Below are 224,111 nucleotides of genomic sequence, written 5' to 3'. Positions count from 1 at the left end.
TTTATCAGCGCCTTTTCTCTAATCCGCGCACCATACCGTGCGAGCTACCGTCACTTGGACAGCGCTTTTGAATTCATTGATGAAATTCGACGTAATAAAATTCTAGTGATGTCGCCATCTATCGGCAGGCAACTCTGCTTCAAGACCAACCAGCACCGCTATGACAAGCGAATAGGCAATGGACTATACCGTATCATCAAACCGACAACAGACGCCACTGAAGCCGGTTGATACCGTCAGTCTCGCTTGGTCGAGTTGTTCAAAGACTCCGACGCCTGCTCCGGAGTTGTCACCTCAACACGAAGACCGCCTCCTGGTGAGCGCAAGAACTGCACCTGTCCCCCATGGGCCTTCACAGTGGCGAGGACGATAGAGAGGCCCAGACCGCTCCCTCCGGTAGGGGCATTAGACGCGCGGAAAAAGCGCCGTCCCAAACGATGCAGATCCGAGAAGGCCACGCCCGGTCCGTCGTCCTCGACGATCAAGCGTCTGGAAGTCGGGTCGTAACTGATCAGGATTGAGGATGCCGCGTGCGCCTGTGCGTTGGCGAGCAGATTGGCGGCCGCTGCCCCGAAGCGATCTGGATCCACGTTGAGCAGGGCGTCACCGTCGACGAACGAGACCCGACCATCGCCTTCCGCTCCTGCAAACAGCGATCGGAGCGTCACCCAGCGGCGATCCTCGTCGCTAACCGGCATCTCGTCCTCGCGCGCCAGGGCGAGAAGCCCCGTGACGAGGCGGGCGGTGCGATCGACGGAAGTCTGGATCTGCTCCAGCGCGCGGCTTCGAACGGCAGGATCCGAAGACGACGCCGCAATCTGCGCCTGGACGCGCAGGCCTGCCAGAGGGGTACGCAACTCGTGCGCGGCGGCGGCCGTGAACTCGGCCTCGCGACGCCGCGCTGCGCCAAGGCGTGACATCAGGTCGTTCAGCGCCAGGGCGAAGGGACGGAGTTCGCGGGCGTCCGGCGATACGTCCAACGCCGTCAGATCTTCCGCATCCCGTACCGCAAGGCTGCGGGTCATTTGTCGAATAGGGGCCAGCCCCCGCCCAACCGACCACCAGATCAGCACGCCCAGCGCCAGCAGGCCGAGGACCGCCGGACCGATCAAGGCGGTGACGACATTGCCGACCAGGTGTTCGCGAACGGCCAGATTGTCCCCGACCATGACCCGGAATCCGGCGTCTCGATCATGCACCGTATAGACGCGCCAGCGCTCGCCCCGGATCGTGCGTTCTGAAAATCCGTCGCCCCCTTCCGACAATCGCTCCGCAGGCGCGCTTTGGGACCGACCAATCAGATCGCCTTCCAGCGACCAGATCTGGCAGGAGAGCTGACGGTCATAGACATCCGCGGCCCCGGTGTCCGGAGCCTGGATCGCCGGGCGCACGCTGCCGGCCTGCATCAGGGACGAAACCATGCGGGCCGACTCCATCAGGCGCCGGTCCAGCACCCGCTGCACTTCGGCCCGGGTCTGGATTTCGACCCAGACGACCGCGCCGCCCCAGACCAGGGCGGTCACGAGCGCGAGAGTGACGAACAGACGCAGGCGGATCGAGCTCATTGCAGGGTGTATCCCACGCCGCGGACGGTGCGGATGAAGCCGGCTCCCAACTTGGCCCGCAGATAGTGGATGTGCACTTCCACGGCGTTGGAGCCGATCTCCTCCTGCCAGCCGTACAGGCGTTCTTCCAGCTGACTGCGCGAGAGGACCTGTGCGGGCCGTTCCATCAGGGCCTCCAGGATAGCGAACTCACGTCTTGAAAGGGGCAGGTCCCCCTCTTCACGCCAGGCCAGACGCGACTTGGGATCGATGGTCACCCCGCCGTGGCGCAAGGCGGGGGTCGAACGTCCGAGCAGGCGACGCCGCACCGCGCGCAATCGCGCGGCCAGCTCGTCGAGATCGAACGGTTTGCCGACATAATCGTCCGCGCCGGCGTCCAGACCCACAATGCGGTCCCGACTATCGTCGCGCGCCGACAAGACCACCACGCCGACATCCATGTCGCGCTCTCGAACGAAACGCAGCACCGAAAGGCCGTCGCCGTCAGGAAGACCCAGGTCCAGCACGACCGCATCGAACGCCGAGCTTTCCAGCGCCGCAAGGGCGTCCTCGACCCGCCCGACGACTTCGACCGTCCAGCCGCAGGCGCTGAGCCCGACCTGGAGGCCGTCGGCGAGGACGGGATCGTCTTCTATGGCGAGCAATCTCATGCGGTGTGACGTGCAAGCTCCGGCTTAAGCCTGACTTAAGCTCGCTTGCCGACGAGATGGCCATGAGGTTTTTCCGCCGACTGCTGCCCGCCGCTCTCGCAATCCTGTCCTTCGCCCTGCCGGGTTCGGCTCTGGGTCAGGCTCCGCTTTCGCCCGACAAGGCCTTCGCCCTGACGGTGACGCGCGAGGCCGACGGCGATCTGGCCTTCGCCTGGGACATCGCGCCTGGCCATTATCTCTATCGTGACCACACCGTCGCCAGCACGCCGGGCGGGAAGGTGTCTCTACCACTGGAACTGGCCGCCGGCGAAACCAAGGACGATCCGGGCTTCGGCGTCGTCGACGTCTGGCATGACGCGGGTCGCGCGACCCTGTCGGCGCAGACATTGACGCAGGCGGGCGAGCCGACGTCGGTCAACATCACCTATCAGGGCTGCCTCGAGGACTCGATCTGCTACCCGCCGATGACGCGCACCATCGACGTGCCGACCCGGCCGCAGGCTGACGTGACCGCGCGGGAGGCCGATGCGCAGACCGCACAGGCCGCGGCCATGCTGGCGATCCAGGCGCCGGGCGCTACACCCGCGCCCGAGGACGACGAGGGAGGAGCGGCGCCTTCGCCGGTCGCGTCATCGCCGGCGGTCACTCTGGACGCCAACCCGGGCTTCGTCGATCGCCTGGCGCTGCAGGGCGGGGCGACCTGGGTCCTGCTCGCCTTCTTCGGCTTTGGCGTGCTGCTGTCCTTCACGCCCTGCGTCTTTCCCATGTATCCGATCCTGGCCGGCGTCATCGGACGCGGCGTGGACGGGCGCGGTACGCGCCGAGGTCTGACGCTCTCCGTCGCCTATGTGCTGGGCCTTTCCATCGCCTTCGCCCTCCTGGGCGTCGCGGCCGCCTGGTCCGGACAGAACCTGCAGATGGCGCTCCAGTCGGTTTGGGCCGTGGGCGCTCTGGCTGTCGTCTTCGTCATCCTTGCCGCGTCCATGTTTGGCGGCTTCGAGCTGCAACTGCCCTCGGCCTGGACCAGCCGCCTCTCCCGCGACGGCGGCGAGGGCCGGCGGTCCCTTCCCTCAGCCGCAGGTCTGGGCTTCGTCTCCGCCCTTATCGTGGGCCCTTGCGTGACCGCGCCCCTGGCGGGCGCCCTGCTCTATATCGCCCAGACCGGCGACGTTGGGCTGGGCGCGGCTGCCCTGTTCTTCCTGGGCCTGGGCAAGGGGGTGCCCTTGATCGTGTTCGGCACGGTCGGCGCGCGCTTCCTGCCCAAGGCCGGGCCGTGGATGGACCGGGTGAAAATGCTGTTCGGCTTCATCTTCCTGGGCATGGCCTGGTGGCTGGCCGGCCGCATCCTGCCGCCGACGGCGACGCTGGCTTTCGGCGCGGCGCTGGCGCTCGGTCTGGCGGCCGCGCTCGGCCTGTTCCAGCCGCTCAGCCCGAACCTGAGAAACGGCGTCGCCCGTGTCGCCGGCCTGGCGGCCGCGACCTGGGGCCTGTTGCTGCTGGTCGGCCTCAGTCTCGGGGCGGACGACCCTTGGCGTCCGCTTGAGCCCCTGGCGCGTCCCGCTGGACTAGCAGCCGCCGCGCCGGTCGAAACCGCAGCGGTCGTGCTGGATCAGACGGCGCTGGACCGCGCCGTCGCCGATGCCGGCGCGCGCGAACGTCCCGCCCTTGTCTATTTCACCGCCGACTGGTGCGTCAGCTGCAAGGTGATCGAGCGGACGGTGTTCGAGGACCCCGCCGTCATCGCTGGCCTTTCGAACACCGACCTCATCAAGGTCGACGTCACGCGCAGCACCCCCGAGGCGCGTGATCTTCTTGAGCGGCACGGAGTGGTCGGACCGCCGACGATGATCTTCCTGTCGCCCTCGGCGACCGAGGCGCCGGGCAGCCGGCTGATCGGAGAAATGTCGGCCCAAGACGTCGCATCCGCCCTGCAGAGCGCCGGAGCCGCCGCATGAACGCCATCACCCTGGGCCCGCTCGTCCTGTCGGGCGAGCGATTCGCCATTATCGCCGGCGTGTTCGTCTTCATGATCGGCGCCGGACTGCTGGCCAGCCGGGTCAGCCCGCGCTTCAATCTTTGGAGCACGGTCCTGGTCTTCGGCGGTCTGGCCGCCGCCCGCCTCGGTCACGTGGCGACGCACTGGGAGTATTTCGGGGCGGACCCGTGGCGGGCGCTCGCGGTCTGGCAGGGCGGGTTCAGCTGGATCTGGGTCGCGCCGGTCGTGATCCTGACCACGATCCTGCTGCTGCGCACGACGCGCGAACGCGCCTGGGCCATTGCGCCTGTGCTGGCCAGCGCCCTGGTTTGGACCACCGCCCATCAGTTGGCCTCGGCGACGCAGCCCATGGCGCCGCCCGCCCTGACGCTGGCCGCGATGGACGCCCCGCCCATCAACCTCTCCGCTCCGGGCGACCGGCCCACGGTGATCAATCTCTGGGCCACCTGGTGCCCGCCCTGCCGGCGCGAGATGCCGGCTTTGGCCCAGGCCGAAAAAGCCCATCCGAATGTGCGCTTCCTCTTCGTCAACCAGGGCGAGGGCGAAGCCGGCGTTCGGGCCTTTCTGCAGAGCCAGGGGCTGGCCCTCGACCATGTCCTGTTCGACGAGGCCATGGCGGTGCCGCGCCACTACGGCACGGCCGGCATTCCGGTGACCCTATTCCTCCACGCCGACGGCCGCCTGGCCAAGGCTCACATGGGGGAAATCGCCCCCGAACAGATCGCGACGGAAATCGCGCGTCTGCACTGACCCCTCGCCTCACGGAGCTTCCATGAACCGCACCTTCGCCCCTGCCCTCGCCGCCGTCCTGGCGCTCGCCGCCTGCGGCCCCGCCGACGCCGACAACGGCGCGGCGCCCGCCAGCCCTTCCGCCGCCTCTGGACAAGACATGCCACCCATCGCCCAGGTCGGCTTCAACGATCTGCTTCGGGATCCCGCCGCGCCCTTCATCGGCGCCGAAAACGCCGATGTGACCATTATCGGCTTCGTCGATTACAACTGCCCCTACTGCAAGAAGATGCAGCCGGAGATCGACGGCCTGCTGAAGGCGGACCCCAAGGTGCGCGTCCTGTACAAGGACTGGCCGATCTTCGGCGACGTCTCGGAGACCGCCGCCCGGACCGCCCTCGCCGCCGGTTATCAGGGCAAATACGAGGCCGTCCATAACGCCTTCATGCTGTCGCCGTCGCGCATCGGCGACCAGGCGGACATCACGCGTCTGGTCCAGTCGGCCGGCGTGGACATGGCGCGCCTGAATCAGGACCTGGCCGATCACCGCGCAGACATCGACGCGGTGCTCGACCGAAACGGGCGAGAAGCGGCGGCCCTGGCCCTCCAGGGCACGCCCGCCTTTATCATCAACGGCAATCTGATCCCAGGCGGCATGCCCCAGGCGCAACTCGAAGCCGTGATCGGTCGTATCCGCTCCGGACAACCGCTGCGCTGAGACCGACCATGACCACCCTGACCCTGCTCCAGCTGAACGACCTGCACGGCTATCTCGAGCCGCATCCCGAACTGGTGCGCACCGAAGGCGGCTGGCGGTTCGAACGGCTGGGCGGGGTCGCCCGCATCGCGCGCCTCTTCGAAGAGGCGCGCGCCGAAGGTCCATGCCTGACCCTGGACAACGGCGACACCTTCCATGGCACGCGGGTCGCCGTCGCCAGCCGGGGCGAGGCGCTGGTTCCGATCATGAACGCCCTGAAGATCGACGCCATGACGGCGCACTGGGAGTTCGCCTATGGCCCCGCGGGGTTCAAGGCGTTGGCGGCGCGACTGGAGTATCCCGTCCTGGCCGCCAACGTCTTTCGCAAGGACGACGGCGCGCCGGTGTTCGACGGGCGATGGGTGTTCGAGCGCGGCGGTCTGAGGATCGGCGTGATCGGCCTGGCCTGCCCCATCGTCGACAAGACGATGCCCCCCGCCTTCTCTGAAGGCGTGCGGTTTGAAATGGGGGTGGCCGAAGCCCGCGAGCAGCTGCTCCAGCTCCGGCAGGAGAAGGTCGATCTGGTCGTCCTGCTGTCGCACCTCGGCTTTCCGCAGGATCTCAAGCTGGCCACCGAGACGCCGGGCATCGACGTGATCCTGAGCGGCCATACCCATAACCGCCTGCACGAGCCGGCCCGCATCGGCGACACCCTGATCATCCAGTCCGGCTGCCACGGCGCCTATATCGGCCGGCTGGACCTGGAGATCACAGACGGCCGCGTGTCCCTGCGCCGCCATCGGCTCATAGCCGTGGACGTCGGTCCCGAAGACGACGAAGTCGCCGGCTTGGTGGAGACGGCCCTGGCTCCCGAGCGGGAACGTTTGGCGCGCGTCATCGGCCGCACGGCCATCCCCCTTCACCGCTACGCCATGGCCAGCGCGCCGATGGACGACGTCCTTCTGGCCGCAGCGGCGCAGGCGGCGGACGTGGACATCGCCTTCTCGAACGGCTGGCGATACGGCGCGCCCGTGGCGCCGGGTCCGGTCACTCTGGGCGACCTCTACAATATGGCGCCGATGAACCCGCCGATCTCGCGCACGATGCTGACCGGGGCCGAGTTGAAGGCCATGCTGGAAGAGAATCTTGAGCGCACCTTCGCCGCCGACCCGTATGAGCAGATGGGCGGCTACATCAAACGCTGTCGGGGCCTCACGGCCTTTGTGAAGCTGGAGAATCCCAAGGGACAGCGCCTCGACCGCCTGCTGGTCGGGGGCCGGCCGGTCGAGCCGGAGGCGGCCTATCCGGTGGCCTTCGTCACCGCCCAGGGGGTGCCCGAACGTTACGGGCGGGACCGCCGGACGCTCGACATCGACGCTGTGGGCGCGCTTGAATCCTGGTTCGCCGACCATACGCCCGGCGAGACCGATCTGCCCGCCAGCGTCCTCATCATATGAAGGAACACCTTATGGACTCCGTCTCCGCCCGCGACTTCTGGAACAGCCGCTATGACCGCCAGGACTACCTTTTCGGCGAGACACCCAACGCCTTCCTGTCCGCTCAGATCGCGCGGCTCCAGCCCGGCATGACTGCTCTGGCGGTCGCCGACGGCGAAGGGCGCAACGGCGTGTGGCTCGCCGAACAGGGCCTGACCGTCACCACCACCGACATCGCCCCGCGCGCGATCGAGAAGGCCCTCGCCCTGGCCGAGCGACGCGGCGTCACACTGGACGCCCAGTTGGCGGACCTCGAGACCTGGACCTGGCTGCAGGACGCCTTCGACGTCGTGGTCGCCGTCTTCATTCAGTTCGCCCCGCCTCCCCTGCGCGACCGCATTTTCAAGCGTATGAAGGCGGCCGTGAAGCCTGGCGGCCTGATCCTGCTGCAGGGCTATCGGCCGGAACAGATCGCCTATGGAACGGGCGGTCCGGGGCAGGTCGAGAACCTCTACACCGAGGCGCTGCTCCGCGACGCCTTCGCCGACTTCGACATCCAGCATCTGAAAAGCCACGACAGCGACGTCTCCGAAGGCGCCGGCCACAGCGGCCGGTCCGCCCTGATCGATCTCGTCGCCCGCCGTCCCTGACCCCCAGCGCCCGCACACCGGAACCGGCCATGAAAACCCTCCTCCTCGCCCTGTCCCTGGCCGCCTCCCTGGCGGCCTCCCCGAGCTTCGCTCAAGCTGTTTCAGGCTTCGGCGGCTTCAAGCCCCTGCCCGAGGCCGGCGAACAGCCGGATCCGTCGCGCGTCTATCGGGTCATCTTCGACGTCTCCCAGGGCGGTCCGGACGACAGGCCGCTGAAGGGACTGGATCGCGTTGCGCGGCTGGCGAATATGCTGGCGGCGGGCGGCGTGGACGCCGACCATCGTCAGATCGTCGTCGTGCTACACGGCGCCGCCACCCCTGCGGTCCTGTCCGACGCCGCCTGGGCCGCGCGCGGCAAGGGCGACGCCAATCCCAACAGCGCCCTGATCCGCAGCCTCATCGCCGCCGGCGTCCAGGTTCGGCTGTGCGGCCAGGCCATGGCGGGGAACGGCATCGCACAAGCCGACCTCGAACCGGGCGTGAGCGTCGATCTCGCCGCCCTGATGACGGTCATCCACCACCAGCAGGCGGGATATGCCCTGGTTGTGAACTGACGGCTCGGCATAGGCGAAACCTTCCCCGGCCAAAAAAACCATTAGTTTGTGTAAGTGTGTATGTAAGTGTTCAATGGGGTGTCTGAAGGAGACATCGACATGACCGGACTGCCCCGCCTCAACGAACCCGCCCCCGACTTTCACGCCCGCACCACGCACGGGGACCGCAGCCTGGCCGATTACCGCGGCAAATGGCTGATCCTCTTCTCCCACCCGTCGGACTTCACCCCGGTCTGCACGACCGAGTTCATCGGCTTCGCCAAGCACGCGGATGAATTCGCCGCCATGAACTGCGAGCTCCTGGGGCTCTCGATCGACAGCATCTTCTCGCACCTGGCCTGGACCCGGAACATCAAGGAGAAGTTCGGCGTCGAAATCCCCTTCCCCATCATCGAGGATCTGAAGATGGAGGTGGCCCAGGCTTACGGGATGATCCACCCTGGCGCGGCCGACACCTCGGCTGTTCGCGCCACCTTCCTGATCGATCCGGAAGGCAAGCTGCGCGCCATGGTCTACTATCCCATGAGCAATGGCCGCAGCATCGAAGAGTTCGTTCGGCTGCTCACCGCGCTCCAGGCGTCCGACGCCAACGGGGTCGCGACGCCTGAGAACTGGCGCCCTGGCCAGCCGGCCATCGTCCCCCCACCCAAGACCGCCGAGGCGGCTGAGGCCCGCGCCTCCGAGGGTTACGTCTACACCGACTGGTATTTCTCAACGCGCGACCTCCCCGACGCCCCGAAAGCCGCCTGATCGGACGCTGGCCGGGCCGCGCAAGCGGTCCGGCCCTTTTCTTCGCAAACCAAACGGAGCCTTCATGCAGATCATCGACCACGGCGGAGCGCGCATCGCGGCGCTCCACGACAAGAAGACCGGCAGTTGGCAATATGTCGTCTCCGACCCGGTCAGCCGCAAATGCGCGATCATCGATCCGGTCTGGGATTTCGACGAGAAGGCCGCGGCGACCTCGACCCGCAACGCCGACGCCATCCTGGACTACGTCAAGGCTGAAGGCCTGACCGTCGAATGGCTGCTGGACACCCATCCCCATGCCGACCATTTCTCGGCCGCGCCCTATCTCAACGAGAAGCTGGAGGCTCCAACCGCCATCGGCGAGAAAGTGGTTGGCGTCCAGAGGCTGTGGAAGGACATCTACGGCCTGGACGACGACTTCCCGGCCGACGGGCGCCAGTGGGACCGTCTCTTCCAGGCCGGTGATGCGTTTGCTGTCGGCGGCCTGCCGGGGCGGGTCATCTTCTCCCCAGGCCACACCCTGGCGTCCATCACCTATGTGATCGGCGGCAACGCCTTCGTCCACGACACCCTGATGATGCCCTATGCCGGCACCTCGCGCGCCGACTTTCCGGGCGGCGACTCCAAGGCCCTCTACCGAAGCATCCAGGACATCCTGGCCCTGCCCGAGGAGACCGGCGTCTTCGTCGGCCACGACTACGGTCCCGATGGCCGCAAGCCCGCCTGCTTCAGCACCGTGAGAGAGCAGAAGGCGGACAACATCCATGTCGGCGGCGGACGCGGCGAGGCGGATTTCGTGCGGCTTCGCGACGGCCGGGACGCCACCCTTCCCCTGCCGAACCTGATGCTCTACGCGCTTCAGGTGAACATCCGCGGCGGCGTGTTGCCGCCGGCCGCACCGGACGGGCGCGTCTATTTCAAGATCCCCGCCAATCACTTCGCCCCGCCCCAGGAGAACTCTTGATGCGTCCTTCCACCCTGGCCTTGGCCGCCCTTTTGAGCACGACGGCCCTGGCCGCCCACGCCCAGACGCCCGCCGATCCTCTTCATGTCTACGGCCCGGGCGGCCCCGCCCCCGCCATGCGCGAAGCGGCGAAGGCCTATGAGGCGCGCACCGGTCGCGCTGTGGCCGTGGTCGCCGGACCCACACCCCAATGGCTGGACCAGGCCAAGGCGGACGACGACCTGATCTTCTCCGGCTCCGAGACGATGATGACCGACTTCGTCAGCGCTCTGGAGGGCCGCATCCGCGCCGAGGCGGTCGAGCCGCTCTATCTGCGAACGTCCTCTATCCTCGTGCGGCCGGGAAATCCGAACGGCATCGGCGGCCTGGAAGATCTCTTCCAGCCGGGTCGCCGAATCCTGGTCGTCAACGGCGCGGGCCAGAACGGCCTGTGGGAGGACATGGCGGGTCGCACCGGCGACATCGCCAAGGTGCGCGCCCTGCGTCGCAACATCGTCGTCTACGCCCGCAACAGCGCCGAGGCCCGACAAGCCTGGATCGACGACCCGACGCTGGACGCGTGGATCATCTGGGGCATCTGGCAGGTCGCCAATCCGAACCTCGCTGATGTGGTCGAGGTCGAAGAGCCCTATCGAATCTACCGCGACGCCGGCGCCGTTGTGACAGAGACCGGCCGCCAGGACGCCGACGCCCAGCCGTTCCTCGACTTTTTGAAGTCCGACGAGGGGGCCGCCATCTTCGCGCGGTGGGGCTGGCGGACCGGCCAACCTTAAGTCTGCCTTAAGGTGAACCCTGCGGTGTCGGCGGCATGGCCGACCGTCGCTCCTTTACCTTGAACCGCCGACACCTGCTCGCGGCGGCCGCGGCGCCGCTCTGGCTCTCGACGACCGCGCGAGCCGTATCGGCGCCCGCCGCGTTGAACATCACCGCCCTGACCGCAGCCTTCTACGCCGCCCGCGGCGGACGCCCCGCCTGGGCGGGGCCAGCGCGCCGGCAAGCCATGGACGCCCTGGCTCTGGCGGACCGCCATGGCCTATCAGCGCCCGACGGTCTCGCCCTAAGTGAAGCCGAACTGACCCAGGCCGTCCTGACCCTGGCCGAGGCGCTCGCCCATGGCCGGGTCGACCCGGCATCCGTCGAGACCCTTTGGGAGATGGGTCGCAACCAGGTCGACACGCCGCCGCTGCTGGCGACGGCGGTCGACGACGGAACGTTGGCCGAGACGATGGCGGGCCTCGCGCCCCAGGACCGCGGCTATCAGGGCCTGTGCGACGGCTTCCTCCGCTATCGCGCCATCGCCGACCGCGGCGGTTGGCCGCCCTTCGCCCTGGGCGCAACGATCGAACCGTTTGCGTCCGACCACCGCCTTCCCGCCCTCCTGCCGCGCCTTCGGGTGGAAGGCGATCTGAGCGACGCCGCCGCCGCGATGGTCGGCCCGTCTGGCGGTGAATACGGCTCCGTTCTGCAAGAGGCCGTTCGGGCGTTCCAGGTGCGCCACGGTCTGGAGGCGGACGCCCGCATCGGCCCGGCGACCCAGCGGGCGCTGTCGATTTCGGCCGAGGCCCGCGCGCGCCAGATCGCGCTCAATCTGGAACGCCGCCGTTGGCTGAAGCGGGACGTGGCCCCGGAACGGATCGAGGTGAACACCGCTGCCTCCATCATGGTCTACTGGAAGGATGGTCGGCCCGTGCATTCGATGCGGGTCGTGACGGGAGACGCGGACAATGCGACGCCCAGCCTCGAACGGCCCTTCGCCTCGGTCGTCGCCAATCCGCCCTGGACGGTGCCGACCTCCATCGCCCAGCGCGAGATCCTGCCGCGCGGCGCCGCCTATATGCGGGCGAACAACATGACGATCCAGAACGGCATGGTGGTTCAGCGCGCCGGCCCGAACGCCGCCCTGGGCCAGGTTAAGTTCGAACTTCAGGACAGCTACGCCATCTTCCTGCACGACACCCCGTCGCGGGGCGCGTTCAATCAAAGCTTCCGCCATCTCAGTCACGGCTGCGTGCGGGTGCAGGACGCCGTCGGCTTCGCCCGACTTCTGCTGGCGCCCGACCCCGAAAGGCTGGCCCGCTTCGACGCCGCGCTGGACAGCGGCCAGACCGTCCGTGTGGCGACCGGTCGGCCGATCGACGTGCGCCTGCTGTATTGGACCGCCTTCCTGGACGGCCAGGGCCGCGTCGCATTTCGCGATGACATCTATCGTCGCGACACCCGTCTGGCGGAGGCATTGGGCATCGCCCTGCACCTGCCGCGGCCCGACGACCGGCGCGCCGATGCGGACGACGTCGGGCCTTGACGGTTATTCGGTCGTGTGGCCGTCGAAGTGCTCGTGGTCGGCGGAGGCCTCTTCCACCGTGGCGTGAACCGTCCCGTCGAGATGCTCCGGCGGGCCATAGAGGGTGTAGAGCCGAAGCGGCTGGGACCCCGTGCTGACCACATTATGCCGGGCTCCCTGGGGGACGATGACGCCGTCGTCCGCCTTCACGGGGTGACGAACGCCATCGATCCAGATTTCGCCCTCGCCCGCCTCGATGCGGAAGAACTGGTCGCGGTCGTCGTGGACCTCTTCGCCGATCTCCTGACCGGGCGGAATGGCCATGAGGACGAGCTGCAGATTGTGGCCGGTGTAGAGAACGCGGCGAAAGTCTGTGTTCTCTTCCGTCAGACGTTCGATATTGTCGATGAAGCCCTTCACGAGAGTCTCCTGTGCGGGTTGGCCGTCAGCGACGTGCGACGGCGGTGATGCGCGCGAATTGCGCCGTGTCGCCGCGCGCCGGCGTCGATGAGCGGGGCGCCGGGGCGGCGACGCGCGCGCCGACCGCCTTCGCATCGCCGCAGAAGATTTCGTAGAGCATGCCCATGACCGCCTGGGCCCGGTCGTCGGCGATCGAATAGAAGATCGAGCGGGACTGACGGCGGGTCTTGACCAGGCCATACTGGCGCAGCTCAGCCAGTTGTTGGGATAGCGCCGGCTGCTTGATGCCGAGGTCCGCCTCGAGCTGGCCCACCGAGCGCTCCTCTTCGGCGATGTGACACAGGATCAGCAGCCGGTTGGCGTTGGCCAGCTGGCGTAACAGCTCTGCGGCCTCCGGCGCCTTTTCCTTCAACCGCGCCATGGCGGCCGCTTGATCGTCGGTCATGCGCGGCGCTCGCGATAGTACCAGGGCGCATCGCCGTCACCGTCGGCGATGGCCGCATCCAGGGTGGTGGCGGCCGGCTCCAGCAGGGCGTCGCCGGGCGTCCAGCCCGCCGGCGTGGAGGCCGCCTCACGTTCAGACGTCTGCAAGGCGGTGACGAGACGCAGCAGCTCATCAACCGAGCGGCCGATGTTCATCGGATACCAGCTGATGGCGCGCACCACGCCTTCGGGATCGATCACGAAAGTGGCGCGCACCGTCGCGCTGTCGCTTGAGCCGGCGTCCACCATGCCGAAGGCGTGGCCGATGGCCATGGAGGGATCCTCGATGATCGGGAACGGCACCTTCACGCCGAAGCGGCGATAAATGTCCTTCAGCCAGGCCAGGTGCGAATACAGACTGTCGACCGACAGGGCCATCAAATCGCAATCGATCGCCGCGAAGGCGTCCGACTGCCGGGCCAGGGCCACGAACTCGCTGGTGCAGACCGGCGTGAAGTCCGCCGGATGCGAGAACAGCACCAGCCAGCGGCCGCGATAGTCGCTCAGGCGCTTTTCGCCCTGCGTCGTGCGCGCGCTGAAGTCCGGCGCCGTGTCGTTGATGCGCAGGGCGCGCATTGCGGGGGGATAGGCGGCTGGCCCGGTGTCGATCGTTTCCATGGCCGCAAGCTAAGCGCTTCCCACCGTTTCCGCTACATTAAACTACATACTTGCACGAACTATGAATGGGTATATGTGTTGAGTCACCGAAACGGAGACACGCCATGTCCTCGCCCATCCCCGATCCCGCCCGCGACCACGCCGCCGACATCGTGCGCGCCGCGCTCGCCGATCCCGCTCAACGTCCCCTGGTCAAATCATTCTTTGACGAGGCCACCTTCACCGTCAGCCATGTCGTGCGCGATCCCGGCTCAGACGCCTGCGCCATCATCGACAGCGTTCTGGACTACGATCCGGCGTCGGGCCGCACCGCCCACGCCTCGGCCGACGCCCTCATTGATTACGTAAAATCCGAAGGTCTCAGGGTTCAGTGGCTGCTCGAGACGCACGCCCATGCCGATCACCTGTCGGCGGCGCCCTATCTCCAGGAAAAGCTCGGCGGTCAGCTAGCCATCGGCCATGAGATCCTCACCGTCCAGGCGGTCTTCGGCAAGATCTTCAACGAGGGGACCGACTTCCGCCGCGACGGCAGCCAGTTCGACCATCTGTTCAACGACGGCGACCGGTTCGAGATCGGCGGGCTCAAGGCCACGGTCCTGCATGTGCCCGGCCACACCCCGGCCTGTCTGGCCTATGTCATCGGCGACGCTGTCTTTCCCGGCGACACGATGTTCATGCCCGACTACGGCACGGCGCGCTGCGACTTTCCCGGCGGCGACGCCGGGACCCTGTATCGCTCGATCCATCGCCTGACCTCGCTGCCGGACGAGGCGCGGGTCTTCCTGTGCCACGACTACAAGGCGCCCCCGGGCCGGACCGAATTCGCCTGGGAGACCACCATCGGCGCCCAGCGCACAGGCAACATCCATATCCGCGACGGCGTCAGCGAGGACGAGTTCGTGGCCATGCGCACCCAGCGCGACGCGACCCTGCCGATGCCCAAGCTGATCCTGCCGTCGGTCCAGGTGAACATGAACGGCGGCCGGCCGCCCGAGCCCGAGGACAATGGGGTGCGCTACCTCAAGGTCCCGCTGAACGCGCTGTGAGGCGAGCCCCCCATGCTTGAACCCATTTCCTTCGTCTGGCCGCTGGCCGGCGGCCTGCTGGTCGGCCTGTCCGCCGGCCTTTATCTGTTGCTGAATGGGCGCGTGGCCGGGATCTCCGGCCTGACCGCCGCGGCGACCGGCCTGTCGAAAGGCGCGCCGCGCACCCTGGGCCTGCTTTTCATCGCCGGCCTGCTGGGCGGTGCGGCCCTGGCCTCGGCGCTGATCCGCAGGCCCGAGGTGCAGATCACCTCGGACATCTGGCTGCTGGTGCTCGGCGGCCTGATCGTCGGTTTCGGCACCCGCTGGGGCTCTGGCTGCACCAGCGGCCACGGCGTCTGCGGCCTGGCCCGCCTGTCGCCCCGCTCCATCGTCGCCACCGGCGTCTTCATGGCCGTCGCGGCCCTGACCGTCTTCGTCACCCGCCACCTGTTGGGAGGCCTGGCATGAACCGGCTGATCGTCGCCGTCCTGTGCGGCCTGCTGTTCGGCGCCGGCATGGTGGTGTCCGACATGATCAACCCGGCCCGCGTCCTGGCCTTCCTGGATGTGACGGGCGCCTGGGACCCCTCGCTGGCCTTCGTCATGGGCGGGGCGCTGATCCCCTCCGCCATCGCCTATCTGATCCGCCGGCGCATGGATGCTCCGGTCGCGGCCGAGACCTTTCACGTCCCCGAGAGCCGGACCATCGACACGCCTCTGGTCGGCGGGGCCGTCCTGTTCGGCCTGGGCTGGGGGCTGGTCGGCCTGTGCCCCGGCCCGGCGCTGGCGGCCCTGACGACCGGCGCCTGGCAGGCCTTCGTCTTCGTCGGCGCCCTCGTGGCCGGCATGGCGCTGTTCCGCCTGACGCTCGACCGAAACGCCTGAACCAGAAAAGACTCTAGGGAGACAACGCCATGGATATCCGACCCCTGGACGAGGCCCTGTCCGCCTCGCCCCAGATCGCTCCGGAAGACCTGCCCGCCATCGCGGCCCAGGGTTTCCGGTCGGTGATCTCCAACCGACCCGACGGCGAGGAGCCCGGCCAGCCCAGCGCCGAGGCTCTGCGCCAGGCCGCCGAGGCCGCCGGCCTCGCCTTCGCCCACGTTCCCGTGGTCGGCGGCGCCATCTCCGACCAGGACGTGGCGGACTTCCGCGAGGCTCTGGCTGACCTGCCCCAGCCCGTGTTCGGTTTCTGCCGCACCGGCACGCGCACGACCACCCTGTGGGCGCTCACGAACGCCGGCTCGGAGAGCCCCGATCATCTGATCGCCCGCGCCAAGAGCGCCGGCTACGACCTCGGCGCCCTGCGCCCCCGTCTTGAAGGAGCCGCGTCATGAGCGCCCAATACGCCCCCCTGGAGTCCTGCGACGTCCTGATCGTCGGCGGCGGATCCGCCGGCATCGCCACGGCCGCCAGCCTCCTGCGCCGCCGCCCAGGCCTCGACGTTCGCATCGTGGAGCCGTCCGAACATCACTACTATCAGCCCGGCTGGACCATGGTCGGCGCCGGCGTCTTCACGCCCGAGCGGACCCAGCGCCGCACCGAGGACCTGATCCCCCAAGGCGCCCAGTGGGTGCGGGGCGCGGTCGCGGCCTTCGACCCCATCCATGATCGCGTCGAACTGACCGACGGCCGCTGGATCGGCTACCGGATGCTGGTCGCGGCGCCGGGGCTGAAGCTGGACTGGGCGGCCATCCCTGGCCTGGCCGAAACCCTGGGGCGCAACAACGTCACCTCCAACTACGGTTACGAGACCGCGCCCTACACCTGGAAGCTGGTGCAGGCGATGCGCAGCGGCCGGGCGATCTTCACCCAGCCGCCCATGCCGATCAAATGCGCCGGCGCCCCGCAGAAGGCCATGTATCTGTCGGCCGACCACTGGCGCGACAACGGCCGCAACGACATCGAGATCGAATTCCACAACGCCGGCCCGGTGCTGTTCGGCGTCAAGGACTACGTCCCGGCGCTGATGGAATATGTTCGCAAGTATCGCATCGACCTGAACTTCGGGTCGAAACTTGTCGCGGTGGACGGCCCGGCGCGGGTCGCGACCTTCGCCGTAACGGGCGCGGACGGCGAAGTGCGCCAGGCGCGGCGCGAGTTCGACTTCCTGCACGTCTGCCCGCCGCAGACCGCGCCCGACTTCGTCCGCGAAAGTCCGCTGGCCGCCGACAGCGGTTGGATCGAGGTGGACGACGCCACCTTGCGCCACAAGCGGTTCGAAAACGTCTTTGGTCTAGGCGACGCCTGCTCGGCGCCCAACGCCAAGACCGCTGCGGCCGCCCGCAAACAGGCGCCCGTGGTGGCCGAGAACATCCTGTCGCTGCTGGACGGCCAGCCGATGCGGGCGGTCTATGACGGCTATGGCTCATGTCCGCTCACGGTCGAGCGCGGCAAGATCGTTTTGGCCGAGTTCGGCTATGGCGGCAAGCTCCTGCCCAGCTTCCCGAAATGGCTTCTGGACGGCACCAAGCCGACCCGCCTGGCCTGGCTGCTGAAGTCCGAGGCGCTGCCGGAGATCTACTGGTCCGCCATGCTCAAGGGCCGAGAATGGATGGCCCACCCCCAGCACATCGAGCCCGCGCCTCAACGTCGTCCCGCCGTCGCCTGAGCCTGATCATGGACCTGTCTCCGCTGCAGTACGGCCTCGGCGCCGGCGCCGGCTCGCTCGTCGGCTTCACCCTCGGCCTGGTCGGCGGCGGCGGGTCCATCCTGGCCGTGCCGCTGATCGTCTATCTGGTGGGGGTCAAGGATCCGCATCTGGCGATCGGCACCAGCGCCTTCGCCGTGGCCGCCAACGCCTTCGCCAATCTGCTCAACCACGCGCGCCACGGCACGGTGAAATGGAAGATCGCCGGCCTGTTCGCCTTGGCCGGCGTCTTCGGCGCCTTTCTCGGCTCCACCCTGGGCAAGGCCGTGGACGGTCAGAAGTTGCTGGCTCTGTTCGCCGCCCTGATGCTGGTGGTCGGGGTGCTGATGCTGAGAGGCCGCTCGGCTTCGGGGGACCCCGACGTGATCCTGACGCGGGGCAATGCGCCGAAGCTCGTCGGAGCCGGCGCCCTGACCGGCGTTATGTCAGGCTTCTTCGGCATCGGCGGCGGGTTTCTGATCGTCCCTGGACTGATGGTCTCGACCCGCATGCCGATCTACTACGCGGTCGGCTCGTCGCTGGTCGGCGTGACGGCCTTCGGCCTGACGACGGCCTTCAACTACGCCCTGGACGGCTGGGTCGACTGGCCCCTGGCGGCCGTCTTCATCGGCGGCGGCGTCCTTGGCGGACTGGTCGGCGCGCGGCTCGCGAAAGCCCTGTCGGGACAAAAAGGCCTATTGAACACAGTGTTCGCCGGGCTGATCTTCGTCGTCGCCTTCTATATGCTTTACCGCAGCGCCGGCGCGCTCGGCCTGATCGGGTGAGACCACACCATGGAACTTGACGCCCTGATCCTGGCACGGATGCAGTTCGCCTTCACCGTCGCCTTCCACATCGTCTTCCCGGCCTTCTCCATTGGCCTCGCCAGCTATCTGGCCGTGCTGGAGGCCCTGTGGCTGAAGACGGGGCGAGACCTCTATCTGAACCTGTTCAAATACTGGCTGAAGATCTTCGCCGTGGCCTTTGGCATGGGCGTCGTTTCGGGTCTGGTCATGTCCTACCAGTTCGGCACCAACTGGTCGGTCTTCTCCGACAAGGCCGGACCGGTCATCGGCCCCTTGATGGCCTATGAGGTGCTCAGCGCCTTCTTCCTGGAGGCGGGTTTCCTGGGCGTCATGCTGTTCGGCCTAAACCGCGTCGGCAAGAAGCTACACTTCCTGGCCACCCTGATGGTCGCGATCGGCACCTTCGCCTCGGCCTTCTGGATCCTGTCGGTGAACAGCTGGATGCAGACGCCGCAAGGCTACGCCATCAACGAGGTCGGCCAGTTCGTACCGGCCGACTGGTTCAAGATCGTCTTCAATCCCTCCTTCCCCTATCGCCTCGCCCACATGCTGCTGGCGGCCTATTTGACTACCGGCCTGGTGGTCGGCGCAGTCGGGGCCTGGCACCTGATGAAGGAACGGACCAACAAGGGGGCGCGCAAGATGTTCGCCATGGCCATGGGCATGATCCTGGTCGCCGCCCCGGTCCAGATCTTCATCGGCGACATGCACGGGTTGAACACCCTGGAGCATCAGCCCGCCAAGGTCATGGCGATGGAAGGCCATTTCGAAAGCCACCCGGACGGGGCGCCGCTGATCCTGTTCGGCATTCCTGACCGCGAGGCGGCCACCGTCCACGGCGCGGTCGAGATCCCCAAGCTGTCGTCCCTGATCCTGAAGCACGATCCGAACGCGCCCCTCGCCGGTCTGGACACCATCGCCCGCGCCGACTGGCCGCCGGTGGAGATCGTCTTCTGGTCCTTCCGCGTCATGGTCGGTCTGGGCATGGCCATGCTGCTGCTGGGGCTCTGGGGGCTATATGCTCGCCTGCGCAAACGCCTCTACGATGCGCCCTGGCTGCACCGCTTCGCCCTGGTCATGGGGCCGATGGGCTTCGTCGCCGTGCTGGCCGGCTGGATCACCACCGAGGTCGGCCGTCAGCCCTGGACCGTCTACGGCCTGTTGCGCACCGCCGACAGCGCTGCGCCCCTGGCGGCGCCCGCCGTCGCAACCTCCCTGGCCGCCTTCGCTGTGGTCTATTTCACCGTCTTCGGCGCCGGGGTCTTCTACATCCTGCGTCTGATGAGCCATGCGCCGCACCGGGACGAGCCGGGCGTGGCGGAAACCCCGATCCGCACGGCGGGCATCACCCCCGCCCCCGCCATCGACCCGGACCGCCCCATCCCGACCGGCGAGGAGACCGATCATGAGCGTTGATCTGACCCTGGTCTGGGCCGGCCTGCTGGCCTTCGCCGTCTTCGCCTATATCGTCATGGACGGGTTCGACCTGGGCGTCGGCATCCTGTTCCCGACGCTGAAGGCCGGCGATCAGCGCGACAAGGCGATGAACTCGATCGCTCCGGTGTGGGACGGCAACGAGACCTGGCTGATCCTGGGCGGCGGCGGCCTGTTCGCGGCCTTTCCCCTCGCCTACGCCGTGTTGATGCCGGCGGTCTATACGCCGATCATCGCCATGCTGCTGGGCCTGGTCTTCCGCGGCGTCGCCTTTGAATACCGCTGGCGTACGGTACGGGCCAAGCCCGTTTGGGATGTCGCCTTCTTCGGCGGCTCCCTCTTGGCCGCCTTCTCCCAGGGCGTCACCCTGGGGGCCATCCTGCAGGGGGTCGAGGTGTCGGGCCGCGCCTACGGCGGCGGCTGGTGGGACTGGCTCAGCCCCTTCAGCCTGCTGACCGGCGCCGCCGTCGTCGTCGGCTACGCCCTTCTGGGGGCCACCTGGCTGAACATGAAAACGGAGGGCGCGCTCCAGGACCACGCCCGCGCCCAGGCCTGGAAACTCGGTCCGGCGACCCTGCTGATGATCGGCGCCGTCAGCCTGGCCACGCCCTTCCTCGACGGCGAATACGCCCGGCGCTGGTTCGACTGGCCCGGCGTGCTTCTGACGGCGCAGGTGCCGTTGCTCGTTCTGATCGTCGCGGCCGCCTTCTTCTGGACCATGCGTCAGAAGCGTGAGGTCTGGCCCTTCCTGCTGTCTCTGGGCCTGTTCGCCGTCACCTTCGCGGGGCTGGGCGTCAGCGTCTTCCCCTACGCTGTGCCCGACGAGATCACCCTGTGGCAGGCCGCCGCCCCCGCCTCCAGCCAGCTGTTCATGCTGGTCGGCGCCCTGATCCTGATCCCGATCATCCTGGCCTACACCGCCTATGCCTATTGGGTGTTCCGCGGCAAGGTCGGCGACGACGGTTACCACTGATGTGTCTCGTCTCCAGAAACGGGCTCCGGCAAGGGCTCTGGTTCGTCGCGCTTTGGGTGCTGGGCGTGGGTGTTCTGGGCGTGATCGCCTATCTGCTGCGCGGTCTGCTGAAGATGGCCGGCGGGTGAGTGCGCAAGCGCCAAATCGCTGGCCCTGGCCCCCGCTCATCATGGGCGCAGCCGTCCTTGTCGCCTGGCTGGCCGCCACCCTCTGGACGCTGCCCGCCCTCTTCCCCGGCGCCGTCGCCGCCGGCGGCCTGCTGGTCGGCGTCGCGGTTGGCCTCGACCTCTGGGCCATGCTGGAGATGCGGCGGCGGCGGGCCAACATCCTGCCCCACCGAGCGGCGACCGCTCTGGTCACCACCGGTCCATTCGCCTGGAGCCGCAACCCGATCTACCTCGCCAACGCCGTCCTGCTCCTCGGCCTCGGCGGCCTGTTCGACAACGCCTGGTTCGTCGTGGCCGCGCCTTTCGCCGCCTTCGCCACGGATCGCCTTGCGATCCGGCGCGAGGAACGACACCTGGCGGCCCTTTTCGGGGCGGACTGGTTCGCCTATGCTGGCCGGGCGGGCCGCTGGCTCGGCCGTCGGCCCTGATCGCGATCACCTTAAGGCTGGCTTAAGCTTGGCGTGGCCTGTTGCGACAAAACGCAGCAGGAAACGACGATGGGAGACTTCGCAGGCGACTGCTCTGCCAAGGGAGGGCGCTTCCGGTGCTGATTTCTATCCTCATGAGCGGCGCCCTCGCCGCCAGCGGGCAGCAGGCGGTCGCCGACAACGGCTGGCGTGTGTCCGGGTCAGCGCGAGCGCGCGGAGAGACGCTGTCTGGCCAGTTTCGTCCAACGGCGGAGCCGAGCGACGCCGTTTTGACGACGCGGCTGACGCTGGCCGTCGAGCGGGATGTGGGTCGCGTGACGTTCGGCGGCGAGCTGTTCGATTCCCGGGCTTTCGGTCAGGGGCCGCGGTCGTCGGTCGGCGTCGGCGAGGTCAATGCGCTGGAGCTGGTGCAGGCTTACGCCAAAGTCCGTCTCGGCGCGGGAGACGCGCGGACATTGCAGCTGGGCCGGTTCACCATGGACCTGGGATCCAAGCGTTTCGTCTCTCGCCAGAACTTCCGCAACACTACCAACGCCTATACAGGCGCCCGTTTCGACACGCCCCTGGCCGACGGGGCGCTGACGGCCTTCTGGGTCATGCCGCAGGTGCGGCTGCCGGACGACAGGGCCGCCATCGAGGACAACCGGGTCGCGTGGGATCGCGAGGATGCCGATCTTCAGTTCGCCGGCCTGTTCTGGACTCGCGACCTCGGCCAGCGGCGGTCGCTCGACCTCTATGTCTACGGCCTGACCGAAAGCGATGACGCGGACCAGCAGACCCGCAACCGCCGGCTGGCGACGCCCGGCGTCCGTTGGCGCCAGTCGCCGGCGGCCGGGCTATGGGATGTTGAGGTCGAGGCGGCGGCCCAGGTCGGCCAGGTCCGGCGCTCCGCCTCGCCGACGGACACCCAGGACGTGGATGTCAGGGCGGGCTTGATCCATCTGGAGGCGGGGCGCACATTCCGGCACGACTGGTCGCCGAGACTGGCGGCCCAGTTCGACTATGTCACGGGTGATGGGGGACAGGGCGACTATGGCCGGTTCGACACTCTTTACGGCGCACGCCGCTTCGAGTTCGGCCCCGCCGGTCTCTACGGCCCGGTCTCACGCGCCAACCTCGTGTCGCCCGACGTGCGCCTGGAGATGAAGCCCTCCCGCAAGCTGGACGGCTTCGTCGCCGTGCGGGGACTCTGGCTCGAAGACGCGCGCGACAGCCTGGGCGCGACGGGGGTCATCGACCCGTCGGGCGACAGCGGCCGCTTTGGTGGAACCCAGATCGAGGCGCGGGTCCGTTACAAGCTGACGCCTGACGTCACCCTGGAGACCGGCGGCGCCCGGCTCTTCAAGGGCCGCGCCCTGACCGACGCGCCGAACGCGCCGGCGCCCGACGACACCACCTACGGCTATGTGGACGTGACCTATGCCTTCTGACGGAGTCCTCGCCTGATGTCGGTGACCATCGGCCTTCTGCTGGCGCTCAGCTTCCTCGTGTCGCTGCTGGCCCTGGCCTTTCTGATCTGGGCGGTGACCAACCGGCAGCTCCAACTGAACCAAGGGCAGGCCTACACGGTCTTCACGCCCGGGGAGGCGGGCACGCCCGACGATGCGACGATGTCCGGCGAGGACACCCAATCGGTCGGGCCGCATCACTATGACACCGAGCGCGAGGGCATCGATGCGGTTTCGCGCCGCCCCGTGATGATCCTGATCGGCAGCGGCATCGCCTGGCTGGTCATCGGCTCGATCTTCGGCCTGATGGCCTCGCTGAAGCTCCACTGGCCGGACTGGCTGACGGACGTCGCGCCGCTGACCTTCGGCCGGGTCCGCACCCTGCACCTGAACCTGGTGATCTATGGCTGGCTGTCGATGACCGGCATCGGCGTGGCGCTCTGGATCGCCCCGCGCATCTTCCACACCGCGCTGCGACATCCCCGGCTGCCGGTGATCGGGGCTGTGCTCTGGAACGTCGCCGTAGCCTGCGGCGCCCTGGCGATCGCCTCGGGCTGGACGGACGGCGAGGAATGGCTGGAGATTCCCTGGCAGATCGATGGGCTGTTGGCCTTGGCCGGCGCCTTCTTCGTCTGGCCGCTTCTCCATACGGCGCTGCGGCGCAACGTCGACCATATCTATGTGACCGGCTGGTACTATCTGGGCGCGCTGTGCTGGTTTCCCGTCCTGTTCTTCATCGCCAATCTGCCGGGCATCCATTCGGGCGTGCAGGAGGCGACGGTCAACTGGTGGTTCGCCCACAATGTGTTGGGGCTCTGGCTGACTCCGCTGGGCGTGGGCGCGGCCTATTATTTCATTCCCAAGATCATCGGCAAGCCAATCTACTCCTATAGTCTGTCGCTGCTCGGCTTCTGGGCGCTGGCGCTGTTCTACAGTCAGGTCGGCATCCATCATCTGATCGGCGGTCCGGTGCCGACCTGGGTGGTGACCCTGTCGATCGTCCACAGTGTGATGATGTTCGTGCCGGTGATCGCCGTGGCCATCAACCAGCACGTCACGGTCGCCCGCAACCTCTGGGCCTTCAAGGCCTCGGTCCCTCTGCGGTTCATCTCGCTGGGGGCGGTCATGTACACCCTGGCGTCCTTCCAGGGGTCGATCGAGGCCTTGCGCACGGTCAATACCGTGACCCACTTCACCCAATATACGGTCGGCCACGCCCATCTGGGCGCCTATGGTTTTGTGTCCTTCATACTGTTCGGCGCGGTCTACCACATGGGGCCGCGCCTGACGGGGCGGCAATGGCCCGCGCCGGCCCTGATCAAGGTCCATTTCTGGCTCGTGGTCGTCGGCTTCGCCATCTACTTCTTCGCCCTGACCATCGGCGGCGTGCTGCAAGGCTTGGCCATGCTGGACGCGACGCGCCCCTTCGCCGACAGCGTCACCGTCCTGGCGCCCTATCTTGAGGCCCGGTCTGTCGGCGGGGCGCTGATGACGCTGGGCCATCTCATCTTCGCGGGCCATTTCGTCGCCTTGCTGGCGCAGGGACGCGCCCCCCAGGCTGGAACCGCGCCCACTGACACCGTTCCGGCGACCGCAGCATGAACCGCGTCATCCCTCTGGGCGTCTTCGCCCTCGCCATCCTGGCGTTCGCCACCCTGATGCTGGTCATCCTCCCCGGCATCCAGATCCGCGGAGAAGCGCCCACGCCGGGTTTGCTGCCCTACACAGAGGCGGAGCTCCGGGGACGGGCGGTCTATGTCTCCGAGGGCTGCGTCTATTGTCACAGCCAGCAGCCCCGCGCCCTGGACCAGGCGCCGGACGGCGAACGGGGCTGGGGACGGGCGGCGGTGGCCTCCGACTATTTCTACGACCAACCCCACCAGCTCGGCACCATGCGCACGGGGCCGGATCTTCAGAATGTGGGCGCGCGGCTGCCGAGCGAAGCCTGGCACATGACCCATCTCTATCAGCCGCGCGCGATCTACGACTGGAGCATCATGCCGGCCTATCCTTACCTGTTCGAGGTCAAGGACAAGGCGGCGCCCGGCGACGTTGTCGTTGCGCTTCCGGAACGCTATGCGCCCAAGGGTAAGGTCGTGGTGGCGAGGCCGCAGGCGCGCGACCTTGTCGCCTATCTGCGCAGTCTGGACCGCACCTTCCCTGCCCCGCCCACCGCCGTCCGCGACGACGGCTACAGCGAAAAGGGCGAGCCGAAATGATCCGCAAAGGGCCGCCCGACGCCCCTCAGCCCCGCGAACCGGACGAGGCCTTCGAACCCTACGAGGAGTTCCGGCGCATTCCGCTGCCGGTCTATTGGATCGCCATCGCCTTGGCGATCTGGGGCGCGGTCACCTTATGGGACAACGCTCAGGCGGTCGGCGTCGGACGTGAAGAACGCGCCGAGCAGATCGAAGAGACGCCCGCCCTCGCTTTGAACAGCGGCGCTCAGGTGTTCGAGGCGCGGTGTTCGACCTGCCATCAGCCCAATGCTGCGGGCGTGCGCAGCGCCATCCCGCCGCTGGCGGGATCCCGGTTCGTCGCCGCCGATCCGACCGTCATCGTGCAGATCCTGCTTCACGGCATCGACGGGCCGATCGATGTCGGCGGCAAGGTGTTCGACGGCCATATGCCAAGCTTCGCCAGCGTGCTGTCCGACGCCGAACTGGCGCGGGTCGCCAGCCATGTTCGCCAGACCTGGGGCGGCGACGACCAAGAGATCACGCCGGCCTTCGTGGCGGCGCAGCGCGAACGTTTCGCCGGCCGCGGGGCCTGGCGCGGAGGTGAAGAGCTGGCGCGCGTCGTCGATCCCGGACTGGCGCCTCAACCTTCGGTCGGACCTGTCCGGATCTCCAGTTTCGACTATCCTGGCGTGATGCGTCTGGTCACACAGGGCCGAGGCGAAGCCTGGGCCTGCGCCTCCTGTCACGGCGCGGCCGGCGAGGGCGGCGCCAACGTGCCCCGACTGGCAGGTCTGCCCGAGGGTTATATCGTCAAACAGCTGCAGGACTATGTCTCAGGCCGCCGCCGCAATGAGACCATGCGGATTGTCGCCGGCGCCCTGAGCGACGCCGACCGGCGCGGTCTCGCGCGTTATTATTCGGCGCTTCGCACGCCTTCCACCGCGAAGCCGGAGCTGGGCGGAGACATGGCGCGCGGGGAGCAGTTGGCGCTGCACGGCGACTGGTCCAAGAACCTTCCCGCCTGTTTCAGCTGCCACGGCCCGTCGGGCTTCGGCGTGGCGCCGAACTTCCCCTCCCTGGCCGCCCAGCACCCCGCCTATACGGCCTCGCAGCTGGCCGCCTGGGTCGGGGGCGAGCGCGACAACTCCGACGTCCAGCTGATGAACGAGGTCGCGCGCAATCTGTCCGACGCAGACCGCCGCGCGGTCGCCGACTATCTTGCAACCCTTCCGCCGGTGCCGGCCGTTTCCGATAATGAAAGGCGATGACCATGGATGACGACGCTCCGCCTCCCGCTCCGCAGGACCGCCCCGCCAAGGGCCGGTTCGCCCGCGATGTGATCTACGCCGTCGGCGGCGGCTTCGCCCTGTTCGCGATCGCCGCCTACGCCTTCGACGCGGGTTGGCTGCGGGATCGCAAGGCCGGCGAGGCCGACGGCGACGAAAACGTCAATGCGGCCCTGTTCCAGCCGCCGCCGGACAGCGCCATTCCCGACGGACCGGAAGGCGATGCGATCCGACGCGGCCAGGCGATCTTCATGAACACCTCGGCCAATGCCTCGGATTTCGTCGGCAACAATCTGTCGTGCTCGAACTGCCATCTCGACGGCGGCCGACGGCCCAACTCGGCGCCGATGTGGGCGGCCTGGACCGTCTATCCCAAATACCGGTCCAAGAATAAGCAGATCAACACCATGGAGGACCGGGTGAAGGGCTGTTTCACCTATTCCATGAACGCCCAGCACTCGCCGACCGGCGGTCCGCCGCCGCCCGGGGACGACGTCTACAAAGACCTGCAGATCTATATGCATTGGCTCGCCAGCGGGGCCCCGACGGGTGAAGACCTGGAGGGCGCCGGATATCCGGAGCTTGAAATGACCTCAGCGGGTTACGACCCGGCGCGCGGGAACCAGGTTTACGCCGCCAACTGCGCGACCTGCCACGGGGCGGACGGCCAGGGGCAATACGACCTCAATGGACGCCCGGTCTTCCCGGCGCTTTGGGGACCCCGGTCCTACAACTGGGGGGCCGGCATGGCGCGGGTGAACACCGCCGCCGGCTTCATCAAGGCCAATATGCCGCTCGGCCAGACCGATCGTCTCACCGATCAGCAGGCCTGGGATGTCGCCGCCTTCATCAACAGCCAGGAGCGGCCCAAGGACCCCCGCCAGACCGGCACGGTGCAGGAGACGGCGCAAAAGAACCACGGTGGCGAGGAAACGTTTTACGGGCGGACCTACCAGGGTCGTCTGATCGGGGTGGGCACGCCTGAACCGACCGCCCGCGCTCGGCCTTGAGCGCGGAACCGCGTCAGCAACTGTTCGCCGTCGACGGCCTCTTTTGCGGCGGGTGCGCGCGCGGTCTGGAGCGTCGGCTTGGCGAAACCCCGGGCGTCCTCCTCGCCCGGGTCCATCATCTCTCCGCCTCGGCCCTGGTCCGATGGGAAGCCCAGCGCTGCGACCTCGCTCATCTTCGAACCGTCGTCCGTCAGGCCGGCTATCGCCTGATCGAGCGCACCGACCCCCAGGATGCGGTGGACCGGTTCGACGGTCAGATCCGCCAGTTGACGCTCAGGCTCGCCGTTTCGGTCGCTTTCGGCATGTGGGCGATGGTCGCGGCGATCGTGCTCTATGTGACGCCGAGCCTCGGCGCGGACCTCGCCTGGAGGCTGGCCATCGCCAGCGGTCTCCTGGCCTTGCCGGCGCTCCTCTATGGCGGTTGGGACATCGGCCGCATGGCGATCCGATCCGTGCGCCTGCGCGCGCCCGGGCTCGACCTCCTCGTCACGCTCGGCGTCGGCGGCGCCGTGTCGGCCTCGCTCGTTCATCTGATGGCCGGCGATCGTCACGTCTATTTCGACACAGCGGTCATGCTGATAACGCTGCTGCTGACCGGACGTCTGATCGAGACCCACATCCGGCGCGGGGCCGCCCAGGCCGTGGTGGCCATGGGCCGTCTGTTCGATGACACGGCCCTGGTCTGGCGGGAAGCGGACGGCTGGCAGGCGGCGCCCAGCGCCAGCCTTCGCCTCGGCGACCGCGTGCGGATCCCCGCCGGCGCCGTGGCGACCGTCGACGGCCGGGTTGTGACCGGCGAGAGCCGTCTGAATGCGGCCGTGCTGAACGGCGAGTCCGCGCCGCGCGCCATCACTCCCGGGGATCGCGTCAGCGCGGGGGCCGTGAACCTCGACCGGATGATCGAAGTCTCGGTCGATCGCGACGCCGGGGATCGCGACGTGGATCGGATGGGCGGACGGGTGGCCCTCGAACTGGCGACGCGCGGCGGTGACGAGGACCGGATCGCGCGCCTGGCCGGCACGCTGACCCAGGGCCTGATCCTGGCGGCCGTCCTGGTGACGGCGGCGACGCTGGCGTTCACAGCCGACGTCGGCGAGGCGGTGATGCGTGGTCTGGTCGTGCTCCTGGCGGCGTGCCCCTGCGCCCTGGCCCTGGCCGCGCCCTTGGCTCAGGCGCGGCTCTCGGCCAAAGCCGCCGAACACGGTGTGCGGTTCTCCGATCCCGGCGTGGTCGATCGCATGGCCGGGCTGCGCACCGTCTTTCTGGACAAGACCGGGACCCTGACCCTCGGCCGCCCCGAGGTGGTCGCCGTCACCACCTGCCCCGGCTGGTCCGTGGCGCAGGTGCTGGATCTGGCGGCGCGTGCGGAGACCGGCGTCGCCCATCCCCTTGCGCAGGCCGTCGTCGCCGCCGCGCCGACCGGCGACGCGGGCGTCGTCGGCGGCCGACGCCTGGACCGCGGCGCCGAGACGACCTTGGCGGACGGCGCCCACATCCACGTCGGCGGCGTCCCAAGCCTACAGGGCGAAACGCGTCTTCGGGTCACCCTGGATGGTCTCGCGATCGGCGATCTTCTGCTCGCCGATGCGCTGGACCCCAGCGCCGCTGACGGCGTGGCGCGGCTCAAGCGGCGGGGATTGCAGGTCGTCATGGCCACCGGCGACGCCGAGGGGCCGGCCCTTGCGGTCGCGCAGCGGATCGGTTTGGACGCCTCTGCGGTCCACTGGGGCTGCACTCCCGCCGACAAGGCCGACAGGGTCAGGAACACGAGCGGACCTGTGCTCTTCGTCGGCGACGGCGTGAACGACGCGCCCGCCCTGACCGCAGCCGCCTGCGGGGTTTCGGTGGCCCGGGCGCATCCGGCCGCGACGGCCACGGCGGCGATCGTCATCCTGAGGGGCGGTCTTGAGCAAGTCGATGTGGCGCTGAGCCTGGCTGACGAGACGCGACGCACCATCCGCCAGAATGTGGTCCTCGCCCTCGCCTACAACATCGTCGTTCTGCCCCTGGCGGCCTTGGGCCTGTTGTCGCCCTTGGGGGCCGCAGTCGCCATGACCGCGAGTTCGCTGCTGGTGATGCTGAATGCGCTGCGCGGGCCACAGACGCGGCTGTCTCGCGAGGCGTCGTCGTCGGCAGGCGACGATGGCCGCCGCCAGGTGCGTCCTTCGCCTTGAGCAAGCGTCGGATCGGCAGCGCCCGACGATCCTGGCCTTGGGCGGGCTTGGTTTTCCCTTTCAGGGGCGTAGGATGTCGGACGGCGGGCCTCGTCCGGATAGCCTTCGATCTGGAGCCAGGGGACGCAATGCGTCGGCAGCGATCGCGGGTGAAGACGTCGAGCTTCACACAGAAGTTCCCGGCCCGCCCCCTCCGCCTACGCAGCCGGTCTGGGTGCGGCTACCATCGGGCTCCGCCCAAGCGGCGCCAGAGGTCCGTTTCCGCCTTGGGCACCTCCGCCAGATCGGCATGATCCCGCCAGTGGGTGATGACGCCCTGATCGACTTCGAAGATGCTGATCGCGCGCACGTCCACCAGACCGCCCCGGCGGGCGGCCAGGAAATAGGCGCTGTCGGCGATGACCAGATCCTCCTCAACGACACATTTGAGAATATGGAGTTCGACGAGCGAATAGGCTTGAAACAGCCGCCGCCAGAACCCGAGCAGCGCAGCTTTACCGACCAGAATGCCCGCGACGTCGAACCGAGCGTCGATATCGTCTGAGACCAGGGACTCAAGCCGTCGGACGTCGCGAAACGCGATCTCCCTGGCGAAAGCTTGAACGACGTCTCCGGGCATGGATGAATTGATCACGGTTCAGATGATCGATCATGACCCGATTCTCGATGAAAAATCGCGCGTCGCGTGTGGACCTCCCATCAGTCCGGCTCAATCAAGCCGGCCCGGACCGCAACTACGACAGCCTCGATTCTGGTCCGGACCCGGAGCTTCGCAGCGACCTTTTCCAAATAGCTATCGACCGTGCGGGGGACAGTCCCAGGATGCTGCCGATGTCGCCCGAACTCTTGCCGCGGCACACCCAGATGAGGCATTCGAGTTCTCGCGGGCTCAAGGCGAGGCTCTGCGTTCCGACGTCTGTCTGACGGTGTGGTGTCATGGGATCACTCGCCTTTAGAGCCCCACGATGACGCGGCCCGTCAGCCTCAACAACGCCGTCGATTTGCGGAGATTCCGCAACAAACTTGCGGAAACCTCGGAGCGGTTTTCATCAGCGCCGCGCGTCTGTCGCGCTTTACCCATCACTTGCCCTGCCGGCTCCCGAGCCCTAAATCCTGAGACGTCGGGCGCCGCCAGATAGGGGCGGAACTTGAGCCAGGGACTGCCTTTGGCGGTGGCGGCGTTTCATCCTGAAGTAGCGGGCCTCTTCGCAGAGGATTCCGCGCCCGACCCCTCCGCCTTGCACCGCGACTCGGATTGATTCATTGTCGGTTGTCGGCGTCCGCGTCGATAGGGGCCGGGAATCCCCTGTGCGAAGCTCAACCTTAACGGCCGCGCCTTGACGCGCGGCGTCCGTCCGCCATCGCCTGCGGCGCACCTTTGCGTGCGCCCGGACGCCACGCGGTCGCGCTCTCGGATTCCCGCCGTCTGACAGCCGGCTGGAGGTCGCGTTGAGCGATGTGAAGGAGTTGAATCCGGGCGCCGCGGCGAGCCTCAACGGGCTTTACCGCCGCTATTCGGGATGGCTGGGCAAGCGGCTTCGTGGACGCGTCGGCGTCGATGAGGCCGACGACGTGGTGCAGGAAACCTATCTTCGCCTGACGCCGTACCTTCTCGAAGACATCCGCCATCCGAAAGCCTTGCTTCTTCGGGTCGCGCTCAACCTCGTCCGCGACGAACGGCGCCGTCTTGTGCGCCGCGAGCGCGCCTTGCAGGGTACGGGTTCGACCTTGGACACGGCGGCCGACGCGCCTGTCGATCGCCTCTACCTCAAGCAGGTCCTCCAGACGATGCCGCCCCTCTACAGGGACGTCTTCGTCTTGAGCCGGTTTGACGGTATGACATATCCGGAGATTGCTCTGGCTCACGGGATCAGCTTGGCTACCGTCGAACGGCGCATGGCGAAGGCTGTTGAGCACTGCATGGCGCAACTGGACGTCTAAGGCACGAACGATGACTGCCGATAAAGAGCTGGACGCGAGACGTCGTGAAGCCGCGTCATGGTTCGCGACCCTCAATCAGAAGCGTGTGACGGCCTCGGACGTCACAGCCTTCAGCCAATGGCGCCGCGACTCAAAGAACGCCGAGGCCTACGCCCGCATCGAAACGATGTGGGAGACGGCGGGCAGCCTCAAAGGGGATGCCGACATCGCCGTCTTGACCGAAGGTGCGCGCGCTCGCGCGGACGCGTCGCGCAAAACCCAAAGCCGCTTCTCCAAAGCGCTCGTACCGACCGGCGCCATCGCCGCGATCGCGGCCGCAGCGATCGGCGTCATGATATGGTCCGCCCGTCCGCTGTCTTATGAGACGGGGCTGGGAGAACGACGGGTCGTCGTCCTGGCCGATGGCTCGAAGGTCACGCTGGACACCGAGTCTCGCATCACCGTGAAACTCACCCGTGGCCGCCGCGCTGTCGAATTGGCGAGCGGCCAGGCCTTTTTTGACGTTGAGGGCGATCCGACCCGTCCATTCGTCGTCCGCGCGGGGGTCACCGACGTCACCGCCGTCGGAACCCGGTTCGACGTCCGCCGAGCGGGCGACGGCGCGCAGGTCACCCTCGTGGAGGGCAAGGTCGATGTTCTGGACCGAGAGGGCTCGTCGCCACGCTGGTCCCTCACGCCTGGCCAGCAGATTGTCACCGCCTCCCCGCGTCCCGCCGTACGATCGGTGGATGTGGCGTCTGAAACCAGCTGGACGGCCGGTCGTCTCGTCTTCGCTGGCGACACCGTTGAAACCGCCGTCGCTGAAGTCAATCGCTACAGCCGCACCAAGGTCGTGCTGGAAGCCCCGACCATCGCGCGCATCGCCGTCAGCGGCGCGTTCAACACGGGTGATGTGGACGGCTTCGTCTCCGCGCTCACCGAACTCTATCCCGTTGTCGCCGAGCGGACGCCCACTGGTCAGATCGTCATTCGTGACGCGCCCGCAAAAATTTCGGCGGTGCGCTGAGGGGTTTTTCCGCGCTCCTTCGTCTCTTCCCCAACCCGCGTCTGTGCGGGTATCCATTTCGGGGGAATGTTATGCGTATCGGTCCTTGTTCCACTGCGCTTGGCGTATTGATGCTCGCTGCGGCGACGCCTGTCATCGCTCAGACGCAAACGGCTGCCGTGCAGTTCCGCGTTCCTGCCGGCCCGCTGCAAACCGCACTGCCCCTGTTCGCGGCCCAAAGCGGCGAGCAAATTCTCTACTCCACCGACCTCGTCGCAGGCCGCCAGTCCCCGGGCGTCACCGGGTCGCTCAACACGGATCGGGCTCTCACCACCCTGCTGGATGGCACGGGGCTACGCGCCCGCCGCACGAGCCCGAACACCCTCGTCGTCTTCGACCCATCGATGCGGGCAGCGGTCTCTGATGAAGCGACCGAGATCGAAGACGTCATCGTCACCGGCAGTTTGATCCGAGGGGTCGCCGATGGTCCTTCGCCGGTCGTATCGGTGACCCGCGACCAGATGGATCGTCAAGGCCGTGCAACCGTCGCCCAACTCCTGGCCGCCCTGCCTCAGAACTTCGGCGGGTCGGCAAACGAGGGCGCAATCAACAACGGGGGAGATCGCTCGGGCACCAACTCGACCTACGCAAACGGCGTCAATCTTCGCGGGCTCGGAAGCGATGCGACCCTTGTGCTGATCAACGGGCGGCGGCTCGCAGGCACCGGCTCCAAAGGAGACTTCGTCGACGTCTCAACCATTCCCACCGCTGCCGTGGAACGCGTCGATATCCTGCTGGATGGCGCTTCGGCCTTGTACGGCGCCGACGCCGTCGGCGGCGTCGTGAACATCGTCCTCAGAGACAACTACGACGGTGCGGAGACCCGGGTAAGGGTCGGCAGTACGGCCGACGGCGCGAGCGGCGAATATCAAATTGCGCAGGTCTTGGGACGACGGTGGGCGAGCGGTTCGGCCATGCTCACCTACGAATACAACGACCGCGACGCGTTGGCTGCATCAGAGCGCCGGCGCGCGAGCGATGCGGACCACACCTGGCTCGGCGGACGCGATCGGCGCTCGTTCTACAGTAATCCCGGCAACATCGTTGTTCTTGATCCCGCGACCGGTAGCCAGGTGCCGAGATACAGTATCCCGGATGGCCAAAACGGGGTGGGCCTGCTCCGGTCCGATTTCCGGCTGGGGCAGACCAATCTCGAGAACTTCAGGGCGATGGGCAACGTCCTGCCGCGCCAGACGCGCCAAAGCGCCTATGCCGCCGCTCGCCAATCTTTTGGCGACCGCTTCGAGCTCAGCGGCGATGCGCGATGGGGCCTCCGCGAATACGAAACCGTCTCGACCGCGATCACCACGCTGCTGACCGTGACACGAGCCAACCCTTACTTCGCGTCCCCGACCGGAGCCAACTCCCACACGATCGCTTATTCCTTCCAGGGCGAGATCGCGGCTCCGAAGGTCTTCGGCGAAGTCGAATCTTTCGGCGCCAGTTTCGGGGGAACGGCTGACCTTTTCCGCGACTGGCGGCTCGAGTCCTACGTTTCTTACAGCACAGAAGACGCCCGTACGGGTTCCGACGGCGCCTTGCAGTCCACCAATCTCCGTGAGGCCCTCGGCGCGATTGCGGACAGCCCCGCCACGTCGTTCAGCACGGCGCGCGACGGCTTTTTCAACCCATTCGGCAGTGGCGCCTCCAACAGCGCAACCATCCTGGACTTCATCAGCGCCGGCTACACGAGAAGCCAAAGCCAGACCGGAAATCTCTCCGCCAATCTGCAGATCAGCGGCACGGTCGTCGAGCTGCCGGGCGGGCCGCTTCGTCTCGCAACCGGGTTCAATTTTCGTCAGGAGACCTTTGAACGCCAGGTCACCACCTTCTCCTCGGGCACGGTTCCGACCGTCGGGGCCCGAACGGAAACCGAACGCGATGTCAGCGCCGCCTTTGTGGAACTCCGCGTGCCTCTCTTTGGCGCGACCAATGCCCTTCCCGGCCTTCAGCGACTGGAACTATCTTTAGCGGCGCGGTTCGAAGACTACGGAGACATTGGCCAGACGACGAGCCCAAAGGCCGGCGTGCTGTGGGAGCCCACCGCCGGGCTTCTTCTTCGGGCCAACTACGGGCGCTCCTTTCGGGCGCCGGCCCTGCGCGAGCTGAATGACGCGGCCAGCGCCAGTCCTTCCATCCTGCCGCGCGGATCATCGCAAATTCTGTCGATGATCCTCTATGGCGGCAATCCGAACCTTGAGCCCGAGGAAGCGGACACCTGGACTGCGGGTTTTGAGATCAAGCCCTCAGGGGTTCCCGGCCTGAGACTGGGGGCGAACGTCTTCCGAACCGATTTCGACAACCGCATCGGGCAACCTGCGCTGGAGAGCATTCTCACGGCCCTGTCCGATCCATCGCTGGCCCCCTTCGTTCGCCCCCTTGATCCGGTGAACAACGCCGCCGATCGCGCAGCCGTCCAGGCCATTCTCGATCTACCGACCACAAATCTGCGCGACCTGTTCCCGGCGACGTCCTATGGCGCGATCGTGGACGCCCGCTATGTGAACACCGCCAGAGTTCAGGTGGAGGGCCTCGATCTGTCGGCCGGCTACGGTTTCAATCTCGAGGACAACGCCTTCGATCTCGACGTCAACCTGACGTGGCTGGAGCGTTTCGACGCCCAGCCCACACCGACATCACCGACCGTATCCCAACTGGACCGCCCGAACTTCCCGGTGGGCCTGCGCGGACGAACGTCAGCGAGCTGGTCGCGAGGGTCCTGGACAGTGGCCCCCTCGCTCAACTACGTGAGCGATTACGCCGATCTCACCGGTCGCCGTATCGGCTCCTGGACGACGGCCGACGTTCTGGTGCGGTTCGCGCCTGACGCCGGTCTGCTCGAAGGGACCGCCGTGTCGCTAACGGTGCAGAACCTCTTTGACCGCGATCCGCCGTTCTACGACGCGCCGGAAGGCATCGCCTACGACGCCGCGAACGCGAATGTTCTCGGCCGTTTCATCTCGCTGCAGCTGACAAAGGCCTGGTGATGCGACAGCTGCCTTTGATGCTCGCCCTCGCGGCGAGCCTGGCCGGAGTCTGTCCGGCGTCAGCGCAAACCCATCGGTTCGGGGTCGAGGATCTGATCGGACGAGAAGGCGTTGGCCAGGTCCGGACTAGCCCCGACGGACGGTGGGTCGTCGTAGAGCGGCAGGCCGCCCACAATCATGCTGCGACCTATCGCTTCCAGACCATGACCTACGCCCTGTTGACCGAGCTGGAGATCCATGCCGTCGACGCAACGTCGCCTACGCGACGGTTCGCAGCGGCGGGTCACGATGTGGGCTATCTCGCAGGCCCCTTCTCGCCGAGCGGCGCAAGAATGGTGGTGATCAAGGTCACCGAGGCCACCTACCGGATGGGGATCCTCACCCTGGCGACGGGCGACATTCAGTGGCTCCCGATCACGCCGGAACAGAGCCAGTTCGGGCGTTCCATCGCTTGGAGATCAGAGACGGAAGTGGCCGTCATAGCTCGACCGCTTGACGATTTCCCGATTCAGATGCGGGTCGGTTTCCAAACCCAGGACCGGGTTGAAGGTCTTTGGCGGATCGCGGCCTCCGGTCATGCTTCGAGCGGCGTTTACATACCCAGCGGGGCAACGCGAGACGCCCGGGCTCAAGCCCTTCCCTCATGCCTGATCCTCGTCAACGCCGAAACAGGCAGCCAACGTGTTCTGGCGCACGGCGAATGGTTCGATATGGCGCTTTCGCTGGATGGGCGCCGTCTCGCCGCGCTCCGCAATGGAGAGGACATCCAGCCGGCAGTGGACCGACCCCTCCTGGTCGGGGATCCGATCCGTCGCCGCCGTCTCGCGGTGATCGATCTGGACAGCGGCGTCGTCTCCGACCCGCTGCCGGGCGAGGACTTCGCCATGTATCTCCTCTCCTGGTCCCCCGATTCCTCGCGGCTGCTCACGTTCGGGCGCCCCTACGGGTCGGCGGACTTCGACAAGGACGGGCGTTACTGGCTCATCGGACGCAACGGGCGAGCCGCAAGGCTCGACACGGGCGAGGACCGACCCCGGCTGCAGAGGACTTGGGACGGCGTGGCCATTCCTCTGGCGAGCTGGGACGGCGAGCGCGCTCTGGTACAGGTCGGTGAGACCGAACAGAACCGGTACTGGCGAAGGGACGACGGCGCGCGCTTCCCGGTCAGGGAGCTCGGCGAACGCGTCGCCCGCTTCGACGGTCGGACCGTGCTTCAACGTCGCGACGGGCTCTACGCCCTGAGTGGCACCAAGATCGTCTCGGGCCGGCTTGTGGACGCGGGGCAGATGTCCGACGGCGCCAATCCCGCACAATGGAATCCCAGTCCGGTTCTTCTCGGGCAGGGGTCGGTCGTTGACGGGCCCTGCATCCAGACGGTTCTGACGGCGGCTCCGACCTGCGTGTCTCCGATCCCCGAGGGAGAGCGGGCTATAGCAGTGATGCCGGCCGGGATCGTAACGACGGGTCTTGACGAGCATGGCGTCACGACCGTCCGCCTTCATACGCTGGATGAGATTCAGACGCTGACGACGGTCAACGCGGCATGGCGTGGCGTCGCCTGGGGCCGAGTCGAACCGGTCGCTCACCCCGGGCCGGAGGGACAGTCGCTGACCAGCTGGCTTCTTCTTCCTGCCGGCATGGCGATCGGAGAACGTCCGCCCGTCGTGGTCCAGATCTATCCCGGCAGGATCCTGACGGCGGCGCCACCGACGATCCTGCCGGGCTCCAGGAATCCGCAGAACAATCCGTCAGTGATCGCGGGGGCCGGCTATGCTGTGCTCATCGCCAATCTGCCCGACCCCGCATCCGGCCCGCGGCTGGACGATCTCGCAGACCGCATCTTCGCCATCGTCGAAGAGGCCGGCCGGCGGGGCCTGATCGATCCGGACCGGGTGGCCGTGACGGGCCACAGCTACGGCGCCTATGCAAGCCTGCGCGCCGCGACCCAGTCTGATCGCTTCAAGGCGGTGATCGCCACGAGCGGCTATCCGGAGCTGACGCGCTCCATGGAGTTACCGCCATTCTTCCGTGTGTCGCCGGACGAGGGTGTTCCGGTCGGACAGATGGCCGGATGGGGCGAGACCGGCCAGGGCGGATTCGGCGCGTTCTCGACCTCCCCGGAAACCTATGTCGCTCAAAGTCCTCTCTTCAGCGTGGAACGCCTGCGCAGTCCGACGCTCCTGGCGGAAGGCGATCAGGAGAACGCCCGCATGGGCGCCCTGTTTAGCGCTCTGTATCGACTGAACCGCGAGGCGGCCCTCGTAACCTATTATGGCGAGGGTCACGTCTATGAGAGCCCCGGCAATGTGAGAGATCTACACGCACGCATCCTCGACTGGTTGAACCGATACCTCGGTCCGCCGGCGCGCCTCGATCCGCTGGGTCCAACGTCGCACCCAGACCTCGAGCACGCCGAGCAGCAGGGGCCTGTTGGCGCCCGGGCTCCATAGGAGACGTTCAGGCTCCAGATCTCGCCCCAGTTCCACCGAATCCAGGAGTCGGTGCTCGACCATCAAACCCTCCATCAGCAGGGGGCGCAGGTCCGCAAGACTATGCTGGACCACGTGTCCATAAAATCGGCCGAGGTCACCCTTGTCACGCCGCTGGGCGATGGACGTCGGCAATCGGTCTACAAAGGCCTTGCGCGCGAGGCCTCGGTCTCTAGGGCCCTGTGTCAGACGATCGGCGGGGATCGCAAGGCAGTGCTCCATGACGGGCTGACTGAGCAAGGGATGGATCAGGTCGGCGGCCCTGGCGCGCAGGCAGTCGCTCCAGAAAAGCTGACAGTTGGCCAGGCGGTGGACTTGTCCATCCTTTCCCGGGGGGAGGTCTGCGGCATCCGCCCGCCATGGATGGAGGGGCGTCGTCGAGGGTACTCGCGGCGGAGGCCAGAGGGCCACCCGCGCGAGCGTCCAGGCGGAATGGCGCGTCCATCGGGCCATTTCGCCCCAATAGCGAGGTCGGAACCCTGCCAGCCCTTCACGGCGGCGGCGGTCCACCACGATGCGAGGTTCCGGCGCCTGATAGAAGACTGCATCCCCGCCCTGCCCCGTCACCAGGGCGGTGGCGCGTCCCCGCCGGAGGCGTCCGGCGACGTCGCGATCATAGGCGACATCGACGCCGTGCAGCGCAGGGCGAATGCCCTCTCCCAAGGGGCGGAGAAGCGCTTCGGTAATGGCCGCCACGGGCTTTCTGCGCGCGGTGAGGCGCAGTCCGGATCTCTCGGCCGCTGCGAACGCGTACGACCTCTCGTCCCCCTCCCCCCAGTCGCCGAAATAGTTGACGAAGCGCGCGCGCGACCCCAGCCCTGCGGCGGCGACACTGCCTGAAACGATCGCAGAATCGAGCCCGCCAGAGATCTCGCCGTGGATCCGCTCATGGGATGACAGAGACGCGGCGACGACATGATCGACAAGGGTGCGGAGGGCGTCAGGACTGTCGTCGAACGCAGCACCAACAAATCTGGAAGGGCGCCAGAGGACGTGACGATCCACGGTGTCGCCTAGGACGACCAAGTCTCCCGGCGTGACGACGTTGAGGCCTCGGAGGGGAGGTCGGTCGCTGAGCAGTCCGGGATCGTTCGCCAGAGCTTCCAAGACCTCCCAGTCGATCGCGATCTCCGCCGGGAGAAGGGCATCCGCGATCTGGGGAGGCTGATCCGACGCCAGTCTCAGCGACCCGCTGCGCCACCAGACGCAGTCGAGGGCGCCGCTCGGATCTCGAAGGACCGCCAGACGCCGGTCGTCATCGCGCCACGCCAGAATATATCGACCCCAGCCGGAACGGACGACCTCGGAACCCAAGGCCCTTGATGTTCGGCTCGTGCCGATGACCGACGACATGGCGCGGTCGGTCGGTCGCCACGTTCCGATCAGGATGTGGCGACGGTGAACCTGTTTCACATCCAGGGTCGCGTGGGGTCCGAGAAAAACTTCGATGTCGTCAACGATCAAAGCCGATCGCCAACCTGCTCTCAGGAGCTGTTGGCGGACGTGATCAAGGCGGTCCCGATCGCATGGCGTCGCGTCGCTGCTGTCGACGAGGAGATAGGCGCGAGCGTCGACAGCGGGGATCATCGACACAGCAGGGGCTGATACGTCGAGAGGCGCTCGACATCATCGTTGAGGCAGGTGTCGCCCGCTTGAACCCAGCAATGGGCCATGAACGGAAAGAGCCGCACGCCGAAGACCCACTCGGCCTCAAGCCCCTGCCGACGGAGGGCGCGGACGAGCAGCGCCGACCGCACGAGGCATTCCCCTTCGATCGGGAGCCATGGCTGCAGGCGCCAGAACGCCCGCGCCGCCCTCAGCACATCCCGCTCACCCTTCTGAGGTAGAGGGGGGTCAGACAAATAGGCGACGATCCCGGACCCCGGCTTGATTTTCCTCACCTCGAGCGCGGCGGCGAGACCCGCTTGGATATCGCGCCACGTCACAACGGCGGGCTCGTAGATGACGGTCCGCGAGGGTTTCGCCGGCAATGTTCGCACCAATGGCGGCGCTTCGGCTTGAAGCAATCCCGCGGCCTCGAGCGTTTCGCCCGCCGGACCATCCAGGACCTCCGCGCCGCCGTCGGGTCGGGGCACGATGGTCTCGCCGCTGTTCGGGAGACAGAAATAGGTGTCGGCCTCAAGATCCAGGATCACGAGCGCCGTGTCGATGACGGCCGCATGCACGCCGCCCTTCAGAAACATCATGAGAGATAGCCCTGATGAGGACGCCGGCCCTCGCGGGCCGACGTCCCGTCGTTCAGTGGAAACGCACGCCGGTCATCGTCCAGCGCTGGACCGGGATCAGCTCGAACTCGCCGTCCGGGGAGTCCGCGCGGGTCTGATCCGCGGCGGCGCCAAGCCGGAGCAGGCCCGATCCGGCCTCGTCGTAGTACTGGATCGGGTTCAGTTCGGGCTTCTCGGTGCCGACTTCGGCGCGGGTGTGATGGGCGGCCGACCCCAGGGAGATCAGACGCGTCAGGTTCTTCAGCATGGTCATTGCCTCCTATTGCCGGACGGGATTGTCCGACGGCATCAGGACGCGCGTAGGTAATCGTATTTTCAAACTATATTTGAAATATACTTCATGCCGATTGCCTCATCACTTTCTCGAGCGATGGCGCAAGGGCGATCCGCTCTCCGTGATACTGGTCGAGTGCACGCGTCAACTCGCCAACCGGACCGCGCGAGCTCAGGCGTTCAATCTCGAGCGCGATCTCCAGTCCCATGTCCCCAAGGAGCGCCTCAATCCTGCGGATTGGTCTGAGCTGCGCTGAAACCCGGCGATAGGCTTCGAAGACAGCGCTGTTTTCCCCACGCTGCGCGAGCTGGTCAAATATGGCCTCAACCCGCAGATCCGGATCCACAGGCGGATCGGTCGACGACGCTTCGGGCGGGAGGCCGTCTGCGGAGCACCAGCGCAGAAACTGGTGATGAAGCTCGTAAAGCCCGACAATATCGGATGCGGTCGGGCTCGGTGCGAAATAGCCGCGTCCCGGCCGATGCTCGATGATGCCCTCGCCGGCAAGATGGGCCAAGGCCTCGCGGACAGGTGTCGGACTTAGACCAAGCTCGTTCGCCAGACTGGTGGCGACGAGCGGGTGACCCCAGCCGAAACGCCCCGCTGCGGCGTAGCCGGCCAACGCTGTGCGGGCGACCGCGAAATGGTCTCTCTCGCGCTTCACGAGCCAACCGTCCGAATGCGGCGCCGCGCCAGGAAACCGAAATGAACCTCCGAAATACATAACGGAGGCGGTCGGTCAGTAGCGGAAGAACGGATATCAGTTTTCATACAAGAACCGCATGTTCTTTGCGCACTTTCCACAAGACTTGGGACACCGTGAGCTTCCCGTCTTTCATTTGATGCTCAACTGCCGCATTTTTCAACCACCGGGAGTAAGGCGTCGAGAATCGCGTTGACCTCCACAACCCGAGGCAGCCGAGCTGATGGAAAGCGACCGACCCCGCTCTCAGAACGAAATCCTGGCTGCAGCGCTGCGGTTGATCCGGCTGCACAGGCGGATGAAGCCGGCCGAGGTCGCCGAGGCCATGGGCATGGCCAAGCGGTCCTATGAACACTTCGAGGCCGGGAAGGGAAAGATCAATCTCGAGCGTATCCACCGCTTCGCAGAGGCCACGGACAGCGATCCTTACGCGATCATCGACTGCATGGCGTTGGGGTCCCCGGAGTTCGCCGTCCGCTGCGCCGACAACAAGGCGATGCTCGCGCTTCGGGTCGTGACCCAGGAGTTTGACGAGGAGGTCGGCGACGCGATCATGGAGCTCGACACGCGCTCGATCATCAACGCCTTCACCCGCACTCTGAAGGATCTCGGAATGCAGGCCGTGAGACGGGATGACGCGGCCAAGGCTTGGCTCGATGAACGGATTGGACGGCTGGTCACGCCCTCGAAGGACGAGGAAGACTGATCGGGGTTCGCCTCACACCGTAGATTTCCTGTCCGAACCTTGCGGTCTTGCCGCAAACTCTGATCCGGGTCTGGCTTGAGTCCATGACCCAGTCGCTTTCCCTCCCTTCCGATCATGCCGCAACGCGTTCCAGCGACGGCCTGTCCGCTCGCCAGGCCGACTGTTTGCGTCTGGCCGGCCAGGGGCTGTCATCGCGTCAGATCGCGCGTCGCCTCGGCGTGTCGGCCCGCACCGTCGACGACCACATCCTGCTAGGGTGCCGTTGGCTCGGGGTCAGGACCCGGGTCCAGGCCGTCGCGCTTCTGGTGAGAGACGATCGCCGCGCCGCCGAGCCCCGTAGTTTCACCCCGTAGCTCTCCGGTGGCGCCCTAGCGGATCGAACGCGCGCGGCTGATGCGGTCTGCTGAGGGCTCTCAACGGAGCCCTGCCTTGCTCGATCTCGCCCTCGTCCTCGCCCTTTCCGCCCAGTGCGCACCCGGCGTCTCGCCGCAGACCCTGGCCGCGATCGCGCATACGGAAAGCCGCTTCAACGCCTTGGCGATCGGCGTCAATCGTGGCGCCGCCGTGCGCCAGCCCAAGACGCGCGAGGAAGCGGCTCGGGTCGCCCGCCGCCTGATCGCCTCGGGCGTCAACATCGATCTCGGTCTCGCCCAGATCAACTCCAGCAATCTCGGATGGCTGCGTCTGACGGTGGAGGACGCGTTCGATCCCTGCCGCAACCTCACCGCCGCAGGGACCGTTTTGCGCGCCGGCTTCGCCCCCGCATCGACGGGCTCTGACCGCCAACAGGCCCTGCGCGTGGCCCTGTCCCGATACAACACCGGTCATCCCGATCGCGGCTTTCGCAACGGCTATGTTGCGCGCGTCGAAGCGTCCGCGGCGCGCCTGGGCCTGGCCGTCTCCGTGCCGCCGCTAACGCAAGCCGCTTCAGCCTTACTCCCCGATCAGTTGGCGGCAGACCCCGTCGCGCCACCCGCCGCCTGGGACGTGTTCGCGCGCGCCACCGCCAGCGCCATCGTCCTCTTCGCCCCCGCCTCACAGACCCAGACCTGGAGCGTCAACCCGTGACCCTGTCCCCCATTCGACGCCGCCAATGCGCGGTCGGAGCGATCGCCCTGGCGACCACCCTGATGTCGGTGCAGCCCGCCTTCGCCCAGGCCAATGTCGAGGGCCTGCTGCAGAACGTGGTCGACATGCTGACCGGCAACACGGCCAGGCTGTTGGCCATCCTGGCTGTCGTCATCGTCGGCATCCTGTGGATGTTCGGCCTGTTCGATCTGCGGCGCGCCGCCATTGTCATTCTCGGCATCGTCGTGGTCTTCGGCGCCGCCGAGATCGTCGGCCTGATCACGGGCGGCGCCTGATGGCCCGGGCCGATGCCTGTCTGATCGTCGCGGGGATCGCCGGCGGCCTGGCGCTGACGCTGATGCTCGGCGTCCGGCTGATCTCGCCAGCACGCTTCGCCCAGGCTCTGGGCGGCGGTCTGGTCGGTCTCGCCGTGGCGAAAGCCGCCCTGGTCCTGAGCGGGGCGAACCATGGCTGAGGAACGACTGATCGAAGAGCCTCTCTTCCTCGCCTGCACTCGGCCGGCGATGATCCTGGGCGTGCCCATGGAGGCCATGGGCGTCAACGTCATGATCTCCGGCCTGGCCTTTCTCGTCGGGGGCAGCCTGCTCTATCTGCTGATCGCCCCGGCCCTGCATCTGGTCTTCCGGGCGATCTGCAAGGTGGATCACAACGCCTTCCGGCTTCTGCTGGTCTTCGTCGACACCAAGGGCCGGTCCCGCAACGGCGCCCTGTGGGGCGGCAGCTCGGCGACCCCGCTCCCTCTTGTCCGGCGTTACAGCGCAAGGGAGCTGGTCCGTGGGTGAGCTCCGTCTCTCGCCGTCGCCTCTGCGCAGGGAAGGCGACGCCCTGGCCGGCCTGCCCTATGCGCGCCACGCCTCGGACCACATCGTCACGCTCGATAGCGGGGCGCTGATGATCGCCTTCGAGCTTCAGGGCGCGGCGTTCGAGACCGCTGACCCGCGCGATCTGAACGACTGGCACGTCAAGCTCAACCAGACCTGGCGCAACCTGGCCGACGACCGATTGGCCGTCTGGCACCACATCGTCCGGCGCGAGGTCCAGCCCGAGGTCATGGGCGGGTTCCGCTCCGACTTCGCACGCGATCTGAGCCAGGCCTACGAAGCGCGGCTCGGAGGCCGGCGGCTGTTCGTCAACGAACTCTTTGTCACCCTGGTGCTCCATCCCGGCCGTGATCCCGGCGATCGCGCTGCGGCGCTCATGCGTCGCCTGCAGACAGCCCGCCGTCAGGACACGGAGGTCGCCCCCGAACAGATCAAGCGGCTCGAGGATGCTGCGCGTGATCTTGAGCAGTATCTCGGCCGCTATGCGCCGCGCCGCCTTGGCCTGTACCAACACGGCGACATCTGGTGCTCCGAACCGATGGAGCTGGTTCGGCTCGTCCTCACCGGCCGGCCGGGACGCGTCCCCATCGTCTACGGCCATCTCGGATCCGCGGTTCATACGGTGCGGGTCATCTTTGGACGCGAAATCCTGGAGCTTCGGGACGTCGACGGAGGCCGTTACGCCGGCGTCCTCGCCATCAAGGAATATCCGGCCTCGACCCGGCCCGGACTGTGGAACGCGCTGCTGAGCGCGCCCTTCGGTTTCGTCATGACCCAGTCCTTCGCCTTCCTGTCCAAGGCGGCCGGGCGTTCGGTGATGGAGCGCAAGCAGAACCAGATGGTCTCCGCGCGTGACCGCGCCGCTTCACAGATCGACGGCCTTTCGGACGCGCTGGACGATCTGGTCAGCAACCGGTTCGTGCTCGGCGAACACCAGGCGTCCGTCCTGGTCTACGGCGACACGCCCGCCGCCCTGGCCGACCACCTTTCGAAGGCGCGGGCGCATCTGGCTGACTCCGGCCTGGTCGTCGCCCGCGAGGACCTCGGCCTCGAGGCCGCCTTCTGGTCCCAGTTCCCCGGCGGCTTCGCGCGGCGCACGCGTCCGGCCGCGATCACCTCACGCAACTTCGCCGCCCTCGCGCCTTTCCATGCCTATCCCGTCGGAAAGCCACACGGCAATCACTGGGGACCGGCTGTAGCGACGCTGCGCACGACAGCCGGATCCCCCTTCTACTTCAACTTCCACGTCGGCGATCTCGGCCACACCTTCATCTGCGGCCCCTCCGGGTCGGGAAAGACGGTCGTCCAGAACTTCATGCTGGCGCAGCTGGAGCGGTTCGACGCCCAGCAGCTGTTCATCGACAAGGACCGGGGCGCCGAGATTTTCGTTCGGGCCTGCGGCGGGACCTATCTGGCCCTGCGCAACGGCGTGTCCACGGGATTCGCGCCCTTCAAGGCGTTGGAGCCTTCACCCGCCAATCGCGCCTTCCTCAACCGGCTTGTGCGGACCTTGGTCGCCCGACCGAACGAGACCCTGTCGGTCCCGGAAGCGCGCGCCATCGACGAAGCGGTCGCCGCGCTTGAGGCCCTCCCACGCGAGCGACGCTCCCTTTCGGCGCTGCGCAGCCTGCTAGGTCAATCGGACGTCGGCGGCGTCGGGGCGCGGCTGGAGCGCTGGATCCGGGGCGGGCCGCTCGGTTGGGCTCTGGACGGCGACGACGACGCCCTGTCGCTCGATGCCCGCTTCGCCGGCTTCGACATGACCGATGTGCTGGACCACCCCGAGGTCCGCACGCCGATGATGCTTTACCTGTTCCACCGAATCGCCCAGCGGGTAGATGGGCGCCGGCTCGTCCTCGACATCGACGAGTTCTGGAAGGTGCTGGGCGACGCCGCCTTCACCGACCTGGCCCAGGACGGCCTCAAGACCTGGCGCAAGCAGAACGCCCTGATGGTGTTCGGCACCCAGTCCCCCGCCGACGCGCTGCGCTCGCCGATTGCCCACACCATCCTCGAACAGTGCGCGACCAAGATCTTCCTGCCGAACGCTCACGGCCAGGCCCGCGACTACGTCGAAGGCTTCGGCCTGAGCAAGGAGGAGTTCCGGCTGATCCGGGACGAGCTGACGCCGGAGTCTCACCGCTTCCTGGTCAAACAGGGTCACGACAGCGTGGTCGTGGAGCTTGATCTCAAAGGCCTCGATGACGCGCTGGCCGTCCTGTCCGGACGATCCGAAACCGTCGCCCTTCTTGACCGGCTGAGAGCCGAGACCGGGGACGACTACGCCGACTGGCGGGGCCCCTTCCATTCCCAGAGGAGACTGAAATGAGACGCTCCATCCTTTCGATCGCCGTCGCGCTGGCCGCGATGACCGCCGTTCCGGCCCACGCCCAGCAGGTTGTTTACGATCCAACGTCCTTCGCCCAGATGGTCAAGGATGCGCGCACTGCCATCGAACAGCTCGACAGCCTGAAGGCCCAGGTCCAGCAGGGCGAGGAACTCTTCGCCAGCCTCAACGACCTGTCCGACGTCAATGCGATCGCCGAGCGGCTGGGTCTGCCGGAGATCCGCAATCCGCTGCGGGACATGGCGACGCTCCGGTCGGCGGCCGACGGGAATCTGTCGGCGCTCGGCGAACTGGCGGAGCGGGCCGACGCGATCCGCCGCGAGACCCGCGTCTATACGCCTGACGCGCCGTCCGCCGCCGCCGAGGCCCTGGAGCGGTCCGGCGCGCGGACGGCCCGTGACCTGGCGATCGGCGAGACTGTCGACCGGGCGGCGACCGATCGTCTCGAAGGCCTGGAGACGCTGCGTCGAGCGCTCGACACCGCGCCGAACGCGCGGGCCGTTATGGACCTGAACGCCCGGCTCGCGGCGGAACAGGCCCTGATCCAGAATGAGCAGGTTCGGCTGCAGGGCCTGGCCCTGACCCAGGCCGCCGAAGCCCGTCTTGAGGACCAGCGGGCGCGAGAGCGGATCGCTGCGGAACGGTCGGCCCGCATGGACGCCTACCGTCAGGCCTTTCAGTGAAAGCCGCCTTGGTCCTGCTCGGCCTGCTCGCGGGTTGCGGCGCGCCGGAAGCTCCCAGGGCTGAGCCGCGCCCGGATCGCGCCGCCCTCGAGGCGGCTGTCGAGGACTGCGAACGCGGCGCCCGCCGGCAAGGTTGTGACGCCGCCGAGGCGCGTCTCGCCGAGGTCCGGCGCGCTGACCGCATGGCCGCCTACCGGCCGGGTTTCTAGGAGGTCGCCATGTCGTTTCGGGTCTTTGAGCCGGCCTACACATTCCTCGACGAAAGGCTGAGCGCCTTCCTCGGGGACCGGCTGGGCGCGGTGATCGCCGAGGTCGAAGGCCCGCTGCGCATCGCCCTGGTTCTCTACGTCGTCCTCTATGGCTTCGCGATCTTCCGGGGCGCCATCAGCGAACCGGTCATGGATTTCGCGATCCGCGCGATCAAACTGCTGTTCATCTATGTGCTGGCCACCACCCCGGCCTATTCGGACTTCGTCACCGAGCCGCTGTTCCGCGACCTGCCGAACCTTTTGACGCGGGCCATCAGCGGCGCGGAGACGCCGAACGTCGGCGCGGCCTTCGACCAGTTCCTCGCCTACGCCGGCTATCTCGGAGAGAAGATCGGCAGCGAGGGATCGGCTTTCGACCTGTCGCCCTACATCGTCGCCGCGGTCGTCTTCATCGTCGGCGCCCTGGCGTGTGCGCTCGGCTTCGGCGTGGTGCTGGTGGCCAAGCTGGCTCTGGCTCTGCTGGTGACGCTCGGCCCCATCTTCATCGCCTGCGCCCTGTTCGACGCGACGCGGCGCTTCTTTTTCGGCTGGCTGTCCCAGGCGGTGAACTACTTGGTCCTGTTCGCCCTGATCATCACCATCTTCCAACTCGTGCTGTCGCTGGTCCGGGATCAGTGGGGCGCCATCGAGGGCGGCGACCCGATGGTCGGCGGCCTGATCTTCATCGCCCTCTGTTTGCTCGGCGCGATCTTCTTCCTGCAGACGCCCGCGATCGCGGCCGGCATCGCCGGCGGCGCCAGCGCCGGGCTCGCCGACTTCGCCAACGCCGCCTCCCTGGGATCCAGCCCCAGCGCCGTCGCGCGCGGTCCTCTCGAGGCCAGCCGTCAACCGCCGCGCGGCGGCGGAACCATCCGTCCCACAGGAGCCCGCTAATGCCCTCTCTGCGAACATCGTCCCGCGTCGTGTCGATCGCCTTGGCGGTCCAGGCCCTGTCCGCCTGCGCCACCTTCCGGACCGCCGACCCGCCGGTCTGTGACGGCCGCCATCGTCGATCCGCCAATCCCTACGGCTCGATCCTCTCCCCGGCGGCGCCATACGTGCCCGCGCCCGCAGCCGACGCGTCTTCAACCATCGACCCTGGCCCAGGAGGTTGCGCATGACCGGCGTCCCCTCCTCCGATCTGAAGGCCTATTTCGCCGAGGCGCGGCGATGGGATCAGGACCGGCTCAGCGCCGCCATACGCTCGCGCCGGCTGGCCTGGACCGTGGCGGGTGTCGCGGCCGGCCTGACCGTCGTCGCCGTCGCGGCGGTGGCGGTGCTGACCCCCCTCAAGACCACCGAACCCTTCGTCGTGCGGGTCGACCAGACCACCGGCGCGGTCGATGTGGTGCGAGGTCTGTCGTCGGCCGAAGGCCCGGCCACCTATGACGAAGCCGTCAGCAAATATTTCCTCGGCCAGTACGTCCGCGCCCGAGAGGGCTATCTCGACCCCGCCGCCGAAGAAAGCTTTGCCCTGGTCTCGATCCTGTCGGGCGCAGCGGAGCAACGCCGCTGGGCCGACCTCTATCGCGGCTCCAACCCAGCAAGTCCCCAGAACCTCTACGGACCTGAGGCCGAAGCCGTGATCGCCATCCGCGCCATTGGCTTCATCAACGAAGGCGTCGCCAATGTGCGCTTCCACCGCACGGTGCGTCAGGCCCAGCAGATCGTCGAGAGCGATTGGATCGCCACCATCGCCTTCACCTATACGCGCGCGCCAATGTCGGAGCCGGATCGCCTGCGCAATCCGCTCGGATTCCAGGTGACCTCGTACCGCGCCGATCCGGAGGTGGTCCGATGAGAACCCTGTTGATCGCCCTGGTCGCCGGCCTCGCGCTGATGACATCGGGGCCGGCGTTGGCCGAAGACCGCGACGCCCGGATGGTCGAGGTCGACTACGCGCCGGGCGCTGTCTACCGCATTGCCGGGGCCTTCCGTACCGCCACCCAGATCGTGTTCGGTCCGGACGAAGCCATCCGCCATGTCGCGATCGGTGACAGCGTCAGCTGGGAGGTCGCGGCCGAGGGTTCCGTCCTCTTCCTCAAACCCCGCGAACGCCTGCAGGCGACCAATCTGCTTGTGGTGACCGAACGTGGAGGCGCGACGCGTCACTATGCGTTCGAACTGGCGGCGCGAGACGCCCGCGATCGATCCTCCATCGCCTACCAGATCCGGTTCCGCTACCCGGCCGACCTCCAGGCCGCGACCGTGGCGTCGCTCGACGCCGCCGCCGAGGCGATCGAAGACCGCGTGATCGATCTGGCGCTCGACCAGGCGGCCCTCTCCGGCCCCCGTAACCTCGCCTACAGCGTCCAGGGCGCGTCGGACTTGCAGCCCAGCGAGGTCACCGACAACGGCCGCTTCACCGTGCTGAGGTTTCCGGCCAACCAGCCCCTTCCTTCGATCTTCGCTGTGTCCGACGACGGCGAGGAAATCCTGGTCCCCTTCGATGTACGCGGCGAGTTCGTGGTCATCCACTCGGTCGTCCCGGGCCTGCGGCTTCGCCGGGGTCAATCTGTGCTGTGCATCTTCAACGAAGCCTACGACCCGCGCGGTGTCGCTACGGGGACCGGAACGGCCTCGCCGATCGTGGATCGGAGCGTGACGCAAGGAGAACGACCATGACCGCCTCGCCTGAACCGAAGGACGACGCCGCGGCGGAACCCCGTTCGGAAGGCCAGGGTCTGCCGCCAACGACCGACCGGGGCATATCCCCCATCGCCGGCCGTTTCGGCGGCCGCGGGTCCAAGGTCGTCACCCTGGCCGCCCTGGGCCTCGGCTGCGCTGTCTTCCTCTTCGCCACATGGGATCGTGGCGAGGGAGATGACCAGAAGGCGGCGGCGGACGAACCGGCCCGGCAAGTCGTTCCGTTCGAACCGGCACGCCGTGACACCGAGCCGGCCCTGCTGACGGATCAGCCTCTCGATCCCGACGCACCGGTCCTGACGTCGTCGGACGAACAGGTGCCGGCGCTCGAGACCTCGCCCTCCCCTGCATTGAACGGCCCCTCGGCAACCGAACGGCGCCAGACCCTGATCGACGAGGCGAGGCGGTCCCCGGTCCTCGCCTATAGCCGCCAAGGCTCCGGCGTCGCGCCGACCGGCAGCCTAACCGCTGCGGCCGTTGCGCCCGGGACCCCTGCGCCGATCCAGGCCCGCGTCACGCCGCTCGACGGCTTGCGCCAGACCTCGCCGATCAGTGAGGCGCGCGCCGGCCAGCTGGGCGATCGCAATCTCTTGCTGACGGCGGGCGCCTCCATCCCCTGCATCCTCCAGACGGCGATGGACAGCGCGACCCCCGGGTTCGTCAGCTGCATCCTGCCACGCGACGTCTACTCGGAGAGCGGAACCGTGGTGCTGATGGAGCGCGGCACCCGGGTGCTCGGCGAGTACCAGGGCGGTCTGCAGCAGGGCCGCAATCGGCTCTTCGTCCTGTGGACCCGCGCGGTCACGCCTGCGGGCGTCACCGTGGGCCTGGCGTCTCCGGCCGCCGACGCCCTCGGGCGCGCAGGCTTCGATGGCCGCGTGGACACCCATTTCTGGGACCGGTTCGGCGGCGCCCTCCTGCTGTCGCTGGTGGACGACGGTCTCTACGCCGCCGTCGGACGTGACGACGCTGTGCGCGAGACCGCGCGGGTTCCATCGGACGCGGCCGGCGTCGCGTTGCAGAACTCGGTCGGCATCCCCGCGACCCTGCGCAAACCCCATGGCGCCGAGGTCTCTATTTTCGTGGCCCAGGACCTGAACTTCGCCGGTGTCTATCGGCTGAGCGCAAGGTGATGGACGACACCGCTGTCCTGGAACACTACCTCGCGCCGCTGCGACCCCTGCTCGCGCCAGACGACGTGACCGAACTGGTGATCAACCGCCCCGGCGAGGTCGGGATCGAACAGGGCGGCCGGTGGCGCTGGCATGAAGAGCCGCTGCTCACCGAGGCCTGGCTCAGGACGCTTGCCGTCGCCGCCGCCGCCTTCACCAAACAGGATGTCAGCGACGCCCGGCCGATCTGCTCGACGACCCTGCCCGGCGACGAACGATGCCAGATCGTTCTTCCGCCTGCGGCCCCGGCCGGCACGGTGTCCCTCACCATCCGTAAGCCCTCGCGCCGGCAGTTCGGCCTGGACGCCTTCGCGACCGGGGGATTGTTCGATGCGGTCGTCGCGGCGGATGACACGTCTGCCGATCCGGTCGACGCCGAACTCCTCGCCCTGAAAAGATCGGGAGACTGGTCGGCCTTCTTCAAACTGGCCGTGGTCTCACGGCGCAACATCCTCGTCTCCGGCGCCACCGGCTCCGGCAAGACCACCTTCGCCAAGGGTCTGGTCGAGGCCATTCCCGACCATGAGAGGCTGCTGACGATCGAAGACACGCGTGAACTCGTCGTGCCTCACCGCAACGTCGTCCACCTGACCTATTCCAAGGAAGGCCAGGGCCTCGCGCAGGTCACCGCCAAATCCCTGCTTGAAAGCGCGCTCCGGATGCGGCCGGACCGGATCCTGCTGCAGGAACTGCGGGACGGCACGGCGTTCTTTTATCTTCGCAACGTCAACTCCGGCCACCCCGGCTCGATCACGACCGTCCACGCCGACAGCGCGTCCCTGGCCTTCGAGCAACTGACGCTGCTGGTCCGCGAGTCCGAAGGAGGCCGCGATCTGCCGCGGGAAGACATTCGGGCCCTGCTGCACCTGCTCATCGATATCGTCGTCCAGATGCGCAAAACCGATGGCCGCTTCCGGGTGACGGAGGTCTGGCATGACCCGCTTCGAAAACGCCAACCCGGCCGCTAGGGCGACACTCGTCGTTGTCGGTCTCCTGGTCCTGCTGCTTCTGGCCGGAACCTCGACCGCGATGATCGCGTTGGCCGGCGTCGGGCGCCTGTCCCCGGACGTCGAACCCGCCCGGGTCCCAGCCTGGCTATGGCATTACCGCGCCGACCCCGACCTTCAGCGCTGGCTTCGGATCGGCGGCCTGATCAGCATTCTCCTCGCCGTCGTCATCGTCGCGGCGGTTGCGCTGGGCATTCGCCGTCCGCTTCATGGCGCGGCGCACTGGGCCTCTACGCGCGATCTGAAGGCGGCCGGACTTGCGGCGCGCGAAGGCATCTTGCTCGGTCGGCGCGGTCGCTCATGGCTGATCGCCGGCGGCTCGGAGCATGTGATGCTCTACGCCCCGACACGGACCGGCAAGGGAGTCGGGATCGTCATTCCCAATCTCCTGACCTGGCCGGGCTCGGTCGTTGTCCTCGACATCAAGCGCGAGAACCACGCCGCAACAGCGGGGTTTCGGGCCGCGGCCGGTCAAACGGTTCTCCTCTTCGACCCCCTCGCACCGGACGGCCGAACCGCGCGCTTCAACCCGCTGGCCCACATCACACGATCGTCGGCCTCCGCCGTCCTGGACGAGCTCCAGCGCATGGCGGTTATGCTCTTCCCTGGCCACGATCACGCCGACCCCTTCTGGTCTGAGGCTGCCCGGACCGGCTTCATCGGGGTCGGCGCCTATGTTGCGGAAACGCCTGATCTCCCCTTCTCACTCGGCGAGATCTTCCGGCAGCTCACCCAGGGCGATGCGAGGGAGAGGTTCCCCGGCCTGGTCAAGGCGCGCGCGCTGGCGGGAGCGCCGCTGTCCAGCGGATGCGCCTCGGCCCTGACGGACTTCTGCAGTTCCAGCGAAAACACCTTCGCATCCATCCGCCAGACAATCACCAGCCGGATGGGACTGTGGCTGAATCCCGCCGTAGACGCAGCGACCGCTGTCAGCGACTTCGATCTGCGCGACCTGCGTCGTGGGGGGCTGTCACTCTATCTGGGGGCCTCGCCCGACAACATGCTGCGGGTGGCGCCGCTCTACAGCCTGCTCTTCCAGCAACTCGTCGACCTGAACAGCCGCCGCCTGCCCGGCCCTGACGATCGCCCCGTTCTGGTGCTGCTGGACGAGTTCGCGCGGCTGGGCCGCGCGCCAATTCTCGCCGCCGCCTTCTCCTACCTCGCCGGCTACGGCTTTCGACTGCTGCCGGTGATCCAGAGCCCGTCGCAGCTCCGGGCCCTCTACGGCCCCGATGTGACCGAGGACATCCTGACCAACTGCGGGATCGAGGTCGTCTTCGCGCCGAAGGAATTGAAGGTGGCCCAGGAGCTGAGCGAACGGCTCGGATACTATACGTATCACGCCCGCAGCCGGAGCCGTCCGATGGGCCTCGGGTCCGGCCGGCGAAGCACGACGACATCCGATCAGCGCCGGGCGTTGATGATGCCCCAGGAGCTGATGCAGCTTCCTGACCGGACCCTGATTGTCCTCAAGGCCGGGATGCCGCCGGCGCGCGGCGAAAAGATCCGGTTCTTCCGAGAACGGGTGTTCACCCGTCGCCAGCGACCGCCTCCCATTCAGGCCAAGCCGCCCACCGCGCCGACAGTCGCCGCAGTCGCCATGTCCACCCCGCCTCCACCCCTTGAGGACGCCGAAATGACCTACGAAGCCGTGGTTCAGGCCTTCACCGAGCAGGGCTGCCCGCCGCCCGAGATCGGCGCGACCGAGAACGAAGTCGCCGACTGGTTGGACCAGATCATCGACGTGGTCGTGAACGCACCGGATCGGGATGGCGGCCGATGAGCGAGCGAGCCAACGCCCAAGGCACGTCCGCAGGCAACGCGGTGGCCCCGACGCCCGCAAAAGGCGGCGACGCACGGTCCCGCAAGCGGGGCGACGCGCCCCAAGCGGTTCTGGACCGCTACCTGATCGAACACGATCGGCTCGGTCGTCCGACCGGCTTCTACCGGGACCACCGCGCAACCGAGCCGATGTTTCGGGATGAGGGCCGAAAGCTGATCGCGACCCAGCCCTATCCCGACGCCGTCGCCGACATGCTGAAGATCGCGAAGCATCGCGGCTGGTCCGAGGTCCGCGTCTCAGGGGATGAGAGTTTCAGGCGCGAGGCCTGGGTTCAGGCCCGCGGCTTGGGTCTGGAGGTGAAGGGCTATCATCCGAGGGACCGCGACCGGCAGGCGGCGGGAGAAAGTCCTACGCGTCCCGTTCCCGGCATGACGCCGCAGCCGAACATCCGAGTGCCGGACGACCGCCTCCGCGCTGCAGCCATAGTGGTCAAGCGCCTGATCGAAGACCCGGCAGCGAGGGCGCGCCTCATGGAACACGCCGTCGAGCGACTGAGGAGCCGCACAGCCCCCACCCAGTATCAGGATCGCGATAGGCGCGAGACGGGAAGAGACAGGCCGAAGGCGCGTTGAGCTGGCGTCGGCCGGCCCGACCCCGCCTATTCAAAGCTCTCTTCCTGCTCGGACTCCCGCTCACGTTCGGCGGCGATCCATCGATCGATGCGTGGATATTCCCGCGCGCGCCAGGCCGCGATGTCAGGATGGTCCGGCAGATCATCGAGCAGCGCTTTCCGGGACGCCAGAATCTCGGCGAGGGACCCGCTCCACCCGTTCGGTTGAACCCGAGAATGGGCGTCGCCGAGGAAGCCCAACTTGTCCGGCGCGGCATTCAAGAGGGCGATGAAGGTTGGATTCAGCCCGAGCACGGTGTCCATCTGGTCCTTGCGGAAGAGCGATGTCATTGCCCCGAGTTGGGCGTATCGCCGCTCGGGCGCGTGCTCGGCCCATGCCGTCAGGCGGTCCAGATCGATGCTGTCGAGCGGCGATTTATGTCCCACCAGTCTCCTGAACAGCCTTTCAACCGGCCCCTCTGGCCCATCGACCAAAGTATCGAGTGCGGTCTCCGGCTGGGTCTTGAACAGAGCACGGACAAGGCCGTGCGCCTCCCTTCGCCACGCCCTGTCGGCGTTGAGACCGGCGTAAAGCCGCTGGCCGACCACCCGCGCCGTCGCGCGCCCCTCGTCGCCAGCAAGGACAGCCGACGCCAGCGTCTTGACCGACGAGTCCCGGAAGTCGTTAAAATCGTCCAGATCGATGAGGGTGAGAATCCGGCGACCGCGATCGATAAGCACAGGGTCGTAGACCGGTGTCGGTTCCTTTTGCAGCCGATAGAAGTAGCGCCACAGCATGTCGACGGCGAGCGCCGGGCCGCGGGGCAGTTCGATGACGACATCGAGAAGCCGGGCCATGTCCTGGGCCGGCAGCTTTTCGGGATCGATATGGGAGAGATGCCAGAAATTCTCGACTGTTCCAGCCGCGTTCAAGGCTCCCACGGTGCGATCGATGCCCGGGCCGTCGAGGCCCGAGACGACCTGGAGGAAGGCAAAGTGGGGAGCGAGCACAGGGTCATCGACCGCGTTATTGAGACAGGCTGAGACGAAGGATTGGTCGCGCACCCCTGCGGACCTCAGGAAGTTGCCGAGCACCGTCGAGTTTCGCACCGCTGGATCTAGGTCGGCGAAAGCCGCGCAGAGCTGCGCCCAGGCCGCACCAAGGTCGGAAGCCCCCTCTCCCAGACCTGCGCCGAACGACGCACTCCGGTCGCCGCCGCCGCTGGCCGCGAGGACCTCCGGCAGAAAGGCGGCCAGAGCGTCAGGCTCGTTGATCATGACGCGACCGATTTCCCGCGCCTTCTCCTCGGCTCTGCGCCACCCCGCCGACGGATCTGTTTCGGCGTCATCGTCGAGATCAGCCACGTCCCAGGCTCCGGGCCTTACGGACAGAACCCACGCCCGGGCTTCGGTGAACACGTCGTTCGGCGCCAGGAGCGCGATGACCGCAAGGGCTTCGGCGCGGATATCGTCCGGCATTCCCGCGCCGTCGAACTGCATCATCACCCGGAGCGCCGTCCAACCCTCCAGCCAGCCGCCTTCACCGGCGAAGGTCTCGGCGGCGGCCGTCAGCCGCGATCGGCACCCCGCATAGCCCCAGAGGTCGCGAATGGTTTCGGCGAGCAGCTTTCGAACCTCGGCCGCGTCCAGAAGGCCGCCCCTCACCAGATCAAGCGCCTCCTCGTACCAGACCGCCTGAGCCCTCCGTGTCCCGGGTTCCCAACCGTAGCCGCGGGGTCGCGCTCCGAAATCCATGATCGAGGTGGCGCTGAAGCGGCCGGCAGTCAGTAGGCTGTCTAGGGCGACGCGTCCGGCTCGGCACAGGCCGGGGTCGGGACTGGCCAACAAATCGGCGATCAGGGCGCGACGCAGTTCGGGAGGGGCCAGGGTGCCCGACAGGTAGAGCTGGAACAGCTCCCCGAACGCGCTCCTCGCGCTGTCGTAGTTCTCGTTCGGCGCCTCGGCGGCGACGAACCGGGCCAGCAGGGATGCCGCCTTGGGAAAGAGTTCGGCCTCATAGGCCAAGGCCTTGAGGAGGTTGTTCCACGCCCCGCGGCGTGAATTTCGCCCGTCGAGCGCGTCGAGTGCGCCGGCCGCGACTGCGGCCTCGATGCGCGCCAGCACCGCAGCCGGATCAACCGGGGCGATGTTCGTCAACATTGCCAAGTCCGGCTCGGCCAAAAGGTCACCCACGGGACCGGCCGGATCGAGCCATCGGGCCACGACGGCGTGGGCCTCACGAACGTCGTGCAGGAAGCCCAGGCGTCGCGACATCGATTTGATCATGCGTTCCGGGAGGACGCTGCAGAAGGAATCGAAGGCCTGAGGCGGCGCCCGCCGCAGGGCGCCGGTCGCCAAGCGGTTCGCGATGGCATGGGGCAGGACCGCCCGCCAGCGCCCCCGCGCCTGCAAGACGCCCCGGGCCTGAAGCTCGGCGATGGAGGCGTAGAAGTCTGTGACCGTCCGTCCGCTAAAGGATGCAATCCGGTGGAGTTCGCCGTCCCCGCCTTCCGTTACGTCGAAGGAGTAGAACAGCGACAGCAGCTCGGCGTCGTGGAGCAGGGTCTTGTCCGGGTCATTGCGCTGGACGAAGATTCGCTCGAACAGTTCCTGATCACGCAGCTGGCCGAGCGTTTCGCCCTGACGCACGGTATTGGCCAACGCCCGCGCCAGGCGGAAATTGCCGCCGCTGAACGCGGCGATGCGCCCTCGGTCGCCTTGTGTGACATGGGGAAAGTCGCGTTCCAGCCACGTCACGATAAGGCCCTCCGACGCCACTGCCAGCCGGAACACTTGGGTATGCTCTGGTTCGTCGTCGCGAATATCGTATTCCACCGTCAGAAGACTGACCTGGCTCCCGGGGCGGCTGCAGACCTCGGTCAGCTGGCCGTGCGTCCGCGGGTTGCAGTTGTCGACGACGAGGATGGCCCGCTGGCCATCCTCCACGAGCCGCGACGCCATCTCCCGGGCGGAAGGCGTCGTCTCTTCGGCATAGTCGGCATACACCGACACCCCGGGGTCCAGCGCCGTCCCCTTACCGACGTCCGCCTCAAAGAGCGCCTCAACGAGACGGGTCTTCCCGACGCCGGACAGTCCGATCAGGCGAACGCACTGACCGCCCTTCTGCAACGCCTCGCGAAGCAGACCCATGCCCTCACTGATCGGCAGGGTCTTCGCGCCGTCCCTTTCATCGATCAGCGAGAGGGCGTCGTCGATGAGGTAGCCGTTGTCGTCGGCGACGCGGAGGTCGGCCCAAACACCGATCGGCCGCCAGCCCGAAAGCGGTCGGCCGGCTCGTCTGCGCACCCAGGCGGCGACACCCGGATTCTGGTTGACCCAGGTCGCCAGTCGATCACGGTCGTAGACGTCCACGAACAGATCTTCGCCCTGCGCATGGTCGTTCACGGCTTCCCGCATCGCAGCGCGCCGTCGCGCCAGGGTCGTGTCCGTGAGCGACGCCCCGGAACTGGCGATGATGTAGGCGCCACCCGCCTCGGCGAGGGCCGCGATCGACGGGCGCAGGACGCCGCCGGGGCGCATCTCGTCCTTGATCCCCTGAGCCGCCAGATCCGGCTTCTTGACCTGGAATCCGGTCTTCGCCCGCGGCACGAAGTCCGGATCGGCATGGAGCGCCTCCAGATTGACCCTCACGTCGATGCCGCCGTCGGCGGCGTCCTGCGCCCCGCCCGCGGTCACGCTCGACAGGGGTGCGCGACGTGACGACAGCTCGGCCTGCGCCAACCGCGCCACGAGAGTGCGCAGATCCGTATCGTTCAGGCTCGCGATGTCTCCGCCGGTGATGTCGAACATGACCTGACTCTATGCGCCGAGTCGGCATGTGGGCAGGGGGTGCGCATCACCTCTCCACAGCCTGGCTCCGCACCTGTTCACGGTCAGCGCCGACGAACGGGCGCATCGGGCGAACGGTCACGATCAGCCACTGGTGTCGGTCGTTTCCTGACCCGGCTCACGATCTCCTCGGCGCGGGTCCGGACAGGCGGCATCGTCTTGACGAAGGTCTGAAGATCCTCGGCCAGCTTCCGGTCATCGCAAAGGTCCGATCGTGACAGGGCCAACGCCTGAGCCACGAAGTAACGCCGGATCGACGTTTGACGCGCGCGGCCGGCCGCGACCCATGGCGTCTCTCGAGCCTGGTCGAGCGCATCTCGGACCGCCGCAACATCGACTTTCGGCGGGGGACCTCCCTGCCGGGAAAACCGGAAGCGGATACGATAGACGGGAGCGGTCTCGGCCTTCATGACGATCCCCCGCGCGCGACGCGGTGTCGCCTCAGCCTCCACCCCGCGATCCCGCAACGCAGCCGCAAAGGTCTGCCGCCAGCGCTCCAGATCCGCCTTGCGCGGGTTCAGCTTGTGCCCGTCATGACCAAGGGTCCGAACCGTCAGATGGACATGGGGATGCCGCTCCTCGGTATGGAACGCGAAGACATAAGGGTGGCTGGCTCCGAACGTCCGGCCGGCAAAAGCTCGCGACGCATCGTGCATGCGGAATGGATCCGTACCCGGCGGCATGCTGAGCACGATGGATAAGCTGACCGCGCTGTCCTTGCGACGGCGCGGATCCGCCTCGACCTCCGCCATCCAGTCCCCGACGAGCATCGCGACTTGGCCCCGGGACTGTATTCGCTCGCCGTCAGCCCCCTCGAGCGGAAGTTTTCCGTTCCGGCCGATATAGGCGAGATGGTTTTTGAGGTGACCGCCGTCGCGAGTCCGGCCCGTGATCTTGACCATCACTTCGGGCACGCGCCTGGCGATCCGGTCGAGCCGGGCGCGAGGGGCCATGTCGGGCCGGGACCGTGCAACCCGCCCCGGCGGATCGGTCAGGCGTGCGCGTCTTTGCCGGATTGGCGGACGCACCGCGTCCTCGAACCCGCGGACCTGAACGAAGTCCGCCATCAGCGGTCCGACCAATAGTCGAGGTTGCCCCTGAAAGCGTCCTGCACACCCACTAGATGGGCGCGGATCTCGGTGGCGAAGTCGGCAAGCTGGGCGACCTCCAGATCGAGCACCTTGCCTTCGAGCACAGCGGTGTTCAGAGCCCTGGCGATCTGGTTCACATTGACGCCGATACGCCGCAACTCGCGCTGGATGCCCACGAAGGCGATGGCCTCGGACGGCGAGAGCTGAGGCCGTTCATGAAGCCGTCGTCGGATCAACGCGACTGTCCACTGAGTGCGGGACAAGCCCGTGCGGGCCGCCTCGACCTCCAGCAGCGCCATGTCGTCAGCGGAGAGGCGAAGAGACAGTTTGGCGTCACGCGGGCTCACGAGTGGAGCGGCGGGCTCTGGCAGGGCGACTTGCGCTGCGCCTCCGATGAGGCTGCGCAGGAGGCGTGACCGACCGCCTCGCGCGGCCGCGGCGGCGTCGAAACGGCGGATCAGATCGGGCGGAAGGCGAACGGTGAGGCGGTCCATGAGCGGGGTGATCTGTCTGACATTGCCGGCGCAAAGCCTATCCTGCCCTAGACCGTCACCCCCTTCGCCCCGTAGGCCTACGGGGCTGCCCGCCCTCCCCTCGGCGGTCGAAGCCGTCCGCTCGCCCGCCGCCCTGAAGGGCACCCCAGCCTGGGCGGTTCAGTCGCTGATCTTCGTCTGTTTGAAACGAGGTAGGTATTTTTGATGACCCACCGGTCTGGTTCGAGGATTCCATACCTGGGTCGTCAGACCGCCACTGAATCATCGCGACGGTAATCATCGCATTTGGCGTAACGATCGTAAGCATACCTAGTCAGGTGGGTCATGGCGGCGCCCTACCCCGAGCAGGCGAGAACCTTGTTCGCCAGCCACGGCGACCATAGGTTGGGTGTGAAGGAGCATTCCTATGACCACGCCCACGACAACCACCGTGCTACCATTTCCGCTTCCGGCGTCTGCGCCCGCTAAGACCGTCGCCTCCCAGGACCGGATCTGGGGCAAGGCGGTGACGGCCAACGGCTATGCGGGGATACCGTCGATCCTCATTCAAGCGCAGTCCCGGCTCGGCCTGACCGCGATGCAGTTCAACATTCTGGTCCAGCTGCTCGACTACTATCGCGATCCCAACCGGGCGCCGTTCCCTTCACGCGCGGAACTGGGCCGTCGGATCGGCGTGAAGCCGAAGACGATCCAGACGAACATGCGTCAGCTCGAACAGGCCGGTCTTGTGCGCCGGGAGATGCGTAAGACCGCAGCCGGCGACTGGGCCTCAAATGTCTATCATCTGGATGGGCTGATCGACCGTGTCCGCAAGTTGGAGCCGGAGTTCACCCAGGCACGCAAGGAACGGGAAGCAGTCCGGCTCCGCGTCTCGACCCCCGTGGGCCGCCGAACGTCGTAGAAACCCGGGGCTGAAATTGATTTACCCCGGGGGCATGCTTTGCAGCAGAGGCGATCCCGGGGTGTACGAAGGTAGAGATAATCCATGACCCACCCCGTTGCAAGGGCGGCCGCCGACGCCGACGCGGTGGAGGCGGCGCTCTCTCTGGAACGCTTCGCCCGGTACGTCGCCTGGGCCGACGGCGATCGCGAGCGCGCCGTCTCCCTCTATACGCTGAACACCCAGGTGTCCGAAGCCCTCTACGTGCCTCTGCAGGCGTTGGAAGTGGCGCTGCGCAACCGTATACACACGGTCATGTCGGCGGCTCACGGCCCGGGTTGGTTCCAACCCGAGGCCGGACATGTCACCGACCGCCAGGCGGAACAGGTTCGTGCGGCGGTCGCCGAGTTGACCGAGGCGGGCAAGCCGATCGAGGACGGGCGCGTCGTCGCCGCCCTGACCTTCAGCTTTTGGACCTCGATGTTCGGGCGGGAGCAGGACGATCTTTGGAAGCGGACCCTGCACAAGATCGCGACCCGCGACGGCCGCTTCCTGTCGCGCAAGGACTTCACCGCGCGGCTGACACAGGTGCGCCTGCTCCGTAATCGGATCGCCCACCATGAACCCATCCTCTACTGGAACCTGCCCAAGCTGCATCAATCCATGCTTGAGATGACGCGCTGGCTGTCGCCGGCGATGGATGATTGGCGTGGCACGGTCGATCGCTTTGCGCAGGTCCATCCGGCGGAACGGCTCGCCCTGCCACGTCCCGGAAAGGACGAGGCATGACCGAGGATGACCCCGAGCCGAAACGGGTGATCGACGTGAACGAGATACGCGATCCGTCAATCCTGGCGCACGGGCTCGATCGCGCCGACCGAGCCTACTGGCTTTACTACGACGAGACGCAAAACATCCGCCGACTCCATCTCGAACGCGGCACGCTCAACATCGCCGCTCCGGACTGCTGGGTGCTCGGCGGCGTCGGTCGGCCCGACGACACCCCAATCGACCTCGCGCCCCTGCGCCAGCGCGCGCGTATCCAGGCCTCGGCGGAAGAGCTGAAATTCCACCTGTTTGGACAGAAGGGCGGCGACCTCCTCGACGCTCTGGCCAAGCCGAAGATGGAGACATTTCTCGACTGGGTGATCGAGCAGGATCTTCTCGTCCACTATCTGGCGCTCGATCCCTTTTATTGGGCGATCGTGGACATCATCGATTCCGCTCTGCCCGATGATCCGGGCATGCTCGTCATGGCCATCCCGCAGTTGAAGTCGGACCTGTTCCGGCTTCTCCGGTCAGATCGCGACCGGGCGGCATCCCTCATGGTGCGGTTCAACTACCCGGACATCGCGCCACAAAACCGGGCGCCGTTCATGACGGCCCTCATCGACTGGCTGAGCGAGGCGGAGGAGGCCTTCGACCATTTCGACTACCAGATGCTTCGCGGCGTCCTGCAAATGGGCCGACGAAAGCCACTGACCTTCATCGAGGGCGAAACACCTCATGTCCTGATCGACGGGTTCAGGACATTCTTCATCGAGCGCATCTGTCTCCTGAAAAATGCCCGCCATGTGTTCGATCAAGAGGATGTGGTCGCCGCTGAGCTCGCGAAAATGGAGTTTGAAGACGACGGGTTTCAGTTCTGCAACCATCGCTTCGCGCCGCGGTCGCATGACGAGCCCGGCGTTCAGGCATCCGACATCATGGCGGGCCTGATTGGCCGGTTGTTCAGTTGGGCGGCCGGCGTGGACGATGAGGATGTCATGGAGACACGCGCGGCGCTCACCCCACTCCAGGAGCGAAGCCGCCAGCGCCTCTCCACCCTGATCCGCGCAAGCCGAGCCGAGAACGACGCCCTGACCAACGCGGTCGTGAGTCTGGAAGACCAGCGCAAGATCGCCGGGTTCCTGGACCTGTGATCGAATCGGCGCCGTCAGGCGCCGATTCGCCCTGCTCAGGTCTGGTAGCTTCTGAGATGATCGACGGCCTTCTGAGCGTGAGACGCGGCCGAGATGATGAACCGCTTGTCGCCGCGCAGGACCTGCAGCCATGAGCCGATGTAGGCCGCGTGATCCTCGCGGGGTTCGAGCGCCAGACCTAGGTCGGCGCAGAGGAAGGCCGCACCGAGTTCGGCCACCAGCTCTTCGCGCGCATACCCTTCATCGCCATGGCGACGTCGGCCGAAGTCCCGGTCGAGCCGAGCGGGGTGGCGCGTCCAATGCGTCAGCTCGTGGCCGAAGGTGGCGTAGTAGGCCTGGGGATCCAAGAAGCTCTCGAACGGCGGCATCTGCACATAGTCGGGTTCGAGAACGTAATAGGCGCTCCCGCCCCCATGGCGGACATCGGCTCCAACGGCGGCGAAGAACGCTTCCGCGTCGGCGACCCGTTCGCCGGGATTTATCGCGGGCGCCGCGACCGGCGCGTACCTGTCGCCCAGACCGTCGATCTGATCGACGTTGAAGACGGTGTAGGCCTTCAGAAAAGGCACGCGCGAGGGCTCCTCGTCTCCGCCTTGGGGAGACGGGTCGCGCTGAAGCGCGCCGGCATAGACGACCGTTGCGCCCTTCTCGCCCTTGCGGACGCGGGCGCCGAGGGCGAGCGCCTGACGGAAGGTCATCCAGGTGTCGGACTGGAAGCCCCGGCTGGCCGCCTCGGACCAGAGCAGCAGAACGTTAATGCCGCTGTAGGCTTCACCGTTGTGGCGCAGCGGCCGGGCCACATTGGTCTGCGAGGCCCAAGGCTGTGTCCAGGGCCGAACGCCGACCTCAAGCTGAGCGATGATGCTGTCGGTGATGCGAGTGTAGAGATCGGGGCGAGCGGGATCGGCGGGGCGCGACATGGCGGCCTCCTCGATAAGGGGTTTGAAGGAAGGGGCGGCGGCGCTTTCGCCAGCGCCGCCGCGACTTGGGTCAGCGAGACCAGATCAGGCTGTGACCGCCGTCGATCTCCACCAGGGAGGCGTAGATCGGGGCCGGGAAGCTGGGGTCATCGAGCTTGACCGAAAGGTACTCCCGATCTTCCCGCGAGGTGCGCTTCCAGGCGGCGCCGAACTCGGTGGAGCCGGAGAAGATGCGGAAGTCCGGCGCCTTCTCATCGGTCTTGTCGTTGGCCCGAAGCTGGGCCGACTTGACGTTCAGGCTGAGGGTCTTGATCGAGCCGCTGTAGTTGCCGTCCGATTGCTGGGTGAAGGTTCCGATGGTGGCCATTGAAGTCTCTCCTTGCTGATTTCGGGCCACGCCTGCCGCGGCCTCGATGGCGATCGACGGACCGGGGGCCGGGCGGCGCGCAGGGCGAGCGGAGAGAGCCCCCGCAGCAAAGCGGAGGACCGGGAAGAGCGAGTTTCTTGTTTCGCGAGGAAGGCCGCAGGCCGGGGAAGAAAGTCGCGCGAGCGGTTGCGCAAGCCGACCGGACCTCGGTCAGATCAGGCCATTGAGAGGCCGCGCCGGCTGGACCGACCTTCAGGAGAGATCACGGTCGCACTCGCCGCCACAACAGATCGACCACGTCTACAGGCTTGACCTGCTCCCGCCCTCAACCTCATGCCGCCAGCGGGAACACCTTCTCGACCGACAGGGACCCAGGCGGCAGCGGTCGCAACAACTCCGTCTCCGGCCGCTCCAGCCCCAGCCAGGCCGCGCCCTCCTCGGGACGCAGCAGTACAATCTGTCGGTCGTGATAGGGAGCGATGTCCGGGCCCGGCTCCGTCGTCAGGAGAGCGAAGGCGTCATTCTTTATGATCCCAGCGATCCAGAAGATCGGTTCTTCGGCGAGAGTGAAGCGCCATTTGGTCTTTCGCTTCTGGCCCGCCTCGGACGGCGTAAACTCGAAGAACCCGTCCGCCGGCGCCAGACATCGGGTGCTTCCGCCAAATGTCCGGCCGTCGGAACGGAAGTTGAAGACCGGAGCGCCGGTCGGCCCCTTCCACGCCCACGGCAGGGTGACCATCTCCGGCCCGGCGGCTCCCTGAACGATGATGGGTGCGCGATCGCCGATCCGGATGGACGACATCGGCCCGAAATTCGGCATGCCGCCGGGGAAAACCACCCGGCTGCCGGTGCGGTTGAAGGCCTCGATCACGTCATCGAAGGGCAGGATCAGTTGGTACTCATTGCACAAGTTTCGGTCCTCCGGCGTCCAACCTGTCCCCAACGCAGGCGGACCATCCTGGTTGACTCCAGACCAAAATGAGAACCAGAACATTTCAGGAACATTTATGACCTTGGAAAGGAGGCCGCTATGGCGTTTCGGCCTGCCGCCGAGCTGTCGGCGCTACGCGAACAGATTCAGCGTTTGGAGAATCCGGGTCGCACCCGCGCGGGGATGCTTCCGTTCGGCGTGCCCGGTCTGGACGCCGCGCTTCCGCAGGGAGGGCTTGCGACGGGCGCGCTGCACGAAGTCGCAGGCGGCGGCGACGGCGCCGTAGATGGCGCCGTCGCCGCCCTGTTCGCAGCAGGAATTGCCGCCCGTCTGCCGGGGCAGGTGTTGTGGTGCGTGACACGTCCGGACCTGTTTGCACCCGCGTTGCGGCAGTCAGGTCTCGATCCCGATCGGGTCCTCTACGTCGAGGCTGGCGACGAGACGACCCTGTTGGCGTGCTTCGAAGAAGGGCTACGTCACCGCGCCCTCGGCGCGGTCGTGGCCGAGATCTCCCGCCTCTCGATGACGGCCTCGCGCCGTCTGCAGTTGGCGGCCGAAAGCTCGGGAGTGACCGCCCTGGCCGTCAGGCGATGGCGACGCGCCACCGAGGCTGCCGATTTCGGCCAGCCAACGGCGGCCGCGACCCGATGGCGGGTCACGCCCCAGCCCTCATCCCCGCTGCCCGCGCCAGGTGTGGGACGTCCACGCTGGTTCATCGAACTCTTGCGCTGCCGCGCTGGCGGATGCGCCGAATTCACTCTGGAAGCCTGTGATGAGAAGGGTCGTCTCGCTGTACCTGCCGAACTGGCCCATCGATCGGCTGCGCCGGCGACTGGGCGCCGCCGCGCCGCCGCCTGACGCCCCGACAGTCCTTGTCGGCCGGGACCGCCGTCGCCGCATCATCACCGCCTGCAATCCTTCCGCTCGACTTCTGGGTCTTCGCCCCGGTCTCGCCGCCGCCCAAGCCCACGCGCTCGCGCCGGGCCTCCTTCCATTCGACGCCGATCCCGAAGGCGACGCCGTTGGTCTCGAGCGGCTCGCCCTATGGGCGCATCAACGCTATGCGCCGGTCTGCGCCGCCGATCCGTCGGACGGCGTCGCCATTGACGCGACGGGCGCGACGCACCTCCGGGGCGGCGAGGCGGCATTTCTGGCTGACCTGGAAAACCGGCTCACGAGCGCCGGTGTTCACGCTCGAGCAGCCATCGCGCCGACCTATGGCGCGGCGCATGCGGTTGCCCGATTCACCCGCGGGCCGGCCATCGTCGCCGAAGGCGAGATAGGCCGTCGTCTGGGCGCGCTCCCTTTGGCCGCGCTCCGGCTTTCCGAAGACCTGCGAGACAGCCTCGGCCGCTTGGGGTTCGAGACCATTCTGGATGTGGAGCGCCAACCCCGGGCTCCGCTGACGCTGCGTTTCGGCCCGGAGCTCGGGAGACGCCTTGATCAAACCTTCGGCCGAACATCAGAACCGATCGTTCCCGTTGTGGACGAGACTCAACCCCGAGCGGAGCGGGTCTTCGCCGAACCGATCGGGGCGCCCGAGACCATCGCGCGCTACATCGACCAGTTGGTCGAGGTGCTCACGGCGACACTCGAGCGCGACGGCCTCGGCGCTCGCCGCCTCGATCTCCTCTGTCACCGGGTCGACAACCGTATCGAGGCCGTCCGGGTGGCCACGGCGCGGGCGATCCGGGATCGCAAACGGATAACGCGACTGCTTCACGATCGGATCGAAGCCATCGCCCCCGGTTTCGGCATCGAGCGCATGACGCTGGTCGCATCGATCGTTCAGCCCCTGGATTGGCGGCCAGCCGACACGCGGTTTGGAGAAGCGGATGTCCCCGATATCTCCAACCTCGTCGATGTGCTGTCGAACCGCATCGGCCCAGGACGCCTCTACCGTTTGACGGCGGTGGAGAGCGATGTCCCCGAGCGTGCCGTCCGCAGGGCGGCTCCGCTCGAGACAGTCGCCGCGACAGGCTGGACGCAGGACTGGCCCCGGCCCGTCCGGCTTTTCCAGCCCCCCGAACCTGTCGAGACCATGGCGCTTCTCCCCGACAACCCGCCGACGCACTTCACCTGGCGCGGGGTCCGCCGACGCATCCGAAGGGCCGACGGCCCTGAACGGATCTACGGCGAATGGGCGCGTCGAGATGCTGAGCTTTGGGCCGTTCGTGATTATTTCCAGGTCGAGGACGACGCGGGCGAGAGGTTCTGGCTGTTTCGCGCCGGTGACGGGGAGGACGCGCGGACAGGCTCACAGGCCTGGTTCATTCACGGGAAGTTCGGATGAACTACGCCGAACTTCAGTGCGCCTCCCATTTCTCATTCCTTCGCGGAGCGAGCTCCTGCGAGGAGCTTTTCAGCCAAGCAGCCGTCTGCGGTCTGGACGCTCTGGCGATCACGGACCGAAACAGCCTGGCCGGCATCGTCCGCGCCCACGTCGCCGCCAAGGTCACGGGGGTTCGCCTGATCGTGGGTTGTCGACTGGTCCTGACGGACGGCTCGGAGGTGCTGGTCTATCCGACGGATCGACCGGCCTATTCGCGCCTCTGCCGCCTTCTCTCCATGGGCAAGCGACGCGGCGGCAAAGCTCGCTGCCTGTTGGATTGGGACGATCTCGCTGACCATGCCGAAGGGCTTGTCGCTGTACTTTCGCCGGATGACGCCGGTGAACGGACGCGCATCGGTCTTGCCCGGTTGGTGTCGATTTTCGGCATCGACGCCCATGTCGCACTGACCCTGCGCCGGCGCCCCCGCGATCAGATGAGGTTGCATGCGCTCGCGGCGCTCGCGGTCGAGCTGGGCGCATCGGCGGTGGTCACCAACGACGTCCTCCACCACCATCCGGACCGTCGCATCCTTCAGGATGTGGTGACCTGCATTCGCGAGGGATGCACGATCGATGCCGTCGGCTTCCGTCGCGAGCGGTCGGCCGACCGCCACCTGAAGCGGGCGAAGGAGATGCACCGACTGTTCAAGGCCTACCCCAGCGCTCTGGCCCAGACCCTCGCCATCGCCGATCGGTGCCGCTTCTCCCTGGACGAACTCTCTTACCAGTACCCAGAAGAAGCGAGCATTCCGGGAATGACGCCCCAAGAGGCGCTCGCCCATCTGACGTGGGAGGGCGCGCGCGAGCGCTATCCTGAGGGCTTGCCGGACAAGGTCCGCAAGAGCCTCGATCACGAACTGAGGTTGATCGGCGAACTTGGCTACGCCCCGTATTTTCTGACGGTGAACTCTATCGTCCGCTTCGCCAGAAGCCGGGACATCCTGTGCCAGGGCCGAGGGTCTGCCGCCAACTCGGCGGTGTGTTACGTCCTCGGCATCACCTCCATCGATCCTGACCGGAACGACCTGCTGTTCGAACGCTTCGTCAGCCAGGAGCGCAAGGAGCCCCCGGACATCGACGTCGACTTCGAGCATGAGCGGCGCGAGATCGTCATGCAGTGGATCTTCGACACCTACGGCCGCAATCACTCCGCTCTATGCTCGACGGTGATCCGCTATCGCTCTCGCGGCGCCCTTCGCGACGTCGGTAAGGCCCTGGGTCTCACCGAGGATCTGATCAAGACCCTGTCCTCTCAGGTGTGGAGCTACTCAAGCGAAGGCGTCGAGGACAAGCATGTCGAGGAGCTGAACCTCAACCTCGAAGATCGCCGCCTGAGACTGGCGCTCGATCTGTCGCGTCAGTTGATCGGATTCCCCCGGCATCTGAGCCAGCATCCGGGCGGGTTCGTTCTCACCCATGACCGGCTCGACGATCTCGTGCCGATCGAACCGGCGGCGATGAAGGACCGTCAGGTGATCGAATGGGACAAGGATGACATCGACGCCCTGAAGTTCATGAAGGTGGATGTGCTGGCGCTGGGCATGCTGAGCTGCATGAAACGCGGGTTCGACCTCCTGGCCGAACACAAGGACGTCCAGCTCGACCTCGCCACCATTCCGGCCGAAGACCCCAAGACCTACGCAATGATACGTAAGGCCGACACGCTCGGGGTCTTCCAGATCGAGAGCCGTGCGCAAATGGCCATGCTGCCACGGATCAAGCCGCGCACCTTCTATGACCTGGTCATCGAGGTGGCGATCGTTCGCCCCGGACCTATCCAGGGCGACATGGTGCATCCCTATCTGCGCCGTCGTGAGGGCCGCGAGCCCGTCGATTATCCCAAGCCTGAACTGGAGAAGGTGCTCGGAAAGACGCTGGGCGTGCCACTGTTCCAGGAGCAGGCCATGCGGGTCGCCATCGAGTGTGCGGGCTTCACCGCGTCAGAGGCCGATCAGCTGCGCCGGGCCATGGCCACTTTCAAGTTCACGGGAGGCGTCAGCCACTTCAAGGACAAGCTGGTCAACGGCATGGTCGAGCGAGGCTATACAGCCGAGTTCGCGGAGAAGACCTTCAGTCAGTTGGAAGGCTTCGGATCCTATGGCTTCCCCGAGAGCCATGCCGCCTCCTTCGCGCTGATCGCCTACGCCTCTTCATGGCTGAAATGCCATCACCCCGACGTCTTTTGCGCGGCCCTGCTCAACGCCCAACCGATGGGCTTCTACGCTCCGGCCCAGATTGTCCGGGACGCCCGCGAGCATGGCGTCGAGGTCCGGCCGGTGTGCGTCAACGCCAGCCGTTGGGACTGCACGCTTGAGCCCACCGGCGAAGACGGTCGCTTCGCCGTGCGTCTGGGCATGCGCATGGTCCGCGGTCTCGCCAACGCGGATGCGGCCCGCATCGTGGCGAACCGGTCGGATCGGTCATTCGGATCGGTCGATGATCTGTGGCGCCGCGCGGGCGCACCTGTTTCCAGTCTCGTGCGTCTTGCTGAGGCGGACGCATTTCAACCGGACCTCAAGCTGGAGCGGCGCGAAGCGCTCTGGGCGATCAAGGCGCTCCGGGATGATCCGTTGCCGCTGTTCGCGGCCGCCCCGACCGACGGCCAGGCGTCGCCCCCCGAAATCTCCGAGCCCGTCCCGACCCTGAAATCCATGACGCCGGGACGAGAGGTGGTGGAGGATTACAGCCACCTCGGTTTAACCTTGCGGGACCATCCCCTCACCTTCCTCCGCGACGAACTATCCAGCCGCCACGTCATGACCTGTGCCGACGGCACGGCGATGCGGGATCGGCGGCTCACCCGGGTCGCCGGCCTCGTGCTGGTGCGTCAGAAGCCGGGATCGGCGAAGGGCGTGATGTTCATCACCATCGAGGACGAGACGGGCGTCGCGAACCTCGTGATCTGGCCCAGCCTCTACGAGCAGCAGCGCCGGGTCGTGTTGTCCGCCAGCTTTCTTGTCGTGGACGGCAAGGTCCAGCGCGAGGGCGATGTGGTCCACATCGTCGCCACGCGGCTACACGATGGATCGGACCTGCTCGCCTCAGTCGGCGATCGCGGCGACACCTTCCCGATTCCGCATGGTCGGGGCGACGAAGTCTATCACCGCAGCGCCCCCGATGCCCGCTCGCCCAAGGTACGCGACATTTACATTCCTGATCTGTCGCTGGAGGCTATCAAAGTTCGTACGCGGGACTTCAGATAGCCCGATCGAATTTCGGGTATCTCCAGAACCGCAGGAGCCGGCATGAGTGACGAAGAAGTTCCCGAGATGGACCCGGCCGAGGCCAAGATGTTCCTCCGGTTGTGGTACCTGGGAAGCGCCTGCCGAGCAGGCGAGCCTACCGAGATCGAGGGAGTGAACTTCGAGCTCGCGCATCCGGACCTAGATCGATCGCAATGGTCGCCGAGTTCAGTGCTTGGCTCGCCGCGATTTGATCGCAACGCGCCTCGGGTGCTTTTTCCTTGGAGCACCGAAGACGATCGCGTGATTCAGAATGCTCGTGGATCCGCCATCGAGGTCAAGAAGGGTGACACACTTATAATCACCGGTATGAAGGTTCTCGCCGTTCGCGCCGGGCGAGGCAAACTCGATCATCCTCATCACCAAGAAAATAGATGGGCGGAGCTGGCTGTTCGGTCTCCGGCTGGTCGCATCACTCCAGTCGCCCAGGCGTGGGAGTTTCGGGGTGCGGCGGATGTTATGTCTCCACTGTCAAAGGGCGACTACTTCCATGCGCAACAGGCGCTTTACGCACGGCTACAGGCAGCGCTCGGCTTTGAAGAGGATGTTGAGAGCCTGCTGCTCTCAGATGACATGAGCGATTGTGAACCGCCCCGGGTTTCCCGGAGGCTCCAACTCCTGAGTAGGATGGAGCCCGATGAGCAAGACGACGAACAAATTTGCGCCGGAGGTCCGCGATCGAGCGGTTCGGATGGTGCTGGATCATGGCGTGGAGCATCCGTCGCGCTGGGCGGCGATAGTTTCGGTGGCGAGCAAGATCGGCTGCTCGGCGCATACGCTGAACGAGTGGGTCAAGAAGGCGGAGGTGGACGCAGGCCGGCGCGCCGGCGTCCCGACCGACCTGGCCGAGAAGCTCAAGGCGCTGGAGCGGGAGAACCGCGAACTCCGTCAGGCCAACGAGATTCTCCGCAAGGCGTCGGCCTATTTTGCGCAGGCGGAGCTCGACCGCCCGTTCAAGCGATGATCGCCTTCATCGACGATCACCGACAGGCCCACGGGGTCGAGCCGATCTGCAGGGTCCTGCCGATCGCCCCGTCGACCTACCATGAGCATCTCGCCCGGCGCCGCGATCCGGCCCGGCGTCCGGCCCGGCTCCAGCGTGACGAAGCGCTCCGGCCCGAGGTGCTGCGCGTCTTCACCGAGAACTTCGGTGTTTACGGCGTGCGCAAGGTCTGGCGGCAGATGCGGCGTGAGAGGCTCCCCGTCGCCCGTTGCACGGTCCAGCGGCTGATGCGGGACCTGGGCCTTCAGGGCGTGATCCGCGGCAAGCCTGTGCGCACGACGTTCAGCGACAAGGCGACGCCGTGTCCGCTGGATCAGGTGAACCGACAGTTCCAAGCGCCCGCGCCCAACCGGCTCTGGGTCTCCGACTTCACCTACGTCGCGACCTGGGCGGGCTTCGTCTATGTGGCCTTCGTAATCGACGTCTACGCCCGCTACATCGTGGGCTGGCGCGTCAGCCGGACGGCCCATGCCGCCTTCGTCCTCGACGCCCTGGAGCAGGCGATCCATGACCGTCGCCCCGTCCACGGCGGCGGCCTGATCCATCACAGCGATCGCGGCAGTCAGTATCTTTCGATCAAGTACACCGAGCGCCTGGCGGAGGCCGGCATCGAGCCTTCGGTGGGCAGCGTAGGCGACAGCTATGACAACGCCCTCGCCGAGACCATCAACGGTCTCTACAAAGCCGAGGTCATCCATCGACGCGGGCCGTGGCGCACCTTCGAAGCCGTCGAGTACGCCACGCTCGAATGGGTCGACTGGTTCAACAACCGACGCCTGCTCGAACCCATCGGCAACATCCCGCCCGCCGAGGCAGAGCAGCGTTACTACGCGGCGATGGACCACGTCCCCATCGCCGCATAACTTAAACCAAATAGCCTCCGGGAAACCCGGAGCGGTTCAAAGCGACCAGAACAGGGGCTTCCTAGTCATCTCGGGCTAGCGGTTACGTCTCCATTCCGTGCTCTGGGTGGAAAACCAAGCTGGCGTGACGACATGGCCGACTCCGAATGCCCGCATGACTGGCCCCGCCAGCAGAGCCGCTACCTCTGTCCAGTTCGCCTCCAAGGCTCCGATGGTCGCGGTCGCCCGGGACTTTCGGACATCGTCCGTCGCCTCATGCCCTTGGAACATCCATCGGTGGTGAAAGTCATGAAGGGTACGGCCCTTCAGCCCGCGCCACTCGCAACGGAAGTGGACTTGGGTGGCGAAACCAAACTCACGCGCCATCAGCGTCGCGTGGCGAACGACCTCGGCGATCCCCATCGCCATCTGGTTGGGACTAAAGGCAGCGCCCGGCGAGGTGCCCTTCCACCAGCTGGTATCTTCGATATAGCCGCGCTCGATGCTGGCGAGGCCGGTCGCTGACACACGCCACACATCCATTAAACCGACGCCGCTATCGGCCTCGAGCAGGTTCATCTCGAGGAACTCCAGCTCCCCGCCATCAAGCTGCTGATCTGTTTTCGAGCGAGGGGTCAATGGCCCATCAAAGACATGGAAGGCGCCCCAGCCCGTGTGGATCTCAGGATCGAGCTCATTGGCGACACGGCGAAGCATGTCCGACAGCTCGTTCGGGCTCGGAAGTTCGCCGGAGGTCTCGATCAGATAGGAGAACCGGTAGTTTGACTTCGCGATGATCTCAGGCCGGCCGTTCTCGGCGACGCCCTTGAGAAAGGCGGCGGCCATCGCAGCATCCCAGTTTTCCAGGCGCTCCATCGCCGATACGGCATCAGGCCCTGTGGCGCCGCCGCGTAGGGCAAGCTCGATGGCGCCGAGGATGCTCGACCGCTCCGCCATGGCGCACCTTCGGATGAGCGGTGTCCATTCTTCCGGGGTCAGGATCGGAGCGCTCTCGGGCCCGACCTTTCGAATGTAGTAGGCGCCGCGGTTGATGCCTTGGACCTTGCCGCTTGGATTCTGAGGGCCATCCGCGCGACAGCAGACCGGGGTCGGCCCGTGGGTTGGCACAATGACTACGGCGTAGGTTCGGCCTTGCGGGTCATCCAGCAGCCGCACGTCGCACTGGAAGACCGGGATGAGATAGTCTTTGACGACGCGTGCGATCGTGTCTCGGCTCGGCAGTTGTGGCCGTGGAGATGCAGGCTCCAGATTGTCGTCAAAGCCGATGACGATGTGCCCGCCGCCGTGGTTAGCGAGAGCGGCGATATGCCTGGCGAGTTTCGCGCGGCCCAAGGGCGTCTCGAGATCGACCTGTGCCTTGTACTCGGCACTGAGCGTCTCGTTCGGATCGTCGACGAGAAGCCGAAGCGCATCAGGTCCGAGGGTGTCAGTCGGAGTCACGTCCCGCCTCTTCGCGAAGATCGCGGAGCCGCTCTTCGCACACCGTGATCGCGAGGCTGCGCAGCACTTCGACCCGTTCTGTCAGCCACACGAGCTCCTCGTCGGTGATCCGATAGTGCTCGGAGTAGCGCGCCTTCACGTAGGCCTCGCGCAACAGCTCGAAGCACCGGCGCTCGAACTTGGTCTCGCGCGGCCAAGCCTCCGCGAGCCGGGCGTTGATCGCCTCGGCCTTCTTGCGGAGAAAAGCCAGATTGTGGGCCTTGCCGCTGTAGAGCGTCACCACGAGCAGGATGCAGTGGTAGAGATGCTCTGACGCCTGGTGGAGACTGAATGCCGCTAGGCTGTTGTTATCGCGCTGCGCGTAGAAGACAGCTCCCGCTTGGAACTCCTTTGAGCTGTGCATCCACTTCGAGAAGAAGCCCTCAGCTTCGGCCAGCGCAGCCTTGGCTTTGATCGTCGCCGGCTTGTGCAGTTTGGCTCCAGGTGTGTCGTACAGGACGACACCATCGCGCAGGATGTCGGCAAAGAAGTAGCGGCCTCTATCCAGCTGTTCGTTCACGTCATCGAGCGTGTGAACAATGATGCTGACGGGCGTGCGGATTTCGCCTTCGCCGGGCATGGTCCGGTTATTGGCGTCGAACCAGAACTCGCCGTCCGTCAGATCCTCATGATCGACGATGACCAGGAGATCGAAGTCCGAAAAGTAGCGTCCGACCGGATCGTGGACCCAGTCCCCTCGCGCGTATGATCCGTAAAGGACGATCTTGAGGATCTTGCCGTTCTTCAGCCGCTCGGCGCGACGCGTCGAGATCGCTTCGTCGAACGAAGTACGGATCACATCGACGACGTAGCGGAGCTCGGACTGCTTGGGCAGCGGCAGATGATCAAGAGACTTTTTCACGGGCAGATTCTCCCCGAACGGCTCGCGCGCCGCAAGGCAAAGTTGAGCGCACCCCTTATCATTCGCCGGTCGAAGCGGGCTGCGGCTCCTCGCCTTCGATGACGACGGCAGTCGAAGAGAAGTAAGGCGGGGGCGTATCCGGCATCAAGGACATGATCCGCCCGTCGGGCCGAACGAACTCATGCGTGGCGCCGCGAATGAGCGCCGGGTCGAGCGGGATGAGGGCGTTCGGATTGTGAATGACGACCATCCCCTCGACCCATGTCTCGGCATAGCCGGGCGCGTGCACCAGATCCCGGAAGGGACGCGGCGCTGGATCGTCCGGATCGCCTTCGTGGCGCCTGTAACCCTCACGCAGCATCCGAACGCGAGGGTCACCGAAGCCGGCGAGGAAGCCCATGCGATTGAACTTCAGCAGCGTTCCTTGCGGATTGATTAGAACGGCGCTGACGTTTTCAGCCCGCTCATAGGCGAAGAAGCCGCTCGGCTCGTTAGCGGCGCCGTAGATGTGGCGCTCGATGCGCTCGACGTGAATCTTCCCCTCCCGCATCGAGTGACGAACACCGAACAGCAGCTCGTTCGCAGCCGGCGCGATGAACCGCATGGAGCCCTGCGCGTGGAAATCCTGGAGCGCCAGAACGAACGGCCGGTCAGCCATGCCTTCAGCCGCCCAGTAGGGCGGCTGTTTGCGAAGCTTGCGACGAAGGGGCCGCACCAGCTTGATAGGGATGAAGTTGGTCAGATAGTCGTCGAATGTCTCCCGAGTGAGCGGCGGCGCCTCAGCTTCACCCTGCGGCGCGTTGGCGGTGGTCGCCTCCACACCGAGGCTGCCGTTCAGGCCCGAGAACTGAAAATCCGGTGCGACCGCGTCGCCCTGACGGGCGAAGCCGAGCTCGGTAAAAGCCGCGAAGAGGTAAAGCTCCCATAGGCGCGCATCGAACCCGACGGTCTGGAACTGCTGGACAAAATTGCCGTCGACGTCCTGATGATAGCGCATCATCGCGGCGATAAGCTCGCGCGCAGGTGAGTATCGCGGGTCGGAGATCAATTTGCGAAACGCAGGGTGCTGATCCGCCTCTGGAGTGATCGGCTCGAAGAAGTCCATCGGAGGGGGGCCATCTTCACCCTGAAGAAGGTCTTCCGGGGGGCCCGCCTGCAGCCGATCCATCGCCGCGACGAGTTGCGCGCGCGCCTCATCGGCGGTGGCGAGGGTGCTGTTGACCTCCACCGCGCGGAACTGCTCCCGTTCGTCCCGGCCCAGCGCGATCCAGCCGAAGTCGTGATCGTGGCGGTCCCAGACCAAAACGCCAATGACGCGTTCATCGTCGGTCGCCAGCCACTCGAACTCCTGCGCCACTCTGACCAGACGGGGATCACGGGTATAGCCCGCCAGGGCGTTGAACCGGATTTCACTCAGCGCTCGCGCGGCCACGGCGTTGCTCCTTTCGCCAGTCTTCGGGGAGTTGAAACTCGCCGGCCCATACGCCTCTGGCTGCCCGGCGGGCCTTCGCCTCTTCAGTCCGATACGCCAGACCGGCGTATCGCGCATAACGAACCGCCAGACCTTGACCGACTAGCCAGGCGCCGAGGTCATCGCCTGCGACCTCGCAACGCGCGACCATGCGGCCGTATCGGTCTGTATCCTGCTCGAAACAGGCTACGGGCCGCCCGTCCAGAAACTGATCGAGCCGGTTTGCGGCAATGCGTCCGCAGGCGACGTCGCGACCCCCGAGCCGACACGACTGACGACTCTCGGGGGCGTCAACGCCCCAGAGCCGGACGCGCTGACCGTGAACCTCCAGCGTGTCCCCATCGATCACCGAGGCCCGGCCCTCTATCGTCGGAGGTAAGGCGGCGCCGCAGCCCGCAAGACACAGCGCCGCGACGATCGCACCCTTGGTCCAAAGCCTGAAACCCTTAGCTGGCCAGCGATCAGACACGCCCAAATCAGACCTCCACCGCGCCGTAGAAATCCTCCGCATCGACGTCGAACTCCTCGAGAAAGGACTGGCGGCGATCCGTAGAGCCCAGGACCGTCTCTTTCTGAAGAAAGACCTGGGCGTTGTGATAGCGCGCCAACCATTCGAACTTCCGCGCCGTCCGCCGGTCCGCTTTCGTCTCTTCACGACCCCTGCGGATCAGCGCCGCGTGGCGTTCCAGAAACAACAAGTAGTGCGCCGGGCTGTCGAACTCGCCCAACTGCGCCAGATAGTCGATGTAGCGGATACCGTCGTCGCCGGTCGCCAACAGGCCATCAATCGCGCGCTCTTCGTCAGCGTAGCTGTTACCCGACATCCAGAGCCGTTTGTCGGTGCGATGCGCCTCGAGCAAGGCGTCATCGACGACGATGCGCGGATAGACGGCCTCGTCGGTTTCAATCTCATAGGCTCGGGCCAACGCTGGACCGAAGACCGGCCCCTGCCCCTTCAGGCCGATATAGGCCTTGCCGACGGTCATGCCCCCTCTCACGAGCACACCCCGGTTCACCAGTTCGATCTGGGCGTGCACAAGATCGATAAGCTCCCAGACCAAGGCCCCATCGCGATGCTGGGTATCATAGGGGCGAACCCGTACGATGGCGTCGGACATTGCGAACGCGAATGGTCGGCTCGTGAGGCGCGCCTCCTTGACCTTCACAGGCTTGCCATCGTCCACCGACTGCCTGAACAGCTGCATCTGGTTCAGCACGTCCATGACGTCAGCCGCCTCGCGGTTTTTGAGGAGGTGGCGAAATCCGAGGACATCGGTGAAGCTGACGATGCAGTCTTCGTAGGCCACATTCTGGGACGCGCTCGCCTCAGACTTCCGCGCCTTACCCGGAGCCTTGGTCATGGCCGGTGCAGCCGATCATGACGTGCTTCGCCCTCCCACAGACTCACGTGCGCCATTGCCTTCTCTTCCGTCTCGAACGGGAGCACGCGCTGAATGCCGACCTTGGTCTCCCAGTGCTGGGCGCCGTCCTCGCCGGTCACGCGCCAGACCGTCGCGTCGCGGTTCTCGTAGATGACTTCACGCATGAATATCAGGACCTGATTAGAATGACTTATGGTTGCGAGGGAGCTTCGCCATATCCATACAGGTGGTGCGTCGGCCCTGTCTCGGCGTTCGTTGGGGAAACGGAAAATGGCGACCGTGATTTACTGGCTGAGCTTCAAGGTCTCGACGGATCGGTCTCCCTCGAAAGGCGTCGATGGGGTCCGTCGCCAATCCATCTACGACGCCGTCACCACCTTTGATCCTGGCTATTGGGAGGAAACGACCTCGTTCATCCTCTTCGACGCCGAGGACGATATCGATGCGGTCGGCAGAGCCGTCGTGGCCGGCCTTGATGCCGATCTCGACACCGTGGTCATCCGCAAGATGTCCACCGCCACCGGCCGCTTCTGGGGGAAGGTGACGATGCCCACGTTCTTGCGCGGCTATGTCGCCAATATCACCCGCCTCTCCTGACACGGCGGGCGGAGTTGGGGGCGGCCTTGAAACCGGTCTGGGTCGCTGAGTTCCCGAGGCTTGAGGATGGGTGCTGAACTGTCGCACTGGCTTCCCGACATCGACATCGCCGTCGGCGATGATCGAGGCGCCTTTCTGAGCCGGATGGCTGATCTCGGCCGGGCGTCCGGCCGCTTCGATATCGAACATCATCGCGACGCCGCCGGTACGGCCGGCTTCGACGTCGTGAACTTCAGGGATCTGGAGGCCAGTCCGCATCGGGAGTTGGGCTTTCAACTGCTGACACGACCGGACACTCCAGACCGGGTCGCCGTCGAGGTGCGCGCGCAGCGGTGGACGCCGGATCCTCCGACAAACGCGGTCTACTGCGACGCGGCCCGCCATCTGGTGTCGCCATTGCTGACGATGTTGAACCGAAGTCACTCCACGCGATATCGACTTCGGATCGAGCGATCTGCTTCGGACCGGTTCAAACTCTCCCCGCGCAACAAGGTCCTAGTGGACCGGTTCGCCCTGCTCGCCAACACGTCCTCGCTGCACCCGCTCGATTGGAAACGGTTCTACGAACTGGTCCGTGAAAGCCGCCAGGAGATTCCCGAAGCCGAGCTTCGGGCCCTGCTGGGCGCGCGGGGTTTCTCCACGGCCCGGTCCGTCGAACTGGCCGAGCTCTACGGCCACCTCTGGGCGTTCAAGCGCCTTCGATAGACCTAGCGGCCTCGTCTGGCGTCGGGGGCTCGTGCCCGGCCGCCTCAGCCAGAAGCTGGAGATAGTCCGGCGCCAGTCGGACACCGTCGGCTTCGAGCAGGAAGCGACTGATGTGATGGACGTGATTCGTGAGATCGTCGTTGGACATCACGCCGTTGAAATACGTGCCGTAGGTTGCGAGCAGGACGTCCACGACGTCGTTGCGAGCCTTCTCGGGTTTTCGAGCGCCGATCCCGCGTTGGATAAAGGACAGCATATAGACGCCGTTGCAGAAGGCGTTTCGCAGGATGAAGTGGTTGGGCCAATTTTTGGGGCTGGGGTAGGTCAGCGGGCTCGGCGCACTCCGGAATATTGAATGAGCGACTGCGCCGACGGCGGTGTCGAACTTGTCGTGCATTTCGGGGGTCAGCGTACCACCACGACGCATATGGGCGACGTCCGACGCCGTGAAGAAGGCCTCGAACTCGGCCAGGTCAGCGGGAAAGTCGGAAGCGCCCTTGAGCACGACCGACATCTGCGTTTGCGCCCATTCGGCGCGTTCCCGAAGCTGGCGCAGGAGACTCGCCTCACCTTCGAGGGCGCGATCAAGAAGCTCGCAGAATTCGCCGAAAGCCTCGGTCTGATCGGCATCGACCATGGCCTGAGGAAGAGGTTCAGCGTCGGGATTCAGGCGTGAGATTTCTCCGGTGCCTTTCAGGATCACGACCTGATCGGCAAACGGCCTGATCACAGAGAAGCCGTCGCGGAGGGCCCGAAGGTTGTCCGGCTTCAACCGCTCCATGGCAACATAGTCGGGAAGGATGGCGCGGTTCTCGCTCGACGCGGAGAGGAATGCGCGCAGCTCATCACTGGCCAAGGCATTGGTGTCGATGACGACTCGCAGCGGCCCGGACTTTTCACTGATCGCTTCGAACATGCCCATCGTGCCCGTCAAGACGTTTGTATCAGACCCACGATGAGCCTCCTGCGGTCTGACCGCGCGCCTCCCGCTGGAGGCTGAGCCGATTTTTCAGGCACGAAGCGCCGTCAGCGAGGACGCCCTTTGCCATCCCGCTATGGGTTCGCACAACCTGATCGCCCCCGTGTTGTTACGGTGCAACGCAAAAAAAATGCCGCGCGCCCCCAAAGGGCGCGCGGCAAGTTTTCAGGTTTAGAGCCGAACCCTATTCAGCGGCGAACGGATAGGCGTCGGGGTCCGTCGCCTCCCCCTCGCTTGTGGCGGGCGCAGCCTCTCCTTCCACTTCCTGCGCCGCCGGTTCGGTTCGCAGGACAGCGGGCAACCAGCCCTTGCCCTCGACCAGACGCTCGGCGGCCTCGGCCATATCGCCCTTCTTGAACCCGGCGATCCGACCGGCCTCCTCGGCGCTGGTCGCTTCGATCACGTCCTCCAGCACCCGCGCCTTGGCGACCCGGCAAAAATAGCTGGACGCGGTGGCGCTCCACGTCCCGGCCATGTCGAGACCGACCTCGGTCGCCAGCCGCTCGGCCTGCGCCAAGGCGCCCGGCCTGCGGTCATGCGGATCGCGCACGGCGTAGAGGCCGACCCCAACGCAGCAGGCCATCAGGTCCAGAAGGTCGGCGCGGCGCATCGGCGCCAGAACCTCCCAAAGGGCATCCACCCGCTCGGGGAGACGCGCGCCCCACGCTTCACACCGGTCGCGGACCCGGCGCCCTGCCGGGCCGTCCTCCACCCCCGGCGCCAGCCTATCCAGACCGTTGACGGTCAGCCGAAGCTGCAGGGGCGTCCACACGCCGTAGCCGGGATAGAAGACCTGCAATGCCAGGGCGTGAACCACCGTGGCGAGAGCGGCGGCGGGGTCGGCCTGGACTGCATCGCGGAGGCCCATGGTTTTGTGAGCGGTCAGGTCGATCAGAAGACGATCCGAAAGGCCCGGCCCTTCGTCGGGCTCGCCGTCACGACGCCGGTCGTCTTCGTCGCCGGGCCGGACCCCAGCCCCCTCCTCCTCGCTCTCGACCTCAGGCGCGTCCGGATCGGGCGCCCGATCCGAGACGACATCCTCGCGCCGGACCAAACCGCGCTCGAACCGAGCGAGACCGTCGTGGCCCAGAAGGACCATGACCCCGGCCCGCGCCTTGACCTCGACCGGATAGTCATAGTCCGGACCAAAGGCCTGCAACGCCTTGTCGATCTCCTCCAGCCGCGCGTCCACCTCGGGCGGCAGGGTCTCGGCGCTGTCCGTCTCCGAAACCAGCCGGTCATACTCTTCCGACAGGGCTGTGATGGCGGCGGCGTCCACTTCCGAACGTTCGACCGCGACGGGATAGACCCGCCCGAGCGCGGAGACCTCGGCATACTCCCCAGCGGCCTCGGCCCATTTCCAGCCCTCCCGTTCGCGCGCCTCGAGCGCCAAACCGGCCAGCTTTTCGGACACCAGCCGGTCCAGAAGTCCCACGTCCTCGAACCATCCTCCGTCATCCTCGGTGAAGAGGTCGCGCAGGATGGCGCCGCCCGCCGCCTGATAGGCCTCGTTGCCGACGAAGGCCGCGCGCCGGTCATCTGCGCGGACCTTGGACTCGGTCATGGCGCGCCGGATGGCGTAGGCCGGAGTGTGGGGACCGATCTGGTCCAGCACCTGACGCTGCCGCTCCTGATCCTCGCTGATACAGAAGGCGGTCAGTTGGTCCAGAGCCAGACGTTCCTCCCGATAGGCCGTCATCAGCTCCGGCGCCGCCGCCGCGAGCCGAAGGCGTTGGCGCACCACATGGGCCGACACCCCGAACCGGGCGCCGATTTCCTCGGCGCCGTAGCCCTTCTCTTCGGACAGCCGCCGGAAGGCCTCGAACTGGTCGGCGGGGTGCATGGCCTCGCGGGTGATGTTCTCGTCGAGGCTGATTTCGTGGGCGTCGTTGTCGGCGTCCACGATCACCTTGACCGGATGGGTCCGCTTGATCGCCTTGCGCTTGGACAGAAGCCGCAACGCCAGCCGCCGCCCCTCCCCGATGGTCACAAGATAGTTTCCGGTCGGCGCGCCTTCTTCGTTCGTCTCGACCTCCACCACCGGCGGCTGCAACACCCCCTTGGCCTTGATCGAGGCGGCCAGCGCCTCGATGGCCGCCGCCGAATGCGGGGTCTTCCTCGCGTTTCTCGGCGAGGCCTTGAGTTGATTGAGGGGCACGAAAACCTCCGCGCCATGCTGCGGCGCGCTCGCTTCGATGGCGGTGGTTTCGATAGGTTGGGCGGTCATGTCTGCCTCCTTTGGGCAAGGGTTGCAGGCACGCGAACTGCGCGCCTGAAACCCTGCCCGTCGGCGAGACCGGGGTAGCAAGGGCCAGGGCGGACCGACCGGAGGGGGATCGCCCGACCTGCACAAGCCTGGCGGCCGTTGCTGTCGTGGAGACCCTGTTGGCGCGGAAGGTTGGGGAGACCGGTCGGTCCGGCGGCGAAGCCGCGTACCCTGACCCGCGCGAGGGCGGAGCCCTTCCATGTCCTTTTTCAAGTGTCTGGACGTGCAAAACCCTTCCGCGCCGCAGGCGCGGAGATGAGCAGGATGAGAGGTTCGTCAGGTTGGGGGCGGAGCGGCGTTGGCGACGGTCGATCAGTCTTCCATTCGCGTGTTGGTTACCGCATGAACGCTTTTCGTCGCGGGCTGGCCTCTGACTTAGGTCGGGCGTCGGCACATGGCCTGCCCACTGGGCTCTCGAGGATGTCCCTGACCTTCCGCTCCGCCCCCGGCCTGACGGGCCAGGGCTCGGCGCTCAAGGCGCCGCTGGCCGCACCTCCTGACCGATCGCCCAGATGAAGCCCGACAGCTCCCGAGCGATAGCGGCGATGACGACAGTCGGCCGCTTGCCGCCGGCGCTGAGACGGCGATATCTATCGCACAGGCGCACCTGGGCCTTCCACGCCACGTCCCGCACCACCTTCGGCTGGCGAGAGACGACGTCGGTCTTGCCGGTCGAGACCCGCGGCGGGTAGCGATAGCTCCAGGCCGCTTCCACCAGCATCCGCCGCGCTTCGCGGTTGCCGGTCTTGGTGATGCCTCCGCGCCGGATCCGGTCGCCGCTGGAATGCTCCGAGGGGACCAGACCCAGATAGGCCATCAGCCGTCGTGGATTCTCAAACCTGCCGAGATCGCCGACGGCCGCGACGAAGCTGACGGCCGAGATGGTGTCGAGGCCGCGCAACGCCCGAAGCGCCTCGACCAGAGGCGACAACGACCAGCCCGCCAGCATGGCGGAGATCCTCGCTTCGAGCTGTTTCCGGCGGTCCTGCGCCGCCCAGACGGCCTCCACGTAATCTTGGAAGACGATGCGGTGCGCATCCTGCTCGAACGCCTGACCCGCCAGCCAGCGGCGGTGCCTCAAGGTCCATGGCTTGCCGACCGGGTAGGTCCGGCCGTGCCGCAGCAGAAACGCCAGCAGTTGCTGTCGCGCCCGCATCAGGGCCATCATCGCGTCTCCCCGGGCCCGGACCAGATCGCGCATGGCCTCATGCACTTCGTCGGGGACCCAGACCGCCGTCAGACCACCCGCGCGGTGTTGAAGCGCGAGCATCTGTGAATCCCGTCGGTCGGTCTTGATGCGATCGCCTGGCTTGCGAGCGATCAGCGTCGGCGCCGCGACCAGGCAGCCATGATCCATCTCCGTCAGCTGGCGGTAGATCCCGTAGCCACAGCCGCCGGCCTCGTAACAGAACTCCAACCGACTACCGGACCGCGACAGCCGACCCGCCAGCTTGCGAACCTGTTCCGGCGTGTTGGCGACCTCGCCGCAGAACCTGACGGCGCCGTCGCGTCCGTCCTCTGCAGTGGTGACGCTGATGCTCAGCTTGTGAACATCGAGCCCCACAAAGAGCGTGTCCATTCCTTCCTCCTAGGCGCTGCTGAAGGCTGCAGCATCCGGCGCCAGGCCGAACGAGGGCAAGGACATACGGACTTAGCTCTTGGCTATTCGCAGCCTTGGCGGCGGCGCCTCAGGCACCGCGCTCCGCCGAAGGGATCAGCATGTCATCGACCATTCTGTGCAGGAGCGAGACGTGGCTCTCCTCGCGCGGCCGGGGCGCTGGGTCCGACGTCATGACCGCCGTCAGAGCGAGGTCGGGCACAAAAAAACCCGTCAGCAGCGCGGCCGCTTCGTGAGATTAACTCAGCGGACCGCTGGGCGTTGCTCACTCCGGGACATGACCAGCGCCACCGCGACGACGAGGCTCGACGCCACGATGCCTGCGCTGACACCGAAGACCATCGCCGACGAGACCCTCGGCATCATCACCCAGGCCTGGTCTCCGATCGGCGGCGTGAACCGCTATTGGGACAGCGGCGAGGACCCGCTGTCACACCCGTTGATCGTGGGTCTCGCTGAAAAATACGCAAAGACCCCGGCTCAGGTCATCCTGCGCTGGCATCTGGATCGCGGCGTGTCGGTCATTCCCAAGTCCGTCAATCCGAAGCGGATCGCCGAGAACATCGATGTCTTCGACTTCACCCTCGCCAGCAAGGATGTGCGCGCTATCGACGGCCTAGATCAGAACAAGCGCGGCGGCCCCGATCCGGATGCAGAGCGCCCAGGTCGGCCCGCTAAGCCAGCCTGATTGATCCTCCGCACTGGAAGGGTGAGGCGGATACATTCCTCGGCTCTTTTAGTCTCCTGCAGAAATCGACCAGAAGGTCAGACGTCTGGTCGCGAAGGCCAATCAAGAGGGAGCAGTCCCCTTCCCGACGCGCGTGTCCATCGTTCGCGCGTTGCGTCCACATATCGAGGATCGTCCGCAAAATAGGCGTGCTCGATCAGGATGACCTGTAGCCCTTCCCGCCGTTCGACCTCGGCGAAGAGGAAGTTCATGTGCTGGCGCATAGCCTTGATGTCTTCGTCCTCATCATCGCCGTCAGCAGAAATTGAGAGTTCGTCGCGCTTCTGGCCCTCCGTCGATGGGAAGTATGGCCGGCTGATCTGATCGAAGATCAAGACTCCAGGCACGGGCGCCCGCACCTTTTCCAAATAGCGCTGCAGCGCGAAGTTCAGAGCGATGTGGATGGCCAAATAGTTTTGGTCTGAGCCCACATCCGACATCTTCAGCACCACCGCGCTGTCAGCCTCTATGACCGCGATATCCGGTTCGGTGGCCGAGAAATCCAACTCGGAACCAACGCAGGGTTCAATGGTCGGCAACGCCGAAAAGACCTCGGTCGCATACTCGGAGATTTTGCGCTCGGCGAGACGAAGCCTCACCATTCTGGCCTCGGGATTGACGAGGCCCTCCAGCTCGCGGATTTGGTCCCGGAGCACAGTCAAATCAGCTGGCTGAGGTCGGTTCTCATCGCTCATCGTGTCGAGGAAATAGGAGACCCTGCCCATCAAGTGGGCCCGGACCTCCGCGAGATCAGCGAGCTTTCGGCTTTCGTCGGACTGCCGCATCCAGGAAGCGATCCTGTCGTCGACGCTTCGGAGCTCACGCTTCAAGCCGTCGATCTGGCGGCCCAAGTTTCCGTCATAATCGATCAGACGAGGCTTGATCCGTTCCACGGCCGCACTCTCACCTCGGACTTTGGCCAGGGTCGTCCGTAGCGCGTCCGCCGCCCTTGCGCCCACATCCGACCGCTGGGCACACAGGGGACAGTGGTCGGAAACTTCCGCCAGCCCCAGATGCGCTCCAAGGTCGAGCTTCTCGCGTTGCCGCTGCACAGTGGTTTCAAATCCGGACACATCCTGGATGGCCAGACGAGCGGCGTCCGCCTGACGTCTCGCGTCAGAGAGTCGGCCGAGCACGTCGCGCCGTTGCCGATGGAGGGCAGACAGTTCACTCTCACTCGGAAGGGTTCGCGCTTCACCGGACGATGACGCGATTTGTCCAAGGAGGCTGATCAGGTCGGCGTCCACCGTTTCGATAGGAGGGGTATTGGCGACACCCAGGCGTTCCGCCTCTGCCAGAAGGCTGAAAGCCCGGCTCCGCATCGCACTCTCGGCAGTGGCGCGTAGCCTGTTCCGGTTTTCGTTTCGCTCAAGGTCGCGTTGCAAAGACCGAAGCCGACGTTCGTTCAGGGCGTTGGCTTCGTCCGTGGCTCGTAGGAAATAGGGGATCGTTGCGATGATGTCGGGCGCCTTGTCCGACTGCTCAAGCCCGTGAAGGAGCACCTGCTCGCTGTAGATGACCTCCTTGGTGACAAACATGTACGGGGTGACATGGCGGACGGTCGCTCGGCCGCGCATTCGCCCCCAATCATCGGGCTCTCCGGGAAGGTCGCCGATACCGAACGCCCGTTCGAGGAACGCCTTTCCAGCGCCAAGCGGAACCGGACCTTCGAACTCCTCTGGCGACGATGGCACGGCAAGATTGCGGCCCGCGGTCGCGAACATTTTGTGGCTGCTGTCCTGCCCGACAGGCGGGATGATGCGGCCGACGATCATTTCGTCATCGCCGGCGACCCATTTGACGCCTACCGCGATGCTGTGACGGCGGATGTGTGCCGGGAGTTCGCATTCGCTTGAACCAAGGCAGTAATCCACTGCCTTGATCAGTGCGGATTTCCCCGTTCCGGATGCGCCGGTGATGATGTTCAAGCCCGGTCCAAACGGCACCAGACGCTGCCGACCGTCCAATCCAAGGAAGAATATCGACGCGATGTTCCAGCGGTTCAAAGACTGATCCCCACAATATCGAAGATTGTTTTGGTGGAGCCGGCCATCCCCATCCAATATCCGAGTCGGTCCGCACGTTTGACCGGGCCGGCGAGCGCTGGCGATAGCCCCTTCGCCAGGTCGGTCTTGAGAGGTAGCGACCCCACGAGCAGACGCCCCTCAGTGTCCAGTCGGACGGCATTGGTGAAGCAGCCAAGACGCACGGCCTCGCTCACGATGCGAAGCGACCCGTTAAGGCGATCGCCGAGCTCCAACTGGATCTGGGGACTGCGTTCGACCCACTCGCGCAACCCAGTCTTCTTGTTGGTGCCGTCAAACGTGCTGAGAAGGTCGCCGGACAGGCAGATCGGCAGGGCCAGATAGGCGATCGGGAGATCTACGCCCTGCGCGCCAGCTTCGCTGAAGCCCCTGATGAAACTGCTGAGCACCCATGCGCCCCAGGCGGGGTTGGTCTCAGCGTATATGTCATGAGCAATCATGCCTCATCATCCTTGAGGCGCTCGACGTAGTCAGGATGCCAGCCCACTTCCCTGTTTATGGCGAGAACCTGAAAGCTACCCCTGACGTAGAATGGCGCCTGCCAGCCTGGAGATATCGGCTCAATCGCCTTGGGGGCGTCCCCATGCGTCCAGCGCAGCAATCCTAGACCGCTGGCGCGCTTTTCGTCCTCGCCCACGCTGACGCAGTCGTCGACGATCCGCCCGTGCCGATCAGACCATTCCTCGCGCATGATCGCGTCGTGCCGCTCAATTTTGGACGCCATTGCGGGTCGATCAACGATCCATTTCGCTCGCTGTTGGCGTGCCCGCCATTCCTCGCGGATAGCCCAGGCAATATCGGAATTGCCGCCTCCAACCAGAGCGATCTGACGCGTCAGAAGTCCCTCCGGCTGATAGTCGGCCGGTGGAACCATGAGCTCGAAGTCTGGCATCAGAACCTCGTGCTCAATGTCCGAGATCCTCTCGGCAATCTCCTGAAGCAATTCGTCTCGCCCGATGAAACGTTGGCGGCGACCGCAGAGGGCATACACGACCTGGCGGTCCCACCACTCAATTAGAGACCTCGCGATCTGTGGACGGTCACGCTCCCGAATCTGATGGAGCTTCGAAGCAATCTCAGCCTCCATCTGGTCGATCGTCGCGGCGCCTGTGACGACATGGATGCGACGGAGAAGGTTCAGTCGAACGGATGCCGACAGCTTGAGAAACGCGTCGCAGCCGTCCGCCCGATCGGCGTGTGGAATCTTCTTTCCCTCTGCCTTCGCAGCCTCACGCTCTTGCGCGACCCGCTCCGCCTCCTTCACGAGCGCGGCGACCAAGGCCTCACGCTTTGAGCCAGGCGTCCGAAGTGCCGTTAGCTCGCTGTCCGCACCGAGTTCGCCGACCGTCACGAGATGGAAACTGGTCTCGGCAAGCGCGAGACTAGGTAGCAAGTCGATCCAGACTTTAAGCGTTCTCCAGAGGGCGCGAGAGGCCAATGTGACGGCGGGCGGGTTTTCCCCCATGGAGTGCTTGAGCTGATACAGGAGGGTCTCGCTGTTGACCTTCAGCTCGACATCATCAGCACGCTCGACAGCGACGATCGCCGAGTCGTCAGCCTGGCCAACAAGCGTTCTCAGACCGACAAATGACTGAAAGTAGAAGCCCAAAGCCGAAGCTTCAGCGGAATGCGGGGTGGCGGCGCCCATAGTCAAATGATCCGAGTCCAGTACCCCGTTGTAGCAGCTTGACCTTAAGACGCCACAACCCTGAGGCCCATTCGGCCACGCGTCCGCCTGGTAGGCCCCGAGCGAGATCACACCAGCCTGCTCCGACTAATTGCCGCCAGAACCGCGCGCCCGTGGCGTGTTAGGGATAGAGGGGTCTGATCTTGTCTACCTGTACTAGAACGTTGGAGGTGGTACGGATTCGCTCAATGGTGGCGCTGTCCGCCGATTCTTCCACCCTGCTCGCTACCAGACCGGTCGGGCCGTGATCTCGCCATTTCATGAAACTCATTCGTCGCATCGAAATCAGCTACCTCCGCTCCCTCTACACAGCGAGCCTTGATCGACCCGGCGACATGAACGTCGTGTTTGGTCGCAACGACAGCGGCAAGTCGAACCTTCTGAGGGCTCTGAACCTCTTCTTCAACGAGGAGACCGAGCCGGGTCGCGGCGAGATCGACTTTGACCTGGACTTCAGTGACATCCGCCGCGACGCCGCCAAGGCAGCGAAGGGTCGGCAGTTCATCGCCATTCGCGTCGACTTCAATGTGCCTTCGAACTACCGGGCATCTCTAGGCGAGACTGTTTCGATCAAGCGACAGTGGAACATCGATGGCGACATGACGGAGACGTTGCCTCGCGGCCTGTCGAAGGCGTCGCGGATACAGCTCACCCGATTCCTCAATCAGATCGACTTCACCTACATTCCGGCCATCAAGGACCTGAACGTCTTCGGCGATCTGATCGAGCGGATGTACGCGGCGACCGCCGAAAGCAGCGGGTTCGAGACGGCGACCGACACATTCGTAGATGCGATCAGAAGCCAGACGAGCGGACTGTCGGACGGTCTTAGCAAGTTGTTTGGTTCAACGACTCGGCTGGCCGCACCGACGGATATGGGACTGCTGTTCCGCTCCCTGGACTTTGCTCATGGCGAAGACGGGCACTCGCTCTTGCGTCAAAAGGGCGACGGGGTGAAAGCCCGCCATTTGCCGGAGCTGCTGCGCTACATCAACGACAATGAATCTGGGAAGAAGTTCTTCATCTGGGGCTTCGAGGAGCCCGAGAACTCGTTGGATCTCGGCGCTGCTGACGCGGAGGCGGAACGCTTTGCGGTGATCGCGGCCCGCTCTGACACACAGGTGTTCATCACGAGTCACTCCCCCGCCTTCTATCTGTCGAACTCCGAACAGACGAAGACGGACATTCGTCGCGTCTTTGTTTCGAAGCAGCGCGCCAATGGCGAAGGCGCTGATCCCGTAACGCCGAAGAACGCCATCAGCGTGATTGATAATCTGGAGGACGCTGAGGCGCGAATGAAGGAGGCCAGCCTCCTCCAGCTCCCGTACCTGATCCGACATTGGGGAGAACTGAAGAAGGAACGCGACGAGCTTGAGCGCGAAAGCACTTCACTGCGTGCCAAGCTCGAAGCTCTGACGGTGCCGACTGTCTTCGTGGAGGGGCGCCACGACAAGGCTTTGCTGGAAAGCGCGTTCGCTCGCGCCGGGCATAGCAAGGCGGCCATCAACGTTCGGATTCTCGATGGAACGCCAGCGACCACCACAGAGCTGCTTCCCAAACTGCTTCTGGCTGGCGCCCTTCATCAGGAAGCTCCGGTGTTGTTCCTGTTCGACAACGACGGCGCCGGTCGTCGAGCGCATCGAAATATCTGTGGCGTCGCACCGCCTGCCGATATCTGCGTCGTCTCCAAGAAGCTGGGGGTCTGGCTGCTGCCGCAGTCTTCAGAGAGCCGGGCGTTCGCCGAAACATATGGCATCCGTCTCGACCAACTCTTCTTCACGTCCGAGTTCCTCTACCCAGCGACGCTCGCGGCGGAGCTTTGCCTGGATGTTATCGGCGCCGACGAAGCCGAGGCGTCTCGCGCCAGCATCCATGAAAACTATCACAAGGCGTTGTCGCAGTCGGCAGCCGCTCCCCTGCGTGCTGCTGAGCCCGGTTCGGTTGACTGGTTCTTCTCCCGAGGCGTGCCGGACGATTTCAAAGCGCGCTTCGCGGCTCGGGCGGAGAAGTCTTTGCCACTAGAACAGATCGACAGCGTCGCCGCTGCGGCTTGGACATTCCTCACAGCGTCGGAATGACACGGCCCCCGCAGATCAACCGATCGTGCGGCCTGGAGGCGCGTCTCCCACCGCGAGTTTGACCGGCCGCCGGCTTCTGCGAGACGGCGGATCGATAAGGACCGTCGGCAGGGCATGGACCGAAATACGCGCGGCCTGGACTTCCAGCTTGCGCAGCGCGGCACGTGGCCCCGCCTTTAGGCGGACGGCGTCGGGATCCTCAGCCATGAGGTCGTCGAGCACGGCCCGGCTGGTGCTGTTGAGCCAACGGCTGAGTTCATCGCTGGACACACGACCGCGCTTGACGGCCGCGCCAATGAAGAAGGCGGACAGCCGCTCCTGCTGAGCCCGCAGGTGATCGCGCATCAGCTTCGATCGGGTGATGTAGCCGGAGTTCACGCCCGGCAGGGCGTGGTTCATCAGCAGATGCATATCGACCTCGGAGACCTCGGCCGCCTGCGCCAGCGTCCGATAGGTCTGGCGTAGGTCATTGCCCCAGTGGCTCAAGACAGCCCGGTCTTCCTTGTGCTCGGTGATATGGCCGCAGGGCGCGTCGCTCGGGAACAGCCACTCGCGTCCGCTCTGCGGGTAGATGATCGGCCCGATCCGCCGAAGCCGGAAGATCGACTCCATCATCGCGCGCGACAGCGGGATATCGAAGGCCTTCACCTCCCCGCCCTTGGGCTTGGACATGTGCATGACCCGGTTCTTCAGGTCGAGATCGGTGACACGGACATTCTTCAGCACCTCCGGGCGCGAGCCCGACAGCAGGGTCATCAGGTGGAACTCGCGCCGGATCGGATTGGCGATCCGGGCAAGTTGCTCGAACCAGCCCGGCAGGTCGGTCACGCCCATGGCGGTGTCCTTGCGCTGTTCGGGATTCCAGTCGACTGCGGCCGCTGGGTTCTCCGGCGGCAGGGCGCGGCATGTCTTCCGCGCGTGGTTGTAGATGGCCCGGAAGCTGCGCATCGCGCCGTTGGCGATCGCCGGCCCGTTGTTCTCACTGATCAGGTCGTGGCGATCCGCGAGAAGTCGAGGTTCGTCGCCGAGCTCGGACAACGGACGATCGAGCCAATCCGCGAACAGACGCTCCATATGGTCTGCGTACCCCCGGATGGTGGCGGGGCTTCGCTTCTTTCGCTCCAGGTGGGAGACCCTGAATCGCGACCAAGCCTCTCGCAGGGTCGGGATGCCGAGAGGCGCGACACGCGCCGCCTCATCCGCAGCCTGCTCTGCCGCTCTGGCCTCGGCCAGGATCTCAACCTTCTTCTTGGGACGCGGGTCCTCTCCAGAGGCGATCAGAAGCAGCAGGCCCCTCGCCTTGGTTCTGGCGTCGCGCGTGTTGAGCTCGCCGACCTCGCACACCTTCATCTTGATGGTGGATCGACCGCCGTCCTCCCGTCGCAAGTCCGCCTGGATGATGAAGGTCTTGGTCGCGGCGCCGATCCGCACCGCGAAGCCGGGTTGTTCGGTGTCGCGGACCACGATCTGCCCGCTTCTGGCGAAGGGCATGCCGATGAGAATTTTGTCCGTTAGAGCGAGGCGCTGATCGGGCATTTTGCTGACGTTTTCGGCGTTAGGACGGTGCCGAAATCCCCCATTAGGACGGTGATTAGGACGGTGAACTCCGGCTCGAGAGTCTGTTTCTCGAAATGCGAAGAACACGCCAAATCTGCTCTAGAGGGTATAAAGTGTCAATTATTTCAATTGCTTGATCGTGCTGTAGCGTGCAATCGGCGGGGTCCGGAAAACCGAAGAACGGGTTCTCTTAATCAGCGGGTCCACAGTTCGAACCTGTGATCACCCACCATCGTCTCATTTCTTTGCATCGTTGGATGGCTGTCGCTTCGGCGCGAAACCGTCCTGCCGCGTCCGGTTTCTGCTAGAAGACGCGCATGTCTGACGCCGTCTCGATTCCCGCCGCCCCCGCTTCCTCCCACGGCCCGCTGACGGGCGTGCGCGTTCTGGACCTGTCGCGCGTGCTGGCCGGACCGTGGGCGACGCAGACCCTGGCCGACCTGGGGGCCGAGGTGATCAAGATCGAGCGGCCAGGCGCAGGCGACGACACCCGCCACTGGGGTCCGCCCTTCACCACGACGGCGGACGGTCGGCCGGGCGACGCCGCCTATTTCATGTGCGCCAACCGGGGCAAGAAGTCGGTCGAGCTGGACATCGCCAGCCCAGAAGGCGCCGAGACCGTGCGCCGCCTGGCCGCGACCTGCGACGTGGTGGTCGAGAACTTCAAGACCGGCGGGCTGAAGAAGTACGGCCTCGACTACGCCTCGCTGGCGGCGATCAATCCGAAGCTGGTCTATTGCTCCATCACCGGCTTCGGCCAGGACGGGCCGGACGCGCACCGCGCGGGCTACGACTACATGATCCAGGCCATGGGCGGACTAATGTCCATCACCGGCCAGCCGGACGGCGCGCCGGGCGCCGAGCCGATGAAGGTCGGGGTGGCGGTCGTGGACCTGTTCACCGGCCTATACGCCTCCAACGCCATCCTGGCGGCGCTGTGGCACGCACGGACGAGCGGCGAAGGCCAGCACGTCGACATCGCCCTGTTCGATGTCCAGGCGGCCATGTTGGCCAATCAGGCGACCAACTACTTCGTGTCGGGCAAGGCGCCGACGCGGATGGGCAACGCCCACCCCAACCTGGCCCCCTATCAGCCTTTCTCGTGCTCGGACGGCATGGTGATCATCGCCGTGGGCAACGACGGCCAGTTCCGCGCCCTGTGCGGCGCCCTGGGGCTGGAGGTCGAGGACCGCTTCGCCACCAACGCCCTGCGGGTCGCCAACCGCGAGGCGCTGGGACCGCTGATCGCGGCGAAGACCGCGGGCTTCACCATGCAGGGGCTGATGCAGGCGCTGGAGGCGACGGGCGTGCCCTGCGGACCGGTCAACACCATCGACCAGGTGTTCGAAGAGCCCCAGGCGATCCATCGCGGCGTGACCGTCGAGCAGACCCGGCCCGACCTGGCCGCCCCCGTCCGCACCGTGGCTTCGCCCATCCGCCTGTCGAAGACGCCGGTGCGCTACGACGCCCCGCCGCCGAAACTGGGGCAGGATACGGAAGCGGTGTTGGGGGCGTTGAAGGCGGAGGGCTGACCTCTCGGCTCAGCTGACCTGCCGCTTCTCCAGCTTGCGGGCCAGGGTGCGGCGGTGCATCCCCAGGCGACGTGCGGTCTCGGAGATATTAAAGTCGGTCTCGGCCAGCACCTCGTGGATGCGTTCCCACTCCAGCGTCTTGATCGAGGTCGAGCGCGCCGTCAGGGGCGCGTCGGGATCGCCCGCCTCGCGGCCGAAGGCGGCCTCGATGGCGTCGGTGCCGGCGGGCTTGGCCAGATAGTGCCGCGCGCCCAGCTTGATCGCCTCGACCGCCGTGGCGATGCTGGCGAAGCCGGTCAGGACCACGATCACCAGGTCGGGATCAAAGGCGTGTAGCGTCTGCACGCAGGTCAGGCCTGACGCCGTTCCCAGCTTCAGGTCCACCACGGCGTAGTCCGGATGATGCGTCTTCAGCAGTTCGACCATCTGATCGTGGCTGTGCGCCGAAACGACCTGATAGCCGCGCCGCTCGAACGACCGACGCAGGGTGCGCGAAAAGGACTCGTCGTCCTCGACGATCAGAAGCTGGCGGGGTTCGTCGGTCATGTCATTCCCTCTTTCCAGGCCTCTTATTTCGGCGCCAGGGCGTCGATCGGCAAGGTCAGCCGCACCATGGCGCCGGCAGCGCCGCCCTGCCCCCTGGGCCGGTTCACGGCCACGACCGTCCCGCCCAGCTTACGCATCACATTCACCAGCAAGAACAGCCCCAGGCCCGAGCCCGCCCGCGCCTTGGTCGACTGATAGGGCTGGCCCAGCTTCTCGAGGATCGCCGAAGAGAAGCCCGGTCCGTCGTCCTCGAAGGCGATGAACAGCCCGCCCGCGTCAGCCGCGGCCCGCACCTCCAGGTTCCGCGCCCCGGCCTCATGGGCATTGTCCAGAAGCGCGCTGAACACCTGCTTCAGGGCCGGATCGGCGATGATGCTCGGATTGCCGGGCGCCGGGCCGTCCAGGGTCACGCGCATGGCCTCGCCCGACTTGTCGGACCACTCGGCGATGATCTCCTGCAGGAAGGCCTTCAGGGTGGTGACGGTGGGCGCCTCGCCGCGCGCCTCGCCCGCCGACATCAGGATGTTGGTGACGATGGATTTGCAGCGCTCGACCTCGGCCTGCATCTGCTCGATGTCGTGCACCAGGTCGTCGTCGCGGTTCAGCGCTGGCATCCGTCGCCAGTCGCTGAGAATGACCGACAGCGAGGCGAGCGGCGTGCCCAGCTCATGCGCCGCGCCCGAGGCCAGCAGGCCCATGCGCACGATGTGATCCTGCTCCGCCGCCTGCTGTCGGGCCTCGGCCAGATAGGCGTCGCGGGCGCGCACGTTCTGACTGGTGCGGGTGACGAAGGCCACAAGCAGCACGGCGATCAGGATGAAGTTGATCAAGGCGCCCTGCTGGATCAGACCCAGCCGCGCATCGGCCCCGGCGGGCAGGTCCAGCGGCTGCCGCCAGATCGCCAGGAAGGCCAGGCAGGCGCCCGTCGCCAGCACGAAACCCCAGGCGTAGGCCGGGCGCAGCAGCACCGCCGCCAGCACCACCTGCATCAGATACAGGGCCGCGAACGGATTGGTCGCCCCGCCGCTGAAGTAGAGCAGCCAGCTCAGCGCCGCCACATCGACGCACAGGGCCAGCAGGATCTCCGGGTCGGTCACCACCTTGCGGCGCAGGGTGACCGGCGCGCTGACGAGGTTCATCACCGCCAGCGCCGTGGGCGCCAGCAGCAGCGGCCCCAGCGGAAGGTGAATGCCCAGGCCCCAATGGACGATGACGATGGTCGCCACCTGACCGATCACCGCCAGCCAGCGCAACTGGATCAGCAGCAGCATGTTGCGCCGCCCGGCCGCGCCTGGCGACACCGGCGTCTCGGCGTTGGCGTCCATGCCCATCAGGGTGCGGGCGAAGCGGCTCAGGGTCTGGGTCTGCATCATCGGCTCCCCAGCATACGACGCCGCTCCTCGCGCAGCCACAGCACCGCGCCGCCCGCCGACATCAGCGCCAGGCCGAACCAGGTCAGGGCGTAGACCAGATGGCTGTTGGCGAACCGCACCACCGTCAGCCCGCCGCGCGGCCAGCCGCCCGGATTAGGCGTCGCGTCGGCGTCGATGAAATAGGGAGCGACCGGGCCGCTCAACTGCTTGGCCCCAGCGATCGCCGCCACATCGCGCGAGAACCAGCGATCGCCCGTCGGATCATTGTCGCGCAGAAAGCCGCCCTTCGGTTCGCTGATCCGCAACAGGCCGGTGACGGAGACCGGCCCCTCGACCTGCCCTTCCGCACGATTTTCAGGCGCCGCGCGCTCGGCCGGGACGAAGCCTCGGTTGATCAGGACGGTGAAGCCCCGCGCGTCCGTCAGCGGCGTCACGACCCAGAAACCCGGCCCCAGGTCCGTCACCGCCTTCACCCGAACCTCGCGGTCATGCGCGAAACGGCCATCGGTCGTGACGCGGCGGTATTGGTCCGCCTCGCGCGTCACGGCGCCGAACCCTTGCGGCCCCGGCGCCGGGACAGGATCGGCGTGGATACGGCTGTCGACCTGGCGGATCAGCTCCTGCTTCCACGCCAGGCGCTGGACCTGCCACACGCCCAGCGTCGAAAAGCCCGCGATCAGCACGGTGAACGCCGCCAGCCCCGCGACCCGTCGACGGCGTGAAACCGGGCCGGGAACCGGATCGGGGGCCGATGGCGTCAAACGGCGGTCTCCGCGTGCGAGAGGGCTTAGCCCATCCCCTGCATGTCGTGGACGGGCATCATGTTGGTGTTCAGGTGATACATGACCCAGACCGAACCGGCGACGGCGATGACCACGATCACCAGGGTGAAGATCAGCGCCAGCATGTTCCATCCGCCCTCGGACTTATGGTTCATGTGCAGGAAGAAGATCATGTGGACCACGATCTGCACCACGGCGAAGGCCGTGATGATCAGACCCGTCAACTGCGGCGCCAGCACCCCGGCCATGACCAGCCAGAAGGGAATGGCGGTCAACACGACCGACAGGCCGAACCCGATCAGATAGCCCTTGTAGGTGCCGTGATCGTGGTCGTCGCCGTGGTGATCGTCGTGAGAGGTCACAGCGTGCTCGTTTTGGGCTTCAGCGCTCATCGCAGCATCCCGAACAGATAGACGAAGGTGAAGACGCCGATCCAGATGACGTCCAGGAAGTGCCAGAACAGGCTCAGGCACATGAGGCGGCGCTTGTTGGCCTGGATCAGGCCCTTCTGACTCACCTGGATCATCAGAGTGACCAGCCAGATGATGCCGAAGGTGACGTGCAGGCCGTGGGTGCCCACCAGGATGAAGAAGGCCGACAGGAAGCCGCTGCGCTGGGGCGTGGCGCCCAGGTGGATCATATGGGCGAACTCATAGAGCTCGATCCCCAGGAAGCAGAGGCCGAACAGGCCGGTGATCGCCAGCCAGACCTGCGTCTGCGCGACCTTGTTGCGGTACATCGCCAGCATGGCGAAGCCGTAGGTGATCGACGAGAACAGCAGCATGGAGGTGTTCACCGCCACCAGCGGCAGGTCGAACAGATCCTTGGGCGCCGGACCCGCCGCATAGTTGCCGCCCAGCACGGCGTAGACAGCGAACAGGATCGCAAAGATGAGGCAGTCGCTCATCAGATACATCCAGAAGCCCAGCATGGTGCTGTGGCCTTCCGGGTGGTGCGGCTCCTCTACCGGGTGGAAGATCGGCCGCCCGGCGTCGTCGACATAGTCGGGGTTGAGGGAAGGTGCGTGGCTCATCGGATCACCCCTGCGTCGCTGCTGCGGCCGCCAGGGCCTTGGTGCGCGCGTCCTCGGTCGCCTGAACCGTCTCGGCCGGGATGTAGTAGTCGCGCTTGTAGTTGAAGGTGTGGAAGATGGCGTAGCCGATCAGGGCGGCGAAGCTCGCCGCCGCCAGCCACCAGATGTACCAGATCAGCGCAAAGCCCAGGATCAGCGACAGCGCCGACAGGATGAACCCGGCTCCGGTGTTGGAGGGCATGTGGATCGGCTTGAAGCCTGCGGTCGGGCGTTCATAGCCGCGCGCCTTCATGTCCCACCAGGCGTCGCCGTCGTGGATGATCGGCGTCTTGGCGAAGTTGTAGTCCGGCGGCGGCGACGAGGTCGCCCACTCCAGGGTGCGGCCGCGCCAGGGGTCGCCCGTCTCGTCGCGCAGCTTGTCGCGGTTGATGATGCTGACGGCGAACTGGATCAACATGGCCAGGATGCCGACGGCGATGATCGCCACGCCCACGCCCGCGATGATGAACCAGATCTGATAGGCCGGATCGTCGAAGACCCGCATCCGCCGCGTCACGCCCATGAAGCCCAGGACGTACAGCGGCATGAAGGCCATCCAGAAGCCGACCACCCAGCACCAGAAGCTGACCAGCCCCCACTTCTTCTCCAGCTTGAAGCCGAAAGCCTTGGGCCACCAGTAGTTGATTGCGGCGAACAGGCCGAACAGCACCCCGCCGATGATGACGTTGTGGAAGTGAGCGATCAGGAACAGGGAGTTGTGCAGCACGAAGTCCGCCGGCGGCACCGCCAGCATGACGCCCGTCATCCCGCCGATCACGAAGGTCAGCATGAAGGCGACCGTCCACATCATCGGCAGCTCGAACCGGATGCGGCCGCGGTACATGGTGAACAGCCAGTTGAACAACTTGGCCCCTGTCGGGATCGAGATGATCATCGTCGTGATCCCGAAGAAGGAGTTCACGGACGCGCCCGAGCCCATGGTGAAGAAGTGGTGCAGCCACACTAGGTAGGACAGGATGGTGATGACCACCGTCGCATAGACCATGGAGGTGTAGCCGAAGAGCTTCTTGCCCGAGAAGGTCGAGGTGACTTCGGAAAACACGCCGAACAACGGCAAGATCAGGATGTAGACCTCCGGGTGGCCCCAGATCCAGATCAGGTTCACGTACATCATCGGGTTGCCGCCGAAGTCGTTCGTGAAGAAGTTGGTGCCGATGTAGCGGTCCGCCGACAGCAGGACCAGCGTCGCCGTCAGGATCGGGAAGGAGGCGACGATCAGGACGTTGGCGCACAGCGAGGTCCAGGTGAAGACCGGCATCTTCATCAGACCCATGCCCGGCGCGCGCATCTTCACGATGGTCGCGATCAGGTTGATGCCGGACAGGGTGGTCCCTACCCCCGCGACCTGCAGCGCCCAGATATAGTAGTCGACCCCGACGCCGGGGCTGTAGCCGATGCCCGACAGCGGCGGATAGGCCAGCCAGCCGGTGCGCGCGAACTCGCCGATGAACAGCGAGGCCATGACCAGCACGGCCCCCATCGTGGTCATCCAGAAGCTGAAGTTGTTCAGGAAGGGGAAGGAGACATCCCGCGCCCCGATCTGCAACGGCACCAGATAGTTCATCAGGCCGGTGATCATGGGCATGGCCACGAAGAAGATCATGATCACGCCGTGGGCGGTGAATATCTGATCGTAGTGGTGGGCGTTGAGGTAGCCCTCGGACCCGCCGAAGGCCATGGCCTGCTGAATCCGCATCATGACCGCATCGGCGAAACCGCGCAGGAACATGACCAGACCCAGGATCATGTACATGATCCCGATCTTCTTGTGGTCGACGGTGGTGAACCACTCCGTCCAAAGATAGCCCCACAACCGGTAGCGGGTGATGAGGGCCAGCATCCCCAGACCGCCGATGACGACGACGGCGAAGGTGGCGACCAGAATGGGCTCGTGGAACGGAAGCGAGTCCCAGTTCAACCGGCCCAGAAGCGGCGATGTGGAATGTTCGACAGTCATGATCGTTCAGGCGCTCAGGATTGCGACGCGACGGGCGCGGACGCCGTGGAAGGCGCGGAGAAGAGGGAGGCGAGACGCTCGCCCGGCTCGGATCGGCCGGGGCGTTCCAGCCCCTGCCCCATGACCCGGTTCAGCGGCGTGTCGCGAACGACGTCCTCGCCGAAGGCCTGACGACGGCGCGCGGCCTCGACCGCGGCGGCCTCGGCCTCCAGCGGCGTGCACAGCGTCATCACATAGGACTCGCCGGCGCCGAACACGGCGTCGCCGCGACGGGCGTATTTGTCATAGACCAGCGGCAGGGTGTTCTTGACCGCCGCCAGGCCCAGACCGCCCTTCTTGTCGATGTCCATCATCTCGCCCATGCACATCTTGCCCGGCTCGACGCACATGTTGACCACGGCGTCGAACAGGCGGTCGTCGACCGAGGCGTAGTGCAGGACCGGCACCTTCTCGCTGGGCTTCTCCAGCTCCAGATAGGTGTCGCGATCCAGGCCCTGGCTTGAGGCCCGCACGCCCGCGACCCACTGGTCGAACCCGGCCTGATCCAGACCATGGAAGGCGAACCGCATGTTCGAGAAGCCGTCGCCGGAATAGTTGGCCGAGAAGCCGACGTATTCGCCCGGCCGGTTGATGACGGCGTGCAGCTTCGTCTCCATGCCCGGCATGGCGTAGATCTGACCGGCCAGGGCGGGGATGTAGAAGGAGTTCATCACCCCGGTCGAAGTGATGTGGAAGCGGATCGGCCGATCGACCGGCGCGGCCAGTTCGTTCACGGTGGCGATGCCGTATTCGGGGTAGATGAACAGCCATTTCCAGTCCATCGCCACCACCTCGACCTGCAACGGACGGTGATCCTCGGGGACGGCCTTCCCCTCGGCGATGCGGTCCAGCGGGCGATAGGGGTCCAGCAGGTGCGTCCCGGCCCAGGTTATGGCGCCCAAGCAGATGATGATCAGCAGCGGTGCGGCCCAGATCACCAGCTCAAGATGGGTCGAGTGATCCCAGTCCGGCTCGTAGCGCGCCTCCCGGTTCGATTCCCGATACTTCCAGGCGAAGAAGACGATCATCGCCATCACCGGAATGACGATAATCAGCATCAGCGCCACCGACCAAACCAGCAGATCGCGCTGCTGGGCGGCGATGTCGCCGGCGGGCGCCAGGACCACGGCCTCGCAGCCGGGTAGCAGGGCCAGAAGGGGCAACAGCAACAGGGGGCGCAGTCGGCGCACGGCGGCTCCAGTCGAGGTTCGAGGCAAGGGCACGGTCATCTTGCAGGCCCCGTAACCCCGCCCCCGAACAGGCGACATTGGACAATCTGCCCTATCCCCTGTTCCGACCATCGGGAGCAAAGGGGCTGTTTCAACATTCTACTGTCGCGGGCGCGCGTGCGCCCCGGTTCCTGGAGCCTCATCGGTCATGAACGCAGCCAGCGGCGCGCCTTCTTCAGAGCCCCTCGAACGGGACGCCAGCCGGATCAACGCGCGAGACGGCAAAATCGACGCGGGCGAAATCGCCATCGGCGTCATCATCGGCCGGACGTCGGAATTCTTCGACTTCTTCGTCTACGCCATCGCCTCGGTCGTGGTCTTCCCGCAGTTGGTCTTCCCCTATGCGGGTCCGCTGGGCGGGACGCTGCTGTCCTTCGCCGTCTTCGCCGTGGCCTTCATCGCCCGGCCGTTCGGCACCGCCCTGTTCATCGCCGTCGACCGGCGCTTCGGGCGCGGGACCAAGCTGACCATCGCCCTGTTCCTGCTGGGCCTGTCGACCGTCTGCCTGGGCTTCCTGCCGGGACATGCGCAGGTCGGCCACTGGTCGGCCGCCATGCTGATCGCCCTGCGGATCGGCCAGGGCGTGGCCCTGGGCGGCGCCTGGGACGGCATGGCCTCTCTGCTGGCCGTCGCCGCGCCCGAAAAGCGTCGCGGCTGGTACGCCATGGTGCCGCAGCTGGGCGCGCCGTTCGGTCTGATCGTCGCCAGCGCCCTGTTCGCCTACTTCCTCAGCAAGCTGTCGGCCGCCGACTTCATGGACTGGGGCTGGCGCTACCCCTTCTTCGTGGCCTTCGCCATCAACGTGGTGGCCCTGTTCGCGCGCCTGCGGATCGTGGTCACGCCCGTCTTCCAGGCCGCCTTCGAGACGCTGGAGCTGCACCCTACCCCTGTCTCCAAGGCCGTGCGCGAAGAAGGCGGAAGCATCGTCATCGGCGCCTTCGCCCCCCTGGCCAGCTTCGCCATGTTCCACATGGTGACAGTGTTCCCGCTGTCGTGGGTCTTCCTCTACACCGACGAGGCGCCCAGCCGCTTCCTGATGATCGAGCTGATCGGCGCCGTCTTCGGCCTGTTCGCCATTCTGGCCTCGGGCTGGCTGGCCGACCGCTACGGCCGCCGCGCACTGCTGGCCGTCACGGCCGCGGGCATCGCCGCCTTCTCGGGCTTCGCGCCCCAGCTTCTGGACGGCGGCCCGGCGGGCGAGCTGACCTATATGATCCTGGGCTTCATCCTGCTGGGTCTGTCGTTCGGCCAGGCCTCGGGCGCCATCGCCTCCAGCTTCAGCCTGACCAACCGCTACACCGCCTCGGCCCTGACGTCGGACCTGGCCTGGCTGTTCGGCGCGGGCTTCGCCCCGCTGGCGGCCTTGGCGCTGTCGGGCAAGTTCGGCCTGGTGGCGGGCGGCGCCTATCTGCTGTCGGGCGCCATCTGCACCCTGCTGGCCCTGTGGCTGAACCGCGAACTGGCCAAGGGCCGCGCGGGCGCCAAGGCGTAGGGCCCTCTCTAAGGCCCAAGATCAAGGGGCGCGGCCAGCCGGTCGCGCCCCTTTTGTTTGCGCTATCGCTCGGCGCGCGGCGCCTCGCTGCTTGAGCGCGGTGGTGTGTGGTCAGCCCTGCGCCTTGGCCTTGCGGCGCCAATGGGTCAGCAGGTGTTCGGTGTAGCCGTTCGGCTGTTCCCTGCCCTTGAACACCAGGTCGCAGGCCGCCTGCCACGCCGGGCCGTCATAGGCCGGCGCCAGCGGGCGATAGGCCGCATCGCCCGCGTTCTGGCGATCCACGACCACAGCCATGCGCTTCAGCGCCTCCATGACCGCGTCCTCGGTCGTGACGCCATGACGCAACCAGTTGGCCAGGTGCTGGCTGGAGATGCGCAGCGTCGCCCGATCCTCCATCAGGCCCACGTCGTGGATGTCCGGCACCTTGGAGCAACCCACGCCCTGATCCACCCAGCGCACGACATAGCCCAGGATGCCCTGCGCGTTGTTGTCCAGCTCCTGCCGGATTTCCTCGGCGCCCGGCGTTCCCGTCATGAACGGCGGAGTCAGCAAAGGCGTCAGGCCGGTCGGCGCGCGCTTGGCGATCTCGGCCTGACGCGCCCAGACGTCGACCTCATGATAATGCAGGGCGTGCAGGGTCGCCGCCGTCGGCGAGGGCGTCCACGCCGTCGAGGCGCCCGCGCGCGGATGGCCCGCCTTGGCCGCCAACATGTCGCCCATGCGGTCCGGCGCGGCCCACATCCCCTTGCCGATCTGCGCCCGGCCCGACAGACCCGCCTTCAGGCCGATGTCGACGTTGCGGTCCTCATAGGCCTTGATCCAGCCGGTCTCGCGCACCGCCTCCTTGCGGACGACAGGGCCGCCTTCCATCACCGTGTGGATCTCATCGCCCGTGCGATCCAGGAAGCCGGTGTTGATGAAGACCATCCTGCCCTTCGCCGCCGCGATGCAGTTCATCAGATTGACGCTGGTGCGGCGCTCCTCGTCCATGATGCCCATCTTCAACGTCAGGGCGGGCAGGCCCAGCATGGTCTCGACCGCGCCGAACAGCTCGTCGGCGAAGGCCACCTCGTCCGAGCCGTGCATCTTGGGCCGCACGACATAGACCGAGCCCGCCGGGCTGTTGCGCGCCTCAGGCGGACGGCGCAGGTCGTGCAGGCCGATCAGGCCCGTCATGGCGATATCCAGCAGATGCTCAGGCGTCTCGCGCCCGTGGGCGTCCAGCACGGCGTCTGTCGTCAGGTGCAGGCCGACGTTGCGCACCAGCATCAGGCTGCGCCCCTTCAGCGCCAGCGTCGATCCATCGGGCGCCGTATAGAGGCGGTCCGGGTTCAGGCGCCGCTCGACGGTGCGCCCGTCCTTCTCGAAATCGGCCTGAAGGTCGCCGCGCATCAGGCCCAGCCAGTTGGCGTAGACCAGCCGCTTGTCCGCCGCATCGACGGCGGCGACGCTGTCCTCGGCATCGGCGATGGCGGACAGGGCCGCCTCGACCAGCACGTCGGCGACGCCTGCCGGATTGTCCCTGCCGATGCGGTGCGCGCGGTCGATGACGATCTCCAGATGCAGGCCGTTGTGGCGCAGCAGAACGCCCGACGGCTCATTGGCTGCACCGGAATAGCCGACGAACACCTCCGCGCCCGCCAGCCCCGTCTCAAGCCCGCCATCCAGGGTAACGACCAGCCGCCCATGCTCGACCCGATAGGCCGTCGCCTGAGCGTGCGATCCGGTCGCCAGCGGCGCCGCCTGATCCAGAAGCGCACGGGCGCGGGCGATGACGCGGGCGCCGCGTTCGATGTCATAGCCGCCCGCCTTGGGCGCCTCGCCCAGCGCATCAGTGCCGTAAAGCGCGTCATACAGGCTGCCCCAGCGCGCATTGGCCGCGTTCAGCAGATAGCGGGCGTTGGTCAGGGGCACGACCAGCTGCGGCCCGGCCAGGGTGGCGATCTCAGGGTCGACGTTCGCCGTCTCGGCCCTCACGCCGTCGCGCTCGTTCTCGATATAGCCGATCTCGCGCAGATAGGCCTGATAGGCTGCCTGATCCGGCTGGCCCGGATAGGCCCGGTGCCAGTCGTCCAGCTTGGCCTGAAGTTGATCGCGGCGTTCCAGCAGGTCGCGGTTGCGTCGGCCGAACTGGGCCAGCAGCCCCTCGACACCGGCCCAGAAGGCTGCGGCGCTCACGCCCGTATCCGGCGTCGCCTGATCGCGCACGAAGGCGTCCAGCTCGGCGGCCACCTTCAGGCTGCCGTGGCGGACATAGGCGTCGGCGGAGGTCTTGGGGGCGTCGAACATGGCGGTCTCCTTCATCGCCCAGACTAGTCGCGCCCTGCTTCGCTATCCACGGCGAAGAAAGACATCTATCTTTGCAAAAGACACAATGATGAGACCCCGCCATGCTGGCCGAGTATGAAATCTTCGTCCGTGCGCTGGAGGAAGGCAGCCTGTCCGCCGCCGCGCGTCGGCTGGACCTGTCGCCCGCCGTGGCCTCGCGCAGGCTGGCGCGGCTGGAGGACCGGCTGGGGGTGCGGCTGATCGAGCGCACCTCGCGCCGTCTGGCCCCGACCGAGGCCGGGCGGCTGGTCTATGACCGCGCGGCGCAACTGCTGGAAGGCGTCGAGGATCTGGAGGCCGTGGTGTCGCGCCGCACGACCCAGGCGCGCGGCCTGCTGCGCGTCTCGGCCCCGACCTCGTTCGGACGGCGGCGGCTGGCGCCCCTGCTCCAGCCGTTTCTGGCGGCCCAGCCCCGCCTGACGCTGGAGCTGAACCTGAGCGACGCCTTCGTCGACCTGATGGCCGAGGACGTGGATGTGGCGGTGCGGATCGGCGGCTATGAGGCGGAAAATCCGCTGATGCACCGGCTGGCGCCGAACCGGCGGGTGCTGTGCGCCTCGCCCGCCTATCTGGCCGAGCACGGCGCGCCGGATAGCCTCGACGACCTGCGCCGCCACGCCCAGCTGGCGGCCGAGAACCAGTCGACCTGGCGGTTGGAAGGCCCCGAAGGCCCCGTCGTCTTTCGCGCCCGCAGCCGGGTGCGGACCAACTCAAGCGAAGTGGCGCGCGAACTGGCGCTGGCGGGCGGCGGCGTCGCCCTGCGCTCGACATGGGACGTCGGCGATGAACTGCGCGACGGGCGGCTGAGGGTGGTGCTGCCGCAGTATGCGGGATCGTCCGACGTGGCGATCTTCGCGCTGACAGCAGGCCGGGCGCGGGCCGAAACCCGCGTCCGCGCCTTCATCGACTTCCTCAGCGGCCTGTATGGCGAAACGCCGGAGTGGGACAAATGACCCTTCTCCCCTTGAGGGAGAAGGTGGACGGCGAAGCCGGACGGATGAGGGGTGCGAAGACGCGGGCTGGCGATACCCGCTCAGACGTCGCGCCGACACCCCTCATCCGGCCCTGACGGGCCACCTTCTCCCTCAAGGGGAGAAGGCTGCGTGTTACTTCATCCAACGATCCAGCCAAGACGACATCTCATACAGGGCATGGCCGACCGACTCCCGCGCGCGATAGCCGTGGGCCTCCAACGGCAGGACGACATAGCGCGCCGTCGCGCCATTGCCCTTCAGCGCCGCATAGAAGCGCTCGGTCTGCACCGGGAAGGTGCCCGAGTTGTCGTCCGCCTCGCCGTGGATCAGCAGGATCGGCTCATTGACCTTGTTGGCGTAGGTGAAGGGCGACATCTCCGTATAGGTCTCGGTCGCCTCCCAGTAGGAGCGCTGCTCCGCCTGGAAGCCGAAGGGCGTCAAGGTGCGGTTATAGGCGCCCGAGCGCGCGATGCCGGTCTTGAACAGGTCGGTGTGCGCCAGCAGGTTCGCCGTCATGAAGGCGCCGTAGCTGTGCCCGCCCACGGCGATCCGCTCCCGTTCCGCCACGCCCAGAGCGACCACGGCGTCGACCGCCGCCTTGGCGCTGGCCGACAGTTGCTCGATGTAGGTGTCGTTCGGCTCGGCCCCGTCGCGGCCGATGATCGGCATCGTCGGGTTGTCCAGGATGGCGTAGCCCTGGGTCAACAGGAACAGGTGGCTCGACCCCGACGGACGCACGAAGCGGTTGTCGGTATCCACGACCTGACCGGCCACGGCGGCGTCGGTGAACTCGGCCGGATAGGCCCACATCAGAAGCGGCAGCGGGCCGTCGCGGTCTTTGTCGTAACCGGCGGGCAGATAGAGAGTGCCCGACAGCTCCACGCCGTCGTCGCGGGTGTAGGTGATCAACTGGCGCGTGGCCCCGGCCAGTTGCGGGGCCGGATCAGGGAAGTTCGTCAGTTGGGTGACGCCGCCGTCCAGATCGCGGATGCGCAGATTAGCCGGATCGGCGCCGCTTTCGCGATAGGTGACCAGCTTGCGGCCCGCCTCGTCCAGCACGCCCACGACGCTCTCATACTCGCCTTGCGCCGAGCGCCAGACGCGCTCCGTCTCGCCCGACTTCAGGTCCATCAGGTCGAGGAAGGGATAGGCGCCCTCTCGCGTCGCGCCGTCGCCCTCGACAAAGACACGGGCGCCGTCGGCGCTGAAGCGCATGACCGAACGGCCGCGCGCGTTCGGCTCCGTCACGACCGAGCCGGGGTCGTTGTAGCGGTCCTGATAGTTGCGATCGACCAGGACGCGACCCTGCCCCGGATTGGACGGATCGACCAGGGTGCGCGTTTCGTGCCGGGTGTTGAACCAGCGGCTGTTGACGATGGCGGCGTCATTCCGACCCCAAGTGGTTCCGGCGTAGCGTTCCTTCAGATCGGCCAGCGTCTGCACCCGGTCGTTGAAGGGCGCGCGCAGCATGAAGACGCGGTCACGCACCTCGGCGGGGTTGCGCGGATCGCCGCCGTCCTGAGCCTCGGCCCAGACCAGGGTGGCGTCGGCGTCAGCCCGCCACTGGACCGCGCGCGGTCCCGGCGCCACGGCGTCGAACGGCGTCGGCACATTGTCGCGCAGCGGCAGGTCGGCCACGCGGTGCACCTGGCGCCCGTTCATGTCGGTGACGATGACGTCCGAGGGGAACAGGCTGGCGGGCACGACGTAGGAATAGGGCTTCTTGACCCGCGTCTGCAGGATGTAGCGCCCGTCCGGCGAGGTCGAGACGCCCAGAATGACGCCCGGCTGGCCCACCGAGCGGGCGCGGCCGTTCAGCGACACCACCGTCGGCTGGCTGGTGAAGTAGTAGTCGAACAGCGCCTCTTCGCCCACATTGGACAGCAGGTCCTGATAGGTCCGCACCGGCGCGGCGCGGCCGCCGCTCTCGGTGATGATCGGGCCTTCCGGCGGATGGTCCACGTTCGGCGTCAGGCCGCGCCCGGCCGGAACCGCCAGGACCAGCAGCCCCGAAGAGTCCGACAGCCAGGAGAAGCCAGACCCCGCCGCCGCATTGACCATCGGCCCGTTCAGCTTGCGCGCCTTGGCCTGCGCCACATCGGCGGTCCACAGCTCCAGCCCGTTCGGAGCGTTGACCAGGAAGGCCACCGCCTGGCCGTTCGGCGCCCAGCTGACATTGGTCAGGCGCGCATTGACGGGCAGGCCCGTCACCGGGCGCGCAGGCCCGCCGTCGACCGCCTGAAAACTGAGCCCCGTCAGCCAGGAGACGCGGCTGTTGGCCGGGCCGTTGTTCTTCGGATTGATCCGATAGCCCGCCAGCCGCAGCATCGGCTCGGCCAGTTCGGAGATGGCCGGCAGGTTGGCGCGGTCAGTCAGCAACAGGGTCTTGCGGTCCGGGCTGACGCTGACGCCGGGATTGGGCTTGGCGTCCAGGATCTGGGCGATGGGCGACGGCGGCTGTTGATAGGTCGGCGCGGCGTCCTGGGCGACTGCCGCAACCGGCAGGGCCAGGGCCGGAACGGCGACGACGAGCACCAGGGCGGGCAAGGCGGCCCGCAGCAGACGATGGCGCATGGAAATTTCCCCACTGAGACGAGTCTTATGTGGCCCCAGGTGTGAAACCCCCGAGGTCCGGGGTCAACCATCAGGCTTGTCACCCTCGGCCTTCCCCTGCGTCGCGCTTGCCGCTTGCCCCTCTTCCCGGCCCGCTTTAAGGACGAAGGAGACCACGATATTCATCAGATGGTGAAAAAGGGAGTCCGATGGGCAAGATTTACGCTGACGTGAAGTCCGCGCTGGAGGGGCTGACATTCGACGGCATGACCGTCATGTCCGGCGGCTTCGGCCTGTGCGGCATCCCCGAGAACCTGATCGCGGGTCTGCGCGACACGGGCGTGAAGGGTCTGACCGTCATCTCCAACAATGCGGGCGTGGACGGCTTCGGCCTGGGCCAACTGCTTGAGACGCGCCAGATCGCGAAAATGATCTCGTCCTACGTCGGCGAGAACAAGGAGTTCGAACGCCAGTACCTGGCCGGCGAGCTGCAGCTGGAGTTCAACCCGCAAGGCACCCTGGCCGAGCGCATCCGCGCGGGCGGCGCGGGCATCCCGGCCTTCTTCACCGCCACCGGCGTCGGCACCCTGGTCGCCGAAGGCAAGGAAGTGCGCGACTTCGACGGCCGCAAATACGTCATGGAGACGGGGCTGGTCGCCGACCTGTCCATCGTCAAGGCGTGGAAGGCCGATGAGCGCGGCAACCTCGTGTTCCGCAAGACGGCCCGCAACTTCAACCCGATGATGGCGACTGCGGGCAAGGTCACGCTGGTCGAGGTGGAAGAGATCGTCCCCGTCGGCTCGCTGGACCCCGACCACATCCACACGCCGGGCGTCTATGTCGACCGCCTGATCCAGACCGTGTCCGAAAAGCGCATCGAACAGCGCACCGTCCGTCAGAAGGGAGCGTAACCATGGCCCGTACTCGCGAACAACTGGCTGAACGCGCCGCCAAGGAGCTGCAGGACGGCTTCTATGTGAACCTGGGCATCGGTATCCCGACCCTGGTCGCCAACTACATCCCCGACGGCATGGTCGTGACCCTGCAATCGGAAAACGGCATGCTGGGCATGGGCCCCTTCCCCTATGAGGGCGAGGAAGACCCCGACCTGATCAACGCCGGCAAGCAGACGATCACCGAGATCCCCGAGAGCAGCTATTTCAGCTCCTCGGACAGCTTCGCCATGATCCGGGGCGGCCACATCAACCTGTCGATCCTCGGCGCGATGGAAGTGGCCCAGAACGGCGACATCGCCAACTGGATGATCCCCGGCAAGCTGGTGAAGGGCATGGGCGGCGCCATGGACCTGGTCGCGGGCGTCAAGCGCGTTGTCGTGGTCATGGATCACGCCAACAAGCACGGCCAATCCAAGGTGCTGAAGGCCTGCACCCTGCCGCTGACCGGCACGGGCGTCGTCAGCCGCATCATCACCGACCTGGCCGTCTTTGACGTCAAGCCGGACGGTTCGGGCCTGGAGCTGATCGAACTGGCGGACGGCGTCACGCTGGACGAGGTCTCGGCCAAGACCGAGGCCGACTACACGGTGGCGGCGAACCTGGGCTGAACCGCCCTCCTCCCGCTGTGAAAACAGAAACCCCGGCGACCACGAGGCCGCCGGGGTTTTTCATGCCTTCCTTCGCCCCCGAGGGGGAAACTAGTTCCGCGTCGCCTGGAAGCCCTGCTGGTCGGTCCAAAGGACGATCTGACGGCTGGCCTCGGCCGTGGCGCGGTCGAAGGCGGCGACGATGGCCGACTGGCGGTTCTCGCCGGCGTTCTCCCTGACCGAGATGCGATCCTCGGCCACGATCGTGCGGTCGCCCGGCCGGACCAGACGCAGCAGCACCACGATGTTCACATCCGGCACAGCCCCCGGCGCGGCGTAGGCGGCCTCGAACCGGCGCACATCCACGCTCAACAGCAGGCCGTCGCGCGTCAGCGGGCCGCCGCTGAGAACCGTGCACGTCCCGCCGTCGACGAAGGCGTTGCGAAGCGCTTCCTCGAACAGTGTCTCGGCCGGGGACACCCAGCGCGCGCCCTTGATGTAGGCCGCCTCGGCCCCGGTCACGGCCAGCAGGCGATCGCCGCGCGCCGCCTCGGGGAAGTCCACCCGGCGCATGGCGACATGAACGTCCGGGCAAGCCGACGTCGCCCCCGTCCCGGCATAGGCCGAGGCCCCGCCGAAGCGATAGAGCTGCACCGGATCGGGCGAGGCCAGCAGGGCGCAGCCGGCCAGGCCGCCAGACAGGGCGACCGAAGCCGCCGCGATCAGGAGAGTGGAACGGATCACGGCTGCACCTCGATTTCCTTGGACGGCGCCTTGGCGATAAAGTCGCGCGGGCTTTCACGCACATTGTCGACCAGCGACTGCAGCGAGCGCGTCGCCATATCCAGCTGGCGGATCGTGTCGTTGAGTTGCGGCACGGTCTGGGTGCCGAAATCGCCCAGCGGCCCTTCTAGCCCGGTCGCCGAACGGTTGATCGAGGCGATGGCCGCCTGGGCTTCCTGCGTCGCCTTGTTGATGTTGGCGATGGCCTGCTTGCCGTCCGTGTCGATCATCTGACGCGCGCTGACGCCCAGGGCCTGATACTCGCCGACGGCGGCGTTGGCCTTGGTGATGGTCTCTTCAAGCTGCTGGAACATGCCCTTGCGGGCTTCCAGCTCGGCGGTCAGGGCCTCGACGTTCTTCACGCTGGACGAGAAGCTGCGGATGTTGTCGTCCGACATCACGCGGTTGATGCGGTTCAACGCATCCACCGTCTGCGCCAGCACCGTGCCCGATCCGCTCAACAGCTCGGCGATGGGGCTGGGCTGGCTCTGGATCACCGGCACGACATGGTCGGGATACTGATCCTTCAGCAGCGGACTGTCCGGCGAACCGGCGGTGATCTGGATGTAGTTCAGGCCGGTGATGCCCAGCGGCTCCAGTTGGGCGCGCGAGGTCACGCGCACCGGCGTCGTGCCGTTCAGGCGCACGCGGGCGATGACCTGATCGCCCTTCTTGGGGTCCAGATTCAGGTCCGTCACCTCGCCGACGCGAATGCCGTTGAAGTGCACCTCGCCGCCTTCCGACAGGCCGCGCACCGGGCCGTAGAAGACGATGTCATAGACGTCGAAGTCCTTGTTGAACTGCAATCGGGCCAGCCAGATCGTGAACACCGCCAGCGCCAGCATAAGGGCGACTGTAGCGATGCCGACGGCGGCGTAATGAGCGTCTCTTTCCATCGTTTCGCGCCCTCCTCAGGCCGCGCTCTTGTGGGCGGCGCGTCCGCGCGGCCCCAGGAAGTATTCCTTGATCCAAGGGTGGTCCGAGCGTTCCAGCTCGGCGACCGGCGCCTTGGCCACCACATGCTTGTCCGCCAGCACGGCCACCTGGTCGCAGATGGCGTAAAGGCTGTCGAGGTCGTGGGTGATCATGAAGACCGTCAGCCCCAGGTCGTCCGACAACTGACGGATCAGATCATCGAACGCCGCCGCCCCGATCGGGTCCAGACCGGCCGTCGGCTCGTCCAGGAAGACCAGTTCGGGGTCCAGCGCCAGAGCGCGGGCCAAGCCGACGCGCTTTCTCATCCCGCCCGACAGCTCGGCTGGCTTCAGATAGAGGGCCTCGGGCTTCAGCCCGACCATGGCCACCTTCATCTCGGCCAGCTCGCGGATTGTCGACTTGGACAGCTTGGTGTGCTCCACCAGCGGCGAGGCCACATTGTCCAGCACCGTCAGGGACGAGAACAGCGCTCCCTGCTGGAACAGAACGCCCGTGCGTCGCTCGACTGCCGCCGCCTCGGCCTTGGTCATGGCCGCGCGATCCTCGCCGAACAGGCGCACTTCCCCGCCCTCCGGCTCCTTCAACCCGATGATGGAGTTCAGCAGCACGGTCTTGCCGGTGCCCGACCCGCCGACGACGCCCAGCACCTCGCCGCGCATCACGTCCAGATTCAGATCCTGGTGGATCACCCGCTCGCCGAATTGGCTGAGCAGGCCCCGCACCTGGATGAGGGCTTCGCGGTCGTCCGGTTTGCGCGTCTCGTCCGTCATATCTTCAGCTCGATGAAGATCAGGGCGAAGACGGCATCCAGCAGGATGATGGCGAAGATCGCCTGCACCACGGCCGCCGTCACCCGACGGCCCAGGCTCTCGACGTCGCCGGCCACCGACATGCCCTGGCGACAGCCGATGGCCGCGACCACCAGGGCGAAGACCGGCGCCTTGATCAGGCCGACCATCATGTGCGTCGGCATATAGCCGTCCTCGACCAGCCGCTGGAAGAAGAAGGCCGGGCCCAGGTTCAACTGGCTCCACGACACCAGCACCCCGCCCAGCAGGCCGCCCATCATGGCCAGGAAGGTCAGCAGCGGCAGCATGACCAGCAGCGCCGCCAGACGCGGGATGACCAGGGCCTGGAACGGATCGACGCCCATGACCTGCATGGCGTCCACCTCCTGCGTCATGCGCATGGAGCCGATCTCGGCGGCGAAGGACGAGGCCGAACGACCCGCCAGCAGCACGGCGGTGATGACCACGGCGAACTCGCGGAAGACGGCGACGCCGATCAGTTGCACGGCGAAGACGCCGGCCCCGAACTGGGTCAGCAGATCCACGCCGATGAAGGCCACCACGGCGCCGATGAAGAAGTTGGTCACCACCACGATCGGGATGGCGTCCAGCCCCGTGCGCTCGGCCTGGCTGAACCAGGCGGCCCAGCGGATGCGGCCGGGATGCTTCAGCGTGGTCAGCACGGCGGCCATCAAACGGCCCAGGAAGGCCAGGGACAGCATGGCCTCGGCGCCGAAATCATAGACCCCGCGCCCGACCTTGGCGAAGCCGCGCGTCATGGGGGCCGAGCGGCGCGGCGGCTCGGCCGTCATGCAGTCCAGCTTGGCCACCATGCGATACAGGCGCCCGGCTTCGGGCCGCGCCGACCAGGCGGATTCAGGGAGAGGGCGGCTCATGGCCTGGGCCACGGCCAGAGCGCCGGCGGTGTCGAAACGACCCAGATCGTCCAGGTCCAGCGCCGTAACGGTTCGGCCGTCCAGCTCAGTCTTCAGCCGATCGCCCATCCGGCCGACGGCGACGGTCGACCAGTCGCCCGCCAGCCGCAAGCGCGCCTGACCGTCCTGGTGTTCGTCAATCTGGAAGTCCGCCCGATTCATGAATTCGACACTGACACAGGCCCGCCCGCACGCATACGCCGCTTAAAGCTCTGCTTTTCATGTCGCGTCAACGACTGATGACAAATCTCGGTCTCTTCCAGCGTTGCTCGACGCAAGCCAAGGCCCTCCCGACACGGCGCAGCTTTGTGAACGTCGTCGGGCGATTTTCGTTCAGCCGCCGCTCGGGACGAGGACTCGAAAAGACCTAGCGCAGATAGTCGAGCAGGGAGACCTGGCGAAGCTGGCTGACCACCTGGGCCGAGGCTTGCAGGGACACTTGCGCCAACTCCAGTTCGGTGACGGCTTCGGCCATGTTCGCGTCCGTCTTCCCGGACAGGATGGTGTCGATCGAAATCTTGCGCGCCTCCTGGGATTCCAACAGACGGTCGACGCGGTTCTGCATTCCGCCGTTGGCGGCCTGCAACTCCACCACCCCTTTCGACGCCGCCTCGAAGCGGCCCATCTGGGTGGTCAGGAATGTCTTCTGGGCGTCCGTCATCTGGCCGTCCAGCGGCGTCGCCTCATGGGCCAACTGGATGTCGCGGAAGATGGCGAACAACTCCGAGCCCACGGCGTTAGCCAGGAAGCTGGTGTCCATCGACACGTTCTCGTCCAGCCAGGACGACTGCTTCAGTTGATCGTTGCGGAAGGCGGCGTTTTCGTCGGGCAAGGCCGCCAGCTTGGCCATCATGCTGGCCTCCGGCTGACCAGGGATGCCGGGCAACTCCACCGGCGCACGATCGATGACCCCGCCGCCGAACAGATACTTGCCCTGATGCTTCATGTTCAGCCCGTCCTGAGCCTCCATGAACAGACTGTTCAGCGTCCCCATCAGCGTGTCCATCCGCCCGGCGGCGATGGCGTCGGCGATGGCCTGACGCGCCGCCGTCGAAGCGTCTGCAACCCGGTCCATCGCCAGATCCTGGGTCTCCAGCCGCGCCGCGACGGTCTTGTTCGTGTCGATGAAGGTCTGGATGCGGGTCTGGCTGGACTTCAGCGCGCTGACCGTCTCGGAGCCTCGACCGAAGCCGACCAGGTCCGTGGCGTTCTTCTTGGTGTTCACCTTCTGCTGGGCGTCGGCCATGCGCGACTGGGCCGACATCAGATCAAGCAGGGCCGACTGATAGTTTCCGTAGGTTGAAACGCGTGTCATCGCACCATTCCCAGCAGGGTGTCGTACATGTCCTTGGCGGCCTGAACCATGCGGGCCGAAGCGTTAAAGGCCTGCTGATAGGTGGTCATCAGCACCAACTCCTCATCCAGGTTGACCCCTTCGACCGAGACGCGGCGCGCCGTCGCTTCCTTGGCCAGGGCCGTGGCGCTGACGGCGTTGTTCTTGGCCATGGCGGCCCGGCTGCCGATCTCGCCCGACAGTTCCGACGCATAGCGCGCCAGCGACATGGAGCCGCCCGCCGCCCCGCCCGCCGCCGAGAAGGAGGCGGCGTTCTCGCCCGCGCTGGCCAACAGGCGCGCGCCGCGCGCGTCGTTCTTGCTGACCACGGCCGCGCCCAGCCCGCCTGTCGCATCGGCCTTGGCGAAGGCCATCAGGGCCGGATCGCGGGCGATGTCGGCTCTGATCGAGAAGGCATCGGCCCGCGAGGCGCGCGTCCCGCCCAGACCGAACAGCTCGCTCATCGACACGTTGGAGGGAACCTGGGTCGTGCGGTCCTGAAGCACCGACAGGTTCGCGCCCGAGCCGGGGCGCGGCGTGAACGTCATCTCGCCCGCGGGATTGAGGCTGAACGTCCCCATCCGCCCGGCGCCCGTCATCGGATCGTTCAGCGCGGCCAGCAGGCTGGTCATGTCGCCGCCCGCGGGGACCGCCACCTCGATATCGCGCAGCTTGGCGCCCGCCGCGTCGCTGAAGCGGAAGGTGATGGTGTCGTCCGGCGTGAAGCCATGCTGCGACGCGCCCGTCATGCCCGTTTCGAAGATCGCCGGCTGCTCGCTGGTGATCAGGTCGTTCAGGCCGAAGAAGTGCGAGAAGCCTCGCCCGCCCTTGTTCGAGGGCGCGGCCGGATCGTCGACCACCACCACGCCCGTGCCCGGCGCACCCTGAATCTTCAGCCGCCCATCGACGAAGCTCGCGCTGCCGTTGGCGCCCAGCTGGGCGTTCAGGTCGGCCAGGAAGGTCGCCGGGTTCAGCGTCGCCAGATCCAGGTCGATCTTCTGCAGGGCCACACCCTGATCATTGGTGATGACGATGGAGGTGCGGCCGGTGAAGCCCTGCAGGGCGGTCTCGAGCGACTGCCCGACATTGCGGCCGGTCAGGCTGTTGGGCGGCGGCGCGGCCGAAGAGGCGTTGTGCGCCCGGTTCAGTTCGTCGGCCATGCGCGACATCAGTTCGGCCAGACGTTCGGCGGTCGCCGGCGCCTCGCCGTCGCGCAGCTCCAGCAGCCCCTTGATCTCACCCGAGTTCAGCCCCTCAGCCAGGGAACGCGCCTTTCCGGCGGGCGGCTCGATGACCGTGACCTCGTTGAACACTGTCTCGGCCGAGACGGCGCCCGCGCGCACATAGTCCAGCTTGGCCGCGCCCTGACCCGCCAACAGGATGCCGGCGCCAGTGCGGATCTCGACCCCGCCGACCGCGCGGCCGGTGATGCGGACGTCCATCAGGCCCGACAGCTGATCGATCAGGGCCGCCTGAGCCGTCTGGGCGCCCGAGGAGTCCGCATTGACCACCGTCGCCTTGGCGATTTCGACGTTCAGCTTCTCGATCTGCTCCAGCAGGCTGTTGGCCGTCTCGACCGCGCTCTTGATGCGCGCGTCAGCGTCCTCGCGCACCGACTGGATCTGGGCGTTGATGCGGGCGGCTTCGTCGAACAGGCCCTGCGTCTTCCAGACGGCCTCCTGGCGCCGCGGGCCGGAGGTCGCATCCTCGGCCGAAGCGGCGAAGGCGGCGAAGACGCTATCGATCTGCGAGAAGAAGCCGCTGTTGGAGCCCGGATCGCCGAACATCGACTGGATGCGGTCGTAAAGCTCGTAGCGCACCGTCTGGCGCCCCGCGTCAGCGCTCGCGTTCAGGCTGGCCGCCTGAAGGAAGCGGTCGGTGGCCAGACGGATGCGGGCGATCTCCACCCCCGCGCCGACGCCCTGGCTGGCCCAGGACTCCTGCTCGGCGATCTTGCGGACATAGCCGGGCGTGTTGACGTTGGAGACGTTGTCCGAAACCACCCGCAGCTGCGTCTGGGCCGCATTCATGCCCGAGGTGGCGATATTCATGATCGAGTTGAGGGACATCAGACCTCTCCCACGCCGTGACGCGTACGCAGGCTCACGCCCGGCAAGCCTTGCAGGCAAGCGAGCAAATCTTGCCCGGCGAATTGAGCAGGTCTTCTGACCATCTCTTTGATTTTACTCGACATCGGCATTCAGCCCCTGTGCATTCGTCAACAAGGGAGGCAAGCGGCGGGCCAAGTCGGGCGGCGCCGCCCGCGCCCGGCAAAAAGCGACGAGCGCGGCAAGAAGCGCCCGGCGCCACACGCCGCAATCGACAGCCAAAAATCGATCAATATTCATATATTTCAGTACATTAACTCGAACACCTGCACTTGGCCCAAGGCTTGCGGAGGCTCTGCCGAATGACCCAGGCGCAGCAGGCGCCGCCTCTCATCGACCGAAAGCGCCTGCCGCCCGCATGTCCGCCATCAGCCTCATGTCCGTCCTGACGCCCGCCACTCCCGGCGGCGCGGGTCTCGACGCCTCCGACGAGGCGGCGACGGACAGCGCCGTCTTCGCGGATCTGATGCTCAAGGAAGAGGCGCCCGCGCCCGCCGCCCCGGTCGCCGAGACGCCCGCCGAGACGCCCGAAGTCGCCGCCTCAGACGAAGCCGCCAAGGATGGCCTCGCGGTCGTCCCGGCTCCGCCCGCCTGGTTCGCGCCACCCCCGCCGGTGCAGCAGACTGCCGTTCCGCAAGCCGCTGTCGATCCGGCGACGCCCCCCTTCGCAGCCGCAACGACGTCTGCGCCGCAGGCCGACTTCGAGGCTGCAGAGACGGCTGCCGTCGAGGCTGCGGCTACGCCTGCCGACACCGCACTCGCCCCAGCCGCGACGACGCCGCCTGTAGTCACGTCCGCCGCTCTTAAGGCAGCGCTCCCGGCCACCTTCGCCGAGGTGAATGCAGCGCTTGAAACCCCGTCACCCGAGAGCGACGAGTCGTTGGACGCGCCGCCGCCGTCGCGCCCTGGGTCCGCGCCTCTTTCGGCCCAAGACGCCGCCTTACTGGGCGTGACCGGCTTCCGATCGGGTGCGGGCGAACGCCTTGCCTCGGCGCGAGAAGCGATTCAGGCCGCCGCCGCGACGGGCGGCTCCGAAGCGGCCGCCAGCCGCCCCGCCCCATCCGACGCTCCCGCCGATACGGCAGCGTCAGCACCCGCCGCCCGCCCGGCCGCTGCGCCCGCGCTCGCCGAAACGCCTGCCGCGGCGGCCGTCGTCGCGCCCTCAGCCGACGGCGAAGCCCCGGCCGCGCCGCAACAAGGCGCCGTCGAAGCCGCGCCCCAGTTGCCGGGCGCGCAACGCGATCTGGGCCTGTCCCAGCTGTCGCGCGCCACGGTCGAGACCACGGCCCAGATCGCCGCACAGATCATCAAGAAGCTGGACGGCCGCTCGACCCGCTTCGACATGGCCCTGACGCCCGAGGGACTGGGCCGGGTCGATGTCAGCCTGGAGATCGAGTCCGACGGCCAGGTCACGGCGCGTCTGGCCTTTGACAATCCGGCGGCGGCGGCCGACCTGCGTGCGCGCGCCGACGAACTGCGCCGTCAGCTTCTGGACGCGGGGCTGCAACTGTCGCGCGATGATCTGGAGTTTGCCGAGCGTGATCCTTCGTCCGGCTTCGGCGGCGGCGCATTCGAGCGCCAGCCTGACCGCCGCGCCTTCGCCGGCGCCGCCCGCCTGGCTGCCGAGGCCGATTCCGTCGTTCCGTCGCCCAGCGCCTGGACGTCCCTTTCCCTGACGCCTGACCGCGTCGATCTGAAGGTCTGATCGATGGTTGACGCCGTCTCCACCAACAACGCCGCAGGCCGGGTGAACACCGGAGGTCAGATGCTGGCCTCCAACTTCCAGACCTTCCTGTCGTTGCTGACCACGCAGTTGAAGAACCAGGACCCGTTGTCGCCGGTGGATTCCAACGAGTTCACCGCCCAGCTGACCCAGATGGCCGGCGTCGAGCAGCAGCTTCTCACCAACGACTTGTTGACGGGCTTGCTCAAGGCCCAGCAAGGCGACGGCCTGACCGGCGCGGCGCAATATATCGGCAAGGACGCCACCGCCGTCTGGGCCGCCACCCGCTTCGAGGACGGCGAGGCCAACTGGAGCTATGAATTGGCCGCCGACGCGACCGACGCCACGCTTCAGGTGCTGGACGCCTCGGGCAAGGTGGTCTGGAGCGGCCCAGCGCCCGACAAGACCAACGGCATGCACGACTTCAAGTGGGACGGAAAGACCACCGGAGGCGGCCAGGTCGATGACGGCGGCGTCTATACGCTGAAGGTCGTCGCCAAGGACGGCGCAGGCAAGGCCGTCGACAGCCAGGTGCTGATCCGCGGCCGCGTCACCGGCGTCGAGATGTACGACAACACGCCCTTCGTCATCATCGGCAACTCGATCATGCCGGTGTCCAGCCTGATCGCGCTGGAAGAACAGAAGGCGGCCGCCAAACCCGATCCCGAAGAGGACGCCGGCGCGGTCAGCGCCCTCGCCTCGAAACTCAACCCTTTCAATCTTCTCTCGTAAGGAATTCCAGCCATGAGCATTAACGGCGCCATGCTGGCCGGCGTGTCCGGCCTGACCGCGAACGCCGCGGCCCTTTCGACGATCTCGCAGAACATCGCCAACGTTAACACCGTCGGCTACAAGCGCGCGGCCACGGAATTCTCCACCGTCGTCAACGCCCAGACTCAGGGCGTCAACTACTCCGCCGGCGGCGTTCAGGCCTCCGCCCGCCACTTCATCAGCCAGGCGGGTCAGCTTCAGCGCACGACCTCGGGCACCGACCTGGCCATCGCCGGCCAGGGCTTCTTCGTCGTCACCGAAAAGTCCGAGAACCTGACCCTGTCGGACGCGCGCCTGTTCACCCGCGCCGGGGCGTTCAAGATCGACGATCTGGGCTACCTGCAAAACACCTCGGGCCTGTATCTGCAGGGCTGGCCGGTCGACGCCGACGGCGTGGTCAACAGCGATCCCTCGGACATGAGCCGCCTGCGCACCATCAACGTCGGCTCGGTCGGCGGCGCGGCCGAGCCGACCACCCGCGTCGGCCTGAACGCCAACCTGAAGTCCAGCCAGCCGATCAATGAAGCGGCTCAGAACCCGCTTCCGACCGGCGTCACGGCCTATGACCCGGCCGCCAACTCCATGGCGATGTACGCCAACGATCCGGCGACGGGCGTGAAGCCGGACTTCGAGATCACCATTCCGGTGTCCGACTCCAAGGGCGGCCAGCGCAACATCACCGTCTCCCTGCTGAAGAGCTCGACCGCCAACGAATGGTACGCCGAGATCCGCGCGCCTGAAGGCACGGTGACCAACGCCGACGGCCTGCTGAAATCCGGCCGCATCGCCTTCACCCAGGACGGCCGTCTGGACGTCGCCGCCATGCAGGCGTGGAGCGCGCCGGGCGGCGCCGGCGGCGGCCTGTTCGACGATCCGACGAACGCCAGCATCAGCCTGTCGGCGTCCGACGGCACGGCGCCCGCCGACGGCAGCACGCCGAACGGCGGCTGGGATCCGTCGCTGGGCATCGCCGCCCAGACCATCGCCTTTGATCTGAACGCCTCGGCGGGCGGCCTGACGCAGTACGACAGCACCTCCATCGTCCAGGCCACCTATACGAACGGCACGGCCTTCGGGAACCTGACCGAGGTGAAGATCGACGAGACCGGCTTCGTCACCGCCATCTTCGACAATGGCGTGATGCGCAAGATCGCCCAGGTCGCCCTGGCCACCTTCCCCAGCGCCGACAGCCTGTCCGAAGTGTCGGGCAACGCTTTCCGCGTCAGCCAGAGCTCAGGCACCTTCAACCTGAAGGCCCCCGGCACCGGCGGCGCGGGCCTGCTGGGCGCGCAACAGCTGGAAGCCTCGACCGTCGACCTGTCGACCGAGTTCACCGGCCTGATCACCACCCAGCGCGCCTATTCGGCCTCGTCCAAGATCATCACCACCGCCGACGAGATGCTGGCGGAGCTGATCAACATCAAGCGCTGATCGGCCAACAGGAATCCATGAGCAAGGTCTCGTTAGACTCGATGAATCCTTCCTTTAGCCAGCGCAGAACGCGCCGGACCGGCCGGATGCGTCTTAGCCATTCCTTCACCACGACGCTTAAACGCCCCTTAGCGGGCGGGGCCCTAGCCTGTGCGTCTATGGTGGTGGTGAGAGAGGCTTAAGCCCATGCTGCAAGAGCGACGCCTTAACAGTAACGGCGAACAGTACGTGGTCGGCCCGACGGGCACGCCCCTGACCCTGCGGGACCTTCCCCCGTCGGATACGAACCGCTGGGTCATCCGCCGCAAGGCCGAGGTCGTAGCCGCCGTGCGTGGCGGTCTGATCAGCCTTGAGGACGCCCTGGCCAAATACCGTCTGACGGCCGAGGAGTTCCTGGCCTGGCAGAAGGCCATCGACAAATGGGGCATGCAAGGCCTGCGCACCACGCGCATCCAGAGCTATCGCGACTAGGCTTTCGCCTGGACGCATGATCATGGCCGCTCCTGAACGGGGGCGGTCTTTTTCATTGGCGAACGCCTTCGTTTCGGGCTTCGTTTTGGCCAGGCCTCGAAATTGCGCGGCTTAAGGCCTAAATGGCGGCGATGACCATGGACGCCCTGACCGACGACATCCTCTGCCCCGTTCCCGACATCGCCCCCATGTCGCAAGTCGACCTGGACGCCGCGATCGAGAGCGTGCGACAGGCCGTCGGCCTGCCGCAGGGCGCGCGCGTGGTCGCCGCCATGTCGGGCGGGGTGGATTCCACCGTCGTCGCCGCCCTGCTGCACAAGGCGGGCTATGACGTCGTGGGCGTGACGCTCCAACTCTACGACCACGGCGAGGCGCTGAAGAAGAAGGGCGCCTGCTGCGCCGGTCAGGACATTCACGACGCCCGCCTTGCCGCCGATCTGATCGGCATTCCGCACTACGTCCTCGACTATGAAAACCGCTTCAAGGACGCGGTGATCGACCAGTTCGCGGATTCATACCTGAAGGGCCAGACGCCGGTCCCCTGCATCCGCTGCAATCAGACGGTTAAGTTCCGCGATCTGCTGGACGTCGCCCGCGATCTGGGCGCCGAGGCGATGGCCACCGGCCACTACGTCCGCCGCGCCACGCACGGCAACCGCTCGCAGATGCGCAAGGCGGTCGATCACTCGCGCGATCAGTCCTACTTCCTGTTCGCCACGACGCAGGATCAGTTGGACTATCTGCGCTTCCCGCTGGCCGATCTGGAAAAGCCCCAGGTGCGGGGCGTCGCCGCGTCGCTGGGCCTGCGTATCGCCGCCAAGCCGGACAGCCAGGACATCTGCTTCGTGCCGACCGGCGACTATCGCACCCTGATCGACCGTCTGCGGCCGCAGGGGCGCGAGGCAGGCGACATCGTTCACATGGACGGCCGGTTTCTGGGCCGCCATTCGGGCATCACCGACTACACCATCGGCCAGCGCCGGGGCCTTAACGTCGCCGTGGGCGAGCCGCTGTTCGTGGTCAAGCTGGACCCCGACAACCGCCGCGTCATCGTCGGCCCGCGCGAAGCCCTGCTGACCGCGCGCCTGACGCTGGAGGAAACCAACTGGCTGGGCGATCAGGCCACCATCGAGGAAGCCGCCCGCGACGGCGCCCCGGTGCTGGCCCGCGTCCGCTCGACGCGCCAGCCCTCCCCCGCGCGTCTCGCTTTCATCGACGACGCCGTTCAGGTGGTCTTCGATCAGGGCGAAGAAGGCGTCGCCCCCGGCCAGGCCTGCGTCCTCTACGATCCGGCCGACGACGAGCGCGTGCTGGGCGGCGGCTTCATCCAGTCGACCGAAGCGGTCGCCGTCTAACACCCATCGTCACCCTCGGGCCTGCTCCGAGGGTGACGGATTAGGCCGCATAGACCCGCAGGCAATTACCGTCCGGATCGCGCGCCACGAAGCCGTGGCCGCAGTCCATGTCGCTGGGCGGCAGGACGATGCGCGCGCCTCGGTCCCACCAGTCGATGTGCAGTTGATCCACCACGGCGGGCGCGGCCATGCGGACGTCCACCTGCGCCCCGCCTCGCCCGCGCCACAGGCTGAGCGTCCGTCCCGGCGCCAGCAGGAAGACCGCATGGTCCGGCCCCGCCTCCAGAGGACGACGGCCCAGCAACCCGGCGTAGAAACGCGCGCTTGCGCCCGGATCGGCCACGTTCAGCAGAATGTCGTCGCTCATCGTCATGGGGCCCCTCCGCCTGTCTGAACAGAAGGAGAACCTAGTCGCGCCTGCCGCCAATTTCTGTCAGCATCATCGCGGCGGCCCCTGCCGGTCGCAGCCCTCGTGCCACCGCTTCAGCAGCACAGCCTTGCGCGTGGGATAGCGTGCCTCCAGCACCTCGACCTCGACGATGCGGTCTGTGCGGAAACTACGGAAGTCGCCGCGCAGCTCGCACCAGCCGATCAGCAGCCGCACCCGGTCGAAGAAGGCCAGGGCGAAGGGCCAGACCACACGGTCCGACGCCGCCCCCGCCTCGTCGCGATAGTTCAGCTTGAGCTTGCGCTCGATGCGGATCGCCTTGCGCAACAGCGCCGGGTCCACCGCATCGGCGGGGATCGGCGCGCCCGGCCCGATGAACAGGGCCGAAGCCTCCATCTCGTCACGCAAATCCGGCGGCAGCACCGCCGCGATGCGCGCCTGTGCGCTCAAAGCCGCATCCCGTAGCCGCGCATCCGCCCGCTCAGCCACCCAGCGCGAGCCCAGGGCCAGAGCCTCGATCTCTTCCGGCGTGAACATCAGCGGCGGCAACAGATAGCCGGGCTTCAGCACATAGCCCACGCCCGGCTCGCCCTCGATCGTCGCCCCCTGCGCCTGCAGGCTGGCGATATCGCGATAAAGAGTGCGCAGGGAAACGCCCGTCTCTTCCGCCAGCGCACGTCCGCTGACCGGCCGACGATGACGCCGCAGGGTGTTCAGCAGATCAAGCAGGCGTTCGGATCGTGACACGCCGCAAGCTTAACAGAGTTACTGCCGGAAAACGGCAGCATGATTTCAGGCGCGCTCTCAGGCGGCGTGAAGGACCACCCGGTTCCGACCTTCCCGCTTGGCCCGATACAGCGCCGCATCCGCCGCCTGCACCAGGGCGTCGCCGTCGCGGTCCATGCCCTTGTCCCACTCAGCCACGCCGAAAGACATGGTGCTGCTGCCCAGCGGCTGTTTGCCCAGGCGAAGGGCGATGCCGGCGATGGCCTGACGAACCGTATCGACCCGTTGCGACAGGGCTTCGGCCGTGGTGCCCGGCGCGATGATGATGAACTCTTCCCCGCCGTAGCGGCAGACGATATCCCCGTCGCGGAAGCGATGGCCCAGTTCGGCGGCGACGGCCTGCAGCACCACATCGCCCGCATCGTGGCCGAACTCGTCGTTGAACCGCTTGAAGTGGTCCACGTCGCACATGACGACGCACAGGGGCGCGCCCGAACGCGCGGCGCGCGCCACCTCCAGCGCCAGCGCCTCTTCCATGTAGCGACGGTTGAACAGGCCGGTCAGCGGGTCGCGGATCGTCTGTTCCTTCAGGTCGCGCTGCAGCTTCTGGTTGACCATGGCCGAGGCGATGTTCTCGGCCAGGACGTTGAGGCAGAACTGCGTCTCGGCCTCGACCAGACCGTCCAGGTGCAGGACGCCGATCACTTCGCCCGAGGCCAGCAGCGGCTCGCAGTGATAGGGCGCCGCCAGATGGTCCACATGGCCGCAGGCGACGTCGGCGCCCGGTTCGGACACGAAATGGCTCTGGCCCCGGCGCAAGGCCCAGCACTGATCCGGCGCAAAGCCGTCCTGCTCGCTCTCATGCCCGCCCCAGCCCGACAGCGGGACCAGCAGGTTGCGCGAGTTGTTGTAGGCGTAGAGCGCGCCTGGCAAGCCCGGAAGGACGCGCGGCACGAAGGCGTGGATGACCTGGGCCAGTTCGTCGTCGGTCCGGGCCGCCTGCATCCGATGCGCCATGCCGCCCAGCAGTTCGATGACCTCGCCTCGCTCCCGCAGGGTCTGGGCGCTGGCCAGCAGTTCGTCGTGAACGCGCTTCAGTTCGCGCTCGCTGCGGCTCTGATCGGTCGCCGCCGTCGCCAGACGGTCGGCCATGTCATTATAGCCGCGCGCCAGTCGATTGAACTCACGCGAGCCCATGCGGCCGTCGATCCTCTGATCGAGGTCGCCCGCGCCCAGGCCGGTCATGGCGTGGGTGATGACGCGCACCGGCTGGCGAATGCCGCGGATGACCATGAAGGACACCGACAGGGAGAAGAAGGCGATCAACGGCCCGCCGATCAGGGCCAGACCCCGCACGCGCGCCAGCCGCTGCTCAGCCGCCTCGACGCGGCGCGCCTGCAACACCCGCTCTTCGTCCAACAGTTCTCGCGCCGCCAGCACGAAGGCGCTCATGGAATCGAAGCCACGCCCTTCGACGATGAACGATTCGGCCCTGGCGAAATCTCCGCTCCGCGCCAGGGTCAAAGGCTGACGCATCAGTTCAATGCGGCCTGACAGCTGCGCGCCCAGAGCCTGCACCCGATCCTGTTGAGACGGGTTGTCCCGCGTCAGCTCCACCAACTCACTGAACGCCCGCAGGGAGTCCGAAACCCGCGTGTCAAAGGACTGGGCGTAGGCCGGGTTCTGCGTCAGCACATAGGCGCGCTGGCCCGACTCCGCGTCGCGCAGCCCCGCCACGGTCTCTTCCATCGCCTGGATGACCTTGGCGGAGTGCGTCACCCAGCGGAAGCTCTCGCGAGTCTGTCGCGAGGCGTCGGCCAGGGCGGCCACGAGAACCAGTAATGCGATCACCACCAGGGCGCTGACAGCGGCGATCCTGGACGTCAGGGACTGAAACATGCCCCACCGTTAACCTTCGACAGTTGACGGAGGTTGAATCGATCAGAGGGTTTTACGCGGCTTCGTCCTTGGCCGGCATGACCTCGCCGACCGTCGGGCGGTTCTCGGTGAAGACCACCTCCACGTCGCGCGGGCGGACCATCTCATTGCAGCAGCCGCAGGCGATGCGCGGCTTCAGGTCGTGACCGCAGGTCTTGTGACGCAGGACAATGCCCGACGCCTCGTCGCCATAGACATGCTTCTCGCCCCAGGCGTGCAGGGTGACGAGGACGCCGTACAGGTCCTTGCCCTTGGCCGTCAGCACATATTCGTTGCGCGGCGGACGCTGGGAATAGGGACGCGGCTCCAGCACCCCATGATGCACCAGGGACTTCAGCCGCGCGGCCAGGACGTTGCGCGCCACGCCCAGCCGCTCCTGCCATTGCTCGAAGCGGCTGACGCCGTTGAAGGCGTCGCGGATGACCAGCATGGTCCACGGATCGCCGATCACCTCGAGGGTGGCGGCGACCGAGCAGCTCTGGCGCGAATAGTCGGCGGTGCGTCCCATGAGCGGAAAGTGACCTCGCGTCAGGCTTTTGACAAGGGTTGCCAATCGCGACGGAGTAAGTCAGTTTCTATTTGCAACGGACATGGCCGTTCCCCGGCTGTTTCCTTCCCTCGACTCGGAGGCGGCGCCGTCGCAGGTTCCGCCTCCGCTTTTCGATGTGAGTCATGACCGAACCAGACCTGATCCACGCCGCCTTCCGCCTGACGCCCGAAGATGAGGGGGCTTTGGCCGCCCACCTATCGGGCGAGTTCTCCAACGGTCCGATCAGCGCCCCGCCCGAAGCGGGCTTCCCCTTCGGCGGCCTGCTGGCGGCCCTGTGCGCCGGCGCGATGCGTCAGGGCCTGGGGATCGAGGCGCCGCTGCGCAGCCTGACGGTCCAGTATCTGGCCGCCGCCCGCTATGGTCAGTCCCTGCACTTCCGGCCCCGGATGCTGCGCGGCGGCCGCAACGTCGCCTATGCCGTGGTCGAGGGCGGGCAAGGATCGAAGCTGACCCACCACGCCAGCGCCACCTACGGCGCCGACGGCGCGACGGCTTCGCCCCTGACGCCGTTGCTGGCCCCGCCGCCCTCGCTGGACAGCCTGAAGGACGCGCCGGGCATCAGCGGCCCGATGGCGCCGCGCTTCTCGCAGCACGTCGACTATCGCTTCGAGAACGGCCCCAACATCCTGGGCGGCAACGAGAACAAGCCGGTCGTCGAGCGGGTGTGGATGCGGGTCAAGGACGGCGCGCCGCTGGACGAACTGCGGATGTGCTACCTGCTGGACGCCCTCTATCCGCCCGCTTGGACGGCCTTCAAGGCGCCGCCGATGATGACGACGGTGGACCTGCGTTGCGACTTCCTGGCCGACCCGACGCCGGACAGCGCGCCTGACGGCTGGGTCTTCTTCGAATACCGCCTGCTGGATCACGGGCTGGGCTGGTCGGTGGACGAGGCGATCGCCTGGGGCGCCGACGGCCGCCCGCTGGCCCTGGCCCGCCAACGCCGCAAGCTGCTGTGAGGCGCCGCTTGCCAGCGGGCCTTCGCCTCCCCTAATCCCCCTCGAAACGATTCACTTACGGAAACGCCCGCCATGACCGCCGCTTCTGATCCCGTCGTCATCTGCTCCTTCGCCCGCACCCCGATGGGCGGCTTCCAGGGCGCGCTGTCGCCGGTCAAGGCCACCGACCTGGGCGCTGCTGCGGTGAAGGCCGCCGTCGAGCGCGCGGGCGTCGCGCCGGAGAAGATCGAGCAGATTTTCATGGGCTGCGTCCTGCCGGCCGGCCTGGGCCAGGCTCCGGCGCGTCAGGCCGCCATCGGCGCCGGCCTCGGCAAGCATGTCGAGGCGACCACGGTGAACAAGATGTGCGGCTCGGGCCTGCAATCGGCCATGATGGCGCACGACGCCCTCTTGGCGGGCACGGCCGAAGTCATCGTCGCGGGCGGCATGGAGTCGATGACCGGCGCCCCCTATCTGATGAACAAGCACCGCGGCGGCGCCCGCATCGGCCACGACGTCATCGTCGACAGCATGATGATGGACGGCCTTGAAGACGCCTATTCCCCCGGCAAGGCCATGGGCGTCTTCGCCGAAGACGCGGCGGCCCAGTATCAGTTCACCCGCGAGGCGATGGACGAATACGCCATTGAAAGCCTGACCCGCGCCAAGAACGCCATCGCCTCGGGCGCCTTCAAGGCCGAGATCGTCCCGGTCGAGGTCGCCACCCGCAAGGGCCCGGTCACGGTCAGCGAGGACGAACAGCCCGGCAAGGCTGACCCCGCCAAGATCCCGACGCTGAAGCCCGCCTTCGTCAAGGACGGCGCCGTCACCGCCGCCAACTCCAGCTCCATCTCCGACGGCGCGGCCGCCATGGTCATGACGCGCGAAAGCACGGCCAAGGCGCTGGGCCTGCCCATCGTCGCCCGCGTGGTCAGCCACGCCGCCCACGCCCATGAGCCGGCCCTGTTCACCACCGCCCCCGTCCCGGCCATGCAGAAGGCCCTGAAGAAGGCTGGATGGTCGGTCGAGGACGTGGATCTGTGGGAGGTCAACGAGGCCTTCGCCGTCGTCGCCATGATCGCCCAGCAGGAACTGGGCATCGACCGCGCCAAGCTGAACGTCAACGGCGGCGCCACGGCGCTGGGCCACCCCATCGGGGCGTCGGGCGCGCGCATCCTGTCCACTCTGCTGGCGGCGCTGCAGGCGCGCGGCGGCAAGAAGGGCGTGGCCTCGCTGTGCATCGGCGGCGGCGAAGCCGTGGCCATGGCGGTGGAACTGGTCTGAACCTGCGGCGTTGTCGGCGGTCAAGCTTACTGACTGTGGAGACCTCCCCCTTGAAACTCCCTACCCTCTTCGCCGCCGGCGTCGCCGCCTTGAGCCTGACCGCCTGCGCCACCGCCCAGGCTGAAGGCGCCATGACCCAGAACAACACCGTGACCGGCCAGGCCGGGTCCGCCGACCTCAAGGCCTTCCCGGCCGCGACGGCGGGCCAGACCCGCCACGTCATCAACCTGCCGGCCCAGTCGGACGAGGATGCGCTGAAGGTCGAACTGATCCTCGGCAAGACCAAGACCGTCGACTGCAATCGCCAGTTCTTCGGCGGCAGCCTGGAGACCCGCACGGCTCAGGGCTGGGGTTACGACTACTATGTCCTGCCCGCGCTGGGGGCCGGAGCCAGCACCCTTATGGGCTGCCCGCCCGGCTCGGAGCACGAGGCTTTCGTGACGACTCAGGAACAGCCGCTGATCCGCTACAACTCGCGCCTGCCGGTGGTGGTCTACACGCCGTCGGACGTCGAGGTGCGCTATCGCGTCTGGCGCGCGGGCGAGACCCAGACGGCGCGCTGATCCGCGCCGTTCATTGAGATCAGACGCGGGCGTCGGTCGGATTCGGTCGGCGCCCGTTCTGTATCAGAGCCGCGTCGTCCGTCCGCGTCCCGCTGCATCAGCGAGGCCAGTGAGGCGCATCCGGCGCTCAGGACGATCATGGGCCGACTCCTGCATTTGCGAACCATTTGCAGGTTTGCGCAGAGTCGGCCTTCGTGCAAGCGTCCGCCTCCATTTCTCTGGAGAGTCGCCATGCGCGAAGACGGCAAGCTGGATTATCTCGAACTGCCCGCGACAGACCTGGCGGCGCACAAGGCCTTCTACGCCCAGGCGTTCGGCTGGACCTTCCAGGACTACGGCCCGGCCTATGCGGCCTTCAGCGAGGGCCTGGACGGCGGCTTCACCCCCGACGCCATGACGCCCAAGCCCCTGCCCATCCTCTACGCCCACGATCTGGAGGCCATGCAGGCCAAGGTCGAGGCGGCGGGCGGCGCGATCACTCACGCCATCTTCGCCTTCCCGGGCGGGCGGCGCTTCCACTTCCGCGACCCGTCCGGCAACGAACTGGCCGTCTGGTCCGAGAAGTAAGGCCCTATTTGGGGTCCACCGTCTGAGCGATGCGCTCGGCCTCGTCACGGTCAGCGCCGTCCTGGGCCATCACCCAGACGTGGATCTCGGCGGGTTCCGCCGAACGCTGGAACAGATGCTCCATGGCGACGCGCCGCTGGCCTTCGGTCGTCACCACCGAGACACGACCGCCGACCGTCACATGGTCCCCGTCATAGATGGGAAACTGCGACGACGGCCCGGCGTAGATCATCAAATAGGTCTTGCCCGCCTTGCGCGCCGAATAGACGTGGGCGCCGGGCGCCGCGCGTCCTTCAACCAGTTGGAAGCTGGGCGGCATGTCGATGATGAACGGCAGGGCCGCCCGCTCAGCCGCGCTCAAGCCCTGTGGATTCGGCGCGGACGCCGCCGGCGCCGGCGGCGGAGCGGGCAGGACCGCCTGAGGCCGAGGGGTTCCGAGCGGCGCCTGACCTGCGATCTTCGGCGGTTGCGGGCGCGGGACGGGGGTCGCCTGAGAACGCGGCTGCGGCGCGGTCTGAGGCGCAGCCGGGGACGTCGTCCGAGGTGCGGTCTGGGGCGCTGCCTGGGGCGCTGCTTCAGCAGGCCTCCGAGCAGTCTCCGGCTTTGTCGGCGGCGGCGTCTGCGGGGCGGGCGGCGCCTCGTTCAGACGGCGCGTCAGTTCCTCGATCCTGGCCCTTTCAGCAGGGTCTTGGCGCACAGCGGCCGGAGGCGAGGTCGGCTGCGCCCGTGCTTGCGGCGCAGGCTGGGGCGCGGCAGGACGAACCGGTTGTGGTGCAGCCTGTGGCGCGGCCTGGCGCACAGTTTGGGGCGTCGGCTGTGCAGCGGGCGTCGTCGCCCTTTGCGGCGCAGGCGGCGCGCCGTTCAGACGGCGCGTCAACTCTTCGATGCGGGCGCTTTCGGCTGGGTCCTGCTGCGCGGCGGCAGGCGTCGCGGACAGGGCCAGAGGGGCGGCGAGCGACAGGGCGGCGACGAGTACGGCTTTCATGGCCGCGACATTGGCGGCGCGGGCCGTACCGGGTCAAGCGGCCATCGCGTCCCGCCGGATCAGGCGCCGGGCAGCTCCACCCAGAAGGTCGCGCCCTGCCCCGACGCCGAGATCACGCCGATCTCGCCGCCCTGCAGCTCGACCAGCCGCTTGGCCAGGGTCAGGCCGACGCCATGCCCCTCGATGGCCGAACGCTCCAGGCCCAGACGGTTGAAGGGCTCGAACAGTTGCGCCTGCTTCTCTTCCGACAGGCCAGGTCCGCGATCGACGACCTCAATGCGGATGCGATCGCCGCTCCAGGCCGCGCGCAGGATGACCAGCCCGCCCGAGGCGCCGTATTTGACGGCGTTATTGGCCAGGTTGCCCACCACCTGCGTCAGACGCTGGGAATCGGCCCGCGCCACCAGATGATCGCCGGCCGCGACCACCTCGATCTTCACCGCCGCTGTCTCAGGATTCAACAGCAGGCTGCGGCGGACGTCCTCAAGCACGCCGGTGACGTCGGTAGGCCTCAGGTCCACCTTGACCGCGCCCGCCTCCGCCCGCGCCACATCGAGCAGGTCATGGGTCAGAGCCTCGACCTGACGCGCCGTCTTGACCAGCATCTGGGCCATCTCGACCTGGTTGGGCGTGGCAGCGCCCAGGTGCCCGCCGGCCCACAGCTCGCCGATGCCGATGACGCCGCCGATCGGGCTCTTGATCTCATGGGCCACATTGGCCAGCAGTCGCGACTTGGCCGCCGAGGCGCGCTCGGCCCGCGCCCGCCCCTCGCGAGCGCGTTCAGCCAGGCGATCCCGCTCTTCCAGCAGAGCCGCGACCATGACGATCGGCATATAGCCCAGCAACACCAGAAGCTGCCCCAGCATGGCTCGCTGTTCGGCGTTGAAGTCGTGATAGGGACCGTGCCCGGCCATGGTTCCGCCGATGGCCATGACCGAGACGATCATCAAGGCCCAGGCGATGCCGACGACACGGAAGCGCACCGCCATGAGCACCAGCAGCGGCAACAGCAGGAACCCATAAGGCAGGCTCAGTTGCGAGAAGATGGCGTAGCAGGCGCCCATGATCAGGGCGCTCAACCCCACGCCCTCAGCCAACCGGACGGGCTGACGCAGAATATCCAGATGCGTCCGGCGCAAGGTCAGGCCGAACACGCCCAGAACAGCGAAGCCCAGGGCGTGGGCGCTCCACCAGATCCGCAAGGAATCCAGAAGATCGGCGCCGATCATCATGTTCAGGGCGACGGCGCTGAATACGGCGGACGGAAGCGGAGCGATCGCGCAAACGGCCAGGAACCGCGCCAGCCCTTCAACGCTGTCGACGTGCAGTCCCGTCACCAGTCGGCGCGTCAGCACCACCGCCAGGACGATCTCCAGCAGATTGGCCGCGGTGAACAGCAAGGCCAGCGACGGCCCATTGCCGCTCAGGAACTCGCCCGCCAGCACGCCCGCCGTGATCAATACGGCGAAACCGCAATCGTAGGCGATCCCGCGCCCGCCGCGCAGCCACAGCGCCAAGGCCAGGCCGCCCGCTCCCCACAAGGCCGCCACCACGCCGTTGGCGCGGGCGAAGCTGACCGCCAGAACCACCAGGACGGTGACGCCCACGGCGGTCAGGATCGGCAACAGAGGATGGCGGAAGAAGGCGGTGTTAGCTTGTGACGACGGGAGCGTACGGGGCGTCATGCCCGACGGCTCCACAACAGCTTCAGTTCTTTCGAGCGCACGGCTCATCGTCATGATCGGGTCCACGGGGCGACACTAAGGCCTCACCCTGCCCGAGTTTCCTAAACATCCTCTGAAGTCAGGAAGCAGCGCCCGCCAGGGCCCCGTCAAAGGCCCTCATCGCCGCCGCCGGTCCTTGCGGATGCGCCCACACCCCGGCGCTGACGGCCACGAAGTCCGCCCCCGCCGCCGCTAGGCCGGCTGCATTCTCGGCGGTGACGCCGCCGATGGCGACGCAGGGAACCTCCATGGTCTCCTGCCAGATGGTCAGGATATCCGGCTCGGCGTGATGAGCGACCTCCTTGGTCTCGGTCGGGAAGAAGGCGCCGAAGGCCACGTAATCGGCCCCGCCCTCGGCCGCCTCCATCGCCAGATGGCGGCTGTCGTGGCAGGTGACGCCGATCATGGCGTCCTCGCCCATGATGCGACGCGCCTCGGCCAGGGAGGCGTCCTCCTGGCCCACATGCACGCCGTCGCAGCCGGTCGCCCGCGCCAGGTCCGGCCGGTCGTTCAAGATCAGGGCCACGTCGTGCGCCTGGCAGATCGGTTTCAGCCGCGCGACGGCGGCGCGGACCTCCTCGTCCGAAGCCTCCTTCAAGCGGATCTGCAGGGCGGCGCAGTCGCCCGCCGACAGGGCGGCCTCCAGATCGGCGGCGAAGGCCTCCAGGTCCGGAATGGCGACCGGCGTGATCAGATACAGCCGACAGGGCGGACGGGCGGGGATTTGCGGTTGACGAGCCATGGCCGAGCCCTGCCCCCAGCCGTCCTCGCCGTCAATGTCGCATGTGCATGCGAATGATTTGCACCCGCCTTAATAAATGCTATAGCGAGCCATTCTCAGTGTTCCGGGTGCCCCGCCTTGTACGTCTGCAACTGTAACGGTCTTCGCCAGCGTGACGTCGCCCTCGCCATCGAGGCGGGCGCCAACCGTCCGAAGGACATCTTCGCCAGCCACCAGTGCGCGCCCCAGTGCGCCAAATGCGTGTGCGAGATGCGCCAGATGATCCAGGAAACCCAGGCCGCCTTCGCCATCGCGGCGGAGTAGCGCTCACCTATGGTGGCGCCGCTTTTTGAAAGCGGATTTCACTCGCATTATCAATGCAGTGATAAAAACTCGCAAATAATCCACGGCGTTTCAGCCGTGCTATGAAGTCCTCACGGGCGGCCGAGAGGCCCTGTCGTCGCGCCGACGTCGCTTTCGCCGCCGCTGAACAAGGACGACGACCATGAAGGGCGATCCCGCGATCATCCGCACCCTCAATGCGGTGCTGACCAACGAACTGACGGCGGTGAACCAGTACTTCCTGCACGCCCGCATGTTCGAGAGCTGGGGTCTGACCCACCTCGGCAACGTCATCTACGAAGAATCGATCGGCGAGATGAAGCACGCCGACATGCTGATCAAGCGCATCCTCTTCCTGGACGGCCTGCCCAATCTGCAGGACCTGCACAAGCTGAAGGTCGGCGAAGACCCGATCGAATGCCTGGGCGCCGACCTGCAGCTTGAGATCGACAGCCGCGCCACGACCCGCGACGCCGTCACCCAGTGCGAGGAAGCCCGCGACTACGTCAGCCGCGACCTGCTGATGAAGATCCTGGCCGACACCGAGGAGCACGTCGACTTCCTCGAAAACCAGCACAGCCTGATCAAGCTGATGGGCGCACAGAACTATCTGCAGTCGGCGATGAAGGACATCGTCACCGACGGCGCCGCCACGGGGAACTAAGGCTCTTCTATCCTGCCGTCATCGTCGGGCTTGACCCGACGATCCAGCCGCACAGCCGTTTGACACATCCGTATCTGCGGTCGCGCCTGCTGGATGCTCGGATCAAGTCCGAGCATGACGGCGCAAGAGGAACGGCATGAGAGGACAGGCGCCCCCGCCATTGCCCTTTTTCGGCTTATCCTCTAGGGCTCGCCGCGATTTGGCGCGCCACGCTCTGGCGGTCGGCGCCTGCCGCCCCCCAGCAACGAGCCCTACGGTTCTCATGAAAATCAACGCCAACACCATCAAGCCCGGCATGGTCCTGCAACACAATGGCGGCCTGTGGGTCGTCACCAAGGCCAGCCACGTCAAGCCCGGCAAGGGCGGCGCTTTCGCCAACGTCGAGGCCAAGAACCTCGAGACCGGCAACAAGCTGAACGAACGCTTCCGCTCGGAAGACAAGGTCGAGCGCGTCACGCTGGAACAGCGTGACTACTCCTACCTGTTCGACAACGGCGAAACCCTCGTCTTCATGGACGACGAGTCCTACGAGCAGATCGAACTGCAAAAGGGCTGGGTCGGCGACGAACGCATCCCCTACCTGCAGGAAGGCATGAAGGTCATCATCGAGATGCACGAAGAGCGTCCGATCGGCCTGGAACTGCCGGAACAGGTCGTTCTGGAAGTCGTCGAGACCGAGCCGACCGTGAAGGGCCAGACCGCCTCGTCGTCCTACAAGCCCGCCAAGGCGTCGAACGGCATCCGCGTCATGATCCCGCCCTTCATGTCGACGGGCGAGAAGATCATCGTCGACACTTCGACCGGCGAATACGTCCGCCGCGCGGACTAACAAAGGCCGCGTTTCCCGGCCAAGGCCGGACGCTATAAAGACTACAGGGGCGCGGATGGTCCGCGCCCCTTTTGCTTCTCCGTCCATCCGGGCCGCTGGCCTTTTAAGGATCGACGGATCAGGAGAACCGCCTATGGCCCTCGCTTCCGCCCTGCTTCAGGTCATGATGGACGCCGTCCGCAAGACCGCCCGCCCGATGCTCCGGGATTTCGGCGAGGTGTCCCAGCTCCAGGTGTCCCGCAAGGGTCCGGGCGACTTCGTCACCGCCGCCGACGTCAAGGCCGAGCAGACCCTGTTCGAGCTGCTTCTGAAGGCCCGCCCCGGCTACAGCTTCCTGGGCGAGGAGCGCGGCATGATCGAGGGCACCGACAAGACCCACACCTGGATCGTCGACCCGATCGACGGCACCACCAACTTCATGCACGCCATGCCCCACTTCGCCATCACGGTGGGTCTGGAGCGCAAGCATCCCGACGGCACGTCCGAGATCGTCGCCTGCGTCACCTACAACCCGGTCATGAACGAGATGTTCTGGGCCGAAAAGGGCAAGGGCTGCTACCTGAACGACACGCGCATCCGCATCGCCGGGCGCGCCGACATGGCCGAGTGCCTGATCGCCACGGGCCTGCCCTTCATCGGCAAGACCGGCCACGGCCAGGCCATCAAGGACATCCACGCCGTGGGCCAGCGCGTCGCGGGCATCCGCCGTCTGGGCGCCGCCTCGCTGGACTTCGCCTGGGTCGCTGCGGGCCGTTACGACGCCTATTTCGAGCGCAACCTGCAGCCGTGGGACGTGGCGGCGGGCATCCTGCTGGTCACTGAGGCCGGCGGCGTCGTCACCACCATCGACCAGGACGGCGATCCCATGAGCGGCAAGCAGATCATCGCCGGCAACCCGGACATCCAGTCCAAGCTGCGCAAGATCCTGCGCGAGGCCTGATCCCCCTCTCCCGATGGGAGAGGGCTTGAGCCTCCAAGAGCGAAGCGATTGGCAAGGCGAAAGGGTGAGGATTCGCGGCCAAAGTCGGCGTAAGCCGCCGCGCCACGGCTCACGCCGACTGGCGGGACAAGCCCCTCACCCTTTGGCTGCTTCGCGCCGCCCTTCGGGTCGCGCAAGAACGACGGCTGCGCCGCCGTGCGCTCAAACCCTCTCCCGCCGGGAGAGGGTCGCGTGATCACGCGCCTGTCACCTGCGCCCCCTACCCTCCCGACATGATCGCCGCCATCCTGACCGCCGTCCTCCTGTCGTCGAGCCAACCGGCCATGTCCGCTTCCCCTGCCAAACCAATCGTCATCGCCCATCGGGGCGCATCCGGCGAGCGGCCCGAACACACGCGCGCCGCCTATGAACTGGCTATCGACCAGGGCGCCGACTTCATCGAGCCGGATCTGGTCATGACCCGCGACGGCCATCTGGTCGTGCGCCACGAGAACGAGATCGGCGAGACCACCGACGTCGCCGACCGTCCCGAATTCGCCACGCGCCGCACCACCCGCAACGTGGACGGCGTTCCCATCACCGGCTGGTTCACCGAAGACATCACCCTGGCCGAGTTGAAGACCCTGCGCGCCCGCGAGCGGCTGCCCGCCCTGCGCCCCGCCTCGGCCGCCTTCGACGGCCAGGAGCCGATCCTGACCTTTGACGAGGTCGTCGCCATCGCCCGCGAAGGCGCAGCCCGCACCGGCCGCGTCATCGGCGTCGCGCCCGAACTGAAGCACCCGTCCCACTTCGCCGCTCTGGGCCTGCCGATGGAGGACGCCTTCGTCGCCGCGCTGGAGCGCCACGGACTGACCGCTGCCGACGCCCCTATCCTGATCCAGTGTTTCGAGGTCGGGACGCTGGAACAGTTGAAGGCGCGCATTGATGCGCCCCTGCTGCAACTGATGCAGGCGGGCGGCGGCCCCGCCGACCGGCCCGGCTCAACCTATGCCGAAATGGCGACGCCGCAGGGGCTGGCCGAGATCGCCCGCTACGCCGACGCCGTCGGAGTGCAGGATCTGATGGTCGTGCCGCGCGACGAGGCGGGCCGCGCGCTGGACGCCTCCAGCCTCACGGCTGACGCCCATGCGACGGGACTGAAGGTCGTGGTCTGGACCTTCCGGGCGGAGAACCTGTTCCTGCCCGCCCAATACCGCATCGGCGACGCGCCCGCCGACCACGGCGACCTGACGGGCTGGCTGAAGGCGATCTACGCGCTGGGCGTCGACGCCGTGTTCAGCGATTTTCCCGCAGCGGCTGTAGACGCACGCTGACGTCCCTCTCCCGATGGGCGAGGGCTTGAGGCTCGAAGAGCCGAAGGCGATCCGCCAGCCGAAAGGGTGAGGGTTCGCGGGTGAAATCGGCCGAAGGCCGTCGCATCACGGCCTGGGCCACGGCTGACGCCGACTGACAGGACAAGCCCCTCACCCTTTCGCGCAAGAACGATCGCTACGCTCTCGTGCGCTCAAGCCCTCTCCCGCCGGGAGAGGGTCTTACTTACGTCCCCTGGAACTGAAGCTTCGCCAGACGCGCATAAAGCCCGCCCTTGGCCGTCAGTTCGGCGTGGGTGCCTTCCTCGACCACCTGGCCGCCGTCCATCACCACGATGCGGTCGGCGCGCAGCACGGTCGCCAGCCGGTGGGCGATGACCAGGGTGGTGCGCGCCTCCATCGCCTGATCCAGCGCGGCCTGCACCAGCCGTTCGTTCTCGGCGTCCAGCGCGCTGGTCGCCTCGTCCAGCAGCAAGATCGGCGCCTCGCGCACCAGCGCTCGCGCGATAGCCAGGCGCTGGCGCTGGCCGCCCGACAGGCTCTTGCCGCGCTCGCCCAGAGGCGTGTCGAAGCCTTCCGGCAGGGCGTCGATGAAGCCCAGCGCCTGGGCCTCGGCGGCGACGGCGCGGGCTTCGTCCAGCGTGGCGACCTCGCGGCCGAAGCGGATGTTCTCCAGCGCCGAGCCCGAGAACAGCGGCGCCTCCTGCGACACCCAGGCGAAGCGGTTGCGCACATCGACCGGATCAGCCGCGCGCACGTCGACGCCATCCACCGACACCAGACCCGACTGCGGATCATAGAAACGCAGCAACAGGCGGAAGACCGTCGACTTGCCCGCCCCCGACGGCCCGACCAGAGCCACCGTCTCGCCCGGCCGCACGGTCAGGCTGAAACCCTTCAGCGCGGGCAGGTCGGGACGGCCCGGATAGGCGAAGTCCACCGCCGACATCGACACCTCGCCGCGCGGCGGTTGAGGCAGGGCGACCGGACTGGCGGGCGGCGCGATGGCGGGGGTCGCCCGCATCAGCTCGTCGATCCGCTCCATGGCGCCCGCCGCCTTCTGCACGTCGCCCCAGCTTTCGCCCAAAGCCCCGACAGCGCCCGCCGCGAACACCGACAGCAGGACAAACTGCAACAAGGCGCCCGGCGTCATGGTCCCGGCGATCACGTCCTGCGCGCCCAGCCACAGCACCAGCGTCACGCCGCCGAACATCACCATGATGATCATGGCGGTCATCACGCCGCGCGCCCGCATCCGCTTCAGGGAGACGCCGAACGCCTCCTCCACCGCCGCGCCGAAGCGGCCGATGGAGCTCTTCTCGCGGCCGAAGGCCTGAACCGTCTCGATGGCGTCGACGCTTTCGCCTGCAAAGCCCACCGCCCCGGCGAAGGTGTCCTGCGACTGCACCGTCAGGCGACGCACCACGCGGCCGAACAGGAACAACGGCACGATCAGCACCGGCACGATCAGCAGCACGAACCCCGTCAGCTTCGGACTGACGAAGAACAGCAGGATGACCCCGCCGATCAGGGTCAGGAAGTTGCGCAGCGCATAGCTGATAGAGGTGGTCAGCAGCGTATCCACCAACTGGATGTCCGTCGTCAGGCGCGACAGCACCTCGCCCGTCCGCATATGGGCGAAGAAGACCGGGTCCAGCGTCAGGATGCGCTGGAACAGCGCCGTACGCAGGTCGGCGATGATCCGCTCGCCCGTCTTGGTGACGTAGAAATAGCGTAGCGCCGTCGCCAGCCCCAGGATCACGGCGTTGAGACCCAGGATCAGGAACCATTTGTCGATATTGGCGCCGCCGTTCTCGAAGCCCTGGTCGATGGCGCCGCGCGCCGTCGCCGTCAGCGCCAGAGAAGCGACCGTCGAACCTATCAGCCACACCGTCGCGATGGCCGCGTCCATCTTGTGACGCCCCAGGAAGGGCAGCAGCCGTCCCAGAGGGCGGATGTTGCGGCTCTTGGCGCGCTTGCCGCCCGCCTCGTCCATCTGTTCGGCCAGGACAGCTCCGGCGCCGGGGCGGCCGGTCGGCTGGGCGTGACGTTGAGGTTCAGCTTGGGTCATGGTCGCGCTCTTGCCCCGGATCGCACCCCGGTGTAAACGCCGCCCCTCGCTCCCGTCGCGCTCTGTGGCGGGATTCTCTAATTACGCGCAGTGACGGTCGGCATCGTCGTCGCGCAGAGACGGACAAGATCGATGAAAGCGGACACGCACCCCGACTACCACTTCATCACTGTTGTGATGACCGACGGCACCACCTACCAGACCCGTTCGACCTACGGGAAGGAAGGCGCCACGCTGAACCTGGACATCGACCCGACGTCTCACCCGGCCTGGACCGGCGGCAACCAGCACCTGATGGACCGCGGCGGCCGCGTCTCGCGCTTCAACAACAAGTTCGGCGGCTTCATCAAGAAGTAAGCCACGCTTGGTGCGACAAGTTCGCCACAAAAGCGCCGGTCCCTGGACCGGCGCTTTTTTGTTGCCCGGAACACCGTTAACATGGGCGCGTTCGATTACTCGGGGCGTGGACGCTGGGTCCGGGCCGATATCGGACCACAAGAGTTACAGACGATGAACCGACGGGAATTGGGCCTTGGCGTCGCCACGACGAGCCTGACGCTGGCAGCCGCGAACGGGGCGCTGGCCCAGACGCGCACCACGGACCCTCAAATCTTCATCGCCGGCTTCGACGCCCAGGCCGGTCGCCTGCCCGCAGCCCAGCAGGCTGATGTCCGCGCCGTCTATCAACTGACCCAGGGCAAGCCGATCTGGACCGCCGACCGCCTGCGCGTGCTGCAGGAGGTCGCCGCCGGCGCCGAACGTCATGGTTTGCCCGCCGGGGACTTCTTCGACTTCGTGGGCCTGGCCGCCGACCGCGAAACGGCCGAGATCCGCACCACCGCCGCCGCCCTGGCCTACGCCAAAGTCCTGGCTGAAGGGCGCGTCCGGCCCGAAACGGTCGAAGAGCTGTGGGAGATGCAGAAGAACAGCGCCGACCTGCCGCGCGGCCTGGTCGACGCCGTGGCCGCCAACAAGCTGAGCCAGTGGTTCGACGCCCTGCCCCCGACGGACCTGGGCTACACCAATCTGTCGGCCGGCTACGCCCGCTATCGCCGCATCGCCCGTCAGGGCGGCTGGCCCGCCTTCCGTATCGGCGGCACCATCGAGCCGGGGACCAGCGACCCGCGCATCCCGGCCCTGACCGCCCGCCTGGCCGCCGAGGGCGACCTGAGCGCCGCCGCCGCCGAACGCCTGAAGGGCAACCTGGCCTACGGCCCTGAACTTCAGCAGGCGGTCCGCAGCTTCCAGACCCGCCACGGCCTGGGTTCCGACGGCCGCATCGGCGGCGCCACCCAGCGCTCGCTGACCGCCACAGCCGAGGATCGCGCCCGCCAGATCGCCCTGAACCTGGAACGCCGTCGCTGGCTGAAGCGCGACCTCAATCCCGAGCGGATCGAGGTCAACACCGCCGCCGCCATCATGGTCTACTGGAAGGACGGCAAGCCGGTTCACTCCAACCGCGTGGTCGTCGGCACCGCCGCCAACCAGACGCCCAGCCTTGAAAAGCCCTTCGCCTCGGTCGTGGCCAACCCGCCGTGGACCGTGCCCATGGGCATCGCCCGGCGCGAAATCCTGCCCAAGGGCCCCGGCTACCTCGCCGCCAACGACATGTACGTCAACGCCGACGGCTGGGTGGTGCAGCGCGCCGGTCCGAAGTCGTCGCTGGGCAATGTGAAGTTCGAACTGCAGGACAGCTACGCCATCTTCCTGCACGACACCCCGGCGCGGGGCGCCTTCAACCTGTCGGTGCGCCAGCGCAGCCACGGCTGCGTGCGGGTGCAGGACGCCATCGGCTTCGCCCGCCTGCTGCTGTCGCCCGATCCCGAGCGTCTGGCCCTGTTCGACGCGGCCCAGGCCAGCGGCGAGACCAAGCGCGTGACCACCGGCCGGAACATCGGCGTGCGCCTGCTGTACTGGACCGCCTTCGTCGATGGTCAGGGCCGCGTCGCCTTCCGCGAGGACGTCTACAAGCGCGACGCCAAACTGGCCGACGCCCTGGGCATCGCCGTCAACCTGCCCCAGGTCATCGCCGACGCGCCGATCGATCCGGATGAAGTGACGCCGTAAGGCGCACGCGCTCAGCTTTCCTCCCCACTGCGTGGGGAGGGGGACCGCGTAGCGGTGGAGGGGCTGGGACAGCGGAACCCTGCGGCCCCTCCGTCTCGTCGGCTGCGCCGCCGATCCACCTCCCCATGAAATGGGGAGGAGAACCTCAGCCGAAAGCCGCGCGCAGCAGGTCCATCTGGTTCAGGACGGGATTGGCCGGCGCCGTCGCCGGTTCGACGTACATCTGGCGGTCCAGATGCAGGACGCGATCGTAGAGTTTTTCCGCCCGCACGGCGTATTCGATCAGGGCGATCGGCAGATCGCCGCGACGCGGCTCCGTCTCGATGCGGCGGTCGGCCAGACGATAGCGGGGGTCGCCCGCCGCCTCGGCGCTCATGTCCTGCTCGCGCACGGCGCGCTGCACCAGCAGCCAGGACGCGATCTGCATCAACCGCGTGGTCAGCTTCATGCTCTCGCCCGCATAGGACAGGGCCGCCGCGCGCGACAGCAGGCGGGAGTCCTGCCGCCCGTCGCCGTCCAGATAGGCGGCGGTCTCCTCGACCAACTCCATGCCTTCGCGGAAGGTGCGCTCGAACAGCTCCGAGCGTGCGAAGTCCAGCACTTCGGCGCTGGCGAGGCGCGCCGGGGTCAGATCGGCTTCGATGGCTGTCACGGGCGTCTATCCATGCATCTCATGCATCCGCTGGGTGCAATCGTCATGCCACGGAAGCTGATTCTGCGGGAGAGGGCCGTCGAAACCGTCCCCAACCGTCCGCCCCTCAGCGGAAGTTGAACAGCGCGTCGGCGGCGCTGCGCTGCGAGGACTTGCCGTCTATCGCCGCTCGGGACCGAGCGATCTCGGCCTCCAGGGCGGCGATCCGCTCCTGCAGTTCGTCCACTGCGTAGAGGTCCAGGTCTTCGCGCCCCAGGGCGGAAATGGCCTCGCCGCGCTGCGGCCGGGGCTCCAAGTCTTCGAAACTCATCCTCGCCTCCTTGGCCATTCCGAGCATGACCTCCTATGTGAACGCCGCATTGGACCAGAATGCAAGCCAAGGGAGCCGCCGCCATGTCCGCCGCCATGAAGGCCATAGAGATCGAAAACGGACGCGGCCCCGCTGACGCCCTGCGCCTGAAGACGCGCGCCCTGCCCACGCCTGGTCCTGGCGAGGTCCGCATCCGCGTGCGTGCAGCGGGCGTGAATCGCCCCGACATCGTCCAGCGCGAAGGCCGCTATCCGCCCCCGCCGGGCGCCTCCGACATCCTGGGGCTTGAGGTCGCCGGCGAGGTCGACGCCCTGGGCGAGGGCGTGACGCGTTGGGCGATCGGCGATCGGGTCTGCGCCCTGCTGGGCGGCGGCGGTTACGCCGAATACGCCGTGGTCGACGCCCGCCACGCCATGCCGATCCCCGACGGCCTCGACTTCATCCAGGCCGCCGCCCTGCCCGAGACCGCCTTCACCGTCTTCGCCAACGTCTTCGAGGGCGGCGGACTGAAGGCCGGCGAGACCTTGCTGATCCACGGCGCCACCAGCGGCATCGGCGTCATGGCCGTCCAGATGGCCAAGGCGGCGGGCGCTCGCGTCATCGCCACCTCGCGCGGGGGCGCCAAGGCGGACGCCGCCCGCGCCCTGGGCGCCGACGTCAGTCTGGACGCCACCCAGGACGACCTGGCCGCCGCCATCCAGGAGGCGGGCGGCGCGGACGTGGTGCTGGACATGGTGGGCGCCGCCTATGCCGACCTGAATCTCAACGCCCTAAAGGCCGGCGGACGCTGGGTGGTAATTGCGACCCTGACCGGCGCCAAGGCCGAGGTCGACCTGATGCGGATCATGCTGAAGCGGATCGTGCTGACCGGCTCGACCCTGCGCAGCCGCCCGGCCGACGAAAAGGCCCGCCTGGCCGCTGCTGTCGAGGCGACGGTCTGGCCCTGGATCGCGTCCGGCGCCGTGAAGGCCCGGGTCGAAGCGACCTTTCCCCTGGCCGAAGCCGCCGCCGCCCACGCCCATCTGGAAGCGGGCGCCCACGTCGGCAAGGTCGTGCTGCTGCCCTAAAGATAAGGGCGGGAAGCCGCAGCCCCCCGCCCTCGCCTTCGAACAGGCCGGTGCCTTACCAGCGACCGCCGCCGCGCGCCGGGCGCAGCGACGAGATCCGGTCGTTCATGCCCGTGCTGGCCAGGTTCCGCATATCGCCGCGCACGATTTCGCAACGGCCGCGATAGTTGGCGTCTTCGCAGACTTCCCAGGTCCCGCGCGACAGACGGATCGAGCTGATCGCGTCGTTCATGCCGACGTTGCGCAGGTTCGGCACCTCGCTACGGAAGCTCATCGACTGACCGCGGTAATCGGCGTCGCGATAAACGGTGATCGAAGACTGACCCCAGCCCCCGTTTCCGGGGCGGCCGTCGTCCCAACCGCCGCCGGGACGGCCCGGACGACCGTCATCCCAACCGCCGCCCGGACGACCGGGACGACCGCCGTTCTCGAAGTCGCCCTGGAAGCGGCCGCAGACCAGGCGCCCGTCGCGGTTGACGATTTCCTCGCTGGAGCAGCGCGCCAGTTCAATCGAGGTTTCGCGCATGTTGCCCCGCATGTCGCGGCAATCGGCATAGAGGCGCCCCTGATTCACATACGACCCGCTGCAGCTCTGCGCATACGACCCGCGCGGCGCGCCACGCTGCATCACCTGCGCCTCCGCCGTGCTCACACTGACGACGGAAAAGCCGCCAGCCGTCATGGCCAAACCCGCTGCTGCAATCACGAACTTCTTCATGACACGGTCTCCTTCGTGGTTCTCTCGGCGCACAACGCGTCCTGGCCCCCAATGTTCATCACGACAGATGAACCTTCGCTGTATGAAGACGACAGACGACGTTTTCATTTCGGCCAAGATCGCCTATAAAGACCTCCTCGCGCCCGGCCGAAAAGGTCGGGCGCCGTCGATTCAAACGCCCGTTTTTCGGGCCGCAACCGCCGGGATCCATGCCCATGACCGACATCCTGATGCCCAAGGCCACCGCGGTCTGGCTGGTGGACAACACCTCGCTCTCGTTCGAGCAGATCGCCGCCTTCTGCGGCCTGCACCCGCTTGAGGTGCGCGGCATCGCCGACGGCGACGTGGCCCGCGACATCCGCGGCGCCGATCCCATCGTCAACGGCCAGCTGACCCGCGAAGAACTGGACAAGGCCCAGAACGACGAAAACTACCGCATGAAGGCCGTGGTCAGCCGCCACGCCGAACTGCTGAAGCCCGCCAAGTCGGGTCCGAAATACACGCCGGTCTCGCGTCGTCAGGACCGTCCGGACGCCATCATGTGGTTCGTCCGCAACCACCCGGAAGTGACCGACGCCCAGATCGCCAAGCTGCTGGGCACCACCAAGGCCACCATCGAGAGCGTGCGTAACCGCACCCACTGGAACTCGGCCAACATCAAGCCCGTCGACCCGGTGACGCTGGGCCTGACCGGCCAGCTGCAGCTGGACGAAGTGGTGCGCAAGGCCGCCGACAAGAAGGCCAAGGACGACGCCAAGAACGGCGTCCTGCAACCCATCGAGCCCGAGGCCGAGCCGGAAGTCGTCGTGGAAGAGCCCGAGGAAGAGTACGGCCTGGGCGCCGAACCCACAGCCGAGTCGGTGTTCGGCTCGCGCGACTGATCCCAGCCGGCGGACTAGAGACAAAACGGCCCCGGAAGAGCGATCTTCCGGGGCCGTCGTCATTTCAGATGGGAAGCCCGCTAGTGGGCTCGGGCTTCCAGACTGTTGATTTCTTCCTTAAGTCGCAGTTTTCGCTGCTTCAGCTCCCTGAGGTGTGTCGGGTCCGCGGTGGGGCGTCGCATCTCCTGCTGGATAGTGTCATCCAGCGACCGATGCCGATTACCCAGTTCGCGAATACGAGCCTCGATGGTCATGGCTTGCGCCTCCATGTCTAAGGGACCACTACACTGAGCGCCCGGTTCGGCGGGGTGTGGAATCACATTGCAGTGACCCCCGCCGCTCCGGACACGGACAGGTTGGAGGCGAATTTGGCCGATGTTGTGAACTCGACCGTTCGGGCGCCGGCGCCCTCTCGGCTAGTCGTTGGAATCTCTGGCGCTTCGGGCGTCGTCTATGGCGCGCGCGTGCTCGACGCCCTGCGCGAACTGGGCGTTGAGAGCCATCTGGTCGTCACCCGCGCGGCCCTGCTCACTTTGTCGCAGGAGACGGACCTCAGCCCCGACGCGCTGACGGCCAAGGCGGATGTGGTCCATCGGCTGAACGATGTGGGCGCGACCATCTCCTCCGGCTCCTTCCGCACGCTGGGCATGATCGTCGCCCCCTGTTCGGTGCGCACGATGAGCGAGATCGCCACCGGCGTGACCTCGACCCTTCTGACCCGCGCCGCCGACGTGACGCTGAAGGAGCGCCGCCCCCTGGTGCTGATGGTGCGCGAGACGCCGCTGCATCTGGGCCACCTGCGCACCATGACGGCCCTGGCCGAGATGGGCGCCGTCATCGCCCCGCCCCTGCCCGCCTTCTACGCCAAGCCTGACAGCCTGGAGCAGATGATCGACCAGTCGGTCGGACGGGCGCTGGACGTGTTCGGCCTGGACTGGTCCGCCGTACGCCGCTGGGAAGGGCTGAAGGGCGGAACAGAGGCATGAGCGACGATCTGTGGACCTGGGCCTGCGCCGCCTATGCTGCGCCCGGCGTCGCCGACGCCTGCCTGTCGCTTCAGGACTATCACGAGCAGAACGTGCCCCTGCTGCTCTGGGCCGCCTGGACCGCCGTCACCGGCCGCCGCCCGGACGAAGAGACGATCGAAGCCGCCTGCGACACTGCCCGCGCCTGGCAGACCACCACCATCGCCCCCCTGCGCGCCGTGCGCCGCACGCTGAAGACGCCCGTGCCGGACCTTGAGACCGATGCCCGCCTGGCCGTGCGCGAACAGGTAAAAGCCGCCGAACTGGCCGCAGAGCGCCATCTGCTGGAAGCCCTGCAGGCTCTCTCCCCCGCTCCGGCCGGGACGCCGCAGCCGCCCATCGACGCCATGGCCGCCGCCGCCCGCCTGTGGGACCGCGTGGTGCCGCGCCCAGCGCTGCGAACCCTGGCCGACCTGCTTCCGGCATGACGCCAGCTCGGCTATAAGGTCATCGCTGCGGGGTCTGACGATGAACGACGACGAACCTTACCTGTCCGAAGAAGACAAGGAGCTGCGCGCGCAGCTCTCCCTGCTGTTGCAGGAGCACGCGGACCTGGACGCCTCCATCGAAGCCCTGGCGCTGCTGCCCGCGCCCGACCAGCTCATGATCGCCCGCCTGAAGCGCAAGAAACTGGCCCTGCGCGACGACATCGTGAAGCTGCAAGATCAAATCCTGCCCGACATCATCGCCTAGTCGCATAACAACGGTCATTGACTCTTCGACCGTTAGCGAGGGACGATGACACCGTCACTCACTGGCAGGAGAGAACTGATGCGTATGCGTAAGATTCGTAATGCCGTGCTTCTGGCGTCCGCCGTTGCGGCGTCGTCATTGCTGTCCGTCGGAGCTGGGGCGCAGTCCCCCGGCATCATGTACCATCGCACCTTCTACAGCGACGCCACACTGACGGTTGAGGTGGGCTGGTATATCGACCGTTGCTCGAACGGCCGTGTCGTCGCGGCGCCGGTTCACGGGACCACCTCGCCCTACTACACGCTAGAGGCGGTCGGCAGCTGCCCCGGCGGCTACTGGTAAAACTTGCTGCTGAGGCGCGGAGGCGAGCTCACAAGCCGCCTCCGCAAACTCTCGCTTACAGCGGCAGGACCGAGGTGTCCTTGACCTCTTCCATCACCGCATAGGTGCGGGTCTCGCGCACGCCCGGCATGACGATCAGGGTGTCGGCCAGGAAGATGCGGTAGGCCGCCATGTCCTTCATCCGCACCTTGACCAGATAGTCGAAGCCCCCCGCCACCATGTGGCACTCCAACACCTCGGGCGAGCGGCGGATGCGCTCGGCGAACTGGTCGAAGATGTCCGAGGTCGTGCGGTCCAGCAGCACCTCGATGAAGATCAGCAGTTCGCGCTCGGCGAACTTCGGATCGATCAGGGCGGTGTAGCCGGTGATGACCCCTCGCTCACGCAGCCGCCGCACCCGCTCGAAACAGGATGACGCCGACATGTTGCAGGCGGCCGCCAGATCCTGATTGGTGATCCGCCCGTCCTGCTGCAGCACCCTCAGGATGCGGCGGTCGGCGTCGTCCAGCTTGTATTCCCCAGCGCTCATGCGCTCTCCCCCTTTACGCTTTACAGATTCCCGACACTGACAAAGCCGCAGGCGATCTGCAACGCGTCTGTCAGCGACGGAAGACCGACGCCCTCCGACGTCGACCCGATGTAGACTACTGCCCCGATCGCTTCGCCGCTGCGGCTTGCTTGCTCTGAGCGATGAAGGCTTCCATCTCGGCGGTCATGGCCGGAATGGTGGCCACGCCGATGGCCAGCAGGTGATCGTGGAAGGCCTTGATGTCGAAATCGGCCCCCAGCTCAGCCTCGGCCAGACGGCGCAGGCGCACGATCTCGATCTCGCCCAGCTTGTAGGACAGGGCCTGTCCCGGCCAGGTGATGTAGCGGTCGATCTCGGTGCCGACCTCATGGTCCGACAGGGCGGTGTTCTCGCTCAGGAAGGCCACCGCCTGCTCGCGCGTCCAGCCCTGCGAGTGCACGCCCGTGTCGATGACCAGGCGCGCCGCGCGCCACATCTCATAGGTCAGGCGGCCGAAGTCCTCATAGGCGTCTTCATAGATGCCCATCTCGACGGCCAGCTTCTCGGTGTAGAGGGCCCAACCCTCGCCGAAAGCCGAGATGTAGGTCTGGGCGCGATAGTCGGGCATGGGCTCATGCTCGCGACGCAGATTGCCCTGCCAGGCGTGGCCGGGGTTGCACTCGTGCACCGTCAGCGCCGGGATGTTGTAGCGCGGCCGCGACGGCAGGTCGTAGGTGTTCAGCAGGCAGACGCCGTTGCCGCCCCGTCCGGCCGTATAGAAGGGGGCGATCGCGTCCGGCACGGGGATCAGACTGAAGGTGTCGCGGGGCTTCAGATTGAAATACTGACCGATCTTGCCGTCGACCTTCTTGATGACCCAGGCGCCGTGCCACAGCAGGTGCTCGGGCTTTTCATAGTGGAACTGCGGGTCAGTCTTCAGGAAGTGGAGGAACTCGGCGAACGTGCCGGTCCAGCCGGTGCTGCGCATCACCGTTTCCATCTCGGCGCGGATGCGCGCGACCTCGCTGCGGCCGATGGCGTGGATCTGGTCCGGGGTCAGGTTGACGCTGGTGTATTGGCGAATCTGCGTCTGATAGAAGTCATCGCCGTCCGGCAGGCGGTTGGCGCCCAGGGTGTCGCGCGCGCGCGGCATGTATTCGTTGCGGATGAAGCCCAGCAGAGTCTGGTGCGCGGGCACGACCTGCTGCTGGATCGTCTGCACGGCGGCGGCGCGCAGGCGTTGCTTGTCCGCCTCCGCCATGTTCGCCGGCATGGTCAGGAAGGGCTTGTAGAAGGGATTCTGGGTGACGTCCGTCGGTTCCGTCACCGCCAGGATCGACACGTCCCGCCCGACCAGCGAGGCCTTGGGCTGGGTGAAGCCGCGCGCCAGGCCGGCGCGCATATTGGTGATCTGCTGATCGAAATAGCGCGGCACGTCCCGCATCTGGGACAGGTAGCGCTCATAGTCCTCGACCGAGGTGAAGGTGGCATTGCCCATGCCCGTCAGCGACGACCAGAAGGCGCTGTCCGAGTTGAACGGCATCTCATACAGGCGGTGACGACCGTCATCGACGAAGTTGTCGATCTGATGCTTGTAGACCGCGTAGTTGGTGTGCTGGTTCGGCGACAGCTGCTCGGGCGAAATGGCTTCGAGACGACGCTGGATGGCGGTCCAGTATTCCAGACGACGCTGCTGGGTGGCGGCGCTGACATCCGGCAGGGTGCTGGGCTTGGCGTTGCGACCCGGCATCTCCTTCTGGCGCCAGGCCCACTCCTCAGCGGCGATGGCCTCGAACTGAGCATCCAGCGCCGAAGGCGCAGCGGTCGAGACGGCGCTCGCGGCAAGGGCAAGGGCCGGCGCCGGGGCGGCGGTGAAGGCCATCAGGCCGACGGCGGCTGCGATAGCGCTGTATGCGGTCAGGGTCTTCATCGTCTCTTCCCCCAAAATAAAGTCAGACGCCCTAGAGCGTCTCCAAGGTGAGAAGCCGCCCGAGACCGGACGGCTTCCCATTCTGGATTAGAACTGGGCGTTCACGCCAATGTACACGTAACGACCAAGGTTATTATAGATGCTGGCGTTGAAGCCGTTATATAACGACGTTCCAGTCCAGGTGAACGGCGTCTGCGGCGGCGCCTCATCGGTGAAGTTGTTCACCCCGCCGAAGACAGAGAAGCGATCGAACCGATACTCGGCGCGCAGGTCGTGGGTCAGCCACGACGGAGCCTTCCACACTTCATACGAGCCGACCGAGTCCTGATTGCTGCGCACGACGCTGCTCAGGTACCGATTGGCGTAGGACAGCGACAGCTTGTCGTAGTCCCACGACACGCGGAAGTTGACGCGGCGCTTGGGATTGGGCGCCTCGCCGGCCTGTTCGTCGCGCACGCTGGCGTCGCCCGGCACCGGATCATAGGTCAGCTCGTCCAGGAAGCCCGCCGCCACGTTGAACGACAGGGAGCCGTAGGGCGGCAGGCCCAAGGCTTCCAGGTCCGTGCGGTACGACGCCGTCACATCCCAACCCGAGTTGGAGTATTCGGCGACGTTCATCACCTGGTTGATCACCCGGCTGATGTTGCCGTCCGCGCCGCGCATGACATTGCCGCAGAACGGATTGGTCAGAGTCGGGCTGTCGACGCAGTTGTTGATGATCGTGCGTGCGCCGAACGAGGCGATGACGTCGCTGATCTTGATGTCGTAGTGGTCGATGGTGACCGCCAGACCCGGCAGGAAGGTCGGCGTCAGGACGACGCCCAGGGTCAGGGTTTCGCCTTCTTCCGGGTTCAGGTCCGGGTTGCCCTTGCTGACGGACGGCTTGGTCGCGATCGACTGGGTGAACTCCGGCGACAGGCCCAAGGCCGCGCAGTTCGCCTTACGGTTGGCGGGATAGTTGCCCAGGTTCAACCGCGTCGCGTCGCAGGGATCGTCGAACAGGGCGAACCCTTCGCTGCCGCCGTCGAACAGTTCGCTGATGTTCGGCGCGCGCACCGCCTTGGCGTAGTTGGCGCGGAAACGGATGTTGCGATCAACCGTCCACTCCATGCCCAGGCCGTAGCTGCTGTCGCCGCCCGTGGTGGTGTAATCCTGGAAGCGATAGGCCGCCGTCAGGTCCAGGTACTGGATGAAGGGCACGTCGGCCAGCAACGGCAGATTCACCTCGCCGAAGATTTCCTTGGACTCATAGGCGCCCTCGGTTCTCGCCTGGGTGTTCTGGAAGATCAGCGCCTTCTGCGAACGGATGTCCGGCACGGAGGTGCTCTGTTCCTTGCGCCATTCCACGCCCGCCGCGAAGGCGACCGGCAGGCTGGTGCCGCTGAACAGCGACGGATAGGAGAACAGTTCGCCGTTGACGCTGGCCACCGCATTCCACTGACGGATGCGGTCGTTGCGGGTGGTGTAGATATAGGAGTAGTCGATCGCTTCCTGAGAGCCGAGATAGGCTCCGAACAGGTTCAGCGGCTGACAGCCCCGCGCCCGCGCGTCCGCGCTGCGACAGACGATCTGGTTCGTCGACGGATCGCGCCAGGCGTCGATCGACTCATAGAACTCCTTCTGCAAGCGGTCGAAGTTGGTGAACTCCGATTCCGTCTGGCCGTAGTTGACGTAGGCCTCGAACCGCCAGCCGTTGCTAAAGGCGCCGTCCACCCCGGTCACGAACCGCGTGGTGTCGTAGACGCTTTCCGTGGTGCGGATGCCGATGTCGGTGTCGATCCGGCTGATGTCGAAGAACGTCATATTGGCCTGCGCCAGCATGGTCTTCAGTTCATCGGGCAGGAAGGCGTTGTCCGCCTGGATGCGATAGGCGTTGCCCGTCGACATGCCCGGCGAGCTGTCGGCGAAGGTGCCGTTCCGCGCCTGGCTGCTGGCCTCCATGTGGAAATATTTGGCTTCAGCGAACAGGTTCAATTCGCTGATGAAGTCGCCCGAGGGTTGGAACTGGTGACGCAACTGCAGCTCGCCGCCGAAACGCTCGACCGGGGTGCGCAGCATGTCGTCGCGCAGCTTGAAGCCGTCGCCGCCGATGGACAGCTTCTGCTCGCGCCCGGCGCCGTCGTACAGGATCTGGCCGCGGTCGAACGGGACCAGCTTGCCGTCCGGCGTGAAGGTCAGGGCGAAGGCCTTGTTGGGGCCGATCGGCGAGACGATGACCGGGGTGAAGAAGTCGTTCTGGGTGTTGGTGTAGACATCCCGCGCCATGATGAAGGACGGCAGGCCGTCGTTGGCGCTCTTCTTGTTCGGGTTCGGGATCTCGGCCAGGGAGCTCATGGCGTAGTCGCGCTCGTGGCGGAACAGCCCCTCGGACTTGTCATAGGTCAGCGCGCCCATGATGTTGGTCCGGTCGTCATTGAAGTTCCGACCCACGGCGACCGAGCCGTAGTAGGTGTTCGGACCGTCGGCCGAGCCATACTGCGTCTGGATGGCGATGCCGTCGAAGTCCTGCTTGGTGATGAAGTTGACCACCCCGGCCACGGCGTCCGCGCCGTAGACCGCCGAGGAGCCGCCCGTCACCGTATCGATACGCGCGATCGTCGTCTTCGAGATGGAGTTCACGTCCACCGCGCTGGTGCCCGCCGTGCCGGCGACATGGCGGCGGCCGTTGACCAGAACCAGGGTGCGGCTGGCCCCCAGGTTACGCAGGTTCAGCGTGGCCAGACCCTGCCCCGCGACCGAGTTGGTCGTGCTGGACGCCGAGGAGCCCAGGCCGACCTGCGGCTGGCGCGACATGGCGTCGATCAGGTTGGTGACGCCGGTGTTCTCGATCTCCTGGGCGTCGACGACGTTGACCGGCGTCGCAGCCTCGACGTTCGGACGCCGGATGCGCGAACCGGTCACCACGATATCGGCGACGGCGCTGGCTTCCGGCTCGGCCGGCGGCGTTTCGGATTGGGCCCAGGCAGGCTGGGCGGCGGCGGCGGCCGTAACGGCCAGACCGGCGATTATCGTCCCGGTCTTCAGGTACGCAGACAGTCTCATTCGATCACCCCTCGTTTTTGATCTGAAACCCAGGCGGGCCGTCCCCATTCGGCGTCGCCTGCGTCGCTGTTTTGGATCAGCGCCCTCCTTGCGCCTCTCCCCGTTCGGCTTTTTGCCGATCGACCATGGCCCGCACGTCGGCCAACAAGGCCGGCGCGTCGTAGGCGATCCCGCGCGCCACCGTCCAACGCACGCCGCCGACCGTCTCGATGCGGTTTTCGGGGCTCAGGCGCTCATGTCCGGTGCCGTAAAGAGTCTTGAAATTGGCCAGCGGGTTCTCGGTCGTGATGACCAGATCCGCGCTCATGCCGGGCCGCACGACGCCGAAGGTCGGCGCCTTGCCGGTCGGTTCGGCCAGGGTCGTCGCCCCGTCCATCGTCGCGGCGCGCACGATCTCCAGCGGATGGAAGCCCGCCTCCTGCAGCAGCTCCAGCTCCTCGATGTAGCCGAAGCCGTACAGCTTCCAGATGAAGCCCGAGTCCGAGCCCACCGTCACCCGACCGCCGACCTTCTTGTAGTCGTTCACCAGCCGCATGAACCGCTCGTAGAAGCGGCGCCACGCCACTTCGTTCGAGGTCGTCCAGTCGAAGAAGTAGCTGCCGTGATTGTCGCGCGTGGACTGGAAATAGTCCGCCAGCGCCGGCAACGTATAGGTCTGGTGCCAGGGCGCGTTGCGCGCCCGCATCAGGTCGCGCGACGCCGCATAGATGGTCATCGTCGGATCGAAGACGACGCCCGCCTTCTTCTGCGCTTCCAGATAGGCGTACCATTCCGCCGAACCCGGCTCGACCTCGTCCCAGATCTCGGCCGCCTCGCCGAAGCGCTTCTGCTCGTCGTAGAAGTTGTAGTCGGTCGGATAGTCCTGGATCGTCCGCCCGCCCAGCAGCGACTCGAAGTGGCCGTAGAAGTGGGTGATGGTTCCCAGGCCCGCCGCCGCCAGCTGTTCGGCGTTCAACTGGGCCACGCCCGGCTGGGCGATGTGGGCCACCGTGCCCATGTGGTTCTTCTTGGCCTCGTCGATGGCGGCCAGGACCACCTCGGGCGTCTCGTCGCCGCGCAGGAAGAATTTGATCCCGTCCACGCCGTTGGCGGCGCCCCAGCGCACCCATTCGCGCGCCATTTCGGGGTTGCGGATGCGGCCGCGCGACCAGCCCGAACCGAGCGTCTGATAGTTGAAGATGCGCGGAGCGACGATCTCGCCCCTGGCCGAACGGGCCTTCTCCGACACGGCGATGTCGTGCGGCGCCAGGCTGACGCCGCGCACCGTGGTCACGCCGTGGGCCAGCCACAGCTTGTAGACATACTCCAGGTCCGGCGCCTTCTGCGGGCTGCCGCCGTGGGCGTGGGCGTCGACGAAGCCGGGCATGACGTACATGCCGCGCGCATCGATCTCATGCGCCGCGTTCAGCGGCGGGCGCCCCTCGCGCTCGGGCAGGCCAGGCCATCCGGCCTGGATGACATCCGTGATCTTGTCGTTCTCGATGACGATGTCGACGGGCCCCATGGGCGGCGCGCCCGTGCCGTCGATCAGCATCGCGCCGCGCACCACCATCAGCGGGTAAGGGCCGAAACCTTCATCGGCGCGGCGCGGCGGCGCCGGATTGAGGGTGGCGCGCGCGGGCGCCGCCTGCGCTTGGGCCTGAGCCGCAACCGCGCTCGGCATTCCCGCCCCCAACAGGAGCGCAGCCGCACACGCCGCACCGGCGCCCTTGAAGATAGCCTTCACCCCAACCGTCGTCCGCAAGCTGCAATCCCTCCCAAGATTGGGGGCCTAAGCCCCTGCAAGCGCCTGTCCGGCGCCTGGCCGGTCCTTGAATCGCTAGCACCCCGAAGGAAGCATGAGCTTCGGATATTGCCGGTACGACGAAATATAATTCACACGAACGTCGAAAAACTGAGCCATCTTCGAAATACGCTTTTTCAGGTCAAATGCGGGATCGAAGCGTTGTTTCTGCGGCAAATCTGAATTTATGATCCAATGATCAGGATATGAAGCGGCCTTTCAGGGTCGTTTTTTCTGTTGCGGCATAGCTTGGTCGACCCAAGGCTGCGCCAATAATGCTACGGAAAAACACCGTTATTCCGAATATTTTTACATTCGCCGTCAAGGGCCGCCTGGGGGAAGACGCATGAGTTTCGTGACACGCCGCAAGGCCCTGCCTGCGCTGGGAGGGCCGCCCAAGGCTCATGGGTTGAAGCCCACCCTGTCCTGGCCGCACCTGGTCGCCCTGGGCGTCGGCGCCATTGTCGGCACCGGCATCTACACCCTGATCGGCGTCGGGGCGGAGCGGGCCGGACCGGCGGTCATGCTGGCCTTCGTCATCGCGGGGATCGTCTGCGTCTGCGCCGCCCTGGCCTACGCCGAGCTGGCGACCATGATCCCGGAGTCGGGCTCGGCCTACACCTATTCCTACACCACCCTGGGCGAGGGCGCGGCCTGGATGGTCGGGTGGAGCCTGATCCTGGAATACACCGTGGTCTGTTCGGCCGTGGCTGTCGGCTGGGCGGGTTATTTCTCGGGCATGATGGAGGGGATCGGCATGGGCCTGCCCGCCATGCTGACCTCAGCCCCGTCGCAAGGCGGCATCGTCAACCTGCCCGCCGTGATCATCGTCGCCGCCGTGGCGGGTCTGCTGGTCGCCGGCACCAAGGAAAGCGCCTCGATCAACGCCGTGCTGGTGGTGGTCAAGATCGCCGCCCTGATCGCCTTCGTGGCGATCGCCCTGCCCCACTTCAATCCGGCCAACCTCAAGCCCTTCATGCCCTACGGCTTCTCGCACGGCGTCGGCGCCGAGATGGGCGTGATGGCGGCGGCGGCCATCATCTTCTTCGCCTTCTACGGCTTCGACGCCGTGGCCACGGCGGCGGAAGAGACCCGCAATCCCGCCCGCGACCTGACCATCGGCATCATCGGTTCGATGGTGGCCTGCGTCATCATCTACATGGCCGTGGCCATCGCCGCCCTGGGCGCCATGCCCTTCACCGACTTCATGAAGTCGCCCGAGCCCCTGTCCCACATCATCCGCACCGTCGGGTCCGACCTGTGGGCCACCCTGATCGCAGGGGCGGCGGTCGTCGCCTTGCCCACCGTCATCCTGGCCTTCATGTTTGGCCAGAGCCGCATCTTCTTCGTCATGGCCCGCGATGGCCTGCTGCCGCGCAGCCTGGCCCATGTGTCCGAGCGTTCAGGCGGGCCGGTGCGCGTGACGGCGGGCACCGCCGTGCTGATGGCGATCATCGCCGGCTTCATTCCGCTGGGCGACCTGGCCGCCCTGGCCAACGCCGGGACGCTGGTGGCCTTCGCCTCGGTCGGCCTGTGCCTGATCGTGCTGCGCCGCCGCGAGCCGGGCCGGCCGCGCGTCTTCCGCGCCCCGGTGTGGTGGCTGGTCGGGCCGGTGGCCATCGCCGGCTGCATCTATCTGTTCTTCAGCCTGCCCGCTTCGACCCAGATCAACTTCGTCATCTGGAACGTGATCGGGGTGGCGGTCTATCTGCTGTACAGCCGCCGCAACAGCCTGCTGAACGGCTAAAGCAAAGGGCGCCGAGACTGATCTCGGCGCCCTTTTTCAATTCTTCAACGCGTCGCTTCCGGCCGCGCCTTCTTCCTTAGCCACATGGCCGCGTCGGCTTCGGACAGCCAGACCTCCGCGTCCGTCTGAGCCGCATAGGCGCGCACGCCGAACGAGCCGCCCAGCGCCACCCGCGTCTCGTCCCAGACGAAGCCTTCGCTCTCCAGCGCCTCGCTGAGCCGCCGCGCCTTCTCGCGCCCTTCCTCGGCGCCTGCATTCATCAGCACCACGGTGAACTCGTCCCCGCCCATGCGGCCGACGGCGTCGGATTCGCGCACGTTCGCCAGCAACAGCTCCGCCACAGCGATCAGAGCCGCATCCCCCGCCGCATGGCCCAGGCGATCGTTGATTCCCTTGAAACCGTCCAGATCAAGATACAGTAACGACGCCTCGACCCCGTGGCGGCGGCAATAGGCCAGATTGCGCGCCAGCACCGTCATGAAGCCGCGCCGGTTCAGCGCGGGCGTCAGCACGTCGTGGTCAGCCAGAGCCTCAGCCCGCTCCGCCCGTTCGGTCAGAGCCGCCACCTCAGCGCGCAGGCGCGCGATCGCGGCGTGCAATTCCGCATCGGCGCCCGCAGCGGTCGTCTGTTCGGCCAGGTGGTTCAAGGCGGGCTCCGGCGTCGCATTTCCGGCCGACTCAAGGCCCCGCGACGCGCCGGAGTCTAGCGTCCTCGGTTGCGGGCGCAACGCGGGTGCTGTAACGGGCCGCTTTCCGCTTGGGGAGCCTTTGCGCATGACCGCCTCCACGCCGCCCGTTTCAACGACTCCGGTCGCAATCATCATGGGCAGCCGCTCGGACTGGCCCACGATGAAGCTGGCCGCCGACCGCCTGGACCAACTGGGCGTCGCCTGGGAGGCCAAGGTCGTCAGCGCGCACCGCACGCCCCAGCGCCTCTATGACTTCGCCACGACGGCCAAGGACAAGGGCTTCAAGGTCGTCATCGCCGGCGCAGGCGGCGCGGCCCACCTGCCCGGCATGGCCGCATCGATGACCGATCTGCCGGTGCTGGGCGTGCCGGTCCAGTCCAAGGCGCTGAAGGGCCTCGATTCCTTGCTCTCCATCGTCCAGATGCCCGGCGGCGTGCCCGTCGCCACCCTGGCCATCGGCGAGGCGGGCGCCGCCAACGCGGGCATCCTGGCGGCGCAGATCCTGGCCCTGGCCGATCCCGCCCTGGCCGAGCGCCTGTCGGCCTTCCGCGCCGCCCAGACCGAATCCGTCGCCGAAAGCGTCGAGGACTGATGCCCGATCTTCCCCTGCCCCCCGGTTCGACCCTCGGCATTCTCGGCGGGGGCCAGTTGGGCCGGATGCTGAGCCAGGCCGCCTCGCGTCTGGGCTTCGACGTGGTGATCCTCGATCCCCAGCCCGACAGCCCGGCCGCCCGCGTCTCGCGCGCCCAGATCACCGCCCCCTATGACGATCCCGACGCCCTGCAGGCGCTGGGCCGTCTGTGCGACGTCGTCACCTTCGAATTCGAGAACGTTCCCGCCGCCTCGGTCGAGACCCTGGCCGAAGCGGGCGCCCTGGTCGCGCCGGGACCGACGGCTCTCGCCGTGGCGCAGGACCGGGTGGACGAGAAGACCTATCTCAACGCCGTCGGCGCCCCGACCGTGGCCTTCGCCGCCGTGACGACGCTGGACGACCTGACCGCCGCCATCGAACGCCTAGGCCTGCCCGCCCTGCTGAAGACCCGCCGCGAGGGCTACGACGGCAAGGGCCAGGTCTGGATCCGCAACGCCGCCGACGCCGAAGCCGCCTTCGACGCCATCGGCCGCCGCCCCGCCGTACTTGAGGCCGCCGCCGTGTTCCAGCGGGAGCTGTCGGTCATCGCCGCGCGCGGCCGCGACGGCGCCGTCGCCGTCTATCCCCTGGGCGAGAACGTCCACAAGAACGGGGTGCTGAAGACCACCACCGCCCCCGCCGCCGTCGACCCGGCCACGCAAGCGCGCGCCGAACAGATCGCCACCGCCGTTCTGGACGGCCTCGACTACATCGGCGTCATGGGCATCGAACTGTTCGACATGGGGAACAGCGAACTGCTGGTGAACGAGGTCGCCCCGCGCGTCCACAACACCGGCCACTGGACCCAGGACGGCTGCATCTGCGACCAGTTCGAGCAGCACGTCCGCGCCGTCGTCGGCTGGCCCCTGGGCCCGACACAGGCCCACGCCCGCGTCGAGATGACCAATCTGCTGGGCGCCGAGATCGAGGACTGGCGCGCCCTGGCCGCCCAGCCTGACGCCCGCCTGCACCTCTACGGCAAGCACGACGCCCGGCCGGGGCGGAAGATGGCGCACATGAACCGCATTCTGTCGCTCGGCTAGATCAAGGCTGCTCCACGCAGAGCCGATCCAGCAGCAGAATCTGGCCCGGATCGGTCGGTTCCACCAGCCCGCTCTCAAGCCTCGAAGAGCGCGCAAACCCCGCAACCTCGCGATAATAGTCGCGCACGCCTAGCGCCACGAGCCGCTGCTGACAGTCCAAAGTCAGACGCGCGACTATGGTGTTGATCTTGTCGCTCCCCGAAGGCGGCGCCCACCCGCGCATTAACACCGTCAGCGTGTCCCCATCTCGCGCCAAAGATCTCTCATCAATAGAGTATTCGAAGGCTCCGACAGCCCCAACCTCTCGCCACTGAACCGCGTTGGGATCCGGCAGGATCTGCGCCATGGCCGGGCTGCCAACAAACAGGGCCATCGCCAGAACGACAGCCTTCGCGCGCATCCTCATCAGGCTCCCCTCGCCCCGTAGCGCAACCGCCCCAGCACGTCGGTGATCGTCCGCACCGGCGCGTCGAAGTCCTTGCCCGCCTTCCACTTCTCGAAGGCCATGACGTTTTCGATGCGGCGGGCGACGAAACCGTCCGCCGCCTCGCGCCCGTCGAACCAGCGCATGGTCAGAGCGGGGATCAGGATGCCGCCCAGAATCGCCCGCTTGGAGTAGTGATTCTGGTCCGTCGCCGTGTCGCCCGCCCAGCGCCACAGGTGATCCGCCGTCTCCCACGCCAGCTTGAAGCCCAGGTCGACGTTGGTCGGCAGGCTGAGGAAGCCCGCGCACCGCTTGGCCGCCTCGATGTCCTCGGCGCCCGATTCCATCCGCGCCGAGACGGCGGCGGCGATTCGCTCGCGAATCTTCATCGTCGAGACGGGCGTGGCCTCCAGCGCCTTCAGCGCGCGCGCGTCATGACGACGCGACAGCAGAACCGCAAGATCGCGCGGGCCGTTGGGCAGCAGCAATTCCTGGTCGCCCAGCGACAGGCCGCACGCCTCGCACGCGGCGCGCGTCAGGCGCGCGTTCCAGCCCAGCGCGGGCGCGCGTTCTATGGCCGCGTCCAGAACGGCCTGTTCTGTGCGGTCGGCCCAATCGCCTTTCGGAGCGGTCTCGGCTGTCTCGGTCATGGGCGGCACGATACGCCCATCCGGCGGGCGTTTCGAGCCATCACGATTAGGCGCGACGATCTGGACACGCCCCCCCCGATCATGTATCAGCGCGCCTTCACTTGGGAGGCCTCCTCTCGAGCGTGGTTTTGTTTTGTCTGCCCGTCTCCCTTGGAAAGGACGCGGCGGGCGGCCAAAGGAGAGAGACCCCTGGTTCAGATTTTTGTCCGCGACAACAATGTCGATCAGGCGCTGAAAGCCCTGAAGAAGAAGATGCAGCGCGAAGGCAGCTTCCGCGAAATGAAGCGTCACGTGCACTTTGAAAAGCCGTCGGAAAAGCGCGCCCGTCAAAAGGCTGAAGCTGTCCGTCGCGCCCGCAAGCTGGCTCGCAAGCGCGCCCAGCGCGAGGGCCTGCTGCCGGCTCCGAAGGGTCGCGGTCGCTAAGACCGGCTGACGCCTGAAAGATCAAAGGCCGCCCCGGACATCCGGGGCGGCCTTTTTCTTTGTGTGCTTGTTCTCCGCTCATCCCCGCGACCGCCGGGATGAGCGGGAGAGAGGCAAGGCCTCCCTCCCCTAAACCTCACCGCCCCGTCACGGCGCCCATGAAGCTCTTCCAGCTCAGCTTCACGTCCGACAGGGCGCCCGCGCGGAAGGCGCGGCCGGCCGCCCAGACCATCAGGGCCGCGAACAGGAACATCCCGATCAGACCGCCGATGATCTCGATCAGGGGCGGTCCGCTGGGCGCGCGCGCAGCCATGACGAAGGGGGTGAAGGGCGGGATCAGGCTGATGACCTTCACCACCATGGCGTCCGGGGTGCGGATGGCCATCTGCATGACCAGGATCGGCACGACCAGCACCATCATGATCGGCCCCATCAAGGTCTGGGCGTCGCGCGGCGTGTCGCAGAAGGCGCCGATGGCCGCGAACAGCACAGCGTACATCAAATAGCCGCCGACCAGGAACAGCAGGAAGTAGACGAACAGGCCGTCCGTCAGCAGCACCGAGCCGATGTCCCGCGCCACATCGGGCACGGTCGCGATCAGGCCGATGGCGCCGATGCCGCCCCAGGCGCCCAGCACGGCCAGGGTCAGCAGGGCCACGCCCAGCACCTTGCCCGCCAGGATCTCGGTCGCCGAGGCCGAAGACAGCAGCACTTCCAGAATCTTGTTCGACTTTTCCTCCATCACGCTGTTCAGCAGGATGGAAGCGCCGGTGATGATCAGCGACCACAGGATGAAGCCGACCGCCAGACCGACGATCACCGGCAGTTTGTCGCGGAACGACACCTCGCCCCCCGACGCCGCACGCGGCGAGAAGACCGAAACGTCCGGCCGGAACTTCTCCGTGTCCGACACCACCGCAGGATCGATGCCGCTGGCGACGAAGACGCGGCTGCGGTTGGCGGACTTCAAGGCGTCGCGGATGGCGTCCTCGACCACATCGTCGGTGGCGCGGCCGGTCCAGACACGGGCGCCGGGCTTGCCCTCGGCTTCGGTCAGGAAGACCACGGCGTTCAGCTTCTCACCCTCGGGCGCGTCCTTGTCGACATAGCGGCGGGCCAGGGCGTCGCGCGCCTCACCCGGCGCTGCGGCGGCCAGATCGGCGGGCGCCTCGACCAGTTCAAACGACCGCTTGGGCGTCTTGAAGCCTGCGGCGGCGCGCGGGGCCTCCTTCTTCAGCGCCTCCAGCCCGGCGTCGAAGCCGCCCTGCTCGGCGGCCTCGCGTACGCGGTCGCCGCCCGCAGTCCCGGCCTCGGGCACGGCGGCCATGCGAAGGGCGGCGATGTCAGCGCGTCCGCGCTCCCTCTCCAGCGCCTGGCTCACAGCGGCGGCCAGGCCGGACCCGGCCGGGGTCTCGTCGATGATGACGGCTTCGCGCACCGGCTCAGCATGGTTCATCAAGGCGGGAATAGCCCCGCCCAGCACAGCGAACAGCGGGAAGGCCAGCAACGACAGCCAAAAGCCGACCGTCTTGGCGTAGGCCAGGAACTCGCGGCGCGCGATCAGAAGAATGCGGTTCATCGCGCGGCCTCCATCTTGTCGGCCTTGCCGACGGACTGATCCTCGTCCGGGTGATCGCCGGTCAGGGCGATGAAGGCGTCGTGCAGGGTCGGCTCCTTCATCTGGAATCGCCGCACGTCCAGCCCGCCCAGGAAGGCGGCGCGCAGGGCGCTTTGCGCCTCCGCCCCCGGCGTCAGACCGACGCGCAGAGTGCTGACGGCGCCGTCTTCGGCCAGGGTTTCGATGCCGCTGACGCCCGGCAGAGCGGCGACCGCGTTTCGGTCCAGCGCCCCTTCCAGTTCCAGAAAGCGCGGCGATGTCGCCCGCGCCTCGTCCACCGTGCCCTCAAACGCCTTACGGCCGCGGGCCAGCAACACCACCTTGTCGCACAGACGCTCCGCGTGCTGCATGACGTGGGTCGAGAACAGCACCGTCGCCCCATTGTCGGCCAGGGCGCGGATCATGGCCTCCAGTCCCTGCTGGTTCATCGGATCGAGGCCCGAGAACGGCTCGTCCAGGATGACGAACTCCGGCTGATGCACCACCGAGGCGATCAGCTGGACCTTCTGGGCCATCCCCTTGGACAGCTCCTTCATCTTCTTCTTGCTGGCCTCGCCCAGGCCCATCTGCTCCAGCATCTCGCGGCCGCGGCGGCGGCCTTCGGGCAGGGGCAGGCCCTTCAGCCCGCCGAAGAAGGCGATGGCGTCCACCGGCGTCATCTTCTTGTAGAGGCCCCGCTCCTCGGGCAGGAAGCCGATCCGATCGCGCACCTTGCGCCCGTCGTCCGCGCCCAGGATGTCGATGCGGCCGCTGGTCGCCGGCTGCAGGCCCAGGATCATCCGCAGGGTCGAGGTCTTGCCCGCCCCGTTCGGCCCCAGAAAACCGCAGATCGACCCCTTCTCGACCTGGAAGCTCAGGTCGGAGACCGCCTGGAAGCCTCCGTATCTCTTACTGATTCCATCCAGCGTCAGCGCCGCGACCATTCGGTCCCCCTGCAAAAAGCCCAAGGATCGAATCTAACGGCAGCGCGCAGGCAATGGAAAGGGTATTTTACATTACGGTTTGGTCATGATGCCGCGCCCCGTGCGCAGGATCAGACCGGCGCCTTCACCCGGATGTCGAAGCTTTGGCCGACGATCTTGGCGGGATCGATCTGGCCGCCGTTGCGGCGGACCTCGAAGTGCAGGTGCGGGCCGGTCGAATAGCCGGTCGAACCCACCAGGCCGATACGCTCGCCGGCCGCCACCGCCTTGCCCGTATGCACGTCGATGCGGCTGAGGTGGCCGTACAGGCTGGTCATGCCGTTCGGATGCTGCATCTCGATGAAGTTGCCGTAGCCGCCCGCCTGATAGCCCGCGCGCAGCACCTTGCCCTCGGTCGTGGCGAAGACGCCGGTGCCGGTCGGGGCAGCGATGTCCACGCCCTTGTGCGCCCGCGCCTTGGCCTCGATCGCCAGCTTTCGAAGACCAAAGGGCGAGTTGATGCGATAGCCCTTCAGCGGGGCCTCGAAGACAATCTTGCGCGTGACGGGCCCGGCGGGTTCGGCCACCGCCTTCACCGGCGGGGCGATGGGGGCCGAGATATCGACGACCTTCTCAGGGGCGCCGGAAATCATGCCGACGGGCGCGGCCGCCATGGCCAAGACCGCCAGGCCGGCCAGGACGCCCGTCTGGCCGAAACGGATCACATGCGGCCGCACGGCCGGAGGAACTAGACGCATACTCTAACGACTCATTCTGAGCGCTTGGTCAGCGCGGAGGAGCCGTCAGGAAGGCGCGAAACACGCGCGCGGGCAGCGAAACTCAAAGTCGCCGACGGCCGGAATTGACCGTCTTTTGCAATTTTACCGGGACATGAATGGGGCGCTCCGAGGGCGACACGGGGTCGCACCTCGGAAACCTTCGTTTTCCAGAATTACAGCGGCAAGCTCAGCTTCACCGCCGCCATATGGCTGTCGGCGTGATCGCCGAAGCGGCCCTTGTAGCCGATCGACACCTTCAGCCGCTCCATGACCGTGCCCTCGATCCCAGCGGCGGCCAGCACCTGCCCGCCGAACGGCAGGTCCACGTCGCGGGCCAGAACCTGGGCGGGATTGCCCAGGATGCCGGTGCGCACGGCGTCGCTGTCGTCGCTCAGGCTGTCGCGATAGCCGCCCTCGGCGTAGAAGCGGATCCGCTCGGTCCCGCCCTCGGCGCGCAGGGCGATCTCGGCCGTCGTCGCCTGCACCGAACGGTCGGCATAGGCGTACTGCGCCGCCGGTCCCTGCTCGCTGAAGCCGTCCACATCGGCGTTGACCCAGGCCACCGCCGCGCGCGGCGACAGGGCGAAGCCGCCCAAGTCGAACCACATCCCGCCCTGCAGGCGCGCGCCGGTCGAGACGCCGCGCGTCGAGCTGCTGTGAACGATCGGCGCCAGGCTGGTCAGGCGATTGACGTCGTTGAAGTCGTCCTGGGCCACCCCCGCCGCCGCATTGACGAACAGGTCGCCCGAGCGCCAGCCGCCGTAGATGTCCAGCCCGAAGCTGTCGACGTCGGCGCGCAGGGCGCCCGCATCCACATCCGCGTTGCGATAGGAGCCGGCCAGGCCGAAGCGCAAGCTCTCCGTCCCCGACTCCAGGGCGATCCGCACGCCATAGCCGTCAGAGGTCGCCTCGCCGATGGCGCCGCGCGCATCGGTCTCGGTCTTGTCGGCTAGCCCCTCGACCGAGATCGAGGTTCCGCCCGTCCACGCCTCACGCCCCGACAGGGCGGCGGTCGAGTTGTCCAGCGCGTCCTCGCGGTGACGCCAGGATGTTTCGCCCAGGATCGCGGTCTGACTGCCCAGATCGCCGTAATAGAGATAGTCGTTGGCCAGGCGCGCGATCACCGCATGGCCCTTGGCCGTCGGGTGAACCCCGTCGAAATAGAAGTAGTCGTCCGGGTTAGAGCACAGCGTCACGCCATTGAAGCAGGCCTGGGTCACGTTCGACACGCCGAAGGCGCTGGGGTTGTTAGCGATCACGTCCCCGACCTTGAACAGATCCATCAGGATGATGTTGCTGCCCGGCCGCGCCGCCGCCGTCGTGGTCAGCCCGGTCAGCAGGGCGCCATTGAACGTCGTGACGGCGTAGTCAGCCAGCGGCGCGGCGGGCGTCCCACGGAACTGCGGCGTCAGGCTCAGCTTGGGCAGGTTGGTGACCAGCACCGTTCCCGCTCCGGCCTCAGCGACGCCGTTGACGATGAAGTTGATATCCGCCGCCGCACTTTGCGCCACAGGAGCGATGGAGCCGGTCGGATTGGGCGAGGCCCCTGCTGCAGGCAACCCCTGGAAGATGTTGTTCGCCCCGCCCAGCACGCTGACCAGATCGTTCGCGCCGAACTTGCCGCCGCGCTGCAGATACTGGCCCAATTGCAATCGCATCCCCAACGGCGCCGTCTGACTGTCGGTGCGCGCACCGCCGAAGGCGTAGTTGATGCTGCCCGTCACCGGCCCCATGAAGTTGGCGGCGTTGAAGCCCAGCCGCTCGGTGAACACCGGCCCGTTGGAGAATCGCCCGGCACCATAGGGCGGCGAGGTCGGGGTCGATCCGCCCGTCGCCAGATACAGGTTGCCATTGTCCGACAGGCTGTCGCCGAACACCACCAGACGGTTGTAGCTCTGGGCCGAGGCGGCTCCGGCGGCGGACACGGCGGCCAGGCTCAGAGCAGCCAGCGCCGCTCCGCGAAGAAGACGAGACATCGATTTCCCTCCCATCGACCGTCCGTATGCGGTCGTTAGGCTGCAGTCTGCGCCGCTTTTCTCAGGACGCAAGATGACGCGAGGGAAGGTGATCGACGATCAGTGCAGACGGCGGAAGCGGATGGTGCCCGGAAGCTGCTTCAGCGCCGTCAGCGCCTCACGGTCGTAGTCGCGGTCCACGTCGGTGATGACATAGCCGGTCCGCTCGTCCGTCTTCAGGTGCTGGCCCAGAATGTTCAGGCCCGCATCCGACAGGGCGCGGTTCAGCTCGGCCAGCACGCCCGGCTGATTGCGGTGGATATGCAGCAGACGGTGGGCGCGCGTCACCTCGGCCAGTTGCACGTTCGGCAGGTTGACGCAGAAGGTGGTGTCGCCCCGGTTCAGATAGCCCAGCAGACGCTCGGCCGCGAACTCGGCGATGGCTTCCTGTGCCTCCTCGGTCGAGCCGCCGATGTGCGGGGTCAGGATCGTCTTGTCCAGGCCGACCAGCGGGCTGTCGAACGGGTCTGCATTGGTGCGCGGCTCCTCGGGGAAGACGTCGACCGCCGCCCCGCCCAGACGGCCGGACTTCAGCGCCTCGGCCATGGCGTCGACATCGACCACATGACCGCGCGACAGGTTCAGGAACAGGGCGCCCGGCTTCATCTTTGCGAACTGGTCGGCGCCGATGATGGCGGTGTTCTCCTTGCGGCCGTCGACGTGCATCGTCACCACGTCCGCTTCGGCCAACAGGGCGTCCAGCGAGCGCATCCGCCGGGCGTTGCCCAGCGCCAGCCGCTCGGACAGGTCGTAGAACAGCACCCTCATGCCCAAGTTCTCGGCCAGCACCGACAACTGGCTGCCGATGGCGCCGTAGCCGACGATGCCCAGCGTCTTGCCGCGCACTTCGCGCGATCCCGTGGCCGACTTGTTCCACTTGCCCTTGTGCATATCACGCGACTTGTCGGCCACGTCGCGCATCAGGACGATCATCATGCCGATGGCCAGTTCGACCACTGAACGGGTGTTGGAATAGGGGGCGTTGAACACGGCCACGCCCTTGTCCGCCGCCGCGTCCAGATCGACCTGATTAGTGCCGATGCAGAAGGCCGCCACGGCCATCAGCCGATCCGCTGCGTCCAGCACCTTGCGGCTGACGTTGGTCTTGGAGCGGATGCCCAGGACGTGCACGCCCTTGATCGCCTCGATCAGGTCGTCCTCGTCCAGCGCGCCCTTCATCGTCTCGACGGAATAGCCCGCCTCCTCCAGCCGCTCGACGGCGGCGGGGTGGACGTTCTCCAGCAGCAGCATGCGGATGCGGTTGCGCGGATAGGACCAGCGCCCGGCCACGCCCTCGGCGTAGAGCACCTCATCCAGGGAGGCGGCGACGGCGTCGGCGGCCTCGACCACCTTGGGACGGCTGACGATCTCGGTGAAGGCGTAGAAGCGGTCGGCCGCGCCCTGAATCTTGACCTCGGCGTCGGTCCAGCCGTCGCCGACCATGACCACGGGACCGTTCAGGCTCAGCGCGCGGATCACCTCCGGCTTGCCGTTCTCGCGCGACAGGGGGTTGGCCGTATCGACGCCCGTCACGCGGCCTTCGTCGTCATAGATCAGGTCGTTGGCCAGCACATGATCGGCCGCCACGCCCAGCCGCTCGGCCAGTGGGCCGATCACCTCGCGGAAGCCGCCCGACAGGATGTAGATGCGCTCGGCGTTGCGCTGGAAGAAGTCGACGTTGCGGCGGATGGAGACCGTCGCCTCGTCCAGGATGCGGTCGGTCAGGGCCTCGACGTGCTCGCGGCGCAGGGCCAGCAGGTCCAGCCGCTGCTTCAGCGCCTCGCCGAAGCCGATCCGACCGTTCATGGCGTCGTCGGTCAGGGCCGCGATCCGCGCCTTGCGCTCGGCGGCGTCGGGCGCGTCTTTCAGCGCCAGCTCGGCCAGCGCCTCCAGCGTCTCGATGCGAACCAGGGTGGAATCGAAGTCGAAAATGAAGACAGGCGAGATCATGCGCGGGCTCTAGACCCTCTTCGCATTCGCAGCAATGAAAAGGGGCGCCGCAGCGCCCCTTTCCGCATGATTTTTCCATTTACAGCTGAAAACCGGCTCAGCGGCCGCCATTTTCGCCCCGACGGCGGCTTTCCAGGGCCGCCGCGCCGATCATTGCGGCGATGGTGGCCACGGCCAGAAGGGCGCCGCCCTCCTTGGCGTGATCGCGGGCGAAGTCGCCGGCGTCCTCGGCATAGCGGCGCGCCTGCTTGGTATAGCGGCGCATCGGACGGCGCGATTTCTTCTTGGTGCGGCGATACCATTCGTCAGCCCGATCGCGCGTCTCGGCGCCGAAGCGGCCGGCGCGCTCCTGGGCGTAGTCGCCCAGATCGGCCGCACGATGGGTCAGATCATCCGCCCCTTCGCGAACCCCGCGCGCGATATCGTCAAAGCGGTGACGCAGGGCCTCGGCGTCGAACCAGCCGCGCGGGTCGATGCGCGTCTTGATCCGCTCATAGCGGGTCGGGCCGGAGCGCTGGTTCAGCAGGATGGTCGCCAGGCCGACGCCCGCCAGAACGGCCACGACGCCTGCGGTGATTCCAGGGTGCTTGCGGACCTCATCCACGACGTTGAACTCACGATCCATCATGTCAGACCTCTTGGGGAAGGAAGCAGTTTCGGTTCCTAAGGGAGCGAGCTTCAGCACAAAGGGTTCCCTGCGTCCGGTCAAGCTTGTTGAACCGCACGTTGAACCGCACGGGGCCGTGGCGCGGGCGACACGGCCTCCCCTTACCAAGCGGCCTTCGGCTCCCTATGTTGCGCCGCTTCCGACAGTTTTCAGGATTTCACGCCGTGACCGATCACGCGCCCGACGCCCCCATCGCCGCCCCGACGGACGACTTCGCCGCCGCCTTCCAGATCGAAGGCTGGCCGGTGCGCGGCCGCCTGGTCCGACTGGGCGAGGCGGTCGACAAGATCCTGTCGGCCCACGCCTATCCCGAGCCGGTCGCCGCCCTGCTGGGCGAGGCCTGCGTCCTGGCCGCCATCGTCGGCTCGGCGTTGAAGTTTGACGGCCGCCTGATCGTCCAGGCCCAGGGCGACGGCCCGGTGCGCTATGTCGTCGCCGACTACGGCACGGACGGCCACCTGCGGGGCTTCTGCCGGTTCGACCCGGAAGAAGTGGCCAAGGCGTCCGAAGGCTTCGCCCGTCCGGGGGCCAAGACCCTGCTGGGCGGCGGCGTCTTCATCATGACGGTGGATCGCGGCGCCGACTTCGAGCGGACGCAGGGCGTGACCCCCATCGAGGGCGAGAGCCTGTCGCTGTGCGCCGAACACTACTTCTCCCAGTCCGAGCAGGTGCCGACCAAGGTGCGCCTGGCGGTCGGCGAGGTCGAAACCGACGCGGGCCGCGCCTGGCGTGCAGGCGGGGCGATGATCCAGGTCATCGCCGGCGACGAGTCGCGCGGCTCGACCGAAGAAGTGTGGGAGCGCACCCGCGCCCTGTTCGCCACCCTGGGCGACGACGAACTGATCGACCCGACGATCAGCGCCGAGACCCTGCTGTACCGCCTGTTCCACGAGGATGGCGTGCGATTGGAAGGCGCCCAGACCCTGGCCGCCGTCTGCCGCTGCTCGAGGGACCGTATCGCCAGCGTGCTCCAGTCCTTCCCGGCGGAAGAGCGCGCCGAAATGGTCGAGGACGACGGCAAGATCCGCGTGACGTGCGAATACTGCTCGACCAACTATGAGATCGACCCGGCCGAGCTGGAAACGGCCGAGGCCTGATCCCTCAGACCAGCATGAAGACGGCGTTGCCGTAGTTATGCAGCAGGACCGGCAGCAGCACGCTGCCGGTCTTTTCGCGCAGCCAGACCAGCAGCAGGCCCGCCAGTCCCGTCGACGCCATCGGCGCCCAGTCAAAGGTGAAGCCGCCGTCCTGATAGCCCAGGGCGTGGGTAAGGCCGAACGCCAGCGCAGTCAGCACCGCGCCCCAACCCATCGGCGCGCCCAGCACACGGATCGGCCGTCCGAACGCCTCGTTCAGCATCAGCAGCAGCACGCCGCGATAGAAGATCTCCTCGTCCAGCCCCGGCATGGTCAGTTGAAAAGCCAGGCTGTCGGCGTCGAACCCCTCGCCCGGCATCCAGATCGCCAGGCCGAGGAACAACAGAACCAAAAGACCTGACAGGATGAACGCGCCTCGTAGCCCCGCCCGGTCCTGATGCAGCGTCACGCCGCTGCGCCGCCATCCCACAATGGGCAGGCTCGCGACAGCCAGCGAAAGCAGGACGGCCAGCGTCTTGCCCTCCCAGTTCCAGCGCGAGGGTCCAAAATCCAGCGGGATGTGCCCGTAGCCGCGCGTGAGCACGGCGTCATAGACCGCCATCAGCAGCAAGGCTGCGGCCAGCCAGCCCCAGCGCACCTTCCCCCGAGACAGGACGGCGGCCGCCCCGCCCGCCAACGCGATCGCGCCGACCCAGCCCAGCATGGCGACAATGGCGGCCGACATGACTTCCCTCCCCGATACGACGTCGTCGTTCAGAGGCGGACGGATGGCCCTGCGGATGCAGATGAAGAAAAGTTAAGGCGCCCGCCTTCTCCCCCGAGGGGAAGAAGGGCTCAGATCAGTTGTTCAGGTCCAGCGAATAGCCCGCCGAGCGCACGGTGCGGATCGGGTTGACCGTGCCTTCGACATTCAGCGCCTTGCGTAGGCGGCCGACGTGGACGTCCACGGTGCGGGCCTCGACATAGACGTCCGAGCCCCAGACCGCGTCCAGCAACTGCTCGCGGCTGAACACCCGACCCGGATGCTTGAGGAAGTGGTCCAGCAGGCGGAACTCCGTCGGGCCCAGATGCACCTCGCGGCCCGCGCGGCTGACGCGGTGAGCGACGCGGTCCATGATGATGTCGGCGTGGTTGACCCGGTCGTCGGCCAGACCCGGACGGATGCGGCGCAGCACGGCGCGGATGCGCGCGGTCAGCTCCGTCATCGAGAAGGGCTTGGTCATGTAGTCGTCGGCGCCGGTGTCCAGACCGCGCACGCGGTCCGTCTCTTCGCCGCGCGCGGTCAGCATGATGATCGGCAGGTTGCGCGTCTCGGCCCGGCCGCGCACGCGGCGGCAGACCTCGATGCCCGACAGCTTGGGCAGCATCCAGTCCAGCAGGATCAGGTCGGGGGTGCGTTCGTCGATCTGCAGCATCCCCTCCTCGCCGTCGGCGGCGACGGCCACGTCATAGCCTTCCTTCTCCAGATTGTACTGGAGCAGGGTGGCCAGGGCGTCCTCGTCTTCCATCACCAGGATATAGGGTTGCACGTCAGCCTCTCCGGTTCGTCGAAGTCGTCAGCGATGTAGGGGGGTGTCAGTCGTCCGCCGCGTCAGGCGACGCAGGCAGATGCGGGGTCGGCGTCGGCTCTTCGCCGGGACCGGGCACGGCCTTCGGCCGCTCGCCCAGCATGTCCTCGCCCGTGATCTCATAGTGGACCGTCTCGGCGATGTTGGTCGCGTGGTCGCCGATCCGCTCCAGGTTCTTGGCCATGAACAGCAGATGGGTGCAGGCCGTGATCGTGCGCGGGTCGCCCATCATATAGGTGAGCAGTTCGCGGAACAGGGCGTTGTAGTGCTCGTCCACCTCGTCGTCGGTCTGCCAGACCGACAGGGCGCGCTCGATCTCCGAGGCCGTATAGGCGTCCAGCACGTCGCGCAGACGGTTCGACACCAGCCGCCCCATGCGCTCGATCGAACGGGTCAGCGGCTGCATCGGCTCGGCCTCGGCCAGGATCAGCGCCCGCTTGGCGATGTTCTTGGCCAGGTCGCCGGTGCGTTCCAGGTCCGAGGCCAGCTTCATGGCCCCCAGCGTCCGGCGCAGGTCGCTAGCGACCGGCTGGCGCAGGGCGATCAGGCGGATCGCCTTCTTCTCAATGTCGCGATGCAGGGCGTCCAGGCGGTTGTCGCGCTCGACCACCGCCTTCGCCAGAGCCACGTCGCGGCGGGCGACGGATTCGATGGCGTCCGCCACCTGGGCCTCGGCCAGGCCGCCCATGCGGACCACCTCAGCCGTCAACTGGTTCAGCTCGTCGCCGTAAGCCTTGACCGTATGCTGGTTCATCGTCGGGTCCTCAGCCGAAACGGCCGGTGATGTAATCGAGCGTGCGCTTTTCGCGCGGGTTGGTGAAGATCTCTTCGGTGTCGCCAGTCTCGACCAGCTTGCCCATGTGGAAGAAGGCCGTGCGCTGCGAGACGCGGGCCGCCTGGGCCATCGAGTGGGTGACGATGACGATGCAGTAACGCTCGCGCAGTTCGTCGATCAGCTCTTCGATCTTGGCCGTAGCGATGGGGTCCAGCGCCGAGCAGGGCTCGTCCATCAGGATGACTTCCGGCTCGACCGCGATGGCGCGGGCGATGACCAGACGCTGCTGCTGGCCGCCCGACAGGCCGGTGCCCGGCGAATGCAGGCGGTCGGCGACCTCGTCCCACAGACCGGCGCGCTTCAGCGACTTCTGGACGATCTCGTCCATCTCGCCCTTGGTCGAGGCCAGACCATGGATTTTCGGCCCATAGGCCACGTTCTCATAGATCGACTTGGGGAAGGGGTTCGGCTTCTGGAACACCATGCCGACCTGGGCGCGCAGCAGCACCGGGTCGATCTTGCGGTCGTTGATGTCGCCGCCGTCCATCTCGATCCGGCCGGTCACGCGGGTGCCGGGGATGGTGTCGTTCATGCGGTTCATCGTCCGCAGGAAGGTCGACTTGCCGCAGCCCGACGGACCGATCAGCGCCGTCACCGTCTTGTCCGGGATATCCAGCGAGACGTCGAACAGGGCCTGCTTCTCGCCATAGAAGACGCTGACGTCGCGCGCGGCGATCTTGATCGGACCCAGCGGGGCCGAAGCGTGGGCGCCGACGACCGGCGCCGTCGTCAGGGTGGCGGAAGCGCCGTTGGAAACGCCTTCGGGCGCGCGGAAGATGCGGGACTTCATAAGATTTACCACCGGCGTTCGAAGCGACGGCGCAGCAGGACTGCGGCGGCGTTCATGACGATCATGAAGGCGAGAAGGACAAGGATGGCGGCCGCCGTCCGTTCGTGGAAGGCGCGCTCGGACGCGTTCTCCCAGATGTAGATCAGCGACGGCAGGGCGCCGACCGGCTCGTCGATGGCGTGCGGCACGCCCGGCACGAAGCTGATCATGCCGATCAGCAGCAGCGGCGCCGTCTCGCCCAGGGCGTGGGCCATGGAGATGATCGCGCCCGTCATCACGCCGGGCATGGCCAGCGGCAGGACGTGGCCGAACACCGTCTGGGTGCGGCTGGCGCCCATGGCCAGGGCCGCCTCGCGGATCGAGGGCGGAACGGCTTTCAGCGACGAACGGGTGGCGATGATGATGGTCGGCAGGGCCATCAACGCCAGCACCAGGCCCCCGACCAGCGGACTGGCGCGCGGCAGGTGCAGGAAGTTGATGAACAGCGCCAGACCCAGCAGGCCGTAGACGATGGACGGCACGGCGGCCAGGTTGTTGATGTTGACCTCGATGATCGCCGTGATGCGGTTGCGCGGCGAGTATTCCTCCAGCCACACGGCGGCGCCGACGCCGACCGGAATGGCGATCAGGGCCGTCACCATCAGCATCAGGGCCGAACCGACCACGGCGCCCAGCAGGCCCGCAAGCTCCGGCTGGGTCGAGTCGCCCTTGGTGAACAGGGCCGAGTTGAAGTGCGGACGCACGGCGCCCGAGGCCTTCATCCGGTCCAGCCAGTCCATCTGCTCATTGGTGACGCGGCGCTGGTCCTCGGGCTGATCGCGGGTGATCTTGCCCTTCAGATACATCTCGGCGTCATCCGACAGCGGCGCGGCGACCGGCACGGTCTGGCCCAGCAGGCTGGGCTGGCGCGCGATCATCTTGGCGGCCTGGAACTTCAGCTCCGAGGACAGCAGGGCCTTCATGGCCGAGGCCTTGGTCCCCTGTTCGTCGTCCTGGACGCCCAGGCGGCGGATCTGCTGTTCGGCGACGATCTGCTCGAAATTGGCGCCTTGCGGATAGGAACGGTCGATCCGCGCCGGGTCCATATAGACCGGCAGGGTCACGGTATGGGCGTAGAAGGCGGTGTAGCCCTGGGTGACGATGCTGCCGAGCAGGATCACCAGGAAGGTCAGGGCCACGCCGATGGCCGCGCGGCCGTACCAGCGGAAGCGGGTCTCGCGCGCATAGCGGGCGCGCAGGCGGCTCTTCAGGCGCTGGGTGCGCGGGCTGACGCCGGTCGCGCCCTGCTCGGTCAAGTTCTGGGCGGCGTCAGTCATACTGTTCCCGATAGGCTTGCACGATGCGCATGGCGACGATGTTAAGCAGCAGGGTGACGACGAACAGCGTCAGGCCCAGACCGAAGGCGGCCAGCGTCTTGGGACTGTTGAACTCCTGGTCGCCGGTCAGCAGGGTGACGATCTGGACGGTGACGGTCGTGACCGTCTCCAGCGGGTTCAGGGTCAGCTTGGCGGCCAGGCCCGCGGCCATGGTGACGATCATGGTCTCGCCGATGGCGCGCGACACGGCCAGCAGCAGGGCGCCGGCGACCCCCGGCAGGGCGGCGGGCAGCAGCACCTTCTTGATCGTCTCGGACTTGGTGGCGCCCATGGCGTAGGAGCCGTCGCGCAGGGACTGCGGCACCGCGTTCAGAATATCGTCCGACAGGGAGCTGACGAAGGGGATCAGCATGATCCCCATGACCGCGCCCGCGACCAGAGCCATCTGGTTCTGGACCAGCGAAAGGTACAGCCCCAGATCGTTGAACGGACCGCCGATCAGCATGTCGCCGATGCCGTTGAAGAAGACGCGCAGCGCCGGACCAACGGTCAGGGCGGCGAAAAAGCCGTAGACCACGGTCGGCACGCCAGCCAGGACTTCCAGCGCCGGCTTGACCAGGGCGCGGGTCTTCGGGCCCGAATACTCCGACAGATAGACGGCCGAGAACAGGCCGATGGGCGCCGCCACCGCCATGGCGATGGCCATGATCAGGAAGGTGCCCGCGAACAGCGGCACGGCCCCGAAGGCGCCCGACGACCCGACCTGATCGGCGCGAATGGCGATCTGCGGGCTCCACTTGGTTCCGAACAGGAACTCGGTGATCGGCACCATGCTGAAGAAGCGCAAGGAATCGATCACCAGCGAGAAGATGATGCCGAGCGTGGTCAGCACCGCCACCGCCGAACAGGCGAACAGCACACCGGTGATCCAGCCCTCGACCTTGTTGCGCGCACGCAGGTCGGGACGGATGCGGCTGAAGACGAACAGGCCGCCCAGCACGGCGGCGATCAGGGCGGCGACGCCCCCGCCCCAGTTCAGGGCCGCGGCGATGCGGTGGGCGCGGCGGCCCTCGGCCGGCAGTTCCTCGGCGTAAGGCGCGGGCCAGATCTGGCGCGCCTCCTGCCCCGCACCGACCAGACGGGCGTCGGCGAAGAAGGCCTCACGGCGGAATGGCTCCAGCTGGGTGACGCTGTCAGGCGCGCCCGCCCGCATCATCTGCTGCTCGATGGAGGTCGAGAAGACCGAGGCGACGATCAGCATCGCCAGCGCCGGAACCCCGACCCAGATCAGGGCGTAAAGCCCGTGTTGGCCAGGACGCGAATGCGACTTCGCCCCCTGGCTCCGGCGAACGGCCAAGGCCCGCCCGGCCACATAGGCCAGGACGGCGAAGGCGATCAGCAGCAGCAGGAAAATCCAGATCATCCGGTCCGATCAGCGCAGGAATCAGGAACGCGCCGGGTTCGGTGCGTTTCGGCCGGGAAACTGCCTGCGATACGTCAGCGGATTAAGACGGCTGGATGACAGTTCTGTTACGGCGCCCGGCCGCAATGTCGCAGCTCCATGACGATCGCTCCGAATGCGGACGTCAGGACTCGGCCTCAGGGGCCAGCGGGAAGCATGCGGCGAAGATAGCGCCGCAGCCCGGCGCGCTATCGACCGACAGGCCGCCGCGGTGGCGGATGATGATGTGGCGCACTATGGCCAGCCCCAGGCCCGTGCCCTGCCGGTCGCCGCTCTTCTGGCCCTCGACACGATAAAATCGCTCGGTCAGACGCGGCAGGTGCTCGCGCGCCATCCCCGGCCCGTGGTCACGCACGGTGACGACGGCGTAGCGCTGGCCCGTCTCGCGGTCGGGGGTCGCCAGGGACAGGCGATTGCCCTCGGCCATCCGCGCCGCCATGGCCTCGTCCAGAGTGCGGTCGATCTCGATGCCGACCTCGATGGTCCCGCCTGCGCTGGAATACTTCAGGGCGTTGTCGATCAGGTTCTGCACCACCTGGGCGATCTCGTCCCGGTCGCCGGTCACGGCCGCGCCGCCGTGCGGCAGGTCCGCATGGATCGTCACCTGCCGCTCGCTCGAGATGACGCTGACCGCATCGACCACATCCGCCGTCGCCCGCGCCAGGTTGACCCGGCCCAGAGGCGCGATGTGTTCGTTCAGCTCGATCCGGCTCAACGACAGCAGATCGGCGACCAGGCGCCGCATCCGGTCGGCCTGAACCGCCATGATGTCCAGGAATTTGTCGCGCGCCTTGGGGTCGTCCTTGGCGTGGCCCTTCAGCGTCTCGATGAACCCGGACAGGGACGCCAGCGGCGTGCGCAGTTCATGGCTGGCGTTGGCCAGGAAGTCGACGCGCATCTTCTCCATGCGACGCACGTCCGTCTCGTCGCGCAGCGCCAGCAGGGTCAACGCCCCGCCGCCCCAGGCTGAAGCCTCTCGCGTCGGCAGGGGACGCACCAAGGCCCGCCAGTGCCGTTCCTGAACGCCGCCGCCGACATAGTCGACCTCGGCGGCGACGCCCTCGAACAGGGCCTCGTCCACCGCCTCCAGCACGCGCGGCTCACGCAGGACCGAGACCAGCAGCCCGCCGCCCGTCCCGTTCAGCTTGAACAGCTCGCGCGCCGCCGCATTGGCCAGGGCGATGCGGCGTCCGGCGATATCGTCCGCCTCGCCGCCGCTGATGATCAGCAAGGGATCGTCCAGCGCCTCGAACACATCGCCCAGCAGAGCCGCGTCCGGGCCCAGATCGACCGCGCCGGGTTCGAACTCCATCTCGTCGGCGGCCGACGGCGGATTGCGGTTCACCAACCAGGTCGCGAGCGCGACAGCGACGGCGCCCGCCGCCAGCCATCCCGCCAGCTCGGGCTTCATCACCGCCAGAACCGCCATCACCAATATGGCCACGCCCCCGCTGGCGCCGGCCGTCCACAGTCGGGACGACGCCGTAGGCGCAACAGGAGATGGAGAGTGATCGTAAGGCATTTCGACCGACGTTATCTCATTCTTCAGCAGCTCGACCTAGATTGATCCGTCGGCAGCCCGCTGAGTCGGCCGGTTCGACGCACGGGATGTGTAGCTTGGTTTCTTCACGGATTTACGGCGGAACGGCTAGGGGCTGAGGGAGCATCATGATGGGCGGCGTTCTGAGCTGTCTGGTTGAGCGCCACGATTGGCGAATCGCCTCTTTCGCCATCCTGGCCTGTGTCTTCAGCCTCGCCATCGCCCTGCTTCTCGCCGAGCGCGCCCGTCGTCTGTCGCCGCGAGCCCGCCGGGCCTACACCCTGTCGGCGCCTCTGGTCGGCGGACTGGGCGTGTGGACCACCCATTTCATCGCCATGCTGGCCTACGACGTCGGCGTAGAGATCCGGTATGACGCCCTGCAGACCTTCCTGTCCCTGGTGATCGTCACGGCCGCCTTCTGGGTCGGCATGCATCTGCATCTGGCGGGCGGCGCGGGCTGGCGGCGCCGCTCGGGACTGGCCGCCGCCGCTGTCGTCACGGCGGGCGTCGCGGCCATGCATTTCGTCGGTATGGACGCCATGCGCCTGTCCGGAGCGGTTCTGGCCTGGAACGCGCCGCGCGCCGTCCTGGCTGTCGCGGGCGGCCTGATCCTGTTCAGCGCGGTCGCGCTTCTGCCGTCCATGGGCAAGTGGAAGCAGCTGACCGCCGCCACCCTCCTGACCTCCGGCGCCGTCGCCTGGCTGCACTTCGTCGCCATGGCTGCGGTGAGCCTGACGCCTGCGCCGGGCGTCCTCCTGCCCAGTCAAGCGGCGAGCGCCGCCGTTGTCGCCCTGTGGATCACCCTCGGCGTCGTCCTGACCGTCGTTGTCGCCGCCTTCTTCACCGGCATGATCTGGTGGTCGCGTCGCAGCGTCCTGGGGCAGTTGCTAGAGGCCGTCCACGCCATGCCGGACGGCGTGGGCGTCTATGACGCCGATGACCGCCTGGTCTTGTGGAACCAGCGCTACAGCGAGATTCATCCGCATCTGATCCCGGTGCTGCGGCCCGGCGTCACCTTCCGCGAAGTCCTTGAGGTCGGCATGAAGGCGGGCGTCTATCCCGACGCCGCCGGTCGCGAAGAGGCTTGGATCACCGAACGTCTGGCCTGTCGCCGCGCGCCCATCGCGCCGCGCGAAATGCAGGTCGCGGGTCGTTGGCTGCGCGTCCAGGATCGCCCGACCGTCGGCGGCGGCGCCGTGACCGTCTGCTCGGACATCAGCGATCTGAAGCGCAATGCCGAAGCCCTGGCCGAGGCGCGCGACGCAGCCGAAGCCGCCAACCGCGCCAAGAGCCGCTTCCTGGCCAATATGAGCCATGAAATCCGCACGCCCCTGAACGGCGTCATCGGCGTGGCCCAGGCGCTGACCCGCACGGAGCTGTCGCAGCACCAGCAGGAAATGCTGGAGCTGATCCAGTCCTCCAGCCGCACCCTCCAGACCCTGCTCAGCGACATCCTGGATCTGGCGCGCGTCGAATCCGGACGCCTGGAGCTGAAGGAAGAACCGCTCGACCTCGCTCGCACGGTGGAGGAAGCCGCCCTCCTCTACGCCGCCGCCGCCAGGGACAAGGGCCTGCAGTTCATTGTCGAGGTCGCGCCCGAGGCCCAGGTCTGGACCTATGGCGATCCGGTCCGCCTGAAACAGGTGCTGACCAACCTCGTTTCCAACGCCGTCAAGTTCACCGCCTCCGGCTTCGTCAGCCTGACCGTCGACGCCGTCCCGACCGAGGAGCCGCAGACCCTGCGCTTCGTGGTCCAGGACACCGGCATCGGCTTCGACGCCCTGACGCAGGCCCGACTGTTCAATCGCTTTGAACAGGCCGACGGCGACATCACCCGCCACTACGGCGGCTCTGGCCTGGGCCTGGCGATCTGCCGCGAACTGGCGGCCATGATGGGCGGCGACCTGGGTTGCGAGAGCGAGCCGGGCGCGGGCGCGGCCTTCATCCTCAGCCTGCCGCTCAAGCTGGCTCAGGCGCCGGCCATCCCCCTTCGTCCCGCGCCGAAAGACGCCGCCATGACGTCGGACGAAAAAGCCGCGCCGCGCCGCCTGCGCATCCTGGCCGCCGACGATCATCCGACCAATCGCCGCGTCGTCGAGCTGATCCTGGACAGCGCCGCCTTCGATCTGGTCTCGGTCGAGAACGGCGTCCAGGCGGTCGAAGCCTACCGCGCCCAGACCTTCGACCTGGTGCTGATGGACATGCAGATGCCGGTCATGGACGGCCTGTCCGCCGTGCGGGAAATCCGCCTGCACGAGGCGGTCATGGGCCTGCCGCACGTTCCTGTCGTCATGCTGACCGCCAACGCCCTGCCCGAACACCTGGATAAGGCCCTGGCCGCTGGCGCCGATCGCCATATGGCCAAGCCCTTCAGCGTTGAAGACCTGCTGGCCATGGTCTCGGACCTGACGGCACAGACGCCTCAGGCCGCGGAAGCCGCGGCCTGAGGTCTCCTTTTTTCAATGCTGACGCGGCCTATTCGTAGCCGTGCGCCGCCTCGTTGATGACCTGGCTGGGCATCGTCGAGAAATCCACGCTCAGCGGACGGACCGCCTTGGCCTCGAACGTCTTGAGGACGTGCTCCAGACGGCGGCGCACCTCGCGTTCGGCCTCGCTCGCCCCGTCCAGCGCCAACGGCGCCAGGCAGAAGTCGATGATGGCTTGCGGTCGGGTCATCGGTTCCATGTCATTTCCTTTCCTGTGAGGCGTGGAACTCAGGCGGCGTGGAACTGGGCGGTTTCGGTCGAGTCCTTCAGGGCCGTGGTCGAGGACTGGCCCGAGGAGATGACCGTGGCGACATCATCGAAATAGCCGGTGCCGACCTCGCGCTGGTGACGGGTGGCGGTATAGCCGATGGCCTCATTGGCGAACTCGCGCTGTTGCAGCTCGGAATAGGCCGCCATGCCGCGATCGCGATAGCCGCTGGCCAGTTCGAACATGCCGTTGTTCAGGCTGTGGAAGCCCGCCAGCGTCACGAACTGGAACTTGTAGCCCATGGCCCCCAGCTCGCGCTGGAACTTGGCGATGGTGTCCTTGTCCAGCTTGGCTTCCCAGTTGAACGAGGGCGAGCAGTTGTAGGCCATCAGCTTGCCCGGATGTTCTTTCTGAACGGCCTCCGCGAACTTCTTGGCGTCGTCCAGATCAGGGTGCGACGTCTCCCACCACAGCAGGTCGGCGTATTTCGCATACGACAGCCCGCGCGCGATGCAGTGGTCCAGACCCGTGCCCGGCTTCAGGCGATAGAAGCCCTCCGGCGTGCGGTTCTCGCGATCGATGAAGGGGTGGTCCCGCTCATCGATGTCCGAGGTGATCAGCTGGGCCGACTCCGCATCCGTGCGCGCCACCGTCAGGGTCGGCGTGCCGCAGACGTCGGCCGCCAGACGCGCCGCGATCAGATTGCGCTCATGCGCCTGGGTCGGGATCAGCACCTTGCCGCCCAGGTGGCCGCACTTCTTCTCGCTGGCCAGCTGGTCCTCGAAGTGAACGCCCGCGGCGCCCGCCTCGATGAAGGCCTTCATGATCTCGAAGCTGTTCAGCGGCCCGCCAAAACCGGCCTCGGCGTCGGCGACGATGGGAGCGAACCAGTCGCGCTTGGCGCCGCCCTCGGCGTGCTCGATCTGGTCGGCGCGCTGCAGGGTGCGGTTGATGCGACGGCACAGTTCCGGCGCGGCGTTGGCCGGATACAGCGACTGGTCCGGATACATGGCGCTGGCCGTGTTGGCGTCGGCCGCGACCTGCCAGCCCGACAGATAGATGGCCTTCAATCCGGCGCGGACCATCTGCATCGCCTGATTGCCGGTCACCGCGCCCAGGGCGTTGATGTAGGGCTCGGAGTGCAGCAGCTCCCACAGGCGGTTGGCGCCGCGCTCGGCCAGCGTATGGGTGACCGGCACCGAACCTCGCAGACGCAAGACGTCTTCCGGCGAATAGGGGCGCTCAATGCCGTCGAAACGGCCGGCGGGCGAAGGAACCAGATCGGCGAAGGTCGTCATGTTCGTCTCGGCTTTTGATGGGCGCGGCCCCAAGAGGGAAGAATGGGCCGCCGTCCCGAAGACCTGAACACGCCTCCGTCATGACTGACACAGCGGCAGCCGCATCATTCAAGTCAAACAGTCACATCATGACACTTGTCATGAAGTCATGATGTGACATGATCGCGCCATGAACGCCGCCGCTGATCGCAAGCTGTTCCTGGGCGGCCGCCTCAAGCGGCTGCGGCGCGACCTTGACCTGTCCCAGACGGCGATGGCGGCGGATCTGGGCGTCTCGCCCTCCTATCTGAACCATATCGAGCGCAACCAGCGCCCCGTCTCGGCCCAGCTGCTGCTGCGTCTGGCCGAGACCTATGACGTCGATCTTCGCAATCTGGGCCAGTCCGGCGGCCCGGCGTCAGAGGCCGAACTGGCCGAAGTCTTCGCCGACCCCCTGTTCCAAGGGCTGGCCGTGCCGCGCCACGAGATCATGCAGCTGGCCGAGGATCAGCCCGCCGCCGCCGACGCCGTGCTGCGCCTTTACCGCGCCTTCACCGACCGCCGCGTGCGTGACCGGGCCGAGGTCGAGGCCGGGGGCGGCGCCGCGCCGACCGACAGCCCCTCCGAATGGGTGCGCGAATATGTTCAGGCCCGCCACAACCACTTCCCCGACCTCGACGCGCTGGGCGAGGCCCTGCACGACGCCCTGCACGCCGAGGCCCCCGGCCCCGACGAAGGCTTCGAGGCGCTGGCCCGCGCGCGCCTGTTCGCCCGCCACGGCCTGACCGTCCGCACCCTGCCCGCCGAGGTCATGGTCGAATGGACCCGCCGCTTCGACCCGCACCGGGGCCGCCTGCTGCTGTCCGACGCCCTGGGGCCGTCATCGCGCGCCTTCGCCGTCGCCAACCAACTGGTTCTGATGGAGCACGGGCCGGAGCTTCAGGCCCTGACCGAGGCGGCCAACGCGCCCGACGCCCCCACGCGCAATCTGCTGAAGGCCTCGCTGGCCAACACCCTGGCCGCCGCCGTGCTGATGCCCTACGCCGCCTTCCAGCGCACGGCGGAGGAGACCGGCTACGACCTGGCCCGGCTCCAGGCCCGCTTCGGCGTCGGCTTCGAGCAGGTCGCGCACCGGCTGACCACGCTTTCCCGGCCGACGGCGCGGGGCGTGCCCTTCTTCCTGATGCGGGTGGATCAGGCGGGGAATGTGTCCAAGCGCTACGCCTCGGGCGCCTTCCCCTTTTCGCGTTTCGGCGGGGCCTGCCCGCGCTGGCGGCTGCACTCGGCCTTCCGCACGCCGGGCCGCATCGTCACCCAGATCATCGAGACTCCTGGCCAAGATGGAAAACCGGGTGGCCGCTGGTTCACCCTGGCCCGCACCGTTGACCGCCAAGGCCAGGACGCCTTTACCGAGGGGCATGACCTGGCCATCGGCCTGGGCTGCGAGCTTCGCCACGCCCACCGCCTGATCTATGCGCGCGGCCTGGATCTTCAGAAGCCCGAGGTCACGCCCATCGGCCCGGCCTGCCGGTTGTGCGAGCGCCACCCCTGCGCTGAACGCGCCGCCCCGCCGGTCGGCCGCGCCCTGACGGTCGACGACTGGTCCAAGTCCGTCAGCCCCTACCCGTTCGCGTAATTTCTCCTTCTCCCCTTGTGGGAGAAGGTGGTCCGCTAGGACCGGATGAGGGGTGGCGACGCGGCGGCTGGCCATTTTTTCGAGACGAGCATCAACGGCCAATGCAGGCGCAAACACCCCTCATCCGTCAGGCTCCGCCTGCCACCTTCTCCCTCAAGGGGAGAAGGGCGCTTCAGTGCGCCAGCATCAGCGCCACGGGCGCTTCGTTCAGCAACGTCTGCGTCACCCCGCCGAAGATCCACTGCCGCATCCGCGCATGGCCCCAGGCGCCCGAGACCATGAGGCCCGCCCCCATCTCCTCGGCGCAATCGATCAGGCGCCGCCCGCCTGAGCGGTCGTCGTGGGCGCGGGCGTCCGGTTCGGCGGCGACGCCGTGTCCGGCCAGCCAACGCACGACGTCCTGCGTCCGCAGGCGCGCGCCGTCCGTGTCCTCGGGATCGCACAGTTCGACCACGCGTACGCCGTCAGCGCGTTTCAGCAGAGGCAGAGCCGCCTGCGCCGCCAGGCGGCTCTCGCGCGTGTCGGTCCAGGCCAGCAGGGCGGGCGCATCCACCATCGAGCGGATCGGATTGGGCGGCAGAACCACCACCGGCCGCCCCGAGCGCATGGCCAGGTCCGCCGGATGCGGCGCGCGCCAGGCGCTGGCGCCGCCGGCGTCGCGCCCGACCAGGGCCGCGTCCGCCGCCCGCAGATGGCGCAGGGTCAGGCCGGTCGGATCGCCGACGTCGCCGCGCCATTCGCCCTCGACGCCCGCCGCTTCGATGGCGCCGCGGAACCGCTGCTCGGCGGACTTCAGCGTGGATTCATTGCGCGCCTGCTGGGCCGCCATCACCTCGCCCAACAGGATGCCCGCCCCATAGGCGTCGGCCACCGGCGTCTCGGGCGCGCAGCCCGACACCCCGATCAGCCGCGCCCCGTGCGCGCTCGCTAAAGCACAGGCCTCGGTCAGACGGGCGGGATTGTCGGCTTCATCGTCGATATAGACGATCAGACTGGTCCAGGGCATGGCGGCCTCCTGTTTCAGGATACGCCGCATCAACGCGCCAAACGCTGTTCCGCGCCTTGAGCCTGATTAATTCAACAGAATAACGCGCCCGCCCTCGACCCGATGCGGCACGCCCGCGCGGCGGAACAGACTGGCGATCTCAGCGGCGGGATCGGCTGCGCCCTGATCCAGCATCCGCCCGATGTCAGCCGCCAGCGTCGGATCGCCCGAGACGCGCGTCAGGGCGTTCAGCCATTCGGCGCGGCTCAGCACCCCGTCCCGGCGGTTGGCGTCCAGCAGCGGCCGCAGGAATCCGAACCAGTCGCCGCCGTCGCGCCGCTTCTGCGCGCCCTCGGCCGTCATGGCGAAGACGGCGCCGCAGGCGTAATAGGCCCGGTGCTCGCCGCGCTCGCCCGCCTCGGCCACGCCGCGTCCCTGGCTCAAGGTCACGCAGTCGTCGACCTCCTCCTGCAAAGCCTTGCGGTCGTCATAGGCCGGGTCCAGCGTCTTCAGCGCCCGCACCGCCATCAGATCGGCCCCGCCTTCGGTGATCCAGGCGTCGCGCGCGAACTCGTACCGCACCGTCTGGCCCAGCCAGAAGTGGGCGCTCTCATGACCGATGAACCAGCGGGAAACCCGCTCCATCTCCGCCGTCGGCCGGGTCACGCCGGTTCCCTCGAACGACATGACGATCAGGCCGGGCAGGACGCTGCCGCCCATGCTGGTCATCCGCTCGGTCGGGCCGTTCCACGACACCATGACGACAGGGTTGTCCCCGCCCGAGCCGGGCCGCCCCAGTCGTTGCAGGTAGAGCTGTCCCACGCGCGGGGCGAAGTCACGGATCTTCTCGCCGATCCAGGGCGGAAGATTGGGGTCCATGACAGTGGTCAGCCCCTCGCCCGGCGTCACCCGCGCCTGCCCCAGCAGGACATAAGACCGCTCGCCCGTCGTCGTCAGCTCCGTGTGGCGCTCGCCGTTGAACAGCACCGGCCCATCCAGATCGCGCCAGATCACGCGCGACGCCCCGCCGTCCAGATTGACGCCGTTGAGGTCCGCCGGCATCGCCTCCGCTGCCTCGGGCGAGCCCAGGGCGAAGACGTCCATCTGCCGCGTCGGCAGGGCCACCGCCCCGTCCGAGAAGACCAAGGTCTTGTATTCCGCCTCCAGCTCGACCGCCTTGGGCGTCACGCTGAAACGGACATGACGCGGCACAGGGCCGCCGTCCGCGCTGCGGATGATGTCGTAATGGCCGCGCCGCTCCATCACCACGCCGGGCGTCTCGACCGTCCACTGACGCGGGCGCCACGGCTCGCGGACCTCCGAGATCAGGGCCGAATCCATGAAGGCCCAAACCACGGCGTCGCGGTTGAAGACATAGTCGACGGTCAGCCGCCCATCGTCGCGCGTCACCGTCACCTGCGGCGCCGCCTCGACGTTCCAGGGGCCGGGCGCCGGCGCCGCGGCGCAGGCGGTCAGCAGGGCGACGACAGAAAGGGCGGTTGCAGACAGGGCTTTCAGACGCACGAAGAGCAGTCTCCCATAATGAGCGGCGCAGCTTAGGGGGGCCGAACCCGGCCCGTCACCTTACGGTTTGCTCAGCTTTACGCCCGTTCGAGGGCGCGCCCCGCCGCAGCCAGCTCATCGGCCATCACCGCCTTCAGCCGCTCCGGCGCCAGGATGGTCGCTCGCTCGCCCCAGGTGAACAGATGCCAGGCCAGTTCGCGCATACCCGAGGCGCGGAACCGCACCACGACCGATCCGTCAGCCTGATCCTCGATCGTCTGGGTCGGGTGCCAACGCCAGCCGCGCGCCTCGTCCGCCCCCTCAGGCGTGATGCGGACGGCGACGTCTTCGATTTCGTCCTGATAGATGCCGAAGGACTGGCTGGCGAAGACGCCCAGGTCGAAATCAGCGGGCGGACGCGCTGTCCCCTCCCCCGCCTCGACCGCGCTCATCCGGTCCAGGCGGAAGGTCTGGATGCGCCCGCTCTCGCGGTCGGCGGCCACCAGATAGTTGGCCCTCCCGAACATCAGGCCGCACGGCGTCATCGTGCGGGTGCGCGCCTCGGCGCCGGGCCGGGCGTAGATGAAGTTCAGCGGCCGCTCGGCCAGCACCGCCCCGCGAATCTCGGCCAGCACCGTCTCGTCGGCGCTGGGCCGCGGCCCGGCCTGAACGGCGATCGTCTCGGCCCGGACCAGGGCCTCCAGATCCGGCGCCATGCGGTTCAGGGTGGTCGAACGCATCGCCGCCTTCACCTTGCGCTCAAGGCTTTCCAGCGCCGCCGCCCGCGCCGGTTCGCCCGCCGCGCGGTGTCCGGCCGCCGCCTTGGTCAGCTCCAGCATCTCGGTCGCCGTCGGCGCCTGCTCAAAGGCCGACAGACCGCCGCGGATGCGCCACCGCTTGGTCGGCGGGTCCGACACCTCCTCGACCTGAGGGAACAGCATCAGCACGGCGTCGCGCATCCGCTCGGCCGTGCGGCGCCCGACGTTCAGTTGGGCCGCCATCTCGTTCAGCGTCAGCCCTTCGGCGCTGGCCGCCATGCCGCGCGCCAGATCGATGACCAGGGCCGCCTTGTCGTGCCGCAAGATGTCTTCTCCACAGGGATACGTCCGAAACTGGCGTAATGCTGTCTCATATTCACTCTGTCAGCAAGAGGCGACCGCCTCCGCATCAGGAGTTTTCCCCATGGCCTTCGTCCGCACCCCCACCGTCCAGAAGCCCGCCCGCAAGACCTTCGCCGATCGCTACATGATCGTGCCGTGCGAAACCGAGAGCGACCTGGCCGTGATCTGGGACCGTCAGGAAGAACAGGTCGTGGACGTCATCAGCGCCTCGGCCGGCCGCTACACCGACGAAGACGCCCTGTGGGACGAGTTCCACACCCCGCCCTTCAACGCTCGGTCCGACTGGCGTATGGCCGCCTGACCGAGCAAAGGTTGCGGAACCCGTTCCTACGGCCCAACGTTGCGCTAGCGTGGCCGTTTCAGGGCCACGGGCTGGGGAGCCGAACTCATGACTTCATCCAACGCCGCGCCTTCGTTGGAAGGCTTCGTCAAATCCGCCCTGCATCGGTCCTGGTGGCTGCTGCTGCTGCGCGGCGTCGCCGCCGTGGCCTTCGGCGTGCTGACTTTCGTCTGGCCGCAGATCAGTCTGCTGACCCTCATCATGGTCTATGGGATCTACGCCCTGGCGGACGGGATTCTGGCCCTGATCGCGGCGATCCGCGGCGGCGGCGTAGTTCCGCGCTGGTGGCTGGCGTTAGGCGGCGTGGTCAGCATCCTGACCGCCGTCCTCGTCTTCGCCTGGCCAGGCCTGACGGCTCTGGTCCTGGTTTACCTGATCGGCTTCTGGTCGATCCTGCGCGGCGTGCTGGAGATCATCGGCGCCATCCGCCTGCGTAACGAGATCGCCAACGAGTGGACGCTGGGCGTCGCCGGCGCCCTGTCGGTGATCTTCGGCCTGATCCTGGTCATCATGCCGGGCGCCGGGGCTATCGGCCTGCTGTGGTTGATCGCGACCTGGGCCGTGTTGTTCGGCCTGCTGCTGATCTGGGTCGCCTTCAAGGTCAGGAAGCTGGCGAAGGCTTAAAGCTGGCGTTGCGCGCCGCGACCCGAGCGCGGATTTCGGCGCGCATCCGCTCCAGTTCCGCCGCATCGATCAGGCGGCCGCGCAGCACCACGGCCTGAGCGTCGCGCGTGGCGCTGACGTCGGTCAGGGGGTCAGCCTCCAGCACCAGCAGATCGGCCGACTTGCCTGCCGCCACCGCGCCGTAACGCTCGCCCTGGTTCAGGAAACGCGGCCCGTCCACGACCGAGCCCGCCAGGGCCTCGCGCGGCGTCAGGCCCAGGCTCACGTACAGCTCCAGCTCGTCGTGCAGCGAAAAGCCCGGATAGTTGAACGAGTTCAGGAAGCCCGCGTCCGTCCCGGTCAGGATGGTCACGCCCGCATCGCGCAACATGGGCAGGGTGCGCGACGTCACCTCCTTGACGAAGTGGCGGTCCTCGACCTGCTGCGGCGTGGCCTGGGCGGCGCGCTGGACGCGCCAGTCGTAGGTCGCCCGGATGCCCGGCCCGACGTAGGCCAGGCCCTCGTCATGCGAATGATCGTCCAGGTCCAGATTCGCCAGGGTGGTCGAGCCGTAGAGCGTCGGCGACACCGCCGTGCCCAGCTCCGCCAGCCGCGCATAGACCCGACGCGCCGTCTCCACGTCGAAGGTGTCGGCGTAGCGGCGCATGGTCTGGGCGTAGGTGTATTTGCCCGCCAGATAGTCCGCCGCGATGGCCGCTTCATCCCGCGAGCCCGCCTTCATGGCGTAGTCCAGATGCTCGATCGACGACAGGCCCGCTTCGGCTGCCGTCAGCACGGTGATGCTGGCCGGAATGTGAGCCGAGGTCTTCATGCCCCGCTTCTTCGCCTCACCCACGGCGTAGAGGAAAAGCTCGGGCGTCAGGGTGTTGTCGGTGATCTTGACGAAGTCGACGCGCAGGGCCTGAAGCCGGTCCAGCGCCGCGTCTACGTCCGCCTCGCTGCCGGTCTCGATCACGCCCTTCCAAACAGGGGCGATGCCCTCGATCTTGGGGCCGGAAGTGAAGATGCGCGGCGCATCGGCCGTCGGCGGCGCGTCGCGCCAGTCCAGCACCTGCTGCGCCAGGTCGCCCGCCGCGTCGCGCACAGCGACCACGCCGTTGACCACGAACAGAGGCATCAGTTCGGCGTTCTCCTCGATCAGGGGCTCGCCGCCGCCGAAGTGAACGTGCATGTCCCACAGGCCCGGCATGACATAGTGATCGGCCAGATCCTGGGTCCGCCCGGCCTGATAACGCCCCGCCTCGCCCTCGGGGCCCACGGCCACGATGTCGCCGCCGCGCACGGCCACCAATTGATCCCGCGTCGTCGTCCCCTTTTCGACGTCGACCACCGTGGCCGAGGTCAGCAGCAGATCGACCTGTTGGACCGGTGTTTCAGCGGCGGCCAGCGGTGCCAGGGCGCAGGCGGACAACAGGGCGGAGGCGACGATCAGAAAGGTGCGCATGAGATCGCTATAATCCGTTCACCGCCGTCAGCAAGCCTGTCACGGATAGCGCCGCTTCATCTCGTCCTGACTGGCGACGCAGAGGTCGCGCAATACGCCCATATCCACCTGATCCAGCCGCTTGATGTAGAGACAGGCCACGCTGGTCGTGTGCGGTCCCAGCCGCGCCAGCATCGCCTCCGTCTGCGGCGTCGAAGCGAGATAGAGGGTCAGCGCCGCCTTGCGAGGCGAGAAGCCCATGCGCGGCCAGTCGGCGCTCTTGCCGTTCCCGGTGACGTTGGCGTAGCGGCCGAAGCCGACGATGGACGGCCCCCACATCACCGGCGCCTCGCCCGAAACCTCTTGCATCAGGGCGCAGAGCGTCCGCCCCTCCTCGCGTCGTCGCGCCGGTTCGAGCGCCGCCAGGAAGTCGTCAACCGAGGCGTCGGTGGGTTTGGTCTTCGGCTCGCTCATTCCCGGCCTCCCGCTCAGGACAGGCGGTCATCCTGCGCCTGTCCGATCCGTCCCGCCAGACACCATCCGCCAATTGCTCGCGTCCTCATCCAGCCGCCCGCCGGAATGGTGATCCACAGGCCCGATCCAGCCACCAGGGTTTCACGCCGCACGCCCGCCTCCGTGGCCAGTTCGACCTGCAGCGCCGCGCCCATGTAGGCGGTCCACAACTCTTCGGCCCCAGCCACGCGCCAGTCATCCGACGCCTCGGGCGTCAGCAGGCGATAGGCGCCGACCGGCGTTCCGGGCGCGGCGGCGTCCGCTCCCGCCATGAGCCGTCCCCAGCCGCCATCGGCCAGGGGGCGCAACCCCAGGTTCTCGACGATCTCTTCGAGCTTGAAATCCGCCTCGCCGTCCATCCGGCCGCTAGTGAGGTGCTTCGCCGCCTTCGTCCACGCGCGAGCCGCGCTCCTGCGGCGTGACCAGGCGCCAGCGGCCGTCCTCGAACACCACCTCGCCGCCGCCGCGCCAGGGCACGCGGCTCAGCGGGCCGCCGGTCATTCCGTAGCCGACGACGGCGTAGCGCACGCCGGATTTCAGCGGGGCGGCGTCCACCGTCGTCTCGAACCCTTCAGGCGCCTGGCCATAGACGACCTGCCGCAAGCTGCGACAATTGCGGCCGCGCGCCTCGATCGACCAGACCGGACGCATCATGGCGTTGGACAGCTCATGCACGGCCAGTCCGCCCAGACAGGCCCTCTCGGGCTTCGCCGGATCGACGCCGAAGGTCGCCACCGGCTGCTCCAAGCCGCCGCTGATGTTCACAGGGATCATCGCCGAACAGGCGGCCAGCCCAGCCGTCGCCGTCGCCAGCACCGCCCCGAGACGCAGAACCGCGCCGCGCTTCATCGCCCTAGCCCTCAGCAGCGGCCATAGGGAACGTAGCCGACCTCGATCTCGTCGATGCGGACGGTCTTCAGCTCGCGCACCGCCATCTGGTTGAAGTCCGCGCTGCAGTTGAAGGTGGTGTCGATGACATAGTCCTCGCCCTTGGCCGCCTTGATGGCGTCGCGGATGCGGAAGGAGGCGTCGATCGTGGCGTCGCTGACCATCACGGCCGAGGCGCGAATGCCCGGCGAAACGCGCGGGCCGGGGCTTTCCAGATAGATCCACGGGTCGGCCGCATTGCCGCACAGGGTCAGGCAATCCGCCTTGAAGTCGACGGCGCCGCGCGCCGCCGCGAACTCGCCCATCGTCAGGTCGATCTTCTGCGGCAGATCATAGTCCTTCAGCGCCGCCAGCGCCTGGGTCGAGCAGGCGGGCGTCATCGGCACGGCGTAGCCGACGACCTCGCCGCCCTCGGCGTTGACGCGGACCGTGCAGCCGCCGATCTCATAGCTGCGTTCCTTGCCCTCGACCGTACGGGCCGGACCCAGTTTGGATTCCAGGTAGGCGACCTGAACGCCCATCATCTGATCGATCGTCGGCGCGCCGCCCGCCGCGGGAGCAGCCTCTGGCGCCGCCTGCGTCGCCTCGGCCGGGGCGGCGTCGGTCTTCTCGCCCGCCTTCTCCGCCTGACCGCAGGCGGCCAACCCGGCCAGGACGCCCAGCACGGCGACGGTTTTCAGTCCTCGGAACCCAGTCATCATCTCTCCACGGCTCAGGTTGAGCGTCGCAAGCCAACGCACCGGCGCGCGATGGGTTCTCGCGCACGAACATCAGAGGGCCTTGACGATCCCCTCGACCATCTTCTTGGCGTCGGCGAACAGCATCATGGTGTTATCGCGGAAGAACAGCTCGTTCTCGACCCCGGCGTAGCCGCTGCCCATCGACCGCTTGATGAACAGGACGGTGCCCGCCTTCTCCACGTCCAGCACCGGCATCCCATAGATGGGCGACTGCGGATCGGTCTTGGCCGCCGGATTGGTCACGTCATTGGCGCCGATGACGAAGGCCACGTCGGCCGAGGCGAACTCGCTGTTTATGTCCTCCAGCTCGAACACCTCATCATAGGGGACGTTCGCTTCGGCCAGCAGGACGTTCATGTGGCCCGGCATCCGGCCCGCGACGGGGTGGATGGCGTATTTCACCTCGACGCCCTCTTCCTTCAGGGTGTCGGCCATTTCGCGAAGGGCGTGCTGGGCCTGGGCCACCGCCATGCCGTAGCCGGGCACGATGATGACCTTGGAGGCGTTCTTCATGATGAAGGCGGCGTCCTCGGCCGAGCCCTGCTTGACCGGCCGCGTCTCGACCCCGCCGCCGCCCGCCGCCGCGCCCGCCTCAGCGCCGAAGCCGCCCAGAATGACGCTGATGAAGCTGCGGTTCATGCCCTTGCACATGATGTAGCTGAGGATCGCGCCCGACGACCCGACCAGCGCGCCGGTGATGATCAGGGCGATGTTCTCCAGCGTGAAGCCCAGCGCCGCTGCCGCCCAGCCGGAATAGGAGTTCAGCATGGACACCACCACCGGCATGTCCGCCCCGCCGATGGGGATGATCAGCGTCGCGCCCAGGATCAGGCTGATCGCGAACACGCCCCAGAAGGCCCAGATCGCCGTCCCGCCCGTCCCGATCAGAATGCCGATCAGGAAGACCAGGGCCAGCGCCAGCCCGATGTTGATCAGATGCCGCGCAGGCAGGATGATCGGCGCCCCGCTCATCCGCCCGTCCAGCTTGGCGAAGGCGATGACCGAGCCGGTGAAGGTGACGGCCCCGATGGCCACGCCCAGGCTCAGCTCGACGATCGACAGGGTCTTGATCCCGCCCGTCGCCGTGACGATGCCGAAAGCGTCGGGCGCATAGACCGCCCCCACCGCCACCAGACAGGCGGCCAGACCGACGAGGGAGTGGAACGCCGCGACCAGCTGCGGCATGGCCGTCATCGGCACGCGGTTGGCGATGACTGCGCCCGCACCGCCGCCGACCACGACCCCGCCCGCGATCAGGGCCAGTGTCAGCGGGTCCAGGGCGCCGCTGGTCCCCAGCGTCAGCAGGGTGACGCCGACCGCCAGGGCCATGCCGACCATGCCCAGGGTGTTGCCCCGTCGGCTGGTCACAGGGCTGGACAGCCCTCGAAGCGAGAGGATGAACAGAACCCCCGCCGCCAGATAGGCCAGCGCCGCGATCGATGCGTTCATCCCCTCCCCCCTTATTCCATGCTCAGATCAGAAGACGTTGACCACGGCGGGCGCGCCGCCGTTGGTGCCGGCGGCGGTCGCCTGGCCGTTCTTGACCACGGCCACGCCGACCGGCCCCTGGCCGCCCGTCTTGGTCACGCGGCAGCTGCCGTTGTCGCCCGGCAGACGCCCGGCCATCCGGCCCGAGCCGGTGTGGTTGATGCGGTTCATGTGGACGCCCTTGATGGTCACCGGGGCGAAGCCGCACTCCAGCGTCCAACTGGCGCCCTGGGGCGCGGCCACCGACCAATGCAGGCCGGTGTAGGGGTCATTGCCCACTTCGCGCGCGGATTGCGCCGTAGCCGCGCCGGCGACAGCGGCGGCCGACAGGGCCAGGATGGAGATCAGGGAAGCTTTCATCACGCGATACTCTTCGAGGTTTAACGTTTGACGGATTGGGTGCGCGACAGCCGCCACAGGGCCGCCGCGATGAACAAAGGCCCCAGCAGGATCATCGCCCAGTCGAAGACCGTCATCTGACGGTCCTGAATGATGATGCGCGTCAGGACGGCGGCGAAAACCAGCACGACCCCGCAGTCCTGGAACCGCAGGCGCCCGATGGGGTCTTTCACCCGCACCCAGCTCCAGATCCACAGGGCCACGCCCAGGCCGGTGACGGCCCAGGAGGCATAAAAGGCCAGCAGGATAGGCGACAGGGTCACGAGGCGGCGGAACCTTCAGGCAGACGCTTGCGTCGCGCCCATATTGTACGAACGGCGCTCCAGGCGATGAAGAGGGTGAAGACCACGGCGCCCAGCGCCGCCGGCTTGTCTCCGGCCGCCATCAGGCCCGCCGCGCGCCAGATCAGCAAGGCGACGCCGATCGGAAAGAAGACCAGAGCCAGGCCCAGCTCGACGCGGCGGCGCGTCTCAGCCGACAGCCTGCCGCCTAACGTAGCGGCCGCCAGAACCACCAACACGGCGACGGCCAGAAGAACCAGGATCAGGCCGTTGATCAGATTGGACATCAGGCGCGCTCCTTCTTCTTGTACATGGCCAGCATCCGGCGCGTGACCATGAAGCCGCCGAAGATGTTGACGCTGGCCAGCGTCACAGCGGCCACGCCCGCGCCCTTTGCGATCCAGGCGTTCGGCCCGCCCGCCTGCGCGCTCATCGCCGCCGCCGCGATCAGGCCGCCGACGATGATGACGCTGGAGATGGCGTTGGTCACCGCCATCAGCGGCGTATGCAGCGCCGGCGTCACGCTCCAGACGACATAGTAGCCGACGAAGATCGACAGGACGAAGATCGCCAGGCGGAAGACGGTGGGATCGACGTGCTCCATCAGCCTCTCACTCCTTCATGCACCACGGCGCCGCCGTGGGTGACGACGGCGGCCTTGAGGATTTCCTCCTCCAGGTCGACCGCCAGGGCGCCGTCCTTGATCATCAACCCCAGGAAGGCGACCAGGTTGCGCGCATAAAGGGCGCTGGCGTCCGCCGCGATGCGGCCGGGCATGTTGCTCCAGCCGACGATCTTCACGCCGTTGGCCGTGGTCACGACCTCATTGGGCTTGGAGCCTTCGACATTGCCGCCCGCCTCGACCGCCAGGTCGATGATGACCGATCCCGGCTTCATCGAGGCGACATGCGCCGCCGTCACCAGCTTCGGCGCCGGGCGGCCGGGGATCAGGGCCGTGGTGATCACCACGTCCTGCTTGATGATATGGGCGGCGGTCAGTTCGGCCTGCTTGGCCTGATATTCGGCCGACATGGCCTTGGCGTAGCCGCCCGCCGTCTCGGCGGCCTTGAACTCTTCATCCTCGACGGCGACGAATTTGGCGCCGAGGCTCTCGACCTGCTCCTTGGCGGCGGGGCGCACGTCGGTGGCGGTGACGACCGCGCCCAGACGCCGCGCTGTGGCGATGGCCTGAAGTCCCGCGACGCCCGCCCCCATGACGAAGGTCTTGGCGGCGGCCACCGTCCCGGCGGCCGTCATCATCATGGGAAAGCCCTTGCCATAGGCATAGGCCGCCTCGATCACCGCGCGGTATCCGGCCAGATTGGCCTGTGACGACAGCACGTCCATGACCTGGGCCCGCGTGATGCGCGGCACGAATTCCATGGCGAAGGCGGTGGCGCCTGCGCCCCTCAACGCCTCAACCGTCGCCTTGTCGCGCCAGGCGTCCAGCAGGCTGACCACCACCGCGCCGGGTTTCAGGGCGCTGATCTCCGACGCCGTCGGGCCGCGCACCTTCAACAGGATGTCCGCCCCCGCCAGCGCCGCCGACAGGTCCGGCTTCACGCTGGCCCCCGCCACGACGTAATCGTCATCAGGTATGGACGAGCCCAGACCTGTTCCCGCCTCGACCGTCACGGTCGCACCGAGATCGGCCAGCTTCCTGACCGTTTCAGGCGTTACAGCGCAGCGCGTCTCGCCTTCACGGCGTTCACGAGTCACGGCGATGGCGACGGCCAAGCGAATCCCTCCCACTCCCCAGGGTCGAACCGACGTTAGGCCGAAGGTCGAAGGGTCGTCAAAGCCGACGCCGTGCAAGGGAGCGATTTTCTTGCCGTCAACGCCGCCTCACGGCCTGATGCCGCACGTTTCATGCGCGCACGCAAAAGGCCCGCCGGACACGCCGACGGGCCTTGCAGAAGTCCGTTCCGAGGAAGACCGCGCTTAGTGCGCCTTCTTGCTCTTCAGCATGAAGTAGCCCGCCACCGACAGCACCGCGCCGCTGATGAAGGCAGGAATGAAGCCGGCGCCGACGGCGAACCACACCGTCAGGAACAGGATCAGCACGGCCGTGGCCAGCGACAGCCACTTGGTCAGGCCCATGAACAGGCTCCAGGTCCAGGCCTGTTCCGAGATGTTCATATCCCCGTGGACGTGGGGGGCGGTCGCTTCAGCGTGCTGGTCGGCCATGGGGCATCCAAAAAAGAGTCGAGATTTCGACGGCTCTTATAGCGAGGCCTGCGCGCGGCTCAAGCCCGTCAGGATCAACAGCGCCTCAGTCGAGGCTTTCCAGCACCGAACGCGCGAAGGCGGCGACGTCGAAGGGCTTGCCCGCCGGGTCTTCGCCGCGCCGCACGATCACCACCTGGCGGCTGGGCACGATCACCACATACTGCCCCCGGTTGCCGAAGGCGGCGAACGTATCCGCCGGCACCCCGTCCGAGCGGTTCATCAGCCAGAAGGTCGCCCCATAGCCGAAGTCGCCCGTCGGCGGCTGCGGCCCGGCGGGCGCCGTAACATAGTCGCGCCAGCCCTCCGGCAGGAGGCGCTGCCCCTCCCACACCCCGTCCTGCAGATACAGTTGACCGAAGCGGGCCAGATCGCGCGCCGTGGTCCAGACCTGGCTCGACAGGATGTAGTTCCCGCGCCAGTCCGTCTCGGCCCAGGTGTGGGTCATGCCCAGCGTGTCGAACAGTTCGGCGGGCGGATGGGCGGTGAAGGTCGGGGCGGCGGCCATGGTCGCCAGCAGGGTGTCGTTGTTGGCGTAGCGATAGACCGTCCCCACCGGCGCCAGCAGCGGCCAGCCCGGCGACTGCTCGTCCACCGTCGTGCCGCCGAAATAGAGGTTGTCGGTGCGGTTGCCCGCCGTGTCGCTGGTCAGGCCCGACGACATCCGCATCAGGGCGTCGACCGTGATGGCCGCGCGCGGATCGCCGGGGCGGCTCCAGTTGGCGATGGCGGCGGGCGCCTTCACGTCCAGCTCGCCGCGCTGGACCGCCGCGCCGATGACCGTTCCGGCCAGGCTCTTGGCCACCGACCAGGTGCGCTGGGGCGTGTTCGGTCCGAAGTCGGCGGCATAGCGTTCCGCCACCCGCTTGCCGCCCTGCATCACCACCACGCCGGTGGTGTTGGTCCCCGCGCCGAATCCCTGATCGAAGGCGCGCGCGACGGCGGCCTCCAGACTACGAGCGTTTCCCTTGGGTCGCGCGGTCGGCAGGTCCGGCGCCGAGGCCCGGCGCGCCAGCGGCGCCCGCTCAGGCGCAGCGCCCGCCACATAGCCCATCGGCTCGATGACGCAGCCGCGCCCGTCGGTCCAGGTCGCGACGCGCGGCGGGGCGGCCTGATCCCAGGCGACGGTGACGACGTTCCCGGCCATCTCGACCTTCATGCTTCCGACCAGCGACTGAAGCTCGGGGTAGACGCCGACCAGTTCGTTCGCCTCGACGCTGGCGACCGTGCGCTCGCTCCCCGCCGCGCGCGCCGAATGCAGGGCGCTGCACACCGTCAGGGCCTTGTACCCCGCCGCCAGGGCGCGGTGATTGGCGGAAGGCTCAGCCGTCTGGGCGAAAGCCGTCGTCGGCAGGGCGAGGACGGCGGCGAGAACAAGCACACGGGACGCGATTTTCATGCGGCCACGCTTCAACGCCGCGTCCCGCCTGTCAACGCCCTTTCCCTTCTCCCCTTGAGGGAGAAGGTGGGCACCGAAGGCGGTCGGATGAGGGGTGTGTACGCAACACAGGCCGTGGGGCGAAGGACGTTGCAAAACTCTCACCGTCGCGCAGACACCCCTCATCCGTCTGGCTCCGCCAGCCACCTTCTCCCTCAAGGGGAGAAGGCCCCGCTTACAGCGCCTCGAACCGGTCGATCAGGCCTTCCAGTCGCTTGGTCCCGATGGTCCAGAAGACCGGGTCGCGCGGGTTCAGGCCGAACGGCTTCAGCGCCTCGACATAGGTCCGCGCCCCGCCGCCCGACAGCAGTTCGCGATACAGGGGCGTGAAGGCCGCCGGATCCTTGGCCCGCGTCTCCATCAGCGCCGCGACCAGCAGATCGCCGAACGCATAGGCGTAGACATAGAAGGGCGCGTGAACGAAGTGGCCGACATAGGCCCACCAGTCTTCATAACCCTTCAGGTCCACTGCCGGGCCGAGGCTGGCGCCCAGCTCCTCCATCCAGATTTCGCGGATGCGCTCGACCGGAACCTCGCCCGCCGCCCGCTCGTCATGGAAGCGCGTCTCGAAGCGGTGGAAGGCGATCTGGCGCACCACCGTGTTCAACCCGTCCTCGATGCGGCCCGCCAGCAGGGCGCGCTGTTCATCCGGCGTCGCCTCGGCCAGCAGGCGGTCGAAGGTCAGCCCCTCGGCGAAGATGGAGGCCGTCTCGGCCAGCGTCAGCGGCGTATCGGCCAGCAGCGACCCCTGCCCCGCCGCCAGCGTCTGGTGCACCCCATGGCCCAATTCATGCGCCAGCGTCAGCACGTCGCGCCGCTCGCCCATCCAGTTCAGGAAGACATAGGGGTGCCGATCCGCCGTCACCGGGTGAGCATAGGCGCCTGACTGCTTGCCGGCCCGCGCCCGCGCATCGATCCACGGCCGGTCGAAGAACCAGCCCGCCCGCTCGGCGAAGTCGCCGCCCAGATCCGCAAAGCTGGACAGCACCACCTCGCGCCCGCCCGCCCAGTCATAGGCGCGCGACGCCGCCGCCTCGATCGGCGCATTGCGGTCCCAGTGGGCCAGCCGCTCCTTGCCCATCGCCTTCGCCTTCAACGCATAATAGCGATGCGACAGGCGCGGATAGGCTTCGGCCACCGCTTCGGCCATGGCGTCCACGCTCTCACCGTCGACTTCGTTGCCCAGATGGCGGCTGTCAGCGGGGCGCTTGAAGCCGCGCTTGCGGTCCTCCAGCGCCTTTTCGGCGGCCACGGTGTTCAGCACCATGGCCATGGTCCGGGCGATGCCGGAAAACGCCGCCGACAGGCCCTCGCCCGCCGCCTGACGCTTATCGCCGTCCGCGTCGCTGAGACGGTTCAGCCCCTCGGCCAGGGTCAGCTCCTCATCCCCGACGGATGCGCGCAGCACGGCCAGGGTCTCGTCGAACAGACGCGGCCACTGAGCTTGAATCGGCCCGCGCTCGGCGATGAAGGTCTCGAGCTCGGCCGACAGTTCGTGCGGCTTCATCGCCCGCACCCGGCGCAGCCACGGCGCCCAGCGCGCGGCGGGCGCATGGGCCGCCAGCGCCGCCTCCACCGCCGCCTCGTCCAGCGCATTGATCTCCAGCGTCAGCCAGACAGTCGGCGTGGCGATGACCGTCAGCTTCTCGCGCACATCAGCCTCGAACCCTTGCGCCGCCGCGTCCTCGCGATTGGTCGAAGCGGCCAGGAAAGCATAGGCGCCCAAGGCCCCCATCACGTCCGCCGCCTGCTCATAAAGCCCGATCGCCTCGTCCAGCGCCCGGCCCAACTCAGCGCCCGACAGCGCGGCCAGCCGCCCCTGCCAGGCGTTCATCCGCTCCACCAGCCCTTTAGCCCGCTCCAGATCGGCGGCGATGCGCGCATCCTCGCGCGAGGCGTAGAGGTCGGACAGATCCCACAGCGGGACGTCGGCGAATTCGGTCGGTTTGACGGGCGCGTTCATGCCCTTGGTTGTGGGGAGGCGGGCGGCGCGATGCAAGCCGCCACCTTCTCCCGCAGGGGGAGAAGGAAAAGCGGACTTCCCTTCCGGGCCGATATCGAGCACTGTTCAAATATGACCCACCTCGCCACCGATCCCACCGGCCGCGCCTCGCTTGAAGGCGCGCGCGGCCTCGCCGCCGTCCGCATCGGGATCGGCCTGATCCAGGGGCTGATCCTCTATCTGCTGTATCGCTCAGCATCGGACGTCACAGCCCTGACCTGGCCCGCGACGCAGCCTTCGCTGTTCGCCGCCCTGGTGCTGGCGGCGGCGTTCGCGCCGATCATGCTGCTGGCCGGCGCCGGGCGGCTGGGATGGAAGACGCTGGCGCTGTGGGGCGCGATCGCGGCGGCGGTGCTGGCGCTGCTGGGCTGGCACGATGCGGCCCAGCAGGCGAGCGACTACTTCCGCCCGCCCTATCTGCGTTTCCCCGTCGTGGCCTTCGCCGCAGCCGCCCTGTTCATCGCCCATCACCTGATCGTCCCCGCGGTCGAGGGGCGGCGCTGGATCGCCGACTACGACGACTATTTCGACACGGCGTGGAAGGCCGGCGTGCAACTGGTCCTGTCGCTGGGCTTCACCGGCGCCTTCTGGCTGCTGTTGTTCCTGGGCGCGGCCCTGTTCCGCGTCATCGGGCTCAGCTTCCTGTCCGATCTGCTGGGCGAGGAATGGTTCTCCATTCCCGTCACCTGCCTGGTCTTCGCCGTGGCGGTACAACTAACCGACGTACGCGGCGGCCTGATCCGGGGCGTGCGGACGGTGGCGCTGATGCTGCTGTCGTGGCTGCTGCTGGTCATCACCGTCCTGGTGGCGGGCTTCCTGGCGGCCCTGCCCTTCACCGGCCTGGACGGGCTGTGGAAGACGGGCAGCGCCACGGCCCTGGTGCTGTCGGCCGCCGCCGCCCTGATCGTGCTGATCAACACCGCCTATCAGGACGGGCGCGAGGACAATCTGCCGCCCGCCGCCCTGCGCCTGGCGGTGCGGGTCGCCTCGGTGCTGCTGACGCCGCTGATCCTGATCGCCATCTGGGGTCTGAGCCTTCGCATCGGCCAGCACGGCCTGACGCCCGACCGCATCATCGCCGCGGCCTGCGCCCTGGTCGGCGTCCTCTACGCCGTCGGCTACGGCTGGGCCGCCCTGTCGCCCCTGTGGCGCAAGAGCGCCTGGATGAAGCCGCTGGAGCGCACCAACGTCCTGGCCGCCGTCCTGACGGTGCTGGTCATCCTGGCGCTGTTCAGCCCCCTGGCCGATCCGGCCCGCCTGTCCGTCAACGACCAGACCGCCCGGCTGAAGCGCGGCGCCGTCAGCGCGGCCCAGTTCGACTACGCCTTCCTGCGCTTCGGCGCGGGCAAGACGGGACGCGCCGCCCTGGTCGAACTGGCGAAGTCCTCCGACGCCGAGGTCGCCCGCCGCGCCAAGGCGGTCCAGGCCTCGACCTCGCGCTATGACGTCGAGGAAGCCGCCCTGCCGCCGCGCGCCCCCACCATCGCCCCCTGGCCGGCGAACAAGCCCCTGCCCGCCGCCTTCCTGGCCCCGGCGTCGTCCGGCGATCCGCGCTACGCCTGCAACAGCGACGACACCTGCCTCGCCGCACAGCGCGACCTGAACGGCGACGGCCGCGATGAGATCCTGCTGGCGACCGTCTACAGCATCGCCCTGTTCGCTCTGGACGCTGACGGCCGCTGGGTTCATCAGGGCGCCTATCAGGTGCCGCATTGCCCCGGCCCCAGCGGCCGCGACCTGCGCGAGGCGCTCAAGCATCCTGACCTGAAGGCCGCCGCCTCGCCCTGGCCCGACTTGCACATAGGCGCCGTGATCGGGCGGCTGCAGCCGGAAACCGCCTGTCCAAAGCCCGCCGCCGTTAACCCCTGACTCAGGTCTCCGAAACCCGATCTTCATTCCCTCCGTTCTAGGGTTGTGTCGAAACGAGCCAGTCCCGAACCAATGAGGACGGCCGTTCGATGGTGATGTTGAAGGGTGTGCTCAAATGGCCAAGACCGTTCTGGTCGTCGACGATGATCCCACGCAGCGCCGCCTGATTCAGGCGGTGCTGGACCGTGAAGGCTATGCGGTCGTCCACGCCGAAAGCGGGGGCGAGGCCATCGACCGCCTGACCAAAGGCGGCGGCGCCGACGTGGTGCTTCTGGACCTCGTCATGCCCGGCCTGTCGGGCATGGAGGCCCTGGCCGAAATGCGCACGGCGGGCGTTCCGACGCCGGTCATCGTACTGACGGCCAACGGCGGCATCGAGACCGTGGTCAAGGCCATGCAGGCCGGAGCCCAGGACTTCTTCGTCAAGCCGGTCGGGCCGGAACGCCTGCTGGTCGGCGTGCGCAACGCCCTGCAGATGACCCAGTTGACCGCTGAGATCGGCCGCCTGAAGAAGCGCGCCACCGGCCGCTCCTCCTTCGACGACATGGTCGGCGACAGCGCCCCCATGCGTATGGTCAAGGCGCTGGGCCAGCGCGCGGCCAAATCCTCCATCCCCGTGCTGATCACCGGCGAAAGCGGCGTCGGCAAGGAAGTCATCGCTCGCGCCCTGCACGGCGCCTCGGACCGGGCGGGCAAGCCCTTCATCGCGGTGAACTGCGGCGCCCTGCCCGCCAATCTGGTCGAATCCATCCTGTTCGGCCACGAGAAGGGCGCCTTCACCGGCGCCCATGAGAAACACGCGGGCAAGTTCGTCGAGGCGAACGGCGGCACCCTGTTCCTGGACGAGATTGGCGAGCTGCCGCTGGACATGCAGGTCAAGCTGCTGCGCGCCCTTCAGGAAGGCGAAGTCGATCCCGTCGGCGGCAAGCGCCCGGTCAAGGTCGACGTCCGCATCGTCTCGGCCACCAACCGCGACCCGGCCCAGCAGGTGAAGGAGGGCGCCTTCCGCGAAGACCTCTTCTATCGCTTGAACGTCTTCCCGATCGAGGCCCCGGCCCTGCGCGAACGCCGCGAGGACATCCCGGCCCTGGTCGAGCACTTCATCGCCCGCTTCAACGTCGAGGAGGGCAAGCGCGTCGCCGGTTGCTCGCCCGAGACCCTGGCCCTGCTGCAAGGCCACGACTGGCCCGGCAACGTCCGCCAGCTGGAGAACGCGGTCTATCGCGCCCTGGTCCTGGCCGACTCGCCCCTGTTGCAGCCGCACGACTTCCCGGCCATCTCGGGCGTCGCCGTGCCCCTGGACGCCATGACCGTCGCGCCGACCGGCGAGGACGCCCCCGCCTCGGCTTCCGCAGCCGCCGCGACCGACGAGGACGGCCAGCACGACAGCCCGGTCCGCATCACCGATGACCGCGGCCACGTCCGCACCCTGGAACAGATCGAGCGCGATCTGATCCAGCACGCCATCGAGGTCTATTCCGGCCACATGTCCGAGATCGCCCGCCGTCTGGGCATCGGCCGTTCCACCCTCTACCGCAAGGTTCGCGAACAGGGCCTGGAAGAGCAGCTCAAGGAAGCCGGCTGAGAGCGTCCCGGACGCGGCCCGAAACAGGGCCGATCGTTTCCATCCGGGGTTCCAAAGGCGGACTTTACGGGCCACACCTTCCCTGCGTCCTGTTCATGGAAGGGAGCCGCCCCTCTTGTTTCGCCACACCGCCGTCGCCTTGACCCTGGCGTCCGTCGCCGCCCTGACCGCCGCCTGCTCCAACCCCGAAGCCCCGGCCGGGGTTGAAGCCGCCGCCGCGGCCAAGGTCGCCCTGCCGCCCGAGTGCGAGAACCACCCCCTGCTGGCCGCCATGCCGACGGCCCAGACCATCGCCGGCAAGCCGTTGACTGAGATCGAGTGCCAAGCCTTCTCCGTCTCCATGACCTATGGCGAGCCGGGGACCAGCGCCGAAATCCTGCTGATCGATTCCAAGGCGCCGGTTCCCGAGGAAAGCGGCGCCCTGTCCGGCCTGCTCGCGGGCGCTCAGGAGACCGCCTTCAAGAGCGTCGTCGCAGGCGTGGAGATGACCAAGGGCGTGCGTGAGATGGCCCTGTCCTCCCCGCCCGCCCTGGCCTCGATCGGCGGCGAGGACTATCTGGCCGTGGTCATGGAGGCCCCGACCGGCGAGCCCGTCGTCATCGGCGTCGAGCCCAAGGATTCGGGCGGCCGCGTCGGCTCGCTGATGAGCGCGCTCAAGGGCCGCTACGGCCTGACCATCCACATCGAGCAGGACGATCTGTCCGGGGCCGCCGCCGCGCGCACGGCCTATCAGCCCTATCTGTCGGCCATGCGCCTGAACGCCCTGCCCTAGACGGCGAAAAGGGCGGCGGATTTCGCGTCCGCCGCCCTTCACCAGCCTTATCTTTTCCGACGTCAGTTCCGGCTGATCGTCAGGCTATAGCCGCCTTCCGACCCCCGGCGCGCCGTCGCGCGAGGCTGGAAGGGGGTGATGACGTAGGTCGTGTCCTTCGAGGCCTTCAGCTCGGCCGCCTGACCGTCAACCTCGCCCCGGAACACAGCCGCGCCGCTCTGGTCAGCCGCATCGCTGATGTTGAAATACAGATTAGTGTTCGACGGCTTGAAGGCGACCTTCAGCGTCTGGCCCGACGCCACGGGCACGACATAGACCGGCGCCGCATAGCCCTTCACCATCCCCTCCTTCGTCACCGAGCCGACCCGGTCGAACGTCAGCACCTCCAGGGTGGAGCCGGCGTCGCGGACGAAGGTGCGCGCCGCCGCTTCATCGACGGCGGGCAGCGTCTGGGCGGCGTCCGGCGACGGGCTGACCGCCTGGGGCGCTGTCGCGGGGCCGCCGCTGAGATCCGGCGTCGCTTCCGAAGCCGCCTCAGGCGCCGCGCCCGGACGATCCCCGCACGCGGCCAGCGCCAGGCTCAAGCTCAGAAGGCCGCCCGTCAGGGCGGCGGGGGCGAAGCGTTTCATCAGTCTTCTCTCTCAAGAGTATGGGAAATCCGCAGGCGCAACGCGCGGCCAAGCTAGACGGTTGCAGGCCTCATTCGCCTTCGTCGGGCGGCTGCGGGGCCTCTCCACGACGCCGTCCGAATCGACGCGGCTCGCCCTTGGCCTTGGCTGTGATCTCTTTCAGCTTGCGGCCCTGCATGGCCGACAGCGCCTGGCCCGGCGCGCCCTTTTCCGGGTCAGCGAAGGCGCGGCCGTGAGTTTGGATTCGCTCGCCCACCGAATCGAGGAACTCCCCCTCCCACTCGGACAGGGAAACGCCCGCCTTCTCTGCCGAGCGACGGGCGCGTTTCAGGGCGTTGAGCGCGGACCGCTTCGCCGCTTCCTTCTGCAGCTCCCAGGGGCTTGGAGAAGGTTTCTTTTTAGGGGTGCTGCCGTCCTTCGGACTGCTTGAGCGCAGCTTGGAAGCGCTATCGCCCTTCGGACTGCTTGAGCGCAGCTTGGAAGCGCTATCGCCCTTCGGACTGCTTGAGCGAGTCTTGCCGACGCTATCGCTCTTCAAGCTACTTGAGCGCGAGAGGCCGCTGGAGCGCAACTTCGCGCCGCCGCTCTTCAAGCTGCTGGAGCGTGAAGAGCCGTCGCTGGGGGGCTTGAAGGGCGTGCGCTTCAGGCCCGCCTCCCTCAGATCTCGCCGAGAGCCGACAGGTAGAGGTCCAGAATCGCTTCTTCTTCCTGACGCTTGGCCTTGTCCTGCTTGCGCAGGCGCAGGACCTTGCGCAGCACCTTGACGTCATAGCCTTCGCCCTTGGCCTCGGCGAAGACCTCCTTCATGTCGACCATGACGGCCTGCTTGCCCTCTTCGAGGCGCTCCAGGCGTTCGATGATCGAGCGAAGACGGCCCTGGGCCGTGGCGGTCAGGACGTCGGGGCTGGCGTCGAAGGAAGCGTCGTCCATGACTGAACTCCAGAACTCAAAATCAGGCTGCGCCCTCAAGCAGGCCGAAGGCCGTTAGGGCAGGAAGAACTACGCCCTCAAACAGGCCAAGGGCCGTCAGGGCAAGAGAAAAGCACGCCCCCAAGCAGACCAGAGGTCGTTAGGGCGACTTAGGAAAGAATCACTAATCACGCGCAGGCGCAGGGCTCAACGGCGGACGCGAAAAAGCCGCGGACAACGCCCGCGGCCCTGTGGATAGTCATCCCATCCACCGACGTTCAGCGCGCCTCGCCTGCTATAGACAGGGCGCGCCGGTCGCGCGTGATCAGCCTTGCTTGGCCTTGAAGCGCGGATCGGTCTTGTTGATGACGTACAGAACGCCCTTGCGACGAACGATCTTGCAGTCGCGGTGGCGACCCTTCAGCGACTTCAGCGAGCTACGGACCTTCATGGTCGGATGTCCCGGTTGGAGGCCCGTGAGGGCGAGTAAAACAAAAGAGCCGCGGGCGAACCTGCGGCGGAGGCGGTCGTATAGAGAGGCCCTCGCCTTTCGTCAACATTCCGCGCGGGGGAATCCGCTGGAGGCCTGGCCCCCGAGTCGAACGGAGGATCTCCGGACATGCACGTCCGGCGCGTCGCCCCTCCGCCACCAGGCCGCGCTCAGGGAACGCTGCAATGTAAATTCAGCAGATTAACCGCCTGCTTTCAGGAATGGTTAACGGCGCTTTCACCCTTATCACGGAAACTCATCAGGCCTTCGCGCGCTTGTGATTGGTCGTGGAATTCGGGGGCGTTAGCCTGTGACTATGCGTATCGCTTATCGTCTTCTGTTGTTGGGTTCGGTCGCCGCCTGCACCCCCATGGTTCCCACGCCGCCGCAGCCTCAGCCTGCGCCGCCGCCCGTGGTCGAGCCTGCGCCCGCCACGCCGGCCCCCACGCCCCCGCCCGCCCAGACGGACCTCAGCGAGGCCTATGACCACGCCAGCTTCGACGCCTGGAAGCAGAGCTTCCTGGAGCGCCACGGCGGCGCCCGCAAATGGGAGTACGCCCGCGAGCTGGAGAGCGTGACGCCGAACCCCAGCATCATCCGCCTGGACCGCAACCAGCCCGAATTCTCGCGGCCCGCCGGAGTCTACATCCAGAACGCCACCACTCCGGCGCGAATCGCCATGGCCCGCCAGCGCGTCGACCGCGTGCCGTGGGACGTGACCCAGAAATACGGCGTGCCGACCGAAATCCTGCTGGGCGTCTGGGCTCAGGAAAGCGCCTTCGGCCAGGTTCAGGGCGATTTCGACGTCATCCGCTCCCTGGCGACCCTGGCCTATGACGGCCGCCGCCGCGCCTGGGCCGAGGACCAGCTGAAACACGCCCTCGACATCGTCGTGACGGGCAAGCGCGACCGCGCAGGGCTGAAGGGCAGCTGGGCCGGCGCCATGGGCCAGACCCAATTCATGCCCGACAACTATCTGCGGCTGGGCGTCGACCAGAACGGCGACGGCAAGGTCGACATCTGGGGCTCGGACGCCGACGCCCTGGCCTCGGCGGCGAATCTGCTGGCCCAGGCGGGCTGGAAGCGCGGCCAGGGCTGGGCCTATGAAGTCACCCTGCCCTCCAATTTCGACTACAGCCAGGCCGAGGGGCCGAAGCACCCCTGGTCCTACTGGGTCGCGCGCGGCGTGCGCCTGGCCGACGGTTCGTCGCCCAACAGCGCCGAGGCGGCCGAGGGCGCGGCCATCCTGCTGCCGCAGGGCGCCAAGGGCCCGGCCTTCCTGGCCCTGCCCAACCACTATGTCATCCGCCGCTACAACAACTCGGTCAGCTACGCCCTGGCCATCGGCATGATCGCCGACGGCGTGACCGGCAAGCCCGCGCTGAAGGCCTCCTGGCCCAACGACGGCCCCCTGACGCGGGACCAGCGCGTCGGCGCCCAGCAGGCCCTGACCCGCATGGGCTTCGACACCCAGGGCGTCGACGGCGTCATCGGCTCCAACACCCGCTCCGCCCTGCGCCGCTGGCAGCAAGCGAACGGGCGGACGGCCGACGGCTATCTGACGGACGTGCTGGCGGATGAACTGATCAGGCGAGCGCGCTAACTCCCCCCTCTCCTATTGGGAGAGGGCTTGAGCCTCCAAGAGCCGAAGGCGATTGGCTAAGGCGAAAGGGTGAGGGTTCGCGTTCGAAGTCGGCCGAAGGCCGTCGCGCCACGGCTTACGCCGACTGATGGGACAAGCCCCTCACCCTTTCGCGCCAGAACGATCGCTACGCTCTCGTGCGCTCAAGCCCTCTCCCGGCGGGAGAGGGCTCCCTCAAATCAGCCCTTCATCCGCCAGGTCGCGCCCTGCGGGCCGTCCATGACGACGACGTTCAGTTCGTTCAGGCGGTCGCGGATGCGGTCCGCCTCGGCCCAGTTCTTGGCGGCGCGGGCGGCGGCGCGCTGTTCCAGCAGACCCTCGACCTCGGCCTTCAGCCCTTCATCGACGCCAGAGAACCATTCCGCCGGATCGGCCTGCAGCACGCCCATGATCGAAGCCGCCGCGATCAACTGCCCCTTGGCCGTCGCCACCGCCGCCGTGTCGCCCGCCGTCATGCCGCGCTCGATGTCGCTGGACAGGGCGAACAGGGCCGCCATGGCGCCCGGCGTGTTCAGGTCGTCCTCGATGGATTTCATGAACTCGACCGGCGGCTCCACGTCCGCCGCCTCGACCCCGGCCGCGCGGTGCAGGGCGCCGTAGAGGCGGTCCAGGTTCTTGCGGCTCTGCTCCAGCAGGGTCTGGTTCCAGTCCAGCGGCTGACGATAGTGGGCGCTCAGCAGGGCCCAGCGCACCACCTCGCCCGGCATGGCCTGCACCAGATCATGCAGCAGCAAGACGTTGCCGATCGACTTGGACATCTTCTCGGCGTCCACGGTCAGGAAGCCGTTGTGCATCCAGTAGCGGGCGTATTCATCGTGTGCGTCGTCGCCGTGGGCATGGCCGTGGGCGCAGACGCCTTGCGCGATCTCGTTCTCATGGTGCGGGAAAACCAGATCGATGCCGCCGCCGTGGATATCGATGGGCAGACCCAGCGTCTCCTCGATCATGGCCGAGCATTCGATGTGCCAGCCGGGACGCCCTTCACCCCACGGCGACGGCCAGGACGGCTCGTCCGCCTTGGACGGCTTCCACAGCACGAAGTCGTGCGGGTTCTTCTTGTAGGGCGCGACCTCGACGCGAGCGCCGGCGATCATGTCATCCAGATTGCGTCCCGACAGCGCGCCGTAGGACGGATAGGACGACACGTCGAACAGCACATGGCCCTCGGCGGCATAGGCGCAGCCGGCGTCGATGATGGCCTGAATCTGCTTGGTGATGGCCTCGATGTAGTCGGTGACGTGCGGGGCGATGTCGGGCGGCGACACGTTCAGCAGGCCCATGTCGGCCAGATAGGCGGCCTCATAGCGGGCCGTGATCTCGCCGATGGCGACGCCTTCCTTGGCGGCCTTGGCGTTGATCTTGTCGTCCACGTCGGTGACGTTGCGGGCGTAGACTACGTTGTCGGCGCCATAGGTGCGGCGCAGCAGGCGCACCAGCACGTCGAACACCACCGGCGGGCGGGCGTTGCCGATATGGGCGTAGTCATAGACCGTCGGGCCGCAGACATAGAGGCTCACCCGGTTCGGATCGCGCGGCGCGAACAGGCGCTTTTCACGGCGCAGGGTGTCGTGGATGTGCAGGGCCATGGGTCAGGTCTTTTGCGAGTTTTCTTGCGGGACTGAGGAGGTGTCCCATATAGCGGCCTGATAGACAGTCAGGGCCGCGCGCCCAAGTCCATATATATTTGTATTCTGAACAGGCGCTCTCGCCGCCGCCGGATCGTTTCATGAGCACCACTCCCGCCAAGCCCGTCCTCGTCGCCAATGAGGCGCCCCAGCGTCCCAGCCGCGAACAGGCTCTGGAGGCCGTGCGCACCCTGATCGCCTGGGCCGGCGACAATCCGGATCGTCCCGGCCTGCTGGACACGCCCAAGCGCGTGGTCGACGCCTATGGCGAATGGTTCGACGGCTATGACGCCGACGCAGGCAAGGAGCTGTCGCGCACCTTCGAGGACGTGACCGGCTATGACGACATGGTCATCCTGCGCGACATCGAGGTCGAGAGCCACTGCGAGCACCACCTGGCTCCGTTCCTGGGCAAGGCCTACGTCGCCTATCTGCCGGGCGAGAAGGTGGTGGGCATCTCCAAGCTGGCGCGCGTGGTCGAAATCTTCGCCCGCCGTCTCCAGAACCAGGAGACGCTGACCAACGACATCATCGACGCCATCGAATCGCACCTGCAGCCCAAGGGCGTGGCCGTGCTGGTCGATGCGGCGCACCAGTGCATGACGACGCGCGGCGTGCATCACCGCCACGTCTCGACCATCACCACCCGCTTCACCGGCGCATTCAAGGCCGACCCGGCCCTGGCCGAACGATTCCTCAAGCTGGCTCGCGGTTGAGGCGACGGGCGAGGGCGTTGATCGCCGGGGACTGAATTGATCGCGGAGAAGGCGGCTCTGCGCCGAATTCGCAATCTTATTCCCCTGCGGCGTCATTTCCTCGCATTCGACGGCTTTACAAGCCTGCTTCAGGACGCCAAGAGACGAGCCAGACTTTCAGTGTGGTCCGCCGGAGGGTGCGGGCCTTGATGGAGACGAGGGCGTAATGGGCGCGAAACTTTCCTCAGGCGGTGGCGGCGGCAAGCTGGCGCAACAGAACGCGGACATCAACGTCACGCCGTTCGTTGACATCATGCTGGTGCTGCTGATCATCTTCATGGTCGCGGCGCCGATGGCGACCGTGTCGATCAAGCTGGACCTGCCGCCGGCGACGCCGCCGGCGCCGGACGCCGAAAAGCCGAAAGAGCCGGTTTACATCACCATTCAGGAATCGGGCTCGCTCTACATCGCCGAGACGGAAACCACGCTCGACAAGCTGACGGCCGACGTCTGCGCCGCCCAAGCCGTGGCGACGGACTGCCGTGAAGAGCGCGTCTTCGTCCGCGCCCAGCCGGAAGTGAAATACAACCAGTTCATGGACGTCATGAACAAGCTTCAGGAAAACGGCTTCTACAAGGTCGGCCTTCTGAACGAAGACATCACCTAAGACGGTCGGTATCGACAGTCTGGAAAAGGGTCGCCTCGGCGGCCCTTTTTCTTTGCCCGCCGCCCATCGACCGCTTGCGCCCTCCCCCTGTTCCGGCCTCAATGCGCGCCTCGAATGAGGGGGAGTAAATCATCATGCGTCGCCGTACCTTCCTGTCCGCCCTGCCGGCCGGAGCTCTGTTGGCGGGCGCCGCCAACGCCCAGCAGACGACCGGCGCCGCCACGCCCTCGGCCCATCCCGCCTCCGTCCAGCCCGCCCCCGCGCCAGCCCCCTACGCCGGCGTCGGCATCGGCGACCGCATCACCGGGCCGGGATTCGTCGGCCGCTCGACCGTCTGGGGTGCGAACGGCGCGGCCGCCACGGCCCACCCGGCGGCTACCCTGATCGGCCTGGACACCCTGCGGCGCGGCGGCTCGGCCATCGACGCCGCCATCGCCATCAACGCCGCCCTCGGTTTTCTGGAGCCGACCGCCAACGGCATCGGCGGCGACGCCTTCGGCCTGATGTGGGACCCGGCCCAAAAGAAGGTCGTAGGCTTCAACGGTTCAGGCCCCAGCCCGCGCGGCCTGTCGCTGGAAACCGCGCGCTCCAAGGCCGGAGCGGACGGCTACCTGCCTCGCTACGGCGCGGTGACGGTCAACGTCCCCGGCGCGGTCGACGCCTGGTGGAACGCACACCAGCGCTACGGAAAGCTGCCGTGGAAGGACGTCCTGCTGCCGGTCGCCGAACTATGCGAACAGGGCGTGCCTGTGCCTCAGGTGGTGGCTTATTACCTCGAACGCGGCATGGCCAACTTCGACAAGAGCGCCGCGACGATCGAGGAAAACGACAACCGCAAGAAGGTCTGGTTGACCGGCGGCAGGACGCCCAAGACGGGCGAGATCTTCGCCAACCCGGATCTGGGCCGCACCTATCGCCTGATCGCCGAAGGCGGCCGCGACGCCTTCTATAACGGCGTGATCGCCGACCACATCGAGCGCTATTTCAAGCGCATCGGCGGCTGGATGACCCGCGCTGACCTGGCCGCCCACCACACCGAATGGGTCGAGCCGCTGATGACCACCTATCGCGGGGTCGAGGTCTATTCCCTGGGTCCGAACACCCAGGGCCTGTCGACCAACCAGATCCTGAACATCTGCGAACAGTTCGACCTGAAGGGCATGGGCTTCCAGTCCGCCGCCTCGATCCACGTTCAGGCCGAGGCCAAGCGCCTGGCCTTCGAGGACCGCGCCCGCTACTTCGCCGACGAACGCTTCGCCAAGGCCCCGACCGCCTGGCTGAACTCCAAGGCCTACGCCGCCGAACGCGCCAAGCTGATCAACCCGAACCGGGTCATGGACCGCGTCTTCCCCGGCGACGCGCCGACGCAGGGCGACACCACCTATTTCAGCGTGGCCGACAGCGACGGGATGATGGTCAGCTGGATCCAGTCCAACTATCGCGGCATGGGCGGCGGTCTCGTCGCCGACGGCCCGGACGGCGGCACCCTGGGCTTCATGTTCCAGAACCGCGGCGAACTGTTCGCCCTGACCGACGGCCACCCCAACGTCTATGCGCCGGGCAAACGCCCCTTCCACACCATCATCCCCGGCTTCGCTTGCAAGGACGGAGAGCCGTGGCTGGCCTATGGCGTGATGGGCGGCGGAATGCAGCCGCAGGGCCAGGCCCAGATCATCATCAACATGGTCGACTACGGCCTCGACCCGCAGGAAGCCGGCGACAGCCCGCGCTGGCAGCACTACGGCTCGTCCGAACCGACCGGCCAACCAGCCGAGGGCGTCGGCAAGCTGCACCTTGAATCCGGCGTGCCCGAAGCGACCAAGCAGCAACTGACGGCCATGGGCTGGGATCTCGGCCCGCCCGACGGCGGCTTCGGCGGCTATCAGAACGTGATGAAGCAGATCAACGAACAAGGCCGCTGGACCTACGGCGCGGCAACGGAAATGCGCAAGGACGGCAACGCCCTCGCCTATTGATCACTCCAGAGCGCAGATCTGTTGATCGCACCTCGACGGCGGCGCCCGGACTGATAGGCTGCCGTCGGGGTTCGATTCCCCATTGAAGACGAGCGAGCGGCGCGACGTTCGGAGACGGACGCGGTCAGCCGCACAAACGGTCATCTTCTTTCTGGTTGCAAACAGGCGCCCTCGCGTCTGCCGAAAGGCGAGCCATGGACAGGCTCTGCGGGTTTCGGACCCCCGCCGGTCCGTCGCGACACGAGGGCGCCATTTTCAAGCACGAGGGCCTATCATGTCGCCGACCGTCCTCACCACCCTCGCGATCCTGGCTCTTGTTGTCGCCGGCGTCGTCCTGGCGCTCAGATTCAGAATGACCGTCGTCGTGCCGGACTGGCAACGCGCTGGCGTCTATCTGGACGGCGGGTTTGAAAGAATTCTGGGACCAGGCAGGCACCGCCTGTGGCGCTCAAGCCGAACCTTCATCGCGCGCATAGAAATGACGCCGCAATACCTGTCGGTCGGGCCAGTCGACGTCGTGACTTCGGACCGACTGCCGCTCCGACTGTCGGCCGCCGCGCTTCATCAGATCGAAGATGCCGAAGGTTCGCTGCGCGAACCAACCGCCGCCGCCCTGCAACTGGCCACATCCACCGCCCTGGTCCGACTGGCTGCTGAGCGCACGCTGGAACAATTGCTGACCCGTGATCCGGAGCTCGACGCCGCCCTGACGGCGGCCGTGGGACCGGCCGTCGGCGCCACACAGGTGCTCAACATCGTTCTGACAGGCGTGATCCTGCCGCCTGAATTGCGACGCCTGATGTCCGACGTCGAGCGATCACGCCTCGAAGGCCAGGCGGCCCTGGAACGCGCCCGCTCGGAACAGGCCAGCCTGAGAGCGCTATCGAACGCCGCTCGACTGCTGAAGGACAATCCCGAACTGGCGCGCCTGCGGTTGTTTCAGGCGGCCGCTTCCGCCCGAAGCGCCACCTTTGTAGTCGGCGACGCCGCCCTGTCCGCCAATACTGCGCACACTCCTCACGACCCCGCTTGACCTGACGCCGCGTCAATCGGCTAGAGTTCGTTTCTAAACAGGACGGACCTATGAACGATCTCGTCACGCGCGACTTCATCGCTCCGGCCGCAGACGGCTATCCGTTGTCGATGCGGCTGGTTTCGGCGGCTGAACCTCAGATCGCCGTGCTGGTCTCATCCGGCACGGGCTTTCCCAAGGGCTTCTACGAGCGGTTCGCGCGGCATCTGGCGGGCCGGGGCGCAGCGGTGCTGACCTATGACTTCCGGGGCATCGCCGGGTCGCGGCCGGAGGAGCTGAAAGGCTCGAGCATCGACTACCCCGACTGGGGGCGTATGGACATGCCCGCAGCTCTGGACGCCCTGATCGAAGCGGCGCCGGGTCTGCGCGTCGTCCATGTCGGCCACAGCGTCGGCGGCCACTTCCTCGGCTTCATGCCCAATCACGACCGGATCGAGCGTCACGCCTTCGTCTCGGTCGGGACCGGCTGGTGGGGCGGACACCACCGCAGCTACAACCCGATGGAGCTGTTCTTCTGGCTGGGTTTCGGGCCGTTCAGCCTGATGCGGCGCGGCTATATCAAGGGCGGCGGCCTGTGGGCCGGGACCGACCTGCCGCGCAATGTCTTCACCACCTGGCGGCGCTGGTGCATGAAGCGCGAGTACTTCTCCAAAGAGCTGGAGACCAGCCTGCGGCCGCATCACTATGAGGCCGTGACGGCGCCGATCCGCTCATGGATCTTCACTGACGACCCCATCGCCACGCCCGGCACGGCGCGCGACCTGTTGAGCGTCTATCCCAACGCCCCGTCGGACATGACCGTCCACACGCCGGGCGATTTCGGCGCGCGGCGCATCGGCCACGAAGGCGCCTTCCGCAAGGAGATGGAGCCGTTGTGGGATCGGATTTTCCACTGGCTGGACAATGGCGAGGTCTGAGCGGGCGCCTATATCCCAGGCTCATCATCCTCTCGGAGCCTCCCCCATGCCCTATTCCGACCAGCCGACTGCGACCGCCTCGGGCGTTGAGATTCCGCTACTCGGCTTCGGCACCTGGCAACTGGAAGCCGACGACGCCCGTCGCATGGTGCGCGAGGCCCTGCGCATCGGCTATCGCCACATCGACACCGCCTGGATCTACAAGAACGAGAAGGCGGTCGGCGACGGCATCGCGGACGCCGTGGCCGAAGGCGTCGTCACGCGCGACGACATCTTCGTCACCACCAAGATCTGGGTCGAGCACTTCCACCGTGACGCCCTGCTGCGCCAGGCCGAGGAATCGGCGATCAGCCTGGGCCTGACGCCGGACCTGCTGTTGCTGCACTGGCCCAAGCCGACGCCGGCGCTCTCGGAGACCATCGGCGCGCTGAACGAGGCGTTGGAGAAGGGGTTCACCAAACACATCGGCCTGTCCAACTTCCCCTCGGCCCTGTTCCGCGAGGCAGCCGCCCTGTCGACCGCGCCGCTGATCACCAATCAGGTCGAATATCACCCCTATCTGTCGCAAAAGACGCTGATCGAAACGGCGCGGGAACTGGGCTCGTCCATCACCGCCTGGTCCCCTCTGGCCCAGGGCAAGATCGCCGACGACGCCGTGATCGGCGAGATCGCCGAGGCGCACGGCAAGACCAACGGCCAGATCACCCTGCGCTGGATCATCCAGCAAGGCGTCATCGCCATTCCGCGGACCGCCAAGGAAAGCCGCGCGGCCGAGAATTTCGGCATCTTCGACTTTGAACTATCGGCCGACGAAATGGCCCGGATCAGCGCCCTGGCTCGTCCCGACGGCCGCATCGGCGACTGGCTGGACGCTGCCTTCCAGTGGGACGCCGCCTAAGGCTCAGGCGGACTCCGACACCATCTGACGGATCTTCGTCGCCTTCTCGAAATGGTCGAGCCTGTGGGTGTGAATCCACCATTCGGCAGCTTCGAAAAGCAGTTCGGGATCATCGTTTCGATTGGCGAAGAAGGCGTAGAAAGACACGCCGACATTGTCGCCCTTTTCCGCGATCTTGCGGGTGCAGACGGCAATGATCTTTTCGCGCAGGCTGGCTCGCAAGGCGTTACTCCCGACGGACTGTCGATGACTAGTTGAGGTTGTGCAAAACTAGCCGATTTGGTCGACGCTTCACAATTGCTCAGCTTGATTGGACTCATCTTCGGAATGGGATCAGGATGCCTGATCAAACAGCGTCATAGGACGCCCGCTTCGGGAGGACGCCATGGGTTCGGTTCTGGGCTTTCCGGGGATTGATCCGATGGACGCCGTCGTCGGCGCTCGCATCCGCCGCTGGCGCGACCAGCGCGGCGTGACGTTTGACGACCTGGCCGCCGCCATCGACCTGACGCCCGAGGCCCTGCGTCGGGTCGAGGCGGGGCGCGAGCATCTGGACTCGGCACAGTTGGACGCCGCCACCCGCGCCCTGCGCCTGCCGGTATGGGCGCTGGTGTCCGACGCCCCGGCCTATTGATGACGGCGCGGCTCTATCGGTCGCTGTTCGCCCTGATCGGCTGGGGCGCGCTGGGCCTGCAATACGGCCTGCAGTTGCGGAACAGCCCCGGCGTCGGTGCGGGCGAACTGACGCTGAACTTCTTCAGCTTCTTCACCATCCTGACCAACCTGCTGGCGGCGCTGGCCCTGACGGGGCCGGCCCTGGCGCCCGACAGGCCTCTGGGCCGCTGGAGCCGCAGCGAAGGCGTCCGCGCCGCCGTCGCCATGTACATCGTCGTGGTCGGCGTCGTTTATCACCTGCTGCTGGCCCAGACCTGGAACCCTCAGGGCTGGCAAAAGGTCGCCGATACGCTGCTGCACACCGTCATGCCGCTGGCCTTCGTCGGCGACTGGCTGCTGTTCACGGCCAAGGGGCGGTTGCGCTGGATCGACGCGGTCAAATGGCTGACCTTTCCGCTGCTCTACGGCGGCTGGACCCTGGCGCACGGAGTGATGACGGACTGGTGGCCCTATTGGTTCGTCAATGTCAGCGAACTGGGCCTGACGCGGGCGGCGGCGAACTTCGCGGGCCTGTTGATCTTCTTCCTGCTGCTGGGCCTGATCGTCGTGGCGATTGATCGCGCCTTCGGACGGCGTGACAGACGGACGATTGCCGCCTAAGCGTCAGCGCATGGCCTACAAGTCCCTGCGCGATTTTCTTGCGACCCTCGAAGCCGACGGCGAACTGGTCCGCGTGTCGGAGCCCGTCTCCACCCATCTGGAGATGACCGAGATCCAGACCCGGCTGCTGCGTAACGGCGGCCCGGCGGTCCTGTTCGAGAAGCCGGTCATGCCGGACGGCACGATCAGCCCCATCCCCTGCCTGGCCAACCTGTTCGGCACGGTGAAGCGCGTCGCCATGGGCGTCACGCTGGAGGGCAAGCAACGCACCACGGCGGGCGAACTGCGCGAGGTCGGCGAACTGCTGGCCTTCCTGCGCAATCCGACGCCGCCGCGCGGCCTCGGCGACGCCATGGAGATGCTGCCTCTGGCCCAGACCGTCATGTCCATGCGGCCGAAGACGGTGAAGAAGGCCCCGGTGCAGGAGGTGGTGCTGAAGGGCGATCAGATCGACCTGACCGCCCTGCCCATTCAGGGCTGCTGGCCCGGCGAACCCGCGCCGCTGATCACCTGGGGCCTCGTCGTGACCAAGGGGCCGTCGGACGACCGCGAGGACGACTTCAACCTGGGCATCTACCGGATGCAGGTGCTGGGCAAGGACAAGGCCATCATGCGCTGGCTGGCCCATCGCGGCGGCGCCCAGCACTACGCCCGGCACAAGAAGGCGGGCAAGCGCGAGCCCCTGCCCTGCGCCGTCGTGCTCGGCGCCGACCCCGGCACCATCCTGGCCGCCGTGACCCCGGTGCCGGAGACCCTGTCGGAGTATCAATTCGCGGGCCTGATGCGCGGCTCCAAGGCTGAACTGGTCCCGTGCAAGACCGTGCCGCTGATGGTCCCGGCCCAGGCCGAGATCGTGCTGGAAGGCCACGTCCTGCTGGACGAGTTCGAGGACGAAGGCCCCTACGGCGACCACACCGGCTACTACAACTCGGTCGAGAAGTTCCCGGTCTTCCAGGTCAGCGCCATCACCATGCGCAAGGACCCCATTTATCTGACCACCTTCACCGGCCGTCCGCCGGACGAACCCTCGGTGCTGGGCGAGGCGCTGAACGAGGTCTTCATCCCCCTGATCCGGCAGCAGTTCCCCGAGATCACCGACTTCTGGCTGCCGCCCGAGGGGTGCAGCTATCGCATCGCCGTGGTGTCGATGAAGAAGGCGTACCCCGGCCACGCCAAGCGGGTGATGATGGGCTGCTGGAGCTATCTGCGCCAGTTCATGTACACCAAGTGGATCATCGTCGTGGACGACGACATCAACGCCCGCGACTGGAAGGATGTCATGTGGGCCGTCTCGACCAAGATGGACCCGGCGCGCGACATCACCGTCATCGAGAACACCCCCATCGACTATCTGGACTTCGCCAGCCCCGAGAGCGGTCTGGGCTCCAAGATCGGTCTGGACGCCACCGACAAATGGGAGCCGGAAACCAAGCGCGAATGGGGCGAGGAAATCCGCATGGAGCAGGACGTCATCGACCGCGTATCCGAGAAGTGGGCCTCACTGGGCCTGCCGGGCGACGGGGCGCCGATCTGGAAGGCCTGACGCGGTTCCTGTGAGCAGTTTGCAAAAACTCGTCTCGCGAGAGAACCCAAATGGCTGATCGGCGTTCAGTTTCCCGGCCGAAGGAACGGCGACGCTTGGGGCGCGCTGATCGGCTTAGGGGAATCCATATGATTTCACGCACCAGCGCCGGCGTCGCCACGCTCGCCATCGCCGCCGCGCTCAGCCTTTCCGCGTGCGGCGACAGCAAGGGCAACGCCGAGAATCCGGCGCCCAAATCGGTCGCCCAGGCGGCGGGCAACGAGGCCACCCAGGAGAAGATGAGCCTATACATCGACGGCTTCAACGCGCTGATCGATGACCACTGGGGCGTGTCGAAATACTTCGGCGACTATCAGAAGCTGGACATTCCGAACGCCTCGGCCACGGCGAATCTCTACTTCCCCGAGAATATCTCCCACCTGGAACGCGCGATCGCGAAGCTGAAGGAAGGCCGCGCGCTGAACGGCGGCAATCAGGGCAAGAAGGCCGATGAAGCGGCCGACAAGCTGATCCCGCAACTGGAGGCCCTGCTGGCCCAGTGGCAGGCGCTCGACCCCTATTTCGAGTCCCGCGCCTATCGCGACGACGGTCTGGCCAAGGCCAAGGCGGCCCACGCCGCCCAGACGCAGGCCTATCAGGGCAGCGTCGCCGGCATCGAGCAGCTGGACGTCGCCCTGAGCGAATATCAGCGCGCCAGCAACGCCGCCAAGATGGAGGCCATGCGCAAGGGAGGCCACGCCGCCGAGGCCAGCCTGCTGGACGCCATGCAGAAGGCGGACCTGTTCACCAATGCGGTGATGGAGGACAACAAGGCCGAGGCGGACGCCCAGTTGCCGGCGATGGAAGCCGCCATCGCCAAACTGCGTGAAGAGCAGGCCAAGATGCCGGCGGACAACCGCAACAAGTCCTATCTGTCCAGCATCGCCGACAACCTCAGCGGCATGGTCGGCGCCTATCGCGACTTCAAGCAGTCCAACTCGGACAGCTACCGCGAGTCCGTCGTGGACCGCTACAACAGCGCCATCGGCAACATGAACCGCGTGGAACTGCCCGCGTAACGACCCTGCGTCCGGCCGCGCAAAGCGGCCGGACGCGCCTCTCGCGAACATGGGCCGGGGTTGCCAGACGGCTGTGATCGGATCACGAAGGGCCTATGCGCCTAGACCGTTTCGTCACAGCGGCCGTCGCCGCCCTAGTTTGTTTCGCGAGCCCCGCCATGTCCCAGACCCCATCCGCTTCCGTTCCCAACGAAGCCCCGTGGGACCAGGCCTTCCTGCCGCCCGCCCCCGCCTGGGACGGCCCCAGCCGCGCCCTGCTGCGGGGCGCCGCCGATCCGTGGGTCACGGGGTTCGAGGCCGATGCCGCGCATGACTTCTCGCCCAACTACGCCGACACCCGCGCCTGGTTCGACAAACTGGACGCCGCCAGCGACCTGATCCGCATCGAGCAGTTCGGAACCTCGCCGGAAGGCCGCCCGATCTACGCCGTGATCGCCTCCAAGGACGGCGCGGCGTTTGATCCGTCCAAGCCCGTCCTGCTGGCCCAGGCCGGCATCCATCCGGGCGAGATCGACGGCAAGGACGCGGGCATGATGCTGCTGCGCGACATCGCCTTTTACGGCAAGGACGGCCTGCTGGACCGCGCCAACCTGATCCTGGTCCCGATCCTCAGCGTCGACGGGCATGAGCGCGCGGGCGCCTATTCCCGCCCCAACCAGCGCGGACCGCGCATCCAGGGCTGGCGCCACACGGCGACCAACCAGAACCTGAACCGCGACTTCATGAAGCTGGATCAGACCGAGATGCAGGCCGTCATGGGCCTGATCCACAAGTATCAGCCGGACCTCTACGTCGACATCCACGTCACCGACGGCATCGATTATCAATACGACGTCACCTTCGGCTACAACGGCGAGGACGGCGTCTGGAGCCGCAGCCCGGCCATCGCGAAATGGCTGGACGCCGCCTTCAAGCCCGCCATGTATGAGGCGCTGGAGGCTCAAGGGCACATCCCCGGCGAGTTGGTCTTCGCCATCGACGACCGCGACCCGAAGAAGGGCCTGAACGACGGCGGCCTGGGCGAGCGCTTCTCCAACGGCTGGGGCTCGGCGGCCCACGTCCCGGCCATCCTGATCGAGAACCACAGCCTGAAGCCGCACGAGCAGCGGGTGCTGGGCACCTACGTCTTCCTCGAGGAAGCGCTGAAGCTGCTGGCCGAAAAATCGGGCGATCTGCGCGCCGCCATCGCCGCCGACCGCGCCCTGCGTCCCGCCGAACTGCCCGCCAACTTCGACAGCGACGAGACGCCCTCGCACACCCGCCCCTTCAAGGGCATCCGCTATGAGACCTTCGACAGCCTCGCCTCGGGCCGCCCCGAAATCCGCTGGCTGGGCCAGCCGGACGCCGAACTGTGGCAAATGCCCTTCTACGGTTCGCACCCCACGCTGACGCTGAAGCGGCCGACCGCCTATTGGGTGCCGTCCTATCGTCAGGACGTGATCGAGCGCCTGCGCATCCACGGCGTGCAGATGGAGACGCTGGCCGCCCCGCGCACCGTCGCCGTCGACATGCTGCGCCTCGTCGATCCCAAGGTGTCGGGCCGCACCAACGAAGGCCATGTGCCGATCTCGGTCAGCGAAGTCCGGCCCGAAGCCCACGACTGGACCTTCCCCATCGGCTCCGTCCGCGTGCCGACCGACCAGCCGATGGGCGACGTCGCCATCCTGCTGCTGGAGCCGCAGTCGAACGAGAGCTTCTTCGCCTGGGGCCTGTTCCCCGAGGTGCTGAACCGCGTCGAATACATCGAGGCCTACGCCATCGCCCCGCTGGCCGAAAAGATGCTGGCCGCCGATCCGGCGCTGAAGGCCGCGTTCGAGGCCAAGCTGGCCGCCGATCCCGCCTTCGCCGCCGACGGCGATGCGCGTCTGGCCTGGTTCTATGAGCGCACGCCCTTCTACGACCAGCGCTATCGCCTCTATCCGGTGGGGCGCGAAAATTGAGCCTGATCCCGACCATTCAGGCGGCCGCCCTGTGGGGCGGCCTGCTGATCCTGCTGCTGTTCGTCCTGTCGGGCGTGGTGGTGAACCGGCGGCGCAAGCATCTGGTCGAGTTCGGCGACGGCGGCGTGCGGGAACTGATCTGCGCCACCCGCGCCTTCTCCAACGCGGCCGAATACATCCCCGCCGGAATGTGCGGCCTGATCCTGCTGGCCTTTCTCGGAGCCCCCGCCCTGCTGATCCATGCGGTCGGCGGGATGCTGTTCGCCGGGCGGGTGATCCACGCCCTGGGCCTGCTGTTCCAGGAAGGGCCGTCGCTGGGCCGTTCGATCGGCATGATCCTGACCTGGCTGGCGCTGCTGGTCGCGGCGGTCAGCCTGATCGCCTGGTCCATTCTCTAAGCCCGGATGTTGCAGGTCGCAGTTCCGTCCGCCATATCGGGGCATGTCCGATAAGACGCCCTCCCCCGACATCCTGAACGATCTGATCTCCGCCGCGCTGAAGGCCGGCGCCGACGCGGCCGAGGCCGTGTCCGCCCATCGCGCCTCCCTGTCCGTCGGCGTGCGCAACGGCGCGCTGGAAGACGTCGAGCGTGAAGAGGCCCGCGATCTGGGCCTGCGCGTCTTCATCGGGCGGCGTCAGGCGACGGTGTCCGCCTCCGACCTGTCCGACGCGACCCGCGCCCGTCTGGTCGAGCGCGCCGTGGCCATGGCGAAGCTGGCGCCGGAAGACCCCTACGCCGCGCTGGCCCCGCAGGATCGCTTGGCCGCCGCGCCGCACGCGGACCTCGACCTCTACGACCCCGCCGAACGCTCGGCCGAGGCGCTGGAAGCCGCCGCCGCCGAGGCCGAAGCCGCCGCCCTGGCCGTATCGGGCGTCTCCAAATCCGAAGGCGGCCACGCCTCATGGTCGGCCAGCGAGTGGCGCCTCGTCACCTCGCACGGCTTCGACGGCCGTCATCGCGGCAGCGCCTTCTCGCTGGGCGTCGGCGTCATCGCCGAGAAGGACGGCGCCATGGAGCGCGGCGGCGAAAGCCGCGCCGTCCGTCACCTGTCCGACCTGCCGGACGCGGCCTCCATCGGCCTGAAGGCGGGCGAGCGCGCCATCGCCCGCGTCGGCCCGCGCAAGATCGCCTCGACCACCGCCCCCGTCATCTTCGAGAACCGCGTGGCGACACAGGTGCTGTCGCCGCTGCTGGGCGCCATCTCCGGCCCGTCGATCGCGCGCGGCAGCTCCTTCCTGAAGGACAAGCTGAACAAAGCCGTCCTGCCGACCGGCGTCGACCTGATCGACGATCCGTTCCGCCCGCGCGGCCTCGGCTCCACCCCCTTCGACGACGAGGGCGTGGCCGTCGAACGGCGCGAGATCGTCAAGGACGGCGTCCTGACCACCTGGCTGCTGAACACGGCCTCAGCCGCGCAGCTGGGCCTGGAGACCACCGGCCACGCCTCGCGCGGACTGGCGGGGCCGTCCGGCGTCTCGACCCACAACCTGCACCTCGCGCCGGGCGAAGGCGATCTGGACGCCCTGATGGCGCAGGCCGGGACCGGCCTGCTGATCACCTCCATGTTCGGCCCCTCGCTGAACGGCAACACCGGCGACTGGTCGGCCGGGGTGTCCGGCTTCTGGTTCGAGAACGGCGAGCGCGCCTATCCGGTCAGCGAAGTCACCGTGGCGGGCAATCTGATCGACCTCTACGCCCGCCTGCAACGCGCGGGCGACCTGGAGTTCCGCGGCTCCTTCAACAGCCCCTCCCTGCTGTTCGACAAGGTGGCGATCGCGGGCAAATGAGCGACTACAGCGCCGACCTCGCCCTGATCCGCGACGCGGCCCTGGCCGCCGGTCGGCTGGCGCTCGAACATCGCGAGGCCGGGCTGAAGGTCTGGTCCAAGGACGGCGGCTCGCCCGTCACCAGCGCCGATCTGGCGGTGGACCAGCTGCTGCGCGATGCGCTTCTGACCGCTCGCCCCGACTACGGCTGGCTGTCCGAGGAGACGGCCGACAGCACGGACCGCCTGTCGAAGAAGCGCATCTTCGTCGTCGATCCGATCGACGGCACCGTCGCCTTCATGAAGAACAAGCCGTGGTGGTGCGTGCCCATCGCCGTGGTCGAGGACGGCCGCCCCGTCGCCGCCGTCATCCACGCCCCGATGATGGACGAGGTGTTCGAGGCCACGCTGGGCGGCGGCGCCCGTCTTCAGGGACGGCCCATCAGCGCCTCCGACACCGACGACCTTGAAGACGCCGAGCTTCTGGCCGACGCCCGGCTGATGGAGGCGCGCGAATGGGACGAGCCGTGGCCGCCGATGCGCTTCTCCAAACGCAACGCCCTGGCCTATCGCATGGCGCTTGTAGCGGCCGGGGCCTTCGATGCGGCCATCGCCATCAGCCCCAAATGGGACTGGGACGTCTGCGCCGGCGCCCTGATCGCCGAAGAGGCCGGGGCCAAGGTCAGCGACCATATGGGCCGTCCGTGGCGCTTTAATCGCCCCGATCCGCGTCAAACCAGCCTGATATGCGCCGCGCCGGCCCTTCACCCGTTGATCGTGAGGCGCACAGCGCCTATCCCGCTGGCCATCTGACATTCCTCCCGCAATGGACCCCCTCTCCATGGCCGACTCTCACGACCCCCAACTGCTTCACCTCGTCATCGGCGGCGAAATGCGCCACCCGGCCGAGCCCGTCTTCCGCGACCTGTCGCAGGTCGAGTTCGTCGGCGCCTTCGGCAACTACGAAGAAGCCAAGAAGGCCTGGAAGGCTCGCGCCCAGGCGACCGTCGACAACGCCCACATGCGCTACTTCATCCTGCACGCGCACAAGCTGATCGATCCGCGCACCGACGCCTGATCGACCGTTCACGGCGCAGTTACGCCGCTGTTCAGGAACCGCAGGGGCGGCTGATGCGCTTTCTCATCAGTCGCCTTTGTCATGAACAGGATTTCCCATGCTGCCGACCCTCATCGTCCTGCTTCTGGTGGTCGTCGCCGTGGCGGCGATCGTCTGGGTCGTGCGCAAGGGGCCGCCGCACGTCGCCCGCCCCGGCGAAGACCAGGACACCGCCTGGAACGACCCCATCACCCCCGCTGATCGGGACCGCAGACCTTGACCCTTTTCGGCCAGACGCTGGACGGCCAGCAGATTTTCGGCGTCGTCTCCCTGATCGCCGTCCTGGCCCTGTGGCTGATCGTCTTCTCCCGTCAGCGCGATCACGTGCGCCAGATCAAGCGGTGGAAAAAGGAACAGTCGGCGCGCAAGGCCCCGCCGCCCGCCGCCGGACGCGGCCCCTGGGGCTAAGGCCTATTCGCGTTTCAACAGGCGGTCGACGACCAGCTTGCCCCACCATCCGGCCTTGAACTCGGCGCGGATGGCCTTGGGATCATAGGCGTCGCTCTCGACCCAATCCTCAAAGCTGACGCCCGTGGGTTCGACCTCGGCGACATATTTCTCCAGCGTATAGTCCAGCACGCCGGTCAGCCCCTCGCGGCTGTGCAGGGTGCGCTTGCCCAGTTCCCCCATCGCCGCCGAGATCGGCTCGCCCAGGTGGAAGTGGCGATAGAAGACCGCCATCATCCCCGCCCGGTCCGCGCCCGACTTGCAATGGATCAGCGCCGGATACTCCATCGTCTGGAACAGAGCCTTGGCCCGGCGCACCCGGTCCTTGCCCGGCGGATCGCGTGAATCCAGCGGCGCGTCGATCAATGTCAGGCCCAGCCGCTCGCAGGCGTCCTTCTCCAGCCAGTAATAGGCCTCGTCCCTCTGACCGCGTAGATTGACGACCGTGCGGATACCTTGGCGCTTCCACCACGCCAGCTGACCCGGCGACGGCTGGTTGGTCCGCACCAGGTCCGGTCCCAGCCAGTGGGCGTTGGTGAACGCCGTGCGCAGGAAGGCGTGGTCCTTCCAGAAATAGGACCAGCGCGCCTTGAAACGGCCGAATGGCGTAGTCAGATCGTAGCGCCCCATGACGGCGAGATAGCGCCGTTTGCACCCGGCGTCACCCGCCCAAGGCCGTCTCTCTCGCGCACGGCCGCTTGACTTGACGCCTCAGCCGTTCGACCGAAGGCCGATGACTGTTCCCGCCTCTCATGACGACGCCCGCGAGCCGCTGCGGCCCCTGCTCGCCCGCATCTGGCGCGAGTATCTGTCGCGGCACAAGCCGGCCTTCTTCACCTCCATGCTGCTGGCGAGCGTGTCGGGCGGCCTGACGGCCCTGCTGCTGAAGTTCCTGGAGCCGGCCATCGACCTGCTGTTCGGCCAGCACACAGGGCCCGTGACGATCTGGAACACCGTCACCATCCCGGCGGACAAGGTGCTGATCGCCATCCCCCTGTTCATCATCGTCGTGGCGGTGATCCGCTCGCTCAGCATGGCAGGCCAGGCGGCGCTGGTGAACCGGCTGGGCCACGGCATCGTCGGCGACATCCAGAAGCAGTTGTTCTCGGGCATGATCCGGGCCGACCTGTCGCGTCTGCGCAGCCAGCACTCGGGGACCTTCGTCTCCTCCGTCCTGTTCGACGCCAATCTGGTGCGCGAGGCCTTCACCTCGGGCGTGGTCAACTACACCCAGAACGCCCTGATGCTGCTGGGCGTCATCGTCGCCATGGGCTTCATCGACCTGCCGCTGACGCTGATCGTCCTGCTGGGCGTGCCGGTCGTCAGCTGGATCATTCGTCGCTTCGGCAAGAAGTCGAGGAAGGCCGCGCGCGGCGCCATGGTCGAGACCGAGGCCCTGTCCAGCGCCCTGATGGAGAATCTGGACGGCGTCCGCGTCATCAAGATCGAGAACCGCGAGGCGGCCGAAGAAGACCGCGTCTCCACCGTCATCGACCGCCGCCAGCGCCACGTCATCAAGGGCGCCGACAGCCGCGCCTTCTCCGGCCCGGCCAGCGACATCGTCGCCTACGGCGTCGTCGCCGCCGTCATGGCCTATGCCGGATGGAGCGCCAGCCAGGGGCAGATGACCGTCGGCGCCTTCGCCTCCTTCATCGGCATGCTGCTGCTGGCCGGTCAGGCCCTACGTCAGGTGACAAACCTGACCACGGTGCTGAGCGAAGGCTTCACCGCTGCGCGGCGCCTGTTCGCCGCCCTGGATATCGAGCCCGAGATTCGCGAGGCCAGCGACGCGGCCAAAGTCGCGCCCGGCCCCGTCACCGTCGCCCTGGAACAGGTCTCCTTCGCCTATCGCGCCGACGAGGACGGGTCCGCCCCCACCCTGTCCGATGTCAACCTGCACGTCGCGCCGGGCGAGACCATCGCCCTGGTCGGCCCGTCAGGCGGCGGCAAGTCGACCATCCTCAGCCTCTTGCCGCGCTTCTATGACGTGACGGCGGGGCGGGTGACGCTGAACGGCCGCGACATCCGCGAGCTGAGCCTGTCTTCCTTACGCGACCACATCGCCCTAGTGACGCAGGAGCCCTTCCTGTTCGACGACACCATCGCCGCCAACATCGCCTATGGCCGCCCCGGCGCGACCGCCGAGGACATCGTGGCCGCCGCCCGCGCCGCCGCCGCCCACGACTTCATCACCGCCCTGCCTGACGGCTACGCCACTCGCGTGGGCGAGGCCGGCGCCCGCCTGTCGGGCGGCCAGCGTCAGCGCATCGCCATCGCCCGCGCCTTCCTGAAGGACGCCCCCATCCTGCTGCTGGACGAGGCGACCAGCGCGCTCGACACCGAGAGCGAGGCCCTGGTCCAGGCCGCGCTGGAGCGGCTGATGGACGGCCGCGCCACCCTGATGA

Annotated in this window: 216 protein-coding genes, 1 pseudogene and 1 other annotated feature (1 of these 218 only partly in view); of the genes and pseudogenes, 114 read left to right on the top strand and 103 right to left on the bottom strand. The window is 67.1% G+C overall.

All coding sequences use genetic code 11. The features are described 5' to 3' along the window. Positions 1-236: 236 nt before the first annotated feature. Positions 237-1,565 (bottom strand): ATP-binding protein, encoded by a 1,329-nt coding sequence (locus AC3IPP_RS05255; RefSeq protein ID WP_489150601.1) that lies wholly within the window; start codon positions 1,563-1,565, stop codon positions 237-239. Next, complete coding sequence (locus tag AC3IPP_RS05250) at positions 1,562-2,215, bottom strand: response regulator (RefSeq protein WP_008264155.1); 654 nt, start codon at positions 2,213-2,215, stop codon at positions 1,562-1,564. Before AC3IPP_RS05250 ends, AC3IPP_RS05255 begins: the two co-directional genes overlap by 4 nt. A gap of 62 nt (positions 2,216-2,277) precedes the next feature. Between AC3IPP_RS05250 and dsbD the strand changes: the two genes are divergently transcribed. The 10 genes from dsbD to AC3IPP_RS05200 all read left to right on the top strand — a co-directional run bounded on the left by dsbD (position 2,278) and on the right by AC3IPP_RS05200 (position 12,293). Next, positions 2,278-4,170 carry a protein-disulfide reductase DsbD gene (gene dsbD, locus AC3IPP_RS05245; protein WP_489150600.1) on the top strand — a complete coding sequence of 631 codons (1,893 nt, stop codon included), beginning with the start codon at positions 2,278-2,280 and terminating at the stop codon, positions 4,168-4,170. Then, positions 4,167-4,961 (top strand): TlpA family protein disulfide reductase, encoded by a 795-nt coding sequence (locus AC3IPP_RS05240; protein ID WP_489150599.1) that lies wholly within the window; start codon positions 4,167-4,169, stop codon positions 4,959-4,961. The genes dsbD and AC3IPP_RS05240 overlap by 4 nt, the downstream gene beginning before the upstream one ends. 22 nt (positions 4,962-4,983) lie before the next feature. Further along, entirely contained in the window at positions 4,984-5,658 is a 675-nt protein-coding gene (locus tag AC3IPP_RS05235; protein ID WP_489150598.1) for a DsbA family protein, read from the top strand. Positions 5,659-5,666: 8 nt separating this feature from the next. Next, positions 5,667-7,094 carry a bifunctional metallophosphatase/5'-nucleotidase gene (locus tag AC3IPP_RS05230; protein WP_489150597.1) on the top strand — a complete coding sequence of 476 codons (1,428 nt, stop codon included), beginning with the start codon at positions 5,667-5,669 and terminating at the stop codon, positions 7,092-7,094. A gap of 11 nt (positions 7,095-7,105) precedes the next feature. After that, the gene (locus AC3IPP_RS05225) at positions 7,106-7,723 is read left to right on the top strand and encodes an SAM-dependent methyltransferase (RefSeq protein WP_489150596.1); all 618 of its coding nucleotides are present in this window, start codon (positions 7,106-7,108) and stop codon (positions 7,721-7,723) included. A 29-nt stretch (positions 7,724-7,752) separates the two neighbouring features. After that, positions 7,753-8,277, top strand: a complete 525-nt coding sequence (locus AC3IPP_RS05220; RefSeq protein ID WP_376853713.1) for a DsrE family protein — start codon at positions 7,753-7,755, stop codon at positions 8,275-8,277. 99 nt (positions 8,278-8,376) lie between these two features. After that, positions 8,377-9,027, top strand: a complete 651-nt coding sequence (locus AC3IPP_RS05215; protein WP_119412811.1) for a peroxiredoxin — start codon at positions 8,377-8,379, stop codon at positions 9,025-9,027. A 64-nt stretch (positions 9,028-9,091) separates the two neighbouring features. Further along, complete coding sequence (locus AC3IPP_RS05210) at positions 9,092-9,991, top strand: MBL fold metallo-hydrolase (RefSeq protein ID WP_376853715.1); 900 nt, start codon at positions 9,092-9,094, stop codon at positions 9,989-9,991. Continuing rightward, entirely contained in the window at positions 9,991-10,764 is a 774-nt protein-coding gene (locus AC3IPP_RS05205) for a substrate-binding domain-containing protein (RefSeq protein ID WP_489150595.1), read from the top strand. Before AC3IPP_RS05210 ends, AC3IPP_RS05205 begins: the two co-directional genes overlap by 1 nt. Before the next feature lie 35 nt (positions 10,765-10,799). Beyond that, complete coding sequence (locus tag AC3IPP_RS05200) at positions 10,800-12,293, top strand: L,D-transpeptidase family protein (protein ID WP_489150594.1); 1,494 nt, start codon at positions 10,800-10,802, stop codon at positions 12,291-12,293. Positions 12,294-12,296: 3 nt separating this feature from the next. On the opposite strand, the gene AC3IPP_RS05195 is transcribed toward AC3IPP_RS05200, so the two are convergent. The 3 genes from AC3IPP_RS05195 to AC3IPP_RS05185 are packed head-to-tail and all read right to left on the bottom strand — an operon-like array spanning position 12,297 to position 13,793. Beyond that, entirely contained in the window at positions 12,297-12,692 is a 396-nt protein-coding gene (locus tag AC3IPP_RS05195) for a cupin domain-containing protein (protein ID WP_376853718.1), read from the bottom strand. Positions 12,693-12,717: 25 nt separating this feature from the next. After that, entirely contained in the window at positions 12,718-13,137 is a 420-nt protein-coding gene (locus tag AC3IPP_RS05190; RefSeq protein WP_119412806.1) for an ArsR/SmtB family transcription factor, read from the bottom strand. Then, positions 13,134-13,793, bottom strand: coding sequence for a peroxiredoxin (locus tag AC3IPP_RS05185; protein ID WP_489150593.1), 660 nt, complete (start codon positions 13,791-13,793; stop codon positions 13,134-13,136). Before AC3IPP_RS05185 ends, AC3IPP_RS05190 begins: the two co-directional genes overlap by 4 nt. A 104-nt stretch (positions 13,794-13,897) precedes the next feature. Here AC3IPP_RS05185 and AC3IPP_RS05180 point away from each other — a divergent pair, with 104 nt between their 5' ends. The 16 genes from AC3IPP_RS05180 (at position 13,898) to AC3IPP_RS05105 (ending at position 29,352) form a co-directional block, all read left to right on the top strand. After that, positions 13,898-14,839: an MBL fold metallo-hydrolase gene (locus tag AC3IPP_RS05180; RefSeq protein ID WP_489150592.1), complete on the top strand. Its 942-nt coding sequence runs from the start codon at positions 13,898-13,900 to the stop codon at positions 14,837-14,839. 12 nt (positions 14,840-14,851) lie between these two features. Further along, positions 14,852-15,286 carry a YeeE/YedE family protein gene (locus AC3IPP_RS05175; protein WP_137721934.1) on the top strand — a complete coding sequence of 145 codons (435 nt, stop codon included), beginning with the start codon at positions 14,852-14,854 and terminating at the stop codon, positions 15,284-15,286. Next, positions 15,283-15,702: a DUF6691 family protein gene (locus tag AC3IPP_RS05170; RefSeq protein WP_228184657.1), complete on the top strand. Its 420-nt coding sequence runs from the start codon at positions 15,283-15,285 to the stop codon at positions 15,700-15,702. Before AC3IPP_RS05175 ends, AC3IPP_RS05170 begins: the two co-directional genes overlap by 4 nt. 29 nt (positions 15,703-15,731) lie before the next feature. Continuing rightward, positions 15,732-16,154 (top strand): protein tyrosine phosphatase family protein, encoded by a 423-nt coding sequence (locus tag AC3IPP_RS05165; RefSeq protein WP_304937131.1) that lies wholly within the window; start codon positions 15,732-15,734, stop codon positions 16,152-16,154. Continuing rightward, positions 16,151-17,428: an NAD(P)/FAD-dependent oxidoreductase gene (locus tag AC3IPP_RS05160; RefSeq protein WP_489150591.1), complete on the top strand. Its 1,278-nt coding sequence runs from the start codon at positions 16,151-16,153 to the stop codon at positions 17,426-17,428. Before AC3IPP_RS05165 ends, AC3IPP_RS05160 begins: the two co-directional genes overlap by 4 nt. Positions 17,429-17,436: 8 nt before the next feature. After that, entirely contained in the window at positions 17,437-18,231 is a 795-nt protein-coding gene (locus tag AC3IPP_RS05155) for a sulfite exporter TauE/SafE family protein (protein WP_489150590.1), read from the top strand. A 9-nt stretch (positions 18,232-18,240) separates the two neighbouring features. Further along, positions 18,241-19,668 (top strand): cytochrome ubiquinol oxidase subunit I, encoded by a 1,428-nt coding sequence (locus tag AC3IPP_RS05150; RefSeq protein ID WP_438850953.1) that lies wholly within the window; start codon positions 18,241-18,243, stop codon positions 19,666-19,668. Next, on the top strand, positions 19,658-20,659 hold the full coding sequence (cydB, locus tag AC3IPP_RS05145; protein ID WP_489150589.1) for a cytochrome d ubiquinol oxidase subunit II: 1,002 nt from the start codon (positions 19,658-19,660) through the stop codon (positions 20,657-20,659). The genes AC3IPP_RS05150 and cydB overlap by 11 nt, the downstream gene beginning before the upstream one ends. Then, positions 20,659-20,787: a hypothetical protein gene (locus tag AC3IPP_RS05140; protein WP_313041041.1), complete on the top strand. Its 129-nt coding sequence runs from the start codon at positions 20,659-20,661 to the stop codon at positions 20,785-20,787. The genes cydB and AC3IPP_RS05140 overlap by 1 nt, the downstream gene beginning before the upstream one ends. Positions 20,788-20,828: 41 nt before the next feature. Continuing rightward, the gene (locus AC3IPP_RS05135) at positions 20,829-21,254 is read left to right on the top strand and encodes a methyltransferase family protein (protein WP_316628727.1); all 426 of its coding nucleotides are present in this window, start codon (positions 20,829-20,831) and stop codon (positions 21,252-21,254) included. A 134-nt stretch (positions 21,255-21,388) separates the two neighbouring features. Beyond that, a complete protein-coding gene (locus tag AC3IPP_RS05130) occupies positions 21,389-22,684 on the top strand; it encodes an alginate export family protein (RefSeq protein WP_119412802.1) in 1,296 nt (431 codons plus the stop codon). A gap of 15 nt (positions 22,685-22,699) precedes the next feature. Further along, entirely contained in the window at positions 22,700-24,304 is a 1,605-nt protein-coding gene (locus AC3IPP_RS05125) for a cbb3-type cytochrome c oxidase subunit I (protein ID WP_489150587.1), read from the top strand. Then, entirely contained in the window at positions 24,301-24,921 is a 621-nt protein-coding gene (locus tag AC3IPP_RS05120) for a cbb3-type cytochrome c oxidase subunit II (protein WP_119412800.1), read from the top strand. The genes AC3IPP_RS05125 and AC3IPP_RS05120 overlap by 4 nt, the downstream gene beginning before the upstream one ends. Continuing rightward, positions 24,918-26,150, top strand: a complete 1,233-nt coding sequence (locus tag AC3IPP_RS05115; protein WP_489150586.1) for a c-type cytochrome — start codon at positions 24,918-24,920, stop codon at positions 26,148-26,150. The genes AC3IPP_RS05120 and AC3IPP_RS05115 overlap by 4 nt, the downstream gene beginning before the upstream one ends. Before the next feature lie 2 nt (positions 26,151-26,152). Continuing rightward, a complete protein-coding gene (locus tag AC3IPP_RS05110; RefSeq protein WP_489150585.1) occupies positions 26,153-27,178 on the top strand; it encodes a c-type cytochrome in 1,026 nt (341 codons plus the stop codon). Further along, positions 27,175-29,352: a heavy metal translocating P-type ATPase gene (locus AC3IPP_RS05105; RefSeq protein WP_489150584.1), complete on the top strand. Its 2,178-nt coding sequence runs from the start codon at positions 27,175-27,177 to the stop codon at positions 29,350-29,352. The genes AC3IPP_RS05110 and AC3IPP_RS05105 overlap by 4 nt, the downstream gene beginning before the upstream one ends. 220 nt (positions 29,353-29,572) lie before the next feature. Here AC3IPP_RS05105 and AC3IPP_RS05100 read toward each other — a convergent pair whose 3' ends face one another. Both AC3IPP_RS05100 and AC3IPP_RS05095 read right to left on the bottom strand, forming a co-directional pair. Continuing rightward, a complete protein-coding gene (locus AC3IPP_RS05100) occupies positions 29,573-29,971 on the bottom strand; it encodes a nuclear transport factor 2 family protein (RefSeq protein ID WP_489177445.1) in 399 nt (132 codons plus the stop codon). Between the two features lie 115 nt (positions 29,972-30,086). Then, on the bottom strand, positions 30,087-30,290 hold the full coding sequence (locus AC3IPP_RS05095; RefSeq protein WP_489150582.1) for a LuxR C-terminal-related transcriptional regulator: 204 nt from the start codon (positions 30,288-30,290) through the stop codon (positions 30,087-30,089). A gap of 520 nt (positions 30,291-30,810) precedes the next feature. Here AC3IPP_RS05095 and AC3IPP_RS05090 point away from each other — a divergent pair. From AC3IPP_RS05090 to AC3IPP_RS05075, 4 genes are all read left to right on the top strand, one after another. Then, positions 30,811-31,293 carry an RNA polymerase sigma factor gene (locus AC3IPP_RS05090; protein ID WP_489151039.1) on the top strand — a complete coding sequence of 161 codons (483 nt, stop codon included), beginning with the start codon at positions 30,811-30,813 and terminating at the stop codon, positions 31,291-31,293. After that, positions 31,262-32,299: a FecR family protein gene (locus AC3IPP_RS05085; protein ID WP_489150581.1), complete on the top strand. Its 1,038-nt coding sequence runs from the start codon at positions 31,262-31,264 to the stop codon at positions 32,297-32,299. Before AC3IPP_RS05090 ends, AC3IPP_RS05085 begins: the two co-directional genes overlap by 32 nt. Positions 32,300-32,370: 71 nt before the next feature. Then, positions 32,371-35,325 carry a TonB-dependent receptor domain-containing protein gene (locus AC3IPP_RS05080; RefSeq protein WP_489150580.1) on the top strand — a complete coding sequence of 985 codons (2,955 nt, stop codon included), beginning with the start codon at positions 32,371-32,373 and terminating at the stop codon, positions 35,323-35,325. Continuing rightward, complete coding sequence (locus AC3IPP_RS05075) at positions 35,325-37,775, top strand: S9 family peptidase (protein WP_489177444.1); 2,451 nt, start codon at positions 35,325-35,327, stop codon at positions 37,773-37,775. Before AC3IPP_RS05080 ends, AC3IPP_RS05075 begins: the two co-directional genes overlap by 1 nt. A 186-nt stretch (positions 37,776-37,961) precedes the next feature. On the opposite strand, the pseudogene AC3IPP_RS05070 reads toward AC3IPP_RS05075, so the two are convergent. The 4 genes and pseudogenes from AC3IPP_RS05070 to AC3IPP_RS05055 form a co-directional block, all read right to left on the bottom strand. Next, a pseudogene (locus tag AC3IPP_RS05070) lies at positions 37,962-39,167 on the bottom strand (asparagine synthase-related protein); the annotation flags it as partial. Between the two features lie 230 nt (positions 39,168-39,397). After that, the gene (locus AC3IPP_RS05065) at positions 39,398-40,021 is read right to left on the bottom strand and encodes a lasso peptide biosynthesis B2 protein (RefSeq protein WP_292176472.1); all 624 of its coding nucleotides are present in this window, start codon (positions 40,019-40,021) and stop codon (positions 39,398-39,400) included. Positions 40,022-40,073: 52 nt separating this feature from the next. Beyond that, positions 40,074-40,307: a hypothetical protein gene (locus tag AC3IPP_RS05060; protein WP_292176471.1), complete on the bottom strand. Its 234-nt coding sequence runs from the start codon at positions 40,305-40,307 to the stop codon at positions 40,074-40,076. A 91-nt stretch (positions 40,308-40,398) separates the two neighbouring features. Then, positions 40,399-40,998, bottom strand: a complete 600-nt coding sequence (locus AC3IPP_RS05055) for a GntR family transcriptional regulator (protein ID WP_489150578.1) — start codon at positions 40,996-40,998, stop codon at positions 40,399-40,401. Positions 40,999-41,314: 316 nt separating this feature from the next. Here AC3IPP_RS05055 and AC3IPP_RS05050 point away from each other — a divergent pair, with 316 nt between their 5' ends. The 15 genes from AC3IPP_RS05050 (at position 41,315) to AC3IPP_RS04980 (ending at position 54,171) form a co-directional block, all read left to right on the top strand. Beyond that, positions 41,315-41,743: a helix-turn-helix domain-containing protein gene (locus AC3IPP_RS05050; protein ID WP_314135978.1), complete on the top strand. Its 429-nt coding sequence runs from the start codon at positions 41,315-41,317 to the stop codon at positions 41,741-41,743. Between the two features lie 83 nt (positions 41,744-41,826). Beyond that, entirely contained in the window at positions 41,827-42,096 is a 270-nt protein-coding gene (locus AC3IPP_RS05045) for a LuxR C-terminal-related transcriptional regulator (protein WP_314135979.1), read from the top strand. A gap of 76 nt (positions 42,097-42,172) precedes the next feature. Then, the gene (locus tag AC3IPP_RS05040; RefSeq protein WP_489150576.1) at positions 42,173-42,811 is read left to right on the top strand and encodes a lytic transglycosylase domain-containing protein; all 639 of its coding nucleotides are present in this window, start codon (positions 42,173-42,175) and stop codon (positions 42,809-42,811) included. Continuing rightward, positions 42,808-43,107: a TrbC/VirB2 family type IV secretion system protein gene (locus AC3IPP_RS05035; protein ID WP_114816369.1), complete on the top strand. Its 300-nt coding sequence runs from the start codon at positions 42,808-42,810 to the stop codon at positions 43,105-43,107. The genes AC3IPP_RS05040 and AC3IPP_RS05035 overlap by 4 nt, the downstream gene beginning before the upstream one ends. Beyond that, complete coding sequence (locus AC3IPP_RS05030; protein ID WP_003170566.1) at positions 43,107-43,286, top strand: hypothetical protein; 180 nt, start codon at positions 43,107-43,109, stop codon at positions 43,284-43,286. The genes AC3IPP_RS05035 and AC3IPP_RS05030 overlap by 1 nt, the downstream gene beginning before the upstream one ends. Next, positions 43,279-43,614: a VirB3 family type IV secretion system protein gene (locus AC3IPP_RS05025; protein ID WP_003170565.1), complete on the top strand. Its 336-nt coding sequence runs from the start codon at positions 43,279-43,281 to the stop codon at positions 43,612-43,614. The genes AC3IPP_RS05030 and AC3IPP_RS05025 overlap by 8 nt, the downstream gene beginning before the upstream one ends. Next, a complete protein-coding gene (locus AC3IPP_RS05020) occupies positions 43,607-45,982 on the top strand; it encodes a VirB4 family type IV secretion/conjugal transfer ATPase (protein WP_489150575.1) in 2,376 nt (791 codons plus the stop codon). Before AC3IPP_RS05025 ends, AC3IPP_RS05020 begins: the two co-directional genes overlap by 8 nt. Continuing rightward, complete coding sequence (locus AC3IPP_RS05015) at positions 45,979-46,683, top strand: TrbJ/VirB5 family protein (RefSeq protein ID WP_489150574.1); 705 nt, start codon at positions 45,979-45,981, stop codon at positions 46,681-46,683. The genes AC3IPP_RS05020 and AC3IPP_RS05015 overlap by 4 nt, the downstream gene beginning before the upstream one ends. 218 nt (positions 46,684-46,901) lie before the next feature. After that, a complete protein-coding gene (locus tag AC3IPP_RS05010) occupies positions 46,902-47,825 on the top strand; it encodes a TrbL/VirB6 family protein (protein WP_489150573.1) in 924 nt (307 codons plus the stop codon). Between the two features lie 223 nt (positions 47,826-48,048). After that, positions 48,049-48,732, top strand: a complete 684-nt coding sequence (locus tag AC3IPP_RS05005; protein WP_489150572.1) for a VirB8 family type IV secretion system protein — start codon at positions 48,049-48,051, stop codon at positions 48,730-48,732. 8 nt (positions 48,733-48,740) lie between these two features. Then, a complete protein-coding gene (locus AC3IPP_RS05000) occupies positions 48,741-49,556 on the top strand; it encodes a TrbG/VirB9 family P-type conjugative transfer protein (RefSeq protein ID WP_489150571.1) in 816 nt (271 codons plus the stop codon). Next, positions 49,553-50,710 (top strand): type IV secretion system protein VirB10, encoded by a 1,158-nt coding sequence (gene virB10 / locus AC3IPP_RS04995; RefSeq protein WP_489150570.1) that lies wholly within the window; start codon positions 49,553-49,555, stop codon positions 50,708-50,710. Before AC3IPP_RS05000 ends, virB10 begins: the two co-directional genes overlap by 4 nt. Next, positions 50,710-51,717, top strand: a complete 1,008-nt coding sequence (gene virB11 / locus AC3IPP_RS04990; RefSeq protein ID WP_489150569.1) for a P-type DNA transfer ATPase VirB11 — start codon at positions 50,710-50,712, stop codon at positions 51,715-51,717. The genes virB10 and virB11 overlap by 1 nt, the downstream gene beginning before the upstream one ends. Further along, positions 51,683-53,539: a type IV secretory system conjugative DNA transfer family protein gene (locus tag AC3IPP_RS04985; protein ID WP_489150568.1), complete on the top strand. Its 1,857-nt coding sequence runs from the start codon at positions 51,683-51,685 to the stop codon at positions 53,537-53,539. The genes virB11 and AC3IPP_RS04985 overlap by 35 nt, the downstream gene beginning before the upstream one ends. After that, positions 53,536-54,171, top strand: coding sequence for an LPD7 domain-containing protein (locus tag AC3IPP_RS04980; RefSeq protein WP_489150567.1), 636 nt, complete (start codon positions 53,536-53,538; stop codon positions 54,169-54,171). Before AC3IPP_RS04985 ends, AC3IPP_RS04980 begins: the two co-directional genes overlap by 4 nt. Before the next feature lie 26 nt (positions 54,172-54,197). Here AC3IPP_RS04980 and AC3IPP_RS04975 read toward each other — a convergent pair whose 3' ends face one another. The 3 genes from AC3IPP_RS04975 to mobC form a co-directional block, all read right to left on the bottom strand. Next, positions 54,198-57,959, bottom strand: a complete 3,762-nt coding sequence (locus AC3IPP_RS04975; protein ID WP_489150566.1) for a hypothetical protein — start codon at positions 57,957-57,959, stop codon at positions 54,198-54,200. Positions 57,960-58,042: 83 nt separating this feature from the next. Beyond that, positions 58,043-59,065 (bottom strand): relaxase/mobilization nuclease domain-containing protein, encoded by a 1,023-nt coding sequence (locus AC3IPP_RS04970; RefSeq protein ID WP_489150565.1) that lies wholly within the window; start codon positions 59,063-59,065, stop codon positions 58,043-58,045. Next, complete coding sequence (gene mobC, locus AC3IPP_RS04965; protein WP_489177443.1) at positions 59,065-59,436, bottom strand: plasmid mobilization relaxosome protein MobC; 372 nt, start codon at positions 59,434-59,436, stop codon at positions 59,065-59,067. Before mobC ends, AC3IPP_RS04970 begins: the two co-directional genes overlap by 1 nt. Positions 59,437-59,989: 553 nt before the next feature. On the opposite strand from mobC, the gene AC3IPP_RS04960 reads away from it, so the two are divergent. From AC3IPP_RS04960 to AC3IPP_RS04950, 3 genes are all read left to right on the top strand, one after another. Continuing rightward, entirely contained in the window at positions 59,990-60,484 is a 495-nt protein-coding gene (locus tag AC3IPP_RS04960) for a helix-turn-helix domain-containing protein (protein WP_291535377.1), read from the top strand. A gap of 84 nt (positions 60,485-60,568) precedes the next feature. Further along, positions 60,569-61,252 (top strand): Abi family protein, encoded by a 684-nt coding sequence (locus AC3IPP_RS04955; protein ID WP_354038944.1) that lies wholly within the window; start codon positions 60,569-60,571, stop codon positions 61,250-61,252. After that, the gene (locus AC3IPP_RS04950) at positions 61,249-62,385 is read left to right on the top strand and encodes a DUF3800 domain-containing protein (protein WP_292176451.1); all 1,137 of its coding nucleotides are present in this window, start codon (positions 61,249-61,251) and stop codon (positions 62,383-62,385) included. The genes AC3IPP_RS04955 and AC3IPP_RS04950 overlap by 4 nt, the downstream gene beginning before the upstream one ends. Before the next feature lie 35 nt (positions 62,386-62,420). On the opposite strand, the gene AC3IPP_RS04945 is transcribed toward AC3IPP_RS04950, so the two are convergent. The 3 genes from AC3IPP_RS04945 to AC3IPP_RS04935 all read right to left on the bottom strand — a co-directional run bounded on the left by AC3IPP_RS04945 (position 62,421) and on the right by AC3IPP_RS04935 (position 64,582). After that, positions 62,421-63,305 carry an ArdC family protein gene (locus tag AC3IPP_RS04945; protein WP_291535381.1) on the bottom strand — a complete coding sequence of 295 codons (885 nt, stop codon included), beginning with the start codon at positions 63,303-63,305 and terminating at the stop codon, positions 62,421-62,423. Positions 63,306-63,375: 70 nt separating this feature from the next. Beyond that, positions 63,376-63,672 (bottom strand): DUF736 domain-containing protein, encoded by a 297-nt coding sequence (locus AC3IPP_RS04940; RefSeq protein WP_291535382.1) that lies wholly within the window; start codon positions 63,670-63,672, stop codon positions 63,376-63,378. 331 nt (positions 63,673-64,003) lie between these two features. Continuing rightward, entirely contained in the window at positions 64,004-64,582 is a 579-nt protein-coding gene (locus tag AC3IPP_RS04935; RefSeq protein ID WP_291535383.1) for an SOS response-associated peptidase family protein, read from the bottom strand. 120 nt (positions 64,583-64,702) lie between these two features. Here AC3IPP_RS04935 and AC3IPP_RS04930 point away from each other — a divergent pair, with 120 nt between their 5' ends. From AC3IPP_RS04930 to AC3IPP_RS04915, 4 genes are all read left to right on the top strand, one after another. Continuing rightward, complete coding sequence (locus AC3IPP_RS04930) at positions 64,703-65,461, top strand: ImuA family protein (RefSeq protein WP_291535384.1); 759 nt, start codon at positions 64,703-64,705, stop codon at positions 65,459-65,461. Beyond that, positions 65,376-66,896: a Y-family DNA polymerase gene (locus AC3IPP_RS04925; protein ID WP_354038982.1), complete on the top strand. Its 1,521-nt coding sequence runs from the start codon at positions 65,376-65,378 to the stop codon at positions 66,894-66,896. The genes AC3IPP_RS04930 and AC3IPP_RS04925 overlap by 86 nt, the downstream gene beginning before the upstream one ends. Continuing rightward, positions 66,893-70,138 carry an error-prone DNA polymerase gene (locus tag AC3IPP_RS04920; protein ID WP_489150563.1) on the top strand — a complete coding sequence of 1,082 codons (3,246 nt, stop codon included), beginning with the start codon at positions 66,893-66,895 and terminating at the stop codon, positions 70,136-70,138. Before AC3IPP_RS04925 ends, AC3IPP_RS04920 begins: the two co-directional genes overlap by 4 nt. Before the next feature lie 676 nt (positions 70,139-70,814). Beyond that, positions 70,815-72,043, top strand: a protein-coding gene (locus AC3IPP_RS04915; protein WP_128114971.1) for an IS3 family transposase whose coding sequence is annotated in 2 segments (ribosomal slippage) — positions 70,815-71,103 and positions 71,103-72,043 — 1,230 coding nt in all. Because the reading frame shifts where the segments join, the coding sequence is not laid out codon by codon here. Continuing rightward, positions 71,096-71,212: a sequence feature (AL1L pseudoknot), on the top strand. (Overlaps the previous gene by 117 nt.) A 75-nt stretch (positions 72,044-72,118) precedes the next feature. Here AC3IPP_RS04915 and AC3IPP_RS04910 read toward each other — a convergent pair. The 6 genes from AC3IPP_RS04910 to AC3IPP_RS04885 are packed head-to-tail and all read right to left on the bottom strand — an operon-like array spanning position 72,119 to position 77,401. Next, the gene (locus AC3IPP_RS04910; RefSeq protein ID WP_291535387.1) at positions 72,119-73,483 is read right to left on the bottom strand and encodes an AlbA family DNA-binding domain-containing protein; all 1,365 of its coding nucleotides are present in this window, start codon (positions 73,481-73,483) and stop codon (positions 72,119-72,121) included. Then, the gene (locus tag AC3IPP_RS04905; RefSeq protein WP_489150562.1) at positions 73,470-74,384 is read right to left on the bottom strand and encodes a HEPN domain-containing protein; all 915 of its coding nucleotides are present in this window, start codon (positions 74,382-74,384) and stop codon (positions 73,470-73,472) included. The genes AC3IPP_RS04910 and AC3IPP_RS04905 overlap by 14 nt, the downstream gene beginning before the upstream one ends. Positions 74,385-74,442: 58 nt before the next feature. After that, positions 74,443-75,816 carry a hypothetical protein gene (locus tag AC3IPP_RS04900; RefSeq protein ID WP_489150561.1) on the bottom strand — a complete coding sequence of 458 codons (1,374 nt, stop codon included), beginning with the start codon at positions 75,814-75,816 and terminating at the stop codon, positions 74,443-74,445. After that, a complete protein-coding gene (locus AC3IPP_RS04895) occupies positions 75,794-76,366 on the bottom strand; it encodes a thermonuclease family protein (protein ID WP_291535391.1) in 573 nt (190 codons plus the stop codon). Before AC3IPP_RS04895 ends, AC3IPP_RS04900 begins: the two co-directional genes overlap by 23 nt. Continuing rightward, entirely contained in the window at positions 76,332-77,216 is an 885-nt protein-coding gene (locus AC3IPP_RS04890) for a hypothetical protein (protein ID WP_291535393.1), read from the bottom strand. Before AC3IPP_RS04890 ends, AC3IPP_RS04895 begins: the two co-directional genes overlap by 35 nt. Beyond that, positions 77,213-77,401 carry a hypothetical protein gene (locus AC3IPP_RS04885; RefSeq protein ID WP_291535394.1) on the bottom strand — a complete coding sequence of 63 codons (189 nt, stop codon included), beginning with the start codon at positions 77,399-77,401 and terminating at the stop codon, positions 77,213-77,215. Before AC3IPP_RS04885 ends, AC3IPP_RS04890 begins: the two co-directional genes overlap by 4 nt. A 106-nt stretch (positions 77,402-77,507) precedes the next feature. Between AC3IPP_RS04885 and AC3IPP_RS04880 the strand changes: the two genes are divergently transcribed. Together AC3IPP_RS04880 and AC3IPP_RS04875 are read left to right on the top strand one after the other, a co-directional pair. Further along, the gene (locus AC3IPP_RS04880) at positions 77,508-77,834 is read left to right on the top strand and encodes a hypothetical protein (RefSeq protein ID WP_291535395.1); all 327 of its coding nucleotides are present in this window, start codon (positions 77,508-77,510) and stop codon (positions 77,832-77,834) included. A gap of 66 nt (positions 77,835-77,900) precedes the next feature. Next, positions 77,901-78,539: a hypothetical protein gene (locus AC3IPP_RS04875; RefSeq protein WP_291535396.1), complete on the top strand. Its 639-nt coding sequence runs from the start codon at positions 77,901-77,903 to the stop codon at positions 78,537-78,539. Here AC3IPP_RS04875 and AC3IPP_RS04870 read toward each other — a convergent pair. The 3 genes from AC3IPP_RS04870 to AC3IPP_RS04860 all read right to left on the bottom strand — a co-directional run bounded on the left by AC3IPP_RS04870 (position 78,523) and on the right by AC3IPP_RS04860 (position 83,363). Then, a complete protein-coding gene (locus AC3IPP_RS04870) occupies positions 78,523-79,461 on the bottom strand; it encodes a hypothetical protein (RefSeq protein WP_489150560.1) in 939 nt (312 codons plus the stop codon). The two genes, AC3IPP_RS04875 and AC3IPP_RS04870, sit on opposite strands and share 17 nt — an antisense overlap. A 241-nt stretch (positions 79,462-79,702) precedes the next feature. Then, positions 79,703-81,745 carry a ParB/RepB/Spo0J family partition protein gene (locus AC3IPP_RS04865; RefSeq protein ID WP_354038960.1) on the bottom strand — a complete coding sequence of 681 codons (2,043 nt, stop codon included), beginning with the start codon at positions 81,743-81,745 and terminating at the stop codon, positions 79,703-79,705. A 511-nt stretch (positions 81,746-82,256) separates the two neighbouring features. Then, positions 82,257-83,363, bottom strand: a complete 1,107-nt coding sequence (locus AC3IPP_RS04860; protein WP_489150559.1) for an IS110 family RNA-guided transposase — start codon at positions 83,361-83,363, stop codon at positions 82,257-82,259. 316 nt (positions 83,364-83,679) lie between these two features. Here AC3IPP_RS04860 and AC3IPP_RS04855 point away from each other — a divergent pair, with 316 nt between their 5' ends. Then, positions 83,680-84,090 carry an aldo/keto reductase gene (locus AC3IPP_RS04855; RefSeq protein WP_291539397.1) on the top strand — a complete coding sequence of 137 codons (411 nt, stop codon included), beginning with the start codon at positions 83,680-83,682 and terminating at the stop codon, positions 84,088-84,090. 77 nt (positions 84,091-84,167) lie between these two features. On the opposite strand, the gene AC3IPP_RS04850 is transcribed toward AC3IPP_RS04855, so the two are convergent. From AC3IPP_RS04850 to AC3IPP_RS04840, 3 genes are read right to left on the bottom strand one after another with little or no spacing between them, the layout of a single operon-like run. After that, positions 84,168-86,135, bottom strand: a complete 1,968-nt coding sequence (locus AC3IPP_RS04850; RefSeq protein WP_292176444.1) for a DUF3732 domain-containing protein — start codon at positions 86,133-86,135, stop codon at positions 84,168-84,170. Next, the gene (locus tag AC3IPP_RS04845) at positions 86,132-86,614 is read right to left on the bottom strand and encodes a three component ABC system middle component (protein WP_291539392.1); all 483 of its coding nucleotides are present in this window, start codon (positions 86,612-86,614) and stop codon (positions 86,132-86,134) included. Before AC3IPP_RS04845 ends, AC3IPP_RS04850 begins: the two co-directional genes overlap by 4 nt. After that, complete coding sequence (locus AC3IPP_RS04840) at positions 86,611-87,822, bottom strand: ABC-three component system protein (RefSeq protein WP_489150558.1); 1,212 nt, start codon at positions 87,820-87,822, stop codon at positions 86,611-86,613. The genes AC3IPP_RS04845 and AC3IPP_RS04840 overlap by 4 nt, the downstream gene beginning before the upstream one ends. Positions 87,823-88,121: 299 nt before the next feature. Between AC3IPP_RS04840 and AC3IPP_RS04835 the strand changes: the two genes are divergently transcribed. Then, positions 88,122-89,939, top strand: a complete 1,818-nt coding sequence (locus AC3IPP_RS04835) for an ATP-dependent nuclease (RefSeq protein WP_291539386.1) — start codon at positions 88,122-88,124, stop codon at positions 89,937-89,939. A gap of 15 nt (positions 89,940-89,954) precedes the next feature. Here the strand turns inward: AC3IPP_RS04835 and AC3IPP_RS04830 are convergent, their stop codons facing one another. After that, positions 89,955-91,475 (bottom strand): integrase arm-type DNA-binding domain-containing protein, encoded by a 1,521-nt coding sequence (locus AC3IPP_RS04830; protein ID WP_291539384.1) that lies wholly within the window; start codon positions 91,473-91,475, stop codon positions 89,955-89,957. Positions 91,476-91,813: 338 nt separating this feature from the next. On the opposite strand from AC3IPP_RS04830, the gene AC3IPP_RS04825 reads away from it, so the two are divergent. Beyond that, positions 91,814-93,028 carry a CaiB/BaiF CoA transferase family protein gene (locus AC3IPP_RS04825; RefSeq protein WP_489150557.1) on the top strand — a complete coding sequence of 405 codons (1,215 nt, stop codon included), beginning with the start codon at positions 91,814-91,816 and terminating at the stop codon, positions 93,026-93,028. 9 nt (positions 93,029-93,037) lie between these two features. On the opposite strand, the gene AC3IPP_RS04820 is transcribed toward AC3IPP_RS04825, so the two are convergent. The 7 genes from AC3IPP_RS04820 to cyoA are packed head-to-tail and all read right to left on the bottom strand — an operon-like array spanning position 93,038 to position 100,008. Then, the gene (locus AC3IPP_RS04820) at positions 93,038-93,574 is read right to left on the bottom strand and encodes a response regulator transcription factor (protein ID WP_087141195.1); all 537 of its coding nucleotides are present in this window, start codon (positions 93,572-93,574) and stop codon (positions 93,038-93,040) included. A 23-nt stretch (positions 93,575-93,597) separates the two neighbouring features. Then, the gene (locus tag AC3IPP_RS04815; RefSeq protein ID WP_087141196.1) at positions 93,598-94,944 is read right to left on the bottom strand and encodes an ATP-binding protein; all 1,347 of its coding nucleotides are present in this window, start codon (positions 94,942-94,944) and stop codon (positions 93,598-93,600) included. Beyond that, positions 94,944-95,708, bottom strand: coding sequence for an SURF1 family protein (locus AC3IPP_RS04810; protein WP_489150556.1), 765 nt, complete (start codon positions 95,706-95,708; stop codon positions 94,944-94,946). The genes AC3IPP_RS04815 and AC3IPP_RS04810 overlap by 1 nt, the downstream gene beginning before the upstream one ends. 26 nt (positions 95,709-95,734) lie before the next feature. Then, complete coding sequence (cyoD, locus tag AC3IPP_RS04805; RefSeq protein WP_489150555.1) at positions 95,735-96,121, bottom strand: cytochrome o ubiquinol oxidase subunit IV; 387 nt, start codon at positions 96,119-96,121, stop codon at positions 95,735-95,737. Next, on the bottom strand, positions 96,118-96,762 hold the full coding sequence (gene cyoC, locus AC3IPP_RS04800) for a cytochrome o ubiquinol oxidase subunit III (RefSeq protein WP_489150554.1): 645 nt from the start codon (positions 96,760-96,762) through the stop codon (positions 96,118-96,120). Before cyoC ends, cyoD begins: the two co-directional genes overlap by 4 nt. A 4-nt stretch (positions 96,763-96,766) precedes the next feature. Beyond that, entirely contained in the window at positions 96,767-98,779 is a 2,013-nt protein-coding gene (gene cyoB, locus AC3IPP_RS04795) for a cytochrome o ubiquinol oxidase subunit I (protein WP_489150553.1), read from the bottom strand. Positions 98,780-98,793: 14 nt separating this feature from the next. After that, positions 98,794-100,008, bottom strand: a complete 1,215-nt coding sequence (gene cyoA, locus AC3IPP_RS04790) for a ubiquinol oxidase subunit II (RefSeq protein WP_489150552.1) — start codon at positions 100,006-100,008, stop codon at positions 98,794-98,796. Between the two features lie 187 nt (positions 100,009-100,195). Between cyoA and AC3IPP_RS04785 the strand changes: the two genes are divergently transcribed. Further along, complete coding sequence (locus AC3IPP_RS04785; protein WP_087141189.1) at positions 100,196-101,539, top strand: MFS transporter; 1,344 nt, start codon at positions 100,196-100,198, stop codon at positions 101,537-101,539. Positions 101,540-101,650: 111 nt separating this feature from the next. Here the strand turns inward: AC3IPP_RS04785 and AC3IPP_RS04780 are convergent, their stop codons facing one another. After that, positions 101,651-103,828 (bottom strand): malate synthase G, encoded by a 2,178-nt coding sequence (locus AC3IPP_RS04780; RefSeq protein WP_489150551.1) that lies wholly within the window; start codon positions 103,826-103,828, stop codon positions 101,651-101,653. A gap of 101 nt (positions 103,829-103,929) precedes the next feature. Between AC3IPP_RS04780 and AC3IPP_RS04775 the strand changes: the two genes are divergently transcribed. Next, a complete protein-coding gene (locus AC3IPP_RS04775; RefSeq protein ID WP_489150550.1) occupies positions 103,930-104,820 on the top strand; it encodes a LysR family transcriptional regulator in 891 nt (296 codons plus the stop codon). 153 nt (positions 104,821-104,973) lie between these two features. Here the strand turns inward: AC3IPP_RS04775 and AC3IPP_RS04770 are convergent, their stop codons facing one another. After that, the gene (locus AC3IPP_RS04770) at positions 104,974-107,415 is read right to left on the bottom strand and encodes a S9 family peptidase (RefSeq protein ID WP_489150549.1); all 2,442 of its coding nucleotides are present in this window, start codon (positions 107,413-107,415) and stop codon (positions 104,974-104,976) included. Positions 107,416-107,603: 188 nt separating this feature from the next. On the opposite strand from AC3IPP_RS04770, the gene AC3IPP_RS04765 reads away from it, so the two are divergent. Both AC3IPP_RS04765 and AC3IPP_RS04760 read left to right on the top strand, forming a co-directional pair. Then, on the top strand, positions 107,604-108,305 hold the full coding sequence (locus AC3IPP_RS04765) for a CoA transferase subunit A (RefSeq protein WP_087139594.1): 702 nt from the start codon (positions 107,604-107,606) through the stop codon (positions 108,303-108,305). A gap of 2 nt (positions 108,306-108,307) precedes the next feature. After that, positions 108,308-108,958, top strand: a complete 651-nt coding sequence (locus tag AC3IPP_RS04760; RefSeq protein ID WP_087139595.1) for a 3-oxoacid CoA-transferase subunit B — start codon at positions 108,308-108,310, stop codon at positions 108,956-108,958. 90 nt (positions 108,959-109,048) lie between these two features. On the opposite strand, the gene AC3IPP_RS04755 is transcribed toward AC3IPP_RS04760, so the two are convergent. The 6 genes from AC3IPP_RS04755 to flgK all read right to left on the bottom strand — a co-directional run bounded on the left by AC3IPP_RS04755 (position 109,049) and on the right by flgK (position 115,781). Further along, positions 109,049-109,681 (bottom strand): ABC-type transport auxiliary lipoprotein family protein, encoded by a 633-nt coding sequence (locus AC3IPP_RS04755; RefSeq protein WP_489150548.1) that lies wholly within the window; start codon positions 109,679-109,681, stop codon positions 109,049-109,051. Further along, positions 109,678-110,616 (bottom strand): MlaD family protein, encoded by a 939-nt coding sequence (locus tag AC3IPP_RS04750; protein ID WP_087139596.1) that lies wholly within the window; start codon positions 110,614-110,616, stop codon positions 109,678-109,680. Before AC3IPP_RS04750 ends, AC3IPP_RS04755 begins: the two co-directional genes overlap by 4 nt. A 15-nt stretch (positions 110,617-110,631) precedes the next feature. After that, positions 110,632-111,426 carry an ABC transporter ATP-binding protein gene (locus AC3IPP_RS04745; RefSeq protein ID WP_087139597.1) on the bottom strand — a complete coding sequence of 265 codons (795 nt, stop codon included), beginning with the start codon at positions 111,424-111,426 and terminating at the stop codon, positions 110,632-110,634. Then, entirely contained in the window at positions 111,423-112,541 is a 1,119-nt protein-coding gene (locus tag AC3IPP_RS04740; protein ID WP_087139598.1) for an MlaE family ABC transporter permease, read from the bottom strand. The genes AC3IPP_RS04745 and AC3IPP_RS04740 overlap by 4 nt, the downstream gene beginning before the upstream one ends. Before the next feature lie 205 nt (positions 112,542-112,746). Then, positions 112,747-113,694 carry a flagellin gene (locus AC3IPP_RS04735; protein ID WP_489150547.1) on the bottom strand — a complete coding sequence of 316 codons (948 nt, stop codon included), beginning with the start codon at positions 113,692-113,694 and terminating at the stop codon, positions 112,747-112,749. Then, positions 113,691-115,781, bottom strand: coding sequence for a flagellar hook-associated protein FlgK (flgK, locus tag AC3IPP_RS04730; protein ID WP_489150546.1), 2,091 nt, complete (start codon positions 115,779-115,781; stop codon positions 113,691-113,693). Before flgK ends, AC3IPP_RS04735 begins: the two co-directional genes overlap by 4 nt. A 397-nt stretch (positions 115,782-116,178) precedes the next feature. Between flgK and AC3IPP_RS04725 the strand changes: the two genes are divergently transcribed. From AC3IPP_RS04725 to mnmA, 5 genes are all read left to right on the top strand, one after another. Continuing rightward, entirely contained in the window at positions 116,179-117,525 is a 1,347-nt protein-coding gene (locus AC3IPP_RS04725) for a flagellar hook-length control protein FliK (RefSeq protein WP_489150545.1), read from the top strand. Positions 117,526-117,528: 3 nt separating this feature from the next. Continuing rightward, the gene (locus AC3IPP_RS04720) at positions 117,529-118,275 is read left to right on the top strand and encodes a flagellar hook assembly protein FlgD (protein ID WP_087139601.1); all 747 of its coding nucleotides are present in this window, start codon (positions 117,529-117,531) and stop codon (positions 118,273-118,275) included. Between the two features lie 12 nt (positions 118,276-118,287). Continuing rightward, complete coding sequence (flgE, locus tag AC3IPP_RS04715) at positions 118,288-119,745, top strand: flagellar hook protein FlgE (protein ID WP_087139602.1); 1,458 nt, start codon at positions 118,288-118,290, stop codon at positions 119,743-119,745. Between the two features lie 186 nt (positions 119,746-119,931). Further along, the gene (gene sciP / locus AC3IPP_RS04710) at positions 119,932-120,216 is read left to right on the top strand and encodes a CtrA inhibitor SciP (protein ID WP_087139603.1); all 285 of its coding nucleotides are present in this window, start codon (positions 119,932-119,934) and stop codon (positions 120,214-120,216) included. A 122-nt stretch (positions 120,217-120,338) separates the two neighbouring features. Continuing rightward, the gene (gene mnmA, locus AC3IPP_RS04705; RefSeq protein ID WP_489150544.1) at positions 120,339-121,571 is read left to right on the top strand and encodes a tRNA 2-thiouridine(34) synthase MnmA; all 1,233 of its coding nucleotides are present in this window, start codon (positions 120,339-120,341) and stop codon (positions 121,569-121,571) included. A gap of 40 nt (positions 121,572-121,611) precedes the next feature. Here mnmA and AC3IPP_RS04700 read toward each other — a convergent pair whose 3' ends face one another. From AC3IPP_RS04700 to AC3IPP_RS04685, 4 genes are all read right to left on the bottom strand, one after another. Next, on the bottom strand, positions 121,612-121,944 hold the full coding sequence (locus AC3IPP_RS04700; protein ID WP_087139604.1) for a VOC family protein: 333 nt from the start codon (positions 121,942-121,944) through the stop codon (positions 121,612-121,614). 66 nt (positions 121,945-122,010) lie between these two features. Continuing rightward, the gene (locus AC3IPP_RS04695) at positions 122,011-122,706 is read right to left on the bottom strand and encodes a helix-turn-helix transcriptional regulator (RefSeq protein ID WP_489150543.1); all 696 of its coding nucleotides are present in this window, start codon (positions 122,704-122,706) and stop codon (positions 122,011-122,013) included. A gap of 57 nt (positions 122,707-122,763) precedes the next feature. Continuing rightward, positions 122,764-124,584, bottom strand: a complete 1,821-nt coding sequence (locus tag AC3IPP_RS04690) for a diguanylate cyclase (protein WP_489150542.1) — start codon at positions 124,582-124,584, stop codon at positions 122,764-122,766. A 52-nt stretch (positions 124,585-124,636) separates the two neighbouring features. Continuing rightward, positions 124,637-125,131: a winged helix-turn-helix transcriptional regulator gene (locus AC3IPP_RS04685; RefSeq protein ID WP_087139607.1), complete on the bottom strand. Its 495-nt coding sequence runs from the start codon at positions 125,129-125,131 to the stop codon at positions 124,637-124,639. A 164-nt stretch (positions 125,132-125,295) separates the two neighbouring features. Between AC3IPP_RS04685 and AC3IPP_RS04680 the strand changes: the two genes are divergently transcribed. From AC3IPP_RS04680 to AC3IPP_RS04665, 4 genes are all read left to right on the top strand, one after another. Next, positions 125,296-126,132, top strand: coding sequence for an acyl-CoA thioesterase (locus tag AC3IPP_RS04680; RefSeq protein WP_489150541.1), 837 nt, complete (start codon positions 125,296-125,298; stop codon positions 126,130-126,132). A 72-nt stretch (positions 126,133-126,204) separates the two neighbouring features. Then, the gene (locus AC3IPP_RS04675; RefSeq protein ID WP_003165666.1) at positions 126,205-127,395 is read left to right on the top strand and encodes a thiolase family protein; all 1,191 of its coding nucleotides are present in this window, start codon (positions 126,205-126,207) and stop codon (positions 127,393-127,395) included. A 50-nt stretch (positions 127,396-127,445) separates the two neighbouring features. Beyond that, entirely contained in the window at positions 127,446-127,958 is a 513-nt protein-coding gene (gene eco / locus AC3IPP_RS04670) for a serine protease inhibitor ecotin (protein ID WP_489150540.1), read from the top strand. A gap of 231 nt (positions 127,959-128,189) precedes the next feature. Further along, on the top strand, positions 128,190-128,525 hold the full coding sequence (locus AC3IPP_RS04665) for a VOC family protein (RefSeq protein WP_087139614.1): 336 nt from the start codon (positions 128,190-128,192) through the stop codon (positions 128,523-128,525). Between the two features lie 4 nt (positions 128,526-128,529). Here the strand turns inward: AC3IPP_RS04665 and AC3IPP_RS04660 are convergent, their stop codons facing one another. From AC3IPP_RS04660 to thiE, 3 genes are all read right to left on the bottom strand, one after another. Next, positions 128,530-129,510 carry a hypothetical protein gene (locus AC3IPP_RS04660; protein ID WP_489150539.1) on the bottom strand — a complete coding sequence of 327 codons (981 nt, stop codon included), beginning with the start codon at positions 129,508-129,510 and terminating at the stop codon, positions 128,530-128,532. A gap of 59 nt (positions 129,511-129,569) precedes the next feature. After that, positions 129,570-131,195, bottom strand: coding sequence for a sensor histidine kinase (locus AC3IPP_RS04655; protein WP_489150538.1), 1,626 nt, complete (start codon positions 131,193-131,195; stop codon positions 129,570-129,572). Between the two features lie 118 nt (positions 131,196-131,313). Continuing rightward, positions 131,314-131,976 carry a thiamine phosphate synthase gene (gene thiE / locus AC3IPP_RS04650; protein ID WP_489150537.1) on the bottom strand — a complete coding sequence of 221 codons (663 nt, stop codon included), beginning with the start codon at positions 131,974-131,976 and terminating at the stop codon, positions 131,314-131,316. Positions 131,977-132,093: 117 nt separating this feature from the next. Between thiE and AC3IPP_RS04645 the strand changes: the two genes are divergently transcribed. The 5 genes from AC3IPP_RS04645 (at position 132,094) to AC3IPP_RS04625 (ending at position 136,043) form a co-directional block, all read left to right on the top strand. After that, the gene (locus tag AC3IPP_RS04645) at positions 132,094-132,279 is read left to right on the top strand and encodes a (2Fe-2S)-binding protein (protein WP_003165676.1); all 186 of its coding nucleotides are present in this window, start codon (positions 132,094-132,096) and stop codon (positions 132,277-132,279) included. A gap of 181 nt (positions 132,280-132,460) precedes the next feature. Further along, entirely contained in the window at positions 132,461-132,961 is a 501-nt protein-coding gene (gene bfr / locus AC3IPP_RS04640; RefSeq protein ID WP_087139619.1) for a bacterioferritin, read from the top strand. A gap of 262 nt (positions 132,962-133,223) precedes the next feature. Then, positions 133,224-133,790, top strand: a complete 567-nt coding sequence (gene efp, locus AC3IPP_RS04635) for an elongation factor P (RefSeq protein WP_087139622.1) — start codon at positions 133,224-133,226, stop codon at positions 133,788-133,790. Between the two features lie 133 nt (positions 133,791-133,923). Next, entirely contained in the window at positions 133,924-134,730 is an 807-nt protein-coding gene (locus AC3IPP_RS04630; protein WP_489150536.1) for an inositol monophosphatase family protein, read from the top strand. A 272-nt stretch (positions 134,731-135,002) separates the two neighbouring features. Further along, entirely contained in the window at positions 135,003-136,043 is a 1,041-nt protein-coding gene (locus AC3IPP_RS04625; protein ID WP_489150535.1) for a glycerophosphodiester phosphodiesterase, read from the top strand. A gap of 223 nt (positions 136,044-136,266) precedes the next feature. Here the strand turns inward: AC3IPP_RS04625 and AC3IPP_RS04620 are convergent, their stop codons facing one another. Further along, positions 136,267-138,111 (bottom strand): ABC transporter transmembrane domain-containing protein, encoded by a 1,845-nt coding sequence (locus tag AC3IPP_RS04620; RefSeq protein WP_489150534.1) that lies wholly within the window; start codon positions 138,109-138,111, stop codon positions 136,267-136,269. A 132-nt stretch (positions 138,112-138,243) separates the two neighbouring features. On the opposite strand from AC3IPP_RS04620, the gene rpmE reads away from it, so the two are divergent. Beyond that, the gene (gene rpmE / locus AC3IPP_RS04615; RefSeq protein WP_003168899.1) at positions 138,244-138,468 is read left to right on the top strand and encodes a 50S ribosomal protein L31; all 225 of its coding nucleotides are present in this window, start codon (positions 138,244-138,246) and stop codon (positions 138,466-138,468) included. A gap of 153 nt (positions 138,469-138,621) precedes the next feature. Beyond that, positions 138,622-140,178 (top strand): L,D-transpeptidase family protein, encoded by a 1,557-nt coding sequence (locus tag AC3IPP_RS04610; RefSeq protein ID WP_489150533.1) that lies wholly within the window; start codon positions 138,622-138,624, stop codon positions 140,176-140,178. A gap of 145 nt (positions 140,179-140,323) precedes the next feature. On the opposite strand, the gene rcdA is transcribed toward AC3IPP_RS04610, so the two are convergent. Then, a complete protein-coding gene (gene rcdA / locus AC3IPP_RS04605; RefSeq protein WP_373407957.1) occupies positions 140,324-140,728 on the bottom strand; it encodes a protease adaptor protein RcdA in 405 nt (134 codons plus the stop codon). A gap of 208 nt (positions 140,729-140,936) precedes the next feature. Further along, a complete protein-coding gene (locus AC3IPP_RS04600; RefSeq protein WP_256968103.1) occupies positions 140,937-141,140 on the bottom strand; it encodes a DUF1192 domain-containing protein in 204 nt (67 codons plus the stop codon). A gap of 83 nt (positions 141,141-141,223) precedes the next feature. Between AC3IPP_RS04600 and AC3IPP_RS04595 the strand changes: the two genes are divergently transcribed. Beyond that, complete coding sequence (locus AC3IPP_RS04595) at positions 141,224-142,207, top strand: NAD(P)H-quinone oxidoreductase (RefSeq protein ID WP_489150532.1); 984 nt, start codon at positions 141,224-141,226, stop codon at positions 142,205-142,207. A 55-nt stretch (positions 142,208-142,262) separates the two neighbouring features. Here AC3IPP_RS04595 and AC3IPP_RS04590 read toward each other — a convergent pair whose 3' ends face one another. Then, a complete protein-coding gene (locus AC3IPP_RS04590; protein ID WP_489150531.1) occupies positions 142,263-142,925 on the bottom strand; it encodes a beta/gamma crystallin-related protein in 663 nt (220 codons plus the stop codon). A 215-nt stretch (positions 142,926-143,140) separates the two neighbouring features. On the opposite strand from AC3IPP_RS04590, the gene AC3IPP_RS04585 reads away from it, so the two are divergent. After that, the gene (locus tag AC3IPP_RS04585; RefSeq protein ID WP_087139780.1) at positions 143,141-143,806 is read left to right on the top strand and encodes a DUF1013 domain-containing protein; all 666 of its coding nucleotides are present in this window, start codon (positions 143,141-143,143) and stop codon (positions 143,804-143,806) included. An 80-nt stretch (positions 143,807-143,886) separates the two neighbouring features. Here the strand turns inward: AC3IPP_RS04585 and AC3IPP_RS04580 are convergent, their stop codons facing one another. Continuing rightward, on the bottom strand, positions 143,887-144,060 hold the full coding sequence (locus AC3IPP_RS04580) for a YdcH family protein (protein WP_087139864.1): 174 nt from the start codon (positions 144,058-144,060) through the stop codon (positions 143,887-143,889). A 126-nt stretch (positions 144,061-144,186) separates the two neighbouring features. Here AC3IPP_RS04580 and AC3IPP_RS04575 point away from each other — a divergent pair, with 126 nt between their 5' ends. The 4 genes from AC3IPP_RS04575 to AC3IPP_RS04560 all read left to right on the top strand — a co-directional run bounded on the left by AC3IPP_RS04575 (position 144,187) and on the right by AC3IPP_RS04560 (position 145,866). Beyond that, positions 144,187-144,792 (top strand): UbiX family flavin prenyltransferase, encoded by a 606-nt coding sequence (locus AC3IPP_RS04575; protein WP_489151038.1) that lies wholly within the window; start codon positions 144,187-144,189, stop codon positions 144,790-144,792. Next, positions 144,789-145,259: a TIGR02444 family protein gene (locus AC3IPP_RS04570; protein WP_489150530.1), complete on the top strand. Its 471-nt coding sequence runs from the start codon at positions 144,789-144,791 to the stop codon at positions 145,257-145,259. Before AC3IPP_RS04575 ends, AC3IPP_RS04570 begins: the two co-directional genes overlap by 4 nt. Positions 145,260-145,299: 40 nt before the next feature. Continuing rightward, the gene (locus tag AC3IPP_RS04565) at positions 145,300-145,524 is read left to right on the top strand and encodes a YdcH family protein (RefSeq protein ID WP_046653338.1); all 225 of its coding nucleotides are present in this window, start codon (positions 145,300-145,302) and stop codon (positions 145,522-145,524) included. Between the two features lie 78 nt (positions 145,525-145,602). Next, a complete protein-coding gene (locus AC3IPP_RS04560; RefSeq protein WP_087139783.1) occupies positions 145,603-145,866 on the top strand; it encodes a hypothetical protein in 264 nt (87 codons plus the stop codon). A 55-nt stretch (positions 145,867-145,921) separates the two neighbouring features. Here AC3IPP_RS04560 and AC3IPP_RS04555 read toward each other — a convergent pair whose 3' ends face one another. The 4 genes from AC3IPP_RS04555 to AC3IPP_RS04540 all read right to left on the bottom strand — a co-directional run bounded on the left by AC3IPP_RS04555 (position 145,922) and on the right by AC3IPP_RS04540 (position 153,009). Further along, complete coding sequence (locus AC3IPP_RS04555; RefSeq protein WP_003165692.1) at positions 145,922-146,395, bottom strand: Lrp/AsnC ligand binding domain-containing protein; 474 nt, start codon at positions 146,393-146,395, stop codon at positions 145,922-145,924. Between the two features lie 115 nt (positions 146,396-146,510). Then, positions 146,511-148,304 (bottom strand): DUF885 domain-containing protein, encoded by a 1,794-nt coding sequence (locus AC3IPP_RS04550; protein ID WP_087139785.1) that lies wholly within the window; start codon positions 148,302-148,304, stop codon positions 146,511-146,513. An 87-nt stretch (positions 148,305-148,391) separates the two neighbouring features. Then, the gene (locus tag AC3IPP_RS04545) at positions 148,392-151,346 is read right to left on the bottom strand and encodes a TonB-dependent receptor domain-containing protein (protein WP_087139787.1); all 2,955 of its coding nucleotides are present in this window, start codon (positions 151,344-151,346) and stop codon (positions 148,392-148,394) included. Positions 151,347-151,422: 76 nt separating this feature from the next. Next, a complete protein-coding gene (locus AC3IPP_RS04540; protein ID WP_489177442.1) occupies positions 151,423-153,009 on the bottom strand; it encodes an amidohydrolase family protein in 1,587 nt (528 codons plus the stop codon). 466 nt (positions 153,010-153,475) lie between these two features. Here AC3IPP_RS04540 and AC3IPP_RS04535 point away from each other — a divergent pair, with 466 nt between their 5' ends. Beyond that, a complete protein-coding gene (locus AC3IPP_RS04535; protein WP_087139789.1) occupies positions 153,476-154,876 on the top strand; it encodes an amino acid permease in 1,401 nt (466 codons plus the stop codon). A gap of 44 nt (positions 154,877-154,920) precedes the next feature. Here AC3IPP_RS04535 and AC3IPP_RS04530 read toward each other — a convergent pair whose 3' ends face one another. Beyond that, positions 154,921-155,523 carry a GGDEF domain-containing protein gene (locus AC3IPP_RS04530; protein ID WP_489150528.1) on the bottom strand — a complete coding sequence of 201 codons (603 nt, stop codon included), beginning with the start codon at positions 155,521-155,523 and terminating at the stop codon, positions 154,921-154,923. A 127-nt stretch (positions 155,524-155,650) separates the two neighbouring features. On the opposite strand from AC3IPP_RS04530, the gene purE reads away from it, so the two are divergent. Beyond that, the gene (purE, locus tag AC3IPP_RS04525; protein WP_489150527.1) at positions 155,651-156,157 is read left to right on the top strand and encodes a 5-(carboxyamino)imidazole ribonucleotide mutase; all 507 of its coding nucleotides are present in this window, start codon (positions 155,651-155,653) and stop codon (positions 156,155-156,157) included. Continuing rightward, positions 156,157-157,239, top strand: coding sequence for a 5-(carboxyamino)imidazole ribonucleotide synthase (locus tag AC3IPP_RS04520; protein WP_489150526.1), 1,083 nt, complete (start codon positions 156,157-156,159; stop codon positions 157,237-157,239). The genes purE and AC3IPP_RS04520 overlap by 1 nt, the downstream gene beginning before the upstream one ends. Before the next feature lies 1 nt (position 157,240). Here AC3IPP_RS04520 and AC3IPP_RS04515 read toward each other — a convergent pair whose 3' ends face one another. Both AC3IPP_RS04515 and AC3IPP_RS04510 read right to left on the bottom strand, forming a co-directional pair. Next, positions 157,241-157,645, bottom strand: a complete 405-nt coding sequence (locus tag AC3IPP_RS04515) for a hypothetical protein (protein WP_087139796.1) — start codon at positions 157,643-157,645, stop codon at positions 157,241-157,243. Then, a complete protein-coding gene (locus AC3IPP_RS04510) occupies positions 157,645-158,313 on the bottom strand; it encodes a COQ9 family protein (protein WP_489150525.1) in 669 nt (222 codons plus the stop codon). Before AC3IPP_RS04510 ends, AC3IPP_RS04515 begins: the two co-directional genes overlap by 1 nt. A gap of 189 nt (positions 158,314-158,502) precedes the next feature. Between AC3IPP_RS04510 and rpsU the strand changes: the two genes are divergently transcribed. Further along, the gene (rpsU, locus tag AC3IPP_RS04505; protein ID WP_087139870.1) at positions 158,503-158,736 is read left to right on the top strand and encodes a 30S ribosomal protein S21; all 234 of its coding nucleotides are present in this window, start codon (positions 158,503-158,505) and stop codon (positions 158,734-158,736) included. Between the two features lie 136 nt (positions 158,737-158,872). On the opposite strand, the gene AC3IPP_RS04500 is transcribed toward rpsU, so the two are convergent. From AC3IPP_RS04500 to AC3IPP_RS04475, 6 genes are all read right to left on the bottom strand, one after another. Next, a complete protein-coding gene (locus AC3IPP_RS04500) occupies positions 158,873-160,315 on the bottom strand; it encodes an ABC transporter permease (RefSeq protein ID WP_087139800.1) in 1,443 nt (480 codons plus the stop codon). Continuing rightward, positions 160,312-161,277, bottom strand: a complete 966-nt coding sequence (locus tag AC3IPP_RS04495) for an ABC transporter ATP-binding protein (RefSeq protein WP_489150524.1) — start codon at positions 161,275-161,277, stop codon at positions 160,312-160,314. Before AC3IPP_RS04495 ends, AC3IPP_RS04500 begins: the two co-directional genes overlap by 4 nt. 110 nt (positions 161,278-161,387) lie before the next feature. Beyond that, positions 161,388-162,014, bottom strand: a complete 627-nt coding sequence (locus AC3IPP_RS04490) for a M23 family metallopeptidase (RefSeq protein ID WP_489150523.1) — start codon at positions 162,012-162,014, stop codon at positions 161,388-161,390. 194 nt (positions 162,015-162,208) lie between these two features. Further along, on the bottom strand, positions 162,209-164,011 hold the full coding sequence (locus AC3IPP_RS04485; protein ID WP_489150522.1) for an autotransporter domain-containing protein: 1,803 nt from the start codon (positions 164,009-164,011) through the stop codon (positions 162,209-162,211). A 99-nt stretch (positions 164,012-164,110) separates the two neighbouring features. Beyond that, positions 164,111-166,000 (bottom strand): phosphoglycerate dehydrogenase, encoded by a 1,890-nt coding sequence (gene serA / locus AC3IPP_RS04480; RefSeq protein WP_489150521.1) that lies wholly within the window; start codon positions 165,998-166,000, stop codon positions 164,111-164,113. A gap of 97 nt (positions 166,001-166,097) precedes the next feature. Continuing rightward, positions 166,098-166,628 (bottom strand): hypothetical protein, encoded by a 531-nt coding sequence (locus tag AC3IPP_RS04475; RefSeq protein ID WP_489150520.1) that lies wholly within the window; start codon positions 166,626-166,628, stop codon positions 166,098-166,100. A gap of 203 nt (positions 166,629-166,831) precedes the next feature. Between AC3IPP_RS04475 and AC3IPP_RS04470 the strand changes: the two genes are divergently transcribed. Further along, complete coding sequence (locus AC3IPP_RS04470) at positions 166,832-167,764, top strand: Hsp33 family molecular chaperone (RefSeq protein ID WP_489150519.1); 933 nt, start codon at positions 166,832-166,834, stop codon at positions 167,762-167,764. A 4-nt stretch (positions 167,765-167,768) separates the two neighbouring features. Here the strand turns inward: AC3IPP_RS04470 and AC3IPP_RS04465 are convergent, their stop codons facing one another. The 7 genes from AC3IPP_RS04465 to AC3IPP_RS04435 all read right to left on the bottom strand — a co-directional run bounded on the left by AC3IPP_RS04465 (position 167,769) and on the right by AC3IPP_RS04435 (position 175,257). Further along, a complete protein-coding gene (locus AC3IPP_RS04465) occupies positions 167,769-168,488 on the bottom strand; it encodes a CPBP family intramembrane glutamic endopeptidase, BDIM_20840 family (protein WP_489150518.1) in 720 nt (239 codons plus the stop codon). A 115-nt stretch (positions 168,489-168,603) separates the two neighbouring features. After that, positions 168,604-169,293, bottom strand: coding sequence for a phosphate regulon transcriptional regulator PhoB (phoB, locus tag AC3IPP_RS04460; RefSeq protein WP_003165711.1), 690 nt, complete (start codon positions 169,291-169,293; stop codon positions 168,604-168,606). Between the two features lie 46 nt (positions 169,294-169,339). Then, positions 169,340-170,086: a phosphate signaling complex protein PhoU gene (gene phoU / locus AC3IPP_RS04455; protein WP_087139817.1), complete on the bottom strand. Its 747-nt coding sequence runs from the start codon at positions 170,084-170,086 to the stop codon at positions 169,340-169,342. Between the two features lie 10 nt (positions 170,087-170,096). Next, positions 170,097-170,957, bottom strand: a complete 861-nt coding sequence (gene pstB / locus AC3IPP_RS04450) for a phosphate ABC transporter ATP-binding protein PstB (RefSeq protein WP_087139820.1) — start codon at positions 170,955-170,957, stop codon at positions 170,097-170,099. 5 nt (positions 170,958-170,962) lie between these two features. After that, entirely contained in the window at positions 170,963-172,273 is a 1,311-nt protein-coding gene (gene pstA / locus AC3IPP_RS04445; protein WP_489150517.1) for a phosphate ABC transporter permease PstA, read from the bottom strand. After that, positions 172,266-173,696 carry a phosphate ABC transporter permease subunit PstC gene (gene pstC / locus AC3IPP_RS04440; RefSeq protein WP_489150516.1) on the bottom strand — a complete coding sequence of 477 codons (1,431 nt, stop codon included), beginning with the start codon at positions 173,694-173,696 and terminating at the stop codon, positions 172,266-172,268. Before pstC ends, pstA begins: the two co-directional genes overlap by 8 nt. A 163-nt stretch (positions 173,697-173,859) precedes the next feature. Further along, positions 173,860-175,257, bottom strand: a complete 1,398-nt coding sequence (locus AC3IPP_RS04435; protein ID WP_489150515.1) for a sensor histidine kinase — start codon at positions 175,255-175,257, stop codon at positions 173,860-173,862. Positions 175,258-175,406: 149 nt separating this feature from the next. Between AC3IPP_RS04435 and AC3IPP_RS04430 the strand changes: the two genes are divergently transcribed. After that, entirely contained in the window at positions 175,407-177,722 is a 2,316-nt protein-coding gene (locus tag AC3IPP_RS04430) for an ATP-binding protein (RefSeq protein WP_489150514.1), read from the top strand. A 28-nt stretch (positions 177,723-177,750) separates the two neighbouring features. Here AC3IPP_RS04430 and AC3IPP_RS04425 read toward each other — a convergent pair whose 3' ends face one another. Both AC3IPP_RS04425 and aceA read right to left on the bottom strand, forming a co-directional pair. Continuing rightward, entirely contained in the window at positions 177,751-177,960 is a 210-nt protein-coding gene (locus AC3IPP_RS04425) for a hypothetical protein (RefSeq protein ID WP_292060280.1), read from the bottom strand. Positions 177,961-177,989: 29 nt separating this feature from the next. Beyond that, positions 177,990-179,267: an isocitrate lyase gene (gene aceA, locus AC3IPP_RS04420; RefSeq protein WP_292060279.1), complete on the bottom strand. Its 1,278-nt coding sequence runs from the start codon at positions 179,265-179,267 to the stop codon at positions 177,990-177,992. Between the two features lie 169 nt (positions 179,268-179,436). Here aceA and AC3IPP_RS04415 point away from each other — a divergent pair, with 169 nt between their 5' ends. Next, positions 179,437-180,882 (top strand): helix-turn-helix domain-containing protein, encoded by a 1,446-nt coding sequence (locus AC3IPP_RS04415; RefSeq protein WP_489150513.1) that lies wholly within the window; start codon positions 179,437-179,439, stop codon positions 180,880-180,882. A 172-nt stretch (positions 180,883-181,054) separates the two neighbouring features. Here AC3IPP_RS04415 and AC3IPP_RS04410 read toward each other — a convergent pair whose 3' ends face one another. The 3 genes from AC3IPP_RS04410 to AC3IPP_RS04400 form a co-directional block, all read right to left on the bottom strand. Then, complete coding sequence (locus AC3IPP_RS04410; protein WP_489150512.1) at positions 181,055-181,888, bottom strand: hypothetical protein; 834 nt, start codon at positions 181,886-181,888, stop codon at positions 181,055-181,057. A gap of 66 nt (positions 181,889-181,954) precedes the next feature. Continuing rightward, entirely contained in the window at positions 181,955-183,391 is a 1,437-nt protein-coding gene (locus tag AC3IPP_RS04405; RefSeq protein ID WP_489150511.1) for a hypothetical protein, read from the bottom strand. 77 nt (positions 183,392-183,468) lie between these two features. Beyond that, positions 183,469-184,452 carry a helix-turn-helix transcriptional regulator gene (locus tag AC3IPP_RS04400; protein ID WP_489150510.1) on the bottom strand — a complete coding sequence of 328 codons (984 nt, stop codon included), beginning with the start codon at positions 184,450-184,452 and terminating at the stop codon, positions 183,469-183,471. A gap of 100 nt (positions 184,453-184,552) precedes the next feature. Here AC3IPP_RS04400 and AC3IPP_RS04395 point away from each other — a divergent pair, with 100 nt between their 5' ends. Next, positions 184,553-184,792: a hypothetical protein gene (locus tag AC3IPP_RS04395; RefSeq protein WP_489150509.1), complete on the top strand. Its 240-nt coding sequence runs from the start codon at positions 184,553-184,555 to the stop codon at positions 184,790-184,792. An 87-nt stretch (positions 184,793-184,879) separates the two neighbouring features. Further along, positions 184,880-185,455 (top strand): HdeD family acid-resistance protein, encoded by a 576-nt coding sequence (locus AC3IPP_RS04390; protein ID WP_087139840.1) that lies wholly within the window; start codon positions 184,880-184,882, stop codon positions 185,453-185,455. On the opposite strand, the gene AC3IPP_RS04385 is transcribed toward AC3IPP_RS04390, so the two are convergent. The 14 genes from AC3IPP_RS04385 to AC3IPP_RS04320 all read right to left on the bottom strand — a co-directional run bounded on the left by AC3IPP_RS04385 (position 185,433) and on the right by AC3IPP_RS04320 (position 196,814). After that, a complete protein-coding gene (locus tag AC3IPP_RS04385) occupies positions 185,433-186,899 on the bottom strand; it encodes an amidohydrolase family protein (RefSeq protein ID WP_489150508.1) in 1,467 nt (488 codons plus the stop codon). The genes AC3IPP_RS04390 and AC3IPP_RS04385 overlap by 23 nt on opposite strands. Positions 186,900-186,938: 39 nt before the next feature. Beyond that, positions 186,939-187,352, bottom strand: coding sequence for a DUF1801 domain-containing protein (locus tag AC3IPP_RS04380; protein WP_489150507.1), 414 nt, complete (start codon positions 187,350-187,352; stop codon positions 186,939-186,941). 14 nt (positions 187,353-187,366) lie between these two features. Further along, complete coding sequence (locus tag AC3IPP_RS04375; protein ID WP_489150506.1) at positions 187,367-187,750, bottom strand: cupin domain-containing protein; 384 nt, start codon at positions 187,748-187,750, stop codon at positions 187,367-187,369. Positions 187,751-187,757: 7 nt separating this feature from the next. Next, positions 187,758-188,240, bottom strand: a complete 483-nt coding sequence (locus AC3IPP_RS04370; protein ID WP_489150505.1) for a hypothetical protein — start codon at positions 188,238-188,240, stop codon at positions 187,758-187,760. Positions 188,241-188,251: 11 nt separating this feature from the next. After that, complete coding sequence (locus AC3IPP_RS04365) at positions 188,252-188,977, bottom strand: hypothetical protein (RefSeq protein WP_489150504.1); 726 nt, start codon at positions 188,975-188,977, stop codon at positions 188,252-188,254. Positions 188,978-189,049: 72 nt separating this feature from the next. Continuing rightward, positions 189,050-190,468, bottom strand: coding sequence for an NAD(P)(+) transhydrogenase (Re/Si-specific) subunit beta (locus AC3IPP_RS04360; protein WP_489150503.1), 1,419 nt, complete (start codon positions 190,466-190,468; stop codon positions 189,050-189,052). Positions 190,469-190,495: 27 nt separating this feature from the next. Continuing rightward, on the bottom strand, positions 190,496-190,867 hold the full coding sequence (locus tag AC3IPP_RS04355) for a hypothetical protein (RefSeq protein WP_489151037.1): 372 nt from the start codon (positions 190,865-190,867) through the stop codon (positions 190,496-190,498). A gap of 20 nt (positions 190,868-190,887) precedes the next feature. After that, positions 190,888-191,169, bottom strand: coding sequence for a hypothetical protein (locus AC3IPP_RS04350; RefSeq protein ID WP_046653284.1), 282 nt, complete (start codon positions 191,167-191,169; stop codon positions 190,888-190,890). Continuing rightward, a complete protein-coding gene (locus AC3IPP_RS04345) occupies positions 191,166-191,474 on the bottom strand; it encodes a hypothetical protein (protein WP_489150502.1) in 309 nt (102 codons plus the stop codon). The genes AC3IPP_RS04350 and AC3IPP_RS04345 overlap by 4 nt, the downstream gene beginning before the upstream one ends. Beyond that, positions 191,474-191,791 (bottom strand): NAD(P) transhydrogenase subunit alpha part 2, encoded by a 318-nt coding sequence (locus AC3IPP_RS04340; RefSeq protein ID WP_003165738.1) that lies wholly within the window; start codon positions 191,789-191,791, stop codon positions 191,474-191,476. The genes AC3IPP_RS04345 and AC3IPP_RS04340 overlap by 1 nt, the downstream gene beginning before the upstream one ends. After that, positions 191,791-192,924 (bottom strand): Re/Si-specific NAD(P)(+) transhydrogenase subunit alpha, encoded by a 1,134-nt coding sequence (locus tag AC3IPP_RS04335; protein WP_489150501.1) that lies wholly within the window; start codon positions 192,922-192,924, stop codon positions 191,791-191,793. The genes AC3IPP_RS04340 and AC3IPP_RS04335 overlap by 1 nt, the downstream gene beginning before the upstream one ends. Before the next feature lie 204 nt (positions 192,925-193,128). Continuing rightward, positions 193,129-193,374 carry an aa3-type cytochrome c oxidase subunit IV gene (locus AC3IPP_RS04330; protein ID WP_256968109.1) on the bottom strand — a complete coding sequence of 82 codons (246 nt, stop codon included), beginning with the start codon at positions 193,372-193,374 and terminating at the stop codon, positions 193,129-193,131. Positions 193,375-193,459: 85 nt separating this feature from the next. Further along, entirely contained in the window at positions 193,460-194,812 is a 1,353-nt protein-coding gene (locus AC3IPP_RS04325; RefSeq protein WP_489150500.1) for a serine hydrolase domain-containing protein, read from the bottom strand. Between the two features lie 214 nt (positions 194,813-195,026). Beyond that, positions 195,027-196,814 carry a M3 family oligoendopeptidase gene (locus AC3IPP_RS04320; protein ID WP_489150499.1) on the bottom strand — a complete coding sequence of 596 codons (1,788 nt, stop codon included), beginning with the start codon at positions 196,812-196,814 and terminating at the stop codon, positions 195,027-195,029. Between the two features lie 111 nt (positions 196,815-196,925). Here AC3IPP_RS04320 and AC3IPP_RS04315 point away from each other — a divergent pair, with 111 nt between their 5' ends. From AC3IPP_RS04315 to AC3IPP_RS04305, 3 genes are all read left to right on the top strand, one after another. Then, positions 196,926-198,722, top strand: a complete 1,797-nt coding sequence (locus AC3IPP_RS04315; protein WP_489150498.1) for an FG-GAP repeat domain-containing protein — start codon at positions 196,926-196,928, stop codon at positions 198,720-198,722. A 115-nt stretch (positions 198,723-198,837) separates the two neighbouring features. Next, entirely contained in the window at positions 198,838-200,307 is a 1,470-nt protein-coding gene (locus tag AC3IPP_RS04310) for a sigma-54-dependent transcriptional regulator (protein WP_489150497.1), read from the top strand. A gap of 115 nt (positions 200,308-200,422) precedes the next feature. Continuing rightward, positions 200,423-201,079: a hypothetical protein gene (locus AC3IPP_RS04305; protein ID WP_489150496.1), complete on the top strand. Its 657-nt coding sequence runs from the start codon at positions 200,423-200,425 to the stop codon at positions 201,077-201,079. A 62-nt stretch (positions 201,080-201,141) separates the two neighbouring features. On the opposite strand, the gene AC3IPP_RS04300 is transcribed toward AC3IPP_RS04305, so the two are convergent. The 4 genes from AC3IPP_RS04300 to ykgO all read right to left on the bottom strand — a co-directional run bounded on the left by AC3IPP_RS04300 (position 201,142) and on the right by ykgO (position 203,068). Next, positions 201,142-201,708, bottom strand: a complete 567-nt coding sequence (locus AC3IPP_RS04300) for a hypothetical protein (RefSeq protein WP_489150495.1) — start codon at positions 201,706-201,708, stop codon at positions 201,142-201,144. A gap of 70 nt (positions 201,709-201,778) precedes the next feature. Then, entirely contained in the window at positions 201,779-202,144 is a 366-nt protein-coding gene (locus AC3IPP_RS04295; RefSeq protein WP_489151036.1) for a hypothetical protein, read from the bottom strand. 221 nt (positions 202,145-202,365) lie between these two features. Then, entirely contained in the window at positions 202,366-202,638 is a 273-nt protein-coding gene (gene gapR / locus AC3IPP_RS04290) for a nucleoid-associated protein GapR (protein ID WP_489150494.1), read from the bottom strand. 304 nt (positions 202,639-202,942) lie between these two features. Further along, positions 202,943-203,068, bottom strand: coding sequence for a type B 50S ribosomal protein L36 (gene ykgO, locus AC3IPP_RS04285; RefSeq protein ID WP_003165750.1), 126 nt, complete (start codon positions 203,066-203,068; stop codon positions 202,943-202,945). A gap of 355 nt (positions 203,069-203,423) precedes the next feature. Here ykgO and AC3IPP_RS04280 point away from each other — a divergent pair, with 355 nt between their 5' ends. Next, positions 203,424-204,710, top strand: coding sequence for a lytic murein transglycosylase (locus AC3IPP_RS04280; protein ID WP_489150493.1), 1,287 nt, complete (start codon positions 203,424-203,426; stop codon positions 204,708-204,710). Between the two features lie 218 nt (positions 204,711-204,928). Here the strand turns inward: AC3IPP_RS04280 and cysS are convergent, their stop codons facing one another. After that, positions 204,929-206,335 (bottom strand): cysteine--tRNA ligase, encoded by a 1,407-nt coding sequence (gene cysS / locus AC3IPP_RS04275; RefSeq protein WP_489150492.1) that lies wholly within the window; start codon positions 206,333-206,335, stop codon positions 204,929-204,931. 140 nt (positions 206,336-206,475) lie between these two features. Between cysS and folE the strand changes: the two genes are divergently transcribed. The 6 genes from folE to AC3IPP_RS04245 all read left to right on the top strand — a co-directional run bounded on the left by folE (position 206,476) and on the right by AC3IPP_RS04245 (position 212,560). Further along, complete coding sequence (folE, locus tag AC3IPP_RS04270; RefSeq protein WP_087141103.1) at positions 206,476-207,090, top strand: GTP cyclohydrolase I FolE; 615 nt, start codon at positions 206,476-206,478, stop codon at positions 207,088-207,090. A 205-nt stretch (positions 207,091-207,295) separates the two neighbouring features. Further along, positions 207,296-207,736 carry a biopolymer transporter ExbD gene (locus AC3IPP_RS04265; protein ID WP_087141101.1) on the top strand — a complete coding sequence of 147 codons (441 nt, stop codon included), beginning with the start codon at positions 207,296-207,298 and terminating at the stop codon, positions 207,734-207,736. Positions 207,737-207,870: 134 nt separating this feature from the next. Further along, a complete protein-coding gene (locus AC3IPP_RS04260; protein ID WP_489150491.1) occupies positions 207,871-209,712 on the top strand; it encodes a gamma-glutamyltransferase family protein in 1,842 nt (613 codons plus the stop codon). Between the two features lie 274 nt (positions 209,713-209,986). After that, entirely contained in the window at positions 209,987-210,745 is a 759-nt protein-coding gene (locus tag AC3IPP_RS04255; RefSeq protein ID WP_489150490.1) for an SPFH domain-containing protein, read from the top strand. Between the two features lie 50 nt (positions 210,746-210,795). Then, positions 210,796-211,662, top strand: coding sequence for an alpha/beta hydrolase family protein (locus AC3IPP_RS04250; RefSeq protein WP_489150489.1), 867 nt, complete (start codon positions 210,796-210,798; stop codon positions 211,660-211,662). A 46-nt stretch (positions 211,663-211,708) separates the two neighbouring features. After that, positions 211,709-212,560 (top strand): aldo/keto reductase, encoded by an 852-nt coding sequence (locus AC3IPP_RS04245; protein ID WP_489150488.1) that lies wholly within the window; start codon positions 211,709-211,711, stop codon positions 212,558-212,560. Positions 212,561-212,563: 3 nt separating this feature from the next. Here the strand turns inward: AC3IPP_RS04245 and AC3IPP_RS04240 are convergent, their stop codons facing one another. Beyond that, positions 212,564-212,782 (bottom strand): DUF6500 family protein, encoded by a 219-nt coding sequence (locus AC3IPP_RS04240; RefSeq protein ID WP_489150487.1) that lies wholly within the window; start codon positions 212,780-212,782, stop codon positions 212,564-212,566. A 163-nt stretch (positions 212,783-212,945) separates the two neighbouring features. Between AC3IPP_RS04240 and AC3IPP_RS04235 the strand changes: the two genes are divergently transcribed. From AC3IPP_RS04235 to AC3IPP_RS04185, 11 genes are all read left to right on the top strand, one after another. Further along, positions 212,946-213,194, top strand: a complete 249-nt coding sequence (locus tag AC3IPP_RS04235; protein WP_087139648.1) for a helix-turn-helix domain-containing protein — start codon at positions 212,946-212,948, stop codon at positions 213,192-213,194. Continuing rightward, positions 213,194-213,835, top strand: a complete 642-nt coding sequence (locus AC3IPP_RS04230; protein WP_489150486.1) for a Pr6Pr family membrane protein — start codon at positions 213,194-213,196, stop codon at positions 213,833-213,835. Before AC3IPP_RS04235 ends, AC3IPP_RS04230 begins: the two co-directional genes overlap by 1 nt. A 10-nt stretch (positions 213,836-213,845) precedes the next feature. After that, positions 213,846-215,378, top strand: coding sequence for a UbiD family decarboxylase (locus AC3IPP_RS04225; protein WP_087139644.1), 1,533 nt, complete (start codon positions 213,846-213,848; stop codon positions 215,376-215,378). A gap of 128 nt (positions 215,379-215,506) precedes the next feature. Then, positions 215,507-216,436: a DUF3829 domain-containing protein gene (locus AC3IPP_RS04220; RefSeq protein WP_179205025.1), complete on the top strand. Its 930-nt coding sequence runs from the start codon at positions 215,507-215,509 to the stop codon at positions 216,434-216,436. A gap of 158 nt (positions 216,437-216,594) precedes the next feature. Further along, positions 216,595-218,376 carry a M14 family metallopeptidase gene (locus tag AC3IPP_RS04215; protein WP_489150485.1) on the top strand — a complete coding sequence of 594 codons (1,782 nt, stop codon included), beginning with the start codon at positions 216,595-216,597 and terminating at the stop codon, positions 218,374-218,376. Then, a complete protein-coding gene (locus tag AC3IPP_RS04210) occupies positions 218,373-218,774 on the top strand; it encodes an MAPEG family protein (protein WP_489150484.1) in 402 nt (133 codons plus the stop codon). Before AC3IPP_RS04215 ends, AC3IPP_RS04210 begins: the two co-directional genes overlap by 4 nt. A gap of 43 nt (positions 218,775-218,817) precedes the next feature. Further along, entirely contained in the window at positions 218,818-220,164 is a 1,347-nt protein-coding gene (locus AC3IPP_RS04205; RefSeq protein ID WP_489150483.1) for a TldD/PmbA family protein, read from the top strand. Further along, complete coding sequence (locus AC3IPP_RS04200) at positions 220,161-220,955, top strand: 3'(2'),5'-bisphosphate nucleotidase CysQ (RefSeq protein WP_489150482.1); 795 nt, start codon at positions 220,161-220,163, stop codon at positions 220,953-220,955. The genes AC3IPP_RS04205 and AC3IPP_RS04200 overlap by 4 nt, the downstream gene beginning before the upstream one ends. A gap of 13 nt (positions 220,956-220,968) precedes the next feature. After that, on the top strand, positions 220,969-221,220 hold the full coding sequence (locus tag AC3IPP_RS04195; protein ID WP_003165766.1) for a DUF4170 domain-containing protein: 252 nt from the start codon (positions 220,969-220,971) through the stop codon (positions 221,218-221,220). A gap of 97 nt (positions 221,221-221,317) precedes the next feature. Next, entirely contained in the window at positions 221,318-221,479 is a 162-nt protein-coding gene (locus AC3IPP_RS04190; RefSeq protein ID WP_179205024.1) for a hypothetical protein, read from the top strand. Beyond that, positions 221,476-221,667 (top strand): hypothetical protein, encoded by a 192-nt coding sequence (locus AC3IPP_RS04185; protein WP_087139636.1) that lies wholly within the window; start codon positions 221,476-221,478, stop codon positions 221,665-221,667. Before AC3IPP_RS04190 ends, AC3IPP_RS04185 begins: the two co-directional genes overlap by 4 nt. A 3-nt stretch (positions 221,668-221,670) precedes the next feature. On the opposite strand, the gene AC3IPP_RS04180 is transcribed toward AC3IPP_RS04185, so the two are convergent. Further along, positions 221,671-222,336 carry a protein tyrosine phosphatase family protein gene (locus tag AC3IPP_RS04180; RefSeq protein ID WP_489150481.1) on the bottom strand — a complete coding sequence of 222 codons (666 nt, stop codon included), beginning with the start codon at positions 222,334-222,336 and terminating at the stop codon, positions 221,671-221,673. Positions 222,337-222,439: 103 nt separating this feature from the next. On the opposite strand from AC3IPP_RS04180, the gene AC3IPP_RS04175 reads away from it, so the two are divergent. Next, positions 222,440-224,111, top strand: the 5' portion of a protein-coding gene (locus tag AC3IPP_RS04175) for an ABC transporter ATP-binding protein (RefSeq protein WP_489150480.1). Its footprint extends 200 nt past the window's final position; 1,672 of the gene's 1,872 nt are visible here — the first part of the coding sequence; its start codon is at positions 222,440-222,442; the stop codon falls past the right edge of the window.

Source organism: Brevundimonas sp. KH_060, from assembly GCF_057838275.1.
This window is presented reverse-complemented; position numbering and strand designations above follow the sequence as displayed.

Excerpts from the sequence above, each read along its gene's own strand:
- AC3IPP_RS05255 (WP_489150601.1), bottom strand. The coding sequence starts at position 1,565 with ATGAGCTCGATCCGCCTGCGTCTGTTCGTCACTCTCGCGCTCGTGACC.
- AC3IPP_RS05250 (WP_008264155.1), bottom strand. The coding sequence starts at position 2,215 with ATGAGATTGCTCGCCATAGAAGACGATCCCGTCCTCGCCGACGGCCTC.
- dsbD (WP_489150600.1), top strand. The coding sequence starts at position 2,278 with ATGAGGTTTTTCCGCCGACTGCTGCCCGCCGCTCTCGCAATCCTGTCC.
- AC3IPP_RS05240 (WP_489150599.1), top strand. The coding sequence starts at position 4,167 with ATGAACGCCATCACCCTGGGCCCGCTCGTCCTGTCGGGCGAGCGATTC.
- AC3IPP_RS05235 (WP_489150598.1), top strand. The coding sequence starts at position 4,984 with ATGAACCGCACCTTCGCCCCTGCCCTCGCCGCCGTCCTGGCGCTCGCC.
- AC3IPP_RS05230 (WP_489150597.1), top strand. The coding sequence starts at position 5,667 with ATGACCACCCTGACCCTGCTCCAGCTGAACGACCTGCACGGCTATCTC.
- AC3IPP_RS05225 (WP_489150596.1), top strand. The coding sequence starts at position 7,106 with ATGGACTCCGTCTCCGCCCGCGACTTCTGGAACAGCCGCTATGACCGC.
- AC3IPP_RS05220 (WP_376853713.1), top strand. The coding sequence starts at position 7,753 with ATGAAAACCCTCCTCCTCGCCCTGTCCCTGGCCGCCTCCCTGGCGGCC.
- AC3IPP_RS05215 (WP_119412811.1), top strand. The coding sequence starts at position 8,377 with ATGACCGGACTGCCCCGCCTCAACGAACCCGCCCCCGACTTTCACGCC.
- AC3IPP_RS05210 (WP_376853715.1), top strand. The coding sequence starts at position 9,092 with ATGCAGATCATCGACCACGGCGGAGCGCGCATCGCGGCGCTCCACGAC.
- AC3IPP_RS05205 (WP_489150595.1), top strand. The coding sequence starts at position 9,991 with ATGCGTCCTTCCACCCTGGCCTTGGCCGCCCTTTTGAGCACGACGGCC.
- AC3IPP_RS05200 (WP_489150594.1), top strand. The coding sequence starts at position 10,800 with ATGGCCGACCGTCGCTCCTTTACCTTGAACCGCCGACACCTGCTCGCG.
- AC3IPP_RS05190 (WP_119412806.1), bottom strand. The coding sequence starts at position 13,137 with ATGACCGACGATCAAGCGGCCGCCATGGCGCGGTTGAAGGAAAAGGCG.
- AC3IPP_RS05185 (WP_489150593.1), bottom strand. The coding sequence starts at position 13,793 with ATGGAAACGATCGACACCGGGCCAGCCGCCTATCCCCCCGCAATGCGC.
- AC3IPP_RS05180 (WP_489150592.1), top strand. The coding sequence starts at position 13,898 with ATGTCCTCGCCCATCCCCGATCCCGCCCGCGACCACGCCGCCGACATC.
- AC3IPP_RS05175 (WP_137721934.1), top strand. The coding sequence starts at position 14,852 with ATGCTTGAACCCATTTCCTTCGTCTGGCCGCTGGCCGGCGGCCTGCTG.
- AC3IPP_RS05170 (WP_228184657.1), top strand. The coding sequence starts at position 15,283 with ATGAACCGGCTGATCGTCGCCGTCCTGTGCGGCCTGCTGTTCGGCGCC.
- AC3IPP_RS05165 (WP_304937131.1), top strand. The coding sequence starts at position 15,732 with ATGGATATCCGACCCCTGGACGAGGCCCTGTCCGCCTCGCCCCAGATC.
- AC3IPP_RS05160 (WP_489150591.1), top strand. The coding sequence starts at position 16,151 with ATGAGCGCCCAATACGCCCCCCTGGAGTCCTGCGACGTCCTGATCGTC.
- AC3IPP_RS05155 (WP_489150590.1), top strand. The coding sequence starts at position 17,437 with ATGGACCTGTCTCCGCTGCAGTACGGCCTCGGCGCCGGCGCCGGCTCG.
- AC3IPP_RS05150 (WP_438850953.1), top strand. The coding sequence starts at position 18,241 with ATGGAACTTGACGCCCTGATCCTGGCACGGATGCAGTTCGCCTTCACC.
- cydB (WP_489150589.1), top strand. The coding sequence starts at position 19,658 with ATGAGCGTTGATCTGACCCTGGTCTGGGCCGGCCTGCTGGCCTTCGCC.
- AC3IPP_RS05140 (WP_313041041.1), top strand. The coding sequence starts at position 20,659 with ATGTGTCTCGTCTCCAGAAACGGGCTCCGGCAAGGGCTCTGGTTCGTC.
- AC3IPP_RS05135 (WP_316628727.1), top strand. The coding sequence starts at position 20,829 with ATGGGCGCAGCCGTCCTTGTCGCCTGGCTGGCCGCCACCCTCTGGACG.
- AC3IPP_RS05130 (WP_119412802.1), top strand. The coding sequence starts at position 21,389 with ATGAGCGGCGCCCTCGCCGCCAGCGGGCAGCAGGCGGTCGCCGACAAC.
- AC3IPP_RS05125 (WP_489150587.1), top strand. The coding sequence starts at position 22,700 with ATGTCGGTGACCATCGGCCTTCTGCTGGCGCTCAGCTTCCTCGTGTCG.
- AC3IPP_RS05120 (WP_119412800.1), top strand. The coding sequence starts at position 24,301 with ATGAACCGCGTCATCCCTCTGGGCGTCTTCGCCCTCGCCATCCTGGCG.
- AC3IPP_RS05115 (WP_489150586.1), top strand. The coding sequence starts at position 24,918 with ATGATCCGCAAAGGGCCGCCCGACGCCCCTCAGCCCCGCGAACCGGAC.
- AC3IPP_RS05110 (WP_489150585.1), top strand. The coding sequence starts at position 26,153 with ATGGATGACGACGCTCCGCCTCCCGCTCCGCAGGACCGCCCCGCCAAG.
- AC3IPP_RS05100 (WP_489177445.1), bottom strand. The coding sequence starts at position 29,971 with ATGCCCGGAGACGTCGTTCAAGCTTTCGCCAGGGAGATCGCGTTTCGC.
- AC3IPP_RS05095 (WP_489150582.1), bottom strand. The coding sequence starts at position 30,290 with ATGACACCACACCGTCAGACAGACGTCGGAACGCAGAGCCTCGCCTTG.
- AC3IPP_RS05080 (WP_489150580.1), top strand. The coding sequence starts at position 32,371 with ATGCGTATCGGTCCTTGTTCCACTGCGCTTGGCGTATTGATGCTCGCT.
- AC3IPP_RS05075 (WP_489177444.1), top strand. The coding sequence starts at position 35,325 with ATGCGACAGCTGCCTTTGATGCTCGCCCTCGCGGCGAGCCTGGCCGGA.
- AC3IPP_RS05065 (WP_292176472.1), bottom strand. The coding sequence starts at position 40,021 with ATGATGTTTCTGAAGGGCGGCGTGCATGCGGCCGTCATCGACACGGCG.
- AC3IPP_RS05060 (WP_292176471.1), bottom strand. The coding sequence starts at position 40,307 with ATGCTGAAGAACCTGACGCGTCTGATCTCCCTGGGGTCGGCCGCCCAT.
- AC3IPP_RS05045 (WP_314135979.1), top strand. The coding sequence starts at position 41,827 with ATGACCCAGTCGCTTTCCCTCCCTTCCGATCATGCCGCAACGCGTTCC.
- AC3IPP_RS05030 (WP_003170566.1), top strand. The coding sequence starts at position 43,107 with ATGGCCCGGGCCGATGCCTGTCTGATCGTCGCGGGGATCGCCGGCGGC.
- AC3IPP_RS05025 (WP_003170565.1), top strand. The coding sequence starts at position 43,279 with ATGGCTGAGGAACGACTGATCGAAGAGCCTCTCTTCCTCGCCTGCACT.
- AC3IPP_RS05015 (WP_489150574.1), top strand. The coding sequence starts at position 45,979 with ATGAGACGCTCCATCCTTTCGATCGCCGTCGCGCTGGCCGCGATGACC.
- AC3IPP_RS05010 (WP_489150573.1), top strand. The coding sequence starts at position 46,902 with ATGTCGTTTCGGGTCTTTGAGCCGGCCTACACATTCCTCGACGAAAGG.
- AC3IPP_RS05005 (WP_489150572.1), top strand. The coding sequence starts at position 48,049 with ATGACCGGCGTCCCCTCCTCCGATCTGAAGGCCTATTTCGCCGAGGCG.
- virB10 (WP_489150570.1), top strand. The coding sequence starts at position 49,553 with ATGACCGCCTCGCCTGAACCGAAGGACGACGCCGCGGCGGAACCCCGT.
- virB11 (WP_489150569.1), top strand. The coding sequence starts at position 50,710 with ATGGACGACACCGCTGTCCTGGAACACTACCTCGCGCCGCTGCGACCC.
- AC3IPP_RS04985 (WP_489150568.1), top strand. The coding sequence starts at position 51,683 with ATGACCCGCTTCGAAAACGCCAACCCGGCCGCTAGGGCGACACTCGTC.
- AC3IPP_RS04980 (WP_489150567.1), top strand. The coding sequence starts at position 53,536 with ATGAGCGAGCGAGCCAACGCCCAAGGCACGTCCGCAGGCAACGCGGTG.
- AC3IPP_RS04975 (WP_489150566.1), bottom strand. The coding sequence starts at position 57,959 with ATGTTCGACATCACCGGCGGAGACATCGCGAGCCTGAACGATACGGAT.
- AC3IPP_RS04970 (WP_489150565.1), bottom strand. The coding sequence starts at position 59,065 with ATGGCGGACTTCGTTCAGGTCCGCGGGTTCGAGGACGCGGTGCGTCCG.
- AC3IPP_RS04960 (WP_291535377.1), top strand. The coding sequence starts at position 59,990 with ATGACCACGCCCACGACAACCACCGTGCTACCATTTCCGCTTCCGGCG.
- AC3IPP_RS04955 (WP_354038944.1), top strand. The coding sequence starts at position 60,569 with ATGACCCACCCCGTTGCAAGGGCGGCCGCCGACGCCGACGCGGTGGAG.
- AC3IPP_RS04950 (WP_292176451.1), top strand. The coding sequence starts at position 61,249 with ATGACCGAGGATGACCCCGAGCCGAAACGGGTGATCGACGTGAACGAG.
- AC3IPP_RS04945 (WP_291535381.1), bottom strand. The coding sequence starts at position 63,305 with ATGTCGCGCCCCGCCGATCCCGCTCGCCCCGATCTCTACACTCGCATC.
- AC3IPP_RS04940 (WP_291535382.1), bottom strand. The coding sequence starts at position 63,672 with ATGGCCACCATCGGAACCTTCACCCAGCAATCGGACGGCAACTACAGC.
- AC3IPP_RS04930 (WP_291535384.1), top strand. The coding sequence starts at position 64,703 with ATGGCGTTTCGGCCTGCCGCCGAGCTGTCGGCGCTACGCGAACAGATT.
- AC3IPP_RS04925 (WP_354038982.1), top strand. The coding sequence starts at position 65,376 with ATGAGAAGGGTCGTCTCGCTGTACCTGCCGAACTGGCCCATCGATCGG.
- AC3IPP_RS04920 (WP_489150563.1), top strand. The coding sequence starts at position 66,893 with ATGAACTACGCCGAACTTCAGTGCGCCTCCCATTTCTCATTCCTTCGC.
- AC3IPP_RS04895 (WP_291535391.1), bottom strand. The coding sequence starts at position 76,366 with ATGCGGAGGATTTCTACGGCGCGGTGGAGGTCTGATTTGGGCGTGTCT.
- AC3IPP_RS04890 (WP_291535393.1), bottom strand. The coding sequence starts at position 77,216 with ATGACCAAGGCTCCGGGTAAGGCGCGGAAGTCTGAGGCGAGCGCGTCC.
- AC3IPP_RS04885 (WP_291535394.1), bottom strand. The coding sequence starts at position 77,401 with ATGCGTGAAGTCATCTACGAGAACCGCGACGCGACGGTCTGGCGCGTG.
- AC3IPP_RS04880 (WP_291535395.1), top strand. The coding sequence starts at position 77,508 with ATGGCGACCGTGATTTACTGGCTGAGCTTCAAGGTCTCGACGGATCGG.
- AC3IPP_RS04875 (WP_291535396.1), top strand. The coding sequence starts at position 77,901 with ATGGGTGCTGAACTGTCGCACTGGCTTCCCGACATCGACATCGCCGTC.
- AC3IPP_RS04870 (WP_489150560.1), bottom strand. The coding sequence starts at position 79,461 with ATGGGCATGTTCGAAGCGATCAGTGAAAAGTCCGGGCCGCTGCGAGTC.
- AC3IPP_RS04865 (WP_354038960.1), bottom strand. The coding sequence starts at position 81,745 with ATGACCGCCCAACCTATCGAAACCACCGCCATCGAAGCGAGCGCGCCG.
- AC3IPP_RS04860 (WP_489150559.1), bottom strand. The coding sequence starts at position 83,363 with ATGGACACGCTCTTTGTGGGGCTCGATGTTCACAAGCTGAGCATCAGC.
- AC3IPP_RS04855 (WP_291539397.1), top strand. The coding sequence starts at position 83,680 with ATGACCAGCGCCACCGCGACGACGAGGCTCGACGCCACGATGCCTGCG.
- AC3IPP_RS04845 (WP_291539392.1), bottom strand. The coding sequence starts at position 86,614 with ATGATTGCTCATGACATATACGCTGAGACCAACCCCGCCTGGGGCGCA.
- AC3IPP_RS04840 (WP_489150558.1), bottom strand. The coding sequence starts at position 87,822 with ATGGGCGCCGCCACCCCGCATTCCGCTGAAGCTTCGGCTTTGGGCTTC.
- AC3IPP_RS04835 (WP_291539386.1), top strand. The coding sequence starts at position 88,122 with ATGAAACTCATTCGTCGCATCGAAATCAGCTACCTCCGCTCCCTCTAC.
- AC3IPP_RS04830 (WP_291539384.1), bottom strand. The coding sequence starts at position 91,475 with ATGCCCGATCAGCGCCTCGCTCTAACGGACAAAATTCTCATCGGCATG.
- AC3IPP_RS04825 (WP_489150557.1), top strand. The coding sequence starts at position 91,814 with ATGTCTGACGCCGTCTCGATTCCCGCCGCCCCCGCTTCCTCCCACGGC.
- AC3IPP_RS04820 (WP_087141195.1), bottom strand. The coding sequence starts at position 93,574 with ATGACCGACGAACCCCGCCAGCTTCTGATCGTCGAGGACGACGAGTCC.
- AC3IPP_RS04815 (WP_087141196.1), bottom strand. The coding sequence starts at position 94,944 with ATGCAGACCCAGACCCTGAGCCGCTTCGCCCGCACCCTGATGGGCATG.
- cyoD (WP_489150555.1), bottom strand. The coding sequence starts at position 96,121 with ATGAGCGCTGAAGCCCAAAACGAGCACGCTGTGACCTCTCACGACGAT.
- cyoC (WP_489150554.1), bottom strand. The coding sequence starts at position 96,762 with ATGAGCCACGCACCTTCCCTCAACCCCGACTATGTCGACGACGCCGGG.
- cyoB (WP_489150553.1), bottom strand. The coding sequence starts at position 98,779 with ATGACTGTCGAACATTCCACATCGCCGCTTCTGGGCCGGTTGAACTGG.
- AC3IPP_RS04785 (WP_087141189.1), top strand. The coding sequence starts at position 100,196 with ATGAACGCAGCCAGCGGCGCGCCTTCTTCAGAGCCCCTCGAACGGGAC.
- AC3IPP_RS04780 (WP_489150551.1), bottom strand. The coding sequence starts at position 103,828 with ATGTTCGACGCCCCCAAGACCTCCGCCGACGCCTATGTCCGCCACGGC.
- AC3IPP_RS04775 (WP_489150550.1), top strand. The coding sequence starts at position 103,930 with ATGCTGGCCGAGTATGAAATCTTCGTCCGTGCGCTGGAGGAAGGCAGC.
- AC3IPP_RS04770 (WP_489150549.1), bottom strand. The coding sequence starts at position 107,415 with ATGCGCCATCGTCTGCTGCGGGCCGCCTTGCCCGCCCTGGTGCTCGTC.
- AC3IPP_RS04765 (WP_087139594.1), top strand. The coding sequence starts at position 107,604 with ATGGGCAAGATTTACGCTGACGTGAAGTCCGCGCTGGAGGGGCTGACA.
- AC3IPP_RS04760 (WP_087139595.1), top strand. The coding sequence starts at position 108,308 with ATGGCCCGTACTCGCGAACAACTGGCTGAACGCGCCGCCAAGGAGCTG.
- AC3IPP_RS04750 (WP_087139596.1), bottom strand. The coding sequence starts at position 110,616 with ATGGAAAGAGACGCTCATTACGCCGCCGTCGGCATCGCTACAGTCGCC.
- AC3IPP_RS04745 (WP_087139597.1), bottom strand. The coding sequence starts at position 111,426 with ATGACGGACGAGACGCGCAAACCGGACGACCGCGAAGCCCTCATCCAG.
- AC3IPP_RS04740 (WP_087139598.1), bottom strand. The coding sequence starts at position 112,541 with ATGAATCGGGCGGACTTCCAGATTGACGAACACCAGGACGGTCAGGCG.
- AC3IPP_RS04735 (WP_489150547.1), bottom strand. The coding sequence starts at position 113,694 with ATGACACGCGTTTCAACCTACGGAAACTATCAGTCGGCCCTGCTTGAT.
- flgK (WP_489150546.1), bottom strand. The coding sequence starts at position 115,781 with ATGTCCCTCAACTCGATCATGAATATCGCCACCTCGGGCATGAATGCG.
- AC3IPP_RS04725 (WP_489150545.1), top strand. The coding sequence starts at position 116,179 with ATGTCCGCCATCAGCCTCATGTCCGTCCTGACGCCCGCCACTCCCGGC.
- AC3IPP_RS04720 (WP_087139601.1), top strand. The coding sequence starts at position 117,529 with ATGGTTGACGCCGTCTCCACCAACAACGCCGCAGGCCGGGTGAACACC.
- flgE (WP_087139602.1), top strand. The coding sequence starts at position 118,288 with ATGAGCATTAACGGCGCCATGCTGGCCGGCGTGTCCGGCCTGACCGCG.
- sciP (WP_087139603.1), top strand. The coding sequence starts at position 119,932 with ATGCTGCAAGAGCGACGCCTTAACAGTAACGGCGAACAGTACGTGGTC.
- mnmA (WP_489150544.1), top strand. The coding sequence starts at position 120,339 with ATGGCGGCGATGACCATGGACGCCCTGACCGACGACATCCTCTGCCCC.
- AC3IPP_RS04700 (WP_087139604.1), bottom strand. The coding sequence starts at position 121,944 with ATGACGATGAGCGACGACATTCTGCTGAACGTGGCCGATCCGGGCGCA.
- AC3IPP_RS04690 (WP_489150542.1), bottom strand. The coding sequence starts at position 124,584 with ATGTTTCAGTCCCTGACGTCCAGGATCGCCGCTGTCAGCGCCCTGGTG.
- AC3IPP_RS04685 (WP_087139607.1), bottom strand. The coding sequence starts at position 125,131 with ATGGGACGCACCGCCGACTATTCGCGCCAGAGCTGCTCGGTCGCCGCC.
- AC3IPP_RS04680 (WP_489150541.1), top strand. The coding sequence starts at position 125,296 with ATGACCGAACCAGACCTGATCCACGCCGCCTTCCGCCTGACGCCCGAA.
- AC3IPP_RS04675 (WP_003165666.1), top strand. The coding sequence starts at position 126,205 with ATGACCGCCGCTTCTGATCCCGTCGTCATCTGCTCCTTCGCCCGCACC.
- AC3IPP_RS04665 (WP_087139614.1), top strand. The coding sequence starts at position 128,190 with ATGCGCGAAGACGGCAAGCTGGATTATCTCGAACTGCCCGCGACAGAC.
- AC3IPP_RS04660 (WP_489150539.1), bottom strand. The coding sequence starts at position 129,510 with ATGAAAGCCGTACTCGTCGCCGCCCTGTCGCTCGCCGCCCCTCTGGCC.
- AC3IPP_RS04655 (WP_489150538.1), bottom strand. The coding sequence starts at position 131,195 with ATGACGCCCCGTACGCTCCCGTCGTCACAAGCTAACACCGCCTTCTTC.
- thiE (WP_489150537.1), bottom strand. The coding sequence starts at position 131,976 with ATGGCTCGTCAACCGCAAATCCCCGCCCGTCCGCCCTGTCGGCTGTAT.
- bfr (WP_087139619.1), top strand. The coding sequence starts at position 132,461 with ATGAAGGGCGATCCCGCGATCATCCGCACCCTCAATGCGGTGCTGACC.
- efp (WP_087139622.1), top strand. The coding sequence starts at position 133,224 with ATGAAAATCAACGCCAACACCATCAAGCCCGGCATGGTCCTGCAACAC.
- AC3IPP_RS04630 (WP_489150536.1), top strand. The coding sequence starts at position 133,924 with ATGGCCCTCGCTTCCGCCCTGCTTCAGGTCATGATGGACGCCGTCCGC.
- AC3IPP_RS04625 (WP_489150535.1), top strand. The coding sequence starts at position 135,003 with ATGATCGCCGCCATCCTGACCGCCGTCCTCCTGTCGTCGAGCCAACCG.
- AC3IPP_RS04620 (WP_489150534.1), bottom strand. The coding sequence starts at position 138,111 with ATGACCCAAGCTGAACCTCAACGTCACGCCCAGCCGACCGGCCGCCCC.
- rpmE (WP_003168899.1), top strand. The coding sequence starts at position 138,244 with ATGAAAGCGGACACGCACCCCGACTACCACTTCATCACTGTTGTGATG.
- AC3IPP_RS04610 (WP_489150533.1), top strand. The coding sequence starts at position 138,622 with ATGAACCGACGGGAATTGGGCCTTGGCGTCGCCACGACGAGCCTGACG.
- rcdA (WP_373407957.1), bottom strand. The coding sequence starts at position 140,728 with ATGGAGTTGGTCGAGGAGACCGCCGCCTATCTGGACGGCGACGGGCGG.
- AC3IPP_RS04600 (WP_256968103.1), bottom strand. The coding sequence starts at position 141,140 with ATGAGTTTCGAAGACTTGGAGCCCCGGCCGCAGCGCGGCGAGGCCATT.
- AC3IPP_RS04595 (WP_489150532.1), top strand. The coding sequence starts at position 141,224 with ATGTCCGCCGCCATGAAGGCCATAGAGATCGAAAACGGACGCGGCCCC.
- AC3IPP_RS04590 (WP_489150531.1), bottom strand. The coding sequence starts at position 142,925 with ATGAAGAAGTTCGTGATTGCAGCAGCGGGTTTGGCCATGACGGCTGGC.
- AC3IPP_RS04585 (WP_087139780.1), top strand. The coding sequence starts at position 143,141 with ATGACCGACATCCTGATGCCCAAGGCCACCGCGGTCTGGCTGGTGGAC.
- AC3IPP_RS04580 (WP_087139864.1), bottom strand. The coding sequence starts at position 144,060 with ATGACCATCGAGGCTCGTATTCGCGAACTGGGTAATCGGCATCGGTCG.
- AC3IPP_RS04570 (WP_489150530.1), top strand. The coding sequence starts at position 144,789 with ATGAGCGACGATCTGTGGACCTGGGCCTGCGCCGCCTATGCTGCGCCC.
- AC3IPP_RS04565 (WP_046653338.1), top strand. The coding sequence starts at position 145,300 with ATGAACGACGACGAACCTTACCTGTCCGAAGAAGACAAGGAGCTGCGC.
- AC3IPP_RS04560 (WP_087139783.1), top strand. The coding sequence starts at position 145,603 with ATGCGTATGCGTAAGATTCGTAATGCCGTGCTTCTGGCGTCCGCCGTT.
- AC3IPP_RS04555 (WP_003165692.1), bottom strand. The coding sequence starts at position 146,395 with ATGAGCGCTGGGGAATACAAGCTGGACGACGCCGACCGCCGCATCCTG.
- AC3IPP_RS04550 (WP_087139785.1), bottom strand. The coding sequence starts at position 148,304 with ATGAAGACCCTGACCGCATACAGCGCTATCGCAGCCGCCGTCGGCCTG.
- AC3IPP_RS04545 (WP_087139787.1), bottom strand. The coding sequence starts at position 151,346 with ATGAGACTGTCTGCGTACCTGAAGACCGGGACGATAATCGCCGGTCTG.
- AC3IPP_RS04540 (WP_489177442.1), bottom strand. The coding sequence starts at position 153,009 with ATGCCGAGCGCGGTTGCGGCTCAGGCCCAAGCGCAGGCGGCGCCCGCG.
- AC3IPP_RS04535 (WP_087139789.1), top strand. The coding sequence starts at position 153,476 with ATGAGTTTCGTGACACGCCGCAAGGCCCTGCCTGCGCTGGGAGGGCCG.
- purE (WP_489150527.1), top strand. The coding sequence starts at position 155,651 with ATGACCGCCTCCACGCCGCCCGTTTCAACGACTCCGGTCGCAATCATC.
- AC3IPP_RS04520 (WP_489150526.1), top strand. The coding sequence starts at position 156,157 with ATGCCCGATCTTCCCCTGCCCCCCGGTTCGACCCTCGGCATTCTCGGC.
- AC3IPP_RS04515 (WP_087139796.1), bottom strand. The coding sequence starts at position 157,645 with ATGAGGATGCGCGCGAAGGCTGTCGTTCTGGCGATGGCCCTGTTTGTT.
- AC3IPP_RS04510 (WP_489150525.1), bottom strand. The coding sequence starts at position 158,313 with ATGACCGAGACAGCCGAGACCGCTCCGAAAGGCGATTGGGCCGACCGC.
- AC3IPP_RS04500 (WP_087139800.1), bottom strand. The coding sequence starts at position 160,315 with ATGAACCGCATTCTTCTGATCGCGCGCCGCGAGTTCCTGGCCTACGCC.
- AC3IPP_RS04495 (WP_489150524.1), bottom strand. The coding sequence starts at position 161,277 with ATGGTCGCGGCGCTGACGCTGGATGGAATCAGTAAGAGATACGGAGGC.
- AC3IPP_RS04490 (WP_489150523.1), bottom strand. The coding sequence starts at position 162,014 with ATGCGTCTAGTTCCTCCGGCCGTGCGGCCGCATGTGATCCGTTTCGGC.
- AC3IPP_RS04485 (WP_489150522.1), bottom strand. The coding sequence starts at position 164,011 with ATGTCTCGTCTTCTTCGCGGAGCGGCGCTGGCTGCTCTGAGCCTGGCC.
- serA (WP_489150521.1), bottom strand. The coding sequence starts at position 166,000 with ATGATCTCGCCTGTCTTCATTTTCGACTTCGATTCCACCCTGGTTCGC.
- AC3IPP_RS04475 (WP_489150520.1), bottom strand. The coding sequence starts at position 166,628 with ATGATGGATCGTGAGTTCAACGTCGTGGATGAGGTCCGCAAGCACCCT.
- AC3IPP_RS04465 (WP_489150518.1), bottom strand. The coding sequence starts at position 168,488 with ATGTCGGCCGCCATTGTCGCCATGCTGGGCTGGGTCGGCGCGATCGCG.
- phoU (WP_087139817.1), bottom strand. The coding sequence starts at position 170,086 with ATGAACCAGCATACGGTCAAGGCTTACGGCGACGAGCTGAACCAGTTG.
- pstB (WP_087139820.1), bottom strand. The coding sequence starts at position 170,957 with ATGAAGTCCCGCATCTTCCGCGCGCCCGAAGGCGTTTCCAACGGCGCT.
- pstA (WP_489150517.1), bottom strand. The coding sequence starts at position 172,273 with ATGACTGACGCCGCCCAGAACTTGACCGAGCAGGGCGCGACCGGCGTC.
- pstC (WP_489150516.1), bottom strand. The coding sequence starts at position 173,696 with ATGATCTGGATTTTCCTGCTGCTGCTGATCGCCTTCGCCGTCCTGGCC.
- AC3IPP_RS04435 (WP_489150515.1), bottom strand. The coding sequence starts at position 175,257 with ATGCCTTACGATCACTCTCCATCTCCTGTTGCGCCTACGGCGTCGTCC.
- AC3IPP_RS04430 (WP_489150514.1), top strand. The coding sequence starts at position 175,407 with ATGGGCGGCGTTCTGAGCTGTCTGGTTGAGCGCCACGATTGGCGAATC.
- AC3IPP_RS04425 (WP_292060280.1), bottom strand. The coding sequence starts at position 177,960 with ATGGAACCGATGACCCGACCGCAAGCCATCATCGACTTCTGCCTGGCG.
- aceA (WP_292060279.1), bottom strand. The coding sequence starts at position 179,267 with ATGACGACCTTCGCCGATCTGGTTCCTTCGCCCGCCGGCCGTTTCGAC.
- AC3IPP_RS04415 (WP_489150513.1), top strand. The coding sequence starts at position 179,437 with ATGAACGCCGCCGCTGATCGCAAGCTGTTCCTGGGCGGCCGCCTCAAG.
- AC3IPP_RS04410 (WP_489150512.1), bottom strand. The coding sequence starts at position 181,888 with ATGCCCTGGACCAGTCTGATCGTCTATATCGACGATGAAGCCGACAAT.
- AC3IPP_RS04395 (WP_489150509.1), top strand. The coding sequence starts at position 184,553 with ATGGCCTTCGTCCGCACCCCCACCGTCCAGAAGCCCGCCCGCAAGACC.
- AC3IPP_RS04390 (WP_087139840.1), top strand. The coding sequence starts at position 184,880 with ATGACTTCATCCAACGCCGCGCCTTCGTTGGAAGGCTTCGTCAAATCC.
- AC3IPP_RS04385 (WP_489150508.1), bottom strand. The coding sequence starts at position 186,899 with ATGCGCACCTTTCTGATCGTCGCCTCCGCCCTGTTGTCCGCCTGCGCC.
- AC3IPP_RS04380 (WP_489150507.1), bottom strand. The coding sequence starts at position 187,352 with ATGAGCGAGCCGAAGACCAAACCCACCGACGCCTCGGTTGACGACTTC.
- AC3IPP_RS04375 (WP_489150506.1), bottom strand. The coding sequence starts at position 187,750 with ATGGACGGCGAGGCGGATTTCAAGCTCGAAGAGATCGTCGAGAACCTG.
- AC3IPP_RS04370 (WP_489150505.1), bottom strand. The coding sequence starts at position 188,240 with ATGAAGCGCGGCGCGGTTCTGCGTCTCGGGGCGGTGCTGGCGACGGCG.
- AC3IPP_RS04365 (WP_489150504.1), bottom strand. The coding sequence starts at position 188,977 with ATGACTGGGTTCCGAGGACTGAAAACCGTCGCCGTGCTGGGCGTCCTG.
- AC3IPP_RS04360 (WP_489150503.1), bottom strand. The coding sequence starts at position 190,468 with ATGAACGCATCGATCGCGGCGCTGGCCTATCTGGCGGCGGGGGTTCTG.
- AC3IPP_RS04355 (WP_489151037.1), bottom strand. The coding sequence starts at position 190,867 with ATGAAAGCTTCCCTGATCTCCATCCTGGCCCTGTCGGCCGCCGCTGTC.
- AC3IPP_RS04345 (WP_489150502.1), bottom strand. The coding sequence starts at position 191,474 with ATGTCCAATCTGATCAACGGCCTGATCCTGGTTCTTCTGGCCGTCGCC.
- AC3IPP_RS04340 (WP_003165738.1), bottom strand. The coding sequence starts at position 191,791 with ATGGAGCACGTCGATCCCACCGTCTTCCGCCTGGCGATCTTCGTCCTG.
- AC3IPP_RS04330 (WP_256968109.1), bottom strand. The coding sequence starts at position 193,374 with ATGGCCGACCAGCACGCTGAAGCGACCGCCCCCCACGTCCACGGGGAT.
- AC3IPP_RS04325 (WP_489150500.1), bottom strand. The coding sequence starts at position 194,812 with ATGAAAATCGCGTCCCGTGTGCTTGTTCTCGCCGCCGTCCTCGCCCTG.
- AC3IPP_RS04320 (WP_489150499.1), bottom strand. The coding sequence starts at position 196,814 with ATGAACGCGCCCGTCAAACCGACCGAATTCGCCGACGTCCCGCTGTGG.
- AC3IPP_RS04315 (WP_489150498.1), top strand. The coding sequence starts at position 196,926 with ATGACCCACCTCGCCACCGATCCCACCGGCCGCGCCTCGCTTGAAGGC.
- AC3IPP_RS04310 (WP_489150497.1), top strand. The coding sequence starts at position 198,838 with ATGGCCAAGACCGTTCTGGTCGTCGACGATGATCCCACGCAGCGCCGC.
- AC3IPP_RS04300 (WP_489150495.1), bottom strand. The coding sequence starts at position 201,708 with ATGAAACGCTTCGCCCCCGCCGCCCTGACGGGCGGCCTTCTGAGCTTG.
- gapR (WP_489150494.1), bottom strand. The coding sequence starts at position 202,638 with ATGGACGACGCTTCCTTCGACGCCAGCCCCGACGTCCTGACCGCCACG.
- ykgO (WP_003165750.1), bottom strand. The coding sequence starts at position 203,068 with ATGAAGGTCCGTAGCTCGCTGAAGTCGCTGAAGGGTCGCCACCGCGAC.
- AC3IPP_RS04280 (WP_489150493.1), top strand. The coding sequence starts at position 203,424 with ATGCGTATCGCTTATCGTCTTCTGTTGTTGGGTTCGGTCGCCGCCTGC.
- cysS (WP_489150492.1), bottom strand. The coding sequence starts at position 206,335 with ATGGCCCTGCACATCCACGACACCCTGCGCCGTGAAAAGCGCCTGTTC.
- folE (WP_087141103.1), top strand. The coding sequence starts at position 206,476 with ATGAGCACCACTCCCGCCAAGCCCGTCCTCGTCGCCAATGAGGCGCCC.
- AC3IPP_RS04265 (WP_087141101.1), top strand. The coding sequence starts at position 207,296 with ATGGGCGCGAAACTTTCCTCAGGCGGTGGCGGCGGCAAGCTGGCGCAA.
- AC3IPP_RS04260 (WP_489150491.1), top strand. The coding sequence starts at position 207,871 with ATGCGTCGCCGTACCTTCCTGTCCGCCCTGCCGGCCGGAGCTCTGTTG.
- AC3IPP_RS04255 (WP_489150490.1), top strand. The coding sequence starts at position 209,987 with ATGTCGCCGACCGTCCTCACCACCCTCGCGATCCTGGCTCTTGTTGTC.
- AC3IPP_RS04250 (WP_489150489.1), top strand. The coding sequence starts at position 210,796 with ATGAACGATCTCGTCACGCGCGACTTCATCGCTCCGGCCGCAGACGGC.
- AC3IPP_RS04245 (WP_489150488.1), top strand. The coding sequence starts at position 211,709 with ATGCCCTATTCCGACCAGCCGACTGCGACCGCCTCGGGCGTTGAGATT.
- AC3IPP_RS04235 (WP_087139648.1), top strand. The coding sequence starts at position 212,946 with ATGGGTTCGGTTCTGGGCTTTCCGGGGATTGATCCGATGGACGCCGTC.
- AC3IPP_RS04230 (WP_489150486.1), top strand. The coding sequence starts at position 213,194 with ATGACGGCGCGGCTCTATCGGTCGCTGTTCGCCCTGATCGGCTGGGGC.
- AC3IPP_RS04225 (WP_087139644.1), top strand. The coding sequence starts at position 213,846 with ATGGCCTACAAGTCCCTGCGCGATTTTCTTGCGACCCTCGAAGCCGAC.
- AC3IPP_RS04220 (WP_179205025.1), top strand. The coding sequence starts at position 215,507 with ATGATTTCACGCACCAGCGCCGGCGTCGCCACGCTCGCCATCGCCGCC.
- AC3IPP_RS04215 (WP_489150485.1), top strand. The coding sequence starts at position 216,595 with ATGTCCCAGACCCCATCCGCTTCCGTTCCCAACGAAGCCCCGTGGGAC.
- AC3IPP_RS04205 (WP_489150483.1), top strand. The coding sequence starts at position 218,818 with ATGTCCGATAAGACGCCCTCCCCCGACATCCTGAACGATCTGATCTCC.
- AC3IPP_RS04200 (WP_489150482.1), top strand. The coding sequence starts at position 220,161 with ATGAGCGACTACAGCGCCGACCTCGCCCTGATCCGCGACGCGGCCCTG.
- AC3IPP_RS04195 (WP_003165766.1), top strand. The coding sequence starts at position 220,969 with ATGGACCCCCTCTCCATGGCCGACTCTCACGACCCCCAACTGCTTCAC.
- AC3IPP_RS04190 (WP_179205024.1), top strand. The coding sequence starts at position 221,318 with ATGCTGCCGACCCTCATCGTCCTGCTTCTGGTGGTCGTCGCCGTGGCG.
- AC3IPP_RS04180 (WP_489150481.1), bottom strand. The coding sequence starts at position 222,336 with ATGGGGCGCTACGATCTGACTACGCCATTCGGCCGTTTCAAGGCGCGC.